The organism is Pedobacter cryoconitis (assembly GCF_014200595.1).
GTDB classification, from domain to species: Bacteria; Bacteroidota; Bacteroidia; order Sphingobacteriales; family Sphingobacteriaceae; genus Pedobacter; species Pedobacter cryoconitis_C.
Window position 1 is genome coordinate 2,941,244 of record NZ_JACHCG010000001.1, and the last position, 230,686, is coordinate 3,171,929.

General features: G+C 38.6%; 206 protein-coding genes, 1 tRNA gene, 1 pseudogene and 1 riboswitch (2 of these 209 cut by a window edge). Of the genes and pseudogenes, 69 read left to right on the plus strand and 139 right to left on the minus strand.

Annotated elements, in window-relative coordinates:
• Nucleotides 1-581 carry the 5' portion of a hypothetical protein gene (locus HDE70_RS12495; protein ID WP_183890459.1) on the minus strand. Its footprint begins 130 nt before the window's first position, so the window shows 581 of its 711 coding nt (coding positions 1-581); it begins with the start codon at nucleotides 579-581; its stop codon lies beyond the left edge, outside the window.
• Nucleotides 582-707: 126 nt separating this feature from the next.
• Here HDE70_RS12495 and HDE70_RS12500 point away from each other — a divergent pair, with 126 nt between their 5' ends.
• Entirely contained in the window at nucleotides 708-1,361 is a 654-nt protein-coding gene (locus HDE70_RS12500) for a glycosyltransferase family 2 protein (RefSeq protein WP_183890461.1), read from the plus strand.
• On the opposite strand, the gene HDE70_RS12505 is transcribed toward HDE70_RS12500, so the two are convergent.
• On the minus strand, nucleotides 1,356-2,075 hold the full coding sequence (locus HDE70_RS12505; RefSeq protein ID WP_183890463.1) for a glycosyltransferase family 2 protein: 720 nt from the start codon (nucleotides 2,073-2,075) through the stop codon (nucleotides 1,356-1,358). The two genes, HDE70_RS12500 and HDE70_RS12505, sit on opposite strands and share 6 nt — an antisense overlap.
• A gap of 132 nt (nucleotides 2,076-2,207) precedes the next feature.
• Here HDE70_RS12505 and HDE70_RS12510 point away from each other — a divergent pair, with 132 nt between their 5' ends.
• From HDE70_RS12510 to HDE70_RS12550, 9 genes are all read left to right on the plus strand, one after another.
• Entirely contained in the window at nucleotides 2,208-2,465 is a 258-nt protein-coding gene (locus HDE70_RS12510; RefSeq protein ID WP_183890465.1) for a hypothetical protein, read from the plus strand.
• Between the two features lie 22 nt (nucleotides 2,466-2,487).
• The gene (locus HDE70_RS12515) at nucleotides 2,488-3,183 is read left to right on the plus strand and encodes a glycosyltransferase family 2 protein (RefSeq protein ID WP_183890468.1); all 696 of its coding nucleotides are present in this window, start codon (nucleotides 2,488-2,490) and stop codon (nucleotides 3,181-3,183) included.
• 32 nt (nucleotides 3,184-3,215) lie between these two features.
• Nucleotides 3,216-3,881, plus strand: coding sequence for a glycosyltransferase family 2 protein (locus HDE70_RS12520; RefSeq protein ID WP_183890470.1), 666 nt, complete (start codon nucleotides 3,216-3,218; stop codon nucleotides 3,879-3,881).
• A 23-nt stretch (nucleotides 3,882-3,904) separates the two neighbouring features.
• Nucleotides 3,905-4,573 (plus strand): glycosyltransferase family 2 protein, encoded by a 669-nt coding sequence (locus HDE70_RS12525; RefSeq protein WP_260160548.1) that lies wholly within the window; start codon nucleotides 3,905-3,907, stop codon nucleotides 4,571-4,573.
• A gap of 11 nt (nucleotides 4,574-4,584) precedes the next feature.
• A complete protein-coding gene (locus HDE70_RS12530) occupies nucleotides 4,585-4,875 on the plus strand; it encodes a hypothetical protein (protein WP_183890474.1) in 291 nt (96 codons plus the stop codon).
• 752 nt (nucleotides 4,876-5,627) lie between these two features.
• The gene (locus tag HDE70_RS12535) at nucleotides 5,628-5,879 is read left to right on the plus strand and encodes a hypothetical protein (protein ID WP_183890476.1); all 252 of its coding nucleotides are present in this window, start codon (nucleotides 5,628-5,630) and stop codon (nucleotides 5,877-5,879) included.
• 104 nt (nucleotides 5,880-5,983) lie between these two features.
• Nucleotides 5,984-6,235 (plus strand): hypothetical protein, encoded by a 252-nt coding sequence (locus tag HDE70_RS12540; protein WP_183890478.1) that lies wholly within the window; start codon nucleotides 5,984-5,986, stop codon nucleotides 6,233-6,235.
• Between the two features lie 103 nt (nucleotides 6,236-6,338).
• Nucleotides 6,339-6,590, plus strand: coding sequence for a hypothetical protein (locus tag HDE70_RS12545; RefSeq protein WP_183890480.1), 252 nt, complete (start codon nucleotides 6,339-6,341; stop codon nucleotides 6,588-6,590).
• Nucleotides 6,591-6,693: 103 nt separating this feature from the next.
• Nucleotides 6,694-6,948, plus strand: a complete 255-nt coding sequence (locus HDE70_RS12550; protein ID WP_183890482.1) for a hypothetical protein — start codon at nucleotides 6,694-6,696, stop codon at nucleotides 6,946-6,948.
• A gap of 1,986 nt (nucleotides 6,949-8,934) precedes the next feature.
• Here the strand turns inward: HDE70_RS12550 and HDE70_RS12555 are convergent.
• The 8 genes from HDE70_RS12555 to HDE70_RS12590 all read right to left on the minus strand — a co-directional run bounded on the left by HDE70_RS12555 (nucleotide 8,935) and on the right by HDE70_RS12590 (nucleotide 21,329).
• Nucleotides 8,935-10,296, minus strand: a complete 1,362-nt coding sequence (locus HDE70_RS12555) for a S8 family serine peptidase (protein ID WP_317617406.1) — start codon at nucleotides 10,294-10,296, stop codon at nucleotides 8,935-8,937.
• Between the two features lie 65 nt (nucleotides 10,297-10,361).
• Nucleotides 10,362-12,203, minus strand: coding sequence for an FKBP-type peptidyl-prolyl cis-trans isomerase (locus HDE70_RS27145; RefSeq protein WP_221302044.1), 1,842 nt, complete (start codon nucleotides 12,201-12,203; stop codon nucleotides 10,362-10,364).
• On the minus strand, nucleotides 12,203-13,045 hold the full coding sequence (locus HDE70_RS12565) for a hypothetical protein (RefSeq protein ID WP_183890486.1): 843 nt from the start codon (nucleotides 13,043-13,045) through the stop codon (nucleotides 12,203-12,205). Before HDE70_RS12565 ends, HDE70_RS27145 begins: the two co-directional genes overlap by 1 nt.
• 3 nt (nucleotides 13,046-13,048) lie before the next feature.
• On the minus strand, nucleotides 13,049-13,597 hold the full coding sequence (locus tag HDE70_RS12570; protein WP_183890488.1) for a hypothetical protein: 549 nt from the start codon (nucleotides 13,595-13,597) through the stop codon (nucleotides 13,049-13,051).
• Between the two features lie 47 nt (nucleotides 13,598-13,644).
• A complete protein-coding gene (locus HDE70_RS12575) occupies nucleotides 13,645-14,820 on the minus strand; it encodes an NHL repeat-containing protein (protein ID WP_183890490.1) in 1,176 nt (391 codons plus the stop codon).
• Between the two features lie 49 nt (nucleotides 14,821-14,869).
• Complete coding sequence (locus tag HDE70_RS12580; protein WP_183890492.1) at nucleotides 14,870-16,255, minus strand: RagB/SusD family nutrient uptake outer membrane protein; 1,386 nt, start codon at nucleotides 16,253-16,255, stop codon at nucleotides 14,870-14,872.
• 10 nt (nucleotides 16,256-16,265) lie between these two features.
• Nucleotides 16,266-19,991: a SusC/RagA family TonB-linked outer membrane protein gene (locus tag HDE70_RS12585; protein WP_183890494.1), complete on the minus strand. Its 3,726-nt coding sequence runs from the start codon at nucleotides 19,989-19,991 to the stop codon at nucleotides 16,266-16,268.
• 153 nt (nucleotides 19,992-20,144) lie between these two features.
• Complete coding sequence (locus HDE70_RS12590; protein ID WP_183890496.1) at nucleotides 20,145-21,329, minus strand: FecR family protein; 1,185 nt, start codon at nucleotides 21,327-21,329, stop codon at nucleotides 20,145-20,147.
• A gap of 167 nt (nucleotides 21,330-21,496) precedes the next feature.
• On the opposite strand from HDE70_RS12590, the gene HDE70_RS12595 reads away from it, so the two are divergent.
• Complete coding sequence (locus HDE70_RS12595) at nucleotides 21,497-22,822, plus strand: glycosyltransferase family 2 protein (protein ID WP_183890498.1); 1,326 nt, start codon at nucleotides 21,497-21,499, stop codon at nucleotides 22,820-22,822.
• A 10-nt stretch (nucleotides 22,823-22,832) separates the two neighbouring features.
• On the opposite strand, the pseudogene HDE70_RS12600 reads toward HDE70_RS12595, so the two are convergent.
• Nucleotides 22,833-23,300, minus strand: a pseudogene (locus tag HDE70_RS12600) (RNA polymerase sigma factor); the annotation flags it as partial.
• A gap of 487 nt (nucleotides 23,301-23,787) precedes the next feature.
• On the opposite strand from HDE70_RS12600, the gene HDE70_RS12605 reads away from it, so the two are divergent.
• The 3 genes from HDE70_RS12605 to HDE70_RS12615 all read left to right on the plus strand — a co-directional run bounded on the left by HDE70_RS12605 (nucleotide 23,788) and on the right by HDE70_RS12615 (nucleotide 27,831).
• Complete coding sequence (locus HDE70_RS12605) at nucleotides 23,788-26,115, plus strand: family 78 glycoside hydrolase catalytic domain (protein ID WP_221302045.1); 2,328 nt, start codon at nucleotides 23,788-23,790, stop codon at nucleotides 26,113-26,115.
• 408 nt (nucleotides 26,116-26,523) lie between these two features.
• Entirely contained in the window at nucleotides 26,524-27,102 is a 579-nt protein-coding gene (locus HDE70_RS12610; protein WP_183890504.1) for a Crp/Fnr family transcriptional regulator, read from the plus strand.
• 321 nt (nucleotides 27,103-27,423) lie between these two features.
• Nucleotides 27,424-27,831, plus strand: a complete 408-nt coding sequence (locus HDE70_RS12615; RefSeq protein WP_183890506.1) for a MauE/DoxX family redox-associated membrane protein — start codon at nucleotides 27,424-27,426, stop codon at nucleotides 27,829-27,831.
• 4 nt (nucleotides 27,832-27,835) lie between these two features.
• Here HDE70_RS12615 and HDE70_RS12620 read toward each other — a convergent pair whose 3' ends face one another.
• The 3 genes from HDE70_RS12620 to HDE70_RS12630 all read right to left on the minus strand — a co-directional run bounded on the left by HDE70_RS12620 (nucleotide 27,836) and on the right by HDE70_RS12630 (nucleotide 29,645).
• Nucleotides 27,836-28,045 (minus strand): DUF6965 family protein, encoded by a 210-nt coding sequence (locus tag HDE70_RS12620; RefSeq protein ID WP_183890508.1) that lies wholly within the window; start codon nucleotides 28,043-28,045, stop codon nucleotides 27,836-27,838.
• 80 nt (nucleotides 28,046-28,125) lie between these two features.
• Nucleotides 28,126-28,626, minus strand: coding sequence for a DinB family protein (locus HDE70_RS12625; RefSeq protein WP_317617407.1), 501 nt, complete (start codon nucleotides 28,624-28,626; stop codon nucleotides 28,126-28,128).
• Between the two features lie 68 nt (nucleotides 28,627-28,694).
• The gene (locus HDE70_RS12630; RefSeq protein ID WP_183866631.1) at nucleotides 28,695-29,645 is read right to left on the minus strand and encodes a helix-turn-helix transcriptional regulator; all 951 of its coding nucleotides are present in this window, start codon (nucleotides 29,643-29,645) and stop codon (nucleotides 28,695-28,697) included.
• A 206-nt stretch (nucleotides 29,646-29,851) separates the two neighbouring features.
• Here HDE70_RS12630 and HDE70_RS12635 point away from each other — a divergent pair, with 206 nt between their 5' ends.
• Nucleotides 29,852-32,215 (plus strand): ABC transporter permease, encoded by a 2,364-nt coding sequence (locus HDE70_RS12635; RefSeq protein WP_183890510.1) that lies wholly within the window; start codon nucleotides 29,852-29,854, stop codon nucleotides 32,213-32,215.
• A 14-nt stretch (nucleotides 32,216-32,229) separates the two neighbouring features.
• On the opposite strand, the gene HDE70_RS12640 is transcribed toward HDE70_RS12635, so the two are convergent.
• Nucleotides 32,230-32,874, minus strand: a complete 645-nt coding sequence (locus tag HDE70_RS12640) for a DUF1269 domain-containing protein (protein WP_183890512.1) — start codon at nucleotides 32,872-32,874, stop codon at nucleotides 32,230-32,232.
• A 145-nt stretch (nucleotides 32,875-33,019) separates the two neighbouring features.
• Here HDE70_RS12640 and HDE70_RS12645 point away from each other — a divergent pair, with 145 nt between their 5' ends.
• Entirely contained in the window at nucleotides 33,020-33,256 is a 237-nt protein-coding gene (locus HDE70_RS12645; RefSeq protein ID WP_183866628.1) for a hypothetical protein, read from the plus strand.
• 192 nt (nucleotides 33,257-33,448) lie between these two features.
• On the opposite strand, the gene HDE70_RS12650 is transcribed toward HDE70_RS12645, so the two are convergent.
• Together HDE70_RS12650 and HDE70_RS12655 are read right to left on the minus strand one after the other, a co-directional pair.
• Entirely contained in the window at nucleotides 33,449-34,132 is a 684-nt protein-coding gene (locus HDE70_RS12650) for a substrate-binding periplasmic protein (RefSeq protein ID WP_183866627.1), read from the minus strand.
• Nucleotides 34,133-34,322: 190 nt separating this feature from the next.
• Nucleotides 34,323-35,039, minus strand: a complete 717-nt coding sequence (locus HDE70_RS12655; protein WP_183890514.1) for a DUF92 domain-containing protein — start codon at nucleotides 35,037-35,039, stop codon at nucleotides 34,323-34,325.
• A 108-nt stretch (nucleotides 35,040-35,147) separates the two neighbouring features.
• On the opposite strand from HDE70_RS12655, the gene HDE70_RS12660 reads away from it, so the two are divergent.
• Nucleotides 35,148-36,329 (plus strand): BamA/TamA family outer membrane protein, encoded by a 1,182-nt coding sequence (locus HDE70_RS12660; protein WP_183890516.1) that lies wholly within the window; start codon nucleotides 35,148-35,150, stop codon nucleotides 36,327-36,329.
• Here the strand turns inward: HDE70_RS12660 and HDE70_RS12665 are convergent.
• From HDE70_RS12665 to HDE70_RS12715, 11 genes are all read right to left on the minus strand, one after another.
• Nucleotides 36,326-38,887 (minus strand): DUF5686 and carboxypeptidase-like regulatory domain-containing protein, encoded by a 2,562-nt coding sequence (locus HDE70_RS12665; RefSeq protein ID WP_183890518.1) that lies wholly within the window; start codon nucleotides 38,885-38,887, stop codon nucleotides 36,326-36,328. The two genes, HDE70_RS12660 and HDE70_RS12665, sit on opposite strands and share 4 nt — an antisense overlap.
• 250 nt (nucleotides 38,888-39,137) lie before the next feature.
• The gene (locus HDE70_RS12670) at nucleotides 39,138-40,052 is read right to left on the minus strand and encodes a helix-turn-helix domain-containing protein (protein WP_183866760.1); all 915 of its coding nucleotides are present in this window, start codon (nucleotides 40,050-40,052) and stop codon (nucleotides 39,138-39,140) included.
• Between the two features lie 62 nt (nucleotides 40,053-40,114).
• Nucleotides 40,115-41,218 carry an efflux RND transporter periplasmic adaptor subunit gene (locus HDE70_RS12675; protein WP_183890520.1) on the minus strand — a complete coding sequence of 368 codons (1,104 nt, stop codon included), beginning with the start codon at nucleotides 41,216-41,218 and terminating at the stop codon, nucleotides 40,115-40,117.
• A gap of 58 nt (nucleotides 41,219-41,276) precedes the next feature.
• Entirely contained in the window at nucleotides 41,277-44,561 is a 3,285-nt protein-coding gene (locus HDE70_RS12680) for an efflux RND transporter permease subunit (RefSeq protein ID WP_183890522.1), read from the minus strand.
• A gap of 14 nt (nucleotides 44,562-44,575) precedes the next feature.
• Nucleotides 44,576-45,973 carry a TolC family protein gene (locus tag HDE70_RS12685; RefSeq protein ID WP_183866621.1) on the minus strand — a complete coding sequence of 466 codons (1,398 nt, stop codon included), beginning with the start codon at nucleotides 45,971-45,973 and terminating at the stop codon, nucleotides 44,576-44,578.
• A gap of 284 nt (nucleotides 45,974-46,257) precedes the next feature.
• Nucleotides 46,258-46,914 (minus strand): class I SAM-dependent methyltransferase, encoded by a 657-nt coding sequence (locus HDE70_RS12690; RefSeq protein ID WP_183890524.1) that lies wholly within the window; start codon nucleotides 46,912-46,914, stop codon nucleotides 46,258-46,260.
• Nucleotides 46,915-46,934: 20 nt separating this feature from the next.
• Nucleotides 46,935-47,843 (minus strand): hypothetical protein, encoded by a 909-nt coding sequence (locus HDE70_RS12695; protein ID WP_183866619.1) that lies wholly within the window; start codon nucleotides 47,841-47,843, stop codon nucleotides 46,935-46,937.
• Nucleotides 47,844-47,896: 53 nt separating this feature from the next.
• Nucleotides 47,897-48,364 carry an RES family NAD+ phosphorylase gene (locus HDE70_RS12700; protein WP_183866618.1) on the minus strand — a complete coding sequence of 156 codons (468 nt, stop codon included), beginning with the start codon at nucleotides 48,362-48,364 and terminating at the stop codon, nucleotides 47,897-47,899.
• Nucleotides 48,365-48,372: 8 nt separating this feature from the next.
• Nucleotides 48,373-48,819, minus strand: a complete 447-nt coding sequence (locus HDE70_RS12705) for an antitoxin Xre-like helix-turn-helix domain-containing protein (RefSeq protein WP_211321476.1) — start codon at nucleotides 48,817-48,819, stop codon at nucleotides 48,373-48,375.
• Nucleotides 48,820-48,910: 91 nt separating this feature from the next.
• On the minus strand, nucleotides 48,911-51,490 hold the full coding sequence (locus HDE70_RS12710) for a M1 family metallopeptidase (protein WP_183890526.1): 2,580 nt from the start codon (nucleotides 51,488-51,490) through the stop codon (nucleotides 48,911-48,913).
• A gap of 12 nt (nucleotides 51,491-51,502) precedes the next feature.
• Nucleotides 51,503-52,537, minus strand: coding sequence for a CobW family GTP-binding protein (locus tag HDE70_RS12715; RefSeq protein WP_183890527.1), 1,035 nt, complete (start codon nucleotides 52,535-52,537; stop codon nucleotides 51,503-51,505).
• Between the two features lie 235 nt (nucleotides 52,538-52,772).
• Between HDE70_RS12715 and HDE70_RS12720 the strand changes: the two genes are divergently transcribed.
• Nucleotides 52,773-53,963: an aminopeptidase C gene (locus HDE70_RS12720; protein ID WP_183890529.1), complete on the plus strand. Its 1,191-nt coding sequence runs from the start codon at nucleotides 52,773-52,775 to the stop codon at nucleotides 53,961-53,963.
• Nucleotides 53,964-54,025: 62 nt separating this feature from the next.
• Here HDE70_RS12720 and rpiA read toward each other — a convergent pair whose 3' ends face one another.
• Nucleotides 54,026-54,757 carry a ribose 5-phosphate isomerase A gene (gene rpiA, locus HDE70_RS12725; RefSeq protein WP_183890531.1) on the minus strand — a complete coding sequence of 244 codons (732 nt, stop codon included), beginning with the start codon at nucleotides 54,755-54,757 and terminating at the stop codon, nucleotides 54,026-54,028.
• Between rpiA and HDE70_RS12730 the strand changes: the two genes are divergently transcribed.
• Nucleotides 54,756-55,772 (plus strand): Gfo/Idh/MocA family oxidoreductase, encoded by a 1,017-nt coding sequence (locus HDE70_RS12730; RefSeq protein WP_183890533.1) that lies wholly within the window; start codon nucleotides 54,756-54,758, stop codon nucleotides 55,770-55,772. The genes rpiA and HDE70_RS12730 overlap by 2 nt on opposite strands.
• A 56-nt stretch (nucleotides 55,773-55,828) precedes the next feature.
• Here the strand turns inward: HDE70_RS12730 and HDE70_RS12735 are convergent, their stop codons facing one another.
• The 3 genes from HDE70_RS12735 to HDE70_RS12745 form a co-directional block, all read right to left on the minus strand.
• A complete protein-coding gene (locus HDE70_RS12735; protein WP_111632365.1) occupies nucleotides 55,829-56,215 on the minus strand; it encodes an acyl-CoA thioesterase in 387 nt (128 codons plus the stop codon).
• Between the two features lie 75 nt (nucleotides 56,216-56,290).
• Nucleotides 56,291-57,283, minus strand: coding sequence for an L-glyceraldehyde 3-phosphate reductase (gene mgrA / locus HDE70_RS12740; protein WP_183890535.1), 993 nt, complete (start codon nucleotides 57,281-57,283; stop codon nucleotides 56,291-56,293).
• A 62-nt stretch (nucleotides 57,284-57,345) separates the two neighbouring features.
• A complete protein-coding gene (locus HDE70_RS12745; RefSeq protein ID WP_183866611.1) occupies nucleotides 57,346-57,525 on the minus strand; it encodes a histone H1 in 180 nt (59 codons plus the stop codon).
• A gap of 164 nt (nucleotides 57,526-57,689) precedes the next feature.
• On the opposite strand from HDE70_RS12745, the gene HDE70_RS12750 reads away from it, so the two are divergent.
• Nucleotides 57,690-58,052, plus strand: coding sequence for a response regulator transcription factor (locus HDE70_RS12750; RefSeq protein WP_183890537.1), 363 nt, complete (start codon nucleotides 57,690-57,692; stop codon nucleotides 58,050-58,052).
• On the opposite strand, the gene HDE70_RS27150 is transcribed toward HDE70_RS12750, so the two are convergent.
• The 22 genes from HDE70_RS27150 to HDE70_RS12860 all read right to left on the minus strand — a co-directional run bounded on the left by HDE70_RS27150 (nucleotide 58,049) and on the right by HDE70_RS12860 (nucleotide 80,316).
• Nucleotides 58,049-58,963, minus strand: coding sequence for a tetratricopeptide repeat protein (locus HDE70_RS27150; protein WP_221302046.1), 915 nt, complete (start codon nucleotides 58,961-58,963; stop codon nucleotides 58,049-58,051). The two genes, HDE70_RS12750 and HDE70_RS27150, sit on opposite strands and share 4 nt — an antisense overlap.
• Nucleotides 58,964-59,002: 39 nt before the next feature.
• Nucleotides 59,003-59,209: an exodeoxyribonuclease VII small subunit gene (gene xseB, locus HDE70_RS12760; protein ID WP_068396816.1), complete on the minus strand. Its 207-nt coding sequence runs from the start codon at nucleotides 59,207-59,209 to the stop codon at nucleotides 59,003-59,005.
• On the minus strand, nucleotides 59,187-60,638 hold the full coding sequence (gene xseA / locus HDE70_RS12765; protein WP_183890539.1) for an exodeoxyribonuclease VII large subunit: 1,452 nt from the start codon (nucleotides 60,636-60,638) through the stop codon (nucleotides 59,187-59,189). Before xseA ends, xseB begins: the two co-directional genes overlap by 23 nt.
• Nucleotides 60,586-61,305 carry an HAD family hydrolase gene (locus HDE70_RS12770; RefSeq protein ID WP_183890541.1) on the minus strand — a complete coding sequence of 240 codons (720 nt, stop codon included), beginning with the start codon at nucleotides 61,303-61,305 and terminating at the stop codon, nucleotides 60,586-60,588. The genes xseA and HDE70_RS12770 overlap by 53 nt, the downstream gene beginning before the upstream one ends.
• 46 nt (nucleotides 61,306-61,351) lie before the next feature.
• Nucleotides 61,352-62,338 carry a lysylphosphatidylglycerol synthase transmembrane domain-containing protein gene (locus tag HDE70_RS12775; protein WP_183866607.1) on the minus strand — a complete coding sequence of 329 codons (987 nt, stop codon included), beginning with the start codon at nucleotides 62,336-62,338 and terminating at the stop codon, nucleotides 61,352-61,354.
• A gap of 4 nt (nucleotides 62,339-62,342) precedes the next feature.
• The gene (locus HDE70_RS12780; protein ID WP_183890543.1) at nucleotides 62,343-63,278 is read right to left on the minus strand and encodes a CDP-alcohol phosphatidyltransferase family protein; all 936 of its coding nucleotides are present in this window, start codon (nucleotides 63,276-63,278) and stop codon (nucleotides 62,343-62,345) included.
• Nucleotides 63,265-64,137, minus strand: coding sequence for a hypothetical protein (locus tag HDE70_RS12785; protein WP_221302047.1), 873 nt, complete (start codon nucleotides 64,135-64,137; stop codon nucleotides 63,265-63,267). The genes HDE70_RS12780 and HDE70_RS12785 overlap by 14 nt, the downstream gene beginning before the upstream one ends.
• 21 nt (nucleotides 64,138-64,158) lie before the next feature.
• Nucleotides 64,159-64,869 (minus strand): NDP-sugar synthase, encoded by a 711-nt coding sequence (locus HDE70_RS12790; RefSeq protein WP_183866605.1) that lies wholly within the window; start codon nucleotides 64,867-64,869, stop codon nucleotides 64,159-64,161.
• A gap of 222 nt (nucleotides 64,870-65,091) precedes the next feature.
• Complete coding sequence (locus tag HDE70_RS12795; protein ID WP_183890545.1) at nucleotides 65,092-65,997, minus strand: Vps62-related protein; 906 nt, start codon at nucleotides 65,995-65,997, stop codon at nucleotides 65,092-65,094.
• A gap of 224 nt (nucleotides 65,998-66,221) precedes the next feature.
• On the minus strand, nucleotides 66,222-66,719 hold the full coding sequence (locus HDE70_RS12800; protein ID WP_183866603.1) for a hypothetical protein: 498 nt from the start codon (nucleotides 66,717-66,719) through the stop codon (nucleotides 66,222-66,224).
• Nucleotides 66,720-66,926: 207 nt separating this feature from the next.
• Entirely contained in the window at nucleotides 66,927-67,424 is a 498-nt protein-coding gene (locus HDE70_RS12805; protein WP_183866602.1) for a hypothetical protein, read from the minus strand.
• A 107-nt stretch (nucleotides 67,425-67,531) separates the two neighbouring features.
• Nucleotides 67,532-69,931 carry an outer membrane beta-barrel protein gene (locus tag HDE70_RS12810; RefSeq protein WP_183890548.1) on the minus strand — a complete coding sequence of 800 codons (2,400 nt, stop codon included), beginning with the start codon at nucleotides 69,929-69,931 and terminating at the stop codon, nucleotides 67,532-67,534.
• A gap of 216 nt (nucleotides 69,932-70,147) precedes the next feature.
• Complete coding sequence (locus HDE70_RS12815) at nucleotides 70,148-70,777, minus strand: sterol desaturase family protein (RefSeq protein WP_183866600.1); 630 nt, start codon at nucleotides 70,775-70,777, stop codon at nucleotides 70,148-70,150.
• Between the two features lie 25 nt (nucleotides 70,778-70,802).
• Complete coding sequence (locus HDE70_RS12820; protein ID WP_183866599.1) at nucleotides 70,803-71,375, minus strand: DUF4833 domain-containing protein; 573 nt, start codon at nucleotides 71,373-71,375, stop codon at nucleotides 70,803-70,805.
• A 27-nt stretch (nucleotides 71,376-71,402) separates the two neighbouring features.
• Nucleotides 71,403-73,985 (minus strand): DUF5686 and carboxypeptidase-like regulatory domain-containing protein, encoded by a 2,583-nt coding sequence (locus HDE70_RS12825; protein ID WP_260160413.1) that lies wholly within the window; start codon nucleotides 73,983-73,985, stop codon nucleotides 71,403-71,405.
• Between the two features lie 254 nt (nucleotides 73,986-74,239).
• Entirely contained in the window at nucleotides 74,240-75,229 is a 990-nt protein-coding gene (locus tag HDE70_RS12830; protein ID WP_183890550.1) for an NAD-dependent epimerase/dehydratase family protein, read from the minus strand.
• A 164-nt stretch (nucleotides 75,230-75,393) separates the two neighbouring features.
• Complete coding sequence (gene spt / locus HDE70_RS12835; protein ID WP_183866597.1) at nucleotides 75,394-76,599, minus strand: serine palmitoyltransferase; 1,206 nt, start codon at nucleotides 76,597-76,599, stop codon at nucleotides 75,394-75,396.
• Between the two features lie 267 nt (nucleotides 76,600-76,866).
• Nucleotides 76,867-77,484 carry a TetR/AcrR family transcriptional regulator gene (locus HDE70_RS12840; RefSeq protein WP_183890552.1) on the minus strand — a complete coding sequence of 206 codons (618 nt, stop codon included), beginning with the start codon at nucleotides 77,482-77,484 and terminating at the stop codon, nucleotides 76,867-76,869.
• A 144-nt stretch (nucleotides 77,485-77,628) separates the two neighbouring features.
• A complete protein-coding gene (locus HDE70_RS12845) occupies nucleotides 77,629-77,976 on the minus strand; it encodes a helix-turn-helix domain-containing protein (protein ID WP_183866595.1) in 348 nt (115 codons plus the stop codon).
• Between the two features lie 286 nt (nucleotides 77,977-78,262).
• Nucleotides 78,263-79,576: a hypothetical protein gene (locus tag HDE70_RS12850; protein ID WP_183890554.1), complete on the minus strand. Its 1,314-nt coding sequence runs from the start codon at nucleotides 79,574-79,576 to the stop codon at nucleotides 78,263-78,265.
• Complete coding sequence (locus tag HDE70_RS12855; protein WP_183866593.1) at nucleotides 79,563-80,123, minus strand: RNA polymerase sigma factor; 561 nt, start codon at nucleotides 80,121-80,123, stop codon at nucleotides 79,563-79,565. Before HDE70_RS12855 ends, HDE70_RS12850 begins: the two co-directional genes overlap by 14 nt.
• Nucleotides 80,124-80,133: 10 nt before the next feature.
• Nucleotides 80,134-80,316 carry a hypothetical protein gene (locus HDE70_RS12860; RefSeq protein ID WP_183866592.1) on the minus strand — a complete coding sequence of 61 codons (183 nt, stop codon included), beginning with the start codon at nucleotides 80,314-80,316 and terminating at the stop codon, nucleotides 80,134-80,136.
• 96 nt (nucleotides 80,317-80,412) lie between these two features.
• On the opposite strand from HDE70_RS12860, the gene HDE70_RS12865 reads away from it, so the two are divergent.
• The gene (locus HDE70_RS12865) at nucleotides 80,413-81,138 is read left to right on the plus strand and encodes a DUF4397 domain-containing protein (protein WP_183866591.1); all 726 of its coding nucleotides are present in this window, start codon (nucleotides 80,413-80,415) and stop codon (nucleotides 81,136-81,138) included.
• A gap of 63 nt (nucleotides 81,139-81,201) precedes the next feature.
• Here the strand turns inward: HDE70_RS12865 and HDE70_RS12870 are convergent, their stop codons facing one another.
• Complete coding sequence (locus HDE70_RS12870) at nucleotides 81,202-81,351, minus strand: hypothetical protein (RefSeq protein ID WP_157287685.1); 150 nt, start codon at nucleotides 81,349-81,351, stop codon at nucleotides 81,202-81,204.
• Nucleotides 81,352-81,495: 144 nt separating this feature from the next.
• The gene (locus HDE70_RS12875; protein ID WP_183866590.1) at nucleotides 81,496-82,914 is read right to left on the minus strand and encodes a glycoside hydrolase family 125 protein; all 1,419 of its coding nucleotides are present in this window, start codon (nucleotides 82,912-82,914) and stop codon (nucleotides 81,496-81,498) included.
• Between the two features lie 198 nt (nucleotides 82,915-83,112).
• On the opposite strand from HDE70_RS12875, the gene HDE70_RS12880 reads away from it, so the two are divergent.
• Nucleotides 83,113-84,333, plus strand: a complete 1,221-nt coding sequence (locus HDE70_RS12880) for a dicarboxylate/amino acid:cation symporter (protein ID WP_183866589.1) — start codon at nucleotides 83,113-83,115, stop codon at nucleotides 84,331-84,333.
• Here HDE70_RS12880 and HDE70_RS12885 read toward each other — a convergent pair.
• Nucleotides 84,320-85,132: a hypothetical protein gene (locus tag HDE70_RS12885; RefSeq protein ID WP_183866588.1), complete on the minus strand. Its 813-nt coding sequence runs from the start codon at nucleotides 85,130-85,132 to the stop codon at nucleotides 84,320-84,322. The genes HDE70_RS12880 and HDE70_RS12885 overlap by 14 nt on opposite strands.
• Nucleotides 85,133-85,718: 586 nt before the next feature.
• Here HDE70_RS12885 and HDE70_RS12890 point away from each other — a divergent pair.
• Nucleotides 85,719-86,384, plus strand: coding sequence for a DUF6266 family protein (locus HDE70_RS12890; RefSeq protein WP_183890556.1), 666 nt, complete (start codon nucleotides 85,719-85,721; stop codon nucleotides 86,382-86,384).
• 396 nt (nucleotides 86,385-86,780) lie between these two features.
• Here HDE70_RS12890 and cobC read toward each other — a convergent pair whose 3' ends face one another.
• The 5 genes from cobC to HDE70_RS12915 form a co-directional block, all read right to left on the minus strand.
• Nucleotides 86,781-87,302, minus strand: a complete 522-nt coding sequence (cobC, locus tag HDE70_RS12895; protein ID WP_183866586.1) for an alpha-ribazole phosphatase family protein — start codon at nucleotides 87,300-87,302, stop codon at nucleotides 86,781-86,783.
• Complete coding sequence (locus HDE70_RS12900; protein ID WP_183890558.1) at nucleotides 87,287-88,084, minus strand: adenosylcobinamide-GDP ribazoletransferase; 798 nt, start codon at nucleotides 88,082-88,084, stop codon at nucleotides 87,287-87,289. Before HDE70_RS12900 ends, cobC begins: the two co-directional genes overlap by 16 nt.
• Nucleotides 88,084-89,088: a nicotinate-nucleotide--dimethylbenzimidazole phosphoribosyltransferase gene (cobT, locus tag HDE70_RS12905; RefSeq protein ID WP_183890560.1), complete on the minus strand. Its 1,005-nt coding sequence runs from the start codon at nucleotides 89,086-89,088 to the stop codon at nucleotides 88,084-88,086. Before cobT ends, HDE70_RS12900 begins: the two co-directional genes overlap by 1 nt.
• Before the next feature lie 70 nt (nucleotides 89,089-89,158).
• Nucleotides 89,159-89,665, minus strand: coding sequence for a bifunctional adenosylcobinamide kinase/adenosylcobinamide-phosphate guanylyltransferase (locus HDE70_RS12910; RefSeq protein ID WP_183866583.1), 507 nt, complete (start codon nucleotides 89,663-89,665; stop codon nucleotides 89,159-89,161).
• 3 nt (nucleotides 89,666-89,668) lie between these two features.
• A complete protein-coding gene (locus HDE70_RS12915; RefSeq protein ID WP_183866582.1) occupies nucleotides 89,669-90,262 on the minus strand; it encodes a cob(I)yrinic acid a,c-diamide adenosyltransferase in 594 nt (197 codons plus the stop codon).
• Between the two features lie 209 nt (nucleotides 90,263-90,471).
• Here HDE70_RS12915 and HDE70_RS12920 point away from each other — a divergent pair, with 209 nt between their 5' ends.
• Nucleotides 90,472-91,356 carry an Rpn family recombination-promoting nuclease/putative transposase gene (locus HDE70_RS12920; RefSeq protein ID WP_183890562.1) on the plus strand — a complete coding sequence of 295 codons (885 nt, stop codon included), beginning with the start codon at nucleotides 90,472-90,474 and terminating at the stop codon, nucleotides 91,354-91,356.
• Between the two features lie 53 nt (nucleotides 91,357-91,409).
• On the opposite strand, the gene HDE70_RS12925 is transcribed toward HDE70_RS12920, so the two are convergent.
• The 8 genes from HDE70_RS12925 to HDE70_RS12960 all read right to left on the minus strand — a co-directional run bounded on the left by HDE70_RS12925 (nucleotide 91,410) and on the right by HDE70_RS12960 (nucleotide 101,070).
• A complete protein-coding gene (locus tag HDE70_RS12925; RefSeq protein ID WP_183890564.1) occupies nucleotides 91,410-93,596 on the minus strand; it encodes a TonB-dependent receptor in 2,187 nt (728 codons plus the stop codon).
• A gap of 50 nt (nucleotides 93,597-93,646) precedes the next feature.
• Nucleotides 93,647-94,657: an ABC transporter ATP-binding protein gene (locus tag HDE70_RS12930; protein WP_183890566.1), complete on the minus strand. Its 1,011-nt coding sequence runs from the start codon at nucleotides 94,655-94,657 to the stop codon at nucleotides 93,647-93,649.
• A complete protein-coding gene (locus HDE70_RS12935; RefSeq protein ID WP_183866578.1) occupies nucleotides 94,657-95,685 on the minus strand; it encodes an iron ABC transporter permease in 1,029 nt (342 codons plus the stop codon). Before HDE70_RS12935 ends, HDE70_RS12930 begins: the two co-directional genes overlap by 1 nt.
• A 12-nt stretch (nucleotides 95,686-95,697) precedes the next feature.
• Complete coding sequence (locus HDE70_RS12940; protein ID WP_221302048.1) at nucleotides 95,698-96,867, minus strand: ABC transporter substrate-binding protein; 1,170 nt, start codon at nucleotides 96,865-96,867, stop codon at nucleotides 95,698-95,700.
• Nucleotides 96,868-96,893: 26 nt separating this feature from the next.
• A riboswitch (cobalamin riboswitch) is annotated at nucleotides 96,894-97,085 on the minus strand.
• Nucleotides 97,086-97,109: 24 nt separating this feature from the next.
• On the minus strand, nucleotides 97,110-97,646 hold the full coding sequence (locus tag HDE70_RS12945) for an AAA family ATPase (protein WP_183890568.1): 537 nt from the start codon (nucleotides 97,644-97,646) through the stop codon (nucleotides 97,110-97,112).
• A gap of 7 nt (nucleotides 97,647-97,653) precedes the next feature.
• Nucleotides 97,654-98,589, minus strand: coding sequence for an adenosylcobinamide-phosphate synthase CbiB (cbiB, locus tag HDE70_RS12950; protein ID WP_183866576.1), 936 nt, complete (start codon nucleotides 98,587-98,589; stop codon nucleotides 97,654-97,656).
• Nucleotides 98,574-99,587 carry a pyridoxal phosphate-dependent aminotransferase gene (locus tag HDE70_RS12955; RefSeq protein ID WP_183866575.1) on the minus strand — a complete coding sequence of 338 codons (1,014 nt, stop codon included), beginning with the start codon at nucleotides 99,585-99,587 and terminating at the stop codon, nucleotides 98,574-98,576. Before HDE70_RS12955 ends, cbiB begins: the two co-directional genes overlap by 16 nt.
• A 4-nt stretch (nucleotides 99,588-99,591) precedes the next feature.
• Entirely contained in the window at nucleotides 99,592-101,070 is a 1,479-nt protein-coding gene (locus HDE70_RS12960; RefSeq protein WP_221270594.1) for a cobyric acid synthase, read from the minus strand.
• A gap of 160 nt (nucleotides 101,071-101,230) precedes the next feature.
• Between HDE70_RS12960 and HDE70_RS12965 the strand changes: the two genes are divergently transcribed.
• The 4 genes from HDE70_RS12965 (at nucleotide 101,231) to HDE70_RS12980 (ending at nucleotide 107,326) form a co-directional block, all read left to right on the plus strand.
• The gene (locus HDE70_RS12965) at nucleotides 101,231-102,721 is read left to right on the plus strand and encodes a glycoside hydrolase (RefSeq protein ID WP_183890570.1); all 1,491 of its coding nucleotides are present in this window, start codon (nucleotides 101,231-101,233) and stop codon (nucleotides 102,719-102,721) included.
• A gap of 111 nt (nucleotides 102,722-102,832) precedes the next feature.
• Nucleotides 102,833-104,098, plus strand: coding sequence for a peroxiredoxin family protein (locus HDE70_RS12970; RefSeq protein ID WP_221302049.1), 1,266 nt, complete (start codon nucleotides 102,833-102,835; stop codon nucleotides 104,096-104,098).
• Between the two features lie 348 nt (nucleotides 104,099-104,446).
• Nucleotides 104,447-106,312 carry a gliding motility-associated C-terminal domain-containing protein gene (locus HDE70_RS12975; protein WP_183890572.1) on the plus strand — a complete coding sequence of 622 codons (1,866 nt, stop codon included), beginning with the start codon at nucleotides 104,447-104,449 and terminating at the stop codon, nucleotides 106,310-106,312.
• Nucleotides 106,313-106,315: 3 nt separating this feature from the next.
• Nucleotides 106,316-107,326 carry a type IX secretion system membrane protein PorP/SprF gene (locus tag HDE70_RS12980; RefSeq protein ID WP_183890574.1) on the plus strand — a complete coding sequence of 337 codons (1,011 nt, stop codon included), beginning with the start codon at nucleotides 106,316-106,318 and terminating at the stop codon, nucleotides 107,324-107,326.
• 78 nt (nucleotides 107,327-107,404) lie between these two features.
• Here HDE70_RS12980 and HDE70_RS12985 read toward each other — a convergent pair whose 3' ends face one another.
• The gene (locus HDE70_RS12985) at nucleotides 107,405-108,598 is read right to left on the minus strand and encodes an inositol-3-phosphate synthase (RefSeq protein ID WP_183866571.1); all 1,194 of its coding nucleotides are present in this window, start codon (nucleotides 108,596-108,598) and stop codon (nucleotides 107,405-107,407) included.
• 390 nt (nucleotides 108,599-108,988) lie between these two features.
• On the opposite strand from HDE70_RS12985, the gene HDE70_RS12990 reads away from it, so the two are divergent.
• Entirely contained in the window at nucleotides 108,989-109,363 is a 375-nt protein-coding gene (locus tag HDE70_RS12990; RefSeq protein ID WP_183890576.1) for a VOC family protein, read from the plus strand.
• A gap of 2 nt (nucleotides 109,364-109,365) precedes the next feature.
• On the opposite strand, the gene HDE70_RS12995 is transcribed toward HDE70_RS12990, so the two are convergent.
• Nucleotides 109,366-109,953 carry a DUF4136 domain-containing protein gene (locus tag HDE70_RS12995; protein WP_183866569.1) on the minus strand — a complete coding sequence of 196 codons (588 nt, stop codon included), beginning with the start codon at nucleotides 109,951-109,953 and terminating at the stop codon, nucleotides 109,366-109,368.
• 292 nt (nucleotides 109,954-110,245) lie between these two features.
• Here HDE70_RS12995 and HDE70_RS13000 point away from each other — a divergent pair, with 292 nt between their 5' ends.
• Nucleotides 110,246-110,932, plus strand: coding sequence for a DUF4397 domain-containing protein (locus tag HDE70_RS13000; RefSeq protein ID WP_183866568.1), 687 nt, complete (start codon nucleotides 110,246-110,248; stop codon nucleotides 110,930-110,932).
• 137 nt (nucleotides 110,933-111,069) lie between these two features.
• Here the strand turns inward: HDE70_RS13000 and HDE70_RS13005 are convergent, their stop codons facing one another.
• From HDE70_RS13005 to HDE70_RS13035, 7 genes are all read right to left on the minus strand, one after another.
• Nucleotides 111,070-113,376 (minus strand): TonB-dependent receptor domain-containing protein, encoded by a 2,307-nt coding sequence (locus tag HDE70_RS13005; protein WP_183890578.1) that lies wholly within the window; start codon nucleotides 113,374-113,376, stop codon nucleotides 111,070-111,072.
• A gap of 174 nt (nucleotides 113,377-113,550) precedes the next feature.
• Nucleotides 113,551-113,919 carry a hypothetical protein gene (locus HDE70_RS13010; protein ID WP_183866566.1) on the minus strand — a complete coding sequence of 123 codons (369 nt, stop codon included), beginning with the start codon at nucleotides 113,917-113,919 and terminating at the stop codon, nucleotides 113,551-113,553.
• A gap of 53 nt (nucleotides 113,920-113,972) precedes the next feature.
• Nucleotides 113,973-114,758: an SDR family oxidoreductase gene (locus tag HDE70_RS13015; protein ID WP_183890581.1), complete on the minus strand. Its 786-nt coding sequence runs from the start codon at nucleotides 114,756-114,758 to the stop codon at nucleotides 113,973-113,975.
• Nucleotides 114,759-114,777: 19 nt separating this feature from the next.
• A complete protein-coding gene (locus HDE70_RS13020) occupies nucleotides 114,778-115,635 on the minus strand; it encodes a fumarylacetoacetate hydrolase family protein (RefSeq protein ID WP_183890583.1) in 858 nt (285 codons plus the stop codon).
• An 8-nt stretch (nucleotides 115,636-115,643) separates the two neighbouring features.
• Nucleotides 115,644-116,405 (minus strand): SDR family NAD(P)-dependent oxidoreductase, encoded by a 762-nt coding sequence (locus HDE70_RS13025; RefSeq protein WP_183866563.1) that lies wholly within the window; start codon nucleotides 116,403-116,405, stop codon nucleotides 115,644-115,646.
• An 8-nt stretch (nucleotides 116,406-116,413) separates the two neighbouring features.
• Nucleotides 116,414-118,078, minus strand: coding sequence for a UxaA family hydrolase (locus HDE70_RS13030; RefSeq protein WP_183890585.1), 1,665 nt, complete (start codon nucleotides 118,076-118,078; stop codon nucleotides 116,414-116,416).
• A 1-nt stretch (nucleotide 118,079) separates the two neighbouring features.
• A complete protein-coding gene (locus tag HDE70_RS13035) occupies nucleotides 118,080-118,412 on the minus strand; it encodes an L-rhamnose mutarotase (RefSeq protein WP_183866561.1) in 333 nt (110 codons plus the stop codon).
• Between the two features lie 145 nt (nucleotides 118,413-118,557).
• Between HDE70_RS13035 and HDE70_RS13040 the strand changes: the two genes are divergently transcribed.
• Complete coding sequence (locus HDE70_RS13040; RefSeq protein WP_183890587.1) at nucleotides 118,558-119,436, plus strand: AraC family transcriptional regulator; 879 nt, start codon at nucleotides 118,558-118,560, stop codon at nucleotides 119,434-119,436.
• Here the strand turns inward: HDE70_RS13040 and HDE70_RS13045 are convergent, their stop codons facing one another.
• Nucleotides 119,437-119,610 (minus strand): DUF6496 domain-containing protein, encoded by a 174-nt coding sequence (locus HDE70_RS13045; RefSeq protein WP_183890588.1) that lies wholly within the window; start codon nucleotides 119,608-119,610, stop codon nucleotides 119,437-119,439. It lies immediately after the preceding gene.
• Nucleotides 119,611-119,717: 107 nt separating this feature from the next.
• The gene (locus HDE70_RS13050; RefSeq protein WP_183866558.1) at nucleotides 119,718-120,404 is read right to left on the minus strand and encodes a lipid-binding SYLF domain-containing protein; all 687 of its coding nucleotides are present in this window, start codon (nucleotides 120,402-120,404) and stop codon (nucleotides 119,718-119,720) included.
• Nucleotides 120,405-120,802: 398 nt separating this feature from the next.
• Here HDE70_RS13050 and HDE70_RS13055 point away from each other — a divergent pair, with 398 nt between their 5' ends.
• Both HDE70_RS13055 and HDE70_RS13060 read left to right on the plus strand, forming a co-directional pair.
• Entirely contained in the window at nucleotides 120,803-121,873 is a 1,071-nt protein-coding gene (locus HDE70_RS13055) for a sensor histidine kinase (RefSeq protein WP_183890590.1), read from the plus strand.
• 5 nt (nucleotides 121,874-121,878) lie between these two features.
• Nucleotides 121,879-122,601 (plus strand): LytR/AlgR family response regulator transcription factor, encoded by a 723-nt coding sequence (locus HDE70_RS13060; RefSeq protein ID WP_183890592.1) that lies wholly within the window; start codon nucleotides 121,879-121,881, stop codon nucleotides 122,599-122,601.
• Here the strand turns inward: HDE70_RS13060 and HDE70_RS13065 are convergent.
• From HDE70_RS13065 to sufB, 8 genes are all read right to left on the minus strand, one after another.
• Nucleotides 122,585-125,572, minus strand: coding sequence for a lantibiotic dehydratase (locus tag HDE70_RS13065; RefSeq protein ID WP_183890594.1), 2,988 nt, complete (start codon nucleotides 125,570-125,572; stop codon nucleotides 122,585-122,587). The genes HDE70_RS13060 and HDE70_RS13065 overlap by 17 nt on opposite strands.
• 172 nt (nucleotides 125,573-125,744) lie before the next feature.
• A complete protein-coding gene (locus tag HDE70_RS13070) occupies nucleotides 125,745-126,383 on the minus strand; it encodes a helix-turn-helix transcriptional regulator (protein WP_183866553.1) in 639 nt (212 codons plus the stop codon).
• On the minus strand, nucleotides 126,383-126,694 hold the full coding sequence (locus HDE70_RS13075) for an SUF system Fe-S cluster assembly protein (RefSeq protein ID WP_068396640.1): 312 nt from the start codon (nucleotides 126,692-126,694) through the stop codon (nucleotides 126,383-126,385). Before HDE70_RS13075 ends, HDE70_RS13070 begins: the two co-directional genes overlap by 1 nt.
• A gap of 11 nt (nucleotides 126,695-126,705) precedes the next feature.
• A complete protein-coding gene (locus tag HDE70_RS13080; RefSeq protein ID WP_183866552.1) occupies nucleotides 126,706-127,125 on the minus strand; it encodes a SufE family protein in 420 nt (139 codons plus the stop codon).
• A 9-nt stretch (nucleotides 127,126-127,134) separates the two neighbouring features.
• Nucleotides 127,135-128,358, minus strand: a complete 1,224-nt coding sequence (locus HDE70_RS13085; protein ID WP_183890596.1) for an aminotransferase class V-fold PLP-dependent enzyme — start codon at nucleotides 128,356-128,358, stop codon at nucleotides 127,135-127,137.
• Nucleotides 128,359-128,371: 13 nt separating this feature from the next.
• Nucleotides 128,372-129,703: a Fe-S cluster assembly protein SufD gene (sufD, locus tag HDE70_RS13090; protein WP_183890598.1), complete on the minus strand. Its 1,332-nt coding sequence runs from the start codon at nucleotides 129,701-129,703 to the stop codon at nucleotides 128,372-128,374.
• Between the two features lies 1 nt (nucleotide 129,704).
• Entirely contained in the window at nucleotides 129,705-130,478 is a 774-nt protein-coding gene (sufC, locus tag HDE70_RS13095; protein WP_111632424.1) for a Fe-S cluster assembly ATPase SufC, read from the minus strand.
• A gap of 23 nt (nucleotides 130,479-130,501) precedes the next feature.
• On the minus strand, nucleotides 130,502-131,950 hold the full coding sequence (gene sufB, locus HDE70_RS13100) for a Fe-S cluster assembly protein SufB (protein ID WP_221270592.1): 1,449 nt from the start codon (nucleotides 131,948-131,950) through the stop codon (nucleotides 130,502-130,504).
• A 234-nt stretch (nucleotides 131,951-132,184) separates the two neighbouring features.
• Here sufB and HDE70_RS13105 point away from each other — a divergent pair, with 234 nt between their 5' ends.
• Complete coding sequence (locus tag HDE70_RS13105) at nucleotides 132,185-134,689, plus strand: M1 family metallopeptidase (protein ID WP_183890600.1); 2,505 nt, start codon at nucleotides 132,185-132,187, stop codon at nucleotides 134,687-134,689.
• Between the two features lie 60 nt (nucleotides 134,690-134,749).
• On the opposite strand, the gene HDE70_RS13110 is transcribed toward HDE70_RS13105, so the two are convergent.
• From HDE70_RS13110 to HDE70_RS13120, 3 genes are all read right to left on the minus strand, one after another.
• Nucleotides 134,750-135,133: a DUF3037 domain-containing protein gene (locus tag HDE70_RS13110; protein WP_183866548.1), complete on the minus strand. Its 384-nt coding sequence runs from the start codon at nucleotides 135,131-135,133 to the stop codon at nucleotides 134,750-134,752.
• On the minus strand, nucleotides 135,111-135,908 hold the full coding sequence (locus HDE70_RS13115) for a HipA family kinase (protein WP_183890987.1): 798 nt from the start codon (nucleotides 135,906-135,908) through the stop codon (nucleotides 135,111-135,113). The genes HDE70_RS13110 and HDE70_RS13115 overlap by 23 nt, the downstream gene beginning before the upstream one ends.
• A gap of 185 nt (nucleotides 135,909-136,093) precedes the next feature.
• Nucleotides 136,094-136,840, minus strand: coding sequence for a hypothetical protein (locus HDE70_RS13120; RefSeq protein WP_183890602.1), 747 nt, complete (start codon nucleotides 136,838-136,840; stop codon nucleotides 136,094-136,096).
• Between the two features lie 172 nt (nucleotides 136,841-137,012).
• Between HDE70_RS13120 and HDE70_RS13125 the strand changes: the two genes are divergently transcribed.
• From HDE70_RS13125 to HDE70_RS13135, 3 genes are all read left to right on the plus strand, one after another.
• Complete coding sequence (locus HDE70_RS13125) at nucleotides 137,013-137,672, plus strand: hypothetical protein (RefSeq protein WP_183890604.1); 660 nt, start codon at nucleotides 137,013-137,015, stop codon at nucleotides 137,670-137,672.
• Nucleotides 137,673-138,296: 624 nt separating this feature from the next.
• Nucleotides 138,297-139,082, plus strand: coding sequence for a sensor histidine kinase (locus HDE70_RS13130; RefSeq protein ID WP_183890606.1), 786 nt, complete (start codon nucleotides 138,297-138,299; stop codon nucleotides 139,080-139,082).
• 132 nt (nucleotides 139,083-139,214) lie between these two features.
• A complete protein-coding gene (locus HDE70_RS13135) occupies nucleotides 139,215-139,868 on the plus strand; it encodes a response regulator transcription factor (protein WP_183866544.1) in 654 nt (217 codons plus the stop codon).
• A gap of 9 nt (nucleotides 139,869-139,877) precedes the next feature.
• Here the strand turns inward: HDE70_RS13135 and HDE70_RS13140 are convergent, their stop codons facing one another.
• The 3 genes from HDE70_RS13140 to HDE70_RS13150 form a co-directional block, all read right to left on the minus strand.
• The gene (locus HDE70_RS13140) at nucleotides 139,878-141,389 is read right to left on the minus strand and encodes a TPM domain-containing protein (protein WP_183890608.1); all 1,512 of its coding nucleotides are present in this window, start codon (nucleotides 141,387-141,389) and stop codon (nucleotides 139,878-139,880) included.
• Between the two features lie 184 nt (nucleotides 141,390-141,573).
• Nucleotides 141,574-143,085, minus strand: coding sequence for a RagB/SusD family nutrient uptake outer membrane protein (locus HDE70_RS13145; protein WP_183866542.1), 1,512 nt, complete (start codon nucleotides 143,083-143,085; stop codon nucleotides 141,574-141,576).
• Nucleotides 143,086-143,100: 15 nt separating this feature from the next.
• Entirely contained in the window at nucleotides 143,101-146,166 is a 3,066-nt protein-coding gene (locus HDE70_RS13150) for a SusC/RagA family TonB-linked outer membrane protein (RefSeq protein WP_183890610.1), read from the minus strand.
• A gap of 418 nt (nucleotides 146,167-146,584) precedes the next feature.
• Here HDE70_RS13150 and HDE70_RS13155 point away from each other — a divergent pair, with 418 nt between their 5' ends.
• Nucleotides 146,585-148,477, plus strand: coding sequence for an ATP-binding protein (locus HDE70_RS13155; protein ID WP_183890612.1), 1,893 nt, complete (start codon nucleotides 146,585-146,587; stop codon nucleotides 148,475-148,477).
• A gap of 126 nt (nucleotides 148,478-148,603) precedes the next feature.
• Nucleotides 148,604-149,380: a DUF1080 domain-containing protein gene (locus tag HDE70_RS13160; protein WP_183866539.1), complete on the plus strand. Its 777-nt coding sequence runs from the start codon at nucleotides 148,604-148,606 to the stop codon at nucleotides 149,378-149,380.
• 57 nt (nucleotides 149,381-149,437) lie between these two features.
• Here the strand turns inward: HDE70_RS13160 and HDE70_RS13165 are convergent, their stop codons facing one another.
• Both HDE70_RS13165 and HDE70_RS13170 read right to left on the minus strand, forming a co-directional pair.
• Nucleotides 149,438-149,662: a CDGSH iron-sulfur domain-containing protein gene (locus tag HDE70_RS13165; RefSeq protein ID WP_068396593.1), complete on the minus strand. Its 225-nt coding sequence runs from the start codon at nucleotides 149,660-149,662 to the stop codon at nucleotides 149,438-149,440.
• A 166-nt stretch (nucleotides 149,663-149,828) separates the two neighbouring features.
• Nucleotides 149,829-150,014: a hypothetical protein gene (locus HDE70_RS13170; protein ID WP_183866538.1), complete on the minus strand. Its 186-nt coding sequence runs from the start codon at nucleotides 150,012-150,014 to the stop codon at nucleotides 149,829-149,831.
• 154 nt (nucleotides 150,015-150,168) lie between these two features.
• Between HDE70_RS13170 and HDE70_RS13175 the strand changes: the two genes are divergently transcribed.
• Both HDE70_RS13175 and HDE70_RS13180 read left to right on the plus strand, forming a co-directional pair.
• The gene (locus HDE70_RS13175; RefSeq protein WP_183866537.1) at nucleotides 150,169-150,303 is read left to right on the plus strand and encodes an alanyl-tRNA synthetase; all 135 of its coding nucleotides are present in this window, start codon (nucleotides 150,169-150,171) and stop codon (nucleotides 150,301-150,303) included.
• Between the two features lie 47 nt (nucleotides 150,304-150,350).
• Nucleotides 150,351-150,959: a hypothetical protein gene (locus HDE70_RS13180; RefSeq protein WP_183890614.1), complete on the plus strand. Its 609-nt coding sequence runs from the start codon at nucleotides 150,351-150,353 to the stop codon at nucleotides 150,957-150,959.
• 3 nt (nucleotides 150,960-150,962) lie between these two features.
• Here HDE70_RS13180 and HDE70_RS13185 read toward each other — a convergent pair whose 3' ends face one another.
• The 6 genes from HDE70_RS13185 to HDE70_RS13215 form a co-directional block, all read right to left on the minus strand.
• Nucleotides 150,963-151,592: an HAD family hydrolase gene (locus HDE70_RS13185; protein WP_183866535.1), complete on the minus strand. Its 630-nt coding sequence runs from the start codon at nucleotides 151,590-151,592 to the stop codon at nucleotides 150,963-150,965.
• Between the two features lie 188 nt (nucleotides 151,593-151,780).
• Entirely contained in the window at nucleotides 151,781-155,113 is a 3,333-nt protein-coding gene (locus HDE70_RS13190; protein WP_183890616.1) for a TonB-dependent receptor, read from the minus strand.
• A gap of 247 nt (nucleotides 155,114-155,360) precedes the next feature.
• Nucleotides 155,361-156,014: a DUF4142 domain-containing protein gene (locus tag HDE70_RS13195; protein WP_183890618.1), complete on the minus strand. Its 654-nt coding sequence runs from the start codon at nucleotides 156,012-156,014 to the stop codon at nucleotides 155,361-155,363.
• Between the two features lie 79 nt (nucleotides 156,015-156,093).
• The gene (locus HDE70_RS13200) at nucleotides 156,094-156,792 is read right to left on the minus strand and encodes a DUF1345 domain-containing protein (protein ID WP_183866532.1); all 699 of its coding nucleotides are present in this window, start codon (nucleotides 156,790-156,792) and stop codon (nucleotides 156,094-156,096) included.
• A 128-nt stretch (nucleotides 156,793-156,920) separates the two neighbouring features.
• On the minus strand, nucleotides 156,921-157,448 hold the full coding sequence (locus HDE70_RS13205) for an RNA polymerase sigma factor (protein WP_183866531.1): 528 nt from the start codon (nucleotides 157,446-157,448) through the stop codon (nucleotides 156,921-156,923).
• Nucleotides 157,449-158,892: 1,444 nt separating this feature from the next.
• Nucleotides 158,893-158,963 (minus strand) — tRNA-Cys (locus tag HDE70_RS13215).
• A 182-nt stretch (nucleotides 158,964-159,145) separates the two neighbouring features.
• Between HDE70_RS13215 and HDE70_RS13220 the strand changes: the two genes are divergently transcribed.
• On the plus strand, nucleotides 159,146-162,532 hold the full coding sequence (locus tag HDE70_RS13220; protein ID WP_183890622.1) for a DEAD/DEAH box helicase: 3,387 nt from the start codon (nucleotides 159,146-159,148) through the stop codon (nucleotides 162,530-162,532).
• Between the two features lie 379 nt (nucleotides 162,533-162,911).
• Here HDE70_RS13220 and HDE70_RS13225 read toward each other — a convergent pair whose 3' ends face one another.
• The 16 genes from HDE70_RS13225 to HDE70_RS13300 all read right to left on the minus strand — a co-directional run bounded on the left by HDE70_RS13225 (nucleotide 162,912) and on the right by HDE70_RS13300 (nucleotide 185,796).
• A complete protein-coding gene (locus tag HDE70_RS13225) occupies nucleotides 162,912-163,592 on the minus strand; it encodes a hypothetical protein (RefSeq protein WP_183866529.1) in 681 nt (226 codons plus the stop codon).
• A gap of 55 nt (nucleotides 163,593-163,647) precedes the next feature.
• Entirely contained in the window at nucleotides 163,648-164,460 is an 813-nt protein-coding gene (locus HDE70_RS13230; RefSeq protein WP_183866528.1) for a DUF4249 domain-containing protein, read from the minus strand.
• A 1-nt stretch (nucleotide 164,461) separates the two neighbouring features.
• The gene (locus HDE70_RS13235; protein ID WP_183866527.1) at nucleotides 164,462-166,786 is read right to left on the minus strand and encodes a TonB-dependent receptor; all 2,325 of its coding nucleotides are present in this window, start codon (nucleotides 166,784-166,786) and stop codon (nucleotides 164,462-164,464) included.
• Nucleotides 166,787-166,888: 102 nt separating this feature from the next.
• The gene (locus tag HDE70_RS13240; protein WP_183890624.1) at nucleotides 166,889-167,671 is read right to left on the minus strand and encodes an FHA domain-containing protein; all 783 of its coding nucleotides are present in this window, start codon (nucleotides 167,669-167,671) and stop codon (nucleotides 166,889-166,891) included.
• Between the two features lie 11 nt (nucleotides 167,672-167,682).
• Nucleotides 167,683-171,636: an FtsW/RodA/SpoVE family cell cycle protein gene (locus tag HDE70_RS13245; protein WP_183890626.1), complete on the minus strand. Its 3,954-nt coding sequence runs from the start codon at nucleotides 171,634-171,636 to the stop codon at nucleotides 167,683-167,685.
• A 2-nt stretch (nucleotides 171,637-171,638) separates the two neighbouring features.
• Complete coding sequence (locus HDE70_RS13250) at nucleotides 171,639-173,096, minus strand: PP2C family protein-serine/threonine phosphatase (RefSeq protein WP_183890628.1); 1,458 nt, start codon at nucleotides 173,094-173,096, stop codon at nucleotides 171,639-171,641.
• Nucleotides 173,097-173,191: 95 nt separating this feature from the next.
• Nucleotides 173,192-174,139 (minus strand): hypothetical protein, encoded by a 948-nt coding sequence (locus HDE70_RS13255; protein WP_183890630.1) that lies wholly within the window; start codon nucleotides 174,137-174,139, stop codon nucleotides 173,192-173,194.
• Nucleotides 174,140-174,180: 41 nt separating this feature from the next.
• Entirely contained in the window at nucleotides 174,181-175,527 is a 1,347-nt protein-coding gene (locus tag HDE70_RS13260) for a serine/threonine protein kinase (RefSeq protein ID WP_183890633.1), read from the minus strand.
• 131 nt (nucleotides 175,528-175,658) lie between these two features.
• Complete coding sequence (locus HDE70_RS13265; protein ID WP_183866521.1) at nucleotides 175,659-177,215, minus strand: SusD/RagB family nutrient-binding outer membrane lipoprotein; 1,557 nt, start codon at nucleotides 177,213-177,215, stop codon at nucleotides 175,659-175,661.
• Nucleotides 177,216-177,241: 26 nt separating this feature from the next.
• Complete coding sequence (locus tag HDE70_RS13270) at nucleotides 177,242-180,595, minus strand: SusC/RagA family TonB-linked outer membrane protein (RefSeq protein WP_183890635.1); 3,354 nt, start codon at nucleotides 180,593-180,595, stop codon at nucleotides 177,242-177,244.
• Nucleotides 180,596-180,811: 216 nt separating this feature from the next.
• Complete coding sequence (locus HDE70_RS13275; RefSeq protein WP_183890637.1) at nucleotides 180,812-181,975, minus strand: FecR family protein; 1,164 nt, start codon at nucleotides 181,973-181,975, stop codon at nucleotides 180,812-180,814.
• Nucleotides 181,976-182,019: 44 nt separating this feature from the next.
• Nucleotides 182,020-182,625, minus strand: coding sequence for an RNA polymerase sigma factor (locus HDE70_RS13280; protein WP_183866518.1), 606 nt, complete (start codon nucleotides 182,623-182,625; stop codon nucleotides 182,020-182,022).
• A 275-nt stretch (nucleotides 182,626-182,900) separates the two neighbouring features.
• A complete protein-coding gene (locus HDE70_RS13285) occupies nucleotides 182,901-183,746 on the minus strand; it encodes an AraC family transcriptional regulator (protein WP_183890639.1) in 846 nt (281 codons plus the stop codon).
• A gap of 9 nt (nucleotides 183,747-183,755) precedes the next feature.
• Complete coding sequence (locus tag HDE70_RS13290; RefSeq protein ID WP_183890640.1) at nucleotides 183,756-184,742, minus strand: amidohydrolase family protein; 987 nt, start codon at nucleotides 184,740-184,742, stop codon at nucleotides 183,756-183,758.
• Nucleotides 184,743-184,819: 77 nt separating this feature from the next.
• Nucleotides 184,820-185,326 carry a transcriptional regulator gene (locus HDE70_RS13295; RefSeq protein WP_183866515.1) on the minus strand — a complete coding sequence of 169 codons (507 nt, stop codon included), beginning with the start codon at nucleotides 185,324-185,326 and terminating at the stop codon, nucleotides 184,820-184,822.
• Nucleotides 185,323-185,796, minus strand: coding sequence for a hypothetical protein (locus HDE70_RS13300; RefSeq protein WP_183890642.1), 474 nt, complete (start codon nucleotides 185,794-185,796; stop codon nucleotides 185,323-185,325). The genes HDE70_RS13295 and HDE70_RS13300 overlap by 4 nt, the downstream gene beginning before the upstream one ends.
• Before the next feature lie 211 nt (nucleotides 185,797-186,007).
• Here HDE70_RS13300 and ribB point away from each other — a divergent pair, with 211 nt between their 5' ends.
• The 3 genes from ribB to HDE70_RS13315 all read left to right on the plus strand — a co-directional run bounded on the left by ribB (nucleotide 186,008) and on the right by HDE70_RS13315 (nucleotide 188,085).
• Nucleotides 186,008-186,682, plus strand: coding sequence for a 3,4-dihydroxy-2-butanone-4-phosphate synthase (ribB, locus tag HDE70_RS13305; RefSeq protein WP_183890644.1), 675 nt, complete (start codon nucleotides 186,008-186,010; stop codon nucleotides 186,680-186,682).
• A gap of 78 nt (nucleotides 186,683-186,760) precedes the next feature.
• A complete protein-coding gene (locus HDE70_RS13310; RefSeq protein WP_183866512.1) occupies nucleotides 186,761-187,348 on the plus strand; it encodes a Crp/Fnr family transcriptional regulator in 588 nt (195 codons plus the stop codon).
• Nucleotides 187,345-188,085: a siderophore-interacting protein gene (locus HDE70_RS13315; RefSeq protein WP_183890646.1), complete on the plus strand. Its 741-nt coding sequence runs from the start codon at nucleotides 187,345-187,347 to the stop codon at nucleotides 188,083-188,085. Before HDE70_RS13310 ends, HDE70_RS13315 begins: the two co-directional genes overlap by 4 nt.
• 1 nt (nucleotide 188,086) lies before the next feature.
• On the opposite strand, the gene HDE70_RS13320 is transcribed toward HDE70_RS13315, so the two are convergent.
• The gene (locus HDE70_RS13320; protein WP_183890648.1) at nucleotides 188,087-189,814 is read right to left on the minus strand and encodes an ABC transporter ATP-binding protein; all 1,728 of its coding nucleotides are present in this window, start codon (nucleotides 189,812-189,814) and stop codon (nucleotides 188,087-188,089) included.
• A gap of 10 nt (nucleotides 189,815-189,824) precedes the next feature.
• On the minus strand, nucleotides 189,825-191,582 hold the full coding sequence (locus HDE70_RS13325; RefSeq protein WP_221302051.1) for an ABC transporter ATP-binding protein: 1,758 nt from the start codon (nucleotides 191,580-191,582) through the stop codon (nucleotides 189,825-189,827).
• A gap of 135 nt (nucleotides 191,583-191,717) precedes the next feature.
• Here HDE70_RS13325 and HDE70_RS13330 point away from each other — a divergent pair, with 135 nt between their 5' ends.
• Nucleotides 191,718-192,731, plus strand: a complete 1,014-nt coding sequence (locus HDE70_RS13330) for a helix-turn-helix transcriptional regulator (protein ID WP_183890650.1) — start codon at nucleotides 191,718-191,720, stop codon at nucleotides 192,729-192,731.
• Nucleotides 192,732-192,830: 99 nt separating this feature from the next.
• Here the strand turns inward: HDE70_RS13330 and metQ are convergent, their stop codons facing one another.
• The 6 genes from metQ to HDE70_RS13360 all read right to left on the minus strand — a co-directional run bounded on the left by metQ (nucleotide 192,831) and on the right by HDE70_RS13360 (nucleotide 198,431).
• Nucleotides 192,831-193,643, minus strand: a complete 813-nt coding sequence (gene metQ / locus HDE70_RS13335) for a methionine ABC transporter substrate-binding lipoprotein MetQ (protein ID WP_221270588.1) — start codon at nucleotides 193,641-193,643, stop codon at nucleotides 192,831-192,833.
• Between the two features lie 55 nt (nucleotides 193,644-193,698).
• Entirely contained in the window at nucleotides 193,699-194,355 is a 657-nt protein-coding gene (gene metI / locus HDE70_RS13340; protein ID WP_183890652.1) for a methionine ABC transporter permease MetI, read from the minus strand.
• The gene (gene metN / locus HDE70_RS13345; protein ID WP_311676437.1) at nucleotides 194,348-195,406 is read right to left on the minus strand and encodes a methionine ABC transporter ATP-binding protein MetN; all 1,059 of its coding nucleotides are present in this window, start codon (nucleotides 195,404-195,406) and stop codon (nucleotides 194,348-194,350) included. The genes metI and metN overlap by 8 nt, the downstream gene beginning before the upstream one ends.
• Before the next feature lie 100 nt (nucleotides 195,407-195,506).
• Nucleotides 195,507-196,553 (minus strand): NAD(P)-dependent alcohol dehydrogenase, encoded by a 1,047-nt coding sequence (locus HDE70_RS13350; RefSeq protein ID WP_183890654.1) that lies wholly within the window; start codon nucleotides 196,551-196,553, stop codon nucleotides 195,507-195,509.
• 88 nt (nucleotides 196,554-196,641) lie between these two features.
• Nucleotides 196,642-197,331: a LytR/AlgR family response regulator transcription factor gene (locus HDE70_RS13355; protein ID WP_183890656.1), complete on the minus strand. Its 690-nt coding sequence runs from the start codon at nucleotides 197,329-197,331 to the stop codon at nucleotides 196,642-196,644.
• Nucleotides 197,328-198,431, minus strand: a complete 1,104-nt coding sequence (locus HDE70_RS13360) for a sensor histidine kinase (protein WP_183890658.1) — start codon at nucleotides 198,429-198,431, stop codon at nucleotides 197,328-197,330. The genes HDE70_RS13355 and HDE70_RS13360 overlap by 4 nt, the downstream gene beginning before the upstream one ends.
• Before the next feature lie 219 nt (nucleotides 198,432-198,650).
• On the opposite strand from HDE70_RS13360, the gene HDE70_RS13365 reads away from it, so the two are divergent.
• The 3 genes from HDE70_RS13365 (at nucleotide 198,651) to HDE70_RS13375 (ending at nucleotide 201,979) form a co-directional block, all read left to right on the plus strand.
• A complete protein-coding gene (locus tag HDE70_RS13365; RefSeq protein WP_183890660.1) occupies nucleotides 198,651-199,355 on the plus strand; it encodes a DUF2490 domain-containing protein in 705 nt (234 codons plus the stop codon).
• A 12-nt stretch (nucleotides 199,356-199,367) separates the two neighbouring features.
• Entirely contained in the window at nucleotides 199,368-200,684 is a 1,317-nt protein-coding gene (locus HDE70_RS13370) for a CitMHS family transporter (protein WP_183890662.1), read from the plus strand.
• A gap of 101 nt (nucleotides 200,685-200,785) precedes the next feature.
• Nucleotides 200,786-201,979, plus strand: a complete 1,194-nt coding sequence (locus HDE70_RS13375) for a cation:dicarboxylate symporter family transporter (RefSeq protein WP_183890664.1) — start codon at nucleotides 200,786-200,788, stop codon at nucleotides 201,977-201,979.
• 48 nt (nucleotides 201,980-202,027) lie between these two features.
• Here HDE70_RS13375 and HDE70_RS13380 read toward each other — a convergent pair whose 3' ends face one another.
• Nucleotides 202,028-202,972 (minus strand): NADP-dependent oxidoreductase, encoded by a 945-nt coding sequence (locus tag HDE70_RS13380; protein ID WP_183890666.1) that lies wholly within the window; start codon nucleotides 202,970-202,972, stop codon nucleotides 202,028-202,030.
• Between the two features lie 178 nt (nucleotides 202,973-203,150).
• Here HDE70_RS13380 and HDE70_RS13385 point away from each other — a divergent pair, with 178 nt between their 5' ends.
• From HDE70_RS13385 to HDE70_RS13400, 4 genes are all read left to right on the plus strand, one after another.
• Nucleotides 203,151-203,987, plus strand: coding sequence for a mechanosensitive ion channel family protein (locus tag HDE70_RS13385; RefSeq protein WP_183890668.1), 837 nt, complete (start codon nucleotides 203,151-203,153; stop codon nucleotides 203,985-203,987).
• A 44-nt stretch (nucleotides 203,988-204,031) separates the two neighbouring features.
• Complete coding sequence (locus HDE70_RS13390) at nucleotides 204,032-204,871, plus strand: alpha/beta hydrolase (RefSeq protein ID WP_183890670.1); 840 nt, start codon at nucleotides 204,032-204,034, stop codon at nucleotides 204,869-204,871.
• A 10-nt stretch (nucleotides 204,872-204,881) separates the two neighbouring features.
• Nucleotides 204,882-205,691 (plus strand): helix-turn-helix domain-containing protein, encoded by an 810-nt coding sequence (locus HDE70_RS13395; protein WP_183890671.1) that lies wholly within the window; start codon nucleotides 204,882-204,884, stop codon nucleotides 205,689-205,691.
• 68 nt (nucleotides 205,692-205,759) lie between these two features.
• Nucleotides 205,760-206,707, plus strand: a complete 948-nt coding sequence (locus tag HDE70_RS13400; protein WP_183890673.1) for a nitrilase family protein — start codon at nucleotides 205,760-205,762, stop codon at nucleotides 206,705-206,707.
• On the opposite strand, the gene HDE70_RS13405 is transcribed toward HDE70_RS13400, so the two are convergent.
• The gene (locus tag HDE70_RS13405) at nucleotides 206,697-207,368 is read right to left on the minus strand and encodes a response regulator transcription factor (protein WP_183890675.1); all 672 of its coding nucleotides are present in this window, start codon (nucleotides 207,366-207,368) and stop codon (nucleotides 206,697-206,699) included. The two genes, HDE70_RS13400 and HDE70_RS13405, sit on opposite strands and share 11 nt — an antisense overlap.
• The gene (locus HDE70_RS13410) at nucleotides 207,365-208,789 is read right to left on the minus strand and encodes a sensor histidine kinase (RefSeq protein WP_183890677.1); all 1,425 of its coding nucleotides are present in this window, start codon (nucleotides 208,787-208,789) and stop codon (nucleotides 207,365-207,367) included. The genes HDE70_RS13405 and HDE70_RS13410 overlap by 4 nt, the downstream gene beginning before the upstream one ends.
• Before the next feature lie 171 nt (nucleotides 208,790-208,960).
• On the opposite strand from HDE70_RS13410, the gene HDE70_RS13415 reads away from it, so the two are divergent.
• The 6 genes from HDE70_RS13415 (at nucleotide 208,961) to HDE70_RS13440 (ending at nucleotide 214,342) form a co-directional block, all read left to right on the plus strand.
• Nucleotides 208,961-210,313: a DUF4270 family protein gene (locus HDE70_RS13415; protein WP_183890679.1), complete on the plus strand. Its 1,353-nt coding sequence runs from the start codon at nucleotides 208,961-208,963 to the stop codon at nucleotides 210,311-210,313.
• 11 nt (nucleotides 210,314-210,324) lie between these two features.
• Nucleotides 210,325-211,314 carry a Kelch repeat-containing protein gene (locus HDE70_RS13420; protein WP_183890681.1) on the plus strand — a complete coding sequence of 330 codons (990 nt, stop codon included), beginning with the start codon at nucleotides 210,325-210,327 and terminating at the stop codon, nucleotides 211,312-211,314.
• Nucleotides 211,315-211,460: 146 nt separating this feature from the next.
• The gene (locus tag HDE70_RS13425; RefSeq protein ID WP_183866491.1) at nucleotides 211,461-212,078 is read left to right on the plus strand and encodes a hypothetical protein; all 618 of its coding nucleotides are present in this window, start codon (nucleotides 211,461-211,463) and stop codon (nucleotides 212,076-212,078) included.
• On the plus strand, nucleotides 212,078-212,380 hold the full coding sequence (locus tag HDE70_RS13430; protein WP_183866490.1) for a winged helix-turn-helix domain-containing protein: 303 nt from the start codon (nucleotides 212,078-212,080) through the stop codon (nucleotides 212,378-212,380). The genes HDE70_RS13425 and HDE70_RS13430 overlap by 1 nt, the downstream gene beginning before the upstream one ends.
• 53 nt (nucleotides 212,381-212,433) lie before the next feature.
• A complete protein-coding gene (gene creD, locus HDE70_RS13435; protein WP_183866489.1) occupies nucleotides 212,434-213,897 on the plus strand; it encodes a cell envelope integrity protein CreD in 1,464 nt (487 codons plus the stop codon).
• Nucleotides 213,898-213,958: 61 nt separating this feature from the next.
• Nucleotides 213,959-214,342, plus strand: coding sequence for a DUF2809 domain-containing protein (locus HDE70_RS13440; RefSeq protein ID WP_183866488.1), 384 nt, complete (start codon nucleotides 213,959-213,961; stop codon nucleotides 214,340-214,342).
• Here the strand turns inward: HDE70_RS13440 and HDE70_RS13445 are convergent.
• Nucleotides 214,299-215,081 (minus strand): AraC family transcriptional regulator, encoded by a 783-nt coding sequence (locus HDE70_RS13445; protein ID WP_183890683.1) that lies wholly within the window; start codon nucleotides 215,079-215,081, stop codon nucleotides 214,299-214,301. The two genes, HDE70_RS13440 and HDE70_RS13445, sit on opposite strands and share 44 nt — an antisense overlap.
• A gap of 88 nt (nucleotides 215,082-215,169) precedes the next feature.
• On the opposite strand from HDE70_RS13445, the gene wrbA reads away from it, so the two are divergent.
• Nucleotides 215,170-216,381: an NAD(P)H:quinone oxidoreductase gene (gene wrbA, locus HDE70_RS13450; RefSeq protein ID WP_221302052.1), complete on the plus strand. Its 1,212-nt coding sequence runs from the start codon at nucleotides 215,170-215,172 to the stop codon at nucleotides 216,379-216,381.
• A 91-nt stretch (nucleotides 216,382-216,472) separates the two neighbouring features.
• Here the strand turns inward: wrbA and HDE70_RS13455 are convergent, their stop codons facing one another.
• Nucleotides 216,473-217,594 (minus strand): FAD-dependent oxidoreductase, encoded by a 1,122-nt coding sequence (locus HDE70_RS13455; protein WP_183890685.1) that lies wholly within the window; start codon nucleotides 217,592-217,594, stop codon nucleotides 216,473-216,475.
• Between the two features lie 93 nt (nucleotides 217,595-217,687).
• On the opposite strand from HDE70_RS13455, the gene HDE70_RS13460 reads away from it, so the two are divergent.
• From HDE70_RS13460 to HDE70_RS13470, 3 genes are read left to right on the plus strand one after another with little or no spacing between them, the layout of a single operon-like run.
• Nucleotides 217,688-218,650 (plus strand): helix-turn-helix domain-containing protein, encoded by a 963-nt coding sequence (locus tag HDE70_RS13460; RefSeq protein WP_183890687.1) that lies wholly within the window; start codon nucleotides 217,688-217,690, stop codon nucleotides 218,648-218,650.
• A 32-nt stretch (nucleotides 218,651-218,682) separates the two neighbouring features.
• Nucleotides 218,683-219,594: a helix-turn-helix domain-containing protein gene (locus tag HDE70_RS13465; protein ID WP_183890689.1), complete on the plus strand. Its 912-nt coding sequence runs from the start codon at nucleotides 218,683-218,685 to the stop codon at nucleotides 219,592-219,594.
• Nucleotides 219,595-219,634: 40 nt separating this feature from the next.
• Nucleotides 219,635-220,723, plus strand: a complete 1,089-nt coding sequence (locus tag HDE70_RS13470; protein WP_183890692.1) for an alcohol dehydrogenase catalytic domain-containing protein — start codon at nucleotides 219,635-219,637, stop codon at nucleotides 220,721-220,723.
• A 64-nt stretch (nucleotides 220,724-220,787) separates the two neighbouring features.
• Here HDE70_RS13470 and HDE70_RS13475 read toward each other — a convergent pair whose 3' ends face one another.
• Nucleotides 220,788-221,633 carry an AraC family transcriptional regulator gene (locus HDE70_RS13475; protein ID WP_183890694.1) on the minus strand — a complete coding sequence of 282 codons (846 nt, stop codon included), beginning with the start codon at nucleotides 221,631-221,633 and terminating at the stop codon, nucleotides 220,788-220,790.
• 86 nt (nucleotides 221,634-221,719) lie between these two features.
• Between HDE70_RS13475 and HDE70_RS13480 the strand changes: the two genes are divergently transcribed.
• Entirely contained in the window at nucleotides 221,720-223,249 is a 1,530-nt protein-coding gene (locus HDE70_RS13480; protein WP_183890696.1) for an MFS transporter, read from the plus strand.
• Nucleotides 223,250-223,345: 96 nt separating this feature from the next.
• Here HDE70_RS13480 and HDE70_RS13485 read toward each other — a convergent pair whose 3' ends face one another.
• Nucleotides 223,346-224,338 carry a zinc-binding alcohol dehydrogenase family protein gene (locus HDE70_RS13485; protein WP_183890697.1) on the minus strand — a complete coding sequence of 331 codons (993 nt, stop codon included), beginning with the start codon at nucleotides 224,336-224,338 and terminating at the stop codon, nucleotides 223,346-223,348.
• A 94-nt stretch (nucleotides 224,339-224,432) separates the two neighbouring features.
• On the opposite strand from HDE70_RS13485, the gene HDE70_RS13490 reads away from it, so the two are divergent.
• Nucleotides 224,433-224,768: a winged helix-turn-helix transcriptional regulator gene (locus HDE70_RS13490; RefSeq protein WP_183890699.1), complete on the plus strand. Its 336-nt coding sequence runs from the start codon at nucleotides 224,433-224,435 to the stop codon at nucleotides 224,766-224,768.
• Nucleotides 224,769-224,771: 3 nt separating this feature from the next.
• Here the strand turns inward: HDE70_RS13490 and HDE70_RS13495 are convergent, their stop codons facing one another.
• Entirely contained in the window at nucleotides 224,772-225,413 is a 642-nt protein-coding gene (locus HDE70_RS13495; protein ID WP_183890701.1) for an HAD family hydrolase, read from the minus strand.
• Between the two features lie 73 nt (nucleotides 225,414-225,486).
• Here HDE70_RS13495 and HDE70_RS13500 point away from each other — a divergent pair, with 73 nt between their 5' ends.
• Nucleotides 225,487-226,236: a DeoR/GlpR family DNA-binding transcription regulator gene (locus tag HDE70_RS13500; RefSeq protein ID WP_183890703.1), complete on the plus strand. Its 750-nt coding sequence runs from the start codon at nucleotides 225,487-225,489 to the stop codon at nucleotides 226,234-226,236.
• 16 nt (nucleotides 226,237-226,252) lie between these two features.
• Here HDE70_RS13500 and HDE70_RS13505 read toward each other — a convergent pair whose 3' ends face one another.
• Together HDE70_RS13505 and HDE70_RS13510 are read right to left on the minus strand one after the other, a co-directional pair.
• Nucleotides 226,253-226,498, minus strand: coding sequence for a hypothetical protein (locus tag HDE70_RS13505; protein WP_183890705.1), 246 nt, complete (start codon nucleotides 226,496-226,498; stop codon nucleotides 226,253-226,255).
• Nucleotides 226,499-226,588: 90 nt separating this feature from the next.
• Nucleotides 226,589-228,022 carry a PLP-dependent aminotransferase family protein gene (locus HDE70_RS13510; protein WP_183890707.1) on the minus strand — a complete coding sequence of 478 codons (1,434 nt, stop codon included), beginning with the start codon at nucleotides 228,020-228,022 and terminating at the stop codon, nucleotides 226,589-226,591.
• A 99-nt stretch (nucleotides 228,023-228,121) separates the two neighbouring features.
• On the opposite strand from HDE70_RS13510, the gene HDE70_RS13515 reads away from it, so the two are divergent.
• Complete coding sequence (locus HDE70_RS13515) at nucleotides 228,122-228,631, plus strand: GNAT family N-acetyltransferase (protein WP_183890709.1); 510 nt, start codon at nucleotides 228,122-228,124, stop codon at nucleotides 228,629-228,631.
• A 5-nt stretch (nucleotides 228,632-228,636) separates the two neighbouring features.
• Entirely contained in the window at nucleotides 228,637-229,194 is a 558-nt protein-coding gene (locus HDE70_RS13520) for a peroxiredoxin (protein ID WP_183890711.1), read from the plus strand.
• A 20-nt stretch (nucleotides 229,195-229,214) separates the two neighbouring features.
• On the opposite strand, the gene HDE70_RS13525 is transcribed toward HDE70_RS13520, so the two are convergent.
• Complete coding sequence (locus HDE70_RS13525; RefSeq protein ID WP_221302053.1) at nucleotides 229,215-229,673, minus strand: VOC family protein; 459 nt, start codon at nucleotides 229,671-229,673, stop codon at nucleotides 229,215-229,217.
• Between the two features lie 91 nt (nucleotides 229,674-229,764).
• Here HDE70_RS13525 and HDE70_RS13530 point away from each other — a divergent pair, with 91 nt between their 5' ends.
• Nucleotides 229,765-230,121, plus strand: coding sequence for a winged helix-turn-helix transcriptional regulator (locus tag HDE70_RS13530; RefSeq protein WP_183866475.1), 357 nt, complete (start codon nucleotides 229,765-229,767; stop codon nucleotides 230,119-230,121).
• Here HDE70_RS13530 and HDE70_RS13535 read toward each other — a convergent pair.
• Nucleotides 230,104-230,686, minus strand: the 3' portion of a protein-coding gene (locus tag HDE70_RS13535; RefSeq protein ID WP_183866474.1) for a DUF5686 family protein. It continues 1,979 nt past the right edge of the window; only the last 583 of its 2,562 coding nucleotides appear in the window; its start codon lies beyond the right edge, outside the window; the stop codon is at nucleotides 230,104-230,106. The genes HDE70_RS13530 and HDE70_RS13535 overlap by 18 nt on opposite strands.

The window sequence follows — 230,686 nt, forward strand, 5'->3', positions numbered from 1 at the left end:
CGATGATCTATGAATTCTTTGTGTTGAACATTTTCATCTTTATCATCAGTAAATAGTGAGGGATTCTCGAATAAAGTAGCGTACCATTTGTTAACAAGCATAGTAGTATGCGCGCATTTTCTTAAAAAAAGTACTCCTCCTACTAACTGATTAGAATGAATTATAGTTTCGGAGGCTCCAAAATAGTCGAAGACTTCTCGCTTAGTATATTCTATTTCCTTATGAGGCAACTCAAAACTTAGACATCCGGTTTCTGATTGATTTAACAACTCAATATATTCTTTAAACCGCTTTTCACCTTTGATATTAATCATACAGCCGGCATCGCAATAAATCAGGATATCATTATCCCCTAATATTTCTAACACTCGTTGAACAAAATAAGGTTTCCAGATCCAGAACCCTCCCCCCCTTCGGTAACTTAAAGCATCTTGAAAACGAGTCCTAAAAGCCGTTTCAATATCTTCATCACTAAAGACCGTCACTTCATCAAAAAAAGACGATGCTAAGGCTGTTTTTTTAAAAAAATCCCTTTGAGCGGCATATTTAGAGTCTCCGTAACTGATTAAATGTATTTTCATATAATTCTATTTTCAACAAGTTACAAAAAATAGAAAATCATGTATAGCTGTGATAGTTTTGGGGACTTTTGACCCTATCCTTGCTGCTTAAACCTAACTAAATTAGATCTATATAAATTAAAACATATGATTAAACAGCCATTGATATCTTGCATTATGCCTACGGCAAACAGGCAAAAGTATGTACCTCTTGCCTTAAAAAATTTTTTAAATCAGGATTATATTAATTCAGAGCTGGTCATTATTGACGATGGTAAAGAATCTATAGCTCCTTTACTACCAAAAGATTCCCGCATCCGGTATTTTTACACTGAGCCTTTAGGAACAATTGGAGCAAAGAGGAATTATGCATGTGAGCGGGCTAATGGAGAGATTATCATGCATTGGGATGATGATGATTTTTATGCTCCGGACTGGATTAGTAAACAATATGATTATTTGACAACATCCGGAGCTGATATATGCGGGGTTGAACATATTCATTTTTTTTCTCCGGTTACTGATACTTTATGGCTCGGAACAGCCTTGAACAGAAATAATCCATCAAATCCAAGTCAGTGGTTAAGTGGTGCAACTTTAGCGTATAGAAAATCTTTCTGGGAGACTAACCGATTTCAAGATAGGCAAACTGGGGAAGATGATAATTTCATCTCTAAACCAGGCGCGGTAGTTTTTGCACATGATTATATTGATGGATTTGTTGCTGTCTTACATCCACGTAATACTACTGTTAAGTATTTTGAAAATCCTAAACATAAAGCCAAAAAGATTGGGTTATAATAAAACCCAATCTTGTCCTGTTCTGTATTTCCATTTTTTATCGAAATAGATAGATTCTTTTTCTGTAAGTTCATCTTGCCTTTCTTCTGTCTGGTTGTTTAACGTCTTGTTTTCCAAATGATCCACGAAAGATGAGGTAATCAACATGTGGTTTAACTTCAATGCCCAAAGGGTATTGGAGTAATCATTGTCTGCGCACCAGAATTTATAATTCCGATCTGGTTTTCCTGTTAGCCGTAATATATCACGCTTGAGAAAAAGACACCATCCTGCAACTTCATTTCTGATACGATACCCTAATTTAGGGCCGTCATTCTTTAAAAATCCCATTTTTGGATGATGTAAAGTACAAAATGGAGAGGCACTGGAAAGATCTATAAACTGATCAAAAGTTTTAAGGATCTCTGTTGCCCATTGGGGATAAAAAATCAGATCGTTATTGCATAAACAGATATAGGGAGCCGATGTCATATCAATTCCAATGTTCATGTAGCGATTGTAATTAAATTCCTGATCCGGATAAATAGTTCGGGTTTGCTCATATTGAAAGGGTTTCATTGATTTTTCCGACTCAACTACGATGACATTAAATTCTATTTCCTCAGGATCTTCAGACCTCATCAATGAATTAACACAGTTAACCGTAACTGTTTTTAATTCATCTGTCTGTGCATAACTTAAAATAATGACATCAATTTTCACTTTTTCTTTCATTGTTTAAATCTATTTCAGACAAGTTACAAAGAAATCAAAATGCCCTATAATTGATTATTCTTTTGGGACTTTTGACCCTATTACAGCCATGCTGATTCATGTAATTTTAGCCTAAACATTAAAAAATTCATTATGGCAAGATCATGGTATGCATTTATACCGGGCGGCGACCCGACTGACACCGAGAGATATTGGAAAGCGACAGTTAAACATACTTGTTTATGTGGCGATCGGATTTGCGCAATTTATGCAACAGGCGAGGGTACTAACCCTGATGTGCCTTTATCTGCAAATATGTTAAAATATATTAATAAGGCACTTTTAACTGGTCAAATACAGCCAGAAACTCCTATAAAAAGTAAAAAATACGTTTACCTGAAGCATTATTAAATTTTGATTTAAATATTTTCTTATGAATCAACCCTATCCCCTGATCTCTTGTTTATGTGTTACAAGCAATAGATCCGAACAACTAGAAAAGGCTATTATTTGTTTTGCAACACAAAATTATCCAAATAAAGAGTTAGTAATCTCTTACCCAAAGAACGACCTGAATAGTAAACAAGTAGTTGAAAGGATGAAAAAAGATAATACAATCAGGATCATGTTGGTAGAACGTGCTGTAGATGAATCTTTAGGAAACGCGAGAAACCATTTGATTGCTAAATGCTCAGGAGATTACGTTTGCATGTGGGATGATGATGATTGGTATCATCCCAGCAGGCTGACATATCAGTTCAACAGCATGCAGATTGTCGGACAACGCTATCAGGCTAGTGTCCTGCACCGAATTTTGCTTTATGATACGACTACTAAAAAAGCTTATTACTCTTTTCCATATACCTGGGATGGTACAATATTGTGCAGAAAGGAAATATTGTTACAGAATCAATATGCAAATGCCAATCGTGGAGAAGATACGCATGTAATTACATTTTTATCCGGCAGAAAGCTTCTATACCGAATTGAGGACGCTCCATTTTTATATGTATATATCTATCATGGAGCAAATACATGGAATTATAAACATTTCGAAAATTTCATGGATAAGAGTGAGTTGTTAGATGAAGAACTAACAAATAGCATCGTTAAAATGATAAATAGTTAAAAAATCAAGCTTAATCTTTAAATAATAATTTTATGATAAATCCACCTCTTGTATCCTGTATTATGCCCACGGCAAACAGACAAAAATTTATACCTTTTGCCATTGATTACTTTTTAAAACAAGATTACCCTAATGCGGAACTTGTGATTATAGATGATGGAATTAATTCAAGTGCTTCGATAATACCCAATCATCCAAAAATTAAGTATTTCTATACTGAACCTTTAGGAACCATCGGGGTTAAACGTAATTATGCTTGTGAAAAAGCCTCAGGAGAGATTATTATGCATTGGGATGATGATGATTATTATGCGCCCGACTGGATTACCAGGATAACAGATGCATTATTAACCTCAGGAGCTGATATAGCAGGTCTGAATAGAGTTGTTTTCTATTCACCCTCTGTAGATCAACGCTGGTTATATGAAGATACTGAAGAAGATAAGCCATGGCTTTGTGGTGCTACAATGACTTATAGAAAATCTTTTTGGAAGCAACATCCTTTTATTGACTTGCAGGTGGGCGAAGATTATGATTTTGTGTGGAACTCCGGAGCTAAAATTTTTGCATTGGAATATCTGAATGGCTTTGTTGCTATTTTACATGCGCATAATACAAGTATCAAACCTGTTGAAAACCCCAAGCATAAAAAACACGCAATTGGCTGGAATGAACCTAATAAAGAAACTGAATCTTGAGCACTCCCTATGTATCCTGTATTATGCCAACCGCCAACCGACCTAATTTTGCAGCCTTGGCAGCTGAACATTTCTTAAACCAGGATTTTAGAAATGCAGAATTGATTGTCATAGATGATGGAAAAAAATCAATAAGGTCTCTGTTACCTGATCATAAGCGCATTAAATACTTCTATACTGATCCTCTAGGCAGTATCGGGATTAAAAGAAATTATGCTTGCGAGAAAGCACAAGGGGAAATTATTATGCATTGGGACGATGATGACTGGTATGCGTCTGACTGGATAAACAAATCAGTTAATTTTTTAACGGAGTCTAAGGCAGATATATCCGGGTTGAGCCAAATTATATTTTTCTCTCCAAGAGCTGGTAAATTCTGGAGATATGATGGAAACCTTCTGGAACATCCATGGTTGGCAGGAGCAACTATGACCTACAGGAAATCATTTTGGCTCGATCATCCGTTTAAAGATTTACAAATTGGAGAAGATTATGATTATTCATGGAATACTGGTGCTAAACTTCATGCACATAATTATTCCGATGGATTTATTGCTACACTACATAATTCAAATACCACTTTAAAGCCTTTTGAAGACCCAAGACATAAAAGACAATATGCCAGCAATTGGATGGATGTTCGTTTTGAGGGGAAAACCGAAAACCCTAAACAGAGTAGGTATTATCATTAAAAATTAATTCTATGCCCTGGTATCAATTTATTAACAATGAACTGGACATTTGTGATCCAGATAGCTATGTTGTATTAGACAAAGCACCGGAAACAGTAGACGGCCCTTATTTAAATGCCATTTTTGCAGATGAGATTCCCGAAGATCCTGAGCGCAGACCTGATATTGAAGGGACTCCTGGATTACTAATCTATATTATTCGCGCACTGGCTAAAAGTAAAGGCCAGCCCGCATCTAATTTCCCCCCTGTCCCTTTAGAGGTAAGAATGTCTGCTGTGCCAGCCGGAGGGACTTCAAAATAAAATTCACTTGAAAACCGTGACTCAATTACTATCATTTAAACCCTCATAGCAGAGGGTTTTTTTTGACATAAAAAAATGAGGGCAATAATAGTTGGGGACTCCTGACCCTAGCAAAGCGGAACAGGTCTTCGTAAATTAGTACTATGAAATCATTAACAAAATGAAAGGTCTTATCATCCGGATAAATAAGGCAAGTATGAATCAAATTCAGAAAAAAACTTTCAACTGTCTGCAGCAGTAAAGACCCTGATTCAATACGTTTCATACAACTCAATTTTATAATGGTTAACTAAAGGGGAAGCCGAAAATCCTAAAAAGAGTAGGCATTAATTATTTTTTTGATCTTTTTAAAAGAAAAAAGAGTCATGTATTATGGCAAGAGTATGGTATTCATATGACGATATCGGTAGCCCATTTTCAATTGGCAGTTATAATCGTTCAACTTTTAAGCCTGCTTGTATTAACGGCTCCAAAATTTGTGCCATTTATGCATACAGTCGCGGTCTAGGTCATTCAGTATTATCTAATAACCTAAGGACATAAATCGCAGACGTTATGTTAACAACAGTAGCACAACCAGACTTTTTCTCAGCTAACAGGAAATGTGTTTACGGTAAATTTTAATAAAATTATCATTAAAAATAATTAATTACCACAATAGTAAAAACAAGGGAAAGCCGAAAACCTCAAATAGAGTAGGCATTAAAATAAAGTTTTTGATCTCTTTTTGATGGACAAAAGAATCATTTATTATGGCTAGATCATGGTATTCTTACAATGGGGTTGGTGACCCAATATTAATTTCAAGTTATAACCTGGCAACTCTTAAACCTGCCTGTATTAATGGTACCAGAATTTGTGCTATTTATGCGTACAACGGTGGACCAAGCCCTACAGTACTTTCAACTAACTTAAGACTATACATCGCCAACGTTCAGTTATCGACAGTAGCACAACCTGACTCGTCATCAGCCACTAAGAAATATGTTTACGGTAAAGCTTAAGCATTAGTTCTTTTTTGACATGGGGAAGCCGAAAACCTTAAATAGAGTAGGCATTAAAATAAAGTTTTTTGATCTCTTTTTGATGCATAAAAGAATCATTTATTATGGCTAGATCATGGTATTCTTACAATGGGGTTGGTGACCCAATATTAATTTCAAGTTATAACCTGGCAACTCTTAAACCTGCCTGTATTAATGGTACCAGAATTTGTGCTATTTATGCGTACAACGGTGGACCAAGCCCTACAGTACTTTCAACTAACTTAAGAGCGTACATCGCAAATGTTCAGTTATCGACAGTGGCACAACCTGACTCGTCATCAGCCACTAAGAAATATGTTTACGGTAAAGCTTAAGCATTAGTTCTTTTTTGACATGGGGAAGCCGAAAACCTTAAATAGAGTAGGCATTAAAATAAAGTTTTTGATCTCTTTTTGATGCATAAAAGAATCATTTATTATGGCTAGATCATGGTATTCTTACAATGGGGTTGGTGACCCAATATTAATTTCAAGTTATAACCTGGCAACTCTTAAACCTTCCTGTATTAATGGTAGCAGAATTTGTGCTATTTATGCTTACAACGGTGGCCCAAGCCCTACAGTACTTTCAACTAACTTAAGAGCGTACATCGCAAACGTTCAGTTATCGACAGTGGCACAACCTGACTCGTCATCAGCTACTAAGAAATATGTTTACGGTAAAGCTTAAGCATTAGTTCTTTTTTGACATGGGGAAGCCGAAAACCTTAAATAGAGTAGGCATTAAAATAAAGTTTTTGATCTCTTTTTGATGGACAAAAGAATCATTTATTATGGCTAGATCATGGTATTCTTACAATGGGGTTGGTGACCCAATATTAATTTCAAGTTATAACCTGGCAACTCTTAAACCTGCGTGTATAAACGGGTCTGGTATTTGTGCTATTTATGCATACAACGGTGGACCAAGCCCTACAGTACTTTCAACTCGCTTAAGAGCGTACATCGCAAACCTTCAGATCACAACAGTAGCGCAACCTGACTCAACATCAGCTACTAAGAAATATGTTTACGGTAAAGCTATTTAGACGCTACTTGACTTTTAATAATTCAAGGAACCCAGGTTGGGTCCCTTGAATTATTAAACTTATTAAAACTTACTCACCAACTTGTGCAGATGGGAATTTATATCACAAATGTTTTAGTGAAACAATTGGCACAACTTACCAGCAGGGTTATGAAATATGTTATCATTAAAACTGTTAATATAATTATCATATTAATTTGGGAGAAGCCGAAATCCCATAAAAGAGTAGGCATTGGAAAATAAAGTTTTTTGATCTCTTTTTGATAAACAAAAGAATCATTTATTATGGCAAGAACATGGTATTCTTACAATGGAGTCGGTGACCCATTATTAATTTCCAGTTATAACCTGATAGCTACTAAACCTGCTTGTATTAATGGTTCCAAAATTTGTGCAATTTATGCATACAACGGTGGCTCAAGCCCTACAGTATTTTCAACTCGCTTAAGAGCGTACATCGCAAACCTTCAGGTCACAATAGTAGCCCAACCCGACTCATCAATTAGTAACAAAAAATATGTTTATGGCAGGGCTTGTTAATTTGGGAGAAGCCGAAATCCCTAAAAAGTAGGCATTAAAATAAAGTTTTTGATCTCTTTTTGATGGACAAAAGAATCATTTATTATGGCAAGAGCATGGTATTCTTACAATGGAGTTGGTGACCCTCTAACACTCTCAAGTTATAACTTATCACCTATTAAACCTGCTTGTATAAATGGTACTAGAATTTGTGCTATTTATGCATACAATGGTGGGCCAAGCCCTGTAGTACTTTCAACTAACTTAAGACTATACATAGCAACTCTTCAGGCGACATCTGTAGCCCAACCCGACTCATCAATTAGTAACAAAAAATATGTTTATGGCAAAAGTTGTTAATTTGGGAGAAGCCGAAATTCCTAAAAAGCAGGCATTAAAATAAAGTTTTTGATCTCTTTTTGATTGACAAAAGAATCAGTTATTATGGCAAGATCATGGTATGGATATTTAGGTGGTGACCCGCTTTTAGTTTCTAGTTATTCTTTGATAAGTAATACACCTACTTGTTTAAATGGGTGTAATATTTGTGCTATTTTCGCACTTAATGGCGGTCCAAGCCCTTCGGTTTTATCTGGACGTTTAAGAATTTATACTGTGGATGCTATAGTGACACAAGTCGCACAACTTCCTATGCATACGATATATGTGCGGGCTAAGCCAGGTTGTTAATTAGGGGAAAGCCAAAACCCTGAAAAGAGTAGGCATAAAATAAAGTTTTTGATCTCTTTTTGATAGATAAAAGAATCATTTATTATGGCAAGAGCATGGTATGCATATTTAAGTGGTAACCCACTTTTAATTTCTAGTTATACTTTAATAAGTTATACACCTACTTGTTTAAACGGATGTAATATCTGTGCTATTTTCGCACTTAATGGTGGAGCAAGCCCTTCGGTTTTATCTACACGTTTAAGAGCTTATATTGCAGATGCTATAGTAACGCAAGTCGCACAGCCTCCTATGCATACGATATATGTTCGGGTTAAGCCAGGTTGTTAATTAGGGAAGCCGAAAACCTTGAAAAGAGTAGGCAAAAATAAAGTTTTTGATATCTTTTTGATAGATAAAAGAATCAATCATTATGGCGAGAGCATGGTATGTTTACAATGGAACGGGTGATCCTCTTTTAATTAGCAGTTATATTTTATCACCGAGAAAACCTCCTTGTTTAAATGGATGCAAAATCTGTGCTATTTATGCATATAATGGAGGACCAAGCCCTTCAGTATTATCAGGTAATATAAGAAACTACATATTAAGCCTGATGTTATCAACTATAGCACAACCAGATACACCTGTAGGTGCCAAAATTTACATCTATGGTAAGAGTTGTTAAATTTATTTATTAAAATGAGGTGGTATAAAAAAGAATCTATGATAACAATCAATAATATATGTAATTGATTATCCTGTTAAAAAGCATAAAAAAACAGGACAATCAATTATACTAATTATAATTCAAAAGTCTAAAAGCTTTGTAAGCGTTTATTATGCCACCGGAGATACACTTGTCTTTTAACGCCTCTGCTTTAACGACAGATTTCATAATTATTACTTTTACCTGTGCAGCAGTTAATTCAGGATTATACCCTCTGATTACAGCCGCTAACCCAGTAACAACTGGTGCAGCCATACTTGTTCCAGTATCATCCAGATATGTTGAACGAGGTGTAGTAGAAGTAATCTCTATGCCTGGAGCATAAACGTCGACACTGTTTTTGCCATAATTAGAAAAATCACCCACCAATTTTTCATCATTTTTCCAACCTGAAGCCCCAACTTCGATCCATGAAGCAGAGATATCCTGACCTGCCGAAGTTTTGCGATCGGGATAAATGTCCATCTGATCAAGGTTCTGCCCCTCATTACCAGAAGCATGAATAATCAGGACATCTTTACTCAATGCGTATTTTATAGCCTCATCAACTGTAGCAGCCGGCTTAGCCCAAGGTTGGCCAAAACTCATGTTGATCACTTTTGCACCATTATCGGTAGCATAACGAATAGCGGCAGCAACGGCTTTAGCCTTCTCTTCAGAATTATCAATTTCTGTCTGATCAATATACTCTCTCACTGGATCCAGTCCTGGCACTGCCTTGATGACCATGATTTTAGCACAATCAGCAACACCTTTAATACCAATATTATTATTTCTGTCTGCAGCAATAATACCAGCAATGTGAGTACCATGATAAGCAGATGGCCCTCCTGTTATTGGATCATAATCATGCTTATCATAATAAGCAAGTTGCATATTATAGTAATTAATTGCTCTTTCAAGATTAATTTTTTTATAAATCAAAAATTCCGAATGAATTTTCAAACCAGAAACCAGAAGTGTCTGCATTTTGAGCTCTGCAGCACTATTGGGAATATAATTTTTAAAATCATCAATGGTTACAGATGGTTTTCCGATTTTTTGTAAAATCTGATTTAATAATTTTTGATCTGACAGCACAACTTTCAATTTACTTTTTATTGAAACTACTTCTGCTTTTTCGTCTTCTTTTACCGTAGTATTATAAAAATTATAGCCATGTACATCATCAATAAACCCATTTTTGTCATCATCTTTACCATTTGCAGGAATTTCATTGGGACTTGTCCAGATTACTGATTTAAGATCTTCATGATTGATATCTACCCCTCCATCAATTACCGCAACAATAACAGAAGTTACTTTTTTGCCTTTCAAAAGTTCTTTATAAGCCTTTTCCATACTGATTCCAAATACACTATCACTTTCAAGATCCAGGTTTTGCCAGTTATCTTTAACTTTTTCTCCACTTTGGGCAAATACTAAATTCACCGAAAATAAAAATATTATCGTAAATAGTTTTCTTAAATAGCTAATTATATTTTTGTTTGCCATCTCTATTTTCTAATTTTCAACAATTCCAATTCAAAAATCATTGTACTATTTTTTGGAAATTTCCCTGAATTAGAACTTGCTCCATAAGCGAGATCAGCTGGCACATAAATTATCCATTTAGATCCAACCGGCATTAACTGCAAAGCTTCTGTCCATCCTTTTATTACATTGCTTATATTATCAATAACATATGGAATACCTTTTTCTAAAGAACTGTCAAAAATCTTCCCATTAACCAGCATAGCTGTGTAATTCACAGAGACCTTGTCTGTTAAAGTGGGTTTTACCCCATTACCCTGACGAATAATTTTATACTGCAGCCCCGAAGGTAAGGTAACTACACCTGCTTTCTTCTTATTAGCAGAAAGAAAAAGATCATTTTCTTCATTCGAAGGATCTTTCAGCCCTTTTTTAGCCACTCTCCTATCTTTTGCCTCATCAATCTTTTTACCGTTAACCAACATGTCTCTATTAACTTCAGTGAATACAAACTTGTCTACCACTCTATCTTCTTCCTTTAATGCTAACCCATAAGGTTGTAATGCTTTGTTTATCCCAACAATATCAGTCCATGAAGAAAAATTCAAATCCAGATCCACCTTTTCAATATAAGACGTTTCGTCAAAAACATAGGGGTTACCTGCTTCTTCATTCATCTTTTTAGTTAATGTACTTACTGGTGAATCACGAAGCTGGTGCATTGATCCATGGGTAATTAAACGATTATCATATTCGTCCGTTAAACTATGTTTACTTTTTAATGGTATACTTTTATCCGTTCTTAAAAGAACTAAAACTTTCTCTTTTCTTTTCTCCCAACGGGCGTGTAAACCAAGTAAACGATCCAAATCAGCTATGGTAGCCTTGCTGATATCAGCATCTGTCTGCCCAGTATCAATGTTTAACGACTCAAAACAAATACCATTTGTTTTGAGCCATCCTTGTGAAGCACCAGAACCTTCAACAAAAATATACCTGGATTTATCCTCAACCTCCCACACGATTTGGTTTGGCTGAATTAAAAAAGATGGTCTTACCAAATCTCCAAAATTAATCGCACGACTCCAGTTAATCAGATAAGCATTGTAAATCGGGTGATTCACAAAAAATGCCCTCACCGTCCTTTTTCGGGAGTCTCTTACAATACCTGATGCACCAAACCCTTCGGAATTCGCCCCTTCTTTGTAATCACTAATTGCCGAATATTTTACAAATGTCGATACAGTATCTATTTGATTTGGATTCATAGCAAATAGGGGTTGCTTTTTACCATCAAAAATATAGAAATCATTTTTTACCGGCCAATCATTTTGCTGCCCGCTTAACACCATTTTAATATTGTTGGAATCAACATAATCTGAGGAAGTAATCCCTACCACTTTTCCATTATATACCCAAACTTCATGAGGAATAGTTCTATGCCGAAAATAAGCAGCAAATATATTATCTTCTACTACAGATGAAAGGGATGTTTTTTTGGTGTTTATGTTATTTTTCCAGAAAGTAAGTACATTAGCTTCCTTCTCATAAGTTACAGGCAAGATTTTGATTTTCTGACCAAATTGTTTTTGCAACGAGTCCATTTTAGGGAGCGCCAATACGCAACCTGCACAACCCGTTGCCCAAAAATCAATAATTAATAATTTATTTTTATAATTCGCGGTTCGATCTATCTTTTTATTGGTATTAATAATTTTACCTATTACAAAATCTGGTAATGAATCTCCTATAGATAAATTTGGTAAATTGGCTAATTTTTGATCTGGTACTACAGAGTTCTGCTGTGCATTAGCCCCAAAAATCGTTAAAAAAGGCATTAGAATTAATATATTGATCAATCTCATTAGTTATTTTTTTTGATAACAAACATTTCTATTTCACGCATTCCCTCAATTAAATCTAAATCATAGCGATGCAGCTCTTTACGTAAAGCAGGCATATCACTCCAAGAATGAAGCTTAAGATCTAAATCTACAGGCCCCGTATAACCAGTTTCATCTATCATAGGAGGTAGTCCAGCACGTGAAAGGGGATCTTCCAGCCTATTGATAGGGATATTATTGAAATATCCCTTCAGATCATATTTTTCTTCACCTTTTCCTGCAGATTTAATTTTATCAATAGTTGAAGTACGTATCAATATAAGGGCTCTGACCAAACGCTTTTCCATACTCGATTTTACTCCAAAAGAATCGAAGAGATATTTCTCTAAAGCCTTAACATCTTTGAGAGAACCAAGAGGAAGAGCAAGTTCATAGCAATATGCATTTTTCCTCATCCAGCTTTCTTTATCCCCATATTTGGGGTCATAGATATATTTCGACGGGTCATCTACTTCCAGGTAGATATTATTACGTTTAACCAATCCATGAGTAAGTATATCAGTAATAGATAGATTATACATAGTTATTAATTGGATTCCTGCTACTGAATCATTTTCTGATCTGAAATTCAAGCCAAATGATCCTGCGATTGGCTTGACACCTTCCCGATATCCTGTCACGACAGAAAACCGGAGAAATCTATTTTTATTATTCAGCTGTTCCTTCTGTAACTTAAATACAGGTTTTAAGTAATCAAAATCAAAAAGAGGTTTCCTGTATTGAAAGGAAGTGGTATCAGTTTGTCCAGCCACCCTTAAGGAAACAAAAACTAAAAAGAAGACAACATAATATCTTAAATTCATTATTTAATTCAAGTTAAAATTATAAGAAATACGTACACCTGCAGAAGAATAAGATCTCGAAGATGACGCGACATAAACTGTCTCATATTTAAACAACACATCAAAATGTTTCGAAGTATGAAAGCCAATACCAGGAACATAAGTGAAATATTTTTCACCGCTTCCACCACCGTTACCATCACCTTCATCTCTCCCTCCATAGAATGACATTCCGGCTTGCCCCGAAACATAAATTTTGGATGTAAAATCATATTTCAAACCACCGAGAAGTGGGATGAAGGGAACTCCCTTCCCCCCACGTTTAGCTATAAAATTCAGATAACCAGCGCTAGCCGTAATAGCTGTCTTTTTTAAAATTGGGTATTCGGCTTGTAAGGATGCCCCAGCAACTAAAGATGAGTAATTTGATACATATCCGGTAGGTACTCCTACATCTGCACCAAAACTATAAGTGACTCTTTTCTTAATTTTTTCTTTATCTTGATTCTGTTGCGCTTTAGTAGTTAACATCGAAACCGCAGCAATAATAATTGTTAAAACTATTTTTTTCATTTGACTAAGCTTTATGGAATAAATTATGGTAATTGAATTTCATTTAATTAGCGGGGGTTACCCCACGATTGCGGATTATTCCAGCTATTACTTGGCTTATTTGAAATATTCACAGTTTCAATTTTACGGATCTTATTATATTCTGAAAAATAAACATTGCCTGTTGCATCTGCCACTACAGCAGACGGAAGGCTGGCCTGAGAACTAGCCACTGATCCGTTGACACTCCCTTTTACCCCATTACCCGCTATAGTAGATACATAACTATCCGGAGTGATTTTTCGAATGCGGTTATTACCATAATCAGCTAAATATAGATTACCAGATGCTGCATCATAACTTAGAGCAGCTGGTGTACAAATTTCTGCGGCAGGCCCAAACCCATCATTGAATGTAATGTTACCATTAAAAACCTGTTGCCCGTCTCCTACCCAGGTACTAGCGTTTCCATTTGGAGTGATTTTCCATATATAATTTCTTATTTGATCTGCAACATAGACGTTCCCTGATAAATCTACTGCTAATCCAGTTAGTGCAGGGCCAAACACTGCCGAACTTGCCGGTCCATTGTATCTATTAGGTTGGTAATTAACTGTTCTGGGAGTTCCGGCATAGGTACTCACTATTCCATCTGCACTAATTTTTCGAACGACATTATTATTATTATCTGCAACAAATAGATTACCGGATTTATCGATAGCTAAACCAGATGGATTAGCGAATTGTGCAGTAGCAACCGGCCCATCGATTAATCCATTTTGCCCAGAACCTGCATAGGTAGAAACGATTCCTGCCGGCGTAATTTTTCTTATTACAGAATTAGCATAATCCGATGCATATAAATTACCAGAGGCGTCTATTGTAAGCCCTTCAAGAAGACCAAATTTTGCTGTCGTACCTGCTCCATCAACATAACCACCATCACCTGTACCTGCAAAAGTAGTCACTTCTCCTGCTGGAGTTATTTTACGAATACGATTATTAAACTCATCCGTAAGATATATATTTCCAGAAGCATCCATTACCATATTATTAGGGTTCTGAAATAAAACTTTTTCACCTGTTCCATCCAAAAATCCGCCAGACGTGCCTCCAGCGCCCACAAAAGGAACTACTTGTACATAATTTTGGGCTTTCACTTCTTCAGATGCCACTTTTTTACATCCGCTTGCTGCTAAAATCACCAGTAAACTTACACCGGGCAATTGAAGCCATCTCATCATTTGTTTCATGTTAGGGGTTATTTTGATTATTATAAGTTAAATGCAAATCTTAGCGTGGATTCTGTGAAATACCAGCATTCGTAATAACTTCATCCGGGATTAATAAAACATATCTTAAATCATTTGGAGCCAATTCATAGGAACCAATACCTGGGAGTATTCTTTTTAGCGGCATTGAAAAATTAGGATCCATATTCAAACGGCGTAGATCAGTCCAGCGTTGTGCACGCATCACTAACTCTTTTCTACGCTCTTTCAATACTTTCCTCAGTGCATCCTGAGCATCAACGGCAGTCATATTGACATAAGTGTTGGTTTTCCACCTTGTTATGAGTAGCGTATTTAAGTCTGTCATTGCTTCATTTGGCTTATTTGTCCTGGCATAACATTCTGCACGAGTTAAATAAAGCTCATCCACAGCTAAACCATTAAAAAAATTAGAACTTAAAAATGCCCCTTCGTAACTTCCCGTAAAGCGATAAGTAGGTCCAATTCCAATTAACTTAAAAAAAAGAGTACCTCTCAAATCATTCGGATCATATGATGCTACTAAGTTTGAGTCGATTCTGGCTGTATTAATATTCGGTACTAAAGTATTTCCTCCACTTATAATTGAATGAAAAACAACTTCTTTGTTAAATCTTGGACTAAAAGGGGTATTAGAAGAAGCTGGAATCGTATTATAATCCATCAATTGATTATCAAGCTGTAATGCAGAGGTTGCTGAACTTAGAGCATCTGTATAATTTTCCATAGACAAATAAGTGCGTGCCAGCATCGCGTATGCTGCTGCTTTATTTGGCCGGGTGGCAATGCTTGAAGTGGACGGTAAAAGATTAACTGCATCCTTTAGATCCTGAATTATTCTGTCATAGGTCTGTTTGACAGTACCTCGCACAGATACTTCAACTATATCAGTAGTCATTCTCAAAGGAATCCCCATATCCTGGTCAGCACTTGCTGCAGAATAAGGTTTCGCATATAATTGAGCAACATTCCAAAAAGCATATGCCCTGAAAAATAGAGCCGCTCCTTTTAAATTATTTAAGGTGCCTGGATCTGTTGAACCTCCTTGTAATTTTTGAACAGTTTCTAAAACCAGATTTGACTGAAAGACTACTTGATAGGGATTCTGCCATTGAGCTCCTGCTTTGGCCCGCCTGGCACCAGCCGACCATATATATAAATCACGATCTTCAGAATTAACAAGACTAGTATAACTAGAAGATGGTAAATAATAATCATCCGCAGAAAGCTCTCCATCACTTGGATATCCTGTATTCATCAATCCATAATTATCCAACAGCAATTGACAATCTTCAGCCGTTTCAGCAAAGCGCTGTGATGTAGTTGGTGGTACATCAAGATATTTTTTACAGGAACCCAGCATTAAACTGAACACAATGATCAATAACAAAAATTTATAGATTTTCATTTTTTTAATTTTAAAAATTAGCACTCAGACCAAGACTATAAGTTCTAGGTATTGGATAATCATAAATATCCGGATCAAGACCTAACTTATTCGCTCTCCAGATTACACCTAAGTTGGAAACATTGGCATAAATTCTTGGATTTTTAATTACCCAATTCTTCTTATTTATTGTGTAGGATAGATTAATTTCCTGTAACCTGATGTGATCACCTTTCAGGATATTGATATCTGATAATTGATAAAATCCGTCTCTTGCCTGACTAATCGGAAAGGTAAGTGAAGGCACATTTGTATTTTTTTCATCACCAGGTTTTTGCCACCGGTTCGTATATTCAGCTCCTTGTAATCTATTATCACTATATAATAAGCTATACTGAACTATATCTGAAATTGGTCTTCTAAACCAGTAGCCCAGTTTATATTGCAAGTTGGCTGAAAGGGAAAAATTCCCATAACTGAATGTATTTCGAAAAGATCCATAATAAACAGGAACTAATGAGCCAAAATAATGCAGACTACTAGTTGGTAGTGCTTTAATGGCGTTAAATGCATCAGAGCCAGCAGAAGTATTATCTATAGTTACTATATTTCCATTTAAATATCCTCGGGGGTCACCAGTTTGAGGATCCAGCCCAGCCCACTTATAAGCAAATGCACGGGATAGATCAGCTCCTTCTGTAACAGCGAAAGGGTTAGACATTATATCACCGGCATTATAATTTATTGGAGAATATAACTTAGTAACCTTTACCTTATTATAACTAAACAAAAAATTACTGTTCCAACGGAATTTTCCAGATTCAATATTCAAAGAATTCAAAGTAAAATCTACTCCATGGCCGTACAAATTTCCTGAATTTGTAGTCAATTCGCTAAAGCCAGTACTTGGATCTATAGAATTGCTTGTTAAGAGATCTTTAGTTCTTTTTTGATAGTACTCAACATTTCCAGATAAACGCCCGCCCTTTATACTAAAATCCAAACCCAAATTTATTATGCCGGTTTTTTCTGGTCTGAAATTAGAATTAGAAGCGTTAAATGCGTTTGCAAAGGCAAGAAAATTGCCATCAAAAACCTGACTAGCTGGCGTATATTGTAAAACCGGCAAACCTGATGCCGCAGGATTTACATTTCCATTATATCCAAAAGTAGCCCGTAATTTAAGCAAAGGGATCAGGGAGAAATTATAGAATTTCTCATTATTTATATTCCAGGCAGCACCTACAGAATAAAAGGGAGTTCCACCATTATTTCCCAAAGAACTAAATACATTAGACAAATCCCTGCGAAAACTTGCAGAAAGAGTATATCTATTATCATAAGTATAGGCTGCATTAGTGAAATAACTGATTGTTCTGCCTCTATCCTCTTGTAAATTGAATGGTGGAGCAGGAAGCTTACTGGTTCCAGCTCCAGTAAAAGGATTGCCAAACAATAGTAAATAAGAGTAATCATAATTCAGGTTTCTCGATACAGACAGATTTGTAGGATCATAGCCCAAATAACCGTCACTTTTTAAAAGGCTATAACTCTTAAAAACATCAATTCCCGCAATTGCTGAAATATTATGTTTTTCGTTCCACGTTTTATTGAAGTTTAATTGCCCCCTTAAAGTCTGATTATTAGATTTTGTAGTAGTTTCAGTATATTGTCCTCCTAATGGCAGATGCCTTACATATGGATCTATTGGTAAAAAAGTATATAAATCGTAAGCATTCAACGGCGTAGTCAACAAGTTAATTTGATCGCGCATATACCATGAGTCCTGAGTCTCCAGATCATTAGCTTCACCATATCCTACATTATAGTTATAAGTTAGATTGGCTGAGAATCCAGGAAGTATTTGATAAGTTGCTCCAAAATTGATATTTATATTTTGTAATTTACTTTTGTTATATCCATCATTAATATCTTTTAAGGGTCTATATTGATAGTCCAATAAATGATCTCCATAAGTTGAGGATAATAGATTAAGAAATTGCGGAGTATAGGCTCTACTGACAACCAACGGATTACCATTATCATCAGCTAACTTAGTATATGGATAAATTGAGCCACCTGCTGAATTAACTCCCCCTGAAAAGGAATCATATCCTGACTGAGCGCTCGTATTGGTCTGACTATAAACAACATTTGCATTCAATTCCAATTTGGATAAAGGTTTCACTGAAACTGCATAGTTTAATCCTTCACGATTTAAACCAGATTTCACCGTATTGTTTAAAGTTTTATCATAATTGGCAGAAAAACGTTGTGATATTTTTTCACTTCCACCCGAAACTGCTAATGAATAAGATTGTCTGGCAGAATTTCGGAAAAAATACTTACTAAGGTCATTGCGCACATCATTGCCCCGCAGTGCATCCAGTTGAGCATTTGCTTGTGCAGCTGTAATTTGTCCTCTTCTCTCCTGATTTGCAATATCAGCGACAGGAGAAACTGCTGTTTGAGCAGCATTAACCTGAGGATCTGGCATATAAGTAGATTGATCATTAGGATTATAAGGGCCGGGATAATCGCGATTATATTTAGCGACTTGTGCATCAATATAATCAGATACACTCATCGTCTTTTTATAGAAAAGATTAGGTTTTTCCGTTATATTTAAATTCGCATTAAATGAAATTTGCAGCGGATTTTGATAGCTTCCTTTCTTGGTCTTTACTACAATAACTCCATTAGCAGCTCTTGATCCCCAAATGGAAGCCGCTGCAGCATCCTTTAAAATAGTAACACTTTCTACGTCATTTGGATTTACCTGATCAATAGAATAAGGACTGGCAATACCATCAATCACAACTAAAACTCTACCGCTATTATTGTCTGATCCTGCAAGAGCCCCAGTTAGCGTGTTTTTCCCACGAATGGTTAAGTTCGTTAATGGAGATCTGAAAGTTGCAAAGGTACTACTTGCTGAATTAGTTGGATTCAGGTCATTTCTAAAATCCATACTAGTTGTAATACCTTCCAAACGTTTGAGCAGGTTCGGGTCAGTGCTATGCTGTAACTGCTCTTTACTAATTACTTCAAAAACACCTGTTGCCCGTTCTTTAGGAATGTCCTGATAACCGTTACTGGCAATCTTAACTTCACCTAATTCAATACTAGCCTGCGGATTCATTTTCACAGTAATTATTTCTCCCGGGTTTGCACCAACTAAAGAAACTTCCTTTGTAATATATCCTAAATAAGAGATGATAAGGACACTTTTTGTAGTACCATATCTTTCAAAATATCCGCTTTCAGTAGAAATAGAACTTTTATGACCTCCTTTAAGATGTATACTAGCACCAGGTAAAGGTTTACCATGTTCGTCCAGAACCCTGCCTTTAAATACAATCGAGTCCTGAACCAATGTTTTTACAGGATAAATAACAGCCAGCTGCTGTTTAATCACAACACTGTTATCTTCAATTGCAAAAGTTACATTTTGGCCAGCAAGGCACTGAGTCATGACTTCTTTTAAGTCAGTTTTATTGAAATTCGCACTAATTATTCTGTTTTCATTTAGCTTTTCAGACTGCCACAGTACATCGTACCCGGTTTGTCTTTTGATTTCTTTAAAAAGCTGTGTGATTTTTATTTTGTTTTGGTTCAGGGTTATTTTCTGTCCATATGTAGCGCCAGACACTTGCATCATACCCACAAAAAACAAAATAATCATCAGTCGCATTACTAATAAAAATTTATTCAGGCTACCCATCAGGCACCCCGAAAGTTTAGTATAATAATTCATACCTTTATCTGCTTGGTTTTTTTTTGCAAAGAGAAATATCTTCCAGGGTAACCTCTCTGCATTAGTAATAGGTTGCTTAAATCTTATTATAAACCAAATAGTTAGGGGTGTTTCCGCACCCCTGACTTATTTGATTTTCATTTGAGTAGCGTTTCATTGCATAACTATAATCCTCCTCCCCACTATCTTAAAGTGAATTGACTCCGTTAATTCCAGCTTTCTCAATACTTTTGAAACATCGCTGTATTTTGACAGTGTTCCACTAAACAACAGCTTGTCCAATTTCTCTCCCTGCGGATTTTCGATTTCTACATCATACCATCTCGACACCTTTCTTAAAATACTTGCAATTCCTTCTTTCTCGAACATGAAATATCCATTTTTCCAGGCGACAGCTTCATCAGGATCGATGTTCTTCACTTTAATACCCGTCTTGTTAATATCATCACTATTGATGAGCGATTGTTGTCCGGGTTTGATAATTTTATAGGTATTTGTAAAAGGACTGATTACTTTAACACTTCCTTCGAGTAAAGTAGTACTGACAACAGGCTCGTTAGTATAAGCATTGATATTAAAGTGTGTGCCTAACACTTCTACAACCTGTTTGCTTGAAGAAACTAAAAAAGGTTTACCTGCATTTTTAGCAACTTCAAAGTAGGCTTCTCCAACCAATTCAACCTTACGATCACCCCGGCCAAAAGTAGAAGGATAGCGTAAAGAAGATGCTGCATTAAGCCATACCTTTGTTCCATCAGATAGAATCAATTGAAACTGTCCACCTTTAGGAGTTTCTATGGTATTATATGCGATTTCTTTAGCCATTGAAGAAACAGACTGATAAACTAACTGGCTATCTCTGTTTTTAGTAATAACAGCACCCGATTGATTAGCAACTTCTCCATTTTTAACATCAGTTAACGATATCTTCGATCCATTGGCCAAAGTCAAAACAGCTTTATTTCCACCAGGTGTAATTTTACTGGTCAATTGCGAAATAACAGGCTTAACCTGATTTCTCTGGTATATATAAAGACTCATTGGAATCACGAAAGCAGCTGCCGCAGCCATGTATAAGTATTTCGAAAATGAACGTGCAGTCTCCATCTTACCAGAGGAAATTCTAGTTTTTTTTTCGATTTCATTATTAATCTTCCAAAGCATACGGTCATGGATACTTTGTATCTCTTCGCTATCCATAGATTCGAAAATATCTTCCGAATCTAAGAAGAGATCAAAATATTGTTCAACAAATAGTAATTGCGTTTCGTCAGCAGTACCTTCTAAATATGCTTTAACTGCTTTTAAAAATTCGTCTTTAACTTTTTTTGAGTTCATTTAATTGGTATCCTTTATTATAACAGTATATAAAAACGGAGCAATCTCCCATGCCAGTTGAAAATATTTTTTTAATAGGCACAAGAAATTCTTTAAAAAGCGTTTTTTGGGACATTTGTCCCTCCGGATCTCTTGTATTCTTGCTTAAATTGTAAAAAAACCTGAATATGAATTTACCACTCGTTTCTTGCATCATGCCGACAGCAAACAGACAACATTTCATCCCTTACGCTATCGATTTTTTTCTGCATCAGGATTATCCAAATGTAGAGCTGGTTATTGTTGATGATAGTGAAGAGTCAATCGCTTCATTAATTCCTGATTATCCTTCCATTCGTTATATATACAATAATTCATTAGGAACCAGCCTTGGTAAGGTCAGAAATATCGCCTGTGAGAACGCTTTTGGAGAAATTATTGTTCATTGGGATGACGATGACTGGTATGCCCCTGATTGGGTAAGCCAACAAGTTAACACCTTGATTAATTCTGATGCAGACATTACCGGGTTATTTGATATTAATTTTTTTTCTGCCACTACAAATAAAAGGTGGATCTACAGAGATACCGAAAAAGGGAAACCATGGGTTTATGGTGGAACCTTAGCTTATTGGAAATCTTTTTGGCGCAAACAGCCCTTTCGTATCTTACAAGCCGGAGAAGACAATGATTTTATCTGGAATTCCACTGAAACCAAAATACACCCACATAACTACACTGATGGGTACATCGGTGTTATACACAAAAGTAATTCTGGCATCATGATGTATGAAGATCCCCGAAAAAAAATAAGTGTAGAAAAATGGATAAAAAAAATAGATGCTCCGGAAAAATGCGAAAAACACTCTATCCTTTCTATCAGTTCAGATCTACCACTTGTAAGCTGTATCATGCCAACAGCCAATCGTAAAGAATTTATTCCCGATGCAATAGCTAATTTTTTAAAACAAGATTATATGAATGCCGAGCTGGTTATTATTGACGATGGTAAAGAATCTGTAGCTAATTTAATTCCCGAAAATCCGCGCATCAGGTATTTCTACTTCGAGCCGCTCGGAAAAATAGGAATAAAACGTAATATGGCTTGTGAAATAGCCAATGGAGAATTAATTACCCACTGGGATGATGACGACTGGTATGCGCAAGACTGGATATCTCACCAGGTACAAGCACTCCTGAATTCTGATGCCGACATTTGCGGTATTAACCAGGTACAATTTTTCGCACCCACGCTTAACCGTTACTGGATGACAAAAAATAGTAATTCCAGGTTCCCATGGTTAACAGGTGCAAGCCTGATTTACAGGAAATCATTCTGGGAGCAACACCCTTTTAAAGACCTCCAAATTGGAGAAGATGATGATTACGTCCGTAATTCAGGAGCAAAAGTTTTTGCGCATGACTATTTCCAAGGCTTCATTGCCAGGTTACATCTAAACAATACAAGTATCAAGTTTTTCGAAGAAGAAGAAGAACAACAGAAAGCTAACTAACCCCTAAACGCTACATCAGATATAAAAATACCATTATCCTGTTCAAAAAAACCCTTAAATCCGAAAAAGCATGAAGTAACTGATTTTGTACCGTTTTCTGAGAAATATTTAACAGGTCACTAATTTCTTTGGTAGAACGGTCATCCATATACTTCATCCTGAAAATTTCTGCCCGTTTTACAGGTTGCATGGCCAGCCATACCGCAATACACCATTTAAGTTCTTTCTCTTTAAATAAAGAATCTGCCTGAAGTGAAGATAAGAGCAGGTGGTCAAGCGGCACTTCAAAATGAGGTGTCGCCTGGCCTTTTTTATAAAGCATATATACCTGATAACGAACAGCCCCGATAAGATAAGCATAGATATTCTCAATGCTCTTCTTTTCCTTTTTCATCCAGAGGTCACTAAAAACATCCTGCACAACCTCTTCCACCAGCTCCATATTCCGCAACCGTTTAAAGGTTTCGTTGTAAAGTTTTTTCCAGTACCTTTAATAAATCTCTTCGAATGCAGCCCTGTCCCCTTCTTTCAAATAGGCAGTTAATTCTTCGTCAGAATAAGCATGATAAACCAATTGTGCAGATCTCATATTCATATAGCTAAAATGTTAAATCTTATTTTTTTCAGTCCCGATAAAAATCTATTGGCTAAATTTTCTGTTTAACTTAAATAAGCAGAAAGTTGAATTTTGCTAAATGCATTTAAAAAAATAGCAGCAGTATTTATTTAAAAAACAATGAATTTCAGATCAGCGCATTTACACCTATTTAAAAAGTAACTACCTAAAATATAAAGAATTATGTAGATTAGCCCTGTCGATTTTCACATTTACACATATGTATAGAACCGGTTTTTTCACCATTTTAGTAAAACCAGATATATCCAACATCCTTCTCTAAACTGAGCTTATGAAATTCAGATTAATCCTTATGATATGCACAATATTTTGTAGCGCAAATCAGGTAATGAGTCAGGCACCGCCCCCTGTTAACCCAAAATTACTTAAAGGTGCATGGCCGGCGTTCTGGATTACTTCCCCGGCAACACAACAGCGTGAATACGGAATCTATCATTTCCGGAAAACATTTCTCCTCCCCACAGCTACCAAACCAAAATCTTTTTTAATTCATGTAAGTGCAGATAATCGTTATCGTCTGTTTGTAAACGGTATAGCGGTCAGTTCCGGCCCTGCCCGTGGCGATCTGTTTAACTGGTTTTTTGAAACTATAGATATTGCTCCATATTTAAACGAAGGAGAGAATATTCTCGCTGCATTGGTATGGAATATGGGTAACCTCGCCCCTGTCGCCCAGGTATCTAATCAAACAGCTTTTGTATTACAGGGTGATTCACCAGCAGAACAGATGGTTAACACCGATTTGAGCTGGAAAGTCAAAAAAAATAAGGCTTATACACCTTGTGCTCTGGATAATGGAGAAAGATTAAAAGCTTATATGGTAGTTGGCCCCGGAGACCAGGTAGATGGTAAATTGTACCCATGGGATTGGGAAACCCTTGAATACAACGATGCGTCCTGGAACACCGCAGAAGAGCTCACACATCCACAACCTGTAGGTTACGGAACTGATAATTTATGGACTTTAGCACCAAGAAACATCCCCTTATTAAAGGAAAGCTTGTTGCGCTTTCCAGTCATTCGCCGTATAAATAATATTAAAGTAACTAAAGACTTTCTAACAGGAAAAAGACCACTCACTATTCCAGCTAATCAAAGAGTGAGTATCTTATTAGATCAGCAGGTAATTACAGCCGCTTATCCCGAAATTATAGTTTCTGGTGGTAAAGGATCAAGGGTCAAAATGACTTATTCTGAAGCATTATTTGATAAACAAGACCATAAAGGGAATAGAAATGAGATAGACGGTAAAGAAATCAAAGGAAATTATGATGTTTTCATACCCGATGGCGAGGGCAACAGGAAATTCCGCCCTTTATGGTTTAGAGCTTACCGTTACTTACAACTGGATATTATAACAGCTGATGATCCATTAGTTTTGAACGATATATACGGAATAAAAACTGGCTATCCACTTCAAATGAACGCCTCATTTTCCAGTAATGATCCTTCATTACAGGAAATATGGAAGGTAGGCTGGCGTACCGCACAACTTTGCGCCGGAGATATGTATTATGATACGCCTTATTATGAACAACTACAATATACTGGTGATAGCCGCATACAGGCCTTAATATCACTTTATACCTCTGGTGATGACAGGCTTATGCGCAAAGCGATTCTGGATTTTTATCATTCCCGCACTCCAGAGGGATTAACACAAGGCCGTTATCCAAGCAACAGACTTCAGATTATTCCGACCTTCTCCTTATTTTGGATATCCATGATCCATGACTATTGGATGCATCGCCATGATGATGCTTTTGTAAAACAATTTCTTCCGGCTATTCATGAGACTCTGGAATGGTTTCATAACCGCGTTGATCAGAAGAAAAAGATGTTGGGTCCGCTCACCTGGTGGAATTTTGTAGACTGGGATAACTTCAACGACTGGGGTACAGCACCAGGAGCAGATCAGGGAAATTCTTCTATCATTACTTTGCAGTATGCCTACACCCTGAATCAGGCTGCTGAGCTATTCAGAGCCTTTAATCATCCTGCTCAGGCAGATGAGCAGGAAATGCTGGCTTTGGAATTGAATGACCACACTTACTGGTATTGTTATAATGAAGCGAGCGGTTTAATGGCAGATACCCCCGAAAAACTAACCTACAGCCAGCATGCAGGTATTTGGGCTGTATTAAGCGGTGGCGTAACCTTACAGGAAGCACAAATATTGATGAAAAAGATCCTGACTGATAAATCAATCGGCCAGGTTACCTTCTTCTACCGGTTCTACCTCATACAAGCCTTAAAAAAGGCTGAGCTGGGTGACCTTTATTATCAGGAACTCAAACCATGGAGAGCTATGCTGAAAATGGGACTAACGACCTTTGCCGAAAAACCTGAGCCAACAAGGTCTGATTGCCATGCCTGGAGTGCAAGTCCGGATTATGATTTCCTGGCTACAATCTGCGGTATTATGCCGGAAACCCCTGGTTTTAAAACAGTGTTGATTAAACCCTCTTTGGGTGAATTAACTGAAGTAACCGGGACAATGCCTATTCCTTCAGGAAAAGTATCTGTTACGTTAAAACGAACCGGAAAAGAGGGAATCCGTGCAGAGATATTATTACCGGAACAAACCTCAGGAACATTTAGCTGGAAAGGGAAAGAGATCAGATTACATGGAGGCAAGCAAATCATTGCAATTTGAAACTAAATGTTAAAATCAACAAGTCAAGATTAGATGTGACAAATGACGCATCACATATATGTGTATAAAATTAAAGAATTTTCCCCATCTAAATTCCCGGATATTTTTAAAAACATTAGATTAATAAGGTTCTAAGCAATGTTTTTAGTATAAAGAGAATATAAAGTTCTTAATTGATAGAGAATTGTTAATACATTTATTTTGATAATAATTAAAGTAAATGATATTTTTCGTATTTTGTTGATTATTAACCTATAACATCGTGTATGCACATCAAATTACTTGTTCCTACTTAACAATAAAATATTGAGTTATTTTATAATGATTTGCATAAAATCTAGACTTTAAGTGCAGATCATATTTACAAACTAATTAATAATTCGTGTCATTTTTAAATTATAATATGAAATGGAAAATAAGGAATTGTTCAGACTGCTAGCAGGAAAGAATTCTTTGCGTTTAGAGTTAGAATTAAAACTCAACGAAATGATTAAGAGGGAGTATTATGCCAAAAGTCAGATTATCTTAAAACCAGGACAGATCCCTAACCGTGCTTGGTTTATTGAAAAAGGATCTGCCATGGGATTTGTTTTTAAAGAAGAAAAGAAAGTACCTTTTTGGTTCTGGAATGAGAATGACATTATGTTTCCACTCAACAGCTTTTTCAATCAGATTCCCTCAGAAACTTATATAGAACTCCTTGAGCCCGGTATCCTTTTGTCCATATCTTTTGATGACGTGCAGGAAATATTGCTTAGTTTCCCCGAATCGAACGAATATGTACGTAAGATTATGCAGGATTATCAGCAAATGAGTGAGAAGAGAATTCTTGAGTTTGCTGCCTATACACCCGAAGAACATTATTTGCACTTAATGAGAGATTGTCCTGCAATTTTCAGGAAAGCATCAGTAGAAAGTATTGCCGCCTACCTTGGCATATCCCGTAAAACACTAAACCGCATAAGGTCCAGAACCAGAAGATTTTAGATTCAGCAGTTTAACCGCGCCGTTCCCCTCATACTTTCTTAGGCTATTGATCAGCTGGTACTTGACCGGCCTTCCCGAGCTGTATCCCTCTACCAGGGGTTACAGCTTTTTTTTTGCACTATAAATTTAATCCTTTTGGGACATTTGTCCCTTTTTTAGCGCAAAATCCCTACGTAAATTGCCTTCATCAAACAAGATAAACTAACGTTCTCTATTAATTGCAGACTGACAAAAATATGTCTTTACATGTCTTTCTATAGAATGACTATTTCGTTCAGTCCTGCAATTAATTGATTTGGAATTAACCTAATGTATAAAATTATGAACTTACATCCTTTTATTATCATTGTTACCGGAATGCTCATCTTGTTATGGGCTTATGCAGCTTTTTCAAAACTATTTAATTTGGCGCAGTTCCAGCATGCGCTTATGATTCAAGTCTTTCCCCGTTGGGTTGGAAAGATTCTCGTTTATGTTTTACCATTGTCTGAGCTTATATTAGTTGGATTATTGTTAATTCCACAGACCAGATTGATAGGGATGTATTCATCCTTTTTTATGATGGGTGCATTCACACTCTATGTAGGAGGGGTAGTCTTTAAAATCTACGATCAATACCCGTGTGCCTGTGGTGGATTATTTGCCAGATTAGGATGGTCTAACCACTTTAAAGTAAACATTGTACTTACATTAATTGCCCTGGCAGGAGTAATATTAATGGAAATATAAGGAATCAGGTGTTAAGTTCTTCCAGTTTATCTTTCAGCTGATGCAAACGGTGAACAAAAACTTCCGCAGATCTTAAGTCAGGATTTATTTTCACATAATTTAAATGTGATTCCAGGAAAAGAGGTACATTCATAACCATGACTCCACGTTCCAGTTCAATTTGATCAGGTAAATTTATACCAGTAAAATAGCCTTCTAATTCTTCTATTGACATCTTGCGAAGTTAAAAGAAATATCTAAAAAAACAGCCTTCATAAATATATGAAGGCTGTTTTTTTACGACTAATATTCAGGTTAGAAATTCGGGTCATCTGCACTTGGCCCATAACTACCCGGAAGCGGTATATCCAATAAACGAAGATAAACACCCAACTGTGCCCGATGATGCACCAGCTGACTCATACTATGCCTGATAACTTCTCCTTTTGTTTTTGACATCAGCACCTGTTCTCCATTTTTCAAAGTCCAGGCTGGCAGCAAATCCTCTTCTTTTGCAATTTGCAAAGCCGCTTTTGCTTCAGCTAATGATTTTTCAAAGATTTCAAGCAGTTCCTGATTAGAATTCCATTCCGGAGATTGATACGCCTGATCTGCAAAATTTAATCCAACAGTTTTCAAAGTCATGCTCACCCAACCTGGTAATTCAGCAATATGTCCGGCCAGTTTCCTGATAGACATACTTTTTTCATGAGGTTGCCAGTCCTGCTTATCCACTGGAACGCGTTCCAGCATTTTACGGGTAACCACCGATTCTTCGGTCAGCTCTTTTAGTAAGTTTTGAATGGTTGACATCATATTTGTTTGATTTGTTGCCCCAAAGGAACAAATGGCAAGTGACAACCCTATGTCAGCAGATTTATTTACTACACAAGTTTTTCACCAATACCAGCATAAATACGTTTCACTTTAGCCAGCAACGCTTCTGGCTGTAAAATAACAGCATGATCAGCAAAGGCGATAAACCACCGGGCAAATCCTTCTAATGAAATAGTAAGAAATTGTATTTCTATTCCATCCTCCAAATGAGTTTCAGCTACATACCCATGGTAATATTTTTGCTGTCCAAGGTGTGGATAAGCATACTGATCGACTTTAATAATTACTTCCTCCAGCTTAACCTCTTTAAACATATCCCGCAGATAATCCTTCAAAGACGGATGACGGTCATTATAAAGCTCCGCGCATGTACTGATGTCAGTAATCCTGTCAAAACGAAAATCTCTGTAGGCTTCTCTTTCTCTGCAATAAGCGATTAAATGCCAGTAATTATCAAGATAAAATACGCCAACAGGTTCAATTAACCTGAGTGTATGCTCCTGTCTGTAGTAGGCGAAATAATTTAACTGCATAACATTTTTCCCGGCAATAGCATTCAGGATAGTTTGCAAAGGATTATGATGTACATGAAGTGCAGGTGAAACATGTGTAGCCTTTAGTACTTCTATTCTGTCATCCAGATTTTCAAGATATTCTTTATCCGCACTTTTCAAAACTGCTCTAACCTTATAAAGCGCATTGCTATAAGAATTTCCATTCGCTTTATCAGTCAGGCCTACCACCAGTTTTTCTGCGGTAATAAATGCGGTAGCTTCCTCACGTGTAAACATCACAGGTGGTAACCTGTAACCATCTGTCAGGGAATATCCCACCCCTGCCTCACCAATAATTGGTATTCCCGCTTCTTCCAGAGACCTTACATCTCTATACACCGTCCGCAGGCTTATCTCAAAACGGTCAGCGATATCCTGTGCCCTGATCGTTCTGCGTGATTGCAATTGAATGAGTATAGCAGAGAGACGATCTATTCGGTTCATAGCTCAAAGCTATAAATTTAGCTAATAAAATTAGCATACTAAATACAACTATTGTCCAGAGATGCACAATACCTGTCCGTTTATGAACAATTATTTTTCACTTAATTTAGAAATCGTGGTTTATTACTATTTAATAACAGTTATTTTTATTGGCATATCCTTAGCTAAACGATCAATTCATAAAAGATCCTTATTCAACATAAGCTATGTTTAAACTGAATTTCAAAATAGCACTTCGTAATCTTTGGAAAAACAAAGTATTTACTTTAATTAATATTGGAGGTTTAGCTATTGGACTGGCCAGTTGCCTTATTTTATTACTATATGTGGCCTATGAAATGAGTTATGATCAGCAGTTTACTCACCAGGAAAAGACCTATATGGCGATTGATAATTTAACTGCCAATGGACAGACCACAAGCTGGCCATGGACTCCCGCACCAATGGCCAGAGAAATAAGAGATAAAATACCAGGGGTCGCCTATACTTCTCATTCCACCTTTCCAGAGAACATATTAATCAGTTATCAGCATAATAATTTTAAAAAATCAGCTGTTTATGCTGAACCAGATTTCTTAAAAATACTGGATTATAAATTTATCAGAGGTAATCCTGCTACTGCCCTGCAAGAAGTAAATACGGTAATTTTGACCGAAACCTTAGCTAAAAGCTTATTCGGCAATGAAGATCCTATCAATAAAACAGTAAGATTGGGAAACGCAGAAGACCTGAAGGTAGAGGCCGTTATTGAAGACATCCCATTGAACAATAGTATTCGGTTCGACTATTTGTTACCTTGGGCATTAAATGAAAAACATAACCCATCTCTCCAGGAATTCAATTGGAAAAGCAATGTCTGTATGACCCTTATACAACTCAAAGACAACCAGTTTTTCAATCAGGTCAACAGCCAGATGAAAGGGATTTACAAAAGAAACAGAACAATATCTTCCAGTGAAGCCTTTCTGCATCCTGTTTCTAAAATGCACTTATATGATAAATTTGAAAACGGAAAATCCACAGGTGGTAAAATTGACCAGCTCAGGATCTTCCTGGTACTCGCTTTTTGTATTTTGCTGATTGCCTGTGTAAACTTTATGAACCTCTCTACAGCAAGATCTGAAAAAAGAGCAAAAGAAGTTGGCGTACGTAAAGCCATTGGTTCTTCTAGAAAATCTCTGATTAGTCAATTTATGCTGGAATCCATGTTATTAGCCTTTATCGGAATGCTGGTAGCCTTTACCTTACTGGAATTAAGCCTGCCCTATTTTAATGGATTACTCAACTTAAATCTGGTTATCAATTATAAAGACTGGAAATTCTGGTCAACATTGATTAGTTTAACACTATTAACCGGTTTCATCGCAGGAAGCTACCCTGCATTTTACCTTTCCTCATTTGAACCGGTTAAGGTATTGAAAGGATTCAATACGGCTGGAAATTCTTCTCTTTCAATCCGTAAAATACTCGTAGTCATTCAATTTACCTTTGCCGCCTGCCTGATCGTTTGTACAGCCGTTATATATCAGCAATTAAATTATGTAAGAAATAAACCTATTGGATATAACAAAGCCGGGCTGGTAGCCATATCTGCCGAAGGAAAACTAAGAACCAAATCTCAATTGCTTTTAATCAAAGATCAATTACTGAAATCCGGCGCTGTTACCGATATCACTTATTTCAGTCAATCACTCGATGAAGGAGGAAATAATACAAGTGATTTTAGCTGGGCAGGTAAAAAACCAACTGATGTATTCATCTTTAATTATCGGCAGACAGGATACGATTTCACTAAAACAACTGGTGCAAAAATTCTGTCAGGAAGAGACTTTTCGCCAAAATATCAAGACTCAGCAACAATTATTCTGAATGAAGCAGCAGTAAAAATAATGAGTTTAAAAAACCCTGTAGGTACTGTAATTAAATATGCCGGCCAGCCGCTAACAATTATAGGCGTAATGGAAGATTTCGTTATGGAATCACCCTATAAAAGTGCAGAACCGATGGCTATCAGCTATAATATGGAAGAAATAAATACGATTATTGCCCGGTTAAACCCCAATCAGAATGTAAGTAATTCAGTCAGTAAGATCGACAATATTGTTAAAATGATGAATCCGGATTTCCCGGTAGAACGGCATTTTGCAGATGAAAGTTTCGAGATGAAATTTCAGAATGAAAAACTACTGGGCACCCTTTCAAACTGGTTTGGAGGTTTTGCAATTTTCATCTCCTGCCTTGGTCTTTTAGGTCTTGCTTTGTTCATGGCTGAACAACGAAAAAGAGAAATAAGTATACGCAAAGTATTAGGAGCGAACAATTTAAATATTATTACCCTATTAAACAAGGATTTCATAAAACTGGTAGCTATCGGTAATTTAATCGCATTTCCAGTTGCTTATATAATTATAAACAACTGGCTGGCGTCCTATAGTTTCAGAATTTCAATCTCTGTTTTGCCTTTTGCCATTGCAATTGGGCTTTCCTTATTCATTACAATTCTTACCGTAAGCCTTCAATCCGTAAAAGTGATCAGATCAAACCCTGTGGATGCACTTAAATACGAATAATTCAGCGCAATAAATTATCTATCTTTTTTAAGCCTTTCAAGCCGCTGTTTTTGTTCTTTGATACGACTTTCCAGACGCTCCTGTTTTTCCTGTGAGTGAGGCTCTAAAGCACCTCTGTCTGCATTATGCTCATGATGGTTATCTACCCAGCGTGACAATTGATTTTCCCTCAGCGCAACCAGTTTTGCCGGCGCAGGAATAAAGGCCTCATCATCTACACTTGTTCTGGTGATCTCCTGCGTTAACGGCTCCAGCACAGTATTAACAGGAGTTTCCCAATCTTCCCAAACATGCAAAATCAACAAAGACTTTCCCTTAGGTATATTCGCAGAAACCTTATCCAGATAATCTGACACCCCTTCAGCCCTGACTGTATCTCCAACTGAACCCGCAACCATACCAGCACCTATACCAACCAGAAAACCAAGTGGCCCGGCCAGTAAACCGATCAATCCGCCAATGATCCCTCCCCCTATTGCACTATAACCTTCCGCTTCATCTTTAGCAGACCGGATTGCTGTATTTCCATCCGGATCCTTACTGAGTATATAAGACTCACCCAGAGAAATATCTTGTGAATGATCTAATTGCTGTATAGCCCGCATGGCATTAAACGCTTCTGAATCAGTAGTGAACAGCGCCTGTATTATCTTTTCCATAATTGATAGTTTATTGAATCAAACCTATACTTATAAAAGCAATCAAAAAGCCGTTTTGTTTGGTAAAGCAGGTTTAATATATAACATATCAGCCATTTTATATAATTTTCTTGAACAGGCTCAGGGCACTGATTAAGTTTATAGTATGAGATACTTAGCAATCAACATCAATTACAAACTAGATCAGGATTGGTACTGTAGATTAGGATCTATAGTAGCCTGCCATAAATATTTTAGCGAGCTTGGGCCAGAACATGGTCCCGGAGTTGCAATCTACGACACAGAAATGCGCAAATATATGTGGCTAAGTGAGACATACCGCGATGATAACCCCCGTTTAATTGAAATTATACAGGACGCCACAAAGTATTTAAAGGACTGAATTCAAACTATCCTAAAGGACAATTATCACAACGCTTACCCTTTTTATACTTCTCACAGCATTCTTTTTTCTTTTTAGATTTCGATTTAGAATGCTTTTTATCTTTATGTTTTTTCTTATCCACGGTACAAATCTTACAGCCCTAAAAACAATAATAAGATACAAAATTACAATTAATTACTGAAATGATAATCAGACAAGTTTAATACTATTAAACCACTTGTCATGAATCAAATCATAAACCCCATTCTGCCTTAGCAAATCAAGAGTTTCATTAATCTGATGCTTTAGTGCAAGATCGCCCTTTTTCATAGCTATCGCATATTCAGACTCAGTTCCCGGCATAAACATGCCAATCTGTAAGGTTTGATGTTTCGCAAGAAAACCACCTACGATCGGTGAATCATCAATCAGCACATCAATTTTATGTGCAAGAAGTTTTTTATACAGCTCATCATTTGTGTCCGTATGCACAGTAGCATTACCTGGAAACTGAGCCATTACATATTTCTCCGCCTCAGTGGCTGTTCTGATTCCAATTTTTTTATTCTTAAAGCTGTCCAGATCAGTCAGCCCGTCTCCACCATTAACTACAGCACATAACTGAAATTGCAGATACGGTTTACTGAATTCCAGGATCATCTGCCTGGAAGTAGTCATCGTTACTGCTGAACAAATCATATCCAGCTCACCTTTATATAATTTTTCGAGGATAGTTTTCCATAGTGATACCTCATAATGTAGTTCGAGGTTCAAAACTTCAGCAACTGCCCGGATCATGTCTACCTCAAATCCTTCAAATACAGATGAATTATAATCGCTGTGTAAAGGAAAAGGTGCTGCTGAATCCAGTCCTATCTTCAATATTTGTTTCATAATTTGCTATTTCAATTCTCAGGGGTCTTATATTCGTATCGATCCCTTCTTTTATTCCTGTTTTTCCAATGAAGATTAACAACCAGGGCCAACTCCTTATTTTATACTGACAATTTTAGTTAATTTTAAGGGTCTTTTTCAATATTCTCCAATATAAATATTTCATTTGACGATCAGAAAATTAAAACTATCAGAAAACACTGATTAATAATAGAGTTATGCCTGCGGCAAATAATGTACTTAGAAAATTCACCCCATCATTACTCAGAAAATTACGGCGTTCCAGCCCCGCACCCATTACCGAATCTGAAAAATTACCCGCAAAACCGGTAAAAACAAGAATTAACAGGTACCCACTGCTGCCCGTGAACAGCCAATAAATTAATGCAATTACCCCTGCCCCTGCTATACCAATCAATGTACCTTCCAGACTGATCACACCGTCCAGCCCTTTCTTCTCTTTTCTCCAGCTCAGGCAATTATAAAAGCTTCTTCCAAATAATACACCCAACTCTGAAGATAAAGTATCTGCTGTAGCTGATGCAAAACTTCCAGCTGCCATTACCAATAAAATTTCTTTATATTCAGGAAAAACTATCGCCAAAAAAGATAGCAGCGTTGCTGTTCCGGCATTGGCCAGCACCTGTCCGGGCTTTCTTTGTACCGTATCGCCCGGCTTATCCAATTGTACTTTTGTTTTCCTTCCCCATGCTGTAGCCAGCGTACCCAATAGAAAAAACACGGCCAGAAAAGCCAGCCCGGCATAACCAATTCCAAGAAAAATAAGCATTCCGCACAATACACCGGTCATAGCCGCCCCTACAGTTAGTTTTCGGGAATAGACACTTAAATATCCAGCTGTAAGCAATAAAATGGCTACAGGAAGAGCGGCACGTTGAATCAACATGGTTAAAAGTAATAAAATTTATGAGACAGCATTGACAAGATTGAAGATATTCTTTGTAATTTTAAAAAATATATGCTTTGTTATTTTCGGGTTGCTTTATTCCTTTTTTTGAGTTTTTCCTGTGCAGTGTTTGCACAGGAAAAACCGCCTTTAAAAGATACTGTAGCCCAGCAGGATGTAAACGATATTTTCAGAATATTGTTTAAGAAAAACTCAAAACCGGATACCACTTTTAAAAAGACAAGCAGCCTGGCCATACTTCCATCCATAGGCTATACTCCAAGTACAGGCTTTATGTTTGGTGCAGATGTTTCAGTAACCAAAATATTTGGCAACCCTAAAACAACTACAATATCAATTTTTGATGCTTTCGGAGCAGTTTCAACTAACCAGCTTGCCCTGATACAATTAAAACATAACGTGTACTCTGAAGCCAACCAATGGTATCTGGATGGAAGCTGGGAGTTTGGAAAAACTGTAGTTCTTGACCATGGGATCGGCACAGGCAAAGATGACCCCGGAATATCCCCGATCAGGTATACTTACGCAAAGTTATATGAAAATATATACCATAAGATATTTGATAACTTTTACGCTGGAGCAGGCTTCGCTTTTAATTATTATACAAATATTGACGACGAACGTGAGAATTCAGCCAATTCAAAAACCAGGAATCACTTCTATAGTGTTAAAAACGGGTTCCCTACCTACGGATATACAGCCAGCGGATTATCAGTGAACCTGCAATACGATACACGTGACCAACCATTTCGTGCTTATAAAGGAGTTTATATCAATCTGTCGCTCAGATCAAATAGAAAATGGCTGGGCAGCGACGAGAGTGCCACACAATTAAAAACAGAATTGAGAAAATACTGGTCACTTTCCAAAAAGAATCCTGAGCACGTTCTTGCCTTCTGGTTATGGGGCTCATATCTGTTAAAAGGAAAAATCCCCTATTTAGAATTACCCGGAACAGGAAGCGACACTTATCAGCGTCTTGGCCGGGGTTATACCATCGCCCGCTTCAAAGGGCCCTCTTATTTTTACAATGAACTGGAATACAGATTCCCCATTACAGCGAATAAATTAATTAGCGGAGTTACCTTCTTCAACATGCAAACCGCGAACAATCAGTTTCGCACACGCTTACTTGAATATTGGGAAGCAGGCGGAGGGGCCGGATTACGCATCTTGTTCAATAAACACACCAGAACTAACCTGTGCCTTGATTATGGCTTTGGTAATGGATCAAACGGCGTCTTTGTAGGCATTAACGAAGCCTTCTAGAATTCAAACTGAACCTTAGCCCTTAACCCATATTTAGAAATACCAGGATTATCTAAATAATTGAATCTTCTCACTAAATCAAGGCGGACCACTTTAAAAATATTCCCAATCCCTATACTCCCCTCTATGTAAGGCAGTTTGCCGAGCGAATAAGTAGTTTTGACCCCATCACCATTCACAGGAAATTGTAATAAAGAAGCATCCTGATTCGGATCATTCTCTTTTCTCAAACCACCATATAACCCCTTGAAAGTAATATACTCCCTTAATTTCAGTTTCTTAAGCAACGGTATTCTATTTAATATCAATCCATTGAAATTATGATCAATATTCAAACTCACATAATGATCACTTACAAATTCCATGAAATTCATCAGGTTATAAGCGTAGATCTGGTAAGAATAACTTTGATTTGCCCTATGGATATCCAATAATGGAAAAGGAACCTTACCCGCAATATAACCACCCTCTAACCGTACATCTGAACGTCCGAACTGTGACAAATAGAAACGCTTATCAATACTACCCATAATGTTATGATAATTGTACTGTCCCCCAAATAACCCCTTTATTCCTCTTGAATAATTCAGGTTAAAAACCGGGTATTTTTCGATGATCCGTTCACGGAAAGTTTTACCCTGATAGAACTTCTCAAAAGGCGCATAACGAAGATCCAGACTTAATTCAGAACTGATTACCTGATCAGTCAGCACCGCTTTATTATCCATATAATTAGCGAAAATCAGCGATCCCGCAGGAGTCTGTGCCCATTTCTTAAAGCCCAGGTTAAAAGAAAAATGGTTACTATATTCCTGCATATAGTTCACCCTGTAATAATCACTATACAAGAACTGATTGCTTTCTCCACGTTTAAAAGAAGCGACAAAATTGTCCTCTGGAATTATATTCTTTGCACCATCTCCCGGAATATCAACGTCACGCTGGAAACTCGCCCTGATAAAACTCTGGGGAAAAGTATAAATAGACTTGTTATTAAAAGCATAAGCAGCACTCAGATAACCTTTCATTTTTTCATCCTTAAAACCATAGGCGGCATAAGTATCAAAATAAAATCTTTTACTGAAATCTGTCGTTGTACGGCCTCCAAACCTTAACCTGAAGCCCTCCAGACTATTGAAGCTATAAAAACTATAAATAGGGCCAACTTCTGTCTTTCCGTATTTTTTATAGCCTATAAAAAGAATAGACGCTACATCCATCAAACGCTTAAAAGACTTCATTTGACCAAGGCTATCCATATTATGATAGATTTTGATCTTTTCTTTCGCTAAAGTATCCAGACGGTTATTTGCCCAGAACTGGTCTGACCTGCTTTCTGCCTCCGGAACTACCACCAGGCTTTCCCCTTTATAAATTGCGTCCGGCTGTACCACATTTGTTTTATAATCTTTAATTACAACCGTCCGCTCCCCCTTAAAACCTCTTCCTCCATCACTTCCTAAACCAAAGTCTACTAACAAATGACTTTTACTCAGGTAAAATTTCCCTAAAGAATCCTGCTCAAAATTCAGCTTCACTTCCATGGCCCGCACGAAATTTATATTTACATCTTTCGCCGTTTTCAATAAAGCATTCTGAACAGCATATTTCCCATCCATAGTGATATAAATCTTTCCTTCGAACAATAGTGCGTTCTTATTACGGGGAACGAACGAAAGTTCAATTAAATTAGGCTTAGCAGTCTTAATTGTATCTGTGATAAAAAACTTATAAAATGTAGGTGCTCCATCAGCAATAGGGCTTAAAAACTGGCTATTGGTGAAAACGATGTTATTATCATAGATGTTTACATCCGCATACATTCTCTCGAAATAATTACCAATCGCATTATTATCAACCAGCCCGTTATCAAAATTAACATGCTTGTCGGCCAGCATAATCACTTTTTTTTTCTCAGGATTCTTACGGTAATAATTCTGAGAAAACCGTTCACGAAGATAAATAGGCAAAATATTCTTTCCTCCTATCTCGGATGAATCCTGCTGATCAAACAGGAACTGATATTTACGGAAAAGCTTTTTATTCTTGAATTTCTCTGATAAATTACTGAGTGAAAATTGCATCCAGTCATACTGCTGATACTGTACTTCATTTGCGCTTTCAAGCCTGTTCATAGGTTTATGCTCAATCACCTTCCTGATCAGTTCTACAGCAGGGTTCCCTTTATTCTTATAAGGAGCCTTTTTACTGGAACTGATCGTCACCTCATTGAGATTTTGCGATTCTTCCTGGAGTTTAATATTCAGGATCTGTGCCTGACCGGCAACCACAGGGAAAACACGTGTTTTGAAGCCTACATATTCAACCTGTAGCTGGGTATAAGATTCAGTTGTACTGATCTCGTATTTTCCGTTAATATCTGTTCTGGCCATTATTTTAGTCCCCTTAAACAAAACTGTAACGTAAGGAATAGGAGTTCTGTCCTTCACATTTGTTATAGCCCCCGAAATTACGGTACGCTGGGCCGAAGCCTGGAGTGTAAAAAGAAAAACAAGTACAGTCAGTACACAAAAAGACTTCTTCTGGATATCAATCATAATCTAAAACGCCTGGCCTAAGTCTTTTTGTTAATATTTATGCAAATAACTGATTAATCATACACTGATCAGCATGTATTAATATGATAACTATTTGTAAATCATATAATAACTCTAATTAACCAAATGTTTCTCAATTAAGATGTTAATGTATGTTAAAAATCATACCAATTCATGATCATCTTTTAAAAAAAATCAAAAAGGTACGTTTATAAACAAGCTGCATAGTATAGGCCGCAGCGAAACAACACTAACTTAAGCCAATTGTTTTCTCCCGGAATGATTTTGGTACGGCCATAGTCTGGCGTTTAAAGAAAAGATTGAAATTTGCAGGATATTCAAAACCCAGGCAATAGCCTATTTCCGAAATATTCCATTCCGTATGTTTGAGCAAGGCAATAGCTTCATTTGCAATACGTCCGGAAATATGCTCAGAAGTAGTTTTACCAGTTACTTCCTTCACCGCATGATTCAGGTGGTTCACATGAATAGACAACCGTTCTGCAAAATCATTCGCTGTACGAAGCTGCAATACATGATCAGGAGAATAAATAGGAAATTGTCTTTCCAGCAGTTCAAAAAACAAAGATGCAATACGGGAAGACGCATTATTTGACTTAACCTGTGCTTCACAAGGCTGCATTTTCATCGCTTCATGAATAAGCAGATTCACATAATTACGGATCAGATCATACTTATAAGTATAATCACTCTCCATTTCTGCCAGCATTTTTTCAAAGATCCTGGCCACATGTTCCTGCTGCTCCTTATTAATATAAAACACAGGATTATCCTGTATCCTGGCCAGCAGAGAATTTTTTAGCGGCTCAGTGCGCTGACGCATAAAATTTTCGGTAAACAAGCAGAAATAGCCCGATTGAAATTCAGAAGTTGACTGCCACGAATATGGGATAGTCTGATTGGTGATCATTAAGGCACAACCATCAATCTCTATCTGCTGATTTGGATAATGGAGAATCCCTTTTCCAATGATGTATGCAATTTTATAAAAATCCCTCCTGTTATAAGGAGAAGGATTTAAGGTGCAGTAACCGAACCTTTTAAATACATTAAAATGTCCGGTATGTGCATCAAGTATTGTATTGGGAATAGTGACGTCTGGTCGGTTAACAGCAAACATCTCATAAAACTCCTGAAGGGACATACTTTTTTTCACGCATTAAAATTGCATAAATTTTAAGATGTCCCTATATTTTTTATGTAATATTATGGTTTGATAACGTCTCCGGGATGAATTTCTTCATTTGCCTGACTAACCAGGACATCCCCTTCTTTAATATCACCAAAAATTTCTATCCTGTCATCCGTTTCACGTCCCTTTTTAACCGTTACCTTTTCTGCTTTCCCACCATTAGAACGAATTACATATACACCTTCTGCACTTTCAACCAAAGCAGTTTTAGGAACAGTAAAAGTACTTGCATTTGCTGGCAAAGGAATCGAAACATCTGCTACCATTCCTGGTAAAAGCTGCTTCAGCAAATTAGGAACATCCATTTCTACTCTTTCGGAACGTAAACGCTGATCCAGTGCACCAGATAACCTTTTTACCTTCGCAGTAAACAATAAATCCGGTTGCGATTTCACAGTAAAAGTAACTGCATCCCCTTCTTTAAGATATCCAGTATATAATTCCGGAATAGAGATTGCCAGACGCAAATGTTTCTGTTGTTGTAAAGTGAATAAAGGAAATTCAGATCCTTTTCCTGATGGCCCTACATAAGCCCCAAGATTCACATTTCTCGAAGAAATTACCCCATCAAAAGGAGCACGGATTTCCAGGTAATTCTGGATAGACCCTACTTCTTTATAAGCTGCCTTTGCCGCATTAAACTGAGCAAGGTCTGAGTTTCTTTTCGCAATGGCCTGATCCAGATCATTCTTGGAAATTGTTCCGGGAGTTTTACTGGTTTCAAACAAACGGTCGTAATTCGCCTTACTGGCTGTATAAACAGCTTCCTGAGATTTCAGACGGGATTCAGCAGCTGCAAGCTGCGAAGCCAGTTCTGGTGCTTCCAGTGTCATTAGCAGCTGTCCCTGTTTAACCTCAGAGCCAATATCTGCTTTAAGTGTTCTCACAAAACTGCTCACCTTAGCATATAAATCAACCTGTTGATAAGCAATCAGCTCACCTGGCATTTTCAATGAAGTTGCCATTTTTTCTTTGCTCAGCACAAAAGTCTTGAGCTCAACTTTTTTATCAGCAGCTTTATTTTCTTTTTTCTCTTCGTGGTGACAACTGCTCAGCATGGCTGCCAATGCAATACTGCTTAAAAAAAAGGAAGTCCGGCGGAATATTTGTTTGTTCATTATATGAGATGCTATGTATCTGTTCTTATTAGTATTTGAGGCGTTTAACACCTGATTATTATTTACCTTCATGTAATCCTTTAATAAAATGTGCACTTTCTTCATCTTCCGGATCTAAGGATAAGGACTGTGTAGAAACTTTACCTTGTACCCATGCAAATACCATAGGCAAGATAATTAATACGGCGAAAGTAGAAGCAATTAATCCTCCGATTACCGCTCTTCCCAGTGGAGATACCTGATCCCCACCCTCTCCATGACCAATAGCCATCGGTAACATACCCGCAACCATCGCCACACTGGTCATAATGATTGGACGTAAACGTAACCCAGCTGCTTCTCTGGCAGATTCCAGTGCATTTCCGTTATGTTTTCTCAACTCCTCTGCATTCGTAATTAACAAGACCGCATTGGCAATAGACACCCCGACAGACATGATAATCCCCATATAAGACTGTAAGTTAAGCGTAGAACCCGTCAATTTCAACAATAACAGTGATCCTAATATTACGGCCGGAACTGTTGCCAGAATAACAAGTGGTACCCTGAACGACTGGAAGTTAGCCGATAACATTAGGAAAATCACGACAATAGCCACTAATAAACCAGTCTGCAAACTAGTCAGCGTTTCATCCAGCACTTTTCCCAGACCAATCTGTTCTACCACAACTCCCCTTGGCAGTTCACCCAGGTTTTTGATAGCCAGAGTCACATCTTTATTGGCCGACCCCAAATCTTTATCATTCAGGTTCGCAGTTACAGATAAGTATGGCGTAGCCCCAAGGTTATCATTTTCACCATAAGTAGTATCAGCTTTAATTGTAGCGACATCACTTAATACAGGTCTGCTGCTGTTTTTAAGCAGCGGGATTTCACCAAGATCATCTTTACTGTTCATCTGGTTTAAAGGAACCTGTACCTGAACACCATAAGATAAACCGATCTTTTCATCTACCCAGTTATTTTTATCTGTATAACGGGAAGATGAAGTCGAAGCAACCAATGATTTCGAGATATCATTTAAATCAATTCCCAGCTGAGCAGCACGTACCCTGTCAATATTGATATTTAACGAAGGATATTTAATCGGCTGTGCAATCTGCACATCTCTCATATAATTGATTTTCCTTAACTCAGAGACGATTTTACCCGCATATTCCTCGTTTATCTTTTTGTTTTTACCAGCAATTCTGACTTCCACCGGAGTTGGAGAACCCTGACTTAATACCTTATCAGTTAATTCGATAGGCTCAAATGATAACTTTACATCAGGAATCTGTTTTTTAACCTCATCACGCAACTTATCTTTCAGCTCATCCATATTCACATGATAGTCTTTCAATGCGATCTGGAAAACAGCCTCATGAGGTCCGCCCATAAATAAATAAATTGGATTCACAGAGAAAAGCGCAGGATGCTGTCCAACATAAACAGAAGTAATTCCCACATGTTCAGGCCCTACCATTTTTTTCAGGACTTTCAGGATCATATTTGCTTTTTCCTCTGTTCTTTCTATACGTGTACCATCGGGAGCACGCATCCTCAGCTGAAACTGGCTTGAATTCACTTTAGGCAATACATCACGGCCAATATTAGCTAACATTAGGATCGCAGAACCAATAATAACGATCAGGTAAATAATCACAACCGGCTTACGGATCAGGAATAAACGGTCAATGAAACGCATAAACCTATTTCTGAATTTATCAAATAACGTCACTTTTCCACCTTCATCATAACCCTCACGCTCTACCAGAATTTTTTTCTGGTTCAGCGTTTCCTGCTCAGATTCCAATGTCAAACCCGTTTGATTAAAAGCATCCTCATCCTCGGTAATAGCAGGATTCGTTTTTACATGCTTGTGCGGATGCGCCACCATTAACCAGTTCGCCAGAATAGGGACAAAAGTCTGGGATAAAAGGAAAGAAATGATCATGGAGAACCCAATAGCTAATGCCAAAGGTAAAAATAAGGCTCCAGGTATACCTGTCATCGTAAAAGCAGGTGCAAATACAGCCAGGATACATAATAAGATCAGCAACTTAGGAAAAGCAATCTCCTTACAAGCATCCCATATCGCCAGCGCCTTGGGTTTCCCCATATCAAAATGCTGGTGAATATTCTCTATCGTTACCGTAGACTCATCCACCAGGATACCAATGGCCAGTGCCAGCCCTGAAAGTGACATAATATTAATAGTCTGTCCAAATAATTTCAGGAACAATACACCTGCAATAATTGAAGTTGGAATCGTCAGGATAACGATTAATGCAGCTCTTTTATCTCCTAAAAACAATAATACCATTAAACCCGTCAGAATAGCTCCAATAGCACCCTCACTGATTAAACTTTCTACAGCATTGATAACAGATACAGACTGGTCAAACTCATAAGATAACTTCACATCCTCAGGCAATGTATTTTGAATTTTCGGCAAATTAGCCTTCAGATTCTTCACTACATCCCATGTCGAAGCATCCCCCGACTTGGCAATACTCAGATAAACAGAACGTTTACCATTAATCAATGCATAACCATTCGTTACATCCGCTCCATCTTTTACACTGGCAACATCACGTAAATAAAGATTCTGAACCCCTCCTTTAAACAATGGGATATTCTCAAAATCTTTGATTTCTTTAATCGTATAATTAGTTGGTGTAATATAGTTTTTATCCCCTATACGCACATTTCCCGAAGGAGCCGTCTGGTTATTCGTACTGATTGCACTTACAATCTGCTCTACAGTAAGGTTATGTGACCGCATTAAACCTGGATTCACATTAATCTCTACCGTACGCGGGCTACCCCCAAAAGGTGCAGGAGCCAGTAAACCTGGAATAGCCGTAAAAGAAGCACGGACATAGGTATTCGCTAAATCCTGCAATTCATTATTACTGCGGGTCGGACTGCTTAATACCAGCTGTCCAATAGGTAAGGATGACGCATCAAACCTGATAATAAAGGGGGGCTGGGACCCGGGGGGGAAGATCGCCTGGGCCCGATTAGACAGCGCGCTCAGTTCTGAGGCCGCCTGTGCCATATTCGTTCCCTCATAATAGGTCAGCTTCATCAGCATCAACCCCTGTGTATTTTTAGTTTCAATACTTTTTATACCATTCGCAAAAAGCAAGACATTGACATAGTTTTTAGCAAAATAAGACTCCATTTGAGTAGGTGTATATCCCCCAAACGGGTGGGCGATATAAATAACCGGCAAATTCATCTGAGGTAAAATATCGACCTTGATACTGGTCATGGCACTGATACCGAAGAACAGTAAACCGGCAACAAACACCATTATTGAAATGGGTTTTCGCAATGCAAAACGTATTAAATTCATATCTGGGTAGCAGCTTAAAATTCGTTAATAAATAGATTATAATCACCCATTGCGGCTGATTTCAATAATAAAGCCTGCCAAACATTGGTATAAGCAATATCACGATCAGTCTCTGCCCTGTTCAGCGCATAAAGTGCCTGCGTTAAATCAACAATTGTTGTCAACCCATTTTTATACAAAGTACTTTTCTGCAAATACGCCTCACTCGCTGCCTTAACCTGTACAGGAGCTTCGTTATAATTGTCCATTGCATTTTTAATCTTGGTTTCAGCAAGTGCCAGCTGCGCATGTAATTGCTGATCAACCAGTTCATATTCATTTTGCAGGCCACTGGAAATATAACGCTGTGCTTTAACCTGCGGAGCATTACGCAGAATCGTCGTTAAATTCCACGTTACGCCAACACCGAACAAATAATTACCACGGGTTGGATTAACTCCATCACCATAACTATGTGAATACGCATTCAGGTCATTCGGATAGTTAGTTTCAAATCCTGAACCCCTGCCCTGTAGTATTCCGATTAAAGAAAAAGTCGGGTAAGCCAGCTTCTTGTAATAATTCAATTGTTGATTACTAACCTCTATTCTGTTCTTGTAAAATTTCAAAAGCGGGTGCTCTTTAAAATTCACATTGGTATCTGCTAATAAAATTGACTGCGGAACATGGTTAATCGATGCAGTGTCTACCTTAAAACCAGTAGCAGTAACCCCCATTAAAACGCCCAGTTTATTCGCCTGTTCCTGTTCCAGATCAACTGCCTTGGTCAGTGAAATTTTAGCGTTTGAAACTTCTGCCGCAGCTAAAGAAGAATCTACTCCGGCGATCAGTCCATTTTTTGCACGCAGTGACGCATTATCTTTAAAAACTATCGCTCTTTCCAGGTTTTTCTGCTGAGATTTAGTGAGTCGCTGAGCCGCAAGCAAATTCAGATAAGCAGCAGATACCCGCACCTCATGCTGGAATATTTCCTGGCTCAGATCATTTTCATCCCGCTTAAGGATTTCTTTTGAAACTTTGATCTTTTCACGGATTCTTCCGAAGCTGAAGAAATCCCAGTTTATATTACTGAGATAAAGCGCTCCAAAAGCAGCATTCCAATTTTGCTGGGCAAGTGCCGGGCCAGACGAAGCCGTGCTTAATCCACCTAAAGCAGAAAGCGGTCCGTTCTGACCATTAATAGTTCCATAATCTTGCTGTGCAGCAAGTGTTAAATTTGGGAGATACTCCCTTCTGGCCTGTTCAACTGATTGTTTAGAGGCGCTCACGTAATTGCTTTTTGCCTTTATAGTTCCGTAATTGGTAATTGCTGTATGGACCGCATCCTTCATATTCAGGGTTTGGGCCTCAGTAGTTACAGCAGTACACAGGAAAGAGGAAAAAAGAAGGGTAGAAAATGATATTCGGGGCATTAGATTGATGTTAAATTAAATCTATAATCTACTTAGTGTTTATTGTACGTGACAAAAGTATCTGTTAGAACATCAACCGAAAATATTCAGTTCAAATCAATACTTATTAAATTCAAACAATTGGTTTTAAAATCGCTTAATTAAGGCTATTAAGGGCTTTTAAGTGGAAATAAAGAGCCAGCTACCAGTGCAATTAACTAAAAATCCTTTTATATGACAATAGACTGACTCATAAAGCACAAAAGAGCATAAAATAAAGCCATTTTTCAGTACCATAAGGCCAATTATCCCAATAAAACCGGAATAATCTCAGCCGGTTTCCGATAAATAATTGCTTTAATAAAACTACCGTAATAAAAATCAGTTTTTAAGACGGCATAAGTCTGTTCTTCAAAAAAATGCTCCGTATTAATCAACGTTTTTGCCTCCACGGATGAAATCTTGCTGAAAAACAAATACATAGACTTTAATAAAAGTAATTGCCACCTCTTCCCGGATTGCTTCGTATAATAAAAATCCGCAAAAAGCCATATTCCACCAGGCTTAAGCAAAGCATTGAGCTGATTAAAGATCAACCGGATATTGTCCGCAGAAAAATTATCAAAAAAGAAAGCAGTAATCAGTACATCATAAAACCCTGAAGGTTTAAAATCTTCCATTGCCGCATGGATGAACTCCACCCTATTTCCCTTTACCGCTCTTTTTTTTGAACGTTCGAGCATTTTGGATGAAATTTCGACATAGGTGATCTTTAATCCAGAAGAATGAACTTTAGCAAGTTCTTCCAATATCCAGCCAGTCCCCCCTCCTGCAATTAAAATAGTACTGTTTGCGGGAACCGCACTTAACTGCTGGATCTGTGCTTTGACCTGTGCCCGGAAAAAGACCATTCTGCTCAGCACATCATAATAATCCGCTATACTGTCATAATTGTTCTTCATTCCCGTCTGTTAAAAGCAAACTAAATAAACTGCATTGCAATAATGCCGCAAATGGCCTTCACCATAATCAGCCCATCAATGACGATAAGATAATAAAATATTTTCTTTCTGCTGTTCATGGAATAAGCAACAAGTGCAGTCAGCACAAAAGGAACCAGGTTAAATATAATTCTTGATGCAGGAAAATGTTCAATATTGGCAAAAACCAGTAAGGATATAATTCCAGTAACTAAAAGTGGGATCAGCACAAAGAATATTGTTTTCTTAAGCCCTATTCTGACCACAAAAGTCTTCAGCTGATTATTGGAATCAATCGCATAATCCTTCATATCAAACATAATTGCATTAACCGTACAAAACATCCAGTTCTTTACAAAAAGAAAATACCAGAGCGTCGTTCTGGCAACATCAGTACCGGATTCTATCTTCAATAAGATTAAAGGTAATAAATTCGCAGTAGCAGCCCATACAAACCCTATAATGAAGGGTTTCAGCCAGCCTGTGTTCCTTAAATTGAGATTAAAGAAAAACACAGGTACTAAACCATAATATAAAACAGCCATGGCTACGATTATACCAACAACCATCCAGTAAACCAGCGGCAAATGTAAAATGGCCTCAAAATTACTGACGGTCATATAAAAAATCAGTCCACCGCAAACCATACTCAGTACGAGCTGGCTCAACCGTATAAAACCACGGTGTTCTGCATACCAGGCCGTTCTTGGATTTTGCGTTTTCCGGCTATCAGTTGCCCCCATATACGCATAAGTATAATAGACTATGGGTGCGAGGAACAACAATACATAATAATTCAGGGAGTTAAAAGGGACCTTTAACTGTAAAGTAGACTCTATGGTCAAAGCCACGGCCAGTAAACCTATAAAATAGTTGCCAAAAAATATAAACTTTATAATTTTTAAACCCATTATAAGATTTCCTGAGCTGGTTTGAGAATCTGCATTAATTTGTACGTGCTATTTTAATGGTATTTTTTGAGGATATCTTCTATTCTTGCATCAGGAACAAGGTCTGTGACTGCAATTAATTTAATCCTTTTGAAATCAGGATGTAAAGTATTGATTACATAATTATTGCATTCCGGCATTACCGCTGACGGAACTTTCAAAACAGGTATCCGCAGATCATCAAACCATTTATTACCTATCGGCTGGCAATGACTATAATCATAAGGATCACGCCAGTCGGGGTCCAGCTTACTTTCTTCTACCGTACTGATCAGTAAATCGTCCGGAATTTCAATAAAAACTGTTTTAAAATCCTGATTAAAACCAACTCCCTGCCGCCTCACCATATTTTCCATAAAGGCCAGCGGGATGTTTTCTGCACAGTAAATTACACGCTTACCAGTAGAAGCCCATCGTCCATTTGCACCCGAAGCAGTGAGCGAGCCTGCATAATTTTTATGCCCTATTCTGAATACGATCATCTGTACACTTAAACAGCGTCACCATAAGCCATTTTCAAAAGCTCATCTGCAACCAGATCTACTCCGCCCGGGGTAGTTAACCAGTCCATAGGACGCTCTTTTGAATTCCAGAAAGGTTTATTTAACCAGTAACTGAACTCATCTACAGTACCAAATAACTCCACTCCTTTTTTATAAAGGCCTATTAATTTAAGCAAATGCTCTCCATAAACAGGTTCCAGTAATTTTTTCTGCTCTTTATAATTGCTGATTGTTCTGGATGATATATTAATCAAATCCGCCAGTGATTTATTTGAAATATTAATCGCTTCAGCAAAATCATAGAATAAACCGGGTTTTAACCCCTGTCTGGCATATTGAAAGACCTTCATATCATCACTTACATCAATTGCATTAAACTTGACGCGAAGTGTCTCTGTGCGTTTATCCGAAAGTAATACACTTGTAGCTGACATATCCTTGAGTTTAGAAGACTAATATACGAATTTTTTCAATATCAAGGTCGAAATTATTCGTATATCCATTTAGCTTCTAAAATAACCAGTCTTATTTACTTCGCTGTGACGATAATCGTGCCGCACGGGCCAGATTATCAGTTGCCTGCAAGATTTTCGCCTTCAAACGTGGGTTATAATCCGGATGATTTTTAAGAAATCCACTCACTATAGCACCAGCTGCTGTACTTTGATAATACCCAAATGTAGCCTGTAACCACGACTGCGGAAAGAAGATATCACCAGTAGACTGAATTTCCCCTAATAAATCCAGACTTTTCTCTAAATAAGCAACACTATATTGCTGACGCAAAGGATGATGCAAATAATATAAAGCAGCCAGAACATTGGACTCTTTTGCCCTGTTTGCAGGAAATTTCAAGCTGTCAAAGAAATCATCCCTTATACTTTTCTTCGACGAAACAGCTGGCATAATGAATTCAAACCTCTTTTTACGGTCAGGGTTCGTAATTCTGGACTCCTGTACAGGTAAAATAGACATATCCGCATCATCTCTTACCGCCAGAGATAGCGCCAGACTCGTGTAATCATCCTCAGAAAGCGTAATACCCGCAGGAGCTTTCTGACTTTTCCAGATCTGGTACAGCTTATTTCTCGCCACCTGGCTCATAAAAATATCCTGATAAGCTTTAAAAAGCTGTTTTTTATTATTACTGCTTTGCTGTTGCAGCATTGCATCCCATAATTTATTTTCCAGTGCAGCTGATAAAAGCTGTCTTTCTTTAACACTGCTGAATTGCCAGTAAATAGTACTGATATAATTGCTGAGTAACCTGATATTCAACTCTTCTCCTTCTTTAGCCAGCCCCTGGCTAAACAGCGTTAATAAAGCGGCTGGTTCCACACTTTTCCCGCTTAACATCTGCTCATATAAGGAAATATAGGCAACAGAACGATGCAACGGCTTCTTCAGCTCAAATAAATGCTGCTGAACAGCAGGATCAACCGGCCACTGCCCATACCCATCACCAGCCGAGTTAAAAAGGATAAATAACGGCTTATCCAACCCGGCAGCCTCTTTCAGCTCCAGCTGCTCTGCTACTAAATCAGCATTGATTACTTTAACAGCACCAGGATAAAACAAAGTTACCTCAAAAGTTTGCGGCCATACCCTTTTCTCTCCGGATTCAGCTTGCTGAGTCAGCACCAAACTGCTTATTTTATCACCCTGATAACTTATCTTATACTCAATTACAGGCCTGCCACTTTCATTTACCCATACTTTATTCCATTTCTCTAAATCTACAGCGGTATAGCTATCCAGAATACGGATCAAATCCGGCCATGAAGCATTACTATTTGCAAATTTCTTTAAATATTCTCTGACCCCCTGCTGAAATTTATCTTTCCCCATCAGCTTTTCCAGCTGCTGCATCATAATAGGGGCTTTATGGTAAATAATATTCCCGTAAAGCGTGCCCGCGTCCTTTAAATTATCAAGCGGCTGACGAATAGGATTAGCACCCGCTGTACGGTCAACCGCATAAGCCGCAGGAAAATGATCAATCAGGAATTTAATTGCATAATTATCCTTTCCATCTGCTTCCTCTGCACTTTTATCTGCCATAAAATTGGCAAAAACCTCTTTCATCCAAACATCAGAAAACCAGTCCATGGTTACCAGATCGCCAAACCACATGTGTGCAGTTTCATGCGCAATAAGGTTATTACGGGCATTCAGCTGATCTTTAGTTGCACCAGCATCCAAAAATAAACTGGCTGCTTTATACTGTATTGCACCAGGGTGTTCCATTCCACCAAACTGAAAATCGGGGATAGCTACAAATCCGAACTTCTGAAAAGGATAAGGAATTCCAGTCCAGTCTTCCAGGTATTTTAAAGCACCCGAATGAATCGCATAGATCGCAGGCAAACTAAGTTTAATCTTTGCAGCATCAGTTTCCCGGTATAAAAAATCCGCTTGCTGTTTATGAACAATCCCCTGGTTAAGCTGAAACTTACCCGCTGCAAATGCAAACAAATAAGTACTTAACAAATCAGAAGTTTTATAATGATAAGTTTTACGTTCTTGTTTCTGCACAGAGTCTTTCAGCTCTGCATTGGCTATTGCTTTCCAGGCTTTAGGCAGATGAAGCGTTAAGGTATAATTCGCCTTTAAATCGGGCTGATCAAAACAGGGAAAAACAGTCCGCGCTCTGTCCGGAACAAATAAAGTATAGAGATAATCAGTATTTCGGTTTAACGCGCCTTCACCTGCCCGAAATAGAATCCGGACTTCATTGTCCCCTCTTTTCAAAAACTCAGGAAGCAGGATCAGGTGTTCCTTACTATGCGTTACCGGAGCTGCTTTACCATTAATCGTCAGCAAGCTGATTTTCGAAGGATCTTCTTTAAAATCCAGCTGCAAAGGCGTTCTGGCGCTACTCAGCTTAAAATTCAGGATTTCATGTGCAGCAATCCCTTTATTTTTTTCGGCTGGAATATCGAGTTCCAAAGTATAATGAATAGCCGTCAGCACAGCTTTACGATAAATCGCCAGCGACCTGCTTACCCCATTTTCTACCGCAGGAACCACAGGCCCGGCTTTTCGTGAAGAACAGGAAGCCAATATAATAACCAGCAATAACAATAATTTATAGCGAAGAACCATGCTGGCAATTTACTATTTTAGTTCAGATTCAGTATATAAACAAGTACGGAACATTTTATCAAAACCAAATACTTTAAGCCCTTTTCCAATCACAACAATCTTTGTTTCTTTAATTTCATCAGGTAACCAGTTCTCACCAAGGGTGATAGAAAGTGATTTCCCTACTGTTTGCAAAATGATCCTGCTCTGAAAGAGATGACTGTAAATGATACCCTTGATCCGGTATACATTAGCCGATTGCACAATCAGAAAGACCATCATCCGGTGCTCCAGCTCTTCAATATTCAAACTCTCCTTATACTTTAAAAGTATAGTTTCAATATCACTATGCTCATGTTTTTGATGAGAAGCTGCAAAAGCCATTAAGGATTGTTTTTCATCGCTGCTATTACTCAGACTGAACATTCCTTTTGGCGTTGAAACAGGCTTTGGATTACTGTAAAAATTAGCAAAACGCTCTCTGGCAAACATTTTACGTACCTGAAAATCATCCTTAGCGGCAATCAGTATTTCAGCAAATGGATTGATGGCCTTTAAAACAGCCTGTAATTCTTTAACATAATCCTCACTCACCCGCTCTACCTTATTTAATAAGATACTATCACTAAAAGCGATCTGTTTAATCGCTTCCGGACGTTCTTTTAGCTGATCTTCAATGAGCTCCGCATCGACAATACAAATAACCCTTTTTAAATCATATCCCCTTTTCACCTGATCCATCATCAAAAAAGGATGTGCAATATTCGCAGGATCAGCAATTCCGGTAGCCTCTATAATCAAATGGTCCCATGAATCCTTTTTATCCCACAAATTATTTAAAATCTCAAAAAGATCATCGTTCAGCGTACAGCAAATACACCCGTTATTCAATTCCACCACATCTTCATCCCCCTTAATAATCAGCCCGGCATCGATACTCTCCGAACCAATTTCATTCTCTATGATCGCAAAACGGGTATCTTTCATTTTTGAAATTACCGCATTCAGGACTGTTGTTTTCCCTGCACCTAAAAATCCGGTCAGGATGGTTACTTCTTTTGCTTTCATCTATTCATTGAAATTTGAACTGCCTATGATTTACAAACTTACTATTTACACCTGTTTTTAGCCAAATAAAATAACGTTCAATACTGCCTTGTGTAAATTTTATGTGGTTCAGGATATTTTCCCGGCAATATTTTTTCATTATTGTCTAAAAGATGTACATTGCCAGACAAAGATACGCAAATGCAATATTGTTGCGAAATAAATATTACGTTGAATACTAATCAAACACACAATAATGAATAAATCAATATTTAAACCTTTAGTCTTCGCCTCAGGACTATTATTAACTTCCACTTTTGGATTTGCACAGGATAACCTGGTTAATTCTTTAAAAAACAATCAATCTGCAAACAGTACTTCAGGATTTAAATTCACGGATGTAATTAACCTTGAAAATACATCTGTTAAAAATCAGGGTTCTTCAGGAACTTGCTGGAGCTACTCTACAAACTCTTTCCTGGAATCAGAAATGATCAGAATGGGTAAAGCACCTGTAGCTTTATCAGAGATGTTTTCTGCGCGTAACGTTTATGTGGAAAAAGGTAAGAATTATGTACGTATGCATGGCGCTGTTTCTTTAGGTGACGGTGGTGCTCTGCATGATGTAATCAATATGTACAGAAAATATGGTGCAGTTCCACAAGTAAACTATACAGGCTTAAACTACGGTACTAAAATCAATAAACTAGGTGAAATGGGTGCAATTACTACAGGCATATTAGAAGCTGTAGTTAAAAACAAAACATTAACACCAAACTGGGAAAAAGCTTATACAGGAGCAATCGACGCTTATTTAGGCCAGGTTCCTGAAAAATTCGACTACAAAGGTAAAAGCTATACTCCACAAACTTTTGCAAAACAGGTAGTAGGTCTTAATCCTGATGACTATGTAGAATTGTCTTCATTTAACGATCATCCGTTTTACAGCAAATTCACTTTGCTGGTACAGGATAACTGGTCATTTGATCAGGTTTACAACGTTAAAGTAAACGAAATCACTGATATCATTGACAATGCATTGAAAAACGGTTACTCTGTAGCCTGGGCAACTGATGTGAGCGAGAAATCTTTCTCTTACAAAAATGGTGTGGCTTATATCCCTGCTAAACCATATGATGAAATGAATGAGCAGGAGAAAGCGACAATGTTCAGTGAGCCAAAACCAGAAATGGAAATCACTCAGGAAAACCGTCAGTTAGCTTTTGATAACTATGAAACTACGGATGATCACGGTATGCATATCGTTGGATTAGCTAAAGATCAGAATGGCAGAGAATACTATATTGTTAAAAATTCATGGGGTGTAACCAATGACTACAAAGGTTATTTGTATGTAACCAAGAATTATGTAAAATATAAAACTACTGCTTTCTTGCTGAACAAAGGCGGTATACCAGCAGCTATCAGAAAAAACCTGGGTATTTAATCCATTATATCAATACATAAAAAGAGGGTTAAAAGTATCATATGATATTTTTAACCCTCTTTTTATGCCTTTATAATAATACGCGTTCCCTGCACTCCCGCAATTACTGCCTTAGAAGCCATCCCATAAAACAGCGAATGCTCTACCACGCCCGGGATCATTTTTATCGCAATATTCAGCGTACTTAATTTCGGTAATTCAGTAAAATGAATATCTGCCAGTAAATTACCATTGTCAGAAATCAGTGCACCATCTTTTTGATTGCTCATTCTTAATTTCACCACTGAATCCGGATAAACTGACTGAATATGTCCCAGAACAACCGGTAATGCTTCCTGTAAAATTTCTATAACCAAAGGATAAGTATGATCCAGTTTAGTTACCATTTTCCCCTCATCCCCGATTAAAATAAATGCAGAAGCCATGGAGGCCAGAATCTTTTCACTGGTATGGATCCCACCTCCGCTTTTCAATGCATTTAAATCTGAATCCAGCTGATCGCAACCATCAAAGTAAATATCCAGTTTTGATAACACACTGGAATATACCACTTTTAAGCCTTTTTCAAGGAGATAGGAGCGCGTTTTAAAAGAAGAGGACACAAAGGTTAAGGATTCAGCAAACTCTTTCCTGGCGCTGATTAAATTCACTAAATGTACAATTGTACTTCCAGCACCTAAACCAATTATTTGTCCTTCTTTTATAAAATCCAGTGAAGCTTTAGCAGCTTCCAGTTTGTAATCAATCATCTGAACCAAATTAGTATCCGGGCTAAATTTAATATATTTATCCATGCAAAAACCTATAAAAACAGGCATATTATCCTTTGGAATGTCTGGAAAGTTATTTCACGCCCCATTTGTAGCTGCACATCCCGGATTTGATTTGTATGCAGTAGTAGAAAGATCAGAAAAAACAGCACAGCTTCGTTTTCCGGAACTTAAAAGCTATGACTCTGTAGATGAACTTATTGCAGACCCGGAGATAGAACTGGTCATTATCAATACCCCAAATTATACGCACTTTGAATTTGCACAAAAAGCACTTCGCGCTGGTAAACATGTTTTGGTAGAAAAACCATTTACAGTAACCGTTGAAGAAGCTGAATTACTCTTTCAAGAAGCAAAAGAACATAACCTTCATATCCTTCCCTACCAGAACCGTCGCTATGACAGTGATTTTTTAGCTGCAAAAGAGATCGTAGACAGTAAAAAGCTGGGACAAATCGTAGAAGCGCATATCCGCTATGACCGATACCGGTATACTATCGGGCCTAAAGTATTTAAAGAAACACCAATGCCAGGCAGTGGTTTATTATATGATCTCGGCCCCCATTTACTGGATATGGTATTTGCGTTATTTGGTGAACCATTAAGCTGGACTAAAACACTGGGCTATTACCGTCCGGGAACACAGGTAGACGACTATGCTTACCTGCATTTAAAATATCCGGAAAACCTCCAGGTATTTATTACCATGAGTATGCTGGTTGTAGAACAACAGCCCGCATTTGTGATCAACGGAACCAAAGGTTCTTATTTCAAACATCGTTCAGATATACAGGAAACACAGCTATTAAAAAATATGAACCCCGATGATCCATTATATGGAATTGAATTACCAGGAAAAGAAGGCATTTTGAGTACAATTGATGCAGGTGGACAAATCACAAAAACCAGCATACCCCCAGGTAAAGCTTCGTACCTGAATTTATTCGAGGCTGTTTATCAGACTATAAGAGCAAATAAACCTTATCCTGTACAGCAAGAACAGATTATCCGTCAAATTACGATACTGGAAAGCAAATAACTATGAAAGGGCCGTATTTTTAAAAAACACGGCCCTTTTACCAGAAATTTCAAAACTTATTTAATAATTGCTGTAGGTTTTTTATGTTCATCAATCGCTACAAAAGAGAACTCACCAGTAACCGCTTTTTCACGATCCTCACAATACATCTGCTCTACATAGATTTCTACCTTTACTTTCATACTGGTATTTCCAATATGGCTTACCGTACCTACCAGTTCAACAATTGTTCCGGCAGGAATAGGCATTTTAAAATCTATTCTGTCACTGCTCACAGTAACCATTCTCTGGCGGCTAAATCTTGTAGCAGTGATAAACGCTACTTCGTCCATCATATGCATGGCTGTCCCGCCAAATAAAGTATCATAATGATTGGTAGTATTAGGAAATACGGCTTTAAAAATTCGGGTCTCTGACGCTTTAATCTTCTCTTCTATAGTCATTTTTGTATTTTATATATATTAAAAACGGGCAGTCTGCAAACAGACTGCCCGTTTAAGGCTGCAAACTTACCAGAATTAATTTGATAAAACATGCGCAATCGCACGCAATTCATCTTCGCTGAAAGAGAGCTGGTCAAGGCATTTGATTGAATCTGCAAGCTGTTCTGGTCTGCTTGCCCCTACCAGGACAGAAGTAATCCGTTCATCTCTTAAAATCCAGGATAAAGCCATTTGTGCAAGGCTCTGGCCACGTTTAACCGCCAAAGCATTTAGTTCCTGTAACTGATGAAGACGTTCAGCAGTAATCTGATTTTCCTGTAAGAACCCATGCGGTTTTGCGGCCCTTGAATCTTCAGGAATACCATGCAGGTATTTATTGGTCAGTAACCCTTGCGCCAATGGAGAAAATGGGATACATCCAACCCCTTGTTCACCCAGTAAATCCAGTAATCCCCCCTCTATCCATCTTTCAAACATGGAATATTTAGGCTGATGAATTAAGCAGGGTGTACCCAGTTCCTTCAAAATACGCAACGCTTCAGCCGCTTCAGGTGCAGGATAATTTGAAATCCCAACATATAAAGCCTTTCCCTGGCGCACCATTAAATCAAGTGTAGCCATAGTTTCTTCCAGCGGAGTTTCAGGATCCGGACGATGGTGATAAAAAATATCCACATACTCAAGCCCCATACGCTTTAAACTCTGATCCAGACTGGAAACTAAATACTTTTTAGAACCCCAATCCCCGTAAGGGCCATCCCACATTGTATAACCGGCTTTAGAAGAAATAATCATTTCATCCCGGTAAGCCGAAAAATCCTGCTTTAAAATGGTGCCGAAGTTTTCTTCTGCCGACCCCGGAGGCGGGCCATAATTATTTGCGAGATCAAAATGTGTAATGCCGCTATCAAAAGCGAGCTTCACAATATTTCTGGAATTTTCCAGCTGATCAACATATCCGAAATTATGCCACAATCCTAAAGAGATGGCAGGCAATTTTAAACCGCTTTTACCGCAACGGCGGTATTGCATTTGAGTGTAACGTTCTGGGCTGGCTAGATACGACATAAAAAAAAGTCAAAAAAAAGAGGGTAATCAAACCCCCTCTTCCGGTAAGGTTGTGCTACTATTTATTTAGCTGTGTTTTTTTTCTCAGTTACTTCAGTACGGATATCCTGAGCAAGAACTTTTAAATCCTGCATTGCTTTACGTACTCTTGTACCTGCGGCACTGTTACCCGCAGCATAAAATTTCTCCGCATCAACTTCAACAGAAGCAAGCAATTCTTTTAGTTTTGAAAATTTTTCCATGTTTTAATTTTTATACTGCGCCAAATATATAACTTTTGAGCAATAATCGTCTTTCCTGAGATTCATGAAAAATGACGCTGGAATTTCATATCGATCAGATTTTGTGTTTATTTTTGTTCACAGATTGACTACCCATCTTCAACAAAAAAAGGATATAAAGCTTTATGAATAAAAAGATATTAGTACTGGAGAAGAACAGAGATATTCTTGAACTGATTAATATTGTGCTCACTGACGAAGGCTATATTGTTGACCTGCTGTCTTCAGAAAAAGAGATATTTGAGCATATCAGGAATTTCCAGCCCGATATGATTCTGCTGGATGTGGTCAGCCCGACTGAAGAGGGCACGGCTTTATGCAAAACTATCAAGGCCGCTGAAGAGTCCAGCCATATCCCGGTGATCGTTTTATCGACTCACCCTAAATTAGCAGTAGTGAAAGAGATATGTGCAGATGAAGTTGTACCTAAACCTTTCGATATCTCTTTCTTACTCTCTACTATTGAGCACTATTTGATCAGTGCTTAAAGTTTGTGCTGCGTTTTAAGGTACTTCAGATATTTCTGGTCATCCTCAAAAAGATCAGCACCTTCCATTTCATAAGCAGCCAGTAAATTAGCAGTTGCATTTTTATGATCTTCAAGCTCAAAATAAGTCTCTCCTAATCTCAGCAATACAAAAGGGTTCACTTCTTCTTCACTTACATAGATATCGTGCGCTACCAGCAAATGTTCCAACGCTTCCTTATACTTGCCTGCATTAAAATAAGCATCACCACAAGAGGCCGAAACCCAGCCTGCCGCTTCCCAGTCTTCTTTAGGAGCTGGTAATACGTCCAATGCTTTCTGAAACCATTCCGCAGCTTTATCGAAATTCTCTGCATCCATTTCCAGGTTTCCCTGATCACAGTATTCTTCCATCAAATCCTGCTGCTCATCTGTCAGCTCTTCTTGCTGCGAATTATCAGCAGGAACGAAATTTTGTTTGAACTCTTCAAATTCCACATCAGAAGTTACTGCCATATGCAGGAAATCTGCGTTAAAATCATGAAAAATGCTATTTTTTCCTAAACTATGAGCAATCTTAAAATATACTCTTGCTTTATCCAGGTCACCGAGCGCATAATAGATGCTGCCTGTGGTTATAAAATGACCAGAACTTTTTACAGTTTCAGTCTTCATTTTTTCCTGAAGATATTCAGTTTCTTTTAAAAAATGAGGCAATGCCTTTTCAACCTGGCCGGTCTGCTCATAAAAAGAAAAAATGCTGTCCAGCAATATGCCGCCGACACTGCAATTTTCTTTAGGATGAGGGATCGATTCATTAATCTCTAATAAAAGCTGTTCAGCTTCTTCTAAATTTTGAGACTCAGTCAGTGTATAAACCTGATCAATCTGATCAAAAAATACTTCTTCTTCTTCTGGACTATAAACTAACATGGCTGATTTTTTTTTAAATTAAACGGTTGGCGAAGGTAACTATAAGGGTTGGTTTTCCATCTGCTTTATAATTTTGTTGACTTCAGTCTCAGTAGACCTCAATTTTGTCTGACAAAAAGCAATCAGTTCGGAAGCACGTTTTACTTTTTCGGCAAGTACATCTACAGAAACAGCTTCAGTTTCTATTTCCTGAGCAATTTGTGTCAGTTCACTATAAGCCGCTTCATAATTCAAATTCTTTTCCATTGCGGGATGTTTTAGATAAAACTTTTGTATTGATTTCTGCTGAACTCAGCGCTATGGTGAGCTCCGTTCCAGGTTCAATCGCATCGGCATTACTTACAATCTGGCCATTTATTTTTACAATGGCAAATCCTTTGTTCAAAATATTCTGTGGGCTCATCATTCTCACTACAGATTCAAAATGGCCAATATACCTGCCATGATTCGCGAAATACATCCGGTTAAAAGATTTGAAGTTCGCCAGCAGGTTTTTCAGGTCTTTGCGCTTATTGGAGATAATAATTTTAGGATTGGTCAGCACCATGCCCGAAAGGTTCAGGATATCCCTGTGTTTTTCGTGCAGCAGGTTTTTCGATGAATTAATAATGGTCTGATTTAACCTGGTCAGCAATTCCTTATGCTGATTCATCATTTGAAATGTCCGGATCACCAGATGCTGCTGGACCGATAATACAGCTTCTTCAAAATTCCTGTTATGTGCAATCAGCATTTCTGCTGCCTTTGTTGGGGTTTTTGTAGAAGTATGCGCCATTAAATCGGCTATCGTTTCATTTTTCTGATGACCGATTCCTGTGATCACAGGGATAGGGAATTTCGCAATTGCACGGTTGAGTTCATAATTATCAAAAATAAGGAAGTCCGTCTGCGCACCCCCTCCCCTGATAATGACCAGTGCATCATAGGCTTTGCCCGAGCCAAATACCTGGATAAGCTTGGTTAAAAACTGTCCTGCATTTCCTTCCCCCTGCACCAGGGCAAAATAATCATCCACTTCAAAATGATATCCGAAAGTATTATTCTCCAGCGTATGCCTGAAATCATGATAACCAGCAGAAGTATCAGATGATATCACTGCTATATGTTGTAACACCCTGTTTAAAGGCAATTCATTGTTCCTGGTCCGGTATTGTCCGTCAGTTAAACGGATAAATGAAGGATTATCCCGTACCAGTCTGTCCAGCGTTTCCTTACGCTGCTGTTCAAACCGCCCTAAAGTAAAGGTCGTATCAATATCCAGCAGATTAAGCTGTAACCCAAAAGATGGATTATACTGCACAGCCACCTGGATCAGTACATTAATATCATTTTTAAACTGCTGCCCCGTGGCCTTTTCGAAATTAGCGATATTCACGGAGGCATTTCCCCATGCCCTCCCGCCTATTTTAGCCAGGATTTTTGCAGAAGATTTATCTTTTTCAACCAATTCAAAATAATGGAAATTACTTTGAGGTTTATAAGTATAATTTGTAATATCAGCAATTACCCAAAATGTTTTCGAGCCAAAAACACCGTTGATTGTTTCATGAATCTGACGGGTAAGTTCGGATAATTTTATAGCGGGTATTGCTGCCAATTTTAAAGGGGTGTTACGAATGAGTTCAGGATGTAACCAGGTATTTTTTAAGTGCTGAAAAATCCTTGATTTCTTCATCAGCCAGTATACCATTGGTATTAGACGCACTCAGGTGATCATCATCTTCCCAGCCAATGCCGTTAAGCCATACCGTATGGCATCCAATCTGTTTAGCCGGTATAATATCCTTACTGAAAGAATCTCCGATCACCAGGCATTCCTCAGGCTTAAAACCTAAAGCTTTTACGCCCAGTCCGTAGATTGCTGCATCAGGCTTTCTTACCCCTACCACAGCAGATTCCACGACTTCAGCGAAAAGGTGCCTGATTCCAAAGTCTTCCAGTACCGCATTCAGATTTCCATAAAAGTTGGAAACCATGACTAAAGGATAATTTGCAGCCAGTTCTTCCAGAATAATTTTGGCATGCTGAACAGTCTGTCTGGCAAATTCATTACAATCACTGGCAATCAGTCCGATGTATTTTTTATCAATTTCAAAACCATTTTCCTGTAAAAAAGCAAACTGCTGCTCAATTTTTGCACGCAATACCTGTAAAAAGGTAAATGAAGGCTCTACAATCGGATGAATAGCCAGACTTCTTTCGCCAAAAGAATAAGCCTTGAAAAATAGATCTTTTGGTATTTGTATATCGAATTTTTGATAACTGTTTTTTAATACTACTGCCCAATGAAGGCCATTGGTATCAATCGTCCCGCCGTAATCAAATAAGAGTCCTTTTATCATATTATTGAATATTTTATTCCTGACAAAAGTACATGATATTTTCAAATTATCTTTTTGAAACTCTCATTAAAATAAAGCCAAAAATAATCCAGACTATTTCTCTGATCCTCATGATGATCCCGATAAAAATACCGGTTTCTGCTGGTAAACCCACACTCCGGAGCGCAAGTGCCAGCCCTCCTTCTCTTACGCCAAGCTGCATAGGAAAGAAGAAAATGATGTTTGCAAATAACGAAGAAGCCGAACTGATAATCAGTGCCTGCGAAACCGTCATATCCAAACCAATCGCAACAGCCGTAAAATAAATCTCTGCACAGGTCACTACCCTTGCCAGGATTTCGTATAACAGTGCCATCAAAAAGCGTGACTTTCGGTGCTCATATAACATTCTGATCTGATCATCCACCTCATGCAGAGATTCAGATTTCTCTTTTAAAAAGTTAGTTGCAAATTTCTTAACAAAAGGAACCTTCTGTAACAGCAGAAAAGTATTGACCGTGAAACCCTTTTTATAGATACTTAAAAACCATAAAATGATTAAAATACCTACAATAAAGCCAACAATACAGCCAATAACCATTGTTGATTCCATCGGCAATACCGCAAGGATCAACAAGATCGAAAGCACCCAGAAAACAATATGTGAAAACACATGCATCATTCCATATAACAATACAGAAGAAGTTGCTTTATGGATCCCCATAAACTTTTTCAGCTCCATGATCCGGTAAGGCTCCCCACCAAGGGCCACAAAAGGAGTTACGTAGTTTATCGCATAACCGGTAATAGTTAACCGCAGCACCGTTGAAAATGGCAGGTCACTTTCAGGTAATGCAGGCTCCTGGATAATCTGGCGAAATGCTAATGCATTCAGCCCGTAAATAACCAGCCAGCTTCCAATAATAGGAAGGAACCAGAACCCGGTTTTTTCTATATTCCCCAGAATTTCATGGAAACCCAGTTTGTAGATCATAAACCCGAGCGTAACAATGCCCAGTGCCATGAAAATTACTTTATAAGCCTTACTATTCATTGATTTAAGCTTTAGCTAAAAGACGTTCGTAAAACATGCGGCTTATTTTCTCCTGTCTGTTCACCATATAAATTAAGATGGAATTTAAAACAACCAGGTCGAATACAAAATAAATCCAGGTTTCGTCCAGAAATAACCATAGAAACAAAAAGATTACCCGGGTATTAAACTGGATAATATTTGTATACTTCATCAATGGTTTATTCAACGTACGAAACTCAGTGACTAACTCTGAAGGTAATTCAGTTGCATATTTTTTCTTAACCAGCGCCAGAAATTTCTGAAGGTAAGGTGAACATCTTTCCTGCAACTGCGTATAATTGATGTATCCCTTAGCGACTATCCGCAAAAACAGATTGGTTTGTTTTGCATCTCTGTCGTATTCTCTTTGTAAATCGGCTGTATTATCCAGCTCACTGCCGGAAACACCTTTAATAAAGAATAAATGAACATTGCGGTAATAATCTGCCATAGCCGACTGGAATACATGAGAAACCCCGGCTCCAACGCCTAATACCCAGATCCATGCAGGCCAGCCTTCATTCTGAAGACGTAAACAGATGGCAATATGTATGGAAGCAAACCAAAAATCTCCGGCAAAACCATCCAGAATCCTTCCTAAACGGCTTTTGTTATTAGTAATCCTGGCCAGTTGTCCATCTGCACTATCCAGAGAATTGGCAAATATTAACAAACCCATTCCGATTACATTCAGCCATAAATCTGGAAAATAGAACATAATCCCCGCTCCTACACCAAAGAAAATACTGACGATCGTAACCGTATTCGGGGTGATATTCAATTTAGCACAAAAAAGAGCAATCTGATAGCCAATAGGACGGTAAAAGTATATATCTATTTTTTCTTCTGTATCATTTGATTTCAGTGTATTCTCAAATGATACTTTTGACTGTTCTTCAGTCAGGTTAAATTCTTTCATCAACTTTTAATGTAAAATTTTCTATCAGACATTGTGCGATATAAGGTGCAGCCTGGGCCCTGCAAGGTGCAAAACTTGGCCAGTCATTAAAATCAATGATACGGAATGTTCCGTCCTTGCTCACAATGGCGTCACCACCATAAACAAATATATTCAAGGCTTCAGCAGCAGTATTGGCTACATTTTTTAATAGCTCCTGATCAAATGGATAATGGAAAGTTTTTCCGTTTGTTTGTTCATACTCCGCATATTTATGGTGATTATGATCATAAGGATAAAACAGGTAGAAAAACTCACTCCCTCTTATCCCATAAAACTTAACCAGATCACCCAATAAATTCTGAGAAATCAGTGCATTAGGTATTCCCCTGAGGCTAAACTCTTTTAAAATATATCTTCCCTGCTCTTCAGATTCAACATAAGTTACGTCCTCTTTGTGAATGGCATGAAAATCACCTCTTTTAATCCAGAATCCATCACCGGGTAAATCCTGAAACAAATCTTCAGCAGGTGCGTCAGTTGTGGTAATTTTACTTTTAGGGTAAGGAACATTTGCCTTAATCAAGGCATTTGTCATATTGTTTCTAAAACAATTCTCAATACCGAATCCGGAATTTATAATAGTTTTTCCTAATCTTTCCAGTACTTGCAGTTTTAAGATTACATCTTTTTCCCTGGCCATTGTAAAAATGAATTCTTCATTCACCTCAGACATGGTTAGAAATTCATTTTCAGTGCATACTGTAACCTGGTGACCCAGTTTTTCCAGTTCTGAAATAGTAAGGTTAAAAATTGCCTCGTCGTTACCTATATGGTTAGGAGAAAATATGCTCCCTCTTTTAACCCCAAGCAGGGTCATTTTATTTATGTTCCCGTCCACTTATCTTTCTGCCCCGCTTAAAAAGTGTTCAGCTTTTTCAATATCTGAAACATGATCAACATCCATAATTTTATTAAAACTATGCGCTCTTACCACTAGGTTATTTTGTATTAAAAGTCTCTGAAAATTTCTCATCCGGTGCAGTCCGCTATTAATTGCTACAGGAACCAGTTCAAGTGCTTTTTTACGCAGGCAGTAGATCCCGCCAGAAACAAATGATTTTTCCTGAGTTGCATGGTCAGTAATTTGTTTGATTACATTGTTACTATCAAAATTGATATACAATGGACTCTCGTCATCAATGAATGACGTAACTGCTAACAGTCCATCATCGTTTTTGTTTGCTTTAAAATCTTCAATATAACGCTGAAACTCTTCTTTTTCAAAAACTGAATCAGTTGTAGTCAGGCATAATTCCTCTATATCCTTAAATTCTTCTAACAATTCATGGAAACTATGTAAAGAGCTGTCCGTACTTTTTGTAATGATTTTAAGCGGCACCGCCGATTTGTAATTCTTTAGATATTCTCCCAGTTCAGAAGAATTTTCATTAATTATAATATAGATTACTTCCGCGTCGTTATTAATGAAAATTCTCATCAACCGGTCAATCAGCATTTCTCCATTGATTCTAACCATAGGCTTTAGACCTACGTAGCCCTCATTGGAAAGGCGGGAACCCTCTCCCGCAGCGATTATTGCATATAACATAAAACTTATCGTATTTTTTATTTCATCAAATTAAGACGCAAAAAGTAAATTTAACTGAAAAAATCCAAATATTAAGAATTCCTCATTTACTATGCATGCAATTCAAAAACAGCGCTTTAAATAAAATTTTAGACGCTTAAATTTAAATTAATAGACGAAATTAGTAAAATAGTCAGGATTATAGCGTGTTAAGAAAATATTATGGCAATAATAAGACAGATTTTAATTGATTTTTTTGAACCACGGACCAAGCGGCCCTGTAGTTGCTGCCTGCTGCCCAACTTCTCCCCAGGCACCAGCATAATCCTTCCAGGGCTGACTTTCCAGACTGGAAACTTTACCGGTAATCAACCATTCATACCCACCAGCCGAAGCATCATCTGAATTAAGAATATGATACTTTCCCGGATGATTATATAAGGCATGCGTTCCTTTTGCACTATAAACAGATAAGGTCTGAACCCCATCAGCTATACTGATTTCAAGTGCATTTTTATCATAATATTTGTCATCACCATGCGCACTCAGCCAGGCACCTTCAATAGTATCGTTTAAGATATTCAGTGTAACACTTTCCCAATCTCCCTGATGAGAAAAACTCAGCCCGGAAACATTAGAATAATTATAACCGTAGAACAACCAGTATTGCAATTTTACATTGTCTGGCGTATACAGGAAAGAAGAAACCCTGGTATTGGGATCGTGATCTCCCTGCAAGTTATCATCCGGTTCAAGGAAAACATTATAATCCCCCTTATGATCATCCTTCGGCCTTCTGTTCCTGCCACTGCTTTCAAGTCCATATCCATTGATCACATTTACGGGAATATCATAATACTCACTATTATGAGAATTATTTCTGACAAATTTATTGGAGTTCTTATTATATCCCTCATCCGAACCAGATCTTTCATGTCTGAAACGCGATTTTTTAATAAAATCTACAGGCTCCATTGGAAAATAGTCTTCTGAAGGATGTAATCTGACTACTACCTTAAATTTTGAAAAATCAACTGCATTTACTGCAACATCAGCAGAAGATGGGGACTTTAAAGCGTTGGAGGGCTCCAAAATCTTTTTGCACCCGCAGGCCAGTAAACACAAGGCTATTAAAATATTTATTTTCATTTGTATATAATTGTTTTTTTTGAAGTACATATGTTTTTATCGGTACTCAAGAGCACTACGTGGTTTATCGGGACCCAAGAGCACTGCGTGGTTTAACAGGAATGAAGCTATTCCGGGTTTTAGTCAAATTCAGTTATTATAACGAACAGACATTAAAAAAAAATGGTTTTCCAGCTATAATTGGAAAACCATTTTCAAAATATCCCTGAAATCAATCCCTGATGTTATTGGATACGGATAGCTGAAACTTTTCCATCCAAACCATTTTTACGAACGTAAGTAACTTTCACATTACTATCTTCATAATTTTTCTCAAAAGTATCCAGATAATAACCAGTCACAGTAGTTTTAAATTGAATCACAGTATAATCATCATTCGTTTTTCCATCAGGACTATCAAAAACAGTAATAGTTCTTCCCGCAGTACCAGAAACTTTTCCAGATCTCGCTCTGTCATTTATTGACGTAAATGAAGCAGTAGGATGAAGCAGAAAATTCTTGAGATTAGCAGTACCGCCAAGCGCTATTGAATAATAAGGATTATTTGCATTGGCCGGTTGAGTTGCCGCAATTGAGCCAAATACCCCGCATGGATGAGAAATATCACCAAAATTGTTTTCATACAACTGGATTTCAGCGAATGCCTGCGCATTTGCAGCTTTACTAAATAGAGTACCACCAACCACAGCAACAGCAACGAATAATAATTTTTTAATTTTCATTTCTCTTTTTATTAGTAATTAAATTATGAATAATAAAACATACGTTTTAAGTAATTTAAAATTACATTAAATACTTTAAAACAACAATTAATTATAAAAAATAATAAAAATATATTATCATCAGCTAAAAAAAGATCTTTAAAACAATAAAAACACGCATAAGTAATCAAAAATTAACATCAGGCAATTTCGTTCCGTACGCTTATTTTATTGCGTAATAATCAATGAAGACACTTTTCCGTCCAGTCCATTTTTACGATAATAAGTAACCTTTAAATTATCGTCTTCATAATTGTTCTCAAATGAGGAAATATACACGCCATTAGCTGCTGTTTTAACACGAATAACTGTGTAATCATCATTTGTTTTAGCATCAGGACTATCATAAACTGTAAATGTAACAGGGCCATCTGAATAAATTTTGGCAGATCTCGCTCTGTCATTTAGTGAAGATGAATTAGTTACAAATTCGTAAACCTTGTATTTCTTCAAATTAGCATGAAATCCGATGCCTGCATTGTAATAAGAGTTTTTATCTTTTTTAACAGTCGGTCCACTACCAAAAGTTCCACTCACATAAAGATTACCAGTGGTTTCATGATTTTCCTCATAAAGTACTATACTATAATTACCCTGAGCTTTAGCTGAACGGCTAAAAAGTGTTACGCAAACAAATGCAACAAAAATAAATAAGATTTTTTTCATGTGATATAATTTTATTTTAAAATAATTATTAAACTTACAGAACACCCGTAAATACACTATAAGATTACAAAATAATAACCTATAATCAAATTAAAAAACTTTTAAGATTACTTTTTAGCAAAGTTACTCAGGTTATAATGAAGTGAAAATATAAAATAGCGGGTAATCATTACAGATTTCTCATCAATAATAGAGTTGCCGGCAAACGATCTTACAGCATTGTTATTTTGATTCAGTAAATCAGAGATTTGCAGCCCAATCGTCCCCTGGTTATTGTGGAACAACTTTCTTTCTAAACCCAGGTTAATGAGCAGTGGATTTCCAGGACTAATATCCGTATATCCGGCATTAACTCTTTTCAAAGCATTAACATTTGCCTTATACTGCTTAAAGAAAGATGCCTCACCCGACAGATTAAACTGCATTGTCCGGACATTCAGATTTTGACCGGCGAACAGAGCGAATTGATTGGAAGTATTAGAGAATGCAGCACCTGCCTGTACACTAAATTGCTTCGCATCTATATTACCACTCACCGACTGGGTAATGGTCAGTATCTTATTGCTGTTAAGCTGCCCCTGTGCAAGCGTAACTAAATTACTATAATTCAGCTGCCCGTTGACTCCTATCCGTGCAGGTAAACCTGCTAATTTCAACGGGATAGTATAGGAATAATTTGGTGTCACAGAATAAGATCCATTTAAATTGACATAACTGGTTTGTTGTTTGGTTATACCAGCAGGATCTGTAGCAATAGTTTTGTTTAAACTAATCATATTCCGCCTGATCGTATAACTTACTGCCATCAAAAAAGAACGGTTATTTTTAAACTGACTTCTAAAAACCAGTTCATTGGTATGCTCAAATGAAGGCTTTAAAGCTGGATTACCAACAATTCTGTTCTGAATGTCCGTATCATCTGTATTGAGTTGCAATTGCATTATAGCAGGAGATGTCCCCTGCCCTGTGTAGGTATATTTAATCGAGTTTCTACTATTAAATAAGTAATTAAAACTAGCTGTAGGGTAAACCTGGTTAAATTTAGCAGACAGGCGCTTTTCTATTTTTTCCTGTTGATTTTCCAGCAGGTTACGGTTTAAATTTATACCCGCAACAAAGTCCATTTTGTTGCCCGTATAATTATAGCTCAAGCTATAATTCTGAATATTTCTTTTGACCATACTGTGATTACTCAGCGAGTCCAGGCTGACCATCGTTTGATCAGCATCAATTTTTCCGGTTTTAAAATCTGCATTCAGGTTTGACCATTCATTTGAAAAATTAAACTGTAAGCTGCTGCGCTCAGTTAAAGGTTCCCTAAAATCCAGACTTAACGTTCCTTTTTTCTCGACTGAGTTTTCATTAATTAATAAATTAACTACAGAATCTCTGCCTGCATCGCCAGGAAAAAGATAATCCCTTATTGTATTTAATACTTGATTTGCTTGTTTATCCTGATTCCTTTGTACCGATCCCTGTAAAGACAATGACCTGCCCTCCTTTTTAAAACGATGGTCAATAGAAAAATCAGCCTGGTAAGCCCTGGAATTATGAGCAGACCTGGCATCAGCACTCAGATCCTGATTAATTATCCCGGTCTGATGACTCACTTTATCTGTATTCAAATGCGAATCAGAAAAAGACAATGACGGAGAGATCCGTATTTCCGTTGCTTCGCCGGGACTATAAATTAAGGAAGAATTTATCAGCTGCTGCGCTGCTTTGTTTCCAGTTTTATCAATACTGGAATTAAGGACCTCACCCAATGGAGTAATGGTTTTTATAAATGAGCTGTTACTGGAATTATTACCTCTTTGATCAAATCTGTAATTTGAAGTAATTTTAATTTTATCACTGATTTTATCATTATAAACCGTACTAAAATTACTTGAATTATCTACGCCAAGCGTATTTTTTGCATAACTTAAATTGGTATTAAAGGAAATCTGTTTCTCATCCAGCCAGTAATTCCCGGCCACATCCAGTCCGGCCTTTGAATTATTACCTGCATTTATTCCTGCACCTGCGAACTTACCGCTGTTAATACCGTTTTTAGTTACAATATTGATCATCTTCTGCGGATTCTTCGTTTTGATCCCGGTAAAAACAGCATGATCACCATAATCATCAATTATCTGGATCTTGGCGACTATCCCAACTGGAAGCCTACGGATAAACTCCTTCACATTTCCGGTAAAAAAGTCCTTACCATTCACCCTTAATTTATAGACTTCTTTATTTTCATGTTTTAAACTACCATCCTGTTCGATTTCCATGCCAGGCATACGTTTGAGTAATTCCTCTACCATTAAGCTGGAATCCACTCCATAAAACGCCGCGTCATATTCAACCGTATCTTTTTTGATGACTACAGGCTGCCGTTTACGGACAATATTGACTTCCTTTAAATTGACACCACTTGAATCTGTTTTAGAAACCTGGGCATTTGACCTGACCGTTAACAGCAGCAAAAAAAGCAGGAGTAGCGAAAAACACCATTTCAACATAAACCAAATAGGAATTCAAATAATTAAAATCCCAATATAACAATACATAAATGAAATTTCTTTTAAAAACCAGATATATATTTTGCTTTTAGTATCATATTTAATGATACTAAAAGCAAAATATTAAATCAAAATAACCTGCTTATACAAAAAAAGTCCCGCTGGCAATTTCTTACCAGCGGGACTTTTGAAAATCCGGCTTTTAAATCAGCTATACTAGGTATTTACTTTTTTATCAAAATCCGAACCTAAAACTTTATCCCACAACGCAGAGCTCACCCCATAACCTTTAGTAGAATCAGAATAATGGTGTAACATATGGTGTTGTTTCAGTTTCTTCCAGAATGGGTTTTTAAAATTAGCATGGTGTAAAGCATAGTGCGCCATATCATAAACCAGGTACCCAACTAAGAAACCTGCAAAAAAAGCATTTATAGTCCCCGCAGGTAGCACGTATAAAAATAAGTAGTAGAGTGCCAGCGCCATAGGAATACTGGCAGAAGGAGGCATTACCAGGCGTTTGCTGTCATTTGGATAATCATGGTGCACACCATGAAAAATAAAATGTATCCGCTTTCCTATTTTAGACTTAGGATAAAAGTGAAAAATATAACGGTGCAGAATATACTCAGCAATAGTCCAGATAAACAGCCCCATAGCCACCCATCCGATAAAGCTGAAAAAATTCATATGTGTTTCAGTAAAAGCAAGCCAGCAGAGATAGCCGATAACCGGAATATAAACAATAAGGGGCACGTAAAAATGAACTTTTGACAAACTCTCTAAAAATCCGCTTTTGAACATTCTGATAGATTCAGAAGAATTCGAAATAAAATTTTTCTTCATGGCAATATAATTAAGGGTACTATTATTAAATTTTGATTCGTTCAGTAATAACCGCGTTATTGGAAGTATTTACACCTTTGATCTCAACATACTTCACATTAGGTAACCAGAACGATCCACCTTCTATTCGCAAAAATATGCGTTCTATTTGTATTTTCTTGTTATTAACTGTCACATAAACATGATATTTTTTATCTTCCTCAGATTTCACCAGATACATCGGTAATTTCTTATGGGAAACAAAACGTAATTCATACTGATCTTTACCAATTGCTTTGGAATTTATGCCGTAAGCAAATTTGCGTTGAACGTAACCTAATTCTTTTTTCTCGCTATTTTCATCATAGCGGATCCAGTAAACAAGAATGGGTTCATCTTTATTAACCTGTCCTTTAGCATCAGTATTTAATTCACAGATAATCGTATTGGTATTTGGGTCCCGCTGCAAATAAAACAGCTGATTGCTGATTCCTTTGGGCACCGGAAATTTCAACGGCGAAGGGTTACTTTGATCCTGAGTTTGTGAAAAAGCAGTAGCAAAGCTACCTAAAGCTATTGCTGCTGACAAAAAAAACAAACGGAACGATAATACTTTCATGATAAATATATTTGACTATTTCTTTTTTTAAAAATCGAATTTAACTCTCGCACGGATACCCCACTCAGATACACCAGGATTATCCAGGTAATTAAACCTTCTCACCATATCCACACGCAATAATTTAAAGATATTACCCACACCTACACTACCCTCAATATAAGGGGTGCTGCTTAAAGCATTGGTTGTCGCTACGCCCTGTTCATTTTTAGGGAACTGGAATAGTGATGGATTCATATTTGGATTATTTTCATTCCTTAATCCGCCATACAGCGCCTTAAATGAAACCAGTTCTCTGAATTTCAACTTTTTAAGCAATGGTATTTTATTAAAGAAGAACCCATTGAAATTATGATCGATCATGATACTTGCATAATGATCACTGACAAATTCAAGGAAGTTCATTAAATTGTATGACATCAACTGATAAGCATAGGTCTGATTGGCCCTGTGGATAGTCAATAAAGGAAAAGGAACCTTTCCAAGAATATATCCACCCTCTACAGTTACATCAGTATACCCAAATTGAGACAGATAGAATCTTTTATCTATACTGGCCACAAAATTGTGGTAATTATACTGACCTCCAAGTACACCTTTCAAACCCGCTGTATAACGCAGATTGAAAATAGGATACTTGTCAATAATTGGCGTTCTGTATACTTTTCCCTGGTAAAACTTTTCATAAGGAGCATAACGTAAATTTACAGTCAGCTCGGTCGTATTGATTTTATCAACAGGCGTGATCACATTGTCAGCATTAAAGCTATTAAAACCTAATGATCCGGCTGGTCTTTGTGTCCATTTACGGAAACTCAATCCATAAGAAAAATGGTTTTCAAATTCCTTTGTATAGTCAATCTTATAAATATCATTATAAGTCATCATATTATTTTCACCACGTTTGAAAGACAGCAAGAAGTTATCTTCCTGTACAAACTGGAGTTCCTGACCCGGAATTTTTGTATCCCGCTGGAAACTTGCACGAACAAAGTTCTGAGGGAAGGCATAAATTGACTTATTGTTTATAGAATAAGTTCCGCTTAAGAAATACTTCCACTTCTCATCTTTAAAGCCATATGCAGTATAAGTCTCAAAATAATATCTCTTACTTAATGCAGGAGTGGTACGGCCACCCAGACGTAAACGGAAACCCTCTACATTATTGAAACTGTAAAACGTATTGACCGGTCCCATTTCAAATGGCCCGAAATCTTTATACCCTGCAAAGAATAAGGTAACAATGTCCATCGTTCTTTTAAAAGATGGGATTGTTTGTAAAGTATCAATATTCTTATAGATTTTCAGATTATTACTTATCAGCGTATCATTCTGTCTCTGGCTATCCCAGAACTGTTCTGAACGTAGTCCAGCCTGTGCATTAACGACCAATGCTGCACCTCTGTAAACACTGTCCGGCTGAGGGTTATTAATCTTGTAATTGTTAAACTTAACCGTACGCTGTCCGGTAAAACCTCCGCCTTTATTTTTATTGATACCAAAATCAATAACCAGATTTGTTTTGGACAAATGGTATCTGCCGTCCGGATTTTTATCAAAATCAAGCTTGGCCTCCAATGCTCTTACAAAGTTAAGATTGATGTTTTTATTGACAGTCAGAAACGCATCCTGAACAGCATAATTGCCATCCATTGTAATGTATATCTTACCTTCAAATAAAAGATCCGAATTATTTCTTGGAATAAAAGAAAGCTCAATCAGCTGAGGACTGTGTGTTTTTATAGTATCAGTAATAAAAAACTTATAGAAAGTAGGTGCTGAATCAGCAATCGGACTTAAAAACTGGTTACTGACTATAGAAATATTACTATCATAAATATTAATATCCGCATACATCCTTTCAAAATACTTACTCAGTCCTTCGGTGTCAATAAATTTACTATCATAATTCACGTGTTTGTCACCAGTGATGATTGTCTTTTTCTTATCCGGAGATTTCTGTAAATAGATCTGTGACACCTTCTCCTCCATAAAAACCGGAAGCGTTAGTTTACCACCAATCTTGGTAGAATCCTGTTTTTCAAAAAGAAACTGATAGTTCTTGAAAATACGTTTGTTCTGGAATTTCTCAGACAGATTACTTAGAGAAAACAGCATTTGTTCATATTGCTGATATTCTACATGGTCATAGTTCTTATTCTGGTTTTTTGCTTTATTTTCAATTACTTTCCTGATCAGCTCCACCGCAGGGTTATTCTTATTTCTGTAAGCAGGTCTTTTGTTAGAACTGATTACAACCTCTGTCAGTTTTTGAGATTCTGATTGCAGCTTAACATTAACCATTTGTGTCTCTCCTGGCTTCACAGTTATGTAAGATGTTTTATAACCTACATAACTAATTTGCAGCTCCGTGTGCGTTTCGCTTGTTGAAATGGTATACTTACCGTCCACATCCGTTTTAGTGATGATTCCTGTCCCTTTAAACAGAACTGTCGCATAAGGAACCGGATCTTTATCGACTGCATCAGATACTGTCCCTGTAATCACTGTACGTGAAACAGGAGCAGGTTGCTGAGCCGCAGATTTAAATGCAAAAAATGGCATCACTAAAGCACAGATCAATATGATTTTTTTTACGTGATTTTTCATTGGGTTATCATTTTTTTTTAGCGGTAATGAAGCTATCATGAGTTTGTATTTATCATATTTTGGTAGTTGTAAACTCATGATGGATTCATAACTATATAAGAGCAAATTTCAAAAAAAATACCTGCGGACGGACTAATGCAGTAAAAAAGTCAATAATCAGAGCAAAAAAAAGATCCATTTTATATCCTACAAACACCTTCATATCAACAAATAACAATTTAAAACTAATATTAAATTTCAGAGATCGCAGCTATTTACAGCCATTTATTATTCTTGTACCAATTTACTGTTTCCACTAATCCTTTTTCCAGATTATAAACAGGTTTAAACCCAAAATCTTTTTGGAGCCTTTCAATACTGCATGCCCAGTTAATGGCAGTCAGCTCATTCATTTTTTCTTTATTCAATGCAGGTGCGTCCGCAGAGTTTTTATAAATCCGTTCCATCACCGCTGCCAGTGCAGCAACTGCCGGAACAGGCAGATGAAACTTCCATGTTTTTTTCTGCAATGCTTTCTTTACTCCTTCCGCTAAAGCGTACCGGTCATAAATACCACCATCAGACACATTATACTGTTTGTTTGTTACATCCGAGAACAGGGCTTCTATAATAATTCTGGCAAGGTCTTTCACATAGATGAAACTGATCTGCTGTTTAAAACTACCGATATGTGGCTCCAGCCCTTTATTTATGGTCTGCAATAAGATAAAAATATCCTTTTCTCTTGGGCCGTAAACTGCTGTCGGGCGTATAACCAGAAGCGGCAATCCCTTAATCTCTTCCAGGTACTGTTCCGCCAATAGCTTACTTGCACCATAATTAGTTACAGGATGGGCCGGAGAATTATCTTCAATCAGGCCAGACAGATCCGTTAAAGGTCCAAGTGCTGCAAGACTGCTTACAAAGATGAATTTCTCCAGGTTAATAGCTGCTGCTACGGCTGCTAAAGCAAGATTTTGAGTATATACTGCATTAACAGTATTGTATTCTTCCTGGGTTTTAGCCTTGGTGATACCAGAAGCATGTATGATATAACTGTACTGTTTTTCTTCTAACTCTTTTTGAAGCGAATTGATGTCACTGAAATCAGGATGCGTATACTGAATATCAAATTCCTGAAGATGTTTAATATTACTAGTCGGTCTTACCGCTGCAAAAACCTCTAAATCAGAGGCTATAGCTGCTGCAATCAAATGGAATCCAACGAAACCACTTGCCCCAGTTATCAATACACGCTTTTTCATATCGCTTTTTCAAATAACTGCGAATAATAAGTAAGACCGTTTTTTAACGATTGTCCCCCAAAGGAATGCAGTCCGGAGCTAAGCATATGTTCCTGAGTTATAAATAAGTCAGGAACACAACTAAAATCCTTTTTGCCATTACGGGCAACGCTCTGTTTCATAACCTAGATACTAACCTTTACCGGGGTTAGCTGAACCTCTTTAAAAGCAGCATAAAGTTTATCTACCGCTTCCTCAATCTGAGCAAAGGTATGCGTAGCCATCAGAGAGAATCTGATCAGAGATGAATCTGAAGGCACAGCAGGTGAAACAACAGGGTTAACAAATATCCCGTTCCTGTGCAGAATATTGGTGATCAGGAAAGTTTTATCGTTATCTCTGATATAAACAGGTATGATTGGACTATCTGTATGACCGATATCAAATCCCGCATCTAAAAGTAGTTTTTTTGCATAGTTCGTGTTATCCCAAAGTTTATCAATACGTTCCGGTTCTGATTCTATAATATCCAATGCTGCAATTACACTTGCCACAGCTGAAGGAGTCATGCTTGCACTAAACATCAATGAGCGAGCTCTGTGTTTAATGTATTCTATTGTTTCTTCTGTTCCTGCAATAAATCCACCTAACGAAGCAAATGATTTACTGAAAGTACCCATGATCAGATCTACATCATTGGTCAGGTTAAAGTGAGAAGCCACTCCTGAACCGTTAAAGCCGATAACGCCAAGACTATGCGCGTCATCCATCATAATGTTCGCTCCGAATTCATCGGCAAGCTGTACAATCTCCGGAAGTTTAACAATATCCCCCTCCATACTGAAAATACCATCTGCAACGATCAGTTTTGCTGAATCTTCTGGTAATCTGCTTAATTTCTTACGCAGATCTTCCATATCGTTGTGTGCATATTTGATGGTACGTGAAAATGACAGACGGCTACCATCAATGATAGAAGCGTGATCATATTCATCAAGAATCAAGTAATCGTTTCTTTCAAGCAAGCACGAAATAACCCCAAGGTTAACCTGGAATCCTGTACTGAACAATACCGCAGCCTCTTTACCTACGTAAGCCGCAAGTCTTCTTTCCAATTCTAAATGGATATCAAGAGTTCCGTTCAAAAATCTTGATCCGGCACAACCAGTTCCGTATTTATCAACAGCAAGTTTTGCAGCTTCTTTAATCTTCGGATGGTTGGTTAACCCCAGATAAGAATTTGATCCAAACATCAAAACTTTTTTCCCTTCAATGATGACCTCAGTGTCTTGTGCCGACTCTATCGATCTGAAATAAGGGTATAATCCTTTTTCCTTAATTGCATTTGCATCTTTAAATGCTGCAATCCTATCGCCCAATTTTTTACGCATGCCTGAATTGTATAATGTTTACTTCAGATAGATTCATAATTTATTTTATTCATATACAGCCTAATACAAAAAATACCGCAATGAAACATGATCTAATATATTAAAAATATGTTAATTTTAAGATAGACAAAAGTAAATTATTCTTAGACCATAACCGTATTTTAGTCTATAATATTATTGTCAAATAAATAATTCCACCTTTTATATCCTATTTTATTGTTTAAATCTTCTTTATATTTCCCGTTTAAACAAGAAATACCCTTCAGATTAATCGCTCTCTGTTTTCTTTTTTAAAGTATCCCTGCCTATCCCTGTAATTAGCATATCGATCATTTCATCAAAGTATTCATGTGTCTGCTGTTCAGAAAGTTCTATGGATAAAGGGAAATGCAGCCCGCGAAAAACCGTGACCATCACAAAAGAAATCTTATTCATCCTCTCCAGTGTCATTTCTTTAAATTCGCCAGACTGGCTGCCTCCAAGGAGGATTTCCGTAATCATATCTATCTGAATCTGTTCGTATCTGGATTTAATACAAATCAGCATTCTCATGCTATCAACAATATCATCAAACAGTACCTCTCTAAAGCTATGAAAACCTATTATAGAGGTAATTTGTGCTTGTAAATAAGCCTTTAGTTTTTCTTTGGCAGTTAATGAAACGTTGACAGCTTCGCGTATCCGCTTCACTACATTTTTCATTTCATCTTCAACAACTGCCTCGAAAATCTCAATTTTGCTTGGAAAATAATAATAGAGCGTACTCTTTCCTTTACCAGCCGCAGTCGCTATCTCTTCCATGGTTGTTTTTTTCAATCCATGTTTTCCGAATAACTTCTTTGCCCCTGATAATATCTCCTCTATTACAATCTCATCCTTTTCCATTCAAAACTGCTAATAAATAATTAGACCGAAATTCAATTATGGTCCAAAAGTATTGTAAATATTTCATTCCGCAATCTTTCCCTATCAAATCCGACATTGAAATGATAATGATATTAAATTAAAAATGGTTATAAGATTTTTATCTTATTTCGATTGCCCGGGTTTAGCACGAAGATCTTCTTTATCATAAAGATCAATCAGTTTACTCTGCAAACGGATCACACTTGTCTCTAATTCAGTTACCTTTTGCTTTAAGCGTTCATTTTCTTCTCCTACCTCGCTTTTATCATCCTCTCCGGTATTAAGCAATTGTCTGATATCCAAACCATGTACTTTCGCGATCTGATGAATCCTGCTAAAGTTTGGATCAGTAATACCTGTTTCCAATTTTGAATATGCAGGAATAGAGACCTTTAATAACTCGGCCATAGTTTTTTGGTTAAGACCTCTTTTTTGACGGAGAATTTTGAATTTCTGTCCCAGTGTTTTCATTGTATTATATTTATTTGTGAGTTGTTTTGAAAAATAAAATTATAAATTATTTAACATAATTTTTACATTATGAAGTGATTTTTTAAGCTAAAACATTATAGTGTATTACAAATAATGATAAATAAATACATTTCGCAGAAAAAAGAGAATGATTTTCGCAAATTTCTTAAAAGAGCTGACTGACAAGCAAAATATATTGCTTTAACAATTAGAAATTCAGACAGACAAATGTATTGCCCCTTACGCGTCAAACATCAGGCCATAAAATGAATAAATCTGAAAATTATCAAAATGACAGTTGAAATTTGATACCACTATTTGTTAAATTTAAATCCTCTGAAGAAAGCTTCCCAACAGGTATTTTAATAAACGGCTCTATGCGTACTTTGTATTTATTGAAAATATTTTGCTGACGTCCCACAGAAAAGTTAAAATACCCCAGATAACTGTTTCCCTTCAGATGTCTTTCTACAGTAGGTTCTTCCACATGCTCAACTGATACCGCCTTAAAAGTAGAAGGGCCACCGGTTTGAAAGTCATAACCATTCATATCTACCTGGGCAGTCTGCTCAAATGTATTGTTTCTTTTTTCGCTGAGTACACTAAAAAACGAAACACCTGCACTCGTGTAAAAATTCTTATTCAATTTATAAACCAGCGCAATTGGAATATCAATCGCTTTCAGGTTCGCATCTACACCGACCAGTTTTTTATCAGCAAAAGTACTGACACCTGCCCCACTATTTCCCTGCCCGGAAATTTCTCCTGCTGCCTGCATCTGTAGGTATGAAATTCCTGAGCTTAAAGAGAACTTATCAGAAATCCGGTAAGCAGTAGTCACTCCTCCTCCAACATTCATCCGGTCACTGGTTGCAGCAGGCATCACCTGTAGTCCAAAGTCCCAGTCAGACCCTTGCTGTGTTTTCGTTTTTAAAGGCTTATTTGTCTTTCTTGATTCAGCCAGCAAAAACTCTGCTGTAGTCAGCTTTTCATGCGCATTGCGGCTGGTTGTATCTTTAGCACTTACGCCGGGAACGACTAAAGGCTGCGCCTGCTTTTGCGCATATTGCTCTGCCGTTTTTTTCTGCTGTGAACTTAATTCCTGCGGTTGCTGTACAGGCTGTATTTTTTCAGTGATAACAGCAGCAGTGGCTTGTTGTGCAGTAACTTCAGAAGAATTAAGAGGTTCAATAATCTCCCCTTTTTTAAACATCCCCGAAGGCTTGCTGTGGTTTAAAGCAGTCCGGTTTTCAGACTGAACAGTTAACACCGGCTGGCCAGGTTTAATACTTTGATCCGTGCCTTTTGAAGTCTTACTTTCAGAACCGGCAGCCATCTGCTCAGATCCCTTTGAAACAGTTGGTTTGATCACTGCTATTTCAGGGGCCTTTTCCTGGTGAAAGAATTGATTGAATGCAAAAGCCAATATAAAGCCCATCAACACAAATACAGCTGCGATTCTTACCCAGTTTGCTAAAAATGGATACTTTTTCTTTTTAACCTTCGAAAATGACTCCCATTCTCCCGGCACATAGGTTTCCTGATAATCTTCGAAAAGATCAGCAATCTCCTTTATCAGTTCTTTCTTAGGATATTCCATCAGTAATTTCAATGCTTTTTTTATAAAGTTCCCTCAACTTTTGCTTTGCCCGGGTAAGATAAGTCCGGCTCGAGCTGACCGGGATCGTTAATAATGAAGCTATTTCATCGTGGCTGAAACCTTCGATCTCATAAAGGTTGAAAACAGTGCGGTGTAAATCAGGAAGGCCGTGCAGGAGCTTCAGAATATCTTCCGCAAACAACCGCTCCTCTACTTCCACATATCCCACTGTACCTTCTTCATATTCATCTATATAACTCAGCACAGACTTGCTGGCCCTGATTCTGTCCAGTGCAGTACGAACAGTTATTTTGGCCAGCCAGGCCTTAAAAGTTTTCTGAAAATCCAGGAGGTTGTGGTCATGCCTGAAGTCATACATGGTTTTAAATGCCTTCATAAAACTATCATTTACCACCTCTTTAGCGGCGTTTCTATCCTTAAAATAACGTGTTGATATACCCATCAGATAACCCCAGTAGTGGACATAAATACGTTCTTGAATACGCTCATCACGCGCAGCAAGACCCGCAATGATCTCCTGGAACATTGTATTTTTATTATCCACGCTTCGCTAAACCTATCTTATAAGTCAATATATCTATTTTATACGCTGCCTGAAAGCAACTTGCAACCATCTCCATTAATTTAACAGAAGCCGGATTAACAGCATAAACGCAGCTCACTGGCATAACGCTACAGTCGCATTCAATAAAAGTGTAAATATCTGATTTTTCTTCCATTTTCAATATTTATCCAAAAACGTTGTAGCGTTATCCATTCCGGCTACGTTTTACCTTCAAAAAACACATAATAAATCTTATCAAAACATTTAAGACATGAAATTTAATTTGACTTTATTTTCGAAAAACATCAAAAGGACTTTAGTACTTACTGCAATTGCCGGTACTGTTCTTTCTTTTAATGCTTGTAAAAAAGACACGTATATTCAGCAGGACCGTTCCGCATTGTCAATCACCAATGCTTCACCGCTTAATGATTCGGTTGACTTTATTCTGAATAACAGAAGAATAACTACAGGCTCTTTACCTTTTGGAAAAAGCTATAATTATTTTACACTGACTTCAGGAAAACAATTAGGCGCTTTAGTAAAACCAGGTTCAACAACCGCTTTTTACAGCGCAAACTTTGACCTGGTTACCAATCAGTATCATTCGCTTTATATTACCAGTCAAAAGGTGAACACAGCTGATAGTTCTTCTTTCCTTGTTATCAAAGATGATTTTACTGCTCCTGCCGCAGGTCAGGGTAAAATACGTTTCATCAATCTTTCTTCAGACTCGCCAGCTTATGACCTGGTACTGGAAGGGGATACAACGGGATTCAAAAACAGGGCCTATAAAGAATTTACAGTGTTTAAAAATATCAAACCGGCTAAATACAAAGTATCAGTGGTTAATACGACAACTAAAGCAGTTGCAGCTACGCTGGCAGATGTAGAAATCACAGCCGGGAACTTTTATACTATCTATGCTAAAGGCTTACTGGGGGCAACGCTTCCTGCTAAGAAATTAAGCATCACTTCAAGTCTGCATAGATTTTAATACCAGCAGTTAATACAATATTATTCAAACCATCTGAGCTTTATAAAAGCCAGGTGGTTTTTTTTATCGGCTTCCCTGGCGCAAAATAAACGCACCAAGCATTAATGCCACCGCGACACCAGATATACCCGGAAACAGAATAAAAAGATAAAGTATAGCACTGATCCCTGCAACAGCAAGAATAAATAGCAACCCTTTTAAAGGAGTTTCCATTTTAAAAGCAGCTATAAATGTAAATAAGTAAAACGTGGCAGCGAGTATCGGTAAGAACATTTACAAATATGCCAACCTAATGTTAAGTTAATGTTAAGCATTCTTCATAATTTCATTTCGATGACAATATAGAACCTATAAAAGCTAAACCAATAAATAAGGCCGTTCCTGATAGGTTTTCCATAAAAACTCTGCAAAAAGGCTATTCGCTCTTGCATAGGGAGAACCGGTGAACTGTTTTGGATTATCCGGGTCAAAAGATTCATGTAAAACACCTGTATCTCCATGACATTTTTGCAGCATCTTCAGACAAAGTTTAATCTCTTCATCATCAGTACTGGTCAATCCTCTGGCAATAATACTCATTGGCCAGATCATATGTTTGGTAACCCGTGGACTCCCTACTCCTTCAGCCAGGCTCCCTTTATAAAAAAACGGATTATCATCAGAATGCACCATTTTTCTCGTGTTCAGGTACACCGGGTCTGTCATAGATAAAGCACCCAGATAAGGTAAAGCCAGCAGACTGGGTACATTCGCATCATCCATCAGGTTGTAGCTTCCCATGCCATTCACTTCATAAGCATAAACCTTCCCATAGGTAGCATGCTCTACAATCGCATATTTTTGCAGGGCGAGCCTGACTTCCAGTGCAAGCGCTTCCATAGCTTTCGCTACTGACTCATCCGCTTTAATTACCCTGAACAATTCAGCAGCCTGACGTAAACTCACTACTGCAAAGAAATTCGAAGGAACCAGGAAAGAGAAAACAGTCGCATCCTCACTTGGGCGGAAAGCAGAACAAATTAATCCCACTGGTTTTACCGGGTAACCAAAGCCTTCCATCGGTAAGCTATCAGTTGCCCATAAAGTGGTGCGCTGAAAATGATAAGGCCCGCTATTTTCTTTACGCTGCTGCTCTTTAAAAGTCTTTAGAATAGTTTTAATTGCCTCCTGCCATTTCGCATCAAAGAAACTGGTGTCTTTGGTCTGCTGCCAGTACCTGTAAGATAAACGGATAGGATAACAAAGTGAATCAAGTTCCCATTTCCGTTCATGCACACCTGGCAGCATTGTAGTCAGGTCATCTTTCATAGAACCCACTTTTGTCGGGTCATTATAAAAAGAGCTGGCATAAGGATCTTTAAGAATATAAGACACCTGCCTGCTGATCACTCCGCCCACCAGGTTCCTTAAGCCTTTATCCCTTTTTAAAAACGGCAAGTATGTCCACATATGGACACTGCTGTCTCTCAGCCACATCGCATCTGCATCTCCGGTATTTAAAAATGTATCCGGCTTTCCATTAAATTCGGTATAAGTAACCAGGTTGTCCAGCGCATTTGGAAAACAGTTATTGAATAACCAGGCCAGCTCTTTATTTTTCACTTTATCAGTAAACTCAGTAATGGCATTTTCAACCGCTCTACTCGTAAAACGACGGAGTTCTATTGGTTTTCTTACAACTGGAAACCCAGCATCAGCAGCAAATGACAACATCTTTCCCGACACCAGGGCCGCTGTTAAAAGCCCGGCTTTCTGCACAAATGATCTTCTTTCCATTAATTACTATCAGATTAACTTTACGGCTGTAAAAATGACAGAACAGCCGTTTCCTGGTTAAAGGCATCAAACAATCTGCCAATATTATATATTTTTTTTAGATATCGGAGCCTCTTTGTATTTATAATATGTACCAGCACCATATAATGTCTAGTATTTTAATAGTTCTTTTGTCTCAATAAAAACTATATTAGCCTTATGAACAGCTTCTATAAGAGTTATAAAGGGATAATCTGGCTGATAGCTGGTATCATAGCCGGCAGTCTGGCTGGTTTAATATTTGGAGACCGCGTCAAAGTACTTAAACCCATAGGTGAAATATTCCTTAATCTTTTATTTACCGCTGTAATTCCCCTGGTTTTCTTCTCTATTTCATCTGCTATTGGTGGTTTGAAAGAAACGAACAAACTTAGTAAAATGATGGCAGTCATGGTGTTGGTATTCTTATCCACCGTACTGATTTCTGCCTCTTTAACTATTTTAGCAGTCAGGATTTTCCCTGTTCATGAGCACATGACCAATACCCCTTTAACGGAAACCATTGTTAAAAAACCATTTGGAGATCAGATTACACAATTGCTGACCACCAGCGAATTCTTCGAACTTCTGTCCAGGAAAAGTATGCTGGCTATGATTATATTTTCTGTGCTGACCGGTTTTGCAACTTTACGCTCAGGAGCATACGGAGCAGCCTTTTCCAATTTCCTGAATGCAGGGAATGAAGTTTTCAAAAATGTATTTATTATTATCATGAAACTGGCTCCTGTAGGCCTTGGAGCTTACTTTGCCTACCAGGTGGGTGTTTTCGGCCCTCAGCTATTTGGTACCTACGCCAGATCCCTGGGGCTTTACTACGGAACCGGAGCCTTCTACTTTGTGGTCATTTTCACCCTTTATGCCTTCGTGGCCGGAGGTATGAAAGGCATTAAAAAATACTGGAACAATAATATTATCCCATCCGCAACCGCTATAGGTACATGCAGCAGTATTGCAAATATACCTGCTAATTTAGAGGCAGCAGAAAAAATAGGCATTCCCTCTTACATCGCGAATGTAACTATCCCATTGGGAGCTACCCTGCATAAAGACGGATCAAGTATTTCATCCATTATCAAAATGGCGGTTGTATTTGCGATGTTCGGAAAGGGCTTTGATAATATAGAAACGATCACTATTGCCCTGGGCATGACTGTGCTGGTCAGCATCGTTGAAGGAGGTATTCCGAATGGCGGTTACGTAGGTGAATTGTTATTTATTTCCGCTTACGGATTTCCCCCTGAAGCCTTACCACCGGCGATGATCATCGGAACATTAGTAGATCCGATGGCCACCCTGTTAAATTCTACCGGCGACACCGTAGCGGCCATGTTAGTTGCCCGTTTTACGGAGGGAAAAAATTGGTTAACTACAAAGGCATAAAACCATTTTCAATATTATCATCATGTAAACCAATTACAGAATAGTGTCTTGGCAGATACCAGGTAACGGTTTGCATCATGTTTCTATAGTGTGTTTCTGTCTCAAAACGATCAGGGGTGATATTGAATGCTAAATCCTGCTTTAATTCTTCACCCACCGTGCGGGCCATTAATAAAACTTTAGGGCCTTCAATACCATTCAGCTCAAAGAAATCTTTCAAAAGTTTTCTTGTTTCTGCCGGAAGGATAGTTTCCGCAGGTTGTCCTACCATGATCTCTTCCCCTTCAGCAACCACCTCTTCCGTATTACTGCTCATACTGAACTGGCTGTCTTCAGCCGTAAAGAAACTGCCATTCAGATTATAATTTAAAAGGTCCCCATAAGAAAGCACCCAATCAGGCTGCCCTTCCCCGGGATTAATAACCACACCATAACCCCTTTCCAGCAGAAAATCAGTAATCATTCTCTCAATATAAAAAGATTGATATTCCTCACCAGGTTCAGGAACAAATAATTGAAAATAAGGGAACCCATCTGGCCCGGCTATCACCTGTGGTGTTCCGCAACGTAAACTCGCCAGAGGCAGATCAGCTAAAAAGCGGCTCACCCATTCCTCATCCCTATGCTCCATTGGTACAGCTAAAAGTACAGACAGCATCTGTGTTTTTTCTAAATCTCCAAGATACTCCTGAGGTACCTCTTGTTTTCCTGCACCAGCAACTGACTCACTCTTAACCGTTTTCCCAGTTTCCGTCTCCTTTGCTGTATCAGTCTTTTTGAAAATATCGAATAATCCCATGTAATATAAAATTGCTACCCGTCCGGTGTATCCATTAAGCGCAACCCAAATTTAGCAAAATATCGATAAATAGGGTGCTAATTGTACATATTGTGTCAATATATCAGTTTTTACTTTTATAAAACTTACTAAAAACCAGATAACCAAGCGTCTAATCTGCTTTAAAAAATGCCATCCAGAATTTCATTGTTTTTGAGAGCTGCCGATTGAGTATTAGTGTGCAATAGAACGAATAGAGAACGGTAACAGAAAATAATAACAGCCTTTAATTAATCTGGATGGCGTAAGCAAATTACGAACAAAGCCCCTGAAAAACTAGGGCCAGATGTCTCAAAACCCCGCTTAAAAACAGACAATTAAACCCCGAAAAACAACCAAAACAGGCTGCACCTAAACCACTGACTATAAGAGTGGTAGCTATACCTTGTTCAGACATCATTCAGACACCTTTCAGACCTGCTTCAAACATTGTTCAACTGTTACCGAACAAAGCCTTAATCAGCTGTGAATTATTTTTCATTTAAATATTATTCATAACCTTATTGATCAATAATTTAACTACCTTGTAATATAAACCAAACAGACTATGGCAATTATACAGGAAGGCACCGTATTAGCAGGTATCAGAGGTAAAATCGGAAAAGTGGTAATTTATCCGTGGAAGAGTAAGGTATGCGCACGTTCTACACCCGCAAAACCCCGTAAAAAGGCAGTTAGAACTGTCAAACAACAAGCTCAATCCAATAAAATGAAGGTATTAAGCTCATTTTTAAATGCGGTTAACCCTTTTCTTCAGGTCGGTTTCAAACAAAAAGTTAAAGACCAGGATTTGTCTGCAAACAATGCCGCTAAATCCGTCAACATGAAACATGCCATTAAAGGAGAATTTCCTGAGCAGGAGATTAACTGGGATACCATATTAGTTGCAGACGGAGACCTGATCAAACCAGAAAATGTTGTGGTTAAAGTATCAAAAAACACCTTTAATTTCACCTGGGACGAAGATAAAACAGGCCAGGCCTCACCAAACGACAGGACTATGATCCTGTTATACAACAAAGAATACCAGCATTTCTTTGCCAATTATAGTGGGGCGCGAAGAGACGAACTCAAAGATACCTTATGCCTTGACTCCAGCCCTATAAGAACCAAAGGCAGGACTTACGAGGTATTTATAGTGTTTAAAGATATCATGAGCGATGAGGTTTCAAAAAGTGTCTACTGCGGCAGCTTCGAAAATCAATTTATATAATTGCGTGCTCCATTAGCTGCTCTATGGCATACCATTGCCCCATATTTCTGCACCTGATTTTTTTCCAATTTTCTGCTACAACTTCCTGCACCTAATTTTTCCCAATTTTCTGCTACAACTTTATGCACCCAACTTTTTCTCCTAATTTCTGCTACAACTTTATGCACCTGATTTTTCCCAATTTTCTGCAACAAATTTATGCACCTGATTTTTTCCAAATTTCTGCTACAACTTTATGCACCCAACTTTTTCTCCTAATTTTTTCTCCTCCTAACCAATAACCCACAACCAGCCTGGAGAAAGAAAAAAAATACAGAGACTAAATGTGAAGGCATGAAACTCGAGCCGTTCCGGCGTAGAGTTTAGCCGAACATTAGTTTCTGTATTTTTTTATCTTTAGACCAGAACCCTAAACACCTCTCCCATACCAATTTTCAAACTAAAAGAATCTTTTAAAGCTATACCCCGGTAATGTGCTAAAATAATCCTGATTACCCCACCATGAGTCACTATCCCTACCTTTTGAAAAGGCTGTAACAACACCTCCTTCAGAAATAACAAAACCCTGCGTTCCATTTCAGCCATTGTCTCCCCATTAGGCGGAGCCAGGTTCACGAAATCTTCCATCCACACTCCACATTCAACCCGGTCTATCGTATCCCACGTATCCCCTTCCCAATCCCCAAAATTTAACTCATACAAAGCTTCACTCTCTACATAAACCTTAGAAATTTCAGCCGCAAGTAACTGGCACCTGAAAGACGGGCTCGAATACACCTTATCCAGATCAGCTGGAATTTGTTGCAGCACCAAATCCTTTTCCTCCGTAAAACTTGCAGCAAGCGGAACATTCATGCGGCCATAAATCAATCCTTTTGCAATCAACGGAGTAGTATGCCGGATCAGATAAACTTCCATATCAAAATATAAGATAAGTATACTGTCACTTCAGTAAGCTGCTGCACTGCACCCAAACAATCACCAGTATAACCACCAATCCATTTCTTAAAATAAGCACCCAGATAAAAACTAAAAAGCAAAACAGGAATTACCAGCAATAACAAAGCAGGCTGAGCCAGATAAACCGTTAATCCGGCCAATGGGATCAGCGTAAAGACACCAGCAATCACCAGGTTGATCACGCTCCCCTTAGCTACCGCACCACTTGCTTTACTTTCTTCAATACGCGCATAATTATAATTAAAAACCAATGTGATAGCAGCAAATCTGCTTACTGAATGTGCAACTACAAATAGTCCGGCAATCGTAATCACATTTGCAGCAATGAAGGTCTCCGTAAATAACTGCAATAAAGCAGCGAACTTAAGTCCCATTAATAAAATCAACCCGACCACACCATAAGTACCTAAACGGCTATCTTTCATAATGGTCAGGATCTTCTCCTTTGCCCATCCACCCCCAAAACCATCACAAACATCCGCAAAACCATCTTCATGAAAAGCTCCTGTTAGCAAGATGGAAGCAACCATGGCCAGTAAAACCGCTACAGCTTCACCAAACAAGTAAGTTGCACCAATAAAAACACCAGCACTTACCAACCCAATGATCCAGCCTACAATAGGCAAATACCGGATCGAATCCGGTAAATTATGCGCATTGTCCTGATGTACATAAGCCGGCCCTGGTAACCTGGAATAAAAAGATAAGGCAGTAAAAAAAAGTTTCAGTTCGCGGTTCATCAGGATTTATTAGAAACTGCCGCACTTTGAAAACTAGCCATCTCATTCAGAAAGTTTACTGCACTTTTTAACAGCGGATAGGCTAATGCACAGCCAGTTCCCTCTCCTAAACGAAGGTGAAGACTTAATAAAGGTTTTGCACCCAGATAGGCTAATAATAAATGATGTCCTTTTTCCTCAGATTCATGACAGAAAACAGCATTCTTTTTTATACTTTGATCTATACGATAAGCACAAAGATAGGCTGCCGTTGCAATGAACCCATCCACCATGATGATCATTTTTCTTTTTCCTGCGGCCAGTATAGCTCCCGTCATTTCCAATAACTCAAATCCACCAAAATGCGCCATCAATTTAAAAATATCATGGCCCCCTTTATAATTGGCAACCGCCTGTTCCAGTATCTGCTGTTTTTTAAGCAACTGTTCATCATTTAATCCTGTACCTCTGCCAATACAATCTGAAAGCGGCAAATCACAAAGTAAACTCATCAGTACCGCAGCACTGGAAGTATTGCCAATTCCCATCTCTCCGAAACCGATCACATTACATCCTTTTGCAGCGATCTCTGCAACTACAGCTTCCCCTTTTAATAAACAAAGTTCTGCCTGAAAGGTGGTCATTGCCGGGCCGCGTAAAAAGGAAGAAGTTCCTCTAGCAATTTTTCCGTCGCCCAGGGGTAATCCATCTTCAAAATCACAGTTCACTCCTGCATCAACAACCTGAAGCCGGATGTCATGCTGTTTACAAAAAACATTGATTGCAGCACCCCCATTCAAAAAATTAAGCACCATTTGCCGGGTCACTTCCTGCGGAAAAGCGCTTACACCCTCTTTGGCAATTCCATGATCTGCTGCAAAAACAACCAGATGTGGTTTAATTAATTGTGGACTCGTTGTTCCTAATACTGTTCCTATTTGCAAAGCAAGATCTTCCAATACCCCCAAAGATCCCGGAGGCTTAGTCTTGTTATCTATTAATATTTTTAAATCTTCAGTGATCATATATTCTTATCAGATTGATAATTTCTGCCTTAAAAGCCATTTAAATTTAAAACGGTATTCAATATAACTATTATTGCTTTAAAAACAACGGAAGTCCGGATACCATAAATATGGCCTGGTCAGCTTTTGCAGCTGCATATTGATTTGCCCAGCCCTGAAGGTCAGCAAATTTACGTCCTACCGGAGTTTCCGCATGCAATCCCATACCCAGTTCATTAGAAATGATAAAGAAAGTACCAGGGATTTCAAGCAACTGATCAATTTCCTTTTTGAAATCGGCCAGAGAAAGATCAATATCGTTATTGTGATCCATAAAGAAATTAGTTAGCCATAACGTTACACAATCGATCACAACATGGCGTCCTTGCAAGGGTAAATGATGTAAATCGCGGTAAGCTTCGAAATTTGTCCATTCTGGTCCACGGTCATCCTGATGCCGCTTTACCCGTTCCTGAAAGTCATCGTCCCATATTTTAGCGGTTGCCACATATACCGGATCGGAACAAAGTTCTTTCACGCGCTTTTGTGCATAAGCGCTTTTACCGCTTCTCACTCCTCCTGTAATAAAAACCAGCATAGATTAAGGCTTTACGGCTGGGTCAGTATGCTTAAACCTTTTATAAAGAAACAGTTGCCATTTCTCTTCTGCTACACCTGCCTTATCCATTTCTGCCCGCGACAACGTGAAAAACAAATCAGACAAACGATTGATATAAGCAGGGATAGAGTCATCAACTTCATCTGTTTTAATCAGACTGACTAATCTTCTTTCGCCTCTTCGCATTTGTGTTCTGACCATATGGCAAAGTGCCGAAATCTCATTTCCTCCCGGCAGAATAAAATAATCTGAAGGATGTGTCATTGCATTTTCCAGTTCATCGATCCATGTTTCACAAAATACAGGCCCATCGGCAGGCATTGGGTTGGTATTGATTTTCGCTGCATCAGATGGGCGCGCCAGATGTGACATCATATCCATCAGATCTTTCTGAATTTTGTGCAGGTTAGCTTGCCATTCATGTTCGGTACCGAGTTTCACCCGCAGCATACCTATGGTAGAATTTACTTCATCGAGTGTTCCTACACATTCCACACGTACATCGTCTTTAGCTACCCGTTTCCCTCCAAAAAGCCCGGTGGTTCCCTTATCTCCTTTTTTAGTATATATCTTCATGAATTTATTTTTAGTTGTCAGCCATCCTGGTAATTACATGGCTGATCAGCAGCACAATTTTAACAAATAAAATCCAGAAAGCATCCCAATATTCATCTGGTCTACTTATAATAATAAAACTACTTTATTGAACTATTTATTCACAATAAAGATATTTATTACCTTATAAATACAAATCAAGCGTAGCTTACCTTAAATTATTAAGAATTATGTCAGCGAGTACAAATAAATACATTGATCCATTATCAGATTTTGGATTCAAACATCTTTTTGGCGGTGAACCTAACAAAGAGATCATGATTGCTTTTTTAAACGCTTTGTTTGAAGGAGAAAAACACATTACCGACATTGTTTACAACCCAACTGAGCTTGCCGGGGATGACAGGGAGCATAAAAAGGCATGCTTCGATTTATTGTGTACCGGAGACAAGGGCGAGCAGTTTATCGTGGAGATGCAGCGGGCAGCGCATAATAATTTTGAGGACCGTTGCATTTTTTACCTGAGCCGGCTGATTCATCAGCAAAAGCTAAAGCGTAACTGGGAAGTTAAACTGAAAGAAGTTTTCCTGGTTGGAATCCTGGATTTTAACATGAAAAATTGCCTGAGTAACCATTTTTTACAAAGTATTTCACTGGTCAATACAGGTACAGGTAAAATATTCCACAATGGACTGGGATTTAAGTTTTTGGAACTGCCTAAATTTGGAAAGAAAGAAGATGAACTGGAAACTGAGCTGGACAAATGGGTTTATATGCTTAAACACATGCACAGCCTGGATCAGGTTCCTAAGTATCTGGATAAACGTGTTTTTGAAAAAATATTTAATATCGCTGAAATGGACAAATTATCACCAGAACAACAATTTGTATACGACTCAATTTTACAGCGGGAAGAAGACGATCAGTACCGTCTTGGCTATGCAGAACAGAAAGGAAGAGAAGAAGGAATGGAAAAGGGCTTAGGACAAGGAAAGGAAGAAGGGAAACATGAAACTGCGCTGGCCATCGCCAGAAAAATGAAAGAAGAGAATTTTGAGCTGGCTAAAATTGCCGGGTTTACTGCGCTCTCCATTGAAGAAATAGAAAGCCTTTAAAATGCAAAAGGATACTATGACCACCATAGTATCCTTTTGATCAGAAAACTGTTTTAGAAACTGATATTATATCTTAGAGAGAAGTTCCTTCCTGCAAGATTAAATCCACGCTTTTCATAATAGTTTTCATCTGTAATGTTATTTACCAGAAATGTAACCGTATGTCTTTTTTTATAGGTATAACTGGCTGCAAAATCTGCTGTCATAAATTCCGGATAAACAATTTCAGGAAACTTAGGGTCATTAAAATCAGTATCCTTACGTTTACCAACATATCTGCCGCTCAGCCTTAAATCAAGTCCTTTCAGGTTGTTGAATTCAAAACCATAACTTGAAGTGAAGTTAGGTACGTTATAAATATCCTTAGTTGATTCTGTACCATTAGCTAAAATAGTAACCTCTTTGGCCTTAGCTGATTTAGTCGCGTTACCAAAAACTTTTAAAGAATAATCTTTTGCAGCCAATGTTCCGAAATCCCATGCAACCTCTGCCTCAAAACCATTGATATTTGCTTTATTTGCATTGATATAGGTCATGCGGCTACTAATTGGAAAACCACTTGGCGTAGTTTCTGTTGGTACCGGCACTGTCGTTTGTGTCGTGATCCTATCCTTAACATAGGTATTATAATAAGTGAAATCAGCAGTCAGTCCCCATTCAGATTTATTGAATCTCAAACCTGCATCCCATGAAATACTATTCTCATTTTTCAGGTTAGCATTTCCCTGGATCACACTCGCTTTACCAGCATTAATTTTTTCAGAATAGCCCGCTACATTATAAGCCTCCGGCGTTACAAATGCACGGCCTGTAGTAGCATGTACAGTAAACAGCTTATTCAGCGAATATTGAGCAGCTAAACTTGGACTAAAGAAAGGATTTGTCTTTTTACCACCAGCATAAGTGGTTAATAAAGGTGTTTGTTTCACATCATAAGTAATCAGATCTAAACGTACACCCGGATTAATGACTAATTTATTGTCCAGAAAGTTTAGTTGTCCCTGAATATAAGCCGCACCAGAAGAAAGACTGTAGTTTGGAGAATATGGAGCAGATTCAGAACCGTTTGGATTAAAAGATTGCGAACTCGTTGAAGCATTACTATAATCCAGACCAAAAACTACGGAATGATTTCCTAACTGGTAAGCATCTTTTGCCTGTATACCCTTCCAGCTGGTTGTGCTTTTATAAGAAGCATAAGGTGCCACAAGTCCATTTACAGTCAGTAAAGTATTGTTCAGATTATTCTCCTGCGAAGTATATCCTTTCAAAGTTAAATGATGCTGATCGATATTACCGGAAAGCGTCGCCTCCTCATTATGACGTTCAATATCTTTTGTACTCGGTTGTCCGTTTCCAAATTGTATATCACTCGGAGATTCTACATTTTTCGCTACAAAGCGTTCTCCGCGAACATCAAGTCTCCAGTTGGCATCAAACTGATAACCTAATCTCAAACTTCCTGTATTATAGTTCAATTTGGTATAATCCCTTCTTAAGCCATCAGAACGTTTATCATCCATTTCAACGGGCCCGGTAGTATAATTATAAAGTGCAGAATTGGCACCAAGCATCTTTCTGAATAAATTGCCATTCCCTAATTTCATATTTTTAGCTCTGTCATAATTCAGGAAAGACAAGTCGAAGTCCAGTTTCTTACTGATATTTCCACCAGCTGATGCACCAAGTTTAGTGGTTTCATAAGATCCGTATTCGGCAAAAACATTCCCATGAATATCTCCGGAAGATTTTTTTGTAATGATATTTACAACCCCACCCATAGCGGACGAACCATATAAGGCTGAAGCAGGGCCTTTAAGTACTTCAATACGTTCAATATCAGAAGGATTGATCGTCGCAATACTTACCGTACCAGCGGGACGACCATCAACCAATAGCAATGAACGCTGATTTAAACCACTTGTTTGTGGCCTGAATCCACGAATACCAATTCCAGAAGATAAACCCGGATATTGTACAATACTGATGGAAGAATTCTTTTTCAACAGATCAGTTACTTCCTGCGAAGAAGTCATGTCTATGACTGCTTTATTGATCACTGTCATACTTTGTGGTACATGACGTCTTTTGATCTCAGTCCTTGAAGAAGTGACAACCACTTCATCAAGTGCATTGGTTTTGATGGAATCAGCTTTCTTTTCCTGCGCTAATGCAGAACTGCTGAGTAAAACCGTGCCTATGAGCAGGTTTTTAAATGATAAAGGTAAATTTGTATTCATATAATTAGTATTGGTGTGTAGTAGTGGTAATCGAATGAAGGATCGGAATATTACAGCGTAAGGAGAAACCCACGCAATGAAGTATAAGTAGCGGATTTATTATTTTTTTCTACAGTCCAGAGTGCATCCGCTCCTTCTCCGCTAACGGTAACCTTCAATGCCTGATGATCTTCTGCTGAGGATATACTAAAGCCATTTCTGACCAAAGCTTTTTTAGTCCAGAAAGCAGCAACGCCCTCCCCTTTTACATTGACATAACGTTTTCCTGCCTGATGAATATTAAAGGTGCCACTTGCTGCATCAAAGGCAATTCCGTCTTTATCAAAAGCATGCTGGAAAGCTCCGTTTAAGACCAGTTCTTCCGGTAATCCGGCATCAAGCTGTCCGCCATTGCTCATCAGCCAGATCTGGTCAGCGACTTGCAGTGCCAAATCAAGCTCATGTGTAGAGAGTAAAATCGCTTTATTAGTTTCTTTGGCTAATTGGTGCAACAAGCGCATCAGTTGTATCCGGCTGGGTAAATCAAGGTGAGCGGTAGGCTCATCCAGGATAATCAGCGGGGTATCTTGTGCTATTGCCCTGGCTAACATTACTTTCTGACATTCTCCATCACTCAGGCTGTCCATTTTTCTGCCGACAAAAGCTCCGGTATCTGTAGCTTTGATTGCTTGTCCGATAAGCTGCTTATCTTGTTCGGTGAGTATGCCCAACCATCCTGAATATGGATAACGGCCCAGTGAAATGAGCGAATAAACATCCAGGTTGCCTGCTCTGACATTATCAGTGAGTACCAGGCTTATTTTTTTCGCCACTTGTGCTGGTTTCAGCTGGTGAAGTGCTGCACCGTCCAGTGTAATTTTACCTTTCAGCGGATGTTGTAATCCGGATATAGTTCTGAGCAGCGTAGATTTACCACAGCCATTCGGGCCTAACAGGCAAACCAGCTGCCCGGCATGGAGTTCTAAATCTAAATCACCTGCAATAACTTTCGTTTTCCCTTTTCCTGCCTGGTAACCTATAGTTAATCCTGAGGTATATAATAAGGTAGTTTGCGCTTCCATTAGAATCCTCTTAATTTAGTGGGCCCTGCAATAATCCAGATCACAACGGGTGAACCTACCAGTGCAGTGATCACATTAATAGGCAAAACAGTCTGGCTTCCTGGCAATTGGGCAACGATATCACAAATCAGCATCAACACAGTTCCGATCAAACAACAAGCAGGAATTAAAATACGGTGGTTTGAAGTATTGAACAAAGCCCTTGCTAAGTGTGGCACCGCTATTCCGATAAAACCGATCGGGCCGCAAAAGGCGGTAATCCCTCCGGCTAAAATACTTGTACTGCCAATAATCAGAATCCGTGCACGCTTTACCGTTAATCCCATGCTTCTGGCATAATTATCACCTAACAGTAAAGCGTCCAGCAATTTAGAAGACAAGAATGAAATTAATAAGCCTGCAAAAACAACGATCGCCAAAATCAGCAGCTGCCCGCCAGTTACCCCGCCCAAAGAACCAAAAGTCCAGAGCAGGTAGTCTTTAATCAGTTCGGGTGAACTAAAGTACTGCCAGATACTAATTACTGAAAGTGTGATGTTCCCAATCATCACACCAACGATCAATACAATCACATTATCCTTTAAAGAGGAAGAAATGGAGACGATTAAAATCATAATCAGTGCTGCTCCCAGCGAAGAAGCCACAATAATCAGCCAGCTTCCCGAAATACCCAATTCTTTAATGGTGTATAAACTCGTGATACTACCGGCTGAAAGCATCACAAGTGCCACGCCTAAACTTGCACCTGCGGTTATCCCTAAAACTGAAGGCCCTGCAAGCGGGTTACGGAAAAGTGTTTGCATTTGTAAACCACTTACTGATAATCCGCAGCCCACAATAATAGCCGTCAGGGCTTTAGGTAACCTGATTTTTTCAATAATATAAACCCAGGTATCATTTCCTGCGTCCGGTGTAAATAAGACCTTAATTACATCTTTCAAAGGAATGTGGACGGAACCAAGGGCTACATCAAGCAGAAATGCCACCACTAAAATGGAGAGCAATACTAAAACTTTTATTTTGTTCAATTTCTTAAAGAATTAATTCAATTGCTTGTAATAAACGAGCTGGTGATCCGGTAGTAGTTCGGGATGAAAGATCTTGATTAAATCGCCTAAGATAAGCTGTGGATTAACAGCGCCTGATTCCCAATAATCATTGGAACCAATATCATTTACCTTTTTATTAAAGTTAAAAATATGATTTTCTTTGAATGGTTTGAAATCAACGTAACGGCTATCTATGGCCTTAATATCATTTTTACTATCTACTGTTCCCACGTTCAGCCAAAAATCTGCCTGAAGCGCAACCGGGGCAACAGTTTCAAAATTAAGCGGCAAACTACCTTTTCCATGGACATCTGCCCATTTATAGTTGGTACCGGCATCTTTCAGAAATTGAACCATGTAGCTGTCGCCATCCGGTACATACCATGTTCCTTTATAAGGCATACCACAAACAAGCGTAGGTTTAGTTACTGCCTTTTTCCCTATAGCTGCCAGGCGGTTATATTCTTTCTCTACTGCATCAAATTTAGTATTGACAAACTCTTCTTTGTCCATCAGTGCAGCCATTAATTTAACCCATTCTGCACGGCCAAGCGGTGTGGTTTCCAACCATTCAGAATTGAGCATCACAGGTACGCCTGCTCCGGTTAATGTTTCATATTTGCTGAATTTAGCGTCCGGACTCCCCATGACCATTACCAGGCCTGGTTTCATGCTGATCAGCATTTCATCATTCATGGTTCCGTCTATCCCAACTTCTTTCACTTTACCCGCTGCTATATTTTTTCTAACAGTTGCTGAGCTTACATATTTCAAACTTCCCAAACCTGTGATCGCATTTCCTGCACCTGCAAAATCAGCCAATGCGATATGCATAGATGACATGGCAATCAAACTTTGAACTGGAATTTGTATCAGCTGTGCTTTTTTATAACCTTCGGGAGCCTTTGCCCCTTTTGCTAACAATACATATTGAACGGTGTCCGCATGCGCGCCCATACCAGAATAAATACTGACTAACTTATAGTTATCATAATAATCGATATTAAAGCCTTTGGCGTATTTAATTTCTGCACTTCCGGTTTTTGCGGAAGTATGCTTCTGACCAGACTGATTCTGCTTGCAGGAAGTAATCAGCAACAGAGAAACTAGCAGACAGGGGAATATCCCTCTGAATGAACGAGAATTTATTTTTTTCATCATAAAGTTTAGCCTTTCTTCCGAAAGCATTTAATAACTATTCATAAGGCAGGTCTTCTGACTTCCTCAAACTTGCTCCCTTCCCTTCTTTACGAAAGTGGTTTTTACAGCAGTTCAATAACGAGGTTTACAGCAGCGGAGACTGTTCCGGATTTGCGCCGGGATTCCCTTAAAGCATTTTACAGGCAGCTGTTCAAATTACTAAACAACTGTTTGAATAAACATGCAGCCTTAAGAGTGCAAACCTAGATAAAATCGAGGATAAATGCAACGCGCTCTGTCTGTGAGTTTTTGGGAACATCAATCAGCTCAAATCCGCAGGTTGTATAGGCCTTCCTGATAGCTTCATTAATGATAACGGCTTCTTCAAAGGTTTGCCAGCGTTCACTGTCATTCACATAAATGCTTTCCCATGGTGGCATTATAAAAACTTGTTTATGATAAGGATGAAGCGCTAAGGCAGTATAATATTCTTCCGGAACAGGGACTTCGGCCACATTCAGATAAGCAATAATGTCGGGAATAGCACGGTCAAAAAAAGTAATGGCAGCTGTAGGAGCTTGATTCCAGGCAAAAATCATTTCCTGCAAAACTTTAGCTGAAAAACAGGAAATATCTATCCAGGGCAAACAGAATGATCCTTTTGCCGTTTCCTGGATGATCATCTTTCTGGATATTTCTTCAGAACAAAAATACCCTTGTTGCTGCAATCCGTTAATCAGGGTTGTTTTTCCTGATCCCGGACCTCCGCTAATGATATATTTTGGTGCTGGACTGGTCATGGAATTTTTAGAGCTGAAAGAAATAAATGCTGATGGATAAAACCATAAGCAAACAGACACCCTGATTGATACTGCTTACTATTTTAAATTCTTCGTGTTTAATTTCCCGGCTGTTGCTACCAATAAGTGGTTTGTCAACTAAAATTCCATGGTAAACATTCGGGCCTCCAAATTGAACATCCAGTATTCCGGCAAGTGCTGCTTCGGGATAACCTGCATTGGGACTTTTATGTTGATGTCCATACTTCAGCACATATTGCCATCCCCGCATACTAAAGGTTACCATCAGCATGAGTATGGTTGTTATTCGTGCTGGAATGAAGTTGGCGACGTCATCCAGCCGTGCTGCAAATTTCCCAAAATATTCATATCTGTCACTCCGGTAGCCAATCATAGAATCCAGCGTATTAATCATTTTATAAGTAAGCATGCCGGGGATACCCGCTATAAAGTAGAAAAACAGCGGTGCAATTACACCGTCACTCAGGTTCTCTGACATGGTTTCAAACACGGCTACGCGGATCTGTTGTTCGTCCAGGTTTGAAGTATCACGCCCTACAATACGGGATAAGCGTTTCCGACCGGCTTCGAGCCCTTTATACTTTAAAGTGTCAAAAACTTGTTTACCTTCTGTAATCAGTCCTTTATTTGCTAGTGCGTAATAAACAAAGGCAGTGGCGAAAAGGAAATATACAGGCACACTGTGGCTCAGCATCAAATGGATTGCTCCGTAAAAGAATAAAAATGTGAAGGAACATAAAACTAATACCAGCAGCATTCCTTTAACAAATCTGAATCTTCCTTGATTGAGATGTTTTTCACCAAAAGCAATCAGACTGCCAAAAAACCGCACAGGATGTGGTAGACCTTCAGGATCACCAAAGAGCAAATCCAGCAGATAACCTGCAAGCAAGGGAATTACAATAATTATATAGTTTTCCATTCAGCTAAAGCATTAATCAGCAATTGATTTTTATTTGGACTTAAAGTAGCGATACGGATATGTTTTTCGGTAAGCCCTCTGAAATTTCCTGCATCACGGATCAATATATTAAATTCTTTTAGTAAAAATTGTTTTAATATCGCAGCAGTATGCTGATTTGTACGCGCCAGAAAAAAGTGGGTATGGCTGGGATAGACTTTCAGCGGACTTCCCTCCAGCTTTTTGATAAATTCTTCCCGGTCAGCTAATAATTGCTGAACAGGGATTTGTATCGTCCGGATATGATCAAAAATAAAATGTCCGGCTGCTATAGCCATTGCATTCACCGCCCAGGGCAATTTAAAAGATCTTAACCGGTTTATCAGGACAGCATTAGCTGCGATATAACCCAATCTTAAACCCGGAATTGCATAAGCTTTAGTCATGGAGCGCATAACAATCAGGTTATCATATTTTTCAATTAAAGGGAGCACTGATGTAATCGATAAAGTAAATTCAATAAAAGCTTCGTCAACAACAAACAAAATCTCAGGATGTTGATGAATTAAGGTTTCGAGTTCTTTAAAAACAGCTCCGGTAGGATTGTTTGGGTTGCAGATAAATAATAACCCGGTATCACCAGAAATTCCGGTCTGCAAATCGTCCCAGTTCAGCAAATTCAGCTGATGTCCGAATAGTTTACAGGCATCTTCATATTCTGCGAAAGCAGGAATAGTTAGCGTTGTTTTTCCATTTTTAAAGGCCTGGGCAACCAAGTAGATACTTTCTGTACTGCCATTGGTGACTAATATATTTTCAGATTTAAAGCCGTAGAAAGAGGCTATCTTTTGAGTGAGACTTTCTGCCAGTACTTCAGGATACCGCTGTACGTTATCCCATTGTGTAAAAAGAAATTCTTTCAAGCCATCAGGGGCTCCCCCATGCCATACATTTGTACTAAAATCGGCTGCTAATGTTTGCTGATGTAAATATCCATCGTCTCCGTGTCCCTGAAACATTTGATTAATCTTTTAGATGTTGGTATACCTGTTCAATATCCAGGTTTTCTCTTAACAATACAGCTAATTTATCGTATTGTTCACTGCGGAATTGCAAATAATCTACATAGGGTACTTGCAAATCAGTATATGGGGCAACCAAATCATTGATCACAACCTGGTTATCCAGAATACCATGCAGGTAAGAGCCCCAGCATTTTTCTGATAAAAAATAGCCATCTGTATATTTTTCATCCAGCCAGGCAACTGGCCGTACTGCTCCAATAACTTTGGTCTCTCCCATGTGGATCTCATATCCTATACATTTTTCAGAAAAATCACGGTAAGTAAAACTACATTGCCTGGTGGTTTTTTCGTTGAGCAATACGGTTTCTACCGGTAAGATACCTAATCCTTCAATTTCCCCTGCGTCCGATTCTATTTGTCCGGGATCTTTAATAGTCTGACCCAGCATTTGATATCCCCCGCAGACACCGATCACTGTCTGCTGGTTTTGATGGGCCAGAATAATCGCTTCTGCAAGCCCGTTATTGCGCAGTTCAATCAGATCTTCAATTGTGTTTTTACTGCCTGGCAAAATAACAATATCTGCCTGAGCGATTCCTTCTGTGGTATGGGTGTAATAAAGATTAACACGGCTATCTTTATCCAAACGGTCAAAATCAGTGAAATTAGACATTCTGCTCAATAAAACTACTGCAATATTCACCTTACCTGCTACGGGTTGATTTCTTTTCAGCTGGAGTGAAACGGCATCTTCTTCTTCAATAAAAATGTCTTTGAAGTAGGGAACAATTCCAATAACCGGAACTCCGCATAAATCTTCTATCATCTTTTTCCCATCCTGAAAAAGATCTGGATCTCCTCTGAATTTATTAATAATAATACCTTTAATACATGCTTTTTCTTCTGGTTCCAGCAGTTGCATCGTTCCATAAAGACTGGCAAAAATACCACCTTTATCAATATCTGTCACGAGGTAAGTTGCCGCGCCCGCTGCTATCGCCATCCTCATATTGGTGATATCCCTTTTTTTGAGGTTCAATTCAGAGATACTCCCCGCTCCTTCCATCACGATAGGTGAATAGCGGGAGGCCAGCCTTTGATAGGCAAGTTTAACTTCGGCAAAGAGTGCAACCCGGTCATTTAATAAAAAGTATTCTTTTGCACTTTGGTTTCCTATCGGTTTCCCGTTCAGGATCACTTGTGCGGTCTGATCATTTGTTGGCTTAAGCAACACAGGGTTCATATCGGTATGGCAGGGAATTCCAGCAGCTTCTGCCTGCACGGCTTGTGCACGCCCTATTTCTAAGCCTTCGGGAGTAGCATAGCTGTTGAGTGACATATTTTGCGCTTTAAATGGCGCAGGTGTATAACCATCCTGTTTAAAGATCCGGCAGAATCCGGCAGTAATTACACTTTTACCTACATCAGATGAGGTTCCAACAAACATAACAGGTCTGAGCTTCCTTTGATTTTCCATGATTTGCAAGCTTACACAATTTATCAGAGCTTAACAATGGAATTCATTCCTTTGGATCGTCAAATTCATGTGGTGTGCACAAGTAAAATCTAATTCCTTTCCATTATCTTAATGTTCAATTAACAACCATACCTGATACTTGGAAAACAATAATTTAACCATGAAAAAATCAAACCTGATTATGATTCTGCCGGTTTTACTGGCTTTATCCTGTAAGAAAGAAAATGTACTGGAGCAACAAAAACTCAGTTCAGCAAAAAATGATGCGGTAGAAATTGCGAAGGATACCGCAAGTATTACGCTATCCTGGAATAAAACCTATCAAAAGATAGAAGGATTCGGAGCATTTGGAGGTAGAATTACTCCTTTTTTCGAATCCCCTAAACGTGATAGTATTATGAATTACCTCTGGGGACAAACGGGTTTGCAATTGACAATAATCCGCGGGAAGATTATCCGTAGTTATCCTTTCGATAAGCAGACTGGTGTGGTGAGTATCAAACCTGCCGGCGCTGATATAGATATGGATATAAACAGTGCTGCTTATAAAAAGCTGACTGAAGACGAGAAGGAACAAATCGGTCAGTTATGGATCTTAAAAAAGGCAAAAGAACGTTATCAATTGCCAATTATGTTTGCAAGTGCCTGGACCCCTCCATTGTATATGAAAACTAATCCGGGTAGTGAGAGTGCGAAGAATTTCAATGGACTTGACTTTAAATGTTGTTCTACGGATTTCGCACGTTATTTATCCGGCTTTACCAAAGCTTATCAGAATGAAGGAATTAATTTTTATGCGATTTCACCAACGAATGAACCTGAGAATATTTTTTCAGACTGGGATGCCTCTTATTGGGATTCCAAACACTTGGGTGAATTCGTTTCCAATAATCTTCGCCCTGCTTTAAATGCCGCCGGATTAACTGCTACAAAAATCATCTCTTCTGAAAATGCAGCCTGGGGAACAGCCAATTCTTTTCTTTCGGGAATGGATAAGAGTAATGCCGATATTTTAGCAGGACACGGTTATGTAGAAATAGGCGATCTGATTTTTGGTAAACGCGGACTGAACCAGGATCCAAAACCGTGGTCTTTTGCTACGGGCAATAAGCCTGTCTGGTTAACTGAAACATCTGATGATGGCGGTACTTATGATGGAACAATTACTGGCGGCCTTAAATTGGCGACTAGTATGCATAAATTTCTGGCAGAATGTAATATCAATGCTTTTGTATATTGGTTAGGTATGCTGGCCATTAAAAATAACGAATCACTGATTGGAACCAATAGTGATGGTAGTTTAGAGTTCCCAAAAACTTATGAGGTTATGGGACAGTTCTCCAGAGCCATTCATCCCGGTTATATCCGTTTTGATTCAAAATTACAGAACAATTCAACATTGAAGATCTCAGCTTATAAAGATCCTGTATCTGGAAAGTTCAGCTTAGTGGCAATCAATCCAGGTCAGAAAGCGGTGGTTTGTAAAATACAGTTAGATGGTTTTAATGCCGGATTGCTTAATTCCTTTCAAACGACAGATAGTAATATCAGATGGCAGAACTCCGCCCCTGTTGCTGTAAAAGCGAATGGAATTTTTCAAGTATTAGTTCCCGCTTCAGGTGTAATTACTTTTACGGGTACTAAAGGGTGATAAAATATCATTTTATGTTTTAGTAAATTACGGCCTGTCATGATAATTTGACGATAGTCTTACTCTATAGAATTAGTAGATTTTGATTACATATAGTATATTCGCCCTATTATGATAACAATCGATCAGAAATTAATTACGCATATGTACAAAAAGACCCTTGCTATAGGTTTATTCGCTCTTTTATCTGTTGGTGCTTCTGCACAGACCTCACTTCAGCATGGAGCATGGCGCGCAGCTCTTTTAAGAAATGATGGAAATAAGATCATTTTCAATCTTGATATTCAGCAGCAAAAGGGAAAGACAGTTTTCTATATTGTGAATGAGCCTGAAAAAATGCTTGCCGAAGATGTCACTATTGTAAAGGACTCTGTATTTATCAATATGCCGGTTTTTGAATCTGCTTTCAGGTTAAAGATCATCTCAAAAGATAGTCTTTCGGGAACATGGATCAGAAAGACGACCTCAAAAGATATTGTTATGCCTTTTACTGCGACCACTAAACAGGCTTACCGCTTTCCTGCGGTTCATGGAAATGCTACTGAAAGTGCTGATGGTAAATGGAAAATTGATTTTACGAGAAGTAATAATTCTGAGCGGGAAGCTATAGGACAGTTTTCACAAAAAGGAAACCAGGTTACCGGATCTATCCTCACCCCTTCTGGTGATTACCGTTATCTTTCGGGAATAGTTACCGGAGACTCACTTCAGATCTCTACTTTTGATGGTATTCATGCCATGGTATTTACCGGAAAAATTAATAAAGGAAGTATTACAAATGGTAATCTATATAGTGGCCCGGTTTCCAAAGAGGTATGGACTGCAAAAAAGGATGATCAGGCAGCATTATCTGCTGAGCAGGTGACCAGGCTTAAAGATGGTGAGGATGGAAGTCTGAATTTCAGCTTTCCTGACATCGATGGAAAACAGGTATCAATTAAAGATAAAAGATTTAAAAACAAAGTGGTGATCATACAGCTGATGGGTTCATGGTGTCCTAATTGTATGGACGAAACAGCGTTCCTGAGCGAGTATTACGATAAGAATAAACAAAGAGGTGTAGAAGTTCTTGGACTTGCCTACGAGTACACTACGAATGTTAAACGTTCTGCGGCCAGCATACGTAAATTTCAAAAAAGATTTGATGTGAAATATCCTTTGCTGATTACTCCTACAACGGTTTCTGATTCTTTACATACAGAGAAAACATTACCGCAGCTTACTGCAATCAAAGTGTTTCCGACTACACTGATTCTTGATAAGACAGGAAAAGTAACGGAAATTACCACTGATTTTTATGGGCCTGGTACCGGAGATTATTATACAAAATATAAGGAAGCTTTTGAAAAAAAGATTACTGAATTACTTGAAAAATAAGCGCCGCAACCAGTTTCAGGTTTACTGCTTAAAAAACGGGGTATGATTTAAAACATCATATCCCGTTTTTTTTAGAGCTGGAAGGAGTGTTTCACCACTATCCGGAATATTAACTAAAAACCTCATAGTCAACATTTTTGTAGAATCTTATAAACTATAATGTTTTAGCTTTACCCCACAGCATGCCACAACCCAGTTTAACACTATAAAAAACTACAAATGAGTGTATTATAACCAAATTATATTAATGAATTTTATCATTAGATTCGGTCATATTTAGAAAAATAAGACTTGAAGGTTATACAATATTGTAGATTATTGAAATATAGAATTTTATATATTTTTCTTATGTATAGTAGTATTGCTTTACCGGAAAAATCATTTTCTCAGATTTGCACGGGTAGTTTCGGTGACCCGGTCGTGAATATTGATTTTGGGAGAGGTACCAGTAATTTCGGCCCATCTTTAGGAGCAAGTACAAATTACCAGTATGTTTCTTCATTCAATCCAGGTGATGGTTCTTATACGATCGTGAAAAAAATTGGTGGCGGAGCATGGTTTGAGACGGTCAATCATACCCCAAATGATCCGGATGGGTATATGATGATGATCAATGCCAGCTACCAGCCAGGTGTTTTTTATGAAACAGCTATTACCACAGATTTGTGCCCGAATACGACCTATGAATTTGCGGCCTGGGTAACTAATTTATTAACTTATTCTGGCAACAAACCTAACCTTACTTTTTCGATCCTGACTCTGGACGATCAGCTTTTAGGCACCTATAAAACCGGTGATATCCCGGAAAGCCCGGTATCTGCCTGGAAACAGTATGGCTTTTTGTTCAGAACCAGTAATTCGACCAAAGTTAAAATCAGGATTGCAAATAACGGGCCGGGTGGAGATGGCAATGATCTTGCGCTGGATGATATCACTTTTAGGGCGTGCGGACCAAAAATCACCCCGCTTACAGACAATGTAAGCCAGACAGAAAAGACAATTTGTGAGGGAAATGGAGTTGTGCTGTCTGCTACTGTTGAAGGGTCGCCAACTTTACAATATCAATGGCAAAAAATGGTGGGTGGACAGTGGGCAGATCTGAATGGGGAAAACGCCATACAACTCAACCTGACTGCGGGGTCTTTACCGGCTGGGGATTTCCAGTATCGACTGATGGCTGCTGAGGCTACAAACTTTAGTTCGCCAGCTTGCAGAACTACCTCACAGCCAATAACCATTCGTGTAAAACCTTTACCAAAACCAGTTGTGGTAGCTGAGCAAACAGTTTGTGAGGGAAATACGATTCAGTTGGATGTAACTGGCGCAGATGGCCCATACGCGTGGACCGGGCCGAACAACTTCAGCTCAACGGAAAAATCACCTGTCATCGCAAATGCTGCTCTTGATCGTGCTGGAGATTACCAGGTGACTACAACGCTTGGCACCTGCACTGCTTCTGCAAAAATCAAGGTGAATATGCTGCCAGTCCCCATTCCGGTTGTTGAAACTCCTGCACCGATATGCGGGGGGGCTTCGGTTGTGCTCCATGCAACCGGAGGAATACAATATAAATGGGCGCCTGCAACTGGTTTGTCAGCCACAGACGTTGCTGATCCGGTCGCCTCCCCTGCTCAAACTACTTTATATACGGTTACGGTTTCCAATGGTGGTTGTGAAAAGCAAGCAAGTGTAAACGTAGAAGTATATCAGAAAATAACAGTCAGCGCAGGCCGTAACCGGGTAATTATTGAAGGACAAACGGTTACCCTGGAAGGCCAGGTATCGGGAGATCATTTCAAGTATTTGTGGTCACCTGCGGATTTTCTGGATGACCCGGCTAAATTAAATCCTGTAGCCACTCCTGTACATGATGTAACCTATACCTTAACTGCATGGTCAGAAAATGGCTGTCCGGGTGATGCTCAGCAGGTTGCTATTCATGTGCTGAAAAAACTCGTGATCCCGAATACCATTACGCCAAATGGAGATGGTATCAATGATATATGGACTATAGCTGCATTGGACACCTACCCTGCCGCTACCGTATATGTGTTCAACAGATACGGAGGAAAAGTTTACTCTGGAAAAGGCGATGGAAAAGGCTGGGATGGGAAATATAATGGGGAATATTTACCTGTAGGGGTTTATTATTATGTGATTGATTTACATGATGGCCAAAAGATACGCTCGGGCTCTTTAACGGTTTTAAGATAATTTATGAGAACAGTATTCCTGATATTAACGGGTGTTTTTCTTTTTGAGGTTAGCAGTGGCCAGCAGCGCCCCCAGTATACGCAGTATATTTTTAATAATTACCTGCTCAATCCCGCGCTTTCCGGGATAGAGAATTACACGGATGTAAGAGTGGGTTCAAGGATACAATGGGCAGGAATAAATGATGGCCCTGTTACTTCTTTTTTTTCCGTTAATGCGCCATTAGGTAAGCAGTATTTGTATGGAAATTCAAATTCTTTTGCTGAAAAAGGAGCAAATCCTATGGAACGAAGTTATCTCCAGAATTATATGGCTGCTGAACCACACCATGGAATTGGCGTTTTTGGAACATTGGACAAAACAGGCCCGATTAAAGCATTGGATATTAAGGCTACTTATGCTTATCATCTTGGACTGAGCTCAAAAATAAACCTGAGTGTGGGAGTAGCCGCGGGGATTTCAAGAATTTCACTTGATTATTCAAAACTTAATCTGGAAAACAGCATTGATCCTGCAATTACCCCAGGTTTTAACACTAAAACACAGCCCGATCTTGATGCAGGGGTCTGGTTATACGGTCCTGATTTTTTTGCAGGGGTATCCGTTCAGCAGTTACTGAACCAACCGCTTAGCTTTTCTGATTCCCAGGCGCCCGTTCAGGGAAAACAAGTACCACATCTGTTTGTCACTGCCGGTTATAAGTTTTTTTTGAATGAAGAGGTTTCAGTAACGCCTTCAGTTATGTTTAAAAAAGTCCAGCCTGCGCCTCTGTCAGCAGATCTGAATTTTAAAGTAGCATTTAAGGATAAGTTATGGGTTGGCGGAAGTTATCGCCCGCAGGACGCGGTATCTGCGATGGCAGGTTTTAATATCAGTTCGCTGTTTGTGCTGAGTTACGCCTATGATTTTACAACTTCTGAGCTGGGTTCGGTCAGTAACGGTACGCATGAAATCGTATTGGGCATTTTACTGAATAACAGGTATAAGGTCACTTGTCCGCAGCGAAACTGGTAACCGGTTAAATTCTGTATAATAAAAAACCGCTCAGGCCTTAAGGCCTGAGCGGTTTTTTATAACATGATATTCATGCAATTATTTTTTTAATTGTTTTTTTGTTGATGCTGTTAACTCGCGTTTAGCCAGTGCATGACATTCGTAGATTGCATCGCTGAACATCATTTGCTCTGGTGGAGTTTTCTGAGTAGAAGCTGACGGTCCTCTAAGGGCACCTACCAGGCCTAATTCTCTGGCCACATAAACATATCTGATGGCATCGATAACTACACCAGCAGAGTTAGGGGAATCCTGAACTGAGAGCTGGGCATCAAAGATTACAGGGGCACCCATAAAACCTTCTAATTCCAGACGGAAGTTAGCGACTTTATTGTCTCCGTAATAAGCAATATATTCTGATGGACCTGCATGAAGGAAACTATCTTCGGTAGAGATACCTCTGATATCGTTCTGTGCACGGATTACATTTTCTTTAGAGATCTTTTTAGATTTCAAACGGTTTTTGTCTTCCATGTTAAGGAAGTCAGTATTTCCGCCTACATTTCTTTGAATGTGAGCTTTCACATGGTGACCTCTTTCGAAAGCCAGCTCCTGAAGCATCTGAGAAACGATACTTGCACCAAACTGACTGCGCATGTCGTCTCCGATGATTGGAATACCAGCATCGATAAATCTTTGCTCCCACGCAGGGTCTGAAGCGATAAATACAGGAATACAATTCACTAAAGAAATACCTAATTCAATACAGATTTCTGCATAGAATTCTGTAGCCAGCTGTGAGCCAACCGGAAGATAGTTAATCAATACTTCGGCTTCATGTTTACGCAATTGCGCAACAATTTCGGCACGTAAAGCAGTTACCTGAGCCTGATCGTAGGTTACGCTATCAATCAGAATATCAGTATTCTTTAATTCGTCTTTGATAACGAATCTGTTAGCTTCAGGATAAGCGGCCATTTGCGGAGATACACCGTCAATAACAGGTGATCTGTAAATAGGAGCTTCTGATGCGATATCATCATTCAATATGATCGTACAATTTGGCTTCGCAAAAATGGCATCCTTTAATGGCTGACCGATTTTTCTTTCATCTACGTCAAATCCGCAAACGAATTCAATATTAGCTGCTTTATATCCACCAATATCATTAGCCATCAATCCTGATGTCTTTTCTGCGTGTTTAGTGTAAAATTCCACGCCTTGTACTAATGAGCTGGCGCAATTACCTACGCCTAAAATTGCAACTCTGATTTTCTTTCCTTGGTTATGCATTGTTTGAACTTGGGTTATTCTAAATTTATCAGACGGAGAGCTTAAAGGCAGAATTCATCCATCTAAATCTCCGCAAAAATAGAAATCCGATTATTATTTCCAGTATAGTTTTGGGCAATATAGAGATAATTATGATAAGATGATTAAATTTTACATTCTGACAACTTTAAGAACATAGTCAGTTTTTATGAAAAGGTCAAAAGCTGTTAATTTCTTATCTTCATACATTTATAAGCTATATCATTAAATTCATCTTTTTTACACGTATATTAAGTTATTAATAAGATTTCCGGCTATTGGCAGGAATAAAAAAACTGCTGGTCACCTTATTTGTTAAGCTTATCAGCTTGCGGGATTAAGAACAGCAGGTATAACGAAAAAATTACGTACATGAATAATTATCAGGATCAACATACGATTCTCTTCTATCTGATGCTCGAAAATGCAATAGAGTTTATTGAATTCGCTAAAATAGTCTTCAATGCGGAGACCAGGTCATTAAATATAGCACAAGATAACAGAACGGTTTTGTCTGCGGAAATTAAAGTCGGACATAGCATTTTATTACTTTCAGAGGCCGCAGATAAATACGGAAAGGCAGTCGGTAATTTTTTTATCTATGTAGGAAATGCAGATGAAACATTTCAGCGGGCTATATTCCATGGGGCTTCTGTGGTTACTGAAGTAGCAGATATGGATTATGGAAGATGTGGAGGTATCCAGGATCCTTTTGGAAATACCTGGTGGTTAACCTCCACTACTTAATTTTATTGGGGCAGTTTTTTGAAGATATTACCGATAACACCGGGGATTTCATTGATCGCTTTTTCAGGATTATTGACTTCTCCTTCTGCCCAGCCTCTCCAGATTACTTTAGATGATTTACGATCTATAATATCAATCATAATACTGTTGGCTTTGATTCTTATACTTCTTTCTCTGTCACCTACATAAATTGGCAATGGGTTGTAGTAGGAATAGTAATAAACTCTACGGCCGCCGTAATACGAAACACGCGGAAGTATTCTTGATGGAGGGTTATAATAAACGGGGTCTGTATAGTCTTTTACTTCTTTATTGACTACCGCAGTATATCTGAGCAGTAGATCAGGGTTATCGCTTTGCAGGGTAAAGCCTCTGTTTTTCATTTCCTGGCTGGCCGATTCTACGATCTTATCTGTGGCTACATCATTATCGTAGATAGAGGTTGATTTGGATTTCCCTTCGGGTATCCAGGCGAAGGTTTTATATTTTGCGGGATCCAGTGGTTTATGAGCCACAGCGTAATAGTTGTAAGAGGAACATCCTGAAAATACAACGGCTGTTGTGAACAGCATTAAAACTAGCTTTTTCATGTTCATATCATTTAATATTAAACGCAGGTATCAATAAGTTATATTGAGACATGGAATACTTATTAAGGTTTAATGTATACTATTTAGTACAGTTATTTTTGCAAAGCTCAATTTACTCCCAATAGTTTTAAATATTATTTAATATGGCTTTAATCAGCTGATTATCTGTTAAATAAATTTTGGTTTTTAGATTTCATGTGGTGAAATGTGTGCAGCGGATTAATTGTTGCCAATGCTAAATCGTAACAACAATGTTATTAAAAACTAATTACCTATTTAATTTAATCAATTTATGAAAACAAGATCATTTTTAAAAAACTTATTGAAGGGGACTGCTATTTTATCAATGGCAGTATTTGTAACTTCTTGTAAGAAAAACGATGTTGACAGTTCGGGATCTGCAAATGTTAAGGTTGTAAATGCTTCACCTTCGTCTGCGAACCAGGGGTTTTATCTGGCTAATACGGCAGTTGTAAGTGGTGGTTTATCATTTGCGAATGCTTCAGCTTATATTTCGACCAATTCTGGTAGTAATTTAGTGATGGAGTTTAGAAGTGATGGTTCTTCTACGGCTTATGCAACGGGTAAAGCGGATATTAGAAATGGTTCTAATTATACGGTTTTCTTAGCGGGTGATGGCCAGGCTGCAAGGGTAAAGATTTTTGAGGATGACAGAAGTGCTCCTGTTAGTGGACAGGCTAAAGTAAGGTTTGTACATTTGAGTGATGCTGCTCCGGCTAATATTGATATCAGACGTGCTTCTGGTGAAAATTTAGCTGCAAATCTTGGCCGCGATGTGGCAACAAATTTTACGACGGTAGCTCCAGGGGTTTTATCTCTTCAGGTTTTTGCTGCTGGTCAGTCTACAAGTTTGGGTAAATTTGATTTAACGGCTTTTGCTGCTGATAAGATTTACACGGTTTATATTACCGGGTCTACTGCAAATTCAATTTCGGTTCGCCAGATTACTCAGGAATAGGTTTTCCACTTTTCCTTAAAAAAAACGGACCTTGCTATTTCAAGGCGACGCCCGCCTGAAGGGGCGGCCAATGACTTGAAATAGCAAGGTCCGTTTTTTTTAAGGTTCTTTTGATCTGAAGAACCAGTTCTGGATTCTTAGAAGAAATATTTTAAGCTCAGGCCTGCGTAACCGTTTCTTTTAGGTGAGGGGTTAAAGTAAGCTGGTTGCGCACCGCTATAGCCTATTGCATTTAAGGATAGAATTGAGCTATAGGATTCGTTGAAAAGGTTATCAATACCACCGTAGACGTTAACTTCGAATACTTTTCCTAATCTTTTTTTATAGCCTGCTTTAAGGCCGGCTACCTGATAGGATGGGTTATAGTCTGTGTTTTTATCATTTAATGGCATTTTATCATTGTAATAATAATTCAGATAACCGTATAATCCAAAACGAGTTTCCAGGTCAAGACCAGCACTGATTACCCATGGTGAGATTCCGGTCAGTGCATTTCCATTATAAGATGCTGTTACTGCATTATTCGCATCCAGAATCTGATAGTCCTTGAATTTGAAAGCTGAATAGGTTAAGGCAACGAAAGGTCTTAAACTGGCTATTTCGTGGTTATCTTCTGGTTTTAGGATTTGCCATGATAAAGCAAGTTCTGCTCCGTTATGGGTTGTTTTACCTGCATTGTTATAAATGGTAATACCTTGTTGTACGGATTGCCCGATCAGCTCCCCTTTCATATCCATTTTGAATACGGAAAGATCATAGCTAAAGCGTGAATTCAGCAAGTTACCTTTTGCATTGATTTCATAGTTTATTGCTTTCTCTGCTTGTAGGGTTGGGTTGATTGAGCCGTCCACATTTTTTACTTCGGAGCTGGATGGTGGAGAAAAACCGGTACTTACGCTTCCGTGTAAGCTTAAGGCTTCGGAGAAGTTATGACTGATGGCAATCCTTGGAGTAGCCTGTGGTTTAAAATCCTTTATTCCGCTTTGTGCTGGCACGAGATAGTTGGAGACATCATATTTCAGACTGTTATAGCTTAGGCCTAACGTCAGCAGCGTTTTTGGTCCCAGTTGTGTTTCTGATTGATAAAATAAGGAATAAAGTGTGTTGCGGTAATCGATGTTTCCGTTAAGGGCACCTTCGGTTCCTTTGTTATTGACATATTGTGTGCCTTTGGTCAGGCCTTCGTTAAACTCTCCACCTACAATAAATTTCGTGGGTAGCGTGGAGAACCCGGGGTTATAGGTGAAGCTGGTTCTTCCGCCGTAACTTTGATAGTAGTTTCTCAGGTAGGCATAAGGTAAGGGGTGATTCAGGTCATAGGAATAAGTAAAGACGCTGGTGCTGTTAGACAATTGATCATTGATCTGATATTGTTGCCCTAAGCCAACTCTTGTCCAGGTTTGGTAGCGTCCGGCTTGTTTATCGAGGTTACTTGCGTTGGCTTGCAGTGGATTTGCAGCCACCTGGTCAGCGGTCAGCGATCCTGGAATTTGTGAGTATTGCGTTGTTCTGTTCAGTAAGAGCGTGATAATGCGTTTGTTACTTGGGAAAAGCTGAAAGTTACCAGACAGGAACCTGCGCATGTCATTGCTGTGGTCTCTGTAGCCGTCATATTCCTGCCACCCATAGGAAACATAACTGTTAATTTTATCTCCGCCATTACGGTATGTGGCTGCCAGTCTATGTAATCCGTAGCTTCCTGCTAAGCCTGAGGCTTCCAGACTCTGTTCCTGATAGGGCGAGCGCTGTAATTGAAAATTGATGACTCCACCTGTTCCTGCACCGTAAATGCTTGATGCGGGACCTTTGATCACTTCGGCCCTGCCGATGCTGTTCACGTCCAGGGCTTCAATACGTGTTGTTCCATCGGCCTCTGTAACTGGAATATCATTCAGGTAGACTTTTATATTTCTTAATCCGTAAGAGGATCTGACGCCGTTTCCACGAATCGCAATCCTGGCTTCAGAGAGTGTGCTCTGATCCATTCTTACTCCGGGAATAGAGTTCAGGGCGGATTGAAAGGATAATCCGCTACCGCGGTTAAGGTCTGCACTGGTAATCATTCCGATAGAACCAGCAGTTTCTTTTTTGGTACGGTTTCCGGCAAAACCGGTTACACGTACTTCGTTCAGGCTGGATTCATCGGCATCGAGCTGGATATTCAGGCTACCTTCTTTTTTACTATAATCAACTTCCTGTGGTTTGAAACCGACAAGGATGAATTTGTAATGTTGATCCGGGGTGGTATTTTCAATTTTAAAGTATCCATTTTTATCGGATACGGTCAGTAGTTTATTATCGGATGTTTTGATACTTACACCGGCAAGGGCCTGCCTGGTTTGAGAGTCATATATATTACCTGTTATGGGCTGGTTTTGCGCCTGAACGTTCTGCTTAAAAAAGGCAAAACAAGCCAATAGCAGCATTAATCTGAAAAGTTTCATTAATTGATAAATTATAATTCATATAAATATTGCCCGTATCAATCCGCTTCTTCACGCTGATTTGATAGCTAAATTTCAAAACAGCGCAAGGACATGCTGACCGGGATGTCATACCTGTTCCCTGAAGATTTAATTGAAAAAAATTATCCGGGTTCTGGTTCAATAAGAATAGAATTATATACGGGGAGGCTGAAAGATTTCAGCAGCATATGCTGGCAGGCGAAAAGGTAATTCTTCCTTATATTCCTGCATCACCAGGGTTGTATAAGGATTAAAAGATAGTTTCTCAACGACTACACCTAACTGGTGCATGCTTCTTTGAGTTTCACGTTCTCTGCTTTTTTCCTTTTGCTCGGCCTGTTTTAATTTACGCATCAGGTAACATTTACCATTGCAGTGCATTTGCGGCTTATCGCGGTTAATACAGAGTTTAGAGACGATATAGTTCTCGTTCAGCTCAAACCCTGCCTGCACAAAGACCTGGCTAAAATTAGCGGTCAATGTGGTAAAAATCAGCAGATGTACAAGAATGCTTCTGAACATTTTGCAAATATAGAAATCTTAGAGGCTGTTTACAGCTTCTGCTGCAAAATATCTCAGGAACTGATAGAACGGTCCAGATGTACGTAACCTCCGTCAACGTAAACCAGCTGGCCTGTGGTATGGCTTGACCGTGGGGAAAGCAGAAAGACAACTGTATTTGCGATCTCTTCTGTAGTGGTCATCCGCTGTTCAAGGGGGATTTTTGCCGTAATATCTTTAAGCTTTTTTTCGGGTTCTGGCAGTGAGCTGATCCAGGTTTGATATAATGGGGTATAACATTCTGCTACAATCACCGCGTTTACCCTGATTTGGTAAGGCAATAATTCTACCGCCCATTCTCTGGTCAGCGCATTTCTTGCGCCATTGGATGCGGCATAAGCAGAGGTTCCCCCCTGCCCTGTGTCTGCTACTTTTGAACCGATGTTGACAATCGAACCTTTGCTTTTTTTCAAATAAGGAAGTGCATGATGGGCCATCAGGTAGTAGTGGATTACATTTTTATGCAGACTAGCTACAAAATCCTGGTAGTTTCCATTTTCCAGGCCTACCCCATCATTCACTCCGGCATTATTGACCAAACCGTCTATGCGGCCAAAAGTATTGATAATCGTAGTAATGGTCTGTGCTGCAATCAGCGGATCTGTCAGTTCTGCGACTACCTGGAAGGCTTGTTTTCCTGCGCTGATAATTTCATTGACGAGTTTCAGGTTATCAGCTTCTTTCCTGCCAATAATGACAGGAACAGCACCTTCATTTGCCAACTGGCGAACGATTCCTTCGCCAATGCCTTTTGCCCCGCCGGTAACGATGACTATTTTATCTTTTAATTGCAGATCCATTATTGATTATTAAATGATACTAATTTTTAACATAAGCTTTAACTTCTTGTCTGGATGTTCCCAGTCCATCTATACCAAGTTCCACGATATCGCCAGCTTTCAGGTAGATTGGCGGATTAAATCCAAGCCCGACTCCGGCAGGGGTTCCTGTAGAAATTACGTCTCCGGGCAATAAAGTCATAAACTGGCTTACGTAAGAGATCACGAATGGAATAGTAAAGATAAAGTTGGAGGTATTTCCGTCCTGCATCGTTTTACCATTTACTTTCAGCCACAGGCGTAATTTATTAAGATCACCTAATTCATCGGGTGTAGCTAAAAAAGGGCCTAAGGGTGCAAATGTATCGCAGCCCTTACCTTTATCCCAGGTTCCGTTTCTTTCGATTTGAAATTCACGTTCCGAAACATCATTGTGTAAGGTATATCCTGCAACATAATCCAGTGCCTGCGCTTCTTCTACATAGGATGTCTTTTTACCAATAACTACTGCAAGTTCGACTTCCCAATCTGTTTTAACGGAATTTTTCGGGGTGATGATCGCATCATCCGGCCCGGCCAGTGCTGTAGTTGACTTCATAAAAATGATCGGTTCAACTGGTATTGGTGCATTGGTTTCTTTAGCATGGTCTGCATAGTTCAATCCAATACATATTATTTTAGATGGACGTGCAATTGGGGAACCTAAACGTTCTGAATCCGGAATTATGGATAGTTTTCCAGCATTTGCTTTGATAAATTCAGCTAACCTTTCCAGTCCGTTTGTCTCAAAAAAATCTTCATTGTAATCGCCGCCAAAAGCAGAAGTATCATATTTAATATCATTGATAATCACACCTGTCTTTTCCCGGCCGGCACTGCCCCATCTTATTAATTTCATAAGTATCTTTAGTTGTTAAGTTTTATAAATCCTCCATCAATAGGATAATCATTTCCTGTAATAAATCCCGATTCTTCTGCGCATAGATATAAAGCGAGCGCAGCTATTTCCTCAGGTTTGCCCATTCTTCCAATTGGCTGGCTTTTAGACAATTTCTCAAATACTTCCTCTTCCTGTCCTGCATAGTTTTTTGAAATAAAACCGTCTACAAAAGGAGTATGTACCCTTGCAGGAGAGATACTGTTGCAACGGATACCATCTTCCAGATAATCGCGTGCTACAGACATGGTCATTGCGTAGATCGCACCTTTGCTCATGGAATAAGCAAACCTGTCTGTTATACCGACTAAAGCGGCAATAGATGCCATATTCAAAATTACCGGACTTTTACTTTCCTTTAATAAAGGAATAGCTGCAAACAGTGTGTTGTAAGCTCCTTTCACATTCACAGCAAATACCTTATCAAAATCTTCTTCGCTTGTGGTACCGGCCTTCCCAATATGTGCTATGCCAGCGTTATTGACCAGGATATCTACTGCACCAATCTGGTTAAAGATATCCAGCACCTGGTTTTGATTACTTACATCACAACTATGCCCGTGTGCCTGACCATTATTTTTCTGAATTTCGCTGACGGTTTCCTCTGCTGCTGCATTGAGTTCGATAATATGCACAATTGCACCTTTTGCGGCAAATAGTGTAGCAATAGCTTTCCCTATACCACTTCCTCCTCCGGTAACAACGGCTATTTTTCCTTCTAAACTAAACATATATTAAATTATAGTGAAACACCTCTTTTCCATGGGATAAAATCATCCTGTCCTAATTCTACAGATTTAGGTTTGATACGTCCGCTTGCAACTTCAATTACATAATGCAGAATACGCGCTCCTGCCTGTTCGATACTTTCTGTACCTTCAATGATAGTACCGCAGTTAATATCAATAATATCAGGCATTTTATTAAATAAAACTGTATTTGTAGAGAGTTTAATCACTGGTGCAACCGGGTTTCCTGTTGGTGTTCCCAAACCTGTAGTGAAAAGTACAATATTTGCACCTGAGGCTACTTCGGCAGTTGTACTTTCTACATCACTGCCTGGTGTACATAACAAGTTTAAACCGGGTTTGGTTACTTTCTCCGGATAATCCAAAACAGCGGTCACCGGAGAATTACCTCCTTTTTTTGCTGCTCCAGCAGATTTTATAGCATCTGTAATCAAACCGTCTTTGATGTTTCCGGGAGATGGGTTGGCGTAGAATCCAGAGCCGGTAGCCTCTGCCAGCGCGTTGTAGGTACTCATGAGTCCCATAAACCGGTTAGCGGTAGCTATATCTATGCAGCGATCACTTAATTCCTGTTCAACCCCACATAATTCTGGAAATTCAGCCAGAATAACACTTCCGCCCATAGTCACCAGTAAATCTGAAAGATGACCAAGCGCCGGGTTTGCTGAAATCCCCGAAAATCCATCAGAGCCACCACATTCCAGCCCTATACATAATTTAGATAAGGGAGCGGGTGTTCTTTGTTCCTGGTTCGCCAGAATTAAACCGGCAAACGTCTGTTTGAGTGCTTCTTGCAATAGTTTGCTTTCGGTTCCTAATTTTTGTTGTTCCAGCACAACCAGTGGTTTACTGAATGCGGGATCTCTTTTTTTAATTTCTGCTTCGAGAATGCTAATCTGTGCATGCTGACAACCTAAACTCAGCACGGTTGCCCCGGCTACATTTGGATGGGTAATATATCCGGCCAGCAAACCACAAAGTGCATCGGAGTCCATTCTTGTTCCACCACAGCCCATATCATGGTTCAGAAATTTAATACCATCTATATTCGGAAAGAGTTTATTGGCTGGCGTTGCTGCTGCTGTATTTTGCAGATCGGCCTGTAAAATATCTTCTATACTTTTGCCTGTTTTATATAAAGCAATCAGCCCGTCTACTTCATTTTCATAACTTTTCGTCTTTTTAAAGCCCAGTTTATCGGTCAGCGCCTCTTTAAGCACTTCTACATTGCGGTTTTCGCAAAATACAAGCGGGATCACAATCCAGTAGTTAGCGGTACCCACTGAACCATCCTTCCGATGAAAACCCATAAAAGTCTTATCCTTGAAGGCTGTAGTATCTGGTTGCTGCCACTGGATTTTTCTTTCTCCTAATTGATAGCCTCCGGCAGCATGTTTTACATTATCTACTGTAATCGGATATCCGGCAGGAATTGCTTCGCTTGCTTTACCCACCAGCACGCCATACATGAAAATACTGTTCCCTTCAGACAGATCATGTATGGTAAATTTGTGCTTGGCGGCTATCGGTGCGATAATATCAAAAGTCAGCGTATTAAACTTTACTTTAAATCCTGCTGGTAAATCGACCAGTGCGACCAGCACATTGTCTGATGGGTGGATTTGTATAAAGTAAGTTGTTTCTAAAGACGCCATATTATTCAAGTTCAAAAATTTGAGTCATTAACATCCATTTCTCTCCGGGCTTTGCACCGGGTAGGGCCTGCTGATATTTCCACATTAGCTTTTCCCATTCTTGTACGCGCTCATTTTCGGCATCCAGCGCGGCCTTATATTCAAAGCTGAAAGTATCATTCACTTCCATCCGCATCACAAGCCGGTTGGAAAAGCGATAAATCTGCATCTTTGTTATTCCTGATTTTTTAATGCTGGCATAGATCTCAGGCCATATTTTCTGATGACATTTTTCATATTCCCGGATTAATTCCGGATCATTTATTAAATCAAGCGTTAAACAATATGTCTTCATTTATCTATTTTCAATTTTCAGATCGTGCGTGTCTTTGTTTATTCAAAGGAAAGTATTTTTGATTTTATTTATTTTATCATTTGAACGAAAGATTAAATGATTTTGGCATATTTACGTTTCATCAGCCATCATTTGTAACAAAAAAATGAAACCTCAACTTTTAAAAGCATCTCCTAACCCTATTCATTCTTTCAATGCCAGGCAGGATAATGTTCCTTATATCAATAACCGCTGGCATTATCATACCGAAGTGGAATTGATTCATTTTAAAAAAGGTAATGGTACCCAGTTTATTGGGGATAGTATTAAACGCTTCCGGTCTGGTGATGTGATTTTAATCGGTGCACACCTGCCCCATTACTGGAGATTTGATGATATATATTTTGACGAGCAGGTTAACACGAGCGCCGATGTACGTGTAATCCATTTCAATGAGAATTTCTGGGGTGACGTTTTTCTCAATTTACCAGAAAACAAGCTGATTAAAACTACGCTGGAAAAAGCCAGAAGGGGAATTCAGATTGGCGGGCAGATGAAAAATAATATCGGAGAGTTACTGGAACAACTTTTACAGGCGGAAGGCTCAAAAAAGATCATGCTGCTGATGGAAGCATTAACCGCCATTGGTAATTGTACTAAAACAAGGTTACTTTCTTCTATTGGCTTTAAACATAATTTCGAGGATACAGAAAATGACAGGATACATGCGATTTATGAGTTCTCCCTGGCCAATTTTAAACGTAAAATACAAACGCAGGAAGTAGCTGATATTGCCCATGTGAGTGTAAATTATTTTTGCAGATATTTCAAATCAAGAACAAGAAAGACCTATTCTCAGTTCATTAACGAAATAAGAATAGGTCATGCCTGTAAGTTATTAATTGAAAATAAGATCAACGTAAAGCAGATTTGTTATGAGAGTGGTTTTTATAATTTTGCCAGCTTTCATAAATACTTCAAGTCTATTACGGGCAAAAGTCCGCTGAATTATCAACGTGAATTTTTGAGCGACCGCCAGTCGTAGCTATTTCTTTTTAGGTACTTTGGCGCCTTCTTTTTTTGCTTCAGAAAGCCCGATAGCTATTGCTTGTTTTTTAGAGGTCACTTTTGCTCCGCTTCCTGATATTAGTTTCCCTTCTTTCAGCTCATGCATAGTTTCTTCAACTTTCTCGCTTGCTTTTTTTGAATATTTAGCCATGATGTTAAGTTTTAACATGGCTATAACCGATACCCTGGAATTTAGTTTAAAAAAAATTCCCGGCTGTGCGTTACAGCCGGGAATTTCAGGACAAATTTCGATGCAAATTATTTTTGCATACTTGTCAGGGTCGATTTTAATTCTTTAACGATGGCTGAAGAATTGTCAGCTGCTTCGAATATTTTATGCGCGGACATTGCTTTTCCATAAAAACCAGTGTTCGATGGTGCATCTATAGCCAATGACGCTCCATTTAAGGAGATTCCTGCGAAAAGACCTTTACTACGGGAATATGAATAGACTTCGGCTTCCAGTTTATAGTCCGTATTTGCAGTTGAATTCCTGCCTACAGGGCCAGCAGCGACAGAAAGGTCACCACCAAGCGTAAAACTGCTCTTTTTAATATCAGTCAGACTATTGCTGTGTTTAAAGACCAAAACAAGATCCACTGATTGTACTCCAATCTGTGCACCAATGCTGCCTCCGGTAATAGTTACAAAAACAGGATTACTCCAGGTACCGTCAGCGCGTTTAACCATCGCAACACCTTTACCTCTTTTTGCCCCGATTACAAAACCTGCGTTGATTAATTTTGGTACGACAATAATTCCCTGTGTAACAGCTAATAATTCTGAGGGAATTGATTCTTTCATCTTACTAAAATCAGCAAGAACCGTTGTGGCATCTTTTACTTTCTTTTCTTCCTTTTCCTGTGCATTAACCGAAGCGCTTAAGAATAAGCCTGCACATAAAAGAAGCGCAACTTTTAACTTCGATAATTTTATCGTTTTCATAATAGAACGGGTTTGATTTGAATTCATAATTAACTGTAAATAGTTAATCAAATTCAGAGCCAAGATTAATGGATAAAAAAAGAGCACCAATAATTAATAATTATTGGTGCTCTTTTTTTATCCATTAAGTAATCAAGTCTTATCTCATACCCAAAGTTAAGTACGGAGTTAAACCTGTATAAGTAGAAACATCATCATTCGGTTGCCCGTTTACTTTGTTTTTAGTTGAAATTTGAAACAATGGAGTTATTTGCAGTTTTAATAAATTAAGCTTTTTCATTTTATAATAGCGTTTGATTTATACAATCTTAGTACTAAGCATTCAAAATAAAAAAGTTATTACACCAACTCCAATAATGTCAAGGTAAATAAACATATAATACTTTATATTTGAAGTAATGATTTTCGCCATAACCTCTGAAAAAGCTAAATTTTACCGTGCTAACATTTTTGTGTGGACGCTGTTTATCACTTATGAAATAATGATCGTCTACTTGATGAGAGGTTCTACAGGCCCTTTATCAGATTATGTAAGTTCTTACGCATTAAATATAATTCTTTTTTATGCGAATAGCTATATAGTATGGCCGAGGATTTATAAAAGACCTTTACATATTGCTATCACATTAATTATACTTGAATTTGCTGCTTACACAGCACTCAAATTCATTTTTAGCGAAATTTACTTTCTTTTTGGGTTACTAGAAACAAACCCAATGGATAATCCTATCTTCCTCTCTATCGCAGCGACAGTATATCGGTTTACTTATTTTTTTGGATTAAGTACAGGTTATTGGTTTGTCTTAAATATAATTGCGCAGCGAAAAGAAATTACTGATCTGGAGAAAAACAAACTGCTTGATCAGATTAATCATCAGGAACTAAAGAAAAAACTAATCAATTCAGAGATCGCATATTTAAAATCACAAATCAACCCTCATTTTTTATTTAACACCTTAAATTTCCTGCACAATACAGCGATTAAAACGTCACCTCAACTGACCAGACCTATACTGCTACTTTCGGATATTATGCGTTATGCATTAACAGAAATACCAAAAAACGGTAAAGTTGAACTTTCAGAAGAGTTAGAACAAATCGCCTCGTTTATCGACTTAAATCAATTTAGGTTTGATCATAATTTACAGTTATCTTTCACCATTATAGGAAATACAGCTAATCTCAGAATACTCCCATTGATTTTACTGACTCCTGTTGAAAATATTTTTAAATATGCGGACCTTAAAAATGCGGAACATCCTGTTAAAATTAACGTAGAAATTAATAATAATGAAATGCAATTTACGATCAACAACAGAAAAATAAGAACAAGAAAACCTTTTCAAAGTCATGGAGTAGGCATCAAAAATTTAAAATTAAGACTTGATGCATATTATCCGGAAAGTCACGAAATTCAAATCATAGAAACTGCTGATAATTATACGTTCAAGCTTCAAATAACTCTATAACCTTTATGTATAAATGTTTTATAATAGATGATGAATCCCATGCCATCGAAACACTAAAAAAATACGCTGCTGACAGTGCGCAATTAGAGATTATTTCCTTTTCACAAAATCCACTGGAAGCAGTTAAATATATTAATGAAAATAAAGATATAGATATTACTTTCCTTGACATTGATATGCCAGAAATGTCTGGTTTGGATGTAGCCGATTTAATTTATAAGAACACGGCAATCATTTTCACAACTGGACACGCTGGATATGCAGTGCAGGGATTCGAAAAAAACATTTCGGATTTCCTGCTAAAACCCATTTCCTTTGAGAAGTTTTTAAAGTCCGTAACAAAGGTTATTGGCAAAATAGAAGAGCAAAAACCACAAAGCATAGCCAAAAATGAAAGTTATTTCTTTGTCAATCCAGGAATCAAAGGTAAAATGCTCAAAGTCAACTATGATGATGTAGAGTATATTGAAGGACTAAACAACTATATTGTTATTCATACTCCTCAGAATAATCATATTATCTACCTGACCATGAAAGAGATTGAAGCAGGGTTGCCGATAACTAATTTCATCAGAATTCATAAGTCTTATATCATTAATATTGATAAGGTCACCATGATGGAGGGCAACAAGATTATGATCGATAAAATGATTCTTCCTATTGGCTCCTCCTTTAAGGATCAACTTTTAAAAAAGGTGAATAGTAACGTCATTAAAACTCATCGTTAGTTGTATAATTTAGATAAGCCTGATACTTTTTCATAAAATGATAAGTCAGGCACTCATATTCCCTGGGGTTATCCTCGAATATTCTATTGATATGCATATGTATAAGACTGGTAAGCAGATTATGCTTATCGTCAGATTTCCAGTTTGACAGTTTCTCATTAAGTGAAATAAGGAATTGATTAAGATATAAATATACACTGTTATTCTTATGCACTGAAAATTGCTCATTTTTAACCAATTCTGCCCGAAAATTCCTATACTTCAAATCCAGTCTACGCTCAACTTCTTTATCTGCATCGCTAAATTCTGCTAAAAGGCTATTAAATACAATGTTAAAAAATTCAAGACGCTGGGCTTTGTCTTTAATAAAGCATTTAACTATTAAAATTACAGAGTGTACTGCAAAATTTAATTTAAATCTCGTATCTGATGAATTTGTTTGAAATGCAGTAAGAATATATTCACTATCCAAATAAAATAAGGTTTCTATTTCGTCTATCAATTCTGCCGAATACCTTTCTAATTCTCTCTGATAAGTATCGAGTAAAATGTTTGAAACTTTACCGGAATCCGATAACGGCCTTAGTTTTTCATTTAGTTTTGCCAACAGACTATAAGCAGATTTTTTAGCAGTAAAAAACCTTAGTCTAATATGATGTTCGGGATCATTATACCTGATAAAAAACCATTTAAATCCTGGGTTATTTTTTTTATATTCCTTCAAAACTGGTAGCACAATGTTAAGTAAAATACTGTCCATTTGTGAGCTATGTGCGTATAATTTAAAATACAACCATTCATCTGCCAGAAGAAATTTACGTTTGACCTTTAATTTTTTGACATCCCCAATAATATTGGCCATCGTCTTTGGCGGGGGATATGATTTAGATTTATTGATCACACAAGCTATATACTGACTCATTTGAGGCTTTTTTTGTGTTTCATATAAATCTGCATCATCAGGAAAAACATATTCTTTGAGCGTTATTATTTTTTTATTCTTAATACATTTCCTGAACATTTCGAGATCAGTTTTGCTATTTCTATTAAAGACAAGAAAATTATCTCTTTCGTTCAAACTAAAGCACACAGGCAGGTTTAATTCTTCTCCATAGCTATCATCCCCTGCAACAATTTGTTTTATTCCAGGCTCCTTTAAAATCCAAGTAGCAGGACAAAGAACTGCTCTTCCAAGCTGCACACGTGGATAGTAATCCAATCCAGGAAAAAAGCTCTCCAAGGAAAAACCCAAACTTGACTTCACTCCCTGGTACTGTAAATCACAAAGAAATCTAAATACAGGAATGGTTGTAAGTAAAGTATTATAGGCACAGGAAAGCCGTGGTATGATATATTTATTAAGTTTGACTGATCTCAAAAGAATGGTATTCCCACTTATGGATATACATAGGTCTTCCAACTTGATCGTATTTTTCTGTGGCCGTCCGGGATGTGTCAATATTGGAATTTCATAAGGATAAAAATTTCCTCTCTGCTTTATATTTGAACCTTTATCCGCCGGTGAAAAAGCAATTTCAGCAAATATAAAATCATTGTTAATTGATATTTCCTGTTCACATATCTTCTTAAGATGCTGTTCAATTTTTACGTTTGGAACACCGAACCTCCCTCCTAATTCAATTCCCGATAAGCCACCAATCTGATCTATCCATAATTCGCGGTCAACATTTTTATATAAAATATACATACCAGGAGGCAGCAAACTCTTACTCCCGGAAATTGAGTTCATGTCATCCTGACTAAGAATAATTTTCCCCAATCCCGATTTTGAAAGATTATTCCATTTTTCAAAGAGCATTTTTTCGATCTGTCCCCATTTCACCTTACTTTCTGGTTCCCTGGACTGTCTCAAATCATTTATAAATCCATCATTCTGATTTTCAAAGGCAGAAGCCAGATTATCGTATCCAATACCAATCCCAGGATCCATTACTTCCATTAATGAAACTTCCTGACGATCATACTTTTTCAGGAAATTACGCTTAAATATATTCATTAAGTCTTCATCACGATCAGTAGTCAGCTTGTCCAGATTTTTGATCAGCGACACAAATTCAGAATGTACTTCATTATTTAACCCACCTGCAATTTCACGTTGATATAAACCGTAAGGAACTTTTTCATCATGTCTGTCAATAACCTCCTGTATATGTTTATTGAGTTCAGGCAATGCATCTTTTTGATCATTAACAGGAATATTAAATGTTCTTAAACAACTTAAATCAAGCTGAGGATATTGTTTTAATAAGGATACGCAACGCTCATTAAATAATATGCCTGTAACATTTGGCATTAATTCTGAAACGATTACATGTCCTTGTACCAAAGTGTTAAAATAATTCTCTACATCAGCATTTTGACCATATTGTTGTATCAGATAATTCAGAATAGCATTCTTTGTACGTCCCTTACTAATAAATTTCAATAAATTCTTCAAACCCGGAACCACTTTTAAATGCACTATAACATGTTTATCCTGTTTGGAATAAGCCTGGCTTACAAAATATAATTCCCGGGCCGATGTATACATCGAATTATTTACATAATAATTGATAGCAGGTAATTCCTCTGTTTTTAAACTATTAACATAATCAAGTACGGCAACAAAATCAGGAAGCGCAGTAAACTGACCCTGTCCGACAAAGGACATAGGCTGCTGTTCGGTTGTCCACTTAGCGAGTGAAAAAGAAGAAAAAAGACCATAGGGCAATGGTCTGAAGCACATACGGTTTAAATATTTCCATAACGTGGTTTTTACCTGTTCATTAAATTGAGTATAGTCAAAGTCCTTTTTCCTTAATTCAATATACAGCGTCTGACTCGCAAAAAACATACTGGCTCTGAAGAAATCAGTGGTTAATGCCTGTTGAAGAAAAGATTCGTTAAAATTTTCATAGCTATAAGCTGGGGACCGGACAAGTAAAAATGGATCTACAATAAATTCAGACATTTTGAGCAATAATTATATTTGGCAAAATTGGGGGCAGCCCCCAAACGCTCGAAATTTATCAAAAAAATCCACATCTATTGTAGATTTATGAACATTTTTTGTCTGAAAGTTGAATTAAAAAACAATCAACAATATAATTAACTGAAAATCAGCTCAATAAAAAAATATAAAATTATGATTTAGCAGCAGAGATACGGTAAGCACATCTCCGGCCTCCGTCAACAATGTACTCTATACGTTTGATAGGTACATCTTCTCCCATAACGGTTTGCAAAGTTTTGAACTCTGCGCTGCATATAGCAGGATTGGCATGAGCCGCAGCACCGATAGGGCAATGGTTTTCGATAAAGATAAACCCTTCTTCATCTTTGATTACCTGGGCCATATAGCCCTCTTGTGTCCGGATAGACACAAAACTATTAATCCTTTTTTCCAGGTCGGATACCCCTTCCAGTTCTTTTAAATATTTATTGGTCCCCTTTTCACCGTTAGCAGTAATCAACTGTGAAACAGCCCCCTCTCCTAACAATTCTTTCATCACCTCCATCAACTTCACTGTTAATGCAGCATGGGTATCAGGGAAACGGGATTGTCCCATACTGGTCAGCGACCATAATTGCTGTGGCCTTCCCCTGCCGGTTACGGTTTTACTTGAAGTAACCAGCCCTTCTTTTTCCAGTCGAAGCATCTGGAAACGCGCTCCTTCTACTGTCACCTTAAATTCCCGGGCAAGCGACAATAGAGACTGCGGCCCGCTGGTTTTCAGCAGGTTCACAGCACCTTCCCTAAATGGCACTTTACTTTCTTCCATTACAACCAGCCCAATTCTAATCTTGCTTCATCACTCATCATATCTCTATCCCATGGCGGATCAAAAGTAAGGCGTACTTCTACTTCATTTACACCTTCTACGGCTTTCACCTTCGTTTCTACTTCACCCAGAATTTCTCCGGCAGCAGGACAGGCTGGCGCAGTCAGCGTCATATAAATATGTACGTTATTATCTTCCAGCATATCAATTTTATAGATCAGGCCCAGTTCATAGATATTTACTGGTATCTCCGGATCATAAATGGTATGCAGCGCTTCTTCAATCTTATCTCTTAACAATGGTTCGTTCATAATAATATCTTTTAATCCTGTGATTTAAAAGCCAGAGCGTACATTTTCATTTGTTTTAGCATGGCCAGCAATCCGTTGGAACGGTTTGGGGACAAATGATTTTGTAAACCTATGGTATTTATAAAATACAAATCTGCATCTATGATTTCCTGTGGTGTATGTCCGGATAAGACCCGGACCATCATACTGATTAAGCCTTTGGTAATAATTGCGTCACTGTCAGCTGTAAATATTATTTTACCGGCTGTATACTCCGGATGTAACCAGACACTTGACTGACATCCTTTAATCAGGTTCTCAGGAATTTTATATTGTGCATCAATTAAAGGAAGTTCTTTCCCCATATCAATGATATTCTCATATTTATCCATCCAGTCTGAAAAGAGTTCAAACTCTTCTATAATCTCGTCCTGTTGTTCGTTAATCGTCATCTGTAAAAATTATATGAGTATAGCGGCAGCTCTTTTTATTCCGGCTACCAGTAAATCCACTTCTGAACGGGTATTGTAAAAAGCAAATGAAGCCCTGCATGTTCCTGGTATACCAAAAAAGTCCATCACAGGTTCAGTACAATGGTGCCCGGTACGAATAGCTATTCCTTGTTTATCCAGTAACTCTCCAAGGTCATAAGGATGCACGTTATCAATCAAAAATGAAATTACACTGGCACGCTGAGTGGCTTTACCAATAAATTTAAGATTGTCGATGCCAGCAAGTTGCTCCAGTGCATAATTTAATAATTCATCCTCTTTCTCTTGTATAGCATCCAGGCCGATAGCTTTGACGTAATCTATGGCTGCACCCAGCCCGATTGCTCCACTGATATCCGGAGTACCTGCCTCAAATTTGTAGGGCAAATCGTTGTAAATCGTCTTTTCGAAAGTAACTGTTTTGATCATATCTCCACCTCCCTGATAAGGAGGAATCATATTCAGCCATTTTTCTTTACCATAGAGCGCACCAATTCCGGTAGGCCCGTAAATTTTGTGTCCTGAAAAAACAAGAAAATCAACATCCAGTTCCTGTACATCTATGGGTAAATGCTGTATAGCCTGTGCAGCGTCAATCATTACAGGAATATTTTTTGCATGTGCCTGTTTAATGATCTCCCTGATTGGATTAATAGTCCCTAAAGAGTTGGAGACATAAGTAACTGATACCAGTTTTACACTTTCGTCTAAAAGCGCTGGCAAAGCATCCATTTGCAGCACTCCATTTTCATCCATAGGGATAACCTTTAAGGTTGCTCCCCGCTCTTCACAAATCATTTGCCAGGGCACAATATTCGAATGGTGTTCCATCGCAGAAATCAGAATACTATCACCTTGATGCAGGAATTTTTTCCCAAAGGAAGATGCTACGAGATTAATTCCGTCAGTCGTGCCTTTAGTAAAGATAACTTCGTGCGTAAATGCAGCATTTATAAATTTACTGACCTTGTGGCGCGCTTCTTCGTAAGCAGCTGTTGCCTGCTGACTAAGCAAGTGCACACCGCGGTGTACATTACTGTTGCAAGTTTTATAATAATCCTCTACAGCTGCTAAAACTGCTGTAGGTTTCTGTGTTGTCGCCGCATTATCAAGGTATACTAAATCCTTTCCATATACTTTGGTATGCAGTATAGGAAAGTCTTCTCTGATATTTTCTGCTATTGATTTGCCCATTTCCACCCTCTTTTTAAATGATTGTTGCTAATGAATTTTCCATCTTTTTATAAATTAAAGATTGAACAAAATCCTTTATTGCTTCATTCTCAATTTTTTGAGTAACATCAAACATAAACGCTTCTACCAGTAATTTACGGGAAGATTCTTCAGATATCCCTCTTGAACGCAGGTAAAACAATGATTCAGGATCAAATTGTCCTACTGTACAGCCATGGCTGCATTTTACATCATCTGCAAAAATCTCTAATTGAGGTTTAGCAAAAACCTGTGCTTTATCGCTTAGTAAAAGATTATTATTTTGCTGAAAAGCATTGGTTTTCTGCGCTGGACGTTCTACAAATACTTTTCCGTTAAATACGGCTTTACCTTTGTCTAACAACACCCCTTTATAAATCTCATTGCTATCGCAATGCGGAAAACGATGGTGAATAGCAGTATGGTTATCCGTTAACTGATGACCTGCTACCAGGTATAAACCTAACAGGTGAGTTTCAGTTGCTGTACCATTCAGTACAATTTCCAGGTTATTCCGGATCAGTTCTGCACCAGGTAAATTAAACATGAAGTTATCATAACGGCTATTACGTTCTTGTGTAATGTGGTTATAATTGATCAGCCTGTCTTCTGCTGCATTATCCTGAATCACATACTGGATCAGGTTTGCATTTTCTTTGACAGTCACCTGTGTTACACTGTTCATCAATACACGCTGTGCATTTCCTAAAGTGACAGCACTATCAATCAGTTCTGCTTTTGCATTTTCATTCACGACAATTAAATGGCGCGGCTGAAAAAGCATATTTTCAGTAGCTGTGTAAAGGTGGATAATCTGTACTGGTTTGTCTAACACTACATTTTTGGGTACTTCAAGGAAATATCCATCTGTAAAAAATGCAGTATTTAATGCGTACATTCTATTACCTTCTGCTTCTTTACAGGTAATATAGTCTTTATAGCTTTCTGTATTGATCACACTTTCCAGCGGAAGAACGATCAATTGATCAGCTTCTGGTAAAACTGATAAGTCAAATTGGATTTTACCATTCAGTAAAACCAATAACCAGGCGTCCAGACCGGGTATAGTTGCTGCTGTTATTGCTTTTTTAACGTCCTGCTGATCTGTGTTTCCTGTGGTTAAAGAAAAAGTATCAGTAAGAAACGGGGTCAGATTAGTGAATTTCCAGTCTTCATCTTTTGATGTCGGAAAACCTTTAGCTTTAAATAACTCAAAGGCATCTTCTCTTGATTTTGATAAATCGCCGTTAGTATTTTCACCTTTGGGAGCATTTTCAAACTCAGTGATCAATTGATTATAGAATGGAGCTGTTAACTGATTTACCATCTTATATTTTATTTATTGATTCATTGCCGTGGAACTCTTCTTTCAACCAGTCATATCCCTTTTCTTCCAGTTCCAATGCCAGTTCTTTTGTACCTGAACGTACAATCTGACCATTGTATAATACGTGTACAAAATCAGGTACGATATATTCCAATAAGCGTTGATAGTGTGTAATCAATACAAAAGCATTATCTGCCGAACGTAATTTATTGATACCGTTAGATACAATACGTAAAGCATCAATATCCAGTCCTGAGTCTGTTTCATCCAAGATTGATAATTTTGGCTCCAGCATCGCTAATTGAAATACTTCATTTCTTTTTTTCTCTCCTCCGGAAAAACCCTGATTCAGAGAACGGTTAGCCAATTTGGCTTCGAATTCTACCAGCGCTTGTTTTTCCTTCGTCATTTTCAGGAATTCTTTAGCAGAAAGCGGTGGAAGATTACGGTGAATCCTGATTTCGCTTAAAGCAGTTCTTAAGAAGTTAATATTCGATACTCCAGGAATTTCTACAGGATATTGAAATGCAAGAAAAACACCTTCACGCGCACGTACTTCAGGTTTCATATCCAACAGGTTTTTACCGTCAAGCCAAACTTCACCTTCAGTAATCTCGTAATTTTCACGACCCGCCAGCACAGATGCCAATGAACTTTTGCCAGACCCGTTAGGTCCCATAATCGCATGTACTTCACCGGCTTTCACCTCCAGGTTAATTCCTTTTAATATTTCTTTTCCTTCAATATTCGCATGAAGATTTTTTATTGATAACATATTATTCTTTATTTTTTTATGATCTACCCTACGCTGCCTTCGAGTGTAAGAGAAAGTAATTTTTGAGCTTCTACTGCAAATTCCATTGGCAATTGATTAAGTACATCTTTTGCATATCCATTAACGATTAACGCAATGGCTTGTTCTGCATCAATTCCACGCTGATTCAGATAAAATACCTGATCTTCTCCGATTTTGGAGGTTGTAGCTTCATGCTCTATGGTCGCCGTATTATTTTTAGATTCGATATATGGGAAAGTATGCGCACCACAACGATCACCAATTAATAAAGAGTCACATTGTGTAAAGTTTCGTGCGTAAGCTGCTTTAGGCCCCATTTGTACTAAACCGCGATAGCTGTTTTGACCTTGTCCGGCCGAAATACCTTTAGAGATAATCCTGCTTTTAGTATGGGCCCCAAGATGATATATTTTTGTTCCGGTATCTGCAATCTGCATGTTATTGGTCACCGCAACAGAATAAAATTCACCTGAAGAATAATCACCTTGTAACAGGATACTTGGATATTTCCAGGTAATTGCTGAACCAGTTTCTACTTGTGTCCATGAAATTTTAGCACGCTCACCACGGCAGGCACCACGTTTGGTTACAAAATTAAAGATCCCTCCTTTTCCTTCTTTATCTCCAGGATACCAGTTTTGTACCGTAGAATACTTGATCTCTGCACCTTTCATGGCAATTAGCTCTACTACAGCAGCATGCAATTGATTTTCATCACGCATCGGCGCGGTACATCCTTCCAGATAACTTACATAACTATCTTCATCAGCAATAATCAATGTACGTTCAAACTGACCCGTATTTTCAGCATTAATCCTGAAATAAGTAGAAAGTTCCATCGGGCATCTTACTCCTTTAGGGATGTATACAAAAGATCCATCTGAAAACACAGCGGTGTTCAAAGAAGCAAAAACATTGTCTGTATGCGGAACTACCGAACCCAGATATTTCTGTATCAGCTCAGGATGTTCTTTAACAGCATCACTGATAGAGCAGAAAATAATCCCCAGTTCGTTCAGATGTTTTTTATAAGTGGTAGTTACTGATACACTATCAAATACAACATCCACAGCGACGCCTGCCAGTTGTTTCTGTTCTGACATCGGGATGCCTAATTTCTCAAAGGTACGCAGCAACTCAGGATCTACTTCATCCAGTGAGGCATACTTAGCTTGTTGCTTGGGAGCGGCATAATAAGAAATAGACTGGAAGTCAATTTCGGGCATCTTAAAGTTTTGCCATTGCGGCATTTCTTGCTTCTGGAAAGCTTTGAAACCTTTCATCCGCCAATCGAGGAGCCATTGGGGTTCATTCTTTTTTGCAGAAATAAACCTTACTGTATCTTCGTTGAGTCCGATTTCAGAAATATCCATATCAATCGCTGTAACAAAGCCAAATTCGTATTCACGGTTTGCCAGTTGTTCGAGCATCAAATCATCTTTTTCCATCATTGTTCAGTTTAGAAACTTTATCTGCGGCATTCGGATAGCCGGAGAGATAAAGCAGACCACAAAGATAGGCAATGAGGGTAATAAACAAAGGTATTACTTTGTTTATTACAAATAAATGAGTTTATCATCGATTTTTTGACCATTCAAGTCCTTACCAAAGGTTAATTATCAAAAAGATTACACGCATTTTCTGTTTTTCCACTTAGATTTACAGTGATATTTTAAAGACTTAAAATGAGTATAAAACCAATAACTTATAAGCGTGCAGTTTTGCAAACGATGTTTTTCATCGCCTCAGCTATTGCAATGCCAGCCTTTGCACAGCAAAAACCGGAAGATCCTTTGTTAAAGATTTACAGGGGCAGTGCGGAAAAGATCAACGATTTAATCCATACCAAACTGGATGTCAGGTTTGATTATAAGAAACGTTATTTATATGGAAAAGAATGGGTAACGATTAAGCCTCACATTTATGCGACTGATAGTTTAAGACTGGATGCAAAGGGCATGGATATCAAAACTGTTGCGGTAGTCAGAAATGGCAAGAATATCCCACTTAAATATACTTATGATAATCTTTCACTGGCGATTAAACTGGATAAGACTTATCAGAACACTGAAAATTACACCATTTATATAGCTTATACAGCAAAGCCGGATGAGTTAAAAATTCAGGGTGGTGCAGCAATCACAGATGCGAAAGGGCTTTATTTCATCAATCCTGATAGTACGGAGAAAGGTAAGCCAGTACAGATCTGGACACAGGGTGAACTGGAAAGTTCTTCTGCCTGGTTCCCTACTATTGACAGGACTAATCAGAAGACCACTGATGAAATCAGCATGACTGTGCCGGGTAAATATGTTACTTTATCTAACGGCAGACTGGCTTCACAGCAAAAGAATGCAGACGGTACCAGAACAGATACCTGGAAGATGGAACTTCCTCATTCTCCTTATTTATTTATGATGGCGGTAGGTGATTTTAAAATTTACCGTGATAAATGGCGTAACAAAGAAGTTAATTATTATCTGGAACCTGCTTATGCGCCTTATGCCAAAGATATCTTTGGCTTCACTCCTGAGGCAATCGAGTTCTATTCTAAAACTTTAGGGGTAGATTATCCATGGAATAAGTATTCTCAGATTGTAGTAAGAGATTATGTAAGTGGTGCAATGGAAAATACAACAGCCACACTGCATGGTGCTTATGTACAGGGCACTGCCCGCGAACTGGCTGACAGATACTATGATAAAGGAAGAAGCACGATAGTTCATGAGCTTTTTCACCAGTGGTTTGGCGATTATGTGACTGCCGAAAGCTGGAGCAATCTTACTGTTAATGAATCTTTTGCCGACTTTAGTGAAACTTTATGGGCTGAACATAAGTATGGACAGGATACTGGTGATGACCATAACAATGAGGCAATGGAAGTTTACCTGGAAAATCCTGAAAATGCAAAGAAAGATCTTGTACGCTTTCATTATCATGATGCAATGGACATGTTTGATGCAGTTTCTTACAAAAAAGGCGGCCGTATCCTGAATATGTTACGTCACTTTTTGACTCCTGATGTATTTTTCAAAGGATTGAATATTTACCTGAAAACCAATGCATTCAAAAATGGCGAAGCACAGCAATTGCGTTTAGCTATGGAAGAAGCAAGTGGAAAGGACCTGAACTGGTTCTTCAATCAGTGGTATTATGGTGCCGGACACCCTGTACTGGACATCAAATATAAATGGGATGAGGCTACAAAAACGCAATTTGTTTACCTGAATCAAACGCAGGAAGGAAAAGCGTTTCAGTTACCTATGGCTGTAGATTTATACAATGGGACTCAGAAAGAGCGCCAACAGGTCTGGATGCGCGGTAAATCAGATACTTTAACTTTCAAGCTTGCTGCTCAGCCTAAACTGGTGAATGTTGATGCAGAAAAAATTACATTAAGCAAAAAGACAGATCATAAAAGTATTACAGAATTCTTATTCCAATATCAGCATGCGCCATTGTATATGGACAGACTGGAAGCGATAGATGCTGCTACTGCCCAGCAGAAGACCCCGGAAGCCCAGCAAATATTAGTAGCCGCTTTACAGGATAAGTATTATGGATTACGTATCAGAACAATGAACAGCATAAATCCGGAAAATACAGCCTTGGTTAATGCAGCAATACCTTTAATCCTTAAAATAGCCGAGAGTGATGACAACAACCTGGCAAAAGCACAGGCACTAAAAATAATCAGTACAACTAAGGATGCAGCGCAACAATTACCACTTTTCACAGCAGGCTTAAAAAGCAATTCTTATGCGGTACAAGGCGCATCACTATTTGCTATGGTGAATTTAAAACCAGCTGAATCATTTGCTATGGCTAAAGCTTTTGAAAAAGACAACAAAGGAGACTTAACAAAAGCGATCATTGCTGTTTATGCAAAAAATGGCAGTGACACAGAATGGCCTTTTGTTTTTAAAAACTTTGAAGAAAGTGATCCGCAGACAAAATTTGAAATGCTTAAAGATTTCGCTTTCATGACTGCCCGTGTTAAAAGTCCGGAATATGCACAACAGGGAATTAATGCGTTAAAAGAGATAGGAGTAAAATATAAAAGCCAGGGTGCAGCTCCGGTTATCTTAAATGTAATGGACCAGCTTAAACAAGTCCGTCAGGAGCAAAATGACAGCGCTTCTGTAAAATTAATCACAGCAGCAAAACAGGAAATTAACGATAAGAAATAAGTAGTTTATTAAAAATTCAAGCCCCCTTTAAAGCGTTAAATCTTTAAAGGGGGCTTTTTGTTAAAGGACTTGTTCTTCAAGCAATGCTATTATTTTTTCACTGGCATCCTTACAAAATCCGGGATGTACCCTGGAAGTCTGGAGCACAGTACTCCGCATTGCTGTAAGCCAGCGAAACCGTGAGGCTGCATCAAGCTGACCGATTGGCCCGCTCTCTTTTGTACCTGCACAAATTTGTTTTAAAGCCTGAAGGTTGCTTTCAATTTCATGAATATCTGTAGTTTTAGAAAAAGCACTCAGCTTTTCTTTATTTAACAGGATCTCTGCTTTTAAAAATTTCTGTTTAGCACAATACAGGATCACACCTACATTCATAAATTCATCACGTTCCACCCTGGGTACAACGCGGATTATCGCGTACTCAAATAAGTGACTGTCTTGCATTTTGTGCTTCTTTTACAAAAATTTCTGACTTAGCAATTCTCAGTTCCAAAAACCGTGCATAGGCATTCCGGTGTTCTTCTGCCGAACTGAAAGCCTGTTCTTCACATAACCATTCTGCTGGAATAAGACCGACTACTGCGTGAATGAGTTCTTTAGTGATTATTGAGTTGAATTCGGCATCTACGGCCTCCAATTCTGTAGCCCATGGCAGTAATACATGATCTTTAATCAGGGCAAAAGGACGCTGTGCCTGTTCTTCCCAGTTTTGCCACGAATGGTGGAAATACAGGGAAGCACCGTGATCGATCAGCCATAATTCTTTGTGCCAGATCAGCATGTTGGTATTACGGGCTGTGCGGTCCATATTGGTCAACAGACAATCCAGCCACACAATTTGCGAAGCTAGTTTTGCATCTATAGTGGTTACTGTCGGATCAAAGGTAATTGCACCTGACAGATAATGAAGTGCAAGATTAAGCCCGACACTGGCTTTAAGCAGATCCTGAATTTCTTCATCAGGCTCTGTCCGGCCAAAGGCCTCATCTAAATTAGCAAGCACAATTTCAGGCACTCTGAATCCAAGTGCCCGGGCAATTTCACCTCCGATAATTTCTGCAATTAATGCCTTAACTCCCTGTCCGGCACCACGGAACTTAAGGACATAGAGAAAATCATCATCGGCCTCTGCAATAGCAGGCATAGATCCTCCTTCGCGTAACGGCGTAACATAACGGGTTACACTGACGGTTCTGAGTTGAAGTTCGTTAGTATTCATCATAAAAAAACTTTGGATAGAGAAGGCTTGAAATTTAGGCAAAATTATTTCAATGACCTCATTTAAAAACCCGGAAAGTTTTTGCAGGGTGTTGATGAGACTTCTCAGCGCCTACATTCTGAGGGATGAGAAGGAATATGATCAGAAGAAAACGAAGAGATGTTTCCAGTTCCATAACAAGTAGTTTATATCGCGTTAAGTAAAATAGGTGAAGCGGCTAAAAGGGGACTGGTGGCTGAAGCGCCAATATAAATTTTCGATCTCCAAACAATGAAAGTACAGCTGCTAATCAACTTAGTATAATCAAGATTACCGGATTTATCCAGTCCCTGTCCAAAAATCAAGGTATAGGTTTCAAAACGAACCAATCCTTTTGGTATATTTTTCATTATAATACTTCCTGAGTATTGATAAGGAGCAGCTTTACTGGTAGCGATCATGTTTGTTCCATCGTAAAGATCTGGGTTAAATTCTCCCTGGAACAATGCAATCCACTTTTTGTTTGCTTTTATTTGATTACAGCACGGACTTGCAAAATGTGCAATCAGAAAATCTGTTCCGATATTATCTGCATTCACGCTTATATTACTGCACACAGCAGGAAGCGATTGATTTAATATAGCTGATACACTTAAGGAAAGCGTAGCTACAATTGTTTCTGTCTCTCTCCCCTTATCTATCCCTAAACCGATTATGTAATTCTTTTTTCCAATAGAAAGCGCATCAAACAGGTGTTCTCCAAACAGCTCACCGCTAATTATTTTCCTGGTTTGTAATGCTTCAGCAGTCGAAAGAGCCCGGGTTCCTTCCCAAATAGAAAGAAAGCAACCCATAGCTCCCGGGTCTGAACCAGGTAATAGATTGAACGAAACGGCTGCCTGCTTTTCATTTACCGGCTTTCCGATGAGTTGAATAACGCCTTGCGTACACATAACTTGTAATGATTTAAGAACAAATATTTAAATCAAATATCCAGTTGACGGGTCAAAAAGAGCAGGGTGAAAACAGCTTTTCGGCTTCAGCATTTTAGCTTTATTAAAAGGCAAAACACAGTTTTCTGTAAGAAATATTTTACCTAGGTTAGCATAAAAAAACACCCATATTATGAAATTAAAATTTACTATTCTATTTACTGCATTAATTGCTGTTGCTGCTGTAGGCTGTAAGCAGAAAGAAACAACAACTGAAGAATCCTCCACAACCAGCAAAGGTGCGACTATACCTGATTCGGTTTTAGTGGACGTAAGAACTGCAAAAGAATATGTTGACAATTATGCTCCGCATGCAGGTTATGTGGAACCGACTGAAGAAGAAGTAAAAGCACGGAAACCAAAAAAACCAGATACAAGATGCGTTTGGTTCAGTAAACAAAGATTAAAGGAAATGCTGAATCAGCTGGAACAAGAAGATGGAGATGGTGTCCGTTTTTATATGATTACTTATAATAAAAATTATGATACTACGCTTGTAGGCAGAAAAACACCAGTTCCACCAAAAAAATACTGGGGATACAATACGCTGTTAATGGTTTCAACCAAACCTGTTAAAGCCGGTGAGGAGATCCTGCATTACGACTATTACAATAATATTGTTAATCAGGAAGGTGCAGTTCAAAAGAATACAAAACCAGAAAAGCCAGGCTTTATAGTAACTTTCACTCCTGAAAACAGAGGTGAATTATGTCCACCTCCATCAGATTGTTTTTTAATAGGAGCAACTTTACTTGACCCGGTACAAAAACCTGATATCTTACAGAAGAAATAATATGCACGAGTTTTTCACTGTCAATACCGTTACGGAACTCATTTGCCTGTTCATAAGCATTGTGTGCTTATATAAAGATAAAAATGTATACTGGAGATCCTTTATGCTCTATCTTTTAATGGTCTGTATCGTAGAAATGGCTGGCATCAGTTTACGCCTTCAACATAAACCAAATTACGCTCTCTATACTTGGTTCCTGGTGGTTGAATGTACAATGATAAGTTGTTTTTTTTATCATTTGTACAGGAAATACCAACACAAACCTGGCCAGCTTTACAGCTGGTTAGGTTTGTTTATTTTAGTCTTCATCCTGGAGTTATTTACGAATCATTTTAGCAATTTCGCTTATAAAACAGCTGCTTTCATGTCGGTTGTTTTCGTTATTGCCAGCTTGTACTATTATATGCTCATTCTAAAAGATGAGCATTTCAGAAAGCTCGAAACTTACCCTCCCTTCTGGGTAGTCAACGGTGTGCTGTTTTTCTATTTCGGCAGCACCGCATGTAATGTGTTTTTTGACTATCTTTTGCAAGAAAAAGCCCATTCAATTAGTGTATCCACAAGATATATTACTTTTAATATCCTGAATGTACTTTTATATAGTTGTTGGTCTTACGCTTTTATATGCAGATATCGTCAAAGGAATTAATTCTATTAATTGCCATAATCACTTTCATTTTCCTGATCGCCCCTCTTTTCCTGATTATTTATATTTTTTTATATAATAAAAAGAAAGCGAAGCATCTTGAAGAAAAAGAAGTACTGAAGAAAACATTTGAACTGGAATTACTGAAAAGCCAGGTAGAAGTGCAGGAACATATCCTGCAAACTATCGCAGGTGATCTGCATGATAATATAGGACAATTACTAAGCCTGACCAGTATGACATTAAGCTCTATAAAAGCAGATCATTTAAGAGAGGAAAAGATTAATACAGCGTCAGAATTAACCCAGCGTGCAATTAAAGAACTGCGGCAGCTCTCCAAAAAAATGAACGGACAGGAACTGATCAAAAAAAGTCTTGGTCATGCTATCGTTTATGAACTGGACTGGCTCAAAAAAGGGCTTGCTTACGAAATCCAGTTCACAGACAACGCCACACATTCTATTTCGGCAAACGCAGACAAAGAGTTAATTATGTTCCGGTTATTTCAGGAAATTCTGAGTAATATTATTAAACACGCACAAGCCACCCGGATCAAAATCACTATTGATCAAACCAAAGATTATCTGTCACTTTTTGTACAGGATAATGGAAAAGGTTTCCTCCTGGAAGAAAAACTAAAAATCAGCGATGGTTTAGGCCTGGCTAATCTTCAAAAGAGGACATTGATGATGGATGGAAATTTCACCATCAATTCTAACCTAGGTGAAGGCACAGAAATTCAAATTTCAATTCCTTATCAATAATTATCTTTAAAATTCACATTAATTAGCCGTAATATCCATATTGTTTCACCAAAAAAAAAGCATTAAAACAATTTAATTTATAAATTTAGGCGCTGTTTAATGAATACAAACAGATTTTAAGAGCGCTCAAAAATGGAAGAAGGAAAAATAGCTATTGCAATCGTTGATGACCACACTTTATTTAGAAAAGGAATGGTTAGCCTGTTAGATGAATCAGATGAAATTAATATCCTTTTTGACGCTTCCAATGGAGTAGAAATGATCAGCATGCTTGCTCAGCAGCCTCTTCCTCAAGTGATTCTAATGGACATTAATATGCCGCAAATGGACGGATACGAAGCTACAAAATGGCTTTCTAATAACCATCCGCAAATCAAAGTACTTGCTTTAAGTATGTATGATGAAGATAAGCCTATTATTGAAATGCTTAAAAGTGGTGCCGGGGGCTATTTGTTAAAGGAATCCAAAACTTCAGATCTGATTACAGCAATCAAAACCATAGCCGCACATGGCTATTTTATGAATAACCTGGTTTCAGGCAAACTAATCCGGTCCTTACAGGAAAATAATCCTGCAAAAACCCTGTTACAGGAAATCTCAGTAAATGAACGTAGATTTTTAGAACACTGCTGCTCTGAATTCACCTATAAAGAAATTGCTGACAAGATGAATCTCAGCCCGCATACGATAGATAATTACCGCGAATCCCTCTTTCAGAAATTTGAAATAAAATCACGTACAGGACTTGTTTTATTTGCACTTCGCAATGAACTGATTAAATTATAGCAGATTTCCTTACCAGCTTCCTCCAGCGCCACCGCCACCACTGCTTCCACCACCCCAGCTACTACTGCTGCTGCTGCTTGAGGAAGAAGAACTACTGCTTCCAGAATCTGACGAACTGGAATCATTACTTCTGGTTAATACAGCAATGACAACCGCTTTGATAAATTCTTCATAACCGCAATTTTCGCATATTCTAACATCCTTACCCTCACCTTCTTTCGTATAGGTTGCTTTTTTGAGCGTGACTAACCGTTGTTTACCTAAAGTTCTGGCATTACACTCAGGACAAACTGTAAAATCATCAAAATTGCTGCCTGGATAATTAATAATTTTATGCTCTGCCTGGCCACTGCTTAACCAAATATCATAATGGTTCACCTCTAATTGTTCTTCTTTAAGCTGTCCTTTAGTCAAAAAAGATTTCGCCTGCGCAGTTTGATCTCTGTCTATCCTGCTCATCTCTTTATCATGGCTGTCCAGCTGTGGCTTAAAACGGCTGGCCGACCGGCTTCTGCGATAAGCTTCAAAAAGCATTGCAATTAAAATTAGTGGAGAGGCAACCAAATAGAAAACTGAAGAGCGGTTTAATGCTTTCACAGCCTGGTTAAAGTTCAGGTCATCCTGATGCGTTTTTCTTAAAACGCTGATCGCATTCAAATACCTGGAAAGAAGCATTATAGATAAAACAACATAAAGCACAATTGGTATTGTATTAATATCCAAAGACTTGACCCAATCATAACCAATTGTAAACCCGATAATAAAACCAGCAGCGACAAAAACCATAAATAAACCTCCGCAGCCGCATCCTATGGTCTTATCATAGCCATTTGTTTTAGCAGCAGCTTTACTTTTGGAAATTTCAGGGGTCTTTTTCTTAATCCCAAGAAATACAACGGTGAATAAAATGATAACCAGTATTGTACTCCCAATCGTCCATAGCCAGCTATTGCGCAGGCCAGTATCCGGAGGCAGCAATTGACTGAGTTCCTTTTGATTTCCGGGTTGGTTCAGATAAGCAGCAATTGTACTTAAAGCACTAACCACCCCTTTGCTATAATCTCCTTTTTTAAAAGCAGGAATCAAAAAATGATCTCCAATTCTTTTGAGCGCTGCATCAGGCAGCAGCCCTTCCAAGCCATATCCGGTAATGAAACGATACTGTTTACGGTCTACAGCAATGAATAATAAAAGCCCGTTATCCGCCTTGCTTTTTCCTATTCCCCACTGTCTGAAAAGTTGTAACGCAAAATCATATTCCTCCTGAGCTGCGTCAAAATCATTGACAACCACAACAGCCATTTCAACTTTTGTTTTTTGCTCCAGATCGGTAATCGTTCTGTTCAGAGAGTCAACACCGGCAGTGCTTAAAATAACATCAGGATTACTTACATAACCGCTACCACTGGCTTTTGGATCAGGAACCTCTGTAACTGTATATTTATTTTGGGCATATCCAGCTTGAATAAGGAAGCAAAACAGGATAGAAAACAGAAGATGGTATTTTTGCATTTTAGTCATTGAAGTTCCGGCATTTTGTTTCTTCCGTCATACCCGGAATTCTCCGGATTTAAAATCATTTGTGTAATATTTCGTGCTATGCTAAAGTAATTAAAAATATGTTAAATATTCAAGGAGAATCTAAAAACAAAAAAGGGTTAACCTGCATTACACAGATTAACCCTTCTTTTTGATTTAACTCCTGTTAATATCCTGCATTCTGAACATAGTTAGGGTTAGAAAGCTGATTATCTGGTATAGGGAATACCAGATTTCTCGGATCGTCAACTTGTTTTTCTTGCCAGGGGGTTAAAAATTTACCAAAACGGATTAAATCCTGTCTTCTTACACCTTCCCAGAAAAATTCACGTCCACGTTCATCCAATAAATTATCCAATGTTAAACTTCCCAAAGGGCTAGCTCCCCTTACAGTTCTGAGTCCATTCACAACAATCAGGGCAGGGCCGCCTAACCCCGTTCTCAACTGCGCTTCGGCTTTCATTAACAACACATCAGAATATCTATAGTATACCCAGTCATTGTCTGCTTTTCCGGTTGAGCCATAAATATAGTCAATAGGATATTTGATGACGCGGATACCGGCAACCTCCAGGTGATTAGGATCAGTTTCCACGTTACTTACCTCTGGCGTAAAGCTTAGATTATTATTACGTCTGTCTTTAATTAAAGCACCTTTCTCATCTAATTGCTGACCAATCAAAAAGCCCACTTTAACACCAGAAACATCTGTTACTCCAGCATATGCACCACCAATACGCTGATCAGTTGCCTCAAATTTCTTATAGAAATCAGATAAAGTTGAAAATCCATTATTTCCATTTGGCTTTTGATTATAATGTAAAGGCATTGTCCACATATCTCTCACTCCACCTGCATCAGAACCACCAATATTTTGGGATGTGAATACATTTTCTTTAGAAATTGCATCATTGTTTGGCGCAAAATTATCAAAATAGTTTTTTGCCAGCTGATACTTGCCAGAATTGATAATTTCATCGGCAAGTGTGATAACTTTTGCCATTTCAGCAGCATCAAAAGTCGGTACCGCACGATTTAAAAATGCACCTTTATTCAGGTAACACTTCATCAACAACATTTTTCCCGCATCTTTATTTGCAAGATAATTAGCTCCATCAGGAAGCGAAGGGATAATTGCAGTCAGTTCTGCAATCAGGTAAGCAATTTCTTCTGGTGCTTTTCTGACCTTCGAAGGTAAACTCACATCATCTCCAGGTTCGCGGTAAGGAACTTGTCCCCAGCCGTCCAGAATAGAAAACTGTGCAAATGCGCGAAGAAATCTTGCTTCTGCTGCCTGTCCAGGTGTAGGATTGTATAACAATACATTGGTAGCTGCGTAACTTACACCATTCAGATCTCTGAAACTGCTGGAAATACGCGTATGATCTGCTTCCCAACGGTGTAAATGTAAAGCACGCCAGGCACCATTGTCATCCCAGTCACCAGCTCTTGTAGGCACAATAGCCTCGTCTGAAGGAAATTCCTGTAATGCCCAAAAACCAAACGGTCCCTGAAAAGGGCTGCGCATAGCCTTATAACTACCATTTAACAAATCGGCAACGTTCCCGCTGTTAATTCCGCCATTACCAATTTGCCCATTTAATTTCTCATCTAATTTTGTACAGCCCGACAAGGATATTGTCAGTGCTACAAAAGCAATTATATATCTGTTTTTCATTTGAATTATCATTAGTTAAAGAGAAAAGTTTACACCTAAATTGAACGTTCTTGACGTTGGATAAGGAATATATTCTACTCCTGCCGAAGGCACTCCATTTAAGCTTTTGTCAACATTTACCTCAGGATCAAAGCCAGTATATTTAGTAATTACAAATAAGTTCTGTCCATTGATGAAAACGTTCATTCCTTTAATTGCCTTCCCAAGATTACCGATTGAATAACCGATTGTAGCATTGGCTAATTTCACATAACTACCATTTTCAATATATCTGGACGAAGCTGCAATTGGATTCGCCAAAGATTCCTGAATAGAAGAATTTAACAGGCTGGAAGCGATATTTCTACCAATTCCAAGATTAGAGATTGGCAATACTGAGTTTGCAGTATTGTTATAAATCTTCTGACCTAATGATCCATTGAAGTTTGCGCCGAAGGTTAATTTTTTATATCTCGCATTCAAGTTAAACCCAAGGATAACATTCGGGTTCGGATTACCCAGGTAATAAGATTTATAGCCATCTTCGGTGTATTGAGATATACCGGCAGCATTTAATCCTTTATACTCTCTGGTTACCATCGCAAACAGTGGTAAACCATCCTGAATAACTTCTAAAGTAACATCACTCAGCCCTTGTCCGCTTAGTGTACCTGTTTTGATTACACCAACTACATTTTGCACTTTATTTTTGATAAAAGTAGCATTACCACCTATAGAGAAAGAAACATCTTGTTTATCAATGATATTCGCATTTAAAGTAAGTTCAATACCTTTATTTTTAATTTGTCCCGGTAAGTTAATCCAGGTGACAGTTACGCCCGGATTTGCTGGCTGTAGTGGAATTTGCGGGAATAAAAGATCAGTTGTTGTTTTATCAAAGTAATCCACCGATCCAGTAATCTTATTGTTGAAAAGGCCAAAATCAACACCAATATTTGTCTGTTTATCAGATTGCCATTTTAATTTTTTATTCTCATTATTTACTCCTACCAGCGACTGACTTGTTCCTGAATAAACAATGTCATAACGTTGTTGAGCTGATCCTGACGGGAATTCCTGATTACCTGTTTTACCATATCCAACTCTTAACTTTAACTGGTTTAACCAGGCAACATTCGTCATGAAACTTTCGTTCTTAATATTCCATGCTGCTGCAAATGAAGGGAAGTAACCATAACGGTTATCTGAACCGAATTTAGTTGATCCATCTGCCCTGAAAGTCGCAGTTAACAAATATTTATTATCATAATTAAAAATCGCTCTTGCAAAATAAGATTGCAATTGATAAGTAGGATCATAATAAGAGTTCGCCGTACGGTTTGCCGGAGCAACAGCATGGAAGATATCTGTATAATCAACGTCTACGTCCCCAAATCCTTTCGCAGTCATGTTCTGACCTTTATTGATATAATTGGTAAACTCATAACCAACGATTGCATTCAAATTAAGCTTATTTGCAATTTCTTTATTAAAATTCAGCGTATTGGTAAATTGCTGTGTAATCAATTCAGTATTTGAATAACTAGCTACCCCACCTGTAAATGGAAGATTTGGTTTTACCCCTTCCAGATTTAGAAAACTACGGGTAGAAGCTCTTCTGATACCAGTACTATAATTGATACTCGCTAACATTCTGAATTCTAACCAGGGCGTGATTTTATAATAAGGTGATACACTTCCTAAAACCGTCGTTACTTTTGACCTATCATTTGAAGCTGCCAGCATGACCATTGGATTAATCGTAGTTGATGTTTGATCAATGAATAAAGATCCATCTGGATTATACATCGAACGGGTAGGGTTCCAGGATAAAGCTTGCCCTATTAAACTACCTGTAAAACCTGCATCAGTAGATATTGGAGGAAGGTTTTCTATATATTGATTACTAATCATATTGACATCTAATCCCAATTTTTTACTCTCCAGAAACTTGAAGTTCCCATTGAACGCTCCACTATATTTTTTGAAATCACTCTTTCTGATAATACCCTGCTGATTTTGATAACCTAAAGAAGCACGGAAAACATTTCCATCATTACCACCGCTGATTGCAACAGAATAATTTTGATTATAACCAGTACGGGTAATCGCTTTCATTGCATCTACATTATCACCGTAATCCAGACCTTTTAAGCCATATTTATTTAAAGCATTGCGAAATTCATCGCCATCTAATGTTTTAAGGCTTCTTGCCAAGGTACTTACTCCAGCCGATGCACTTACATCAATCTTTGTTTCCCCACTCTTACCTCTCTTGGTTGTAATTAAAACAACACCGTAAGCAGCTCTTGAACCATAAATTGCAGTAGCCGATGCATCTTTCAAGATCTCCATCGATTCGATATCAGCAGGGTTGATGAAGTTAAGCGGATTTCCAGCCGACGAAGTTCCCGAAGCAGCTAACTTATTGTCACCGGGAGCAGTGGCTGTTCCACCATTACCAGTTGGCCTGGCAGATCTTCCATCAAGCGCAACTCCATCTACAATATATAAAGGTTGTCCGGAGCCAGTCACCGCTGTATTTCCCCTGATCCTAACCGTAGAAGCACCACCTGGTTGTCCGCTATTGTTAATCATTTGTACACCAGCAACTTTACCTTGAATCAGCTGATCTGGAGCAATTAGTGGTCCTTTATTGAAGTCTTTAGCCGAGATTGTAGTTGCAGCCCCTGTTAAATCACTTTTCTTTACAGATCCATAACCTACAATAGTTACCGCATCCAGATCAGTACCTGAAGATAGGGTGATGTTAACTGTAGTCCGGCTATTGATCTCTACTGTTTGAGACTGAAGGCCCACATAACTGAAAGTCAGCGATTTTCCCGTTGCAGGAACATTGATCACGTACTTACCATCAGCACCGGTCATTGCTCTTACATTTGTGCCAGTAACAGAGATGGTGACACCGATCAAAGTATTCTTTTCGTTATCCGACACCACTCCCTTAACTACGGATTGGGCATAGGAAGAAAGGTTAAAGCTGAGTAGCGCAAGACAACAGAAAATTGTTTTTTGCAGCAGCTGAGATTTGGGCTTATCTAAAAAGACAAACCACTTTTTTTGTAGTAAAAACTCGTTCATAATTATTTGGTTTAGTTATTAGTTGATAAGAAAGGCTTTCTGTTTTTTGATATGTTTTTTAATTAGACAATGGACAATTCGATTTCACAATATTACCAGCCTTTCTACACCGGCTAGTCAAAGCAATATATGTGTAAATAAGCTCTCATGTTATTGATTCCGTATCAATTAAAACTAAAATCAATTTATTGTAACACAAATCACAAAACACTATTAAACAACATATTACACAAATTAAACAATCATATATCTACTAAAATATTTAAGCTTTTATTAATATATTTAGAAATTGTAACATTGTAGAGACGAATACAATAATGATAAAATCATAAATTATTACCAGACATAGTGTATTGAATACAGTATGACAAAAAAATTATATACCTTGTTATGAGCTAATCACTACCTACCCTAACCTATGCAAGCAGACCAAAAGAGAGGTATGTTTTTCATCTTTATTTCTATACTGATGACAAGCACTTTCGTTTCCGGATGTTCTCCGGAAAAAAGCACAAATACAAAACCCGTGATTAAGGAACCTATACAGCTTGTACAACAAGACAGTTTGAACTTTCTTGTGACTGCACTGATACTGACGACTGTCTTTGCTTTTATCGCATGCTACTTACTTTATCAGAACCACGCAAAAAACAAACAGTTAGAATTGAAAAATAAAGAAAGCCTGAAGCAACAAGAAGAGCTTATCGCTTTATCGACAGCTACGCAGGCAACAGCAGAAGCAAAATTCAGCTTCTTTACTCATATTTCTAATGCATTCCGGGTTCCATTGACATTGATCCTTCTTCCTCTGGATGAAATGCTCGACAATAAAAACGCACTGAATATTCCAAAACAACAATTGAACCTGATTCATAAAAATGTTCAGCGGTTGCTATTGATGGTCAATCAGCTTACAGATTTTAGGAAAATAGAATATGATAAAATGAAACTTGAACCGACCTGCCAGGATCTTGTCGCTTTCTCCAGAGATATTATAGCCTCCTTTAAAGCGCTTGCTTTAAGAAAAAACATAGAATTAAAATTATCCAGTTCTGTTAAAGAAATCATGGTGTGGTTTGATAAAAACATGTTTGATAAGGTCTTATTTAACTTAATATCGAATGCCATTAAGTTTAGCCCCGAAAATGGGAAAATACAGCTAAGAATAAAAACAGATCCAGCCGATCAGACTGTGGAAATCGTTGTATCAGACAATGGGAATGGTATGACCGAAGAAGAAATCAAACACGTATTTGAATTATTTTATCAAGCAGATAAAGGCAATTTCTTCGGTTCCGGTCTTGGCCTTTCTCTCTCTAAAGAAATTACTGAATTACATCAGGGAACCCTAGCTATTCAGAGTCAGAAAGGATATGGGACTACATTCTATATCAAACTCCCTTTAAAACAATTACATAGTTCTGAAACGCCTGCTATAAGCAATGATTTCGCTGTAAGTTCCGGTCAATTAAGCCAGTACACCGTTGGTATTCTGCCAGATAACTTACCGGAACCAGTTGCTGCTGAACAAGATGGATATTTAAATGAAGAAACCTTACTCATTATTGAAGAAAATGAAGAACTGCTGGAATATCTGAAAAACAGTTTCAAAGAAGAATATGAAGTATTAACTGCCAGCAGTAATTCTGTAGGCCTGAAACTAGCTTATGAGATGACCCCCGACCTCATTATTACGGATATAACTTTGAATGAACAATCTACCCTGCAAATCACTCCTGCACTAAAAAATGATGACAGAACATCTCATATTCCTATTATCATATTAACAGCAAATGGAGATGAAGCGCATAAGATCAATGAACTTAAACAAATGGCAGATCTGTATATGACCAAGCCCTTTAATTTCATATTACTAAAAGAAAGTGTTAAAAGTTTACTTTGGAACAGGAGGTTACTGCAAAGAAAATTCAGGAATGAAAGCACTGTAACACAACAAACAATTCCGTTAAGCAAGTCAGATAAAAAGTTCATGCATGATTTTACCAGTGTCATTGAACAGAATATTGCTAATGATAAATTTAATGTAGATGATATTGCCAGCGCCCTGGGGATATCAAGAATTCAATTGTACCGGAAAACAAAAGTACTTCTGGATTGTACAATCAACGATTATATTTTAAACCGGAGGCTCAAGAAAGCCAAATATCTTTTAATCAATGAAGATTTGTCCATTTCCGAAATCACTTACCAGGTAGGATTCTCCTCTCCCACTTATTTTTCAACCGTCTTCAAGTCAAAATATAACTGCACACCATCCTCCTATAAAAAACAAATAGGTTTAAATACATAAAAAACACTTGATGAAAACCTGTTAAATTTATCAGGCAACAACTTCGTGATAAAAGAGCTGATCCACATTAATTTCTTATATTGATCCATCAAAATAAATCTTAAAGGAAAACTAAATCGTTATAACATGTACTTACAAAAAGCAATAATTACATCAGTACTGATCGCCGGAATAGGTCTGGCAACAGCAAATGCTCAGGCTAAACATGAGGATACAGAATTTTACACTCCAGTACCGAAAAAAGTAACTCCGGGGAAAACAATAAACGCAGCTCCTTCTGATGCTGTAATTCTATTTGATGGTAAAAACCAGGACTCCTGGGTAATGACCGATGACCGCACAAAACCTGCACAATGGATAGTAGCCAATGGCCAGCTGACCGTTAATAAAAAAGTGGGTAATATTGAAACCAAACAATCCTTTGGCAATTACCAGTTACACATTGAATGGCAAGTACCAAAAAACATAACAGGAACAGGACAACTTCGCGGCAACAGCGGTCTTTTTCTGGCTTCTATGGGCAAAGGTGATTTAGGATATGAACTTCAGATTCTGGATTCATATGACAATAACACTTATACCAATGGTATGGCCGGAAGTATTTATAAGCAAACTACTCCACTGGTTAATCCTTCCCTGAAACCAGGAGAATGGCAAACTTATGATGTAATCTGGACTGCACCGACCTTTAAAGCAGACAGTACAGTAAATACACCAGCAAAAGTAACGGTCTTATACAATGGTGTGTTAGTTCAGAATAATTTTGAATTAAAAGGGCCAACTCAATATGTAGGTACAGCATCTTATACAAAAGCACATGGGCCGCTTCCTGTTAAGCTTCAGGCACATGGTGACAAAAGTGAACCAGTGAGCTACCGCAATATCTGGATCAGAGAGCTTTAAATCAGCGCATTAACAAAAAAGCCGCTTTCATTAAATGGAAGCGGCTTTTTAAATTTCTTAAACTTTTTTAGGAGGAAGATCAAATGCAATAGCCTCATGCTCAAAATGGCCATTATGTGCACCATCACAGAAAGGTTTATTTTTTGACAGTCCACAACGGCAAATTGAAAGTACTTCTCTGCCTTGCAGCCCATACACGTTACCACTTCTGTCAACGATTTCAAAATCGCCCTCGATCTTTACAGACCCATTATTATTGATTGTAAGTTTTGTCTTCGACATCTATTTGTTTGTTTGCGACAAAAATAGAAGTATGAATGGAAAGCGGGAAATCTCATTTCTATTTAGAAACATTATCCCATAAAAAAGGAGCCCCTGTTTGAAACTCCTTTTCTTCTCCGCAATTGACTGATTGGCGAGAACCTATATTAGATTTTAACGACGATAGTTACAAAATCAAAAGTCTTGGATTGATTTTCTTTTGCATACTTGACGGCAAAGATCTCTTGATGTTACTGGTGTTTTTAAATGAAACTGGTGCAATATGCCCTTGATTTTGCAATTGATCTCCAATAAAAAGACCTCCCTCGTTAATTTTGCCGCTTGTACTTTGAATTTTAATTTGATCTTTCATAATAATGGTGATTTGTCAACTAATGAACAACCGTTGTGCCATAAAGTTTACCTGAAAAAATAAATTTTACACTAAATCGTTTATATGACAAAAAACAGTCAAACTTATTTTTACAATGACTCTTTTTAAAGATTTTGATTAATTTTATGGCATCATGGACAAGGAGAAACAGGACTCAAAAAAGGACATCTTCCTAAAATGGATTCGCAGAATTGGCATATGGGGATTTCTGTTCTTTTTAGTGAAAGGACTGATCTGGCTTGCTGTGGGTTATTGGGTAGTCAAATAAAAATCTTAAACATTTTCATCGCTTAACCGTTAAAGGAGAAAAACGCGATGAAAAATCAAATTCCACAGCAACAAGAAGGTGGTCAGACCGATACCACTGCAAAAACTGAATTTTCTTCTCCAGAAGAAGCAAAAGCATTCTATCAGATCGCAAAAAACAGATTATTAAATGTATCCTGCTGGGCAGAAATCTGCAAAGTTCCCCTATCCACTTTTACCCTGACAGATCCGGAAGGTCATGAAGTAATCAGAGAAGTCGAAGCAGATGATTATTTGAAAATTAATATCCCCGGACCAGGCACACACACAGGAGATGGTTTTGACTGGGTACGTATCGAAAAAATCGAAGAAGAAATCACCCCCCTATTTTCAGTGATCACTATGCAGGCAAGGCCCGCAGCTAATCCAACACAACAAGATCCGGAAATTGCACATTTCTTTAATCAGCAGGCTACCTCAACTTTCCTGGTAAAGCAATCTGGAAATACCGTATATGCAGAAGAACATGGCAGAAATGAGGTGCCCAATACAGACACCTCAAATATAACTGATAAGATAAGGAATACCCTGGTTGGCTGGACTGCAAAAATAGGCCTGTCCTATCCGCAATGGAAAAGCCTTGTTAAGGGTATTGTAGAAACAACTCCTGCCAGATAATATTTATTGAGGCCTGGAGATTTCCTTTTTTATTCTTTCCAGAATTTCCTTAGTTTCCTCAAAGCTAGTATGGTGATAAGCATGCATTCCAAGACTCTTGGCTGTTTCCACCTGGAATATTCTGTCATCAAAGTAATAACACTGCTCAGGTCTGGCTTGTGCGATCCCTAAAGCCAGTAAGAAAATATTTGGATCTGGTTTACGCATCTTTACATCACAAGAAGAAACAAAAGCATCAAAACACTCATGCAATTTAAATTTCTTCACTCTGTAAGTATTCAACTCTTTCCCTTCATTATTGATTGAGATTACCCGAAAGCCACAATCTCTTTTCCATTCTTTCATCCACTGCAATAATCCGGGCAATTCTTTGGATCTGGAATAGACAAACTCTTTAAAATCTTCCCTGGTAAAATCTCTTGGATGATTAAAAATAACCGTGTCCAAATACTGATCCAGTGTAATGTTGCCGATTTCAAAAACATTGAAAATATAATTGTGCAGTGTATTCAGCTCATCATAATCAAGTCCGAATTTTTCCGCAGCTAATTTGCGGGAATCGTGTCCCCAACCGTTGGTTAGCAATACGCCACCGATATCAAAAAAAAGTATCTTAGGTTCTGAAGTTTCCATAAGGTATGTTTAACAAGTTATTTTACTAACGTAAACTTAGCTAATTGCCTACAAAAACCCTTTATTTTTATTTTACAGCTCAGGTGATTTTAGCTGCAACTGCTACAGTAGCGCAATCAGGGCATCGCGCAAAAAAAAACAGGCTATCTTTTGACGATAGCCTGTTTTTTATCAGAAATGAAAAACGCTTAATTGAAGATATATCTTACCCCAATTTGTGCCTGCCAGCGTGAAACCTGGTCAGTATTTACTTTCGTGGAATTCGTTAACGGAATTAAATTATCCTTATCCAGGTAAGGGAACGAATAATTTGCTTTGCCTGTAACCGGATCAGTTCCCTGGTATTTAAGAACAGCAACCGACCCCGTATTAAATCCATTAAATGAATTTTCATATAAGCCCCAGTTACGGTTTAAGAAATTACCCAGGTTGATGATATTAAATTCAACCCTGATCGTATTTTTCTGACTTCTTGATTTACCAGATTTAACAAAGAAATCCTGAGTAATATTTAAATCAGCACGCTGGAAATAAGGTAAAATCACCCCATTTCTTTTCGTGTACTCTCCTCTGTGCTGGCTTAGATACTTATCCTGGCTAATAAATGAGTTTAATTGATTCCAGATTTGATCAGGTGTCCTGGTATCTCCTGCAAAATCAGCAACTAAATTAATATCACCCTTATTTTTAGGAACGAACATCAAATCATTTGCCGCACCATCATTATTTGGGTCACCACTGGTGATATAAGAAACCGCACCATTATTAGCAGATTCAAAGAATAAGCCAATTGAAGTTGCATAATTCTTGTGATATTCCTTTCTATAGGCCAGTGAAGCAATAAAGCGGCCTGGCATTACATAAGTACTATTTGATAAACTCTGGTCATTAGGATTACCAGTTGTTGGTCTGCCCGCCCAGATAATACTTGCCGTAGATCCACCATCATTTACATCCTTAGAGCCCGTATGCGTATAGGCAACATTCGCATAAAATCCATTCAGGAAACTCTTTTGCAACTGTGCAGTTACAAAATAAGAATAACCTTTATTCGTATTGGTCAGGTAGTATAGACCTGAGATATTTGGATTAGCTGCACTAACCGGTGCGCCATTGTTAGAAGTTCTGTTATTGGAAGTATAACGGATCTGTCCCTCAATACCAGGTAATGTATTATAACTATCAGGAAGAACAAGATTCTGATGATAAATAGCATTAATATCTTTCGTAAAAGATCCCTCTAAAGTACCAATAATACCAAATGGCAATTGCTGATCTACTGCAAGATTGGTTCTCCAGATTTTTGGGTATTTCAAATTAGGGTCTGTAACATCCAGCTCATAAGAAGTATTCGCTGCAACTGCCCCCGATGGACGATTACCATTCACATCCGGATTATAAATCAAACGCGGATCATTAGGCGTTTTAGTCCCATTCACCGTACCAGAACTAAATAATGTCCCTGTATTCGATGCTTGATTAGAAATCCATACGAATGGCGTTAAACCAGCAAATAATCCTGTACCACCACGGACCTGCGTCGTATGGTCACCATTCACATCCCAGTTAAAACCTACCCGGGGTGACAACTGAATCCTGCTTTTAGGCAATTTGGAAACATCTACCTGTATACCTTGCTGAAATGTTAATGCAGCTGCATTTGGATTCGGGTCAAGCTTGGTAGGATAATAATTATAATCAGCTCTCAGACCATAAGTCAGTACAAAATTATCTCTTACACGGAACTTATCCTGCGCATATAAACTAAAGTTGTAGGATTTAATACGGACTAAAGGCAAATCACCACCATTTGCAGCATTACGGTAATTATAAGCCGCAGCAGGAAGGTTATTGATAAAGTCTGAAGCAGAATTATAAGTATATAAACCATTATAATTTGGCGCAAACCCATTCACAAAACTCTGAGATTGATTACTCGTTCCTAAAGTGATTTCATGTTTACCTGCAAAAATTGTCAGATCATCTGAAAGCTGTCCAATATTTGAACTTAACAAGTTACCAGCTGTATATAATTCATAGCCAAAGCTTGTTAAAACGCCGCTCGGAGCAGTAATAATTTTCCCTGTAGCATCAGTTACCCCATTATCAATATCCACCATCGGTACATTTTTAGAAGATAATGGATCGCGGAAATCTCGTAAAGCGGAGTAGCCAACTGTTAATTTATTAGAGATGGTGTTACTGATTTTACTGTTCAGTTCCAGCATTCCGATATTAAAATTATTATTGATCGTGTAACCTGCACCAAAGAAAGGCAGAGAACCAGGGCCGGCACCACGCGTAGACCCCGCACCAACTTTGTCGTTAATAATTCCTCCTGCACTATTTGGAGGCTGATTTTTGGATGATTTTAGATAAAAGTACTTTGCACTTAAAGTATTGTTTTTATCAATATTCCAGTCCAGTTTTACAGTAATTTTATCACTCTGTGTCTTATAGCTATAGTTCTCATAAGCTCCCGGATCATAACCATATCTTGATTTTAAAGTATTGGCAATATCATCTAAAACTGATGCACTCACTTTTGAAACTGTTCCACCACTTAAACCAGGTCTTGAAGCAATAAATGTAGTACCTGGGTTACTGATCCTTTCCTGCTCACCCGATACGAAAAAGAACAATTTGTTTTTAATAATCGGGCCGCCTATACTCAATCCCCTGGTATTGTAATCAAAAGGTACTTTAGTTACTTCAGCAGTACCCGCTCTGTAACCAGTTAAACCAGTACCACGACCATAATAATAAACAGAACCTTTAATATCATTTGTACCTGATTTTATAACTGTATTTACACCCGCGCCAGTAAAAAATCCCTGGCGTACATCATAAGGAGCCAGATCAACCTGGATCTGATCAATTGCATCCAAAGAGATCGGCTGTGAATTCGCCTGCCCTCCCAAAGTACCAGAAAGGCCAAAAGAATTGTTAAATAAGGCCCCATCAACCGTAATATTGTTAAAAGTGCTGCTTCTTCCTCCAAAACTCATTGCACTTGTGCTACTTGCAGAAGGAGTTAATTTAGTGAAATCTGCCAAAGACCTGTTAATAGTTGGTAAAGCATCAATCTGCGCCCGGGTAATTGTTTCCCTTGCACCAGTACGCGAGGAATTCATGACTTTACCTTGTGTACCCACTACTTTAACCTCTTTCAGATCAGTGGAACTATCATCCATTTTAACATTGATTGCCTGATCCTGGCCTATAGAAAGCGTTAAATTATTCTGAACGTATGGTTTGAAACCGATATAAGATATTTTTAGTGTGTATGGTCCGCCAATTTTAACATTGATCAGATTGTAGCGTCCATTACTGCGGGTTTCAACCGCATAAACTGTACCTGTAGGTACATGTGTCAATACTACGGTTGCCCCGGGTATCGGCGCTTTCCCATCTGTTACCACACCATTGACCGAGGCAGTTGTGACTCCCTGGGCAAAAGCAGAATTCCCTGCCCAGACCAAAGTCAGCAGCATTAATAATAAGCGTAAGTTTTTTTTCATATAGATGTTTTGTTGGATTAAACCTGCACAAGGCTGTGCTGAATTAGAGATGAACCTCAAGCCTATGCAAATTATTATTTGGTTAAATGTTTTAGCTTTCTGAATTAAAAGCAGCACGAAGGTAAATGTCGTGCATTAAGTCAAGGTTAACAACATGTTAACTACTTAAAATCAAGTTTTCACTGATTTTAACCACAAAAAAAATCTCCGAAGCAAAGCCCCGGAGATTTTCAATCGTATAAAAGAATTAGTTTTTATGTTTTTTATCTACATTAGGTAAATCATCTCCTTTGGGGCCTGTATTTTTCAACTTAACCAAAGAATCAAGTTGAATAGCTGTTCGGTTATGCTCATTTAATATTGGTAACATTTTCAGAGCAAAAGATCTTAATTCAGGGTTGTCAAATCTGCTGGCACCATTAAATAAATCAATAGTTTTAGCATGATCACTGACCATCATATCTATATAATTCTGATCATACTCGTTTCCCATCATTTGCTTCATTGCATCAAAGTGACTTTGTTCTGCTGAAGGCAATGCACCAGGTAACTTAATTCCCATGCCCGAAGCTAAAGTTTGAAGTTCACTATTTGCTTGTGTATGATCTTTGACCATTCGCTTCGCAAAATTCTTTACCGATTCAAGTTTTGTTTTTTGAAGTGTCAGATTACCGGTTTCAACCTCCATTAAGCCACCTACTGCTGCCTGCTCTATAAAAGAAGTTTCTTCTGGTTTGAGCTTTGATGAATTATTCTTCTTTCCATCAGCAGCATGCGTATCTAATACCGTGTCAGCAGATAATGTTGATGTACCCTGACTTTCAGTTTTCGAAGACTGATTACAAGCCTGTAGGACAAATGCCGTACAGACAATAAGGATCATTTTTTTTCTATAATTCATACTGTTGTTTTTTTATTTCTATCGTGTAAACAAAAAAACAACAAGTACGCTATGAAATGGTTTTTCTTAAATAAAAAGACTATTTAGTCATGAGCCCGGAGATGATATTAATGCTCAAAGCAACGATTACCGTATTAAAAGCAAAAGAGACTAAACTGTGCATTAAAGCCAGGCGACGAATTCTCCTCGAGCTGATTTCGACATCAGAAACCTGGAAAGTCATTCCAATAACAAAGGAGAAATAAGTAAAATCAAGATAATCAGGAGTTTTTTCTTCCGGAAACTCTAATCCTTCCTTATATTTGGATGAGTCTTCTTCTTTTCCCAAAGTAGCAGGTTTAACCAGATTTTTTCCCTTTGACTCATAATAAAGATGCGCATATCTGAACACAAATATAGTATGCACTAATGCCCATGCGCACATTACAGCTGCTATTGACAATAAAATATGTAATGTAAGTGCAGATCCCGTAAGATGCTGGGTTGATTTTAACAAAAGAACGACTACAAAAAGGCTCATTAATGCGGCCACCAATACAAACATAAAAATAAGGGTGCGGTTATTATCCTGTACCTTTGAAATCTTCTTCATTTCAAGGGGATGTACTATAAAAATAGTTGCCCATGAAAGTCCTAACTGGGTTACCGCATAACCAATCCAGACTAAAATGAATTGCGTTGAAGCCGACATCTTACCGTAACACAATACAAAAACGGTCAATGCTACAATTAACGATAAGTACAATTTATGGTGAGCGTCCAGCCTGGCTATATTCATGAAGATGATAAATGATTTGAATTGACTACACAATTGTAATCAAATTAAAAATAAAAGCAGCAAGGATATTGCTGCTTTTATTTGATCACACCTGAAGACGCTTTTAAAATAATCTGAATAGCGAATGATTAATTAGTTCTGCGCATAAAATTATCGCTATGCATCTTTAAACTTTTTTTAAGAAGCTGTCTCGCAATATGTATTCTCGTTTTAACTGTACCAATTGGAATTTCCAGTTGTTCAGCAATTTCATGATATTTGAAACCTTCAAAATACTTAAGGAAGGGAATATAATACTCGGGCTGTAATTTAGAAAGTGCTTTGTAAATGTCTTCCATAACAAACTTTCCATCACTATCATTTACCGAGGCACTGAAGTGCAATTTATCTGAAGTGATTTCATCAGTCACTGTCATGATAGAATTAGTTTTCGTTGCTCTGCGGTAATTGTTAATGAAGGTATTTTTCATTATGGTATATAACCAGGCTTTAAAATTTGTTCCCTCCTTAAAATGGTTGGAGTAATTAATGGCTTTTAACATCGTATCCTGTACTAAATCGTTCGCATCTTCCATATCTCTGGTGAAAGAAATAGCGAATGATTGTAAAGAATCCTTGTAACTGTAAAGTCGAAAATTAAAGTCGTTGCTACTCATAGTGTTTATGTTTTTCTGATTATAGATAAACACAAATACAAACTACATACCAATTATTGGCTTAATTAGCTGACAGTTGGCTGACACAGGTAAAATATCAAGTTATACTTCAAATATTACGTCTATATATGTAATATAATTTACATATAAAGACACATGTCTCAAAAACTATACACATTCGTCTAAACTATTCTGAACAAAATTAGACAAATAGATCAAAAGCACCTCCATGCAAATTTTAAACTATAATAACTTAATTTAAACGATTTAACAGCTGCTGGTTTTGAAACTACAAGCATTAAAAACGAACGATAAGAATGGTCAATATCTAAAATAGATCAAGTCATAAACTTGTGGAGCAGGCTCTTTTTTAAGCATAAATTTTTGACACGCTCAACAGAAAGTCTTTGCTGTCATGGATGCTTTTATGGCTCTGGAAGTTGCGCTGAAAGCTTTTAATTTGCATGGGAATGACTCAGCCGAAACAAGGCCGGGCTATTAGTAAATAAATTCAAAATAGCTAAATAATAACTCTATATCGGCCGGGTACTGCCTGAGTACTGCCCGAGTACTCGTTAGGGTGAGAGCAATGCTAAAGTAACGTGAGTCCATGGTAAGTCCAAGTAAAAACAACTAGTTGAAATGACTTAGAGTAAGTATGCTTAAAGGCTGTTTACAACCTGGTATCACCCCGATCTCTATTCAGGCACAACTTAGGTCATAACCGGATGAAGATTATTGAAATTATAATTTCCCCTTGGACTAACCCACGGACAACTGCGGACAATTGCAGACAGCTGCGGACAATTGCGGACATTTTTTACGCATCCGGATAATCTTTAACGCGAATAGCTTACATTGGTGGAAAAGCATTTATTTATTATGGGAAGTTTAACGGGTAAATTTTCAAAGGGAATCCTGGGCGGTTTCATTTTTAAAGCAGCAGTTTGGAGTACGGGTTGTTTCAAAAGTTCTGTACCGGGCATAATGAAACAATCAATGGAAACCGAAAAAGCATCAGAGAACTTTCGTAAAAGTAGCAAGCCTGGAAAAATCAGGAAGGAGATAGCTAAGAATAAACAGCGATGGCTATAAATAACTAAAGGGGAACCTAAATTCCCCTTTAGTATATCAAACACACCAATTTGAGGGCTTAGTTTAAAAACAAGTACAAAGTCAACCTTGATTAAACCTAGCTTACCGGTAAAGCTAAGTAAGAGTTTTCGAACTGAAAATATTTTTACGTCAACAAGTCATTGACCTACGTCAACAACAATATCTGGTCGTTTTCGATCAGTATATAGTCTATTCAGGCGGCAAAATATCTGATTCGGTATGCCCTTAAACTAAGATACTCCAGGTCATCCAACCTGGAGTATCAACAAAACAAAACTTAGATCTAACCAAAATCAAGTACCCTGCGCAATCTTTGAGATTGCAATTGACGTCATGGGCGGATTCGAACCGCCGTTAAGGGTTTTGCAGACCCACACCTCACCACTCGGCCACATGACTATTTTTTTGGAGAAAAGCACTACTAAACTTCTTCTTTTCTCCTTTGTAAATCCTTACAAATCTTTCTTTCTGCTAGCAAATATAATAATGTCTACTTAAATAGTAGAATTTATTTTAAATATTTTTATTCTTTCTCATATTTTAAGCATTCAGCGGAAAGCCTTATCTTTATCAACTACACTATGGCCGACATCCCCAACCTATTTGAAACCGCTAAAAACCCATCTGACACCTATATAATCACTGATTTTAAGCCTACTCTCTTCAATACCGTTTTTATCTTAAAACATAGTTCCGCACAGGCCGATACTACAGCACCAAGTTATTTTAATCTCGTACCCCGGCACATTTCTATAGGTTACGCCTCTTTTTTCAATAATAGCAGTGCCATTAAGTTCCCGCAAGTCAATGTCCGGCTTCATCAAAACGACTTAATTTTATCCTGCCGATGCCCTGCCATTAAAAACAGACTATGTGAACACCAGATGCAGGTACTCTTTAACCTGATAGAGCGACCAGAACTCCGTGTCTTTTTTGACCAGCAGCTCAGACATGAAAAAATAAGGACATTCGCCATTGCCTATGGCCTGGAGAATGAAAGCCCTGATGATTTGTTTACCCTTGAATACGCCAATAAGAAATTCGAGATTATTCCGGTGATCAAAGATCTGCTTCCCATCACAAAAGAGAATAATAACCTCCTCAAAGAGTTGCTCTTACCAAAACCCGGGCTTCCATTCTTAAAACATAACCCCATAGAAGAAGACACCAATAAGATTCTTGTTTTAAAACAGCACCGCTATTACTCCCATTTCCAGGCAGACTTACTGGAATGCACACTAACAGCGACCGGTAAAATAAAAAATCCATTGAAGCAATTGAATGCAATGGATTACATATGGGCTACCGAGAATCCGGAAGAATTAAAATTCTATACGGCAATCTCCAAATTCCAGCAGAATTATGAAACTGCTCAGGCAGAGGCTGATATCAATGGACTAAAAGCCCTCGTGAAAAACCCTCTTGAATTAGATGTCTTTTACCACGACCCTAAGATCTCCCCTAACCTGACTATCAGTTCCATCACTCCTGTCAATCTCAAAAGCCTTCAACTCGATATCCGTCTGGCTGTAAACCTGACCAATGGCTTCTATACGATCTCAGGTGAGTTGATTTTAGAAAATAAAGCTTACGACCTTAAGTTGCTTAACATAAAATTCGGCTACTTTATCTTTTACAACGGCACCCTGTACCTCATCGATAACCCGGATTTCCTGAGAGTTGTGGACTTCTTTAGACAGAACAACAATCACCTGGTGATCCACGAATCAAAATATGCGGAATTCAAAGAAGATATACTTTCCAAACTGGAGAACAAAATCCATATCAATTACTCTTACCTGAAACCCGCCACGCACGAACAATTAAAAGAAACCCACTTCGATCAGTCCACAGAAAAGATAATTTATCTCTCAGACTCCGAAAACTATGTTTTAATTACCCCCGTGATGAAATATGGGAATATTGAGGTTCCCGTCCTGTCCAGAAAGCAAATCCATGCCGCAGACCATGCCGGCAATATATTTACCGTAACCCGTGACGAACAAGAAGAGCTTCAGTTTATCTCTTCCATGACCCGTCAGCATCCCCACTTTGAAGAGCAGCTCGACAAAGATTGCTTTTACCTGCATAAAAAACGTTTCCTCGACGAAGGATGGTTCCTTGCCGCCTTTGAAGAATGGCATCAGCAGAACATCACCATACTGGGCTTCAACCAACTTAAAGGCAACCACGTCAATCCTAACAAGGCAAAAATAACCATAGCCGTTAACAGTGGCCTCAACTGGTTTGACACCGCATTCGAAGTCGCGTTCGGCAACCAGAAAGTACCGCTCAAACACCTGCACAGATCAATCAGGAACAAAAGCAAATTTGTAAAACTCGGTGACGGCACGATGGGCCTGCTCCCTCAGGAATGGATTGACCGCCTGACCAAATACTTCAATGCCGGAGAGGTCGTAGACGAATCCATCCGTACCCCGAAAGTAAACTTCACTGAGATCACAGACCTTTACGAAGACGAGGTATTGTCGGCAGAAGTAAAGCTGGAATTAAGCGCCTATAAAGCAAAGATTGCAGACTTTAAGAACATCAAAAAAGTAGAAATTCCGGCTGCCCTGAATGCAACCCTTCGTGACTACCAGAAAGAGGGCCTGAACTGGCTGAACTTCCTCGATGAATTTAACTTCGGCGGCTGTCTGGCAGATGATATGGGTTTGGGGAAAACCATTCAGATCATTGCATTTATACTATCCCAGCGCAACAAAGGCCACCAAAACACGAACCTTATTGTCGTACCCACCACCCTGATCTTTAACTGGCAGGCAGAAATAGCGAAATTTGCCCCCGACCTTAAAATACATACCATTTACGGTGCAGACCGGATAAAAGACTACGAAGACTTCAGCAATTACGAAATCATTCTGACCTCTTATGGCACCCTTCTTTATGATATAAGCTGGCTAAAAAACTACTACTTTAATTACATCTTCCTGGATGAATCCCAGACCATAAAAAACCCCGATTCCTTGCGTTACAGCGCAGTCCGTTTACTTCAATCCAGAAATAAGATTGCCATAACCGGTACCCCGATCGAGAATAATACCTTTGACCTTTACGGACAATTGTCCTTTGCCTGTCCCGGACTGCTCGGCAGTAAACAATACTTCAGGGATCATTACTCCTCCCCGATTGATAAATTCAAAGATACCCGTGCAGCTACCAACCTGAAGAAAAAAGTGAGTCCCTTTATCCTGCGCAGAACAAAAAAAGAAGTCGCCTCAGAACTCCCGGACAAAACCGAGATGGTGATCTACTGTGAAATGGGAACCACTCAAAAAAATGCCTACGATGCCTGCAAAAACGAGTACAAGAAATTCCTGCTATCCGAAAAAGACGATCACGCAGAAAAACACACCCTACATATCCTCAAAGGCTTAACCCAGCTCAGACAGATCTGTAACTCACCTGCCCTGCTCAAAGACAATCTCCTTCACGGTGCTACCTCTTCTAAAATCACGACGCTGATGGAAGAAATAGACAGTCACTCCCCCCAGCATAAAATCCTGGTATTCTCACAATTCGTGACGATGCTTGACCTGATCAAAAAAGAACTGGAACACAAGGAAATCCCTTTTGAATACCTCAGCGGAAAAACGACAAACAGAGAAAAGAAAGTAGAAAACTTCCAGCAGAATGACAACATACGTGTTTTCCTCATTAGTCTGAAAGCAGGTGGAACCGGCCTTAACCTTACCCAGGCAGACTACGTATACCTCGTAGACCCCTGGTGGAACCCAGCCGTAGAAAACCAGGCCATAGACCGCTGTTACCGGATCGGTCAGAAAAAAAACGTAGTGGCTATCAGATTAATCTGTCCAGACACCATTGAAGAAAAGATTATGAAACTTCAGGAAACAAAAAAGGAACTCGTTAACGACATCATACAAACCGATACCACCCTATTAAAGTCACTATCAAAAGCTGACCTTATCGAACTATTCAGCTAATCCCAGTAATCCTGAAAGCTATCCAGAGGGTACCTAACATCTGATTTTCCAACAAGCAATCCTAATAACAATCCAACTAGTAAACCAGTAACAATCCAACAAGTAAACCAATAACAATCCAACAAGTAAACCAATAACAATCCAACAAGTAAACCAATAACAATCCAACAAGTAAACCAGTAACAATCCAACAAGTAAACCAGTAACAATCCAACAAGTAAACCAGTAACAATCCAACAAATAAACCAGTAACAATCAAATCGCTAGTTTAGAGAAATAAAAAAACCATATATATGTTTTCCAGACCTAATTCCCGTTCGGGGAATTCCAGTCGGAAAACACATATATGGTTTTTTATATTTCCCTTTTACAGAACCCTTTACACAGCAGTAAACTTGTAAGTCAACCCCTTTTCCCCTTCACTGGAAAACGCCAACCCATACTCCCCCCCATCCTCACTCACATAAACCTTTCCCTCTGCAAAACCTGGCAACCCCTTCTTACTAACCTGTTCAAAATAACTCTGAAAATCCTGCTTCAGCCCCTCCTCACCCTTCGGCCCACTCGCAAGCGTCTGTTCCGGAAGCGAAGACGACCTCATCTTGTCCAACCCTAACATCATAATATCAAAATACCACGAATCCGTCAACTTCATAGCCTCAATAGCTAACCCATCCACGAACCCCAGTAAATTATGCCTGAAACTCGTTCCCTCATCCATAAAAAACCTTAACCCCGTAGACTTCGTCCATTCCGCACGCTCCCCCACATCCCCATTACCACTCACCCCGTAAAAAGCTACCAAATACTCCAGCGAACCCGTTACAATCTTCTCCTCATGATTTATATTTTCATCCAGCACCTGCTGAGAAACACTGCTCATTAACCTGTCAAAATACGTAGAATCCCCGGTAAAGCTCATTCCGGAAATCTTTACCCCCGGTAAACCACCACAACCCCTGCGGGCAAGGATTCCACTCTTATAAATTTTTATGTTCAGTGCCTCTTCCGTTCCCGACTTCACTGTGATTAACACCTGTTCAACTTCAGACTTATTCATTTTTAATAAATTATAACAACAAAAACAGGCAAACTGCCCAGCCGCAAAATTACAATTAAAATTTAGCTATAGCACTTATATTTGTAGACTGACAAGCATTAAACACCCCCAAAGCACCACCAGAAATATTACTCAGCGGATTCGCAGGATTATCCGTTTCCTGACCAATAGTTGCATTTAAAGTCCTGTAATAATCATAAGTCCCCTTATCAATACACTGCAACTCCACCCGCATTAAATCACCATTATTAATCAAAGGATTACCAAACTTCTTATCCGTCTCATAATAAAGCTCGTTATCGAAAGTCCTGCCATCGGTTGCATCATCATTGCGTACAAAAGAACCCTTTACCAAAACACTATTTACCCACTGTCTGATTCTGTAATAATTTCCCTTGCCCACCGGATCAGTGAACACAGGCACCATAAAAATCTTATCATTATCCAGCTCAAAATGCTTCGCATAAAGCTTATCCACCTTAACCGCCTTTAAAGGAATCGTAGAAGTCGCTACATAAGTCTTGCCACTCAACTTTACAGTCATCTGGTAAGTATGGCCCGCTACCCCCTGCAACGCACCTGTTGCATAAACACCAGCACTCTTATTCGTTAACGTTTCAGTAATTCCGGCAGTTACATCCTTAATCTCAACTACTGCATCATTGCGGCCTACAAAATTATTATCACCACTAAAATCTTTCGTCTCCGAAACACTCACCTGGTAAGGTCCCGCATTGGCAGTAACCTCACCCTCAATTACGATTTGAATGGCCGAACCATCCAGTTTTACATCAATCACTTTTTCACAAGCACTGAAAATAAACGGTAATATCAATAAACAGAAAACACTAATATTGCGTCTCATCATTTTAAAATTTAAAGTTGTAAGAAAAAGAAGGAACGAACCTGAACAAAGAAGTCTGTACAGCCTGTGTACGGGAACGATCATCAGGATTATCGCGGAAAGTAATCGCATAAGCATTCTCACGCCCATAAGCATTATACAACCCAAAAGCCAGCTCAGAAGAAAAATTCTTACGCTCCTTTAATTTGCACGTCGCGCTCAGATCCAACCGGTGATAAGCAGGCATACGGTAAGCATTACGCTGCGTATACAAGAAAACCACCTGGTTATCCGAATAATACTTACCACTCGGGAAAGAAACCGCGTTGCCCGTATAATAAACAAAAGTTGCCGAAAGCGACCACTTCTTATTCACCTCATACATTCCAACAACTGAAAGATCATGCGTTCTATCCTGTCTGGCAGCATACCAATCCCCATTATTAATCCCGTCGATCATTTTTTCAGAACGCGATAAAGTATAACCAATCCAGCCCGTCAAACGACCTGTTTTTTTACGTAACAACAACTCAATCCCATAAGCCCTGCCCTTACCAAATAAAAGCTGAGGCTCAATCGGATCATTACTTCTGATGTTTGCCCCATCCCTGTAATCCACCTGGTTGTTCATCACCTTATAATACGTTTCCGCACTGAACTCAAAAACGTTATCCTTCAGATTACGAAAATAACCCAGCGAAACCTGGTCAGAAGTCTCCGGTTTGATGATATTATTGGTAGCTACCCATTTATCTGTTGGACTGCTCGTTGCAGAATTCGACAACTGGTGAATAGACTGTGTATTTCTACCATAAGCAGCCTTCAAAGAAGAAACTGTATTCAGCTGATAAGCCGCAGAAAATCTCGGCTCTAAATTCAGGTAAGTCTTTACAATTTTTCCCTTATCATAATGAAGCGTATCCGCAATCGCACCAGCATCATTCAGCGTATAAAAATTATTATCACCACCTAAAACAGAGAAAGCACTCACGCGTACCCCATATTCAACTTTCAAACGATCAGAAGCCTTCCACTCATTACTTACATAAGCCGCATTTTCCCAACTATGCGTATAAGCCTGGCTCTGCAAAGTAAAATCGCCACTATACTCACCTGGTTTAATCGTATGATAAATAGAATTCACCCCAAACTTCCACGTATTATTCGTATTCGGATAGAAACTGAATTCCTCTTTTAAATTCCAATCCTTGATCTGAGAAGTGATCCTTCCATTAAACGAAGAAGAATTTGTCAAATCAATATTATAACGGTAATCACTATAAATTAATGAGGTATTAGAGAATAACTTAGGACTGAACTGATGATTCCACCTTAAAGTAGCCGTTTTATTTCCCCAATCCAGGCCGAATAACCCACCAAGACCTAACTTATCCTGTCCAAGATAGCCAGATAAGAAAACCTTATCATGTTCCCCAAACTGGTAATTAGCCTTCAAATTTAAATCATAAAAGTACAAAGCACTCTTTTTGATTACCGTGTCACTGCTCGCTTTTAAAAAAGCATCCACATAAGTACGTCTGGCACTGATTAAAAAAGAACCCTTATTCTTTACAATAGGCCCTTCAACCGTTAACCTCGAAGCAATGATCCCAATTCCACCATTCACACTCAACTTCTGGTTATTCCCCTCATTCATCTTCACGTCCATCACCGAAGACAAACGTCCACCATACTGTGCAGGCGTATTTCCCTTATACAAGGTCACATCCTTAATCGCATCCGAATTGAACGTAGAAAAGAAACCCAGTAAATGCGAAGGATTATAAACGATAGCCTCATCCAGTAAAATCAGGTTCTGATCCGCAGCACCACCCCTAACGAAGAAGCCACTGTTTCCCTCTCCCGCCGACTTTACACCCGGTAAAAGCTGTACCACTTTGATCAGATCCCGTTCTCCAAAAAGAACAGGAACCCTGTCAATCTCTTTCATGCTCAGTTTTTCAACCCCCATTTTTGCAGACTTCACACGCTCATCCTTGGGCGCTGCTGAGATCACCACCTCAGAAAGATTGTTATCCTGAGGAACCAAAGAAATTTTAAGCTGTATATTTTTATCCAGATTGATTGTTCTGGTATCAATGATATAACCCACAGAACCAATCAGTAATTTATAAAGCCCGCTTTGCGTGGTCAGGGAGAAAAACCCATATTCATTGGAAGTTGTGGAGACATTAGAGACTCCCTCCACTCTGATTGTCGTGCCAATTAATTGTTCACCCGTCTGGGCGTCTTTCACATAACCGCTAATGGTATGTTTCGTTTGCGCGCTGATCTTAAAAGTAGTTAGAAAAATCAGCAAAGGTATAAGGTACAGTGCTTTTATAGTCATTTAATTTAAACGGTTTCTGGAAATATGCGCTAAACTAAATAAAATTGCACGCAGAATTTGTTAAATCCGCAAATAAATATTTCTTAACTGTTAAATAAGCCCTTAAACCGTTGTGAACTCGAGCACCGCAACATCAGCCAGAATGATCTGATCCCCTGTTTTCAAAATATATCCAACTTGCGTTGAATTTAACTTATGTGTAGTTTCATCTTTCGCTGTTCTTATCTTAGTTTTATTTCCCGGAGGCACTCCACCTTCATCAGCATATAACTTAAAACAAGCCTGCTGCTCGTCCCATTCCAGATGTGCATGCCGCCTGCTGATATATTTATTACTTTCCTGAGCTTCTGCCGGAAAAGCGATTGTATTCAACCTTAAACTCCCATCGCTTCCCTGTACACTGCTTTCCCTGCCAATATTAATCCGTCCCTTTCCAGCCTCAATCACATAAATTCCCTGTTCAGCCCGACCGGTGATCACCTTTAAACTTGCAGTTAAGCTAGTTTCGCTAACCATAACAGGCGAACCAGAACTTTTCAGTATTAACCCCACCTTAAGCTGTGCACGCTGAATCACACCTTCTGGAAACTCAGTTACATAATGTACGACTAACTTCCACCCTTCAGGAAGATCCAAAGCAAAATTATCAGCAATACGCTGTACTTCTTCCTGAAACTTTTCCGGTGCAGCACTATATAAAGCAGTCTCATAGTTGAACAACTCTTCCGCTCTCACCCTTACAAAAAGCTCCAGCGCTTTTAAATACTTTCCCTCTCCACCATCCAGTTGCTGCAACTCTTCTTTAATAAACTGCAAAATCTCATCCCTTAAACCCTTGGCATCTAAAGGTGCATCGCCCTTATTCTTCTTGAAAAAATCAAACATCCTTAACTCAATTAATTTATACTTTTCATATACCCCTTACTCACCAGCAAGGGAATTACATTTTCCGCAGCAACCCTTACAGCCTCCGAAGAACCCCTGGTTGCTTCAACCCGGATACACACCACCGTATACCCCGGTTCCGCTGCTTTAGGCGCAAAAAACACATACCAGCCATCATTGACTTTTCTCTTTTTAATAACCCGCTCAGGCGTACCCGTTTTACCCGCTACAGCAATTCCAAATACCCCTGCCTTGCGTGCGCTCTGTTCAATCATATATTGTTTTAACAAAGCCGCAGCCTCAGGATTCTTAGCCAATACCACACCATCTTTCGCTTTAATAGTCGAATCCGCCAATTTCAATACATAACGGTTAGGCACTAAAACCCCTCCATTTGCAATAGCTGAACCTAAACGCGCCATAGCGGCAGGTGTGGAGATTAACTCTCCCTGGCCCCAGGCCATACCTGAAATACCCGTTGCCCGGTTCCGGTAAATATTATTCGGATTATAAGCACTGCTGAATTCAGTTTTGCGCCATAAATCAAGCCAGTGCTGTTCCTGTTCCTCGTTGACAGACTTGCGGCCATAATAATAACCACCAACCCCATGTAAAAACATACCAGTTTTCAAATACAGCTCTCCCATTTGTTCCTGCAAATGCTGCTGATTCGCTAACTTGATAAAATAAACATTATTTGATTTCACAATAGCCTGCTCCATATCAATCACACCTGTTTCATCAGGCTCAGCACCACGCGTACGGATTCTTTCATTTGCTTTGACCAGGTAAGTTTGCTGCGCAGCAGCCAAACCTAATTTATTAAACCCAGCCATAGCGGTCAATAACTTGGCTGTAGAGCCAGGCTGAGTGGCAATAGCGAACCCCGGATCTGCCGTAGTTGTCCAGGAATCCAGTTTATTCTGATCCGAAAGACTCATTGTCAATTGCTCCCAGTTTTTAACCGGAGGCAGAGGATAGGCGGCCGAGGCCAGAACATCTCCCGTATTAGAAGACATAACCACTACAGAAACCCTGTTTTTACTCAATTTAGGATCATTCGCCAAGCGTGCTTGTAAGTGCGTCTGTAAACTTGCATCCACACTTAACCTGACTTCCCTGTTCCGCTTTTTAAAAGTCTGGATTTCTGTACTGTCCAAACCAGAAACCAACAAAGAAGTCAATGCTGAATAATCCTTTTTAAGTACCGTCATTTCTTTCGGTCCCCTTGGCAAAAAGCGATCCTCCTTATAACGGGAAGCCATCATCGTATAACTTGTCAAAGGCATTTTAAAACCTCTTAACTCTGCCGCATGCTCATATTCAGCAAAATATCCGTTGATCCCACCACTAAACACACCAGTATTCGCATCTCCCGTCCAAAAGAACATTTGCTCCTCAAAAGGATAATAACGCGTTACTCGTTTATGCCTGGCAGAATCCAGTTTATAATCAACTGCACCAGCTTCACGCAACTCCTGCATTTGCTTTTTAACCAACTCAGGATCACTCGTTGCTAAAATCAACCCCGAGCGGTCATATATAGTTCCCGCTTCCAGTTTTTTCATTAATATCCCTATCCGGGGATTATAGCTGAACATCCGGCTTCCGCTTTTATCAGCGACTAAAGCTGGCTTAACCACCCATGCAGGTGTATTAAAACTATAACGCGAAACATTAATCACTAATAATAAGATAGCCGCACATGCAGCAATTAATGCAGGAACCAGGTTTTTGTCCTGCTGTCCCGTTAAATATTTCATCTGTACAGCAGTTCCTCTCACCGAAGAGGCCGACAATAAAAATCCGGCAGCCACCAGGTTAATCACCAGAGAAGATCCGCCATAACTCTCAAAAGGAAGCGATACCCCCGATAAAGGCAATGCACCAATCGATCCGCCGGCAATCAGTAAAAACTGGATGAAAGTACAGATGCCGGTTCCCGCGCAAATGTAAAACAAGAATGGAGTTCCCGTTCGCCTTCCAATAATAATCGAACGATGCAAATAGATTAAAAATAAGATGAAAACACAGGTAATTCCCGTCCATCCAAACTCTTCCCCAATTGCAGGGAGAATCATATCTGTATGTGCTTCAGGAATAGTTTTTGCAAAACCCTCTCCCGTACCCTGTCCGGTAATTCCACCAGTAGCAATGCCCCATAGGCCATTTGCTACCTGATCGCCCCCATAAACTTCATTGTTCCATGCATCCTGCCAGATCGCTTTCCTGTCAGACAGCCTGGCTACCGGCCCCGGAACAATTTTATCCAGGTAAGGAATTTTATCAATCGTTAAAAATGCTGTGATCACAATCAATGCCATCACTGCCGACTCGCTCATAGACTTGCGTTTCAACGCATGATATAAAACTAATACAGCGAAAGTAATTAAAGCATCAAGCCATACATTCTTTAAAAACCAGGCTACCAGAACATACAATAGTACAAAGGCAGCCATCTCCATAAAGTCTCCCCTTGAAAAAGAGAAAAGCAGGATAAAAGTAAAACAGATTACGATTGCCGGGCCCAGATCACCTAACAATAAAAACAAGAACAGCGTAAATAAGATCGCCGCCAATGCAAAAGAGAAAAATGACCAGCGTTTTTTCCAGCTAGAATACGTGGCAATAAATTGTTCATTCTGCGCAAAGAAACCCGCCAAAAACAAAACCACCAGATATTTAACCACTTCACTTGGCTGTACCCCCAGCAAATTCACTTTTACACCACTTCCCTCAGGCCCGCCGCCAAATAATAAAGTACCCGCCAAAAGTACCATTGCCAATGCAATCCATGGCCATCCATTAGCAGCAGAACGATCCTTAAAAACCAGTAAACGGTATAAATTAGCATCAGCCGTAAAGCGTTTGATATCTAAGAACAATAAAACACCTAAACCAGCAACTCCAAAATACAAGAACCACAAAGAGTCAACTGCAAGAAAACGGTCTCTTACCGGATCCTGCAAACTCAGTAAAGTCAGAAAAGACAGCCCGGTCAATAACATTAACAGTGGCAAAATCAGTTGATCAGCCTCTGGAAACTTAAAAGATAATAACAAATGTATCACTACAAAAGCCAGTAAAAAACCACACGCAACACACCAGTATCCAACTTTAAACTGATCAGGTGTACGTACAATTAAAGCCCCGTCATTTTTCAGCAGGGTAAACTCCCGCGAAGAAAGCAATCTGACCATATGCGGCGTTTCACTAAAATTAAGCTGTTTAGAACCATTGAGCTCTTGTACTCCCTTAACCTGTCCAAACTCAGAACCCGGCTTTAAAGGAACCACTTCATAAGCCTTTCCTTCGGGCAATTGCGTAAAGGAATACTGACCTGATGCATCAGTACGTGCATAGGCCTTAAATGATTTTGCCTCTATACTATCCGCAGGCAGAACAGTGGATAACCGTACCAGAACCCCGGCTACTGCATCCCCTTTATGTTCAACCCTGCCCTTAAGCACCCCATTGCCCATGCCTAAAGCTTTAACAGCAGGCATTGCAGGCGCATTATTTTTTTCCTGTGCAAAACGAGCTTCATCATCCCCGGTAAATCCAAGCAATGACCTCGACACAGCTACCCTTTTCTTAAAAGCAGATCCGCCATTACGGTCAGCGTCATCAGCCAGCACATTAAACTTTCGCTTATTCAGCTCACCGACATTGGTAAAAGACAAGCCTTTTGCTTCTTGTGCAGCAATAGAATTACTAATAACCTCTACATCAAGCGGATCTTCCAGATAGTAACCCTTTGTCAATAATCCTTTAACAGCTTTAGCAGGCTCAGGTGCATTCAAATTCACGACCGTTCCATCTTTCAGGCGCTGGTCAACATCCTTTATCCGTCCCTGTAATACGCCAAATAACCTGACGAACAGCACGACAAGCAAAATAGCAATCAACCCTAAGAATAAGCGTTCCTGCCCTCTGCCTTTAACTTCAGTATCTCTCTTATCCATACTTATTTCTTAGCCAGCGAATCAGCTGCATAATTACGCTTAGACAACCTGCCATTCACATAAAACTGGTCCGGAAAAACAAACCTGACCTGTACAGGATAATTAACTTGATTAAAACGTATATTTTTCAAGTCCAGCGCATTGTTATAAGACACCACACCCGTTTCAAAATTCTCCAGCACCAGCTGATCGATCTTTACATATTTACACTTTGGAGAAAGAATCAGTGCAGGCCCCTTGTAAGCCGAATCACTTTGAAAAACGATATTCCCTTTAGTTTTCAGAATAAGCGTATCCCTGTCTATAGTCAGCGCCTTGCTCAAAAGAACCGGTACTTTAAAAACCGTATCTGCAAGCAATAACGTATCGCCCTTTAAACTTAAGAGCATATCGCTTATCTTTTTTTCCTGAGGATTTAGTCCTGGTTTGACCGGAGTAACCAAAACCGTTCCCGGCTGCTCCAATTTTGTTCCTTCAGCAGTATGATATAAAAACAACCAGATTGTTGTTCCTAAAAACAATAAACATAAAGCAGACAATAATATAATCAATCCTTTCCCACTTTTTTGCTGAACTATATTTTGTTCAGGCAAAGCTTTAACAGTACTCTTTAAAGGCTCAGCAGCAGTATAAGACTCAGTGGCAGTAACAGCAGCGCTTACTGCTACCGGCTTAACCTGTTCCGTCTTTGAAAACTCATACGATGCCCGGACTTTATCATTTTTCGCCAGTACCACAGTTACATTATCCTTGCCACCAGCCAAATTTGCTTCCTCTACTAAACGAGCTGCTTTTACCGCTAGCGTTTCTGATCCGTTCAATACCGCAGTAATCAATGCCGCATCTACCATATCCGTTAACCCATCACTGCAAAGCAAAATCAAATCGTCCGGTAAAAAAGGAGAAGAACCCGTTTCAAAATAAGGATCTGTCATCCCCTCACGGCTCGTTAACCCTAAAGCCTGGTTAATCTGGTTCCGCTTAGGATGCTGCATAGCTGCTTCTTCTGTCAGCCTGCCGGAATCTTCCAGAAAACCGACAAAAGACTGATCATGCGAAATCTTGACCAGCGAATGATCACGAAACAAATACAATCTCGTATCTCCTACATGCACGTAATGCAGCAGGTTATTTTGCCTGTCTATTACCGCAAGCGTCGCTACACAGGCCATATCCATTAATTCCAGATCACCTTTTTTATGCGTAGCAATCTGTTCATTAGCCAGGTAAAAAACTCTGCTCAACTGACTGATCAAATCCGGCTCAATCGTTTCCAGTTCCCTTAAGATAACTTCTTTAGTCAATGCAGCAGCAATTTCACCACCTGCATACCCACCCACGCCATCAATTACACCAGCAATCATGAACTTATTCTGCATGACTTCCTGTGTAATGAATTCATCTTCATTATTAGCTCTTACCCTGCCGGTATCAGTAATTCCAAATAAACGATCCGCCATTATTTCTGTGATTTTTTAATATCTGTAAAATGCCATACCAGCAATAAAACTCCTAAAGCCAGCAGCCCGATTGATAAATAATTTCCCATCCGGATTTAAGGTTTGAAAATGTTGATCCCGATAATACCATTCAGTAATATCTTTGAATTAAAAGGAAGTGCTACCCAATCCGGGGCATCTACCGAACTCCGGTACACTTCTATCTCGTTGACCATTGTTTTTTCTCCAAATGAGGCCAGGTAAAACTTACCCTCAGCCTCTGCATACCGGATGCTCAAATGAGGTGTATTCACCCAATCCGAAGGAATACTGAAAATATAAGGTTCCTTTCGATCCTCATCCTTCCCGGAAACCAATATCTCTTGCGTGGTCATCAGGTATTCCAGCTTTTTACCTCTGAAATTCTGATCCGGCATAATCGTTTCAAAACGCGCGAGTACTTTATCAGACTTCCCCTTAACCAATTTAGCATTTTCAAGATCCATTGCATAAGGCAGCTCATAATATCCTTCACTATAATAAGTGAAGCCATTTAAAATATCCTGATTGACATCAAGCGTTTCTGCAATTCCCGTTTGCCTTGGAATAAAAGTGACTCTCAGATTCTCCTCTTTTTTAGTACTTCCAGGCAATAACTTTCCAATAAACCCTTTATCCCCACGTTCATAATCCGGGTGAGAAGCCAGTCTGAAAACCCATTTGGAACTTGAAGGCTCTACCGTTTTACCAGCTTTGCGGTATTCTTTTAGAACTTCATAAAACTGGTTCACAGACTCATGTACAATGATTCCGAACAAACCCTGTTTATGATCCAGAAATTCTTTATAATCTTCCTCATTGAAACAAATAATGTATTCATGATAAAAAACTACCCGGTTCGCAAAAGAAAGCTGACCAATAGATTCTTTGAATTTATCCAGTATATATTTATAAACTTCGTCAGGCGTTAAACCTTTGACTACTTTCTTAGCTTTACTTTTTTCTGTTGGAAGAAACCAGTCCTGAAGACCTGTCTTTTTCCAGAAAGTTGACTTTTCTGCCATGTTATTCTTTTTTATGTAGGAAAACCCTGGTTAATCCAATTTTAGAAATGAAGCGTAGTATCCAGATTCATCGTCGTTGTATCACGCGGAGCCTGGGGAACAGGCTTCAACTGTACCGGCTGCGTTTCCGTATTTCCACTATCTTTTAAAGAATCACGCTCTTTATCCCAGGCATAACCCTTATCCTGATCATCCGGATTTGCAGTCGCAGGAGTTGTTGTAGTTTTCACAGGCAGTTCCTTCTTCACAGGTTTATCCGCTTCTTTAAACAATAGAAAGTAACTCAGCAATGCAATCATAAAAACTACCCCTGCTGATAAAACATAAAATAGAGGCTTAGAGATCGCAATTATACCAGCATCACGAACAACAGGCTTTTCATCCTGTGCTTCCTGATAATGCCTCAGCAAAGTCTGCAAACGCTCATTCTCCATTTGCAATAATGCAGTGCCCGGAGCATCAGCTATAGCACTTCCAGCATCAGCAATACTGTTATGGACAATCGCATACTGTAACGCCATTCCACTTTTATACCTGGCTGAAGGTGCTTTCTCCAAACACTTACTGATCACAGACAGCAACCAGGCAGGAACCTGCATCTCATGCAACTTTTTCTCCTCCGGCCAGCTTTCTGGCAGATTCTGTTTCCTTAAAGTCAGCAGATCAGGAACAGGAGACTCTAAATGGCCAACCAAGACATCATTCCTTGACTTTTGACCATTATCCAATAAAGGAAAAGGAACCTGTCCGGCCAGTAGCTCATACAAGATGATCCCGTAACTGTAAATGTCTGTTTCCAGTAACATTTGTCCTTCACTCTGCTCGGGAGCCATGAATTCTATTGCACCTGCATGGCGGATACTTGTTCTGCGCTGCTCATCAGACATGGCCGATAAACCAAAATCCAGCAAGACATAATTGCCCGTATGGATATTAAATTTAACATTATTACTCTTAATATCCCCGTGCTTGACGGTTACTTTATGGCAGTGTGCTAATGCATTTGCCAGATGATCAGCCACTTTAATCACTTCCTTTACCGGGAATATTTTATCATGGGGCTCTTTTAGTAACTCTTCCAGATCAGGCCCATCAATAAACTCCATTTCTATAAATGGGAATGATCCGCTTTCTGTAATTCCTGAATTTAAGATCTTAACTATATTAGGATTAGGCTCTTCATTTACCTTTTTCAATTTCTCCACCTCATTCTGGAAACTCCTGAAGTTTTTATCTTCTGTACTTTCTGTATGAACCGGTGTTGGCAGTAATTTCACTGCCGTTATAATAGGACCAAACCTTCTTCCTTTGTAAACTGAACCCTGGCCTCCGGTACGCAATGCGCCCATATTTTCCAGACCTTCAGTAATCGTAAATACTTTACTCATTTAAGCTAATTCAACTCTGTGTGTGGTAAAATTACTACAATTTTAGTTCCAATGTTTATTTAAAATCAGGAACAAAAAAAAGGCTATCAAATGATAGCCTTTAATTCAATTATTTTAAGATACGCAACTGGTTATTTTAAAATCCACATCAGCTGATTATTATCATCGCTTCCATTGTACTGACCCGCAATGGCCGCGGTAACATTCGCCGCATTATAATCCAGCTCTGCCGAAGGATAAAACCAGCGAACCGGAAAATTAGAAGAAGGAATATTTAAACTCGTTGAAGCATTGAGTTTAAAAACAGGATATCCCGTTCTCCGGTTTTCAAACCAGGAGATAAATTTGCTTCCCTGCAAGAAATTAGCCAGGTACTTCTGCGTAATAATCTGCCCGATCTGCTGCTGATCTGAACCACTTAAAACCACTTCGGCCGAAGCAGGATAAGCATTAATATAAGCATCGTCCATTTTCATGTTATGATGATAATCCGCAAGATCAGGTGTATTCACAGCAACAAACTTCATTGAATTGGTAATTCCGGCAGCATAATAAGTCTGCGCAGCAGTACCACTAATCCAGCCCCTTACCGTGGCCTCTGCCAAAACGAACTGTAAATCCCAATAACTAAACACACTAACAGGTTCGGCATTTACCAGTTGAGGATACCTGTTATTCAAATCAGAATAATCCTTACTGCCCCTGGTTGTTTGCAGCGCAGTAAAAGCATTGGAAGGCTCCACACCTACATACGCGTTATAATCTGAAACAGACAAACCAGACGTAACCTTCACAGGTGAAGGCTTTGCAAAGTAAAACAACCTTCTGTCTTTCAAAGCCTTCAAAGGATCAATCAGCACGTTTGTTAACATCGTGTAATTTGATTTCACAAAAGGGTTTCCCGATCCCGCCGGAATATCAGACCATGGATAATTCTGACCAGCCATCCCTGTGTAAGTTAAAGCAAAATTGTCTTTATAATCCCGCATCAGCGGACGGTTAGTTACAATATCCTTAAAACGTTCTATAACTTTCAAATCTGCGTCACCCGTTTTTTTGTATAAATTCAATAGCACATGAAGCTCAAAACTATTGACCAGTCTGCGCCAGCTATCAGTTTTCCCACCATAAACCGGATCGCCCTCAAAATTAGCACCGGCAGTAAACAGTTCATTCGCCTGATCCAACTCTTTCAATATACCCATGAAAACCGCTTTTTGCGTATCATATCTGGGTTGTAAAATACGATCCGACTCTCCTTTGTTTGCCTCAGAATAAGGCATATCACCCACCTGCATCGTATTGATAAAAAACTGATAGGCACTGATAAAATGCCCCAGTCCTTCATAAGACTTTTTCAATCCATCGCTCGTTGCATATTTAAGCATCGGCGGAATATTTCTCAAGACCTTCACAGAGTCAAAATCAGTTCTGCCCAGTTTGTTATACTGATAACTCTCCTGTCCTTCGCCCCAGGTCAGGTATTTACCCAATAAAAAAGGTTGCATAAAGGACTTCTGCGTGCTGATTGAGTTCCTGGTAATGTTCAAAATCAAGGTTGTAGCCAGCATAGACGAATTTACCTGATTCGTCGCGTTCGGATTGGTATTGATCTCTTCGTACTTTTGGCAACCACCGGCAACAATTGCTAAACCGGCAAATAATATCATATATTTTAAAATCTTCATGCTATCTTTTTTTTTAAAAATGTTCATTAAAACCCTACTCTTAAATTAAATCCAACCATTCGCATAGAAGGTGAATTCAAATCTTCTTTATTGACATCAGGATCTGAATATTTGAACTTAGTCCACATGAATAAATTCTGTCCTGTCAACGCTAAAGAGGCCGATTTAACACCCAGTTTATGGGTAAAAGAAGCCGGAACTTTATAGCCTAATGAAACTTCCCGAAGCTTGATGAAAGAAGCACTTTGTATCCCCATATCACCGCCTCTATAGTTCTGTGCAAAATCCTGATAACCAACCTGCACATCATTTGGCGCATATTTCCGGGTATCACTGGTTATATTTCCATACTTATCATAAGTAGCCGCACCGGAAATAACCTTCACACCTTTGCCTACATAATTATTTAATCCATTGACTACCTGATCATAGCGGTATTGATTATCAGATTCCGGATTCGTACCAGAATCCCACATTTTATCATAGATATAATTGTACATCAATCCACCAATCCTCCCGTCAATATTGATACCCAGCATCCAGTTTTTATAGGTAAAATTATTGATGAAACCGAAACTGAAATCAGGCTCACTATATCCATATTTTTTATCATAATCACTGCTCACAGGAATCCCGTTATTGTTGATTACATTGCCCGAAGGATCTGTCAGCCAGTAGCCAGCTGTATAAGTATCTAAACGCTGTCCCTTTTTCACCCATTGGTTATCTTTTGAATAAACCGGATCCAGCTGGTCATAATACCGGTGTTGATTCGCCCAGTTCACGGTAGAATACCATTCAAAATCCCTGCTCTTCAACACTGAACCATCCACTGTAATTTCCAGTCCGCGGCGTGTAAAAGTTTCTTGCGTATTCACTAAAGTCGTTGCAAATCCAGAAGTAGCCGGCAATTTTGCATTGGTCTGCTGGTTATAATAATACTTATTGAAATAAGCTACGTCAAAATGCAAACGTTTTTTAAACAGGTATGCCGCAGCACCAATCTCCCAGGTACGCTGAGAACTTGGCAGAATATCACTCGCTCCAGATAACTTATATGGATAACTTGCACTATTTAAATTGCCCCATGCAGCACTGTTAGTCTTGTAAACTGTATTGGTTTCAAAAATACCTGCTGGTGTTTTAAAGACTGCAAACGACCCCCTGATTTTAAACATATCTATTACTTCAGGTAATTTGGCCAGCTGTGAAATAACGACGCTTGAGCCTACTGAAGGATATAAATAAGAACCCGTAGTCTTTGGCTGTGTAGAAATCCAATCATTACGTCCCGTAAAATCTAAAAATACAGCATCATTCCATCCTACCGCGGCCCGTGCATATAAACTGCTCGATTCTTTAGGTGAAAAATAGGGTGTTACACGGGGAGGTTCAATGGAACCATTCAAAGAAAAATAAGTTGGTGAAATTAATCCGTTCTTAGTGACCGCATATAACCCTTCATCCTCTTTATGGAAAAAGTTTCCACCAGCAAGTGTTTCAAAAGAGAACTTATTAATTCTTTTATTATAAGATAAGATCAAGTCATTACTCGTACTATATCCTTTTGTATTATTGATACTATACATCCCTTTTGCATCCCATCCTCCGCGGGTAGAATAAATATTTGCCGTAGGGTTACGCATTGTTTCGCGGTTACTGTAATTGTCATAGCCCAGACGAAGCATTAAATTCAGATCTGATGTGATCTTATAATTTGCAGTCAGGCTCGCATTTACTGTATTTTCCTGGATGGCATCCAGCTTCTCATTCGCAATCAAATAAGGATTATCATACCAGTTCGTATACATCCAGTTTTGAGTCTGATTAGGTACTTTCCAATAATCCTTATAATCCCTGATATCATATTCCGTACCTGTCCACATCACCAATTGATATAAATACCCTTGATTTTGATAACCACCACCCCACACCTGAGGAGCCGTACGGCGGCTCAACCCAAAATGACTTTCTATCTTAAACTTATCATTGATCTTAATTTCACCACCAGAGGTTAAATTGATCATATTCAAAGTCTGATTCGGAAACTGCCCCTTATTGTAAACATGATTCAAACCAATTTTAAAACTTCCATTTTCACCAGTCTGTGCAATCGTAATATTGTTATTGGCAATAATTCCTGTACGGGTAAAATTCTTCAGGTTATCCTTCCCTACAGAACGTAAAGGCATATTATCCTCAAACTGTTTGGTTACCGGATTCCAGTCTCTCCCTGTTTTTCCGATATCCAGCTTTGGCCCCCAAACATAATCATTGTTTAGATTTCCATTATCGCCACGCGCGTAAGAGCTCTGAACTTTTGGAATAGCCAGGTAGCCCAGCTGGAACATGGTATTACTGTTCACATCTACAGAAAATCCTTTTCCAGCAGCACCTTTTTTTGTCGTAATCAAGTATACACCACCTTTTGCTCTTGCACCATACAAGGCTGAGGCCGTAGGGCCTTTCAAAATATCTATACTTTCGATATCATCCGTAGGAATATCCCGCAGCGTTAAATTATCATAATCTACCCCATCAACTACCAGAATAGCAGCTTCACCCCTAAGTTCGAGTGTCGGTCTGGCATTAAATTCTGTAGAGTTTTTTACAACTAAACCCGCTACTCTGCCCGTTAAGGAAGTTCCGATATCAACACCCTTAACTGTTTGCAGCTCTTTACCTGATACTTTCTGAACCGCATAACCCAAAGATTTTTCAGAACGTTTGATCCCTAAAGCAGTAACCACCACCTCAGTCAGTTTATTTTCTTCCGGCTTCAGTAAAATTGTGTATTGCTGCGCATTGCCCACAACGATCTCCTGTGCACCAAAGCCAATAAAAGAAATCACAAGTGTGGCTCCTTTTGGCGCATTGAGGCTAAAATTACCATTGCTATCAGTCATCGCCCCCACTTTGGTTCCTTTGATTAAAACACTTGCGCCAGTAATCGGCAAGCCATTTTCATCCGTAACCTTTCCTTTAACAGGATCTGAGACTACGTTTTCAATTAACTGTACACTCCTTTTGAGTACAATGTTTTTTTGAAAAATCTTGTACGTTAAAGGTTGATTTTTCAGACAGGCTTCCAGCACCTGTTCTATCGTACCCTGATTAATATCAATAGAAACTCTGGCAGTTCCGGCAACTTCAAGATTATCATATAAAAACAAATAATCGCTTTGCTTTTCTATCGCTTTCAGTATAGTTTCCACAGAAACATTTTTTTGCCTGAGTGTGATTTTTTGGCTGTAAACATTGGCATGAACCTGCATCAGGCCTGTAAACAGCAGGATTACAAATAGTTTCATCACTAATAAGAATTGAGAAGATTTGAACTGTATTCGTGGTACAGTCTTAAAGAATGCACTAAAATTCATAAATTGCGCTTGGGTTTTAAATCATTATTGCTTAGATAATTTTTTTACGGATATGGACCTTTGGTCCATAAGGAGTTGAACCCGATATTTGGCGGGGAGTGGTTCGAACACTTCCCGCTTTTTTATGGGTTAACCGTTTTAAAGAAGATTCAGAGTAATCCTATTTCATATAGCGGGGTTTAAAAGAGGTCCATTAATATTTGAGCTGGTAATTTTTTAGCGTTGACTAACTACAATTTTATTATTTTCTATATGGCAGTGAATGCCAGAATACGCAAGCATATCCAGTAATGTTTTCACGTTAACGCTTCTTGGAATCTTACCTGAATATTCTTTTTTAGGCATTGTTCCTTCATAAACCACATCGGTCGCATACCATCTTGAAATTTGTCGCATTAAAGAATGGAGATCAGATTTTTCAAACTGGAAATATCCGTTTTTCCATGCAATTGCCTCATCCGCATTTTCAAGATCCCGTACACTGATCTGACCCGAAGAACCGATGGTTCTTGCCTGTTGTCCAGGTTTTAATATTGATTTTTCGGTCCCTTTACTAAATTCAACTGATCCCTCCAGCAAAGTAGTTTGCTGAGAACTCTCTTCTGCATAAGCCATAATATTGAAATGTGTTCCCAACACCCTGACCTGCGTTTGCGCCGTTTCTACAAAAAATGCTTTAGACTTATCCTTTGCCACTTCAAAATAAGCTTCCCCCTTCAGTTGGACTTTACGTGTAGCTCCGGGAAATGCAGTAGGAAAAGTCAAAGAAGAATTGGCATTCAGCCATATTTTTGTACCATCAGCAAGCAGCAGCTGATATTGTCCGCCACGTGGCGTAGAAATGGTATTGTACTTAGGGGCTGTTTGATCGTCCCCGATAACCTGGTAAACCAAACCGCCATTTTTCGTTTTCGTCACCATTACTCCGGCCTGTTTAGCAAGCTGGCCGTTTCCGGCATCAGAAAGGCTGATTTTACTTCCATCGGCTAACGTTAAGATAGCCTTATTTGTTCCTGGGGAAATCTGATTGATTTGTTTTGAAGAAGCTAAGCTTTTATTGATCCGCCTTGCTGGTTTCAAATAAAGAACAGCAATACTAAATACGATACACAGAACCGCAGCGGAGGCAATCCATGGATATAATTTTCTTCTTTTTAAAGGAGTGTAAACCGTTTTTAAAGATGCCTGACCAGGCTGCTGATTAGCTGTTATACGTTTTTTAATCCCACTATAAAGCTGTTCTTTGAAATCAGCCGCTTCCGGCAAAACTTCATTGCCACTGATTTGTTCATACCAGTTTTCCACCAGCGCTCTTTCTGCTGCTGTTGCTGTATTGCTGTTGTATTTGGCAATCAGAATTCTAAATTGTTCCGGGTTCAAAATAAGCTTTGTTTATTATCTATCCGTTCAGGAACAAGAAAGTACTATAAGGATTTAAAATAAAATATGATTTTTATCAAAACAACAGATAAGCCAACTAAATCCGGGTTGTACTCTCTTAATTTCGACCTCAAACGATTATATGCATTTTGCAACTGGTTCTTAATTGTTTGTTCTGAAAGCCCCAATTCTTCTGCAATCTGCTTAATAGAGAAATCATCATCCTTCTTTAAAGCGTAAATCTCTTTCATTCTCGAAGGCATCCGGTTTACTTCACTTTCGATAATGAATTGAAGTTCTTTACCTAAAAGCATTTCATGTGCGCAAAAATCTACTGGAAAATCTACAGGACAGCTTTCTAAAGCATATTTTAAACGTACGGCATCTTTTTCAAAAACCTTAAGCGTTTTGTTCCGTAAAATACCATGCAGATAAGCCGGGATATTATAATCAGCGGTTAAGCTATCCAGGTTATCCCAAAAGGCAATAAAAACTTCCTGAACCAGATCCTTTGCCAGATCTTCAGACTGCACCTTACTATAAGCCTTTTTATACAAAGGCTGCCAGAATTCTTCAAATAGTTTTTCGAATGCCTTATTTCTGTCTGAGGCGAGAAGATAGAAAAAATCACTTTTAAACGGTTTAGTCATCTCCTGAATGGCTTAAAGTAACTGACATTTTAATCTTCTCTTATTTAAATGGTAGGTGTATGCGGACTAATTTTAAACCGCAAAAGTAGGCTCCTGCGATTAATTGAATATTAACTTATCAATAAAATTCGCACCTCAGATACCGTTCATACAAAGACCTGATTTATACCTAATGTATAGATATTTAAGTACTGTAGAAAGAGGAAAAATAAAAAATATTACGCAAACGTTTGTGTTCGTTCTTGAGGAAGCCGTTAATAAATGAATTGGCTTGCTTACCGGTTCAATGCCCTGAATTGCAAAGGGGACAATCCTGATGCTTTACGAAACGAACGGCTAAAATAAGAGTAATCCATATAGCCCAGTTCCTGAGCGATTTGTTTTACAGTGGCATCAGTATGATAAAGTAAACGTTTGGCTTCACTGAAAATTTCCTGCTGAATCCAGTAAGTTACCGTTGATCCGGTAACCCTCTTTATAGCTTCATTTAAATAACCTGATGAAACGTTAAGCTTTGAAGCATAATCTGACGGATTCTTGATGGTATGGCTATGTTCCGCTAATAAGTCTTTAAATTGACGGGCAAGTTCCGCTGATCGGGTATGCTTATTCGCGACCGGTCCCAAACCATCATAAGTACTCGCTGCCATTGCCAAAAACGATTGGACAAGGGTATGAATAACCGGCAAATAATATTTATCATCTGCACGTTCAATAAATTCCTTTCGCAAAAGACCGAGCAGACTTGCATACTGCTTTAATTCGTAATCCGTCAGATCGCAAGGAACTTGTAAATTTTGCCCTTGTTCAAAGACTGCTTTGAAATCCGCAGCAATTAATGTGGTATCTATTGCAAGAAACCATCCTTCAGCCTGGTTAGCTTTGATCCGGTAGTGTATTTGCGAAGGTAATATATAATAAAGTTGCCCCGCGGCCACCGTTATATTTTGCAAATCGACCTTTACAGTTCCTGAGCCTTTTGTCAGCAGGAAAAAAATATAATGATCATCCCGGTGGGCAACTTGTGCATTATTTTGCTGCTTATCTTCCGACAGGAAAACCTTGATCTGTACACCTGCACTGGTCTTGTGTTGTAACTGATCTACCGGAATACTTTTCATTCCTGTAAATTACGACCTTAATTTCAATAATTTATCTGCGTTACCATGTGCAATTTTCGCTACCTGCTCCTGCGGAAGGTCAATCCCCTTTAAAAATTCAATTCCCATTTCGTTTGTACTAAACGGATAATCGATAGAAAACATGATATTATCAATGCCAAAAGTATCTAAAGCAATTCTTAATGGGGGTTGCGTAAAAAAACCACTGGTCGTGATGTGGACCTGCTGGTGAAAGGTCTCCGTAAGCGAACGCTGGTTAGCTCCTCCGTTTCCCGGTTTGAACGCTTTCTCTGATCTTGCCATCATCATAGGCAGCATTTCTCCCATATGGCCTATAATCAGTTTTAACTTAGGATACTGATCAAAAATACCTGAGAATAACAAGCGTAAAACATGCAGCGCAGTTTCTGAGTGCCATCCCCAACCATAACATGCCAATGCTTGCGCCATACCAGAATGATTGGGTAGACCGCTGTAATAAATATCAACCACTCCTTTTGGAGGCAGTCCAGGGTGAAGATAAATTGGAACATCCAGCTTTTCAGCCCGCTCAAATATTGGTGCGAATTGAGGCTGATCCAGAAACTGGTCTTGTGTAAGGCCCCGAACCATAGCACCACGAAAATGATGTTCAGTTACTGCCCGTTCTAACTCATCAGCAGCTGCAAGAGGAGCTGTCATTGGCAAATGGGCAAAAGCTGTAAACCGATCTTCAAAACCCGCAATCCTTGCTGCGATCAGATCATTATATTGGCTTGCAAAAGCCGGGCCTGCCTGTGAACTTAAAAGATTAGCGCCCGAACTATCCACAGATAGTACCTGCATCGTAATCCCATTATCATCCATTGACTTCAAACGGTCCTGAGTAATATCTGCCAGTTTTGGAGCAAGGCGCTGCATCGCTTCCGACTGACCAAAATTCCCTAAAGCATCTTTAGGGATCTGATCTGCCATTTCCGGAAAAGAAATATGTTCTTCAAGTGTAACTATTCTCATATACATTAGATTATAGACAAAGGAAGATATTAAATGTTTAGCCCGCAATGCATTATTAATGGCAACTATAGCACTATTCAGGCCATTTTTAATACTTTCTTATAATCATACTTATCATATTTATGCCCTTTTTCCGCTTCATGCAGCGCAATCAAATCATTCTTAAGTTGAACCTTTAACCATACATCTACTGGCGTATGAAAAAACCGTGAAAACTTCATGGCCAGTTCTATATTAAATGCGCGTTGTCCTTTAAGGTATTTATTAAGATTAGAAATATCAGTATCCAGATAATTGGCAAATTGACTCTTATTCAGTCCCAGAACTTTACAGAATTCACCTACAAAATATTCAATCGTATAAATCTCCTCAGCTTTCAGGTTTTCTTGTTGAAGGTACTCCTCTACACGATAAAGTACTGAAAGCATTTCATTTCTAACCAAACATTCAGGTGAACGTTTGGCATGACGAACTTTGGCATCTTCTTTAATTAAATCCTTTTCTTCTTTGCTCAGCTTATGACCATCATTCGGGGCAATGGCCATACTGAAATCTTCTCTTTTTTTGCCTTTTGTGGTATTCATAATAATCTGTTATTAACTGTATAATTAAGATAGCGATCAATCAATTGCTTTCCATCTTCATCATAAATTGCCATGATGTTTGAGTCCCCCAGCCGGTAAGCATTGTATTTAGTGGAGTAAAGGGTCATCAACTTAATTTCATTTTCCTTTTTCTCTTCTCCAATCTTAAAATAAAGTGCTCCTTTGTACTCGCCAATACCTCTCATTAAACTAAGTTTAAAAGCATAAGCGATCAGACAACCTGCTACATGATCATGGGTTTTCTCCTGAAAGATCATACATCCTTCTATAAGCTGAGGTGAATCCTCCCTTACTAAAAGGTAACCTTTTGCATCTTTCAGGTTTTTCAGTTGTTTTTTGAAGTCAAATTTCCAGTTATCTCCGATTGATGGCATTTCTGAAAGTTTACCTTCTATAATCAAGGCATCCGCCTTTTCACCAGTTCCGAGAACTATAATTCTTACGTTCATTTATTTTTGTATTCATAAAAGCGGGTTAGCTTGTTATAATATTATAAAGGTAATGAAAAGAATCGAGTTTGGTACAATATGTACCAAATATGAAGCCATATAATCTAATGGTTAAGATACCTGTCTCAAGTGTATATATCACCTTTTATGATCTACATCAATGTTTAACAAGTAAACACCACTGAAATTTGCCCTAAAACAAATTACAGTCATGAATAGCTATTTAACCTATTTCGGTAACGATCATAAAGAAAGAGTAAACAAAGCAATCACTCATTTACAAGCAGGAAAAGGCATTTTACTGGTTGACGACGAAAACCGGGAAAATGAAGGCGACTTAATTTTTTCAGCAGAAAAGATGTCTGTTAAAGATATGGCCCTCATGATCCGCGCCTGTAGTGGAATAGTCTGCCTATGCCTCACAGCTGAAAAAGCAGACGCATTAGCACTTGCCCCAATGGTCAATAACAATACCAGCCGCTATCAAACTGCATTTACCGTTTCCATTGAAGCAGCTGCCGGAGTAACTACGGGCGTTTCCGCAGCAGACAGATTACACACCATCAAAACTGCCATTAAACCTCTTGCATTACCAGAAGACTTGTCCAGACCGGGACATGTGTTTCCATTAATCGCTAACAAAGCTGGTGTATTTGGCAGGCGCGGGCATACCGAAGGCAGTGTAGATTTAATGCAACTTTCAGGATTAAGCCCGGCAGCAGTACTCTGTGAACTTACAAATGCAGACGGCACGATGTCCAAATTAAGAGAAATCAGCGAATTTGCTATTTCCCATGAATTCACAGTCGTTTCGATAGAAGATATAGCCCAATACCGTAAATACCTGGAAGAATTACAACCTGAAAAACAAGTCATTTTATGCTAACAGCCATAAAGAAAATAGAGAATTCGACGTAAATCAGTTAAAAGTTGCGACTTTTGAGGGTATATCTAATCTATAACGATGTACAAACAAGCCCTGTCCGACTGTATTTTAAAGAGAATAACCATTAGTCAGCCTAACCTGAATACTGTTCTTTCCTATTTCAAAGAACAGGAAGTACGCAAAGATGAAATTTTACTTGCTGAAGGTGAAGCTTCTAAAAGAATGTACTTTGTAAAGAATGGTTGTCTGCGGATTTATTTTCTGCAAGCCGATGGCGCAGAAGCCACCCGTTACCTGGCTTTTGAAAACAATTTCGCTACTGGTCTAACCGGATTTATTAGTCAGCAGCCCTCACAGGAAAATATTCAGGCACTGGAAAAAACAGAGGTATTGTATATCGCAAGAGAAGATTTTTACACCCTGCTGGATCAGATCCCTGAATGGGAGAAATTTTACAGGAGTTACCTTGAAGGTGCATACGTAACCAATACCAAAAGGCTGATGAGTTTTATTACCATGGATGCAACAACAAGATATCAGTCGCTGATTGCTGAACATCCAACCATCCTGCAACGTCTTTCAAACCGGATGGTTGCCAATTATCTGGGCATTTCTCAGGAAGCCCTGAGCCGCCTTAAGCACAAATTATTAAACAGTAAACAATGAATCCAGCAGAACAAGAACAACCGCCACAAAAGCAAATTATACGTACCCTTACCAAAGTCACCGCCATCAGAGATATTACCCCGCATTTAAGATGTTTCACTTTTCAGGATGAGATCTTCAAAACTGCCGTTGATATGGAACCCGGTGTTAACCTTAAAATATTTATTCCGCAAAAAGATCAGGAACCCATCAGGCGAACTTATACCATCAGAAACCTCAATATAGAAACAGGTGAACTGGAAATTGAATTCCTGCTTCATGGAGATAACGGCCCTGGAAGTGCGTGGGCAATGCATGCTAAAATTGGAGATGAACTTGGTATAGGAATGAAACCAGGCAGAGGGTTTAATCCTGCTGACTGGTATCTTTTAGCCGGAGATGAAACCGCAATTCCTGCTATTGCAGCTATTTTAGAAGCCTTACCGGAAAAGACAAGGGGATTCGCCTTTTTAGAAGCAGACAGCAGCGCAGATATCTTTACGATACATACCCGCTCTGCCGTCCGGATCCAGTGGTTAACCAGAAAAGGCATACCCGCAGCAGCATCCACTTTACTTTTTGACGCAGTGAAGGCTACTCAGTTTCCTGCTCCCGGCTTCGAAACCAGGTTACTCTGGGCTGCTGCTGAGGCAAATGCAGTTAAAAATATCCGCTCTTATGCGAAAGACGAACTACAATTAGACAAAACTGAACTAAAGGCAACTGTCTACTGGACAGCGGGAGTAAGTGAAAGCTAACTTATCTTTTGATTTTCCAGCCTCCTAATTGTTGTTGAATCTCCCACAGCTGATGGTACACGCCATCAAATTCCAATAATTTTTGGTGTGTACCCTCTTCTTTGACCAACCCATCTTTAAGCACCAATATCTGATCTGCATTTTTAATAGTAGACAGTTTATGCGCAACCACGATCACTGTTTTATTTTTCACGAGTTCCTGGATAGCTTGCTGTATATGCAGCTCATTTTCAGGATCTAAAGAAGCAGTTGCCTCATCCAGTAAAACAATAGGCGCGTCCTTCAATAATGCTCTGGCAATACTGATCCGCTGTTTTTGACCCCCGGAAAGCCGGTTTCCTCCCTCTCCTGCTTTTGAATGTAATCCTTTTGGCAATTCCCACGCAAAATCAAGTACCTGTGCCAAATCTGCGGCTTTGATGACTTCTTGTTCTGTTGCGCCGGGTTTACCAAACAGGATATTGTTATAAATCGTATCATCGAATAAATAGACTTCCTGGAACACCTCGCTGATTAAAGCATAAACTTCACCGGGTTCCATATCTTTCACATCTACCCCTCCAATTTTCACCTTACCCTTTTGTACGTCCCAAAAACGGGCTATTAAAGCGGTAACCGTTGTTTTACCTGATCCCGACGGGCCAACCAATGCCATTAAACTATTTTGAGGAACATGAAAGGAAATATCATTCAACACATTTTTGTCCTCCTGATAAGCGAAACTAACGTGCTCAAACTCCACATCAAACCCATTAGGTTTCAGCCTTTTTCCCGCTGACTGTTCCTGAATCCGCAACACATCAATGATTCTGCTTAAGCTGATATTCATATAACGCAGAATCACATAATCAACCAGAATGACTTTTATCGGTTCATAAAGACGGTATCCGATAATTAAAAAGGTAATAAACGCTGGTGCTGCCAAACTACCCTGCGCAAAAAAGGTAACTGCTACACCGATCATGAACAGGAAAAACAATTCCAGGACCAGACCAGCAGTAATCACCAGCGGCCCGGGAATAATTTCGGTACGAATACTTGCTTTACGAAAATCATCCAGCGCTTTATCAAGGCTGACAAAACGCTTACCTGTCATTCCAAATGATTTAATATGACGGATTCCTTGTACATATTCCAAAAAACGCGCACCAATTTGATTTCTTGCCTCAACATGTTTCTGTCCCTGTTTACCAATCAGGTAATTCGCAATGCTGATAGCCAGCCAGCAAAGTGGCAAAGCAGCTAACAGGATCAGTGCTAAACGCCAGTCGGTTATCAGCAGAAATCCTGAAATAATCAAGGTGGCGAAAATAGCGGAAGCCATATTCCCAACCGTATGCCCAAAAATCAACTCAAAGTTCGCGACATCCTGCAAAACCACGGAGGCCAGATCTCCAGGATCGCGCTGCTTAAATGTGCCCATAGATAAACGTTGTAAGTGATTTCCTAAACGGATTCTTAAATTGGTAGAAAGTTCATAGGTCATCATATTACTGCTCACAATAGTCTTTGTAGCTACAAAAAGCTGGATTACAAGCATTCCTAGCATGATCCACACATAAGTCCACAAACGGAAATGATCCGGGTTTCCACTAAATAACTGGTGAATAATTAACAGGAGAAAACCTGTAGGAACGGCTATAAAAGCACCATGCAGCAGTTCGAATAAAATACCTTTACGAACTGTTTTTGGTGAAGTTTTAAAAGTAAAAAAAAGATTCTTTATCATGAGTATAAGGTTAATATTCAGAGAGCGTAAATTCTTTGGCACGTGTATGGGCATTCCACATATTTTGATAGAGTATACAATCCTCCAGTAATTCTTTGTGCGTACCAATCCCGTTTACCTGGCCTTTATCAAGTACTACCAGCTGATCACAACTGGTAATTGTACTCAACCTGTGCGCAATTACAATCACCGTTTTATTACTGATCAATTGATTAAAAGCCTGCTGGATCAAATGTTCATTCTCCGGATCACTGAAAGCTGTAGCTTCATCCAGGATCAGGATTGGGGAATCTTTTAGAATTGCCCGTGCCAGTTGAATCCGCTGCTGCTCTCCCCCACTCAAATGAACCCCTTTTTCACCCCATAAAGTTTGATAACCCTTGGGCAGCTGTTCAATAAAATCATGACATTGAGCAGCTCTTGCTGCTTCTACAAGCTGTTTTTCCGTTTTGTCCATTCCCATCCTTATGTTTTCAAAAATCGTCTGCTGAAACATAAAACTCTCCTGGAAAACAAAAGAAACATGTTTCATCAATTCCTCAGGCTTGAGATTCCTGATATCCTGTTTACCAATAGTTATGCGGCCTGAGGTCACATCCCAAAAACGGGAAACTAATTGCGCTGCTGTTGATTTACCTGATCCTGAAGGCCCAACCAATGCCGTAATGCTTCCCTGCGGAATAGAGAAATTAACCTTACTTAAAGCAAGTGTCTGATCATCATAGCTGAACGAAACATCCTCAAAATCTATGCTGAAACCGGATGTCAGTTTCTTCTCTCCTGTAGTTTCCTGCTCCTGGCTAAATAAGATTTCATCCAGTCTTTTAACTCCATGGTTAATCAGTGAAATCTGTGTCCCCATATTATTCAAAGCAAATAATGGACGAATATATCCCACACCTAAAATCAGGAAAAGGAAAAATACCGGTAAACTCAATCCTCCGTTAAAAAACAAATAGAAACCTAAGGCCAATATGGGCAAAGAAGCATTGCTGATGAAACTGATAAAAATCCCAAACCCGGGTGATGCCATACGGATATACGCCACAACCATATCTCTGAAGCGATAAACTGATCCACTGTACTGATCAAAGCTATCAGCCGTATGCCCAAAAATCTTAATGACCGGCATTGCTCTTACAAATTCTACAATACCGGAATTCATTTCTTCCAGCGACTCATGGTAAGCAGTAAGCACGCTGTTTCTTGATTTACTAAACAAAACAGGCATAAATACAGCCAGCAGTACTATAGGCAGGCAACTACTTAAAGCCAGCATCCAGTTGACTGTAAAAAGATAAACCAGCGTAACGATTGGTAAAGCCACGCCTTTCACAAAATCAGGAATACTGTGTGCAATGAAGTTTTCAATCCGCTCTACATCATCAGCCATGATCTTTTTCAACGCTCCTGAGTTATTCTGATTGATAAACCCGATTGGTAAACGGCCTAGCTTTTCGGCCATCTGTTTACGGAGTTCATATAAGATATTAAAGGCAGCAATATGTGAGGTTACGCCCGAAGCATATAATAAACCATAGGCTGCTATCATTGCGATTACAGCCTGATAGATATAAGTATATACCTGCTGCGTATCAACCGGAGGCGCAAGCATAGTCTTCATTATATAATAAACTAAAATATAAGGAATTACGGATAGCAGTACATGTATAACTGCTAATATTGCTGATAACATCAATAATAATTTTTCTTTCCCGGCAATTTGCAACAACCTGCTGATGCCGTTTTTAGGTTTCTTTGTACTCATATCTGTTTTAACTAAAGCATTGGGAAATATTATTTATAATTCTTCTAAATAATATTAGCTTTGTACAAAGGTGCTTGGTATTTGAAATAAATATTTACATCAAAAGGATAGCTTTTAATACCAAAAGGATTAATTATGGGAATGGCTTTATGTGATGAAAACGGTAAATGGACTGAAATCGGCGGAATAGCCGATTACAGCGGCCCGCTGTTCACAGGAACCGGCCAGCATCCTCCCTTAGTCACAGAACGTAAGGAAAAATATAACTTCGCTTCTTTTGATGCAGAACTCGTTCAGCTGGCTTTACCCAATACTTATATCGTTTTTGGAGATATGAGGCTAAAGCATAACAGGCTAAGATTCCGTTCAACAGACGAACCTGATTTCGTAGAGTTACATTTTTCACTGGCTGGTGGCGGATTGATGGAGAATCATATCAATGGACATATCCACGAATTTAAAGCCTTGCAGCATAACCTGATTTATAGCCCCGAATTTGATGGCGTCGGACAGTACAATACCAATGAAACCTACCAGTTTTTCGAGATTCATTTTAGCAGGGATTACTTTCTGGAACTGGTTAAAGACACAGGAAATGTATTGGCAGGATTTTGCAAGAATGTAAAGGAACATCGGTTCTCAGATCTTTCTAATACAAATTTAAGGATGACTTTTGCCATGCACCAATGTATTCGCGAGATCATGAATTGTAATTTTTCGGGAGGATTAAAGCTCATGTTTTTACAAGCTAAATGTATAGAGCTATTAAGCCTGCAAGCACAGGCATTCGAACAGTTTGCCAAAAAGAACATTAAATCCGTTCTAAAGTCACCCTATGAAATTGACTGTATCCACGCTGCGCGGGAATACCTGACTAAAAACATACATACCCCTCCTTCGCTAACAGAACTGGCCAAAATATCCGGGATTAACGAATTCAAATTAAAGAATGGTTTTAAGGAATTATTTGACACGACGGTATTTGGTTATCTGAGTGATGTCAAACTCATTGAAGCAAAAGAGCAGTTACTTTCCGGGATTGCCATCAAAGTAATCTCAGAGAATATGGGTTATTCATCTGTACAACATTTCAGCACTGCTTTTAGTAAGAAATTCGGGATCCCGCCTGGTAAAGTAAAGATGAATTAGCAGCTTCTTCCATGCGCTATTTACGAAAAAACGGTTGCCCTTTCTGATCAGACAACCGTTCTTTTAGAGGTTATTAATTCTATAGTTTAAAACCAGTTTTTACCAGCCCTTAACAGCACCACCTTTGAATATTTTAGCAGCAGCAGCCGCTACTTCATCAGATTGAAAAGCTTTTACAAACTTCTTGATCTTCTCTTCATCTTTGTTATCTTCTCTGGATACAATGATATTTACATAAGGTGATTTCTTATCTTCTACAATCAGTCCGTCACGGTCTGCAATTAAGCCTACAGAAGTCGCAAAAGTATTGTTGATGATTGCAATGGTCACATTCTGATCATCCAGTGCTCTTGGCAATTGCGGAGCTTCCAATTCAAGAATCTTTATCTTTTTAGGATTTTCGATGATATCGTTTACAGTAGGTAACAGACCAACACCATCTTTTAATTTCAGTAAACCTGATTTTTGTAAAAGAAGTAAAGCGCGGCCACCGTTAGTCGGATCATTAGGAATGATAATCGTATTTCCTTCTTTCAGCTCTTCAATTTTCTTAATCTTTTTAGAATAACCAGCTAATGGAAAAACAAAAGTATTGCCCTGAATTGCAAATTTATAACCGCGTTGTTTAGTCTGTACATCCAGATAAGGTTTATTCTGGAACACATTCACATCCAGATCACCCTGGCTAAGTGCTTCATTAGGCATCACGAAATCATTGAACTGAACCAATTCTACCTCTAAGCCAAATTTCTCTCTGGCCACTTTCTGAGCAGCTTCAGCCACTGCAAATTCCGGCCCTGATTCTACCCCTACTTTAATGTGGTTCGGGTCACTCTTTTTAGCACCTCCGCCGCAGCTGAATAAGGATACTGAAGCAATTACAGCCACAGCTGCCAGTAAATTGATTTTCATGTTCATTGATATAAATTGTGTTTTCTAATCTTATTTATTTTTTAGCTCAAAAAGCCTATTTCCTATGGTCTACACGCTTAGCCAGAAAATCTCCGGTAAACTGGATCGCAAAAACTAATGCAACCAGTACGATCAACACCGTGTTCATCACCAGTACATCATAACCTACATAGCCATATTGATAACCGATTTGCCCTAATCCTCCTGCACCAACTGCGCCACCCATAGCCGAATAACCAACAAGTGTGATTAAAGTAATGGAAGCCGTATTAATCAGCGAAGGCAATGCTTCTGGTAATAATACTTTGCAAACAATTTGAAAAGGAGTTGCCCCCATTGCTCTTGCAGCCTCAACCAGCCCACCTGGCACTTCGATCAGACTATTTTCTACCATTCTGGCAATAAAAGGTGCCGCACCAATACTTAAAGGAACTAAAGCAGCTTCAATACCAATAGAAGTTCCAACCAGCATGCGGGTAAAAGGAATCATCCAGACAATCAGAATAATAAACGGAATAGAACGGAAAACATTCACAAAAACCGATACCACATTGTTCAGCGTTCTGTTTTCCAGCACCTGGCCTTTTCTGGTCAGATAAAGCATAACTCCGGTTGGCAATCCAATTACAAAACCGAAAAAGCCAGAGACAAAGGTCATGACTATAGTCTCCCATGTTCCTTTGAACATCATCAAAATCATCGCATCAGACATACCCTAAAACCTCCACTTTGATTTGTTTTTCTTCATAATATGCTATTGCCTTCAGGCTGTCTTGCTGTGCACCGGAAACTTCAATTACCATAGCGCCAAATTTAACACCTCCGGCATATTCAATTTGTGCGTAAATAATATTGTTATTGAGGTTGAATAACCTGCTGACTTCTGACAGCACAGGATCGTCTACCGACTGCCCGGTAAATTCAAGTTTTAATAATGGCTTTTTATCTGCGGTCAGTGTATCACTTAATCTTTCCAGGTATGTTTCCGGGATATTTATTTTTAAAGATGAAGCGATAAATTCACGGGTCAGCTCTGCTTTAGGATGCGCAAAAATTTCACTCACTGTACCCTGTTCAATTAATTTACCGGCACTGATAACTGCAACTTCATCACAGATACTTTTCACGACATCCATTTCATGGGTAATCAGCAGAATAGTAATATTCAGCCTTTTATTGATATCTTTTAATAAGGTAAGGATAGACTTTGTCGTAGCCGGATCTAAAGCACTTGTGGCTTCATCACATAACAGCACTTTTGGATTACTCGCCAGTGTTCTGGCAATCGCAACCCGTTGTTTCTGTCCACCAGATAAATTAGCAGGGTAATCTTTTCCCTTATCTTCCAAACCTACCAGCGCAAGTAATTCAGCAACTCTTTTTTGGATCTGGTCTTTAGGAACTTTATCAAGCTCTAAAGGAAATGCAATGTTTTCGGAAACCGTTCTCGATGACAATAAATTGAAATGCTGAAAGATCATACCGATCTGTCTTCTTTCTTTAGCCAGCGCTGCCGGCGATAAATCAATCAGGTTCAGCCCATCTACGATAACCTCACCAGATGTTGGTCTTTCCAACAAATTCACACAGCGGATCAAAGTGCTTTTCCCTGCACCTGATGCCCCGATCACCCCATAGATTTTACCTTTGGGCACGGTTAGAGAGACGTCCGACAAAGCCGTAATCTCCCTGTTTTTCTGATGAAATTGTTTAGTTATATTTTTTAATACAATCATGTTCGGCGCAAAAGTAATAATAATCATCAATAGTCTATTATATTTATAGACTTTAACTATCAGGCAGATATAAAAAAAGGCACTCTAAAAGTGCCTTTTTTCTATTTATTATTAAAATTACTGTTTCCTAATTCAAAGATGCCATATCAATTACAAAACGATAATGAACATCTCCGGCAAGCGTACGTTCGTAAGCTTCGTTGATCTGGTCAATATTGATCATTTCTACATCCGAAGTAATATTATGCTCCGCGCAGTAATCCAGCATCTCCTGAGTTTCTTTAATTCCTCCTACCAATGAGCCTACCAGACTACGACGGCCACCAATCAATTGGAATGCCTGCACATCTGAAGGTTTAGGTGGTACACCTAACAAGACCATCACCCCATTGGTACGTAATAATGCCAGATACTCGTTATAATCATGTTCCGCAGATACTGTATCAATGATATAATCAAAATTGTTAGCCAGCTTTTTCATCGTTTCTTTTTCTGTAGTGATTTCGAAATGATGTGCGCCTAATTGCTGTGCATCTTTTTCTTTGCTTTTAGAACGGCTCAATACGGTTACTTCTGCACCCATTGAAGCAGCAATTTTCACAGCCATATGTCCTAATCCGCCTAAACCAACAACCGCCAGTTTATCTCCTTTTTTAACGTTCCAGTGTTTCAATGGAGAATAAGTAGTGATTCCTGCACACAATAATGGGGCTACTTTTTCAAGAGGCAATTTATCAGACACACTCAATACAAATTTCTGTGTCACTACAATATGGCTGGAATAACCACCATAAGTAATTGTTTTTTTATCCTGTAACAGTGAGTTGTAGGTTTGTGAGTGTCCATTTTCACAATATTGCTCATTGTCTTCTTCACAGTTTCTGCAATGACCACAAGAGTCTACAAAACAGCCTACGCCAACAGTATCCCCCACTTTAAAACGGGTCACCTGGTCTCCGACTTTTGTTACTTTTCCAACAATTTCATGTCCTGGCACTACAGGGTACATTGATCCTCCCCATTCGTTTCTGGCGGTATGTATATCTGAATGGCATACGCCACAGTATAAGATTTTGATCTCTACATCATCAGCTCCTGGCTCACGACGGTCTAGCTGATAGGGAGCAAGTGGTTTATCAGCGCTCTGCGCTGCATAGGATTTTACTGCTTTCATCGTTTTTCAATTATTTAGTGTTACAACAAATATAAAGACAAAAGTCACCGCCATTTTGTTCATTATTTTTTTGTTCGCTTCACGAGAATTAACCGCCAAGCTGTACATTCTGCTTGTAAACCCTGCCGATTGGCAATTCATGCCCTGATTTTAGCTTTACCGTACTGGATGAATAAGATTCAATATCTTGCGCAAGGACTAAATAAGACTTATGGATTCTGATAAAACCTAAATAAGCGTATTGTTCAGCGAACTCCGTCATTCTTTGCAATAAAGTGAAATTCTTAAACCTGCCCACTAGTTTAATATACTCTCCAAACCCTTCTACCCATAAAATATCAGCCAGACGCATCCGTTGAATCATATAATCAGACTTGAACATAATGATCTGTTCATCCGCATCATTAAAAGCCGTAAATCTTTTATAGTCCATCGCTTTATTAACCGACTTTTCAAAACGGGCAAAAGGTACTGGTTTAATCAGGTAATCAATTACATCGAGTTCGTAAGCCTGAACCGCAGACCCCAGATCGGCAGTAATAAAAATACAAAGTGGCTTATAATTCAATTGTTGCAAGAGTTCGAGTCCAGTAAACCCTGGCATCCTGATATCCAGCAAAAGCAAATCTACCCTGGTCTTCTCTAAAAATGAGATCGCCTCTTTTGAGTTTGAAAGAGATTTGATCAGTTCTATTCCAGGCATCATTTCACAATACTCCTTCAGCAATTTCAGCGAAGGCAGTTCATCATCAACACAGACAGTCTTTAATCTGATCATAATTTTAAAGTAAGTGTGGCGCAGTAAGTATCGTTTATAGGATCGGTTTGTAAAGCATAGTGATCCGGCCCCATTTCAATATTCATCAGTTGCCGGATTAGCGTCAACCCTATCCCCTTGTACTCATAATGCACATTGACCTCTCCTAAACCAGAGATGCTATTACGAACTGAAAATAATAATTTATCCTTTTCCATTGCGATATCTACTTTAATCCATGCCAAAGGATCATTGCCGATTGCAGAATGTTTCAGTGCATTTTCATATAACGTTAAAAAAACTGCGGGCGGTATTTCAACTTCATCCATCCAGTCCTGGTCTGTGAAACCAAAAGAAATATCCAGCAGGTGGCCATGTTTAAGCTGATATAATCCTGTCAGTGCCCTGATCATCTGAAGCTCTTTGGAAATGCTGATCCGTTTATGATCGGTTTCATAAATCGTGTATTGTAGCAGCTGACTCAGGTTTAACACGGATTGTGATTGAAGTTCATTGATATTATCCCCGATGGCATAAATATTATTGAGGGTATTTAACAGGAAATGAGGATTCACTTTAGACTTTAGTAAATTCATGTCCGCTTCTTTTTTGATACTTTCAAGCAGCACCAGATCATGCTCAATCATAAACTTATGCTTTGATATCCCTAACAGACTTGATACCAAAATACAAATCCCATGAGAAGTGTAAATGAAAATAAACAAAAGCCCCTGTTCAATTTTAGCGGGTTGCCCGCCCGTTAATCCTGGTTCAATCAGGATTCTGGTTAAACTAAAAACGACAAAGATAAGAATGGTGTATAAGATATACTGTGCATAGTTCCTGGTAATATAAAACTCTGGCACAAGCTTATTAAAGCTGATATAGTAGATAGCCGCATTACTCATTAAAGCGATTATAATACAATATATGCTATCAGGAAATGCTACAAATGAAATGTAGAAATACACATTTACAAAAGTAAAAATGACCCAAAACAGGATATGCTGTACCGCAAGTAATACGGGCCAGTCCTTTTTTAATACCGATTCAATGATTCTCTTCTCAAAAGATAATCTTAAAATCAGCACTAAAAAGATAATGTTAATGAGCATAATCATCTATTCAAAGTTAGAATTAAAAACTGTATTCAATTTTCCTTATTCCCTGCTGTGATTCCAATACTGGATTCGCCTGTTCTTGTCGTTTACCGGACTTTTCTGTTGTTCACTGAGTTTATTTCAGATATGCTTCATATACTGGCATATTAGAATCCGCGACCAGGTATTTTAACCTGATACCTGGCAAATAACGCGATTAATTCTAACCAGATTTAAACCATGAAGCAAGTACTGTTAAGCCTGTTAATAGCGCTGGTAATCAACCTGTCGGCCTATCATATTGCCACCGCTCAACCCGGAAAATTCAACCAATTTTACATGTTCCTCGCCAGAGCAAAAGTTGCACCGCAATGGACAGTTACTTCCCTGGTACAATACCGGAGTTATGATGTTGACATCACAGACAGCAGACTTTTCTTAGTGAACACTTACGCAGATTATAAACTAAAAAATGCGCCGGTTCAATTTGGAGGTGGTTATATGTATCTTGAAATTTCACCCTATGATGAAACAGGCACAGAGAAAAAGACCATACCCGAACACCGGGTATTCCAACAGGTAACTATTGGTCATAAATTGAGCGAAAGGCTTGAGCTTTCGCAAAGGTACCGCTTTGAAGAACGTTTTCTTTTCTCTGATCGTTTTATCCTCAGAGCAAGGCACCTGCTTAGTGCAAATTACAAGCTTGGAAATCTGGAGTCCGGTAAATGGACGCTGATCGGGAAAAACGAGATCAGGATGAACCTGGACAAAGAAACAGCCTTTGATAGTTTCCGTTTATGGGGTGGTGCGGGTTATAAAATCACCAAAACATTTGAAGTAGAATCTTACTGGATGAGCCAGTTTGAATCTGGAGGTATTTTTAACTTCGGCGTACTCTCCCTGCGCAAAAGCTTCGATTTCACAAGAAAAAACAAAAATTAAAAACGAGATTATATGTTAGCTTTTTTAGGATTTTTAATGATCATTACTTTTATGCTCCTGATCATGAGCAAAAAAATGTATGCACTGACAGCCTTGATCATTGTACCCATTATTTTCGGTTTAATCGGTGGTTTTGGAAATGAGCTGGGCAATATGATGATGGAAGGGATCAAAAAGATCGCACCTACCGGTGTCATGCTTATTTTCGGCATTATGTATTTCAGTATCATGATCGATGTTGGTCTTTTCGACCCCCTGGTTGCCAAGATATTGAAACTGGTCAAAGGCGATCCTTTAAAAGTCACCATTGGAACAGCTATTTTAACGCTGATGGTTTCTTTAGACGGAGACGGAGCAACCACTTATCTGATTGTTGTTTCGGCCATGCTCCCACTTTATAAAAGACTGGGGATCCCGCCACTTAAACTGACTGCAATTATTATGTGTGCCGGCGGGGTCATGAATGTTTTACCCTGGGGCGGGCCAACCGCAAGAGCAATGACATCTTTACACCTGAGTTCTGCTGATTTGTTTATCCCTGTTTTACCTTCTTTAATTCTCGGAGGGATTTGGGTGATCTTTATGGCCAGAATCTTTGGGATGCAGGAGCGGAAAAGAATGCAGCTGGCTGGTATAGCTATTAATTCAGCAGAATTTGCAGCAGAAAACGATACGCATCTAAAATTTGGAGAATCAGGTGATCAGAGTCTGAAACGTCCTAAACTGCTTTTATTTAATTTTTTATTGACAGCCGCCCTACTGATAGCTATGGTTCTGAATTTGCTGCCCCTTACAGTCATGTTTATGATTGCTTTCGCCATTGCAATTATTATCAATTATCCCAGGCTGGAGGAGCAGCATGACAGAATACGTAAGCATGCAGATAATGCACTATCTGTATCTGCGATGATTTTTGCAGCAGGAATTTTTACAGGGATATTATCCGGAACCAAGATGATGGATGCGATGGCTTTGACAATGATCAGTGCTATTCCGGCAGACTGGGGCAGTCATCTACCCTTAATTACAGGTCTGGCGACTCCACCACTTACCTTTTTCATGAGCAATGATGCTTATTATTTTGGTATCCTCCCGTTGATAGGGCAAACTGCACAACACTTAAATGTGCCGATTGCTGAAGTCGGGAGAGCAGCGCTTTTTGGCGGGCCGGTACACTTATTAAGTCCACTTGTACCTTCTACTTATTTATTGGTTGGTCTTGCCGGAGTAAGTTTTGCTGATCATATGCACTTTACACTGAAATGGGCAAGTATCACCTGTCTTGTAATGCTGGCAGGGGGATTCCTTTTTGACGCAATTTCTTTATAAGAACTTTACCTTAATAATTTCATTAAATTTGATTATAAACAGCCTTTACGGGCTGTTTATATTTTAAAAATGTTTTAAATCCCGAAGCTAATATTTTTTAAATGCCGGATAGATTACGGAAAATATTTTCCAACCTGGCTTTCCAGGTACTGATTGCCCTGACCGCAGGGATAGCTGTAGGGTACTTTTATCCTGCTTTTGCTATCAAACAGCGTTTTATAGGGACTTATTTTATCAGTGTAACGGAATGGCTTGCTGCTCCTGTTATTTTTCTGTCGATTACCACGGGTATAGCAGGCATAGCAAGTTTAAAAAAGCTGGGACGTATTGCACTGAAATCAGTCATACTTTTTGAAGTTATGACCACAGTAGCGATTGTTTTTGGTTTAGTCATGGCAGCCCTGTTAAAACCAGGTACGATTAATAAGGGAAATCTTCAGGAACTCTTCAAAACACAGGAGCATTTACCTGAACATACAGCTACGGCCGGGTGGCAGAACTATTTGCCCGCTCAAAATGTATTATGGGTTTTAATCTCAGCAATGGTAATCGGCCTGCTGCTCCATTTTCTGCCACAAAAGACCAAATATATCTTTAAACTCGAAAAGATAAGAGACTTCATTTTCAAGATTATTACGCTATTTTTCAGTCTGACACCACTCGCAGTATTTAGCGGAATGGCTTATACGATTTCCAATTTCGGGCTGCATTCCATCTTACCCATGAGTAAACTGGTTGCGGTCATGTATTTACTGGTTATCATTTTTGTATTTGCGTTTATTGGATTACTGCTGCGTTATTATAAATTCAGCATCTGGCAATTACTGGTTTTAATCAAAGAAGAAATCCTGATCGTATTCGGTACTTCTTCTTCAAGAACAGTAATTCCACTTGTGATTGCAAGATTGGAAAATTACGGGTGCAGTAAACCAGTGACAGGTTTTGTATTGTCTATGGGTTATTCCTTCAACCTGATTGGTACTTCAATTTACCTTGGGCTGTGTACTATGTTTTTAATCCAGCTCTATCATATCGAATTGGATATATACGCTTATTTCAAAATTATACTGATTCTGATGCTGGTTTCTAAAGGAGCATCGGGTGTACCGGGTGCAGGATTTATCGCCTTAAGTTCTGCGATTTATATTTTGCCCGAAATACCTTCCGAAGGATTGCTGTTTATAGTAGCAGTCGAAAGATTCTTGAATGAGGCCCGCTCCATTACCAATACAATAGGAAATGCGGCCTGTACCTTAGTCATCGCAAAAAGTGAGCATGAGTTTACGGAAAAATAAACCGTGGAGGTTACAAACTGATATACTCTCCACGGCTTAATTTAATCGTTAAATAAGAATAACTGTTTTCCCCAACGCTTTTCCAGTCCGGCTTTTAGCAATAGCCTCCGGGGCTGCACTTAAGGAAATGGTTTGAACAGGGATCTCTATGTGACCGGCTTCGATCATTTCGCTCACCCCTTCCAGCAAAGCAACACTTCCTTTGACTTCAAAATTACCTCCGCGAATATTTCTTGCCTTTAGTACTTCAGGATGAGCTGATCCGACTGTTGTAAAAGCAATACCTGCTGGTTTAACAAGTAGTGTGAGCTGATCAAATTCTTCCGGGTTACTTGCCAGATCTATTAAAGCATCTATTCCCTCAGGATATGCTGCTTTAACTTGTGCAACCAGATTTCCTTCTGAATAATCAAATGTAGCAGCAGCGCCTGCTTTTTTTATACTGCGTTCTACTTCACCACCTCTGGCTGTAGCCAACACTTTAATTCCATTCAAAGCCGCAAAAAAGGTGGCAAATGTACCGACCCCGCCTGTAGCACCGACAATCAGTAAGATTTTCTCTTTGACCAGACCAAGCTCCCTGATCAGTTGAAAAGCGGTCATACCCGCTATTGGAAATGCAGCTGCCTGCTCAAAAGATAAACCCGGAGGCATTTTAGTTACAATAGCTTTTTCAGGTACTGCAATATATTCAGCATATGTTCCTTCTCCTATCGGATCGTGCATCATTTGCCCATATACTTTATCACCAACTTTGAAGCGATCAGCGCCTTCACCAACCTCTTCCACCACACCTGCACCATCTGCACCTAATATCATTGGAAATATATGTGGCATCTTTCCATCGAGCATCCCATCTGCAATGCGCCAATCCATTGGATTAAGACCTGCTGCTTTGAGTTTGATCAGGATATATCCTGGTTTTACGACTGGCTTTAAAGTTTCTATTAATTCCGGAGCATCTTTAAATGCTTTGACTACAACTGCTTTCATAGGTAGATGTATTGATTATTTACTGGTAGATGAATTGTTTCTTTAATTAAGCCATATATATCGTGCCATAAGTTTAAAAACAAGGAATTTATCCGGATGTGGAAAAAAACATGGCATCATAAATGTTAAATTCAAAACAATCTGCGAGAATGGCCTTACGGCTATAAAAAAACAACATATGGATAGAATAGAACTCAACTTAGAACGTTTGCTTGATACATTTATCAGCAAACTACCCACACTGTTACTGGCACTGGTTACTTTATTAATAGGATTCTGGTTAATCAAATTCTTAGTCAGATTTTTAAATAATCACCTGAATAAAGGAAAAATTGACCTTTCACTTTCTAACTTTTTAATCAGCATTTTAAAAGTTATACTTTATATTCTTTTACTGGTTACGGTTGCTTCGACCCTTGGCATTGAAACTTCTTCTTTTGTAGCAATTTTAGCTGCTTCAGGTCTGGCTGTGGGTCTGGCTCTTCAGGGGAGCCTTTCCAATTTTGCCGGCGGAGTTTTAATTCTGCTGTTCAAGCCTTTTAAAGTCGGGCATTTTATTTCCTCCAGTAATAATGTAAGTGGTACGGTACTTAAAATTGATATCCTTTATACGACGCTAAAGGCAGGAAATGGAACCACGATTTATGCACCAAACGGCCCGCTGGCCAACGCAGTAATCAATAATGTTTCAGATAACATGAACAGAATGCAGGAATATAGTATCGGGATTTCTTACAATGCCAATATAGATACGGCGAGAAAAGTTATCCTGAATGTGCTGACTAATGATCCACTGGTTCTGAAAGATCCTGCCCCGGTCGTTTTGGTATCATCCCTGGGAGATAATGCAGTCAATCTGACGATCAGATCATGGTCAGCTAATGCAGATTTCTGGGCAACTTATCACCGTAATTTTCAATTGCTTAAAGAAGCACTGGATCAGAACAATATCGGAATTCCTTATCCGCAGCGGGAGATACATATCATCCCTGCCAATACAGAGTTACCAGACTAATCTGCTTCTTTTTAAATCGTATTTTAAAACACTAGCTTTACACGATGAAGCACTTAACTTTCCTTTTATTATTTGTTGCCTTATTCAGCAACGTTTCCAGAAGCCAGGATAAAACTGTTAATATACAGACTTCAACAAAACCTTTTGTTTTAGGGATAACAGATGAAATTCAATCTGCCCAATTAGCAGAAAAAAGAAGTCTTAATATCTATTTACCTGAAGGTTATGATCAGGATACAAAAATGACTTACCCGGTTATTTATCTTTTAGATGGCTCTGCGAATGAAGATTTCATCCATATCGCAGGTCTTGTTCAATATTGCACCATGATACAGGTTATGCCTAAATCGATTGTTGTTGGTATTGCAAATGTTGACAGAAAAAGAGATTTCACCTTCCCCACTACTGTACAGCAAGATTTAAAAGATTTCCCAACTACAGGAAAATCAGAGAAATTCATAGCTTTTATGGAGAAGGATTTACAGCCTTATATCCAGCAGAAATACAGAACTAATGCTTCAAAGACGATTATCGGTCAGTCATTAGGGGGATTACTAGCAACTGAGGTACTCTTAAAAAAACCTGAACTTTTCAATAACTATGTGATCATCAGCCCAAGTTTATGGTGGGACAATGAATCCCTGCTTGCAAAAGCTCCTGAGTTATTAAAATCAGCCGCAGCCAAGAATATCAAAGTATACGTTTCAGTAGGTACAGAAGGTAAAGTGATGGAGCAGGATGCAGCAAATCTTGCAGCAGTTTTAAAAAAATCTGCTGATCAGAGTTTACAGCTTACCTTCAATCCTATGCCGGCAGAAAACCACTTAACCATTTTACACCATAGCGCATATAAAGCATTTGAGGTATTAAATGCTAAAAAATAAATGACGGAAAATGCAGATATCACCTTCCATAGATTTGTCGGCAACAATTAAGCATTATCTCTTTTTAACAACAAAAAGTGAAGAGGTAAAGAAGCTACGCCTGTTTTCTGACGGAAATACTGGAATGGTGTTCTCTTTTAAGAATCCATTGATTTCGCATTTTACCGGATCCGATATTCCTGTTGAGCTTCCGGATTCCTTTATCTACGGACAGCTGGATGCCTACCAGGATCTATATTGCCAGGGAGAAACTTCTTTAATGATTGTTGTTTTTCATCCTCATGGATTGAGTCAGATGCTAGGGGTTCCCTCCCGGGAGCTTAAAAATCAACGTATCAAAACAACAGATGTCTTTGGCATTAAGGGAGCAGAACTTTATGAGAAATTGTCAGAAAGCACTACGATTACCAATAAAATTAATCTGGCCGAAGACTTTTTCCGAAAATTAATGGCACACCGGCAGCTTTCGGACCAGCCATTAATTTTAGCCTCCATCAACTTTATTACTCAACATAAGGGCCTGCTTCCAGTCAGTAAACTAGCGGATTTTACAGGTTATCAGGAAAGAAAACTAGAAAGGGCTTTTATAGCTCATATCGGTATCAGCCCAAAAAAATTCAGTACAATTGTCAAACTGCATGTATTCCTGAAACAGCTCAGAGATAAACCAATTCAGGAAAACCTGGCTGCAATGGGTTATGAAGCAGGATATTACGATCAGCCACATTTGATCCGTGAATTTAAAAAACATACAGGGCTAACTCCCGGCCAATACAGCAGTATCACTGATCCGCTGGCCATCAACTTTCTGAGCTACTAAGCCACACTGTCGGATTTGTACATTTTTCCGGAATTCCTGCAATATATCTTTGTTCAAAACTAATAAAGATGGAAAACCTTAAAATTGCTACAGCACAATTTGAGCATAAAAGCGGAGATAAGAGCTATAATCTTTCAATTATAGATGATTTGGCCGGAAAGGCTTCAAGAGATGGCGCACAGGTTGTTGCTTTTCATGAATGCTCGATTACCGGTTATACTTTTGCCAGAAACCTTTCTAAAGCACAAATGCTTGATTTAGCGGAATTTATTCCAGCCGGAGAAAGTATTTTAGCACTTACCGCAATAGCGGCCAAATATAATATTGCCGTTCTGGCTGGTCTTTTTGAAAAAGATGAAGCAGATAATTTATTTAAAGCCTATGTCTGCGTAGACAAAAATGGCCTGGTTGCAAAATTCAGAAAATTACATCCTTTTATAAACCCTTTCCTTACTCCCGGTGATGAATACTGCGTTTTTGAGCTTTATGGCTGGAAATGTGGAATTCTGATTTGTTATGACAATAATATCACTGAGAATGTAAGAGCAACCAGGCTTTTAGGGGCTGATATTATTTTCATGCCTCATGTAACCATGTGTACTCCTTCAACCAGACCTGGAGCTGGATTCGTAGACCCGGCGCTATGGGCAAACAGAGAAATTGATCCAACCTCATTGCGACTGGAATTTGAAGGTATGAAAGGTCGCGACTGGTTAATGAAATGGCTGCCAGCAAGAGCTTATGATAATGCAATTTATGCGGTTTTCTCTAATCCGATCGGGATGGATGATGACCAGTTGAAAAATGGATGTTCGATGATTATTGATCCTTTTGGAGATGTACTCAATGAATGTAAAACTTTAGGTGATGATTATGTAATAGCGGTGCTTACCCCCGAAAAACTGATACAAGCAGGGGGGCACCGTTATATTCAGGCAAGAAGACCTGAACTTTACAAAAATATTATTGGAAGACCGCATCAATCGGAGCAAAAAGTAGTCTGGCTTAGTGAATAACCAGCATATAGCCTACTCCCCTGATATTCACTATTTCAATATTAGGATCTGATTTAAGATAAGAACGAAGTCTGGAGATAAAAACATCCAGACTTCTTCCTGTAAAAAAGCTTTCGTATTCCCACAACTCAGATAAGATATCGGCTCTTTTGACTATCTGGGTTTGATGTTCTACTAACATCCTTAACAGTTCTGATTCCCGGTAAGATATCTTTTGTTCTTTACCATTGAAAGTAAGTTTACTATATATAGCATCAAATTGATATGCTCCGATAGTATAAATTGTTGAACTGCTTTTTTCTAACCGCTTTAACTGCACCTCCATTCTGACAATCAATTCCTCTATACTATAAGGTTTTTTCATATAATCACTTCCACCTATGCCAAAACCTTTTAGCACATCAGCAGTTTGAACACGCGCAGTGACAAATATGATAGGGATCTGCTCATCTATTTCCCGGATTTTCCGCGCAAGATCAAAACCATCCAGTTCAGGAACCATGACATCCAGGATTATAATATCTGGTCTGGAATTTATAAAATGCTGATACGCATCTGTACCATTCGTGTAATGGCTTACTGCATATCCTTTGAAGATTAAACAGTCTGAAACAATCTGAGCCAGATCTATTTCATCTTCTACGAATAATATATCGGTCATGTTTTTAAAGGTTTAACAGGGATTAAAATGGTGAAAATAGAGCCGTTGCCTTCCCGGCTGTACAAGGAAATCGTTCCCTGATGTTGTTCCGCAACTTGTTTAACATAAGCCAGTCCTAAGCCAAACCCTTTGATACGTTGTAATCTTTTGTCAGGGACTCTGAAAAACTGATCAAAAACGCTTTTCTGATAGACTTCAGGAATTCCAATCCCCTGATCACTTACGGTCAATGCCCACCCCTTTTTAGTCAGATAACTTCTGATGATTATTTTGGGTTTAGTCAGAGAATATTTAATAGCATTATCAATAAGATTTCTCACGGCATTTCCAAGGTGAACAGGATCAACAAGAATATCCGGGAAGTTATCAGCATATAATTCTATACTAGCCGGATCATCTGCCAGGGAATATTTTTTAATAATTTCTTCTATCAAATGATTTACATTGATCGATTCCTTAAATAGTACCATTTTATGATGTTCAAAAACTGACAATTCCAGAATCATCTCTATTAGCCTGGAGAGATGGTCTAATTCATTTTTTGAAACATTTAAATATAAGCTGGTCTTATCTTTATCTTCGAGTACTTCATAATTACGCATCGCTTCAATGGCAACAGAAACCGTGGACAGCGGTGTTTTCAACTCATGAGTCATATTATTAATCATATCATTTTTTACAACGGATAGTTTCCTTTGCATAAAAATGGTGATCAGCATATAGATAAAACAGGAAGTAGTGAACAAGATCAATAAAATCGAGGCACCAAATTGCCATTTCATCTTTTGCAGTACATGTAATAAAGGTGCTTTATAAGGAACTGCCTGGTAAACTTCTGCATCACCATGCTCGGTAACTTCATAGTTTCCATCCGGTCTTTTAAGCTCAATACTGGTCGCACTGGGTACGCTCCTGAGTCCGGCAGTTGTGGCCGCAGGTAAATTTTTAAGTTGAACATTTATGGCCCTGGGCGCTCTTTGAATAGTATCCAACCTGATTCCGGGTGCTGTGACAGGATGCCAGGCGACTCTCTGGTATTCAGGACTTGCACCGATAGGTGGTGTTTGAAGTGCAGAAGTTGTCCGTCTTGGTGCAGTAGTAGCAGAAATTCTGGGGCTTAACGTAATTATGCTATCACTTTTTGGATAATATCTTGGTGTAACCTTCATCGCTATCGTGGCCGGATAAGCAACGATAGCTGGCAATCCCGCAGTTCTGCGGGCAAAATCCTTGCTTTCGGACGCATTAACGGTTGTTGAATAAGCGATAATAGATCTTGAATTTGTAAGTGCTGAAGGGGCATCAGCAGGCATAAACACATCAAAGTCTGTAGAGAAAAGTGGTTGGCCGCTATAATAAGTATAATCTTTATACAACCAGACACCCTGAGTAAGTATCACCCCAAGGATGCAAAATGTCATGAAGCCTAAGATATATTTAATTCGGTTGGTCATAGTCCGCTAGCGTTACTAATGGCAGCAAATGTAATTTTCATCTGCCAAGTAATGTTATCACTTAACGTATTTTAACATATTGTAACTTTCATTAACACTATTCCAGCTCATATTTGACCAAATAATTTTAGTTAAAATATGAGAAATACCGCTACTATTTATAGGTTAACCTGCCTGGCAATTGGTTTCCCCTTCCTTCTTGCAGCCTGCAAAAAAGGCCCGAACATCAGCCCGGGAAATCAGGAGGAAATCCATGTAGAAACCGTAGATACCGTTACTGTAAAAGCTTCCACTTTTCTGCTGGATTCTGTGCCGACTTCAAATCAAAAAGTAATACTGATGGGACAAACAGACGATAAAGATTTCGGGAAATTAACAGCGTCTTCTTATTTACAAATCATCCCTCCTGCACAAAGTGATGCTGTTATTCCAAAAAACGCAACATTCGATGCGTTCATTATTGTATTAAAATATAATAAATATTTTTCAGGAGATACCCTCACCTCACAAAAATTTGCTGTCCACCGGCTCACAGAGGATATGGTTCTGCGCAAAGTCCCTGGGCCGATAGAAGGTGAAGAAGTACCAGTTTATGTAAAAGGGCAGGCTTTATATAGTACAACAACATTCAAACAGGAAACCACACCAATTGGAAATCTGGATTTGCAGGTAAAACCTGCTAGCGGAGACAGTGTAATCATTAAGCTGAATGAGACATTGGGCAGGGAGTTTCTGGACCTGATGGCTAAAAAAGACCAGCGCTTTTCGAGTGAGGAAGAGTTCCTTAAATATTTCAAAGGAATGGTTTTCAAAACCAACCAAGGCAATAGTATCACCGGATTCAAAGCTGATCAGGTTAAGATGTATTTAAGTTACAATTACATTGATCCGGATGGTTTTACCCAGAAAAAGAGGGTAACTTTTTCGGGTAAAGCCACAGATTATCAATTCAATCATTTTGATACTGACAGAAGTCAGACTAAACTCAAAGCACTGAGCCGGACTAACCGGGAAATCAGTTCAGAACTTACCAATCAGCAACTTTTTTTACAGGGAGGTACTGGTTTAGTCACTAAACTTAAGTTTCCGACACTGGTAAATTTCATGAATGAGAGCAAAAAGGTGATTAATAAAATAGAGCTACAGATCGAAACAAAGCCTACCTATTATTCAATTTTCAAAGCCCCTCCATCCCTTCTGCTTTGGGTTGCAAATTCAGCGAATGTGCCAAAAGCGGTGCTGCCAAACAATTACAAACAAGGGGATCAGAGTGCAACATTTGAACCCGGTAATGATGTAGGTTCACCAGGAAAATACAGATTTCTGTTAACACAATATGCAGACGAATTGAAGAAGGGTACTTATAAAAACACCTCTTTGATGCTTAGTGTTCCGGCAGACCAGTTATTGGGCACTGTGAACAGAGCTCAGTTCTCTACGAGTGATACAGCACTGTCTATCAAGCTTATAATTACATACACTAAATATTAAATTCTAAAACAATGATTAAAAAATTATTATCAGTTTCCTTTATGATCGCCATTCTATTCTTGGGAAGTTGTAAGAAGAACAAGGATGATGGCCCAACAGAATGGGTAAAAGGATCAGATTTTGAAGGCTCTCCCCGCAGTGCGGCAGCGAGTTTTATTATAGATGGAAAAGCTTATATATCAGGAGGATTCAATGGAGATAAGCGGTTGAATGACCTTTGGATGTATGACCCTAAATTAACGAACTGGTTTAAAATTGGTGACACTGGTTTTCCTGGTGACGCCAGAAATTATGCAGTCGGTTTCAGTGTAGGCGGAAAAGGGTATGTAGGAACGGGTACAGATGGAACTAATTCTTTCAAAGATTTCTATCAGTTTACTCCGGAAACTAAACAGTGGAAAAAAATTGCAGATTTTCCTGGCGATGCGAGGTATGGTGCAGTTGCCTTTTCAGGCAGTGGTAAAGGTTATGTAGGCTCTGGTACTTCAATCAACGGTGACCTTAAAGATTTCTACAGCTACAATCCTGCTACAGACAGCTGGACACAGATCACAAGTTTACCGGGTAGCAAAAGAGCTTATGCTTTTACATTTACAATCGGGGATCTTACCTATATCGGCAGTGGATCAAACAATGGAGCAAACCTGCCGGATTTATGGAGTTACAATACGGCCAATGATGTCTGGACAAAAAAGAATGATATCTACAGGGATGATAAGAATGAAAGCAATAAAAAATATCAGTATGATCTTAGACGCAGGTCTGCTACAACCTTTACGATTGGCCAGAGGGCTTTTCTTACCGGGGGAGTTACAAGTGGCGTAACTGGAACAACATGGGCGTATGATCCGTCAACAGATTATTGGGATCAACACCAGGACTTTGGAGGAGTTTCACGTGAGGCGGCCGTTGGTTTTGGTATCGGAGATAAGGGTTACGTAACTATTGGCAAAAACGGAAGTCATTTCGATGACCTTTGGATATTCACACCCAACAAATAATAAAATCCTTATTTAATTCATGATTAACTGACCGCCATGTTTATTGGCGGTCAGTTTTTTTATTAAGGAATTGTTCCTGTATCAATAAATAGTTCTTGCAGAATTAAATCTTTATGTTTTACTTTGTATCTCAAAGTTCTTTTAAAATGCAAGAAAAAGATATTTATTCAGAGCTGAGTTCTATCCGTAATTTGATGGAACGTTCTTCCAAATTCATTTCCCTGAGTGGTTTATCAGGGATTATGGCTGGGGTATATTCATTAATTGGCGCTTTTATAAGTTATAAGCTGGTCTATAGTGAGCAGGGTTTTATGCAATACAGAGACCTTTATCTTAACGGATTACAACTTTTACTAAAATTAACAGGTATCGGAGCTGCTGTTCTTGTGCTGTCTTTAATTACAGGGATTTGGCTGACCATCCGCCAGGCACGTAAAAAAGGAGAAAAATTTTGGAACCCGGTAAGTAAACGTTTGCTTGTCAACATGGCTATCCCACTAACAACCGGAGGTTTATTCATTTTAATCATGCTGATCCGTGGTGAATATGCAATTATTTGCTCTGCCTGCCTGATCTTTTACGGGCTGGCATTGATTGCTGGGAGTCATTATACAATATCTGCTGTAAAATGGCTTGGGTTCAGTGAGATCGTCCTGGGTTTAGTAGCCGCTTTAATCCCGGGTTATGGAATTGTCTTCTGGACAATAGGTTTCGGTATTCTGCATATTCTTTATGGTTCAATCATGCATTTTAAATACAATTAGTGAAAATCTCCCTGGAATCTTTCGATAAAGCTTTTGAGAACCGGTTACGCCTGCAAATTATGAGCGTACTGGTTGCCAATGCGTATTACGATTTCAATTCTTTGAAAGAGCTGCTAAATGCAACAGATGGTAACCTTGCCTCCCATCTCAAGGCACTGGAGAAGGAAGAATATATTACTGTAACCAAAAGTTTTATCGGCCGTAAACCAAATACACAATATACTGCTTCAGCAAAAGGCATCCTTGCGTTTAAAAAACACCTGGAAGCACTTGAAAATTTAATTAAACAACAAAAGGGATAACCTTTTTTTTAACCCTATACTTTGAATTTCAAAGTACTTTTCAAACTACTCATATGAACTATCAACAAGAAAAACAAAACAATGGATTCAGAACGTGGTTCTCGGAATCTGTTATCGTAAAATTATGTCTTATAGGCATTTTGACCCTGCTCCTGCTTATTCCTTCGAGCTTGATACAGAACCTGATTGTCGAAAGACAAGCCAGGCAGCAGGAAGTTAACAATGAAATATCAGACAAGTGGTCTGGGAGCCAGCTGGTAGAAGGCCCGGTTCTTGTCATTCCTTACAAAACCACTGTTAACCATAAAGACAGTGCTGGAAAGGTGACCACAAAAGATGTGTTAACCAATATTTATATCATGCCCGAAACTTTAAATATAACTGGTAAGGCAGAACCGCAATTGCTGCATCGCGGAATATTTGATGCAGTGGTTTATAATTCAAAGATCAGGGTAAATGGGAAATTCAGTGCGATGGAATTAAGGAAATCAGGCATTAATCCGGATATGGTTCAATGGGATAAGGCAAAGGTGGACATTGGATTAAGCGATCTGAAAGGTTTAAAGAACAACCCGGTTATTAAATTAGCAGGTAAAGATTATGCTGTTGAACCTGATTTCACCACACTTTCTTTATTTACAAATAACCTCATTATTCAACCTGATCTGAGTGCCGGTAAAAATACGGCACTGGATTTCAGTTTTGACCTGGATTTAAGAGGTAGCAATGAGCTTAGTTTCCTGCATATTGGAAAGAGTACGACTGTAAAAATTGATGGAAGCTGGGGTAACCCCAAGTTTACAGGACGTTATCTTCCCGAACAACGTAATGTATCTGCTAATGCATTTTCGGCTACCTGGAAAATGCCCTATTTTAACAGGCCTTTCTCTCAGCAGTGGATCAATGAGAATTCAACACTGGTTACTGCTCCTTCAACTAAAGAAGCCTTATCTCAGGAAACCAACATTCAGGCCCCTTTAAGGGATGGTTCTTTTGGTGTCCAATTTATTCTTCCGGTTGATCAGTATCAAAAGACTATGCGCTCAGGCAAATATTCTATTCTGATTATAATGCTGACTTTCATTTCATTATTTTTCACAGAACTGCTGAACAAGAGAAAAGTGCACCTTTTACAATATGTACTTATTGGTGCTGCAATGATTATCTACTATACATTATTACTCTCATTTAGTGAGCGTGTTGGCTTTAACCTGGCTTACCTGATCGCTTCAGTTGCCACGGTTTCATTGATTGGCAGTTTTATAGCGGCCTTATTGAAGAATAAAAAACCAGCTATGATTTTCGTCGGGATCCTAACTGTCTTTTACGGATTTGTTTATGTGATTATTCAGTTGCAGGATCTGGCTTTATTATTCGGAAGTGTGGGCTTATTTATTATCGTAGCGGCACTAATGTATTTATCTGCCAGGATCGACTGGAATAGAAATCCATTAGCGGAGGTACCAGATCCGGAACAAGATCCGACAAAAACTGTGCAAACAGAAACACAAGATTAGTAAATCATTTATTACGGAAACCTGTTGCTCCGGGTTTCCGTAAATTTAAAAACCCATTTATATGTTTAGTTTTAGCAAGTATTATTTTGGACTTACTGTCTTATTATTTGGCATAGAAGTTTTGATTGCCTTATACGCGCATGATGAGTTCATCCGCCCTTATGCAGGAGATTTCCTGATTGTTATCTTCTTATTTTGCCTGGTCAGGGCCTTTTTAAATGTCCCTTCGAAATGGGTACTCATCAGTGTGTTATTGTTCTCTTATTGCATAGAGGCTGGTCAATACTTTAACCTGATCCACCATTTAGGCCTGGATCAATCAAAAATAGCTCCACTGATTTTAGGTAATTATTTCAGCTGGACAGACATAATAGCATATACTTTAGGCGCAACCGTCATTTTTATGCTACAATCATCTCCTGAGGCCTCACCCCCAGCACATTGAAAAATGTATTGCTAAAAGTAGAAACGCTGTCATAACCTACTTTGATTGCAACACTTTTCACATTTTCGCCTGAAACAGAAAGCAGTTCAACGGCTTTAATGATTTTATATAATTTGATATAACCAGCAACGGTAATTCCAATGTCCTGTTTAAATAGTCTTTCCATAGTGCGTGCAGAAAGATTAAACTGAGCAGCTACATCCGGTATTTTTATATCTTCAGCCACATTTTCCGTCAAATAATCAATCATACTGGCAATCCTTGGATTTTGAGGAACAGGTAAAACCAGTGGTAAAGAGGTATCAAATGTTAAAGGAAGTATACCTATCAAGGCTTTCAGAAAGTCAAACTCTAACTGGTCTTCTTCTTCAAGTCTTGACCACTGTTCAGTGAAAAGGATCATCTCCCGGAGAACTTTAGGGGTATGAAAGATATTGAGTTCTTTAAAAAAGGAATGATCAGCAGTTTTACTCAGGAAAATACAACGCAGGTAAACCGGACTTACAGGAGCAGAAGTTTTATGCAAAAGTCCGGGTGGGATCCATGCGCAATGGTGTGTTGGCAATAAATACGTTCTTTCGGGTGTATGCAGGTATTGCACTCCTTTTTCCACGAAAATCAGTTGTCCCATATGGTGAGAATGCCACTCGTCAGAGAACTTCCAGTCGGCTTCATGCCATACGTAAGCTTCCTTTTCTACACTATCAACTGTAAGGTGGCAAAATCTTGATCTTTCCATTTGTCGTATTATAACATGCTATTGGCAAATATAGACATTTAAAGACATCCGGCTTTCCCTACTTTTGTCATCAATTAACAAATACAATATGAATTCAATAAATACAATGCGTTTAAAAACAAGCTTCCTGATCTTATTATGCCTGTTTAGCGCTTCATTTTTAAAAGCACAAAGTAAAATGAAAGATGAACATTCAACTTTAAAAGTTCTGGTACTGTTTAATACGGTTAATGGCGGTACTTATAAAATGGCTCAGGAAATCGCTGCCGGAATTGAAGATTTTCCGGGTGCAAAAGCAGTATTAAAACAAGTTCCAAGAATTAAACCGCTGGATAATGAGGCGAAACAACCTTTTAGTGGTATTCCATATGCTAATATTAATGAGTTACCTGAATATGATGCGATAGCATTTGGATCTGCCGTTCATTTTGGAAATATGAGTGCGGATATGCGCTATTTCCTGGATCAATCGGTTAGTATCTGGACTTCCCGCAAATTAGAAGGAAAACCTTCGACCGTATTTATGTCTGCGGGTAGCGGAGCAGGCAGGGAAGCTGCAATACTTTCATTCTGGAATACTTTAGCGATTCATGGAATGGTGATTGTCCCTACAGGAATTATGGGTACAAGTGAGATGGACAAAACTATTCCTCAGGGAAATACTGCATTTGGCGCTTCTTCTCTGGCTGGTATTCCGAATAGTATAAGACCTTCGAAAGGTGAATTACATATTGCCAGATTGCAGGGTTATGCACTGGCTAAAGCTGCAAAAGGTTATCAATTGACAGCAGGAAGTTCAAATGGGAAAGCTGCTGTAGTATCAAAAAGTGAGGAAAGAACCAGTGTGATAGAAACGAAATTGAAAGCGTTGAATATCGTTCTGCCAAAAGCCCCTGCTCCTGTCGGAAATTACAAACCTTACCGTATTTCAGGGAAACAGGTGTTTATCAATCAGATTGCTTTAAATAATGGTAAGGTAGATCATCCGGGTTTAATTGAAAAAGAAGTTATTGAGGAACAGGCAAAATTAGCTACCAGACAGACGCTGTTAAATGTACTGGCAGTTTTAAAAGAAGCAACCGGCGGAGATCTGGATCAGGTTAAACAGGCGGTACAATTGACAGGTTATTTTTATACTTCAGCTGGTTATACGAAACATGCGGTTTTAATGAATGAAGCATCGAACCTTTTGGTACAGATTTTTGGAGAAAAAGGAATGCATACCAGGGCTACAGCAGGTGCATCTTCTTTACCAATGAATTCAGCTGTGGAGATTCAGGCTATTTTTGAGTTGGAGTAGCAGGAAGGTTTTTCATGGGTTTGTCAGAATTAGCAATTTGCAAAAAATTCACATTGCTAATTCTGACTTTTTACAATCACTGCACCTTTAGTTAACTGCTAAATCTCTTTTGGAAAGAAAAGTCAGGATGAAGCATATCTATCTCATTTTTGCTGGTTTCAGCCTGTGCTTCTTTCGCATAAACGAACATTTGTTGTTCATAATCGCTAATAGCTGCTGCTATACTTTCAAATTTTCCATTAGTCAGGTTTTCGGATAAAATTAATGCATCTACTAGCCCGATATTCACTCCCTGACCTGCAAAAGGCGGCATTAAATGTGCAGCATCTCCGATAAGCGTAACAGGTAAAGGACGCTGATCTTTCCAGGGTTTATCTATTGGCAATTTTCTAGTTGGCAATCCAACAAAAAAAGAAGTGGAGCGGAACAATTGTTTGTAGCATTCGTGCCAATGATCCAGCCTGTTTGAAAGAAATGTGCTAACGCTATTTATATTTTGGAAGTCTAACCTATCCCCATTATTCCATTCTTCAGGTTTTCTAAAAGTCACACCGTATATTAAAGTACCGTTATTATCAGGATTTGCAACTAAATTGATGCCTTTGTCGGCTGTCATCAATATGTTATTACCGCAAAGCTGGTAGAACTCCGGGCATTTAATTTCTGGTTCAAACACTTCGCCCTGAATAATAAAAGTACCACTATCTTCTATTACTGTATCCGTAACATATGTTCTTCCGTTAGACATCCCACCATTGGCTACAATAACAAAATCTGCGGTTGTATCCATTTCGTTTTCAAAATGTAAAAGCCATTTATCCTTATACACTTCAAATCCTGTAAACTTCCTGTCCCAAACAACCGTATCGACTGTTAAACTGTCAAGCATTATTTTTCTTAGTGTGTTTCTGCTTATTTCAGGACTGTCATACCGGGGTTCTACAGCGAATAACGCATTGCCCTTTTCATCAGTTATTGTCCTGCCCATTGGTTTCCCCATTGCAAAATAACGCTCAAGCAACCCTGCCTTTTCTATTGCCATTTGTCCTGAACTTTCGTGCAGATCGAGTGCACCACCCCAAATTCTTGCTTGTGGATCTTTGTCTCTTTCATAAACAGTTACATCTGCCCCTGTCTGCTGGAGCAATTTTGCCATGGTCAGACCAACTGGTCCCGCCCCTATAATCGCTACTTTCTTATTTTCTAATAACATGATTTGCTTTGTTTAATTACGATACAAATTTGTTAAGTATCTTAGAGGTAAAATAACTATGTTAGACCTAAAAACAGTCGTAAAAGACCTTTCATGGAAAAATACAAGCAGCAAACAGAACCGGGTATCTTAAAAAAGCTAGCTCATTTATTAGGGACGGATGTAAAAAACAGGAAAATAGAAATCCCTGAAGAATTTGGTAAAGGTTATTGTAGCGGATTTATTTTTAATCCGCATATCCGGATGCTAATCATGAATTATGAACTCAATCAGGATTTACTTGTTGAAAATCCTGATCGGAATACTGCTACGGAAATGATACTTTTTAAGTTTCAAAACATTTTCCCTAAAACAGAAACATTATCGGCTGGAAAGCAATTAAAGGCAATACCTTCAGTTTTAATTGCGACCTGTAGTGTAAATACTGATGCTGTTATTCCCATTCATACCAATACTGCGGTTATTAATATAGAAGTCGGTGCAGCTTACCTGAAAGGACTATTTGACTTGCCGGAAAAATCGCTGGTTTTACAAAACCTGTTACAGAATACACAGCCTTTAGTATTTGAACAAATAATTTATCCTTCATTACAGAAAATTGTAGATGAAATTCTGTCTGAATCAATTGAGGAAACCTTTAAACTATTCTTTCTGAGGATAAAAGCAGAAGAGCTGATTTGCAGGCTATTAATGGAACTGCAAAAGCGGGACGAAAAACATATTTATGCGTTAAACATTCACGATATAGAAGCCGTTTACAAATTAAAGGAGCAAATGCTTGAACAATTGGAAACTCCGCCAATTATTAAAGAACTGGCAATTCATGCTGGTATGAGCCCATCTAAATTGAAACGTGTATTCAAGCAAATTTTCGGTAACAGCATTTTTAACTATTATCAGGAGTTCAGAATGAAAGAAGCAGCTCATTTGCTAAAAGAGGAAAAGCTGTCTGTTTCAGCTGTGGGATATCAACTGGGCTTTACGAACTTAAGTCATTTTTCAAGGGTTTTTAAAGCGCATATCGGAATGAAACCGAAACAATATAGTCAGTCTTAAAAGAATATAAAAAGGAAAGCTATCTGGAAGTTATGAACAAATTAAATATTCCCGACAAGTCAATATCTTCATTGAATCTTAAACAGATAAGGCCGCAAGGTAATGGAGACTTCGAAATATACAGGATCAACAAAGCGCTCGTTCCAGGCAATAAAATGTTTTTAACACCTCATAGGCGCAACTATTATCAGTTTGTATTTGTGAACGAAGGAAATTCAAGTTTCTGGGTTGATTTTCACTATCATTCATTCAAACCTGGTGGACTATATTTTACAGGGCCTTCACAGTTATTTGTAAAAGATGTACAACTGCCAATGGAAGGAATTATATTATCCTTCACAAAGGAATTCTTACAAATGGCAACACAACTGAACCGTCTGCCTATTCTGAACAGTAATGAAGCTTATGAATTCAGATCTTCAATAAAAGAGAGAAAGGAGATAGAGCATACACTTATAAAAATATTAGACGAGTTTGCTAAGCAGGATGAATTATCTGCTTTATCACTTATATCTTATCTGGGAATATTTTTAGTTCAGATCAGCCGCTTATATAATAAACTGCCTGCGGTAACTGGTACACCATTAAAAGGGAAAACAATTACAGATTTTTTCAATTTGGTAAATGCCGAATTTAGCAAATATCATCTGGTAGCGGAGTATGCTGCTCTTTTAAATATTACTCCCGGGCACTTGAATGAACTGGTTAAAAAATATACAGGTAAAACCGCCATACTTTGTATTCAGGAAAGACTAACCCTGGAGGCTAAATATATGCTTTTTCATACGACAGATTCAATCAAAGGAATTGCTTATTCACTTGGATTTAATGAAGCTGCATATTTCAGTAAATTCTTTAAAAGATTAGCTGGTATTACTCCGGAAGAGTATAGAAAAAATACCCTTGAAATTTGCAGCAGAACCCCCGAAATGGATAATAGTTAACCTTTATATTCCACATAGCTTTGATATCAAATTTTAAACTATGAAAGCTGCAATTTTAAAAGAGTTTGCTACACCATTGTCTGTAGAAAACATGCCAGATCCTGTACTAGGTACAGGAGAAGTTATTGTTGATATTTTCGCTGCCCCCGTTTTGCCTTATGCAAATGAAGTTTTCAATGGTGAGCGCAAAATGTTATTGGAGTTGCCAATAGTACCTGGTACGGGTGCTATCGGCCGTATACGTGCAGTTGGTCCGGATGCAACACGCCTCAAGGTTGGAGACTGGGTTTTATGTGATGCTACTATTCGTTCGCGGGATAATGCTACAAATCCGGATATAACACTACATGGGCTAACCGCCCGTGGCGATGGTGGCCTGCATTTACAAAGATATTTCCATCATGGTTCCTTCGCAGAGCAAATGCTGATACCTACAGAAAATGCCATTCCAATAGGGGAAATTAAAACTTCAGATGCTTCAAAGTGGTGTGCAATTACGACATTCCTTGTGCCTTATGGCGGTCTCCTTGCGGCGAATCTGCAAGCGGGTGAAACGATATTGGTCAGCGGGGCTACAGGTCATTTCGGAAGCGCATGCGTGGCTGTTGCACTTGCAATGGGTGCACGATACGTAATAGCACCGGGAAGAAACGAAATGGTGCTGGACGAAATGGTCCGTCGTTTCGGAGATCGTGTAATCCCTGTGACGTTGTCTGGTGATCCACAGGAAGATCAACTCAGAATGCAACAGGCAGCACCATGCCCGATCGACTGCGTTCTCGATATTCTTCCGCCCTCTGCTGCTCCCTCTACTGTTAAAGCGGCAATAATGACAGTAAGGCCATATGGTAAAATAGTGCTGATGGGTGGTATTGGTATGCACGGAGGATCTGGACTGGAACTGCCTTATCCATGGATCATGAGAAACTGTATCACAATATACGGGCAGTGGCTGTACCCTACCAATGCTCCCGCCCGCCTTATTACGTTAATACAATCAGGGTTACTTAAATTAGATAATTTCACAATTACCAGATTTCCTATTGACGAGGTAAATGAGGCAGTTACACATGCAGCTGCTAGTGGAGGTGCATTCAGGATGACTGTATTAAATAGTGTTATAGACTAAATATAATATGATCAGAAATTCAGCATAAAACCGAAACAATATAGTCAGTCTTAAAAGAGTATTTTTAATGACTGACTATTGAATTCCTTGCTTTTCGATATCCGGTCAGACTTATATTCTTATATTTCTTGAAAAATTTATTTAAATGGCTTTCATCAGCAAAACCAAACTCGTTTACAATCTCATTCACCCTCATATCACTGAAATTTAATCGATGTTCTATCAAACGAATTTTATAGTTAGCAATAAATTGCTGAATAGTTTCACCGCACTGATTTTTGAAATAGCTTCCTAAATAAGTAGCTGCTATATCATACTTATCCGCTATAAATGCAGCCTTTAAACTTGGAGGCGAGAAAATATTGGATTGTATATGATTGATAATTTCCAGTATACGCTTATCTGCATTTTCCTTTATACCCTGTGGTTTTATTTTTGATATATTTCTGACGGCAATTACAATTAATGCATTTACATAATGTCCAGCTAAATCTTCATCATAAATATCTTGATGTTTAATAGCGTGCAACAGACAATCTACTATAGATTTAACCAGAAATTCATCCTCTTTTTGCTTTAGAATACAACCAGATAAATGCGAAGAATAATATAATAAGCACTCGATAGCATTTATATTTTTTGACCTGTATTCTTTAACATATTCATTATTGATTCTAATCAGCAGGAATTCTGTAGTGTGAACAATATCAAAGTTATGACAATCGTTAGGTGTCATTAATAGTAGATTGCCAGCCTTATAGGCTATACAATTGCCATTCACCTGGAGAAATCCTGTTCCGGAAATCACATAAACCATTTGGAAAAAGCTGAATTGTAAATCCCTGGCAGGACATTCGTCCACCTTACGATAAACAATTTCGAAGGATTGATGCATATTCTCCTTTTTCATATAGTAAAAGTACATTTTTATCATTAAAATGTACTGATATATACCTGTTTTTCAGTTTAGTTTTGCTAAACAAGATGAATGTAAAAATGAAAAATCAAAACTATCTGAATAAGAACACCATTGCGCTAATCGCCATTTGTATGGCTACACTAATGTTTTCATTGGAAATTTCCAGTGTACCAGTTATACTCCCAACCCTTGAAAAGGTGTTAGGCGCCAATCTTAAGGACATGCAATGGATAATGAATATTTATACAATCGGCTGTACCACGGTACTAATGGCAGCAGGAACACTGGCCGATAAATATGGCCGTAAGCGAATACTCCTGATTACCCTGGTTCTGTTTGGTATTGCTTCTTTGGTTTGTGGTTTAGCACAAAGTATACCTTTGCTGATTGTAAGCCGTTTTTTTCAGGGAATAAGCGGAGGTGCCATGTTAATTTGCCAGATATCTGCGCTTTCGCATCAATTTCAGGAAGGAAAAGAAAGAAGTAAAGCCTTTGGTATATGGGGTATTATCCTTGGACTTGGATTAGGTTTCGGGCCAATTATAGGTAGTGGTATCGTTGGTTTATTATCCTGGAAATGGGTTTTTCTGATACACACCCCAATTGCTGTTCTTGCCGCAATTCTTGTTTATGGAAATGTAGAAGAATCTAAAGACCCACAGGCAAAAAGACTCGACATTGCAGGTATGCTTGCTTTATCTTTAGCTGTTTTTGGCTTAACCTATTTTATCACACAGGGAGGTGATATTGGTTTTACCAGCACCGTAGCGATCTCTATCCTTATTGCCACAGTAATCAGCTTTGTTATTTTTGTATGGGTCGAAAAAAGTAATGACTACCCTATGTTCGATTTTTCAGTATTCAGGATACGTAACTTTTCGGGTGCTGTTCTTGGTTCTATCGGTATGAACTTTAGCTTTTGGCCATTCATCATTTATCTGCCCATTTATTTTCAGGGCTATCTGGGCTATGATGTAATTACGGTTGGTCTTTCTCTCCTGGCTTATACACTTCCCACTTTACTTGTACCTCCGCTGGCCGAGCGTCTTTCAGTTCGGTATCGCCCAGGTCTTGTTATTCCATTTGGGCTGTTTACGATAGGTTTAGGATTTATTATAATGAGATATGGAAGTATGGCCGAAAACCCCGGCTGGCTCACCATGCTTCCTGGATCTGCACTGGCTGGTATCGGACTGGGCTTAACCAATACACCTGTAACCAATACGACAACGGGTGCAGTTTCGAGTAATAGAGCAGGAATGGCTTCTGGTATAGATATGAGTGCCAGGTTGATTACTTTAGCCATTAATATTGCACTTATGGGATTTATCCTGGTAGAAGGGATTCTATCTTATTTGAAACCTGTATTGGCTCATCATTCTTTGAATAGCTTGCAGCTACGTTCTCTGGCTGAAAAAATAGCTTCCGGGAGTTTCGACACGCTTAAACGTGATTTTCCACAACTAGCTGTCGCAGATCCTTCTGGAACTGTTGTACATGCAGCACTTCTACAGGGTTTTGACTGGATCATGTTATATGGAGGTATTGGTGTCTGGGCTTTATCCCTGGCAAGTTTGATCACCTTTGGCAGCAAGAAAAGAGTATAAATCTTCTTTAGACAGCAGGGATTGGAAAATAATGATACGTTACCGGATAAAGCAACTGTAGTGTCAGGGGAACGAACCATTATTTTCCGAATCCATTTAATCATTAACCATCACAAGCTTTTGACCGCGAGTCCGGTTGGATTCCATCAGTTCATGTGCTTTTACCGCCGTTGCAACACCTAAATTACCAACTACATTTACTTTTGGAACAGTTATTTTTCCAGCTTCGATTAACTCCGAAATCGTCTTAAGAACCTTATTATTGTCAATCTCAGCATATACCGCGATATTCAGGATATTAGCTCCTTTGTCGAATAAAATTTCCCTGGTGGTCTGAGTACCAAAAAAAGTAACATCCACGTAATTGCCGTTTACTTTTAAAACCCGCGCTGTTGTCTCAGAAATTTCGCCACCAACAAGATCTACAACATGATCAAATTCCATTCCTTGATTAGCTTTTAATATACGCTGTTCAAGATCCGGACTATTGTAGTCTATAATGTTTGTCTCCAAAATCCCCATCCCCTTCAACATAGCGATACTTTCAGGATTTCCTGCGGTAACTACAATATTGGTTATTTTGTAATGCATCAGGAAAAGGATCAGAAAGCGGCCCGTCCCTCCTGAAGCTCCATTGATAAAGATATGATCATCCGTTTTATAATTCATCCTGTTGTAACATAACCATGCAGTCATTCCTGATACTGGTATGGATGCTGCTGTTCCAAAATCAATATTTTTAGGTTTGTGCACTAGCTCGTGGAAAGAAAGTGCTATAAATTCAGCATAACTACCATTCGATCCTTTCTGTACTGAACAAGCGATAACCTCATCACCAACTTTAAATCCTCTTGTATCCTGCCCTGCCCCGACAACAACTCCTGAGAATTCTACGCCCAATATTGAGCCTACCATCAGTTCTTTTTCTCTAAGACCTTGCCGCATCTGGTAATCAAGCGGATTAAAAGCCGTAGCCATGATTCTTATCAACACCTCGTCGCTTTTAATCATTGGCAGGTCAACTTCTGCAAATTCAAAATTATTTACCGCTCCAAATTCCTTTAGTACTACTGCTTTCATCTTTTTCATCTTTGTTATAAGTATTTTTGTAAAGGTAAATAACCCCCTAAAACGATTGCTATGCTCACTAAATTGGGAGCTACTCACAAAAAAAGAAGTTCATATGAAAAAAGAGAATTCATCTAATGCAATAAATAAGGAATTTCTGCACAGGTCATGTAAAGTCAATGAAGCAATGGATTTGATATCAGGAAGATGGAAAGCACTGATCATTATTTTTATAGGAGAAAAGACAAATCGCTTCAGTTTACTCAAAGCTGTATTAGGCAATATTTCTGACCAGACACTGGGCCGTCAGCTTAAAGAATTAGAGAATGCAAAGTTGATTACCAAAACTATAATTCCCGGTGTCCCTGTCAGGGTAGATTACGAGCTTACTGAAAAAGGTAAATTGCTGCTACCTATATTAGATGCGCTGGAAGAATGGAGCATAACTTAAACACTATATAAACTTCGTAATCCAGTCCCGGAATTCCTGAACACAATAAAAAATCCAGTTGGGAGATAATGTTAATAGTTCTTGCGCATCAGTTGTTTCTGCCCAGGCAGCAGAGGCAATTGAAATCCCTGCTTTTTTAGAAGCCAGAATATCACTCGGCGCATCTCCAACATAAATACACTGGCTTTGGTCAACGTTTAAACGGTTTATTACACGCTTTATACCATTTGATTTGTCAGGGCCTTCAGCTCTGCCAGTTTCCAAGACATTAAAAAAATCGCTAAGGCCAAATTGTTCAAGCGAAATTTTTGTACTGTGAACACCCTTTCCTGTCACCATTGCCAGATGCACACCGCTATCCTTTAAGAATTGCAGTAATTCCTTTATACCCTCGAATGGGTGTGCGCAGCTATGATGTAGAGCTATATAATGTTCAAGATATGATTTTATACCAGCCTCTTCATTTTCAGGAACCAGCTTCCGGATAGTCCCCTCTTCAGATGGGCCGAAGGTTGCCACAATTTCCTGTTCACTTATTTGTGAACCCAATAGTGGTTCAATACTTTTCTTGAATGCAGCAATACATAAGGGCAATGTATCCGCAATTGTTCCATCTAAATCAAAGATGATTGTATTAATCTTCATGTTTTTTAAGATTTAATGCAAATTAATACATTTTATTTGCAACTTTAATGCGAAATTACGCAAATCAGGGAATATGACAAAAAGCAGCCGTTATCAATTTATTATAGATAGACTCAGGCAGAAAGATCAGGTCGGATACCAGGAATTGAGTGAAATATTGATCGTTTCTGAAGATACAATCAGAAGAGATATCAGTGAACTTGCAGCCGCAGGAATGATCAGTAAAATCAAAGGTGGCGCCAAGCCGAAAACAATTATACCAGCTACTTATCAAGAACGGGAACTATACGCTAATCCAGACAAGCGGATAATTGCTCAAAAAGCAGCCAAATTATTTAAAGATGGGCAGGTTGCAGTGTTTGACGGTGGAACTACTCCTTTTCTTATAGCCAGTTTTCTACCCCGCCAGATTAGTTTGACGGTCTTTACACACAGTTATCCAATAGCTAATCTGATGTTTGAATTTCCAAATGTTGAACTCATCTTTGCTGGGGGTAAAGCTTCGAAGAAATCAAAAATATCTACAGGATTTGATGTGTTAAACAAATACAATTCCGTTCATGCAGATATTGGAATTCTTGGCGTTCATAGCTTGCATATTGAATATGGTATCACTGATCCGATAATGGACGAATTGGAAATAAAAACAAGGATTAGTAATATGTGCGACCAGTTAATAGCAGTGCCAAGCGCTGAAAAATTAAATACAATATCAACCTTTCATATCTGCAATACAAAATCAATAGATCTTTTAATTACTGATCTGGATCCGGAAAACCATTTACTGGTCCCTTATAAAGAACTAGGCTTAAGCATCTTATAATCTGATAATAAAATATTTAAGCGAAGGAATCTCCTAAATGAACTTTCAGACTACTATTTTTAGATTTATACCTCGAGATACCAATAGACTCATAACCCTTTTCAGCCAGTTCGAGAGCCTGCTCTTTGTTTTCAGCGAATACAATTAACCATTTCAGCTCTCCTGCTTTAGTACAGATCCGGTCTACATGGAAATTTTTGGCCTCCATCATATCTGGAGAATGCGCCTTACCTTCAGAAAAATACACCTTAAATAGATTCATAAGCTGGCTGAAGCCTGATTAGACAGCCTCACCGGATATAAACGTATACTAAAATGTTTTAGATGTCATAAATTTGTCATTTAGAATAATTTACCGATTGAGTAAAGTAGCAATATCAGCCAGATTTTTCAATCCCTGATCAATCTGTCCATTCCACGGCATTCCATAGTTTAAACGCATGCAGTTAGCAAACTGGTTTTGTAAAGTAAACAATCCTCCCGGCGCGATACTGACCCCTTTTTTGATGGCCAGATCATATAATTCAATCGTATTTACTTTCTGGTCAAATTCCACCCACAAAACCATTCCTCCCTGTGGCCTGCTCACTTTAGTTCCTTCGGGAAAATAATCATTGATTGCGCGTATATATTGCAGGCTATTGGTATGCAGTGTATTTCTTAGCTTACGCAAATGATGTTCATAACGCCCTGTTTCCAGAAAATTTGCAATAACTTCCTGCGTAATGTTTGTAGAAGCAATCGCATGGAAGAGCTTCATTCTCAGGATTTCCGATTTAAATTTTCCCGGTGATATCCATCCTACCCGGTAACCCGGGGCCAGTGTTTTTGAAATGGAACTGCACCAGAGTACCAATCCGCTTTCATCATAAGTTTTACAGGTATTAGGGCGGTTAGTTCCAAAATAAATATCGCCATAAATATCATCCTCTATTAAAGGCACATTGTGCTTTTGTATGAGTCTTACCACTTCTTTCTTATGCTCATCGGGCATTAAACTACCTAAAGGATTACTGAAGTTACTAACCAGCAGACACAAATTAATTTTATTGGCTTCCAGTGCTTTTGTCAATGCCCCGATCTCAATCCCGGTTTGCGGATGTGTAGGCAGTTCCAAAACCTTCAGACCAAGGCTCCTGGCTAATTGTAAAACTCCAAAATACACTGGACTTTCCACCGCAATAGTATCCCCCGGTTTCCCCAGAGCCATCATTGCATAAGAAATAGCATTGATACAACCATTAGTCGTAATAATATTCTCAGGACTTAACTCAGGTATTGTGAAAGCATGCCTTGCAATCTGCTTTCTTAATTTTTCATTTCCCTGAATTTCCCCATAAGCAGTACCGCTCCCCTTTAATTCCCGCATAGCCTGGATCATTCCTTTATTTAGTTTCGCTATAGGCAGCAGTTCATCGGCAACCACAGCATGAGCCAGCGTGATATTCATAGGAGTTGCATTATTGTATACTTTTTCCAGCAAGTCTTCAATCTGGATCTGACTGGTTTCAGTGCCAGGTTCACTGATTTTTGGCAAAGCTGGAATCCGTTTTAGCGATCCGCTTATGTAATATCCGGATTTTGGCCTGGTTTCAATAAGCCCTTTACTTTCAAGCTCGTAGTACACCTTTATAGCCGTAGTCTGGCTTGTTCCATAGCGTTTGCAAAATTCACGGAGAGAAGGAAGTTTGTCGCCTATGGCCAATACATTATTTTTAATCTGCTGTTCTAATCCATTGGCTATCCGCTGATACAAATGGTCTTTCTGAGCTAATTTATTTTGCATATTCTTCAACTGCTATGCTCAAATATATCAAAACTGCATCTGCATTCATAGTGCTATTTACCTTAACTTTGTTTTAATTAATAAAGACAGAAATTTAGTATGGAAATTACACATAGCACCACCAAAGACATTGACGCAATCTTCGACCTTTACGATCAGGCAACTGAACATATGAAAAAAGTAGGTCTTCTATTCTGGCAAGGGTTTGAGAGATCGCTTATTCAAAAAGAAATTAATGAAAACAGGCATTATAAGATTTTAGTGGATGGACAACTAGCCTGTACTTTTTGCATTACGCTTAGTGATCCGGCCATCTGGAAAGAAAAAGACAAGGATCCATCAGTTTATATTCACCGTATCGCTACAAATCCTTTGTTAAGGGGCAATTCATATGTAAAACATATCGTTGCCTGGGCAATTCAATTTGCCAAAGAAAATCAACGTTCTTTTGTGAGGTTGGATACTGGAAGTGGCAATGACAAATTGAATAACTACTATATCAGCTGTGGCTTCAACTATCTTGGAGTTACCAAACTGGATGATGTAAGCAGTTTGCCTGCACATTATAAACATGGTTCTTTCAGTTTGTTTGAAATCCCACTTAACTAAGCAAAATGAGTGAGCAGACGAATTTAGAAATATTGCCTCCAGGTTTACCTGTTCCTGAGGATGATGGAGCTTGTGATCATTTATCAGGGTTAACTATTCCAGATCTTGCGTTGCATGGTACACATGGCAAACTAGTTGAACTCTCTGCGATTAAAGGCCGCCTGGTAATTTATTGTTATCCAATGACCGGGCCTGCAGAAGTCCCGCTTCCTGAAGGTTGGGATGCTATTCCGGGTGCCAGAGGTTGTACACCACAAGCTTGTTCTTTTCGGGACCATTACCAGGAATTGAAGCAATTGAATACACAGGTATACGGAATAAGTACGCAATCAACTGCGGATCAGCTGGAATCAAAAGAACGGTTACATCTTCCTTTTGATTTGTTAAGTGATGAAAACCTGGAATTTAAGAAGGCTTTAAACCTACCGCTTCACGTAGTAGGTGAGCTTAGCTATCTGAAACGGGTTACCCTGATTTTTGAAGATGGGATAATTACTAAATATTTTTATCCTGTTTTTCCTCCCGATAAAAATGCAGAGGAAGTACTAGCCTATTTAAGATAAGAGTGGATTAAATCCACTCTTTAAAAACCCGCCTTTTCCAGAAACTCTATAACCTCTCCATTTGGACTATAAACCAGTGAATTATATACTGTAATAGCCGGATTACCTAAATGAAGTACCATTGGCTCATGACAAGGCGTCGCACCACCTGCAATAGCCATAGCATAAGCTATCTTTGAATCTTTGACAGTCAGGCAGATATGCAATAAAGCAGTTTGAACGAATTCTTCGTGTGCTTGTTTTTGCCTCCCTTGTGCCGGAATATCAGCCTGGTTATCATATATTTCAAGATAGCTGAAGCCATCTGGTGATTTTAACATCGCAGCCTGTTTAAGTTTAAACTCTGGTAATGACCACATATGACTTACAGTATATCCTATTACTGTGGTGTAAAACTGAACTGTCTGTTCAAAATTTTCTGCTCTGATTGCAATATGGTGTAAGCCTGTTATCCCAATATCCTCTTTTATTGTTGCCATAATTTAAGAATTTATCTTCAAATTTACAGCTGGAAACGTTTATAGTAATGAACTTACAAAATTGTAAGCGATCAGATTTTCAGTTTATCAGATGAGAAAAACCACTTCAACCAATTATATCAATGCACAAAAACTACATGGTCTATGCGATGCAGCTTATACTTTATCGCAGTTGAGTGGCCGCTGGAAGCTTACACTATTAGTAAAATTGAAGGAAGGCAATAAAAGATTTTCTGAACTTAAAGGAGAACTTCCTGCCATTACTGAACGTGTACTAGCCTTACAATTGAAAGAACTGGAGAAAAGCGGGTTGATTCTTAAACAAGAATCTGCACTGAAAAACAAGCTATACTACTATAAACTATCACCCTTAGGGAAATCAATGGATCAGGTAATCCAATCACTTTCAGATTGGGGCAAAATCAATAATTTACAGCCGGAATTGTAAGGTTGTTCTGATCGCGAAATTTGAAGGCTCTAATCCTGGCTCACTTAAATGTTCTTTTTGTGTTAAGCGGTGTAAGAAATCAATACGGATAATCTTAAAGATATTTTCTACACCATAACCAACCTCTACGTAAGGTACGTTATTTAAACTCCGGTTCAGATTGGTACGTCCTCTTAAAAAGGCCTCATTGTTTTTGTTGGATAAACTGCCTTGCAGCACATTTAAAACAGCTACAGTACGTACGTTCAGGGACTTCAGCAGTGGAATACTGTTTGTAATCAGTCCTTCCATATGCTGGGTATAGTTCAGTGAAATAAACCGGTCACTTGTAAATTCCATAAAGCGCATGGTATTAAAGCTATAACGGTGGTTTTCAAGTAATGGATAAGGGATTGCACTAGGAATATATCCGGCGGTCAGAGAATAATCCCCTATACCTAAAATCCCCATACGTGGTCTTTGGCTGATGTTAAAATAGAATTTGTTGTAGTCGAAATCTCCGCATAAAGCTTTAGTTCCCCTGATATATCTAAAGGTTAATATCGGGTTACTGTTTCCATTTCCA

Coding starts and splice junctions, on each gene's coding strand:
- HDE70_RS12500 (WP_183890461.1), top strand. CDS start 708: ATGATTAAACAGCCATTGATATCTTGCATTATGCCTACGGCAAACAGG.
- HDE70_RS12505 (WP_183890463.1), bottom strand. CDS start 2,075: ATGAAAGAAAAAGTGAAAATTGATGTCATTATTTTAAGTTATGCACAG.
- HDE70_RS12510 (WP_183890465.1), top strand. CDS start 2,208: ATGGCAAGATCATGGTATGCATTTATACCGGGCGGCGACCCGACTGAC.
- HDE70_RS12515 (WP_183890468.1), top strand. CDS start 2,488: ATGAATCAACCCTATCCCCTGATCTCTTGTTTATGTGTTACAAGCAAT.
- HDE70_RS12520 (WP_183890470.1), top strand. CDS start 3,216: ATGATAAATCCACCTCTTGTATCCTGTATTATGCCCACGGCAAACAGA.
- HDE70_RS12525 (WP_260160548.1), top strand. CDS start 3,905: ATGCCAACCGCCAACCGACCTAATTTTGCAGCCTTGGCAGCTGAACAT.
- HDE70_RS12530 (WP_183890474.1), top strand. CDS start 4,585: ATGCCCTGGTATCAATTTATTAACAATGAACTGGACATTTGTGATCCA.
- HDE70_RS12535 (WP_183890476.1), top strand. CDS start 5,628: ATGGCTAGATCATGGTATTCTTACAATGGGGTTGGTGACCCAATATTA.
- HDE70_RS12540 (WP_183890478.1), top strand. CDS start 5,984: ATGGCTAGATCATGGTATTCTTACAATGGGGTTGGTGACCCAATATTA.
- HDE70_RS12545 (WP_183890480.1), top strand. CDS start 6,339: ATGGCTAGATCATGGTATTCTTACAATGGGGTTGGTGACCCAATATTA.
- HDE70_RS12550 (WP_183890482.1), top strand. CDS start 6,694: ATGGCTAGATCATGGTATTCTTACAATGGGGTTGGTGACCCAATATTA.
- HDE70_RS27145 (WP_221302044.1), bottom strand. CDS start 12,203: ATGAGATTGATCAATATATTAATTCTAATGCCTTTTTTAACGATTTTT.
- HDE70_RS12565 (WP_183890486.1), bottom strand. CDS start 13,045: ATGAATTTAAGATATTATGTTGTCTTCTTTTTAGTTTTTGTTTCCTTA.
- HDE70_RS12570 (WP_183890488.1), bottom strand. CDS start 13,597: ATGAAAAAAATAGTTTTAACAATTATTATTGCTGCGGTTTCGATGTTA.
- HDE70_RS12575 (WP_183890490.1), bottom strand. CDS start 14,820: ATGATGAGATGGCTTCAATTGCCCGGTGTAAGTTTACTGGTGATTTTA.
- HDE70_RS12580 (WP_183890492.1), bottom strand. CDS start 16,255: ATGAAAATCTATAAATTTTTGTTATTGATCATTGTGTTCAGTTTAATG.
- HDE70_RS12585 (WP_183890494.1), bottom strand. CDS start 19,991: ATGAATTATTATACTAAACTTTCGGGGTGCCTGATGGGTAGCCTGAAT.
- HDE70_RS12590 (WP_183890496.1), bottom strand. CDS start 21,329: ATGAACTCAAAAAAAGTTAAAGACGAATTTTTAAAAGCAGTTAAAGCA.
- HDE70_RS12595 (WP_183890498.1), top strand. CDS start 21,497: ATGAATTTACCACTCGTTTCTTGCATCATGCCGACAGCAAACAGACAA.
- HDE70_RS12605 (WP_221302045.1), top strand. CDS start 23,788: ATGAGTCAGGCACCGCCCCCTGTTAACCCAAAATTACTTAAAGGTGCA.
- HDE70_RS12610 (WP_183890504.1), top strand. CDS start 26,524: ATGGAAAATAAGGAATTGTTCAGACTGCTAGCAGGAAAGAATTCTTTG.
- HDE70_RS12615 (WP_183890506.1), top strand. CDS start 27,424: ATGAACTTACATCCTTTTATTATCATTGTTACCGGAATGCTCATCTTG.
- HDE70_RS12620 (WP_183890508.1), bottom strand. CDS start 28,045: ATGTCAATAGAAGAATTAGAAGGCTATTTTACTGGTATAAATTTACCT.
- HDE70_RS12625 (WP_317617407.1), bottom strand. CDS start 28,626: ATGATGTCAACCATTCAAAACTTACTAAAAGAGCTGACCGAAGAATCG.
- HDE70_RS12630 (WP_183866631.1), bottom strand. CDS start 29,645: ATGAACCGAATAGATCGTCTCTCTGCTATACTCATTCAATTGCAATCA.
- HDE70_RS12635 (WP_183890510.1), top strand. CDS start 29,852: ATGTTTAAACTGAATTTCAAAATAGCACTTCGTAATCTTTGGAAAAAC.
- HDE70_RS12640 (WP_183890512.1), bottom strand. CDS start 32,874: ATGGAAAAGATAATACAGGCGCTGTTCACTACTGATTCAGAAGCGTTT.
- HDE70_RS12645 (WP_183866628.1), top strand. CDS start 33,020: ATGAGATACTTAGCAATCAACATCAATTACAAACTAGATCAGGATTGG.
- HDE70_RS12650 (WP_183866627.1), bottom strand. CDS start 34,132: ATGAAACAAATATTGAAGATAGGACTGGATTCAGCAGCACCTTTTCCT.
- HDE70_RS12655 (WP_183890514.1), bottom strand. CDS start 35,039: ATGTTGATTCAACGTGCCGCTCTTCCTGTAGCCATTTTATTGCTTACA.
- HDE70_RS12665 (WP_183890518.1), bottom strand. CDS start 38,887: ATGATTGATATCCAGAAGAAGTCTTTTTGTGTACTGACTGTACTTGTT.
- HDE70_RS12670 (WP_183866760.1), bottom strand. CDS start 40,052: ATGTCCCTTCAGGAGTTTTATGAGATGTTTGCTGTTAACCGACCAGAC.
- HDE70_RS12675 (WP_183890520.1), bottom strand. CDS start 41,218: ATGAACAAACAAATATTCCGCCGGACTTCCTTTTTTTTAAGCAGTATT.
- HDE70_RS12680 (WP_183890522.1), bottom strand. CDS start 44,561: ATGAATTTAATACGTTTTGCATTGCGAAAACCCATTTCAATAATGGTG.
- HDE70_RS12685 (WP_183866621.1), bottom strand. CDS start 45,973: ATGCCCCGAATATCATTTTCTACCCTTCTTTTTTCCTCTTTCCTGTGT.
- HDE70_RS12690 (WP_183890524.1), bottom strand. CDS start 46,914: ATGAAGAACAATTATGACAGTATAGCGGATTATTATGATGTGCTGAGC.
- HDE70_RS12695 (WP_183866619.1), bottom strand. CDS start 47,843: ATGGGTTTAAAAATTATAAAGTTTATATTTTTTGGCAACTATTTTATA.
- HDE70_RS12700 (WP_183866618.1), bottom strand. CDS start 48,364: ATGATCGTATTCAGAATAGGGCATAAAAATTATGCAGGCTCGCTCACT.
- HDE70_RS12705 (WP_211321476.1), bottom strand. CDS start 48,819: ATGTCAGCTACAAGTGTATTACTTTCGGATAAACGCACAGAGACACTT.
- HDE70_RS12710 (WP_183890526.1), bottom strand. CDS start 51,490: ATGGTTCTTCGCTATAAATTATTGTTATTGCTGGTTATTATATTGGCT.
- HDE70_RS12715 (WP_183890527.1), bottom strand. CDS start 52,537: ATGAAAGCAAAAGAAGTAACCATCCTGACCGGATTTTTAGGTGCAGGG.
- HDE70_RS12720 (WP_183890529.1), top strand. CDS start 52,773: ATGAATAAATCAATATTTAAACCTTTAGTCTTCGCCTCAGGACTATTA.
- HDE70_RS12730 (WP_183890533.1), top strand. CDS start 54,756: ATGCAAAAACCTATAAAAACAGGCATATTATCCTTTGGAATGTCTGGA.
- rpiA (WP_183890531.1), bottom strand. CDS start 54,757: ATGGATAAATATATTAAATTTAGCCCGGATACTAATTTGGTTCAGATG.
- HDE70_RS12735 (WP_111632365.1), bottom strand. CDS start 56,215: ATGACTATAGAAGAGAAGATTAAAGCGTCAGAGACCCGAATTTTTAAA.
- mgrA (WP_183890535.1), bottom strand. CDS start 57,283: ATGTCGTATCTAGCCAGCCCAGAACGTTACACTCAAATGCAATACCGC.
- HDE70_RS12745 (WP_183866611.1), bottom strand. CDS start 57,525: ATGGAAAAATTTTCAAAACTAAAAGAATTGCTTGCTTCTGTTGAAGTT.
- HDE70_RS12750 (WP_183890537.1), top strand. CDS start 57,690: ATGAATAAAAAGATATTAGTACTGGAGAAGAACAGAGATATTCTTGAA.
- HDE70_RS27150 (WP_221302046.1), bottom strand. CDS start 58,963: ATGTTAGTTTATAGTCCAGAAGAAGAAGAAGTATTTTTTGATCAGATT.
- xseB (WP_068396816.1), bottom strand. CDS start 59,209: ATGGAAAAGAATTTGAATTATGAAGCGGCTTATAGTGAACTGACACAA.
- xseA (WP_183890539.1), bottom strand. CDS start 60,638: ATGAAGAAATCAAGGATTTTTCAGCACTTAAAAAATACCTGGTTACAT.
- HDE70_RS12770 (WP_183890541.1), bottom strand. CDS start 61,305: ATGATAAAAGGACTCTTATTTGATTACGGCGGGACGATTGATACCAAT.
- HDE70_RS12775 (WP_183866607.1), bottom strand. CDS start 62,338: ATGAATAGTAAGGCTTATAAAGTAATTTTCATGGCACTGGGCATTGTT.
- HDE70_RS12780 (WP_183890543.1), bottom strand. CDS start 63,278: ATGAAAGAATTTAACCTGACTGAAGAACAGTCAAAAGTATCATTTGAG.
- HDE70_RS12785 (WP_221302047.1), bottom strand. CDS start 64,137: ATGACCCTGCTTGGGGTTAAAAGAGGGAGCATATTTTCTCCTAACCAT.
- HDE70_RS12790 (WP_183866605.1), bottom strand. CDS start 64,869: ATGTTATATGCAATAATCGCTGCGGGAGAGGGTTCCCGCCTTTCCAAT.
- HDE70_RS12795 (WP_183890545.1), bottom strand. CDS start 65,997: ATGAAAATAAATATTTTAATAGCCTTGTGTTTACTGGCCTGCGGGTGC.
- HDE70_RS12800 (WP_183866603.1), bottom strand. CDS start 66,719: ATGAAAATTAAAAAATTATTATTCGTTGCTGTTGCTGTGGTTGGTGGT.
- HDE70_RS12805 (WP_183866602.1), bottom strand. CDS start 67,424: ATGAAAAAAATCTTATTTATTTTTGTTGCATTTGTTTGCGTAACACTT.
- HDE70_RS12810 (WP_183890548.1), bottom strand. CDS start 69,931: ATGTTGAAATGGTGTTTTTCGCTACTCCTGCTTTTTTTGCTGCTGTTA.
- HDE70_RS12815 (WP_183866600.1), bottom strand. CDS start 70,777: ATGAAGAAAAATTTTATTTCGAATTCTTCTGAATCTATCAGAATGTTC.
- HDE70_RS12820 (WP_183866599.1), bottom strand. CDS start 71,375: ATGAAAGTATTATCGTTCCGTTTGTTTTTTTTGTCAGCAGCAATAGCT.
- HDE70_RS12825 (WP_260160413.1), bottom strand. CDS start 73,985: ATGAAAAATCACGTAAAAAAAATCATATTGATCTGTGCTTTAGTGATG.
- HDE70_RS12830 (WP_183890550.1), bottom strand. CDS start 75,229: ATGAAAAAGCGTGTATTGATAACTGGGGCAAGTGGTTTCGTTGGATTC.
- spt (WP_183866597.1), bottom strand. CDS start 76,599: ATGCGTAAAAAATTGGGCGATAGGATTGCAGCATTTAAAGATGCAAAT.
- HDE70_RS12840 (WP_183890552.1), bottom strand. CDS start 77,484: ATGGAAAAGGATGAGATTGTAATAGAGGAGATATTATCAGGGGCAAAG.
- HDE70_RS12845 (WP_183866595.1), bottom strand. CDS start 77,976: ATGAAAACACTGGGACAGAAATTCAAAATTCTCCGTCAAAAAAGAGGT.
- HDE70_RS12850 (WP_183890554.1), bottom strand. CDS start 79,576: ATGGAATATCCTAAGAAAGAACTGATAAAGGAGATTGCTGATCTTTTC.
- HDE70_RS12855 (WP_183866593.1), bottom strand. CDS start 80,123: ATGTTCCAGGAGATCATTGCGGGTCTTGCTGCGCGTGATGAGCGTATT.
- HDE70_RS12860 (WP_183866592.1), bottom strand. CDS start 80,316: ATGGAAGAAAAATCAGATATTTACACTTTTATTGAATGCGACTGTAGC.
- HDE70_RS12865 (WP_183866591.1), top strand. CDS start 80,413: ATGAAATTTAATTTGACTTTATTTTCGAAAAACATCAAAAGGACTTTA.
- HDE70_RS12870 (WP_157287685.1), bottom strand. CDS start 81,351: ATGGAAACTCCTTTAAAAGGGTTGCTATTTATTCTTGCTGTTGCAGGG.
- HDE70_RS12875 (WP_183866590.1), bottom strand. CDS start 82,914: ATGGAAAGAAGATCATTTGTGCAGAAAGCCGGGCTTTTAACAGCGGCC.
- HDE70_RS12880 (WP_183866589.1), top strand. CDS start 83,113: ATGAACAGCTTCTATAAGAGTTATAAAGGGATAATCTGGCTGATAGCT.
- HDE70_RS12885 (WP_183866588.1), bottom strand. CDS start 85,132: ATGGGATTATTCGATATTTTCAAAAAGACTGATACAGCAAAGGAGACG.
- HDE70_RS12890 (WP_183890556.1), top strand. CDS start 85,719: ATGGCAATTATACAGGAAGGCACCGTATTAGCAGGTATCAGAGGTAAA.
- cobC (WP_183866586.1), bottom strand. CDS start 87,302: ATGGAAGTTTATCTGATCCGGCATACTACTCCGTTGATTGCAAAAGGA.
- HDE70_RS12900 (WP_183890558.1), bottom strand. CDS start 88,084: ATGAACCGCGAACTGAAACTTTTTTTTACTGCCTTATCTTTTTATTCC.
- cobT (WP_183890560.1), bottom strand. CDS start 89,088: ATGATCACTGAAGATTTAAAAATATTAATAGATAACAAGACTAAGCCT.
- HDE70_RS12910 (WP_183866583.1), bottom strand. CDS start 89,665: ATGCTGGTTTTTATTACAGGAGGAGTGAGAAGCGGTAAAAGCGCTTAT.
- HDE70_RS12915 (WP_183866582.1), bottom strand. CDS start 90,262: ATGAAGATATATACTAAAAAAGGAGATAAGGGAACCACCGGGCTTTTT.
- HDE70_RS12920 (WP_183890562.1), top strand. CDS start 90,472: ATGTCAGCGAGTACAAATAAATACATTGATCCATTATCAGATTTTGGA.
- HDE70_RS12925 (WP_183890564.1), bottom strand. CDS start 93,596: ATGAATACAAATTTACCTTTATCATTTAAAAACCTGCTCATAGGCACG.
- HDE70_RS12930 (WP_183890566.1), bottom strand. CDS start 94,657: ATGGAAGCGCAAACTACCTTATTATATACCTCAGGATTAACTATAGGT.
- HDE70_RS12940 (WP_221302048.1), bottom strand. CDS start 96,867: ATGATGAAAAAAATAAATTCTCGTTCATTCAGAGGGATATTCCCCTGT.
- HDE70_RS12945 (WP_183890568.1), bottom strand. CDS start 97,646: ATGACCAGTCCAGCACCAAAATATATCATTAGCGGAGGTCCGGGATCA.
- cbiB (WP_183866576.1), bottom strand. CDS start 98,589: ATGGAAAACTATATAATTATTGTAATTCCCTTGCTTGCAGGTTATCTG.
- HDE70_RS12955 (WP_183866575.1), bottom strand. CDS start 99,587: ATGTTTCAGGGACACGGAGACGATGGATATTTACATCAGCAAACATTA.
- HDE70_RS12960 (WP_221270594.1), bottom strand. CDS start 101,070: ATGGAAAATCAAAGGAAGCTCAGACCTGTTATGTTTGTTGGAACCTCA.
- HDE70_RS12965 (WP_183890570.1), top strand. CDS start 101,231: ATGAAAAAATCAAACCTGATTATGATTCTGCCGGTTTTACTGGCTTTA.
- HDE70_RS12970 (WP_221302049.1), top strand. CDS start 102,833: ATGATAACAATCGATCAGAAATTAATTACGCATATGTACAAAAAGACC.
- HDE70_RS12975 (WP_183890572.1), top strand. CDS start 104,447: ATGTATAGTAGTATTGCTTTACCGGAAAAATCATTTTCTCAGATTTGC.
- HDE70_RS12980 (WP_183890574.1), top strand. CDS start 106,316: ATGAGAACAGTATTCCTGATATTAACGGGTGTTTTTCTTTTTGAGGTT.
- HDE70_RS12985 (WP_183866571.1), bottom strand. CDS start 108,598: ATGCATAACCAAGGAAAGAAAATCAGAGTTGCAATTTTAGGCGTAGGT.
- HDE70_RS12990 (WP_183890576.1), top strand. CDS start 108,989: ATGAATAATTATCAGGATCAACATACGATTCTCTTCTATCTGATGCTC.
- HDE70_RS12995 (WP_183866569.1), bottom strand. CDS start 109,953: ATGAAAAAGCTAGTTTTAATGCTGTTCACAACAGCCGTTGTATTTTCA.
- HDE70_RS13000 (WP_183866568.1), top strand. CDS start 110,246: ATGAAAACAAGATCATTTTTAAAAAACTTATTGAAGGGGACTGCTATT.
- HDE70_RS13005 (WP_183890578.1), bottom strand. CDS start 113,376: ATGAAACTTTTCAGATTAATGCTGCTATTGGCTTGTTTTGCCTTTTTT.
- HDE70_RS13010 (WP_183866566.1), bottom strand. CDS start 113,919: ATGTTCAGAAGCATTCTTGTACATCTGCTGATTTTTACCACATTGACC.
- HDE70_RS13015 (WP_183890581.1), bottom strand. CDS start 114,758: ATGGATCTGCAATTAAAAGATAAAATAGTCATCGTTACCGGCGGGGCA.
- HDE70_RS13020 (WP_183890583.1), bottom strand. CDS start 115,635: ATGAAATTAATAAGATGGGGCAGTGCCGGCCGGGAAAAGACAGGTGTG.
- HDE70_RS13025 (WP_183866563.1), bottom strand. CDS start 116,405: ATGTTTAGTTTAGAAGGAAAAATAGCCGTTGTTACCGGAGGAGGAAGT.
- HDE70_RS13030 (WP_183890585.1), bottom strand. CDS start 118,078: ATGGCGTCTTTAGAAACAACTTACTTTATACAAATCCACCCATCAGAC.
- HDE70_RS13035 (WP_183866561.1), bottom strand. CDS start 118,412: ATGAAGACATATTGTTTAACGCTTGATTTAATAAATGATCCGGAATTA.
- HDE70_RS13040 (WP_183890587.1), top strand. CDS start 118,558: ATGAAACCTCAACTTTTAAAAGCATCTCCTAACCCTATTCATTCTTTC.
- HDE70_RS13045 (WP_183890588.1), bottom strand. CDS start 119,610: ATGGCTAAATATTCAAAAAAAGCAAGCGAGAAAGTTGAAGAAACTATG.
- HDE70_RS13050 (WP_183866558.1), bottom strand. CDS start 120,404: ATGAAAACGATAAAATTATCGAAGTTAAAAGTTGCGCTTCTTTTATGT.
- HDE70_RS13055 (WP_183890590.1), top strand. CDS start 120,803: ATGATTTTCGCCATAACCTCTGAAAAAGCTAAATTTTACCGTGCTAAC.
- HDE70_RS13060 (WP_183890592.1), top strand. CDS start 121,879: ATGTATAAATGTTTTATAATAGATGATGAATCCCATGCCATCGAAACA.
- HDE70_RS13065 (WP_183890594.1), bottom strand. CDS start 125,572: ATGTCTGAATTTATTGTAGATCCATTTTTACTTGTCCGGTCCCCAGCT.
- HDE70_RS13070 (WP_183866553.1), bottom strand. CDS start 126,383: ATGGAAGAAAGTAAAGTGCCATTTAGGGAAGGTGCTGTGAACCTGCTG.
- HDE70_RS13075 (WP_068396640.1), bottom strand. CDS start 126,694: ATGAACGAACCATTGTTAAGAGATAAGATTGAAGAAGCGCTGCATACC.
- HDE70_RS13080 (WP_183866552.1), bottom strand. CDS start 127,125: ATGACGATTAACGAACAACAGGACGAGATTATAGAAGAGTTTGAACTC.
- HDE70_RS13085 (WP_183890596.1), bottom strand. CDS start 128,358: ATGGGCAAATCAATAGCAGAAAATATCAGAGAAGACTTTCCTATACTG.
- sufD (WP_183890598.1), bottom strand. CDS start 129,703: ATGGTAAATCAGTTAACAGCTCCATTCTATAATCAATTGATCACTGAG.
- sufC (WP_111632424.1), bottom strand. CDS start 130,478: ATGTTATCAATAAAAAATCTTCATGCGAATATTGAAGGAAAAGAAATA.
- sufB (WP_221270592.1), bottom strand. CDS start 131,950: ATGATGGAAAAAGATGATTTGATGCTCGAACAACTGGCAAACCGTGAA.
- HDE70_RS13105 (WP_183890600.1), top strand. CDS start 132,185: ATGAGTATAAAACCAATAACTTATAAGCGTGCAGTTTTGCAAACGATG.
- HDE70_RS13110 (WP_183866548.1), bottom strand. CDS start 135,133: ATGCAAGACAGTCACTTATTTGAGTACGCGATAATCCGCGTTGTACCC.
- HDE70_RS13115 (WP_183890987.1), bottom strand. CDS start 135,908: ATGAATACTAACGAACTTCAACTCAGAACCGTCAGTGTAACCCGTTAT.
- HDE70_RS13120 (WP_183890602.1), bottom strand. CDS start 136,840: ATGTGTACGCAAGGCGTTATTCAACTCATCGGAAAGCCGGTAAATGAA.
- HDE70_RS13125 (WP_183890604.1), top strand. CDS start 137,013: ATGAAATTAAAATTTACTATTCTATTTACTGCATTAATTGCTGTTGCT.
- HDE70_RS13130 (WP_183890606.1), top strand. CDS start 138,297: ATGCAGATATCGTCAAAGGAATTAATTCTATTAATTGCCATAATCACT.
- HDE70_RS13135 (WP_183866544.1), top strand. CDS start 139,215: ATGGAAGAAGGAAAAATAGCTATTGCAATCGTTGATGACCACACTTTA.
- HDE70_RS13140 (WP_183890608.1), bottom strand. CDS start 141,389: ATGACTAAAATGCAAAAATACCATCTTCTGTTTTCTATCCTGTTTTGC.
- HDE70_RS13145 (WP_183866542.1), bottom strand. CDS start 143,085: ATGAAAAACAGATATATAATTGCTTTTGTAGCACTGACAATATCCTTG.
- HDE70_RS13150 (WP_183890610.1), bottom strand. CDS start 146,166: ATGAACGAGTTTTTACTACAAAAAAAGTGGTTTGTCTTTTTAGATAAG.
- HDE70_RS13155 (WP_183890612.1), top strand. CDS start 146,585: ATGCAAGCAGACCAAAAGAGAGGTATGTTTTTCATCTTTATTTCTATA.
- HDE70_RS13160 (WP_183866539.1), top strand. CDS start 148,604: ATGTACTTACAAAAAGCAATAATTACATCAGTACTGATCGCCGGAATA.
- HDE70_RS13165 (WP_068396593.1), bottom strand. CDS start 149,662: ATGTCGAAGACAAAACTTACAATCAATAATAATGGGTCTGTAAAGATC.
- HDE70_RS13170 (WP_183866538.1), bottom strand. CDS start 150,014: ATGAAAGATCAAATTAAAATTCAAAGTACAAGCGGCAAAATTAACGAG.
- HDE70_RS13175 (WP_183866537.1), top strand. CDS start 150,169: ATGGACAAGGAGAAACAGGACTCAAAAAAGGACATCTTCCTAAAATGG.
- HDE70_RS13180 (WP_183890614.1), top strand. CDS start 150,351: ATGAAAAATCAAATTCCACAGCAACAAGAAGGTGGTCAGACCGATACC.
- HDE70_RS13185 (WP_183866535.1), bottom strand. CDS start 151,592: ATGGAAACTTCAGAACCTAAGATACTTTTTTTTGATATCGGTGGCGTA.
- HDE70_RS13190 (WP_183890616.1), bottom strand. CDS start 155,113: ATGAAAAAAAACTTACGCTTATTATTAATGCTGCTGACTTTGGTCTGG.
- HDE70_RS13195 (WP_183890618.1), bottom strand. CDS start 156,014: ATGAATTATAGAAAAAAAATGATCCTTATTGTCTGTACGGCATTTGTC.
- HDE70_RS13200 (WP_183866532.1), bottom strand. CDS start 156,792: ATGAATATAGCCAGGCTGGACGCTCACCATAAATTGTACTTATCGTTA.
- HDE70_RS13205 (WP_183866531.1), bottom strand. CDS start 157,448: ATGAGTAGCAACGACTTTAATTTTCGACTTTACAGTTACAAGGATTCT.
- HDE70_RS13220 (WP_183890622.1), top strand. CDS start 159,146: ATGGCCGACATCCCCAACCTATTTGAAACCGCTAAAAACCCATCTGAC.
- HDE70_RS13225 (WP_183866529.1), bottom strand. CDS start 163,592: ATGAATAAGTCTGAAGTTGAACAGGTGTTAATCACAGTGAAGTCGGGA.
- HDE70_RS13230 (WP_183866528.1), bottom strand. CDS start 164,460: ATGATGAGACGCAATATTAGTGTTTTCTGTTTATTGATATTACCGTTT.
- HDE70_RS13235 (WP_183866527.1), bottom strand. CDS start 166,786: ATGACTATAAAAGCACTGTACCTTATACCTTTGCTGATTTTTCTAACT.
- HDE70_RS13240 (WP_183890624.1), bottom strand. CDS start 167,671: ATGTTTGATTTTTTCAAGAAGAATAAGGGCGATGCACCTTTAGATGCC.
- HDE70_RS13245 (WP_183890626.1), bottom strand. CDS start 171,636: ATGGATAAGAGAGATACTGAAGTTAAAGGCAGAGGGCAGGAACGCTTA.
- HDE70_RS13250 (WP_183890628.1), bottom strand. CDS start 173,096: ATGGCGGATCGTTTATTTGGAATTACTGATACCGGCAGGGTAAGAGCT.
- HDE70_RS13255 (WP_183890630.1), bottom strand. CDS start 174,139: ATGGCAGAAAAGTCAACTTTCTGGAAAAAGACAGGTCTTCAGGACTGG.
- HDE70_RS13260 (WP_183890633.1), bottom strand. CDS start 175,527: ATGAGTAAAGTATTTACGATTACTGAAGGTCTGGAAAATATGGGCGCA.
- HDE70_RS13265 (WP_183866521.1), bottom strand. CDS start 177,215: ATGAAGATTTTAAAATATATGATATTATTTGCCGGTTTAGCAATTGTT.
- HDE70_RS13270 (WP_183890635.1), bottom strand. CDS start 180,595: ATGAATTTTAGTGCATTCTTTAAGACTGTACCACGAATACAGTTCAAA.
- HDE70_RS13280 (WP_183866518.1), bottom strand. CDS start 182,625: ATGACTAAACCGTTTAAAAGTGATTTTTTCTATCTTCTCGCCTCAGAC.
- HDE70_RS13285 (WP_183890639.1), bottom strand. CDS start 183,746: ATGAAAAGTATTCCGGTAGATCAGTTACAACACAAGACCAGTGCAGGT.
- HDE70_RS13290 (WP_183890640.1), bottom strand. CDS start 184,742: ATGAGAATAGTTACACTTGAAGAACATATTTCTTTTCCGGAAATGGCA.
- HDE70_RS13295 (WP_183866515.1), bottom strand. CDS start 185,326: ATGAATACCACAAAAGGCAAAAAAAGAGAAGATTTCAGTATGGCCATT.
- HDE70_RS13300 (WP_183890642.1), bottom strand. CDS start 185,796: ATGAACGTAAGAATTATAGTTCTCGGAACTGGTGAAAAGGCGGATGCC.
- ribB (WP_183890644.1), top strand. CDS start 186,008: ATGAATAGCTATTTAACCTATTTCGGTAACGATCATAAAGAAAGAGTA.
- HDE70_RS13310 (WP_183866512.1), top strand. CDS start 186,761: ATGTACAAACAAGCCCTGTCCGACTGTATTTTAAAGAGAATAACCATT.
- HDE70_RS13315 (WP_183890646.1), top strand. CDS start 187,345: ATGAATCCAGCAGAACAAGAACAACCGCCACAAAAGCAAATTATACGT.
- HDE70_RS13320 (WP_183890648.1), bottom strand. CDS start 189,814: ATGATAAAGAATCTTTTTTTTACTTTTAAAACTTCACCAAAAACAGTT.
- HDE70_RS13325 (WP_221302051.1), bottom strand. CDS start 191,582: ATGAGTACAAAGAAACCTAAAAACGGCATCAGCAGGTTGTTGCAAATT.
- HDE70_RS13330 (WP_183890650.1), top strand. CDS start 191,718: ATGGGAATGGCTTTATGTGATGAAAACGGTAAATGGACTGAAATCGGC.
- metQ (WP_221270588.1), bottom strand. CDS start 193,643: ATGAAAATCAATTTACTGGCAGCTGTGGCTGTAATTGCTTCAGTATCC.
- metI (WP_183890652.1), bottom strand. CDS start 194,355: ATGTCTGATGCGATGATTTTGATGATGTTCAAAGGAACATGGGAGACT.
- metN (WP_311676437.1), bottom strand. CDS start 195,406: ATGATTATTATTACTTTTGCGCCGAACATGATTGTATTAAAAAATATA.
- HDE70_RS13350 (WP_183890654.1), bottom strand. CDS start 196,553: ATGAAAGCAGTAAAATCCTATGCAGCGCAGAGCGCTGATAAACCACTT.
- HDE70_RS13355 (WP_183890656.1), bottom strand. CDS start 197,331: ATGATCAGATTAAAGACTGTCTGTGTTGATGATGAACTGCCTTCGCTG.
- HDE70_RS13360 (WP_183890658.1), bottom strand. CDS start 198,431: ATGATTATGCTCATTAACATTATCTTTTTAGTGCTGATTTTAAGATTA.
- HDE70_RS13365 (WP_183890660.1), top strand. CDS start 198,651: ATGAAGCAAGTACTGTTAAGCCTGTTAATAGCGCTGGTAATCAACCTG.
- HDE70_RS13370 (WP_183890662.1), top strand. CDS start 199,368: ATGTTAGCTTTTTTAGGATTTTTAATGATCATTACTTTTATGCTCCTG.
- HDE70_RS13375 (WP_183890664.1), top strand. CDS start 200,786: ATGCCGGATAGATTACGGAAAATATTTTCCAACCTGGCTTTCCAGGTA.
- HDE70_RS13380 (WP_183890666.1), bottom strand. CDS start 202,972: ATGAAAGCAGTTGTAGTCAAAGCATTTAAAGATGCTCCGGAATTAATA.
- HDE70_RS13385 (WP_183890668.1), top strand. CDS start 203,151: ATGGATAGAATAGAACTCAACTTAGAACGTTTGCTTGATACATTTATC.
- HDE70_RS13390 (WP_183890670.1), top strand. CDS start 204,032: ATGAAGCACTTAACTTTCCTTTTATTATTTGTTGCCTTATTCAGCAAC.
- HDE70_RS13395 (WP_183890671.1), top strand. CDS start 204,882: ATGCAGATATCACCTTCCATAGATTTGTCGGCAACAATTAAGCATTAT.
- HDE70_RS13400 (WP_183890673.1), top strand. CDS start 205,760: ATGGAAAACCTTAAAATTGCTACAGCACAATTTGAGCATAAAAGCGGA.
- HDE70_RS13405 (WP_183890675.1), bottom strand. CDS start 207,368: ATGACCGATATATTATTCGTAGAAGATGAAATAGATCTGGCTCAGATT.
- HDE70_RS13410 (WP_183890677.1), bottom strand. CDS start 208,789: ATGACATTTTGCATCCTTGGGGTGATACTTACTCAGGGTGTCTGGTTG.
- HDE70_RS13415 (WP_183890679.1), top strand. CDS start 208,961: ATGAGAAATACCGCTACTATTTATAGGTTAACCTGCCTGGCAATTGGT.
- HDE70_RS13420 (WP_183890681.1), top strand. CDS start 210,325: ATGATTAAAAAATTATTATCAGTTTCCTTTATGATCGCCATTCTATTC.
- HDE70_RS13425 (WP_183866491.1), top strand. CDS start 211,461: ATGCAAGAAAAAGATATTTATTCAGAGCTGAGTTCTATCCGTAATTTG.
- creD (WP_183866489.1), top strand. CDS start 212,434: ATGAACTATCAACAAGAAAAACAAAACAATGGATTCAGAACGTGGTTC.
- HDE70_RS13440 (WP_183866488.1), top strand. CDS start 213,959: ATGTTTAGTTTTAGCAAGTATTATTTTGGACTTACTGTCTTATTATTT.
- HDE70_RS13445 (WP_183890683.1), bottom strand. CDS start 215,081: ATGGAAAGATCAAGATTTTGCCACCTTACAGTTGATAGTGTAGAAAAG.
- wrbA (WP_221302052.1), top strand. CDS start 215,170: ATGAATTCAATAAATACAATGCGTTTAAAAACAAGCTTCCTGATCTTA.
- HDE70_RS13455 (WP_183890685.1), bottom strand. CDS start 217,594: ATGTTATTAGAAAATAAGAAAGTAGCGATTATAGGGGCGGGACCAGTT.
- HDE70_RS13460 (WP_183890687.1), top strand. CDS start 217,688: ATGGAAAAATACAAGCAGCAAACAGAACCGGGTATCTTAAAAAAGCTA.
- HDE70_RS13465 (WP_183890689.1), top strand. CDS start 218,683: ATGAACAAATTAAATATTCCCGACAAGTCAATATCTTCATTGAATCTT.
- HDE70_RS13470 (WP_183890692.1), top strand. CDS start 219,635: ATGAAAGCTGCAATTTTAAAAGAGTTTGCTACACCATTGTCTGTAGAA.
- HDE70_RS13475 (WP_183890694.1), bottom strand. CDS start 221,633: ATGAAAAAGGAGAATATGCATCAATCCTTCGAAATTGTTTATCGTAAG.
- HDE70_RS13480 (WP_183890696.1), top strand. CDS start 221,720: ATGAAAAATCAAAACTATCTGAATAAGAACACCATTGCGCTAATCGCC.
- HDE70_RS13485 (WP_183890697.1), bottom strand. CDS start 224,338: ATGAAAAAGATGAAAGCAGTAGTACTAAAGGAATTTGGAGCGGTAAAT.
- HDE70_RS13490 (WP_183890699.1), top strand. CDS start 224,433: ATGAAAAAAGAGAATTCATCTAATGCAATAAATAAGGAATTTCTGCAC.
- HDE70_RS13495 (WP_183890701.1), bottom strand. CDS start 225,413: ATGAAGATTAATACAATCATCTTTGATTTAGATGGAACAATTGCGGAT.
- HDE70_RS13500 (WP_183890703.1), top strand. CDS start 225,487: ATGACAAAAAGCAGCCGTTATCAATTTATTATAGATAGACTCAGGCAG.
- HDE70_RS13505 (WP_183890705.1), bottom strand. CDS start 226,498: ATGAATCTATTTAAGGTGTATTTTTCTGAAGGTAAGGCGCATTCTCCA.
- HDE70_RS13510 (WP_183890707.1), bottom strand. CDS start 228,022: ATGCAAAATAAATTAGCTCAGAAAGACCATTTGTATCAGCGGATAGCC.
- HDE70_RS13515 (WP_183890709.1), top strand. CDS start 228,122: ATGGAAATTACACATAGCACCACCAAAGACATTGACGCAATCTTCGAC.
- HDE70_RS13520 (WP_183890711.1), top strand. CDS start 228,637: ATGAGTGAGCAGACGAATTTAGAAATATTGCCTCCAGGTTTACCTGTT.
- HDE70_RS13525 (WP_221302053.1), bottom strand. CDS start 229,673: ATGGCAACAATAAAAGAGGATATTGGGATAACAGGCTTACACCATATT.
- HDE70_RS13530 (WP_183866475.1), top strand. CDS start 229,765: ATGAGAAAAACCACTTCAACCAATTATATCAATGCACAAAAACTACAT.